The sequence below is a fragment of the Spirosoma sp. 48-14 genome (assembly GCF_001898575.1).
In the GTDB taxonomy this organism is placed as follows: domain Bacteria; phylum Bacteroidota; class Bacteroidia; order Cytophagales; family Spirosomataceae; genus Spirosoma.
Genome location: NZ_MKUD01000058.1, coordinates 230,687 through 409,122, shown reverse-complemented (window position 1 = coordinate 409,122; position 178,436 = coordinate 230,687). Strand labels below are relative to the sequence as shown.

The 178,436-nt window shown below is 46.9% G+C and carries 149 protein-coding genes and 1 tRNA gene (1 of these 150 cut by a window edge); 66 read left to right on the top strand and 84 right to left on the bottom strand.

Annotation, left to right across the window (positions count from 1 at the left end):
- Positions 1-54: 54 nt before the first annotated feature.
- Positions 55-606, bottom strand: a complete 552-nt coding sequence (locus BGO59_RS26515; RefSeq protein ID WP_293688693.1) for a TIGR00730 family Rossman fold protein — start codon at positions 604-606, stop codon at positions 55-57.
- A 34-nt stretch (positions 607-640) separates the two neighbouring features.
- Positions 641-1,999 carry a Mur ligase domain-containing protein gene (murC, locus tag BGO59_RS26510; RefSeq protein WP_293688691.1) on the bottom strand — a complete coding sequence of 453 codons (1,359 nt, stop codon included), beginning with the start codon at positions 1,997-1,999 and terminating at the stop codon, positions 641-643.
- Positions 2,000-2,277: 278 nt separating this feature from the next.
- Between murC and BGO59_RS26505 the strand changes: the two genes are divergently transcribed.
- Positions 2,278-3,762, top strand: coding sequence for an arginine decarboxylase (locus tag BGO59_RS26505; RefSeq protein WP_293688689.1), 1,485 nt, complete (start codon positions 2,278-2,280; stop codon positions 3,760-3,762).
- A gap of 285 nt (positions 3,763-4,047) precedes the next feature.
- Here BGO59_RS26505 and BGO59_RS26500 read toward each other — a convergent pair whose 3' ends face one another.
- Positions 4,048-4,569, bottom strand: coding sequence for an HAD family hydrolase (locus BGO59_RS26500; protein ID WP_293688687.1), 522 nt, complete (start codon positions 4,567-4,569; stop codon positions 4,048-4,050).
- A gap of 151 nt (positions 4,570-4,720) precedes the next feature.
- Positions 4,721-7,369, bottom strand: coding sequence for a valine--tRNA ligase (locus BGO59_RS26495; protein ID WP_293688685.1), 2,649 nt, complete (start codon positions 7,367-7,369; stop codon positions 4,721-4,723).
- 165 nt (positions 7,370-7,534) lie between these two features.
- Between BGO59_RS26495 and BGO59_RS26490 the strand changes: the two genes are divergently transcribed.
- The 6 genes from BGO59_RS26490 (at position 7,535) to hisF (ending at position 12,008) form a co-directional block, all read left to right on the top strand.
- Positions 7,535-8,461 (top strand): DUF72 domain-containing protein, encoded by a 927-nt coding sequence (locus BGO59_RS26490; RefSeq protein WP_293688683.1) that lies wholly within the window; start codon positions 7,535-7,537, stop codon positions 8,459-8,461.
- 259 nt (positions 8,462-8,720) lie between these two features.
- Positions 8,721-9,323, top strand: coding sequence for an imidazole glycerol phosphate synthase subunit HisH (hisH, locus tag BGO59_RS26485; RefSeq protein ID WP_293688681.1), 603 nt, complete (start codon positions 8,721-8,723; stop codon positions 9,321-9,323).
- Between the two features lie 74 nt (positions 9,324-9,397).
- Positions 9,398-10,120, top strand: coding sequence for a 1-(5-phosphoribosyl)-5-[(5-phosphoribosylamino)methylideneamino]imidazole-4-carboxamide isomerase (gene hisA, locus BGO59_RS26480; RefSeq protein ID WP_293688679.1), 723 nt, complete (start codon positions 9,398-9,400; stop codon positions 10,118-10,120).
- A 7-nt stretch (positions 10,121-10,127) separates the two neighbouring features.
- The gene (locus BGO59_RS26475; RefSeq protein WP_293688677.1) at positions 10,128-10,787 is read left to right on the top strand and encodes a hypothetical protein; all 660 of its coding nucleotides are present in this window, start codon (positions 10,128-10,130) and stop codon (positions 10,785-10,787) included.
- Positions 10,788-10,803: 16 nt separating this feature from the next.
- A complete protein-coding gene (locus tag BGO59_RS26470; RefSeq protein WP_293688675.1) occupies positions 10,804-11,226 on the top strand; it encodes a GNAT family N-acetyltransferase in 423 nt (140 codons plus the stop codon).
- Positions 11,226-12,008, top strand: coding sequence for an imidazole glycerol phosphate synthase subunit HisF (gene hisF, locus BGO59_RS26465; protein ID WP_293688673.1), 783 nt, complete (start codon positions 11,226-11,228; stop codon positions 12,006-12,008). The genes BGO59_RS26470 and hisF overlap by 1 nt, the downstream gene beginning before the upstream one ends.
- A gap of 95 nt (positions 12,009-12,103) precedes the next feature.
- Here hisF and BGO59_RS26460 read toward each other — a convergent pair whose 3' ends face one another.
- Positions 12,104-12,994, bottom strand: a complete 891-nt coding sequence (locus BGO59_RS26460) for a PorT family protein (protein ID WP_293688671.1) — start codon at positions 12,992-12,994, stop codon at positions 12,104-12,106.
- 39 nt (positions 12,995-13,033) lie between these two features.
- Here BGO59_RS26460 and BGO59_RS26455 point away from each other — a divergent pair, with 39 nt between their 5' ends.
- From BGO59_RS26455 to BGO59_RS26440, 4 genes are all read left to right on the top strand, one after another.
- The gene (locus BGO59_RS26455; RefSeq protein WP_293688669.1) at positions 13,034-14,008 is read left to right on the top strand and encodes a gliding motility protein; all 975 of its coding nucleotides are present in this window, start codon (positions 13,034-13,036) and stop codon (positions 14,006-14,008) included.
- Between the two features lie 85 nt (positions 14,009-14,093).
- On the top strand, positions 14,094-15,899 hold the full coding sequence (locus tag BGO59_RS26450) for an ABC transporter transmembrane domain-containing protein (protein ID WP_293688667.1): 1,806 nt from the start codon (positions 14,094-14,096) through the stop codon (positions 15,897-15,899).
- Between the two features lie 69 nt (positions 15,900-15,968).
- On the top strand, positions 15,969-16,385 hold the full coding sequence (locus tag BGO59_RS26445; protein WP_293688665.1) for a Fur family transcriptional regulator: 417 nt from the start codon (positions 15,969-15,971) through the stop codon (positions 16,383-16,385).
- 87 nt (positions 16,386-16,472) lie between these two features.
- Entirely contained in the window at positions 16,473-18,284 is a 1,812-nt protein-coding gene (locus tag BGO59_RS26440; protein ID WP_293688663.1) for a DNA mismatch repair protein MutS, read from the top strand.
- Between the two features lie 230 nt (positions 18,285-18,514).
- On the opposite strand, the gene BGO59_RS26435 is transcribed toward BGO59_RS26440, so the two are convergent.
- Positions 18,515-18,587, bottom strand: a tRNA-Phe gene (locus BGO59_RS26435).
- 142 nt (positions 18,588-18,729) lie between these two features.
- On the opposite strand from BGO59_RS26435, the gene BGO59_RS26430 reads away from it, so the two are divergent.
- The 7 genes from BGO59_RS26430 to nadD all read left to right on the top strand — a co-directional run bounded on the left by BGO59_RS26430 (position 18,730) and on the right by nadD (position 24,294).
- Positions 18,730-20,106, top strand: a complete 1,377-nt coding sequence (locus BGO59_RS26430; protein WP_293688661.1) for a 4Fe-4S dicluster domain-containing protein — start codon at positions 18,730-18,732, stop codon at positions 20,104-20,106.
- A 93-nt stretch (positions 20,107-20,199) separates the two neighbouring features.
- The gene (locus BGO59_RS26425; protein WP_293688659.1) at positions 20,200-21,000 is read left to right on the top strand and encodes a (Fe-S)-binding protein; all 801 of its coding nucleotides are present in this window, start codon (positions 20,200-20,202) and stop codon (positions 20,998-21,000) included.
- A gap of 102 nt (positions 21,001-21,102) precedes the next feature.
- On the top strand, positions 21,103-21,600 hold the full coding sequence (locus BGO59_RS26420) for a hypothetical protein (RefSeq protein WP_293688657.1): 498 nt from the start codon (positions 21,103-21,105) through the stop codon (positions 21,598-21,600).
- Positions 21,601-21,846: 246 nt separating this feature from the next.
- Positions 21,847-22,554, top strand: a complete 708-nt coding sequence (locus tag BGO59_RS26415) for a sigma-70 family RNA polymerase sigma factor (RefSeq protein WP_293688655.1) — start codon at positions 21,847-21,849, stop codon at positions 22,552-22,554.
- Between the two features lie 123 nt (positions 22,555-22,677).
- Positions 22,678-22,920 carry a hypothetical protein gene (locus tag BGO59_RS26410; RefSeq protein WP_080059672.1) on the top strand — a complete coding sequence of 81 codons (243 nt, stop codon included), beginning with the start codon at positions 22,678-22,680 and terminating at the stop codon, positions 22,918-22,920.
- A 90-nt stretch (positions 22,921-23,010) separates the two neighbouring features.
- A complete protein-coding gene (gene gmk, locus BGO59_RS26405; RefSeq protein ID WP_293688650.1) occupies positions 23,011-23,610 on the top strand; it encodes a guanylate kinase in 600 nt (199 codons plus the stop codon).
- Positions 23,611-23,721: 111 nt separating this feature from the next.
- Positions 23,722-24,294: a nicotinate (nicotinamide) nucleotide adenylyltransferase gene (gene nadD, locus BGO59_RS26400; RefSeq protein WP_293688648.1), complete on the top strand. Its 573-nt coding sequence runs from the start codon at positions 23,722-23,724 to the stop codon at positions 24,292-24,294.
- 18 nt (positions 24,295-24,312) lie between these two features.
- Here the strand turns inward: nadD and BGO59_RS26395 are convergent, their stop codons facing one another.
- The 3 genes from BGO59_RS26395 to cysS all read right to left on the bottom strand — a co-directional run bounded on the left by BGO59_RS26395 (position 24,313) and on the right by cysS (position 27,379).
- On the bottom strand, positions 24,313-24,753 hold the full coding sequence (locus tag BGO59_RS26395; RefSeq protein WP_293688646.1) for a hypothetical protein: 441 nt from the start codon (positions 24,751-24,753) through the stop codon (positions 24,313-24,315).
- 3 nt (positions 24,754-24,756) lie between these two features.
- Complete coding sequence (locus BGO59_RS26390) at positions 24,757-25,782, bottom strand: M28 family peptidase (RefSeq protein WP_293688644.1); 1,026 nt, start codon at positions 25,780-25,782, stop codon at positions 24,757-24,759.
- Positions 25,783-25,885: 103 nt separating this feature from the next.
- Positions 25,886-27,379, bottom strand: coding sequence for a cysteine--tRNA ligase (gene cysS / locus BGO59_RS26385; protein WP_293688642.1), 1,494 nt, complete (start codon positions 27,377-27,379; stop codon positions 25,886-25,888).
- A gap of 257 nt (positions 27,380-27,636) precedes the next feature.
- Between cysS and BGO59_RS26380 the strand changes: the two genes are divergently transcribed.
- Both BGO59_RS26380 and BGO59_RS26375 read left to right on the top strand, forming a co-directional pair.
- Positions 27,637-28,833 (top strand): hypothetical protein, encoded by a 1,197-nt coding sequence (locus BGO59_RS26380; protein WP_293688707.1) that lies wholly within the window; start codon positions 27,637-27,639, stop codon positions 28,831-28,833.
- An 84-nt stretch (positions 28,834-28,917) separates the two neighbouring features.
- Positions 28,918-29,835 carry a PfkB family carbohydrate kinase gene (locus BGO59_RS26375; protein WP_293688640.1) on the top strand — a complete coding sequence of 306 codons (918 nt, stop codon included), beginning with the start codon at positions 28,918-28,920 and terminating at the stop codon, positions 29,833-29,835.
- Positions 29,836-29,983: 148 nt separating this feature from the next.
- Here BGO59_RS26375 and BGO59_RS26370 read toward each other — a convergent pair whose 3' ends face one another.
- The 3 genes from BGO59_RS26370 to BGO59_RS26360 form a co-directional block, all read right to left on the bottom strand.
- Positions 29,984-30,793, bottom strand: coding sequence for a ferritin-like domain-containing protein (locus BGO59_RS26370; RefSeq protein ID WP_293688638.1), 810 nt, complete (start codon positions 30,791-30,793; stop codon positions 29,984-29,986).
- A gap of 13 nt (positions 30,794-30,806) precedes the next feature.
- On the bottom strand, positions 30,807-31,535 hold the full coding sequence (locus BGO59_RS26365; RefSeq protein WP_293688636.1) for a ferritin-like domain-containing protein: 729 nt from the start codon (positions 31,533-31,535) through the stop codon (positions 30,807-30,809).
- A 197-nt stretch (positions 31,536-31,732) separates the two neighbouring features.
- Positions 31,733-32,905, bottom strand: a complete 1,173-nt coding sequence (locus BGO59_RS26360; protein WP_293688634.1) for a carbon-nitrogen hydrolase family protein — start codon at positions 32,903-32,905, stop codon at positions 31,733-31,735.
- Between the two features lie 66 nt (positions 32,906-32,971).
- Here BGO59_RS26360 and BGO59_RS26355 point away from each other — a divergent pair, with 66 nt between their 5' ends.
- Complete coding sequence (locus tag BGO59_RS26355) at positions 32,972-33,748, top strand: SDR family NAD(P)-dependent oxidoreductase (RefSeq protein ID WP_293688632.1); 777 nt, start codon at positions 32,972-32,974, stop codon at positions 33,746-33,748.
- Between the two features lie 4 nt (positions 33,749-33,752).
- Here the strand turns inward: BGO59_RS26355 and BGO59_RS26350 are convergent, their stop codons facing one another.
- The 3 genes from BGO59_RS26350 to BGO59_RS26340 are packed head-to-tail and all read right to left on the bottom strand — an operon-like array spanning position 33,753 to position 35,626.
- Entirely contained in the window at positions 33,753-34,682 is a 930-nt protein-coding gene (locus BGO59_RS26350; protein ID WP_293688630.1) for a polysaccharide deacetylase family protein, read from the bottom strand.
- 3 nt (positions 34,683-34,685) lie between these two features.
- Positions 34,686-35,108: an rRNA maturation RNase YbeY gene (ybeY, locus tag BGO59_RS26345; protein ID WP_293688628.1), complete on the bottom strand. Its 423-nt coding sequence runs from the start codon at positions 35,106-35,108 to the stop codon at positions 34,686-34,688.
- Positions 35,105-35,626, bottom strand: coding sequence for a GNAT family N-acetyltransferase (locus BGO59_RS26340; protein WP_293688626.1), 522 nt, complete (start codon positions 35,624-35,626; stop codon positions 35,105-35,107). Before BGO59_RS26340 ends, ybeY begins: the two co-directional genes overlap by 4 nt.
- Before the next feature lie 179 nt (positions 35,627-35,805).
- On the opposite strand from BGO59_RS26340, the gene BGO59_RS26335 reads away from it, so the two are divergent.
- From BGO59_RS26335 to bioD, 3 genes are all read left to right on the top strand, one after another.
- A complete protein-coding gene (locus BGO59_RS26335; protein WP_293688624.1) occupies positions 35,806-36,837 on the top strand; it encodes a zinc-binding dehydrogenase in 1,032 nt (343 codons plus the stop codon).
- A 185-nt stretch (positions 36,838-37,022) separates the two neighbouring features.
- A complete protein-coding gene (locus BGO59_RS26330; protein ID WP_293688705.1) occupies positions 37,023-38,201 on the top strand; it encodes an 8-amino-7-oxononanoate synthase in 1,179 nt (392 codons plus the stop codon).
- Between the two features lie 3 nt (positions 38,202-38,204).
- Positions 38,205-38,843: a dethiobiotin synthase gene (bioD, locus tag BGO59_RS26325; protein WP_293688622.1), complete on the top strand. Its 639-nt coding sequence runs from the start codon at positions 38,205-38,207 to the stop codon at positions 38,841-38,843.
- Here the strand turns inward: bioD and BGO59_RS26320 are convergent.
- The 8 genes from BGO59_RS26320 to rpsJ all read right to left on the bottom strand — a co-directional run bounded on the left by BGO59_RS26320 (position 38,808) and on the right by rpsJ (position 47,970).
- Positions 38,808-39,629, bottom strand: a complete 822-nt coding sequence (locus BGO59_RS26320; RefSeq protein WP_293688620.1) for an aminotransferase class IV — start codon at positions 39,627-39,629, stop codon at positions 38,808-38,810. The genes bioD and BGO59_RS26320 overlap by 36 nt on opposite strands.
- Positions 39,630-39,702: 73 nt before the next feature.
- The gene (locus tag BGO59_RS26315; protein ID WP_293688618.1) at positions 39,703-40,005 is read right to left on the bottom strand and encodes a Dabb family protein; all 303 of its coding nucleotides are present in this window, start codon (positions 40,003-40,005) and stop codon (positions 39,703-39,705) included.
- A gap of 98 nt (positions 40,006-40,103) precedes the next feature.
- On the bottom strand, positions 40,104-41,345 hold the full coding sequence (locus BGO59_RS26310; RefSeq protein ID WP_293688616.1) for an aspartate kinase: 1,242 nt from the start codon (positions 41,343-41,345) through the stop codon (positions 40,104-40,106).
- 136 nt (positions 41,346-41,481) lie between these two features.
- Positions 41,482-43,416 carry a 1-deoxy-D-xylulose-5-phosphate synthase gene (dxs, locus tag BGO59_RS26305; RefSeq protein ID WP_293688614.1) on the bottom strand — a complete coding sequence of 645 codons (1,935 nt, stop codon included), beginning with the start codon at positions 43,414-43,416 and terminating at the stop codon, positions 41,482-41,484.
- A 224-nt stretch (positions 43,417-43,640) separates the two neighbouring features.
- A complete protein-coding gene (locus tag BGO59_RS26300; RefSeq protein ID WP_293688612.1) occupies positions 43,641-44,561 on the bottom strand; it encodes a rhomboid family intramembrane serine protease in 921 nt (306 codons plus the stop codon).
- A gap of 2 nt (positions 44,562-44,563) precedes the next feature.
- Complete coding sequence (locus BGO59_RS26295; RefSeq protein ID WP_293688610.1) at positions 44,564-45,343, bottom strand: rhomboid family intramembrane serine protease; 780 nt, start codon at positions 45,341-45,343, stop codon at positions 44,564-44,566.
- 36 nt (positions 45,344-45,379) lie between these two features.
- Positions 45,380-47,422 carry a DNA mismatch repair endonuclease MutL gene (mutL, locus tag BGO59_RS26290; protein ID WP_293688608.1) on the bottom strand — a complete coding sequence of 681 codons (2,043 nt, stop codon included), beginning with the start codon at positions 47,420-47,422 and terminating at the stop codon, positions 45,380-45,382.
- 242 nt (positions 47,423-47,664) lie between these two features.
- Positions 47,665-47,970, bottom strand: coding sequence for a 30S ribosomal protein S10 (rpsJ, locus tag BGO59_RS26285; RefSeq protein WP_020596417.1), 306 nt, complete (start codon positions 47,968-47,970; stop codon positions 47,665-47,667).
- 264 nt (positions 47,971-48,234) lie between these two features.
- Between rpsJ and BGO59_RS26280 the strand changes: the two genes are divergently transcribed.
- Positions 48,235-48,732 carry a hypothetical protein gene (locus tag BGO59_RS26280; RefSeq protein WP_293688606.1) on the top strand — a complete coding sequence of 166 codons (498 nt, stop codon included), beginning with the start codon at positions 48,235-48,237 and terminating at the stop codon, positions 48,730-48,732.
- 80 nt (positions 48,733-48,812) lie between these two features.
- Here BGO59_RS26280 and fusA read toward each other — a convergent pair whose 3' ends face one another.
- Positions 48,813-50,930 carry an elongation factor G gene (gene fusA / locus BGO59_RS26275; RefSeq protein ID WP_293688604.1) on the bottom strand — a complete coding sequence of 706 codons (2,118 nt, stop codon included), beginning with the start codon at positions 50,928-50,930 and terminating at the stop codon, positions 48,813-48,815.
- 214 nt (positions 50,931-51,144) lie between these two features.
- On the opposite strand from fusA, the gene BGO59_RS26270 reads away from it, so the two are divergent.
- Complete coding sequence (locus BGO59_RS26270; RefSeq protein WP_293688602.1) at positions 51,145-52,920, top strand: ABC transporter ATP-binding protein; 1,776 nt, start codon at positions 51,145-51,147, stop codon at positions 52,918-52,920.
- A gap of 90 nt (positions 52,921-53,010) precedes the next feature.
- Here BGO59_RS26270 and BGO59_RS26265 read toward each other — a convergent pair whose 3' ends face one another.
- Entirely contained in the window at positions 53,011-53,700 is a 690-nt protein-coding gene (locus tag BGO59_RS26265) for an XRE family transcriptional regulator (protein ID WP_293688703.1), read from the bottom strand.
- Between the two features lie 144 nt (positions 53,701-53,844).
- Here BGO59_RS26265 and BGO59_RS26260 point away from each other — a divergent pair, with 144 nt between their 5' ends.
- Complete coding sequence (locus BGO59_RS26260; RefSeq protein ID WP_293688600.1) at positions 53,845-55,110, top strand: DNA polymerase IV; 1,266 nt, start codon at positions 53,845-53,847, stop codon at positions 55,108-55,110.
- Between the two features lie 71 nt (positions 55,111-55,181).
- Here the strand turns inward: BGO59_RS26260 and BGO59_RS26255 are convergent, their stop codons facing one another.
- Together BGO59_RS26255 and BGO59_RS26250 are read right to left on the bottom strand one after the other, a co-directional pair.
- Positions 55,182-56,039 (bottom strand): pirin family protein, encoded by an 858-nt coding sequence (locus tag BGO59_RS26255; RefSeq protein ID WP_293688599.1) that lies wholly within the window; start codon positions 56,037-56,039, stop codon positions 55,182-55,184.
- Positions 56,040-56,089: 50 nt separating this feature from the next.
- Positions 56,090-56,908 carry a DNA-formamidopyrimidine glycosylase family protein gene (locus tag BGO59_RS26250; protein ID WP_293688597.1) on the bottom strand — a complete coding sequence of 273 codons (819 nt, stop codon included), beginning with the start codon at positions 56,906-56,908 and terminating at the stop codon, positions 56,090-56,092.
- A 360-nt stretch (positions 56,909-57,268) separates the two neighbouring features.
- Between BGO59_RS26250 and BGO59_RS26245 the strand changes: the two genes are divergently transcribed.
- Entirely contained in the window at positions 57,269-58,204 is a 936-nt protein-coding gene (locus BGO59_RS26245) for a hypothetical protein (RefSeq protein WP_293688595.1), read from the top strand.
- 75 nt (positions 58,205-58,279) lie between these two features.
- Here the strand turns inward: BGO59_RS26245 and BGO59_RS26240 are convergent, their stop codons facing one another.
- Positions 58,280-60,832, bottom strand: coding sequence for a TonB-dependent receptor (locus BGO59_RS26240; RefSeq protein ID WP_293688593.1), 2,553 nt, complete (start codon positions 60,830-60,832; stop codon positions 58,280-58,282).
- Positions 60,833-60,974: 142 nt separating this feature from the next.
- Entirely contained in the window at positions 60,975-61,832 is an 858-nt protein-coding gene (locus BGO59_RS26235) for a hypothetical protein (protein WP_293688591.1), read from the bottom strand.
- A 265-nt stretch (positions 61,833-62,097) separates the two neighbouring features.
- Here BGO59_RS26235 and BGO59_RS26230 point away from each other — a divergent pair, with 265 nt between their 5' ends.
- The 3 genes from BGO59_RS26230 to BGO59_RS26220 all read left to right on the top strand — a co-directional run bounded on the left by BGO59_RS26230 (position 62,098) and on the right by BGO59_RS26220 (position 65,216).
- Positions 62,098-63,156: a sensor histidine kinase gene (locus BGO59_RS26230; protein WP_293688589.1), complete on the top strand. Its 1,059-nt coding sequence runs from the start codon at positions 62,098-62,100 to the stop codon at positions 63,154-63,156.
- Between the two features lie 65 nt (positions 63,157-63,221).
- On the top strand, positions 63,222-64,433 hold the full coding sequence (locus BGO59_RS26225; RefSeq protein ID WP_293688587.1) for a PQQ-dependent sugar dehydrogenase: 1,212 nt from the start codon (positions 63,222-63,224) through the stop codon (positions 64,431-64,433).
- A 69-nt stretch (positions 64,434-64,502) separates the two neighbouring features.
- Positions 64,503-65,216, top strand: a complete 714-nt coding sequence (locus BGO59_RS26220) for a LytTR family DNA-binding domain-containing protein (RefSeq protein WP_293688585.1) — start codon at positions 64,503-64,505, stop codon at positions 65,214-65,216.
- 39 nt (positions 65,217-65,255) lie between these two features.
- Here BGO59_RS26220 and BGO59_RS26215 read toward each other — a convergent pair whose 3' ends face one another.
- The 6 genes from BGO59_RS26215 to BGO59_RS26190 form a co-directional block, all read right to left on the bottom strand.
- On the bottom strand, positions 65,256-65,690 hold the full coding sequence (locus BGO59_RS26215; protein ID WP_293688583.1) for a hypothetical protein: 435 nt from the start codon (positions 65,688-65,690) through the stop codon (positions 65,256-65,258).
- The gene (locus tag BGO59_RS26210) at positions 65,687-66,559 is read right to left on the bottom strand and encodes a transglutaminase family protein (protein ID WP_293688581.1); all 873 of its coding nucleotides are present in this window, start codon (positions 66,557-66,559) and stop codon (positions 65,687-65,689) included. Before BGO59_RS26210 ends, BGO59_RS26215 begins: the two co-directional genes overlap by 4 nt.
- A 113-nt stretch (positions 66,560-66,672) precedes the next feature.
- Positions 66,673-68,298: an OmpA family protein gene (locus BGO59_RS26205; protein WP_293688579.1), complete on the bottom strand. Its 1,626-nt coding sequence runs from the start codon at positions 68,296-68,298 to the stop codon at positions 66,673-66,675.
- Between the two features lie 497 nt (positions 68,299-68,795).
- A complete protein-coding gene (locus BGO59_RS26200) occupies positions 68,796-69,017 on the bottom strand; it encodes a hypothetical protein (RefSeq protein ID WP_293688577.1) in 222 nt (73 codons plus the stop codon).
- Positions 69,018-69,043: 26 nt separating this feature from the next.
- Positions 69,044-71,353, bottom strand: coding sequence for an ATP-dependent helicase (locus BGO59_RS26195; RefSeq protein WP_293688575.1), 2,310 nt, complete (start codon positions 71,351-71,353; stop codon positions 69,044-69,046).
- A gap of 126 nt (positions 71,354-71,479) precedes the next feature.
- The gene (locus BGO59_RS26190; RefSeq protein ID WP_293688573.1) at positions 71,480-71,920 is read right to left on the bottom strand and encodes a hypothetical protein; all 441 of its coding nucleotides are present in this window, start codon (positions 71,918-71,920) and stop codon (positions 71,480-71,482) included.
- Positions 71,921-72,077: 157 nt separating this feature from the next.
- Here BGO59_RS26190 and BGO59_RS26185 point away from each other — a divergent pair, with 157 nt between their 5' ends.
- From BGO59_RS26185 to BGO59_RS26175, 3 genes are all read left to right on the top strand, one after another.
- On the top strand, positions 72,078-72,638 hold the full coding sequence (locus BGO59_RS26185; protein WP_293688571.1) for an RNA polymerase sigma factor: 561 nt from the start codon (positions 72,078-72,080) through the stop codon (positions 72,636-72,638).
- Between the two features lie 88 nt (positions 72,639-72,726).
- The gene (locus tag BGO59_RS26180; RefSeq protein ID WP_293688569.1) at positions 72,727-73,344 is read left to right on the top strand and encodes a hypothetical protein; all 618 of its coding nucleotides are present in this window, start codon (positions 72,727-72,729) and stop codon (positions 73,342-73,344) included.
- Positions 73,325-74,392, top strand: coding sequence for a hypothetical protein (locus BGO59_RS26175; RefSeq protein WP_293688567.1), 1,068 nt, complete (start codon positions 73,325-73,327; stop codon positions 74,390-74,392). Before BGO59_RS26180 ends, BGO59_RS26175 begins: the two co-directional genes overlap by 20 nt.
- A gap of 99 nt (positions 74,393-74,491) precedes the next feature.
- On the opposite strand, the gene BGO59_RS26170 is transcribed toward BGO59_RS26175, so the two are convergent.
- Both BGO59_RS26170 and tpiA read right to left on the bottom strand, forming a co-directional pair.
- Positions 74,492-74,989 carry a cupin domain-containing protein gene (locus BGO59_RS26170; protein ID WP_293688565.1) on the bottom strand — a complete coding sequence of 166 codons (498 nt, stop codon included), beginning with the start codon at positions 74,987-74,989 and terminating at the stop codon, positions 74,492-74,494.
- An 87-nt stretch (positions 74,990-75,076) separates the two neighbouring features.
- On the bottom strand, positions 75,077-75,841 hold the full coding sequence (gene tpiA, locus BGO59_RS26165; protein ID WP_293688563.1) for a triose-phosphate isomerase: 765 nt from the start codon (positions 75,839-75,841) through the stop codon (positions 75,077-75,079).
- 238 nt (positions 75,842-76,079) lie between these two features.
- Here tpiA and BGO59_RS26160 point away from each other — a divergent pair, with 238 nt between their 5' ends.
- Positions 76,080-77,342, top strand: coding sequence for an aspartyl protease family protein (locus tag BGO59_RS26160; protein ID WP_293688561.1), 1,263 nt, complete (start codon positions 76,080-76,082; stop codon positions 77,340-77,342).
- A gap of 4 nt (positions 77,343-77,346) precedes the next feature.
- Here the strand turns inward: BGO59_RS26160 and BGO59_RS26155 are convergent, their stop codons facing one another.
- Positions 77,347-78,384: an ATP-binding protein gene (locus BGO59_RS26155; RefSeq protein WP_293688559.1), complete on the bottom strand. Its 1,038-nt coding sequence runs from the start codon at positions 78,382-78,384 to the stop codon at positions 77,347-77,349.
- Positions 78,385-78,465: 81 nt separating this feature from the next.
- Complete coding sequence (locus BGO59_RS26150) at positions 78,466-79,173, bottom strand: response regulator transcription factor (RefSeq protein WP_293688557.1); 708 nt, start codon at positions 79,171-79,173, stop codon at positions 78,466-78,468.
- A 302-nt stretch (positions 79,174-79,475) separates the two neighbouring features.
- On the opposite strand from BGO59_RS26150, the gene BGO59_RS26145 reads away from it, so the two are divergent.
- Positions 79,476-80,627: an AI-2E family transporter gene (locus BGO59_RS26145; RefSeq protein ID WP_293688555.1), complete on the top strand. Its 1,152-nt coding sequence runs from the start codon at positions 79,476-79,478 to the stop codon at positions 80,625-80,627.
- Positions 80,628-80,689: 62 nt separating this feature from the next.
- On the opposite strand, the gene BGO59_RS26140 is transcribed toward BGO59_RS26145, so the two are convergent.
- The 7 genes from BGO59_RS26140 to BGO59_RS26110 all read right to left on the bottom strand — a co-directional run bounded on the left by BGO59_RS26140 (position 80,690) and on the right by BGO59_RS26110 (position 85,744).
- Positions 80,690-81,319 carry an LON peptidase substrate-binding domain-containing protein gene (locus BGO59_RS26140; protein ID WP_293688553.1) on the bottom strand — a complete coding sequence of 210 codons (630 nt, stop codon included), beginning with the start codon at positions 81,317-81,319 and terminating at the stop codon, positions 80,690-80,692.
- A gap of 21 nt (positions 81,320-81,340) precedes the next feature.
- On the bottom strand, positions 81,341-82,126 hold the full coding sequence (locus BGO59_RS26135) for an isochorismatase family protein (RefSeq protein ID WP_293688551.1): 786 nt from the start codon (positions 82,124-82,126) through the stop codon (positions 81,341-81,343).
- 65 nt (positions 82,127-82,191) lie between these two features.
- Positions 82,192-82,938: a hypothetical protein gene (locus BGO59_RS26130; RefSeq protein ID WP_293688549.1), complete on the bottom strand. Its 747-nt coding sequence runs from the start codon at positions 82,936-82,938 to the stop codon at positions 82,192-82,194.
- Between the two features lie 36 nt (positions 82,939-82,974).
- Positions 82,975-83,640, bottom strand: coding sequence for a hypothetical protein (locus BGO59_RS26125; RefSeq protein WP_293688547.1), 666 nt, complete (start codon positions 83,638-83,640; stop codon positions 82,975-82,977).
- Positions 83,641-83,652: 12 nt separating this feature from the next.
- On the bottom strand, positions 83,653-84,609 hold the full coding sequence (locus tag BGO59_RS26120) for a DUF4097 family beta strand repeat-containing protein (RefSeq protein WP_293688545.1): 957 nt from the start codon (positions 84,607-84,609) through the stop codon (positions 83,653-83,655).
- Entirely contained in the window at positions 84,606-85,217 is a 612-nt protein-coding gene (locus BGO59_RS26115) for a hypothetical protein (protein WP_293688543.1), read from the bottom strand. The genes BGO59_RS26120 and BGO59_RS26115 overlap by 4 nt, the downstream gene beginning before the upstream one ends.
- Entirely contained in the window at positions 85,214-85,744 is a 531-nt protein-coding gene (locus BGO59_RS26110) for a sigma-70 family RNA polymerase sigma factor (protein ID WP_293688541.1), read from the bottom strand. The genes BGO59_RS26115 and BGO59_RS26110 overlap by 4 nt, the downstream gene beginning before the upstream one ends.
- A gap of 134 nt (positions 85,745-85,878) precedes the next feature.
- On the opposite strand from BGO59_RS26110, the gene prmA reads away from it, so the two are divergent.
- The 5 genes from prmA (at position 85,879) to BGO59_RS26085 (ending at position 95,835) form a co-directional block, all read left to right on the top strand.
- Positions 85,879-86,709 carry a 50S ribosomal protein L11 methyltransferase gene (prmA, locus tag BGO59_RS26105; protein WP_293688539.1) on the top strand — a complete coding sequence of 277 codons (831 nt, stop codon included), beginning with the start codon at positions 85,879-85,881 and terminating at the stop codon, positions 86,707-86,709.
- A 30-nt stretch (positions 86,710-86,739) separates the two neighbouring features.
- The gene (locus BGO59_RS26100) at positions 86,740-91,752 is read left to right on the top strand and encodes a hypothetical protein (RefSeq protein ID WP_293688537.1); all 5,013 of its coding nucleotides are present in this window, start codon (positions 86,740-86,742) and stop codon (positions 91,750-91,752) included.
- 156 nt (positions 91,753-91,908) lie between these two features.
- On the top strand, positions 91,909-94,257 hold the full coding sequence (locus BGO59_RS26095; protein WP_293688535.1) for a PDZ domain-containing protein: 2,349 nt from the start codon (positions 91,909-91,911) through the stop codon (positions 94,255-94,257).
- A gap of 85 nt (positions 94,258-94,342) precedes the next feature.
- Positions 94,343-95,278, top strand: coding sequence for a CPBP family intramembrane glutamic endopeptidase (locus BGO59_RS26090; protein WP_293688533.1), 936 nt, complete (start codon positions 94,343-94,345; stop codon positions 95,276-95,278).
- Between the two features lie 164 nt (positions 95,279-95,442).
- Complete coding sequence (locus BGO59_RS26085) at positions 95,443-95,835, top strand: hypothetical protein (RefSeq protein ID WP_293688531.1); 393 nt, start codon at positions 95,443-95,445, stop codon at positions 95,833-95,835.
- A 128-nt stretch (positions 95,836-95,963) separates the two neighbouring features.
- Here the strand turns inward: BGO59_RS26085 and BGO59_RS26080 are convergent, their stop codons facing one another.
- Together BGO59_RS26080 and BGO59_RS26075 are read right to left on the bottom strand one after the other, a co-directional pair.
- A complete protein-coding gene (locus BGO59_RS26080; protein WP_293688529.1) occupies positions 95,964-97,121 on the bottom strand; it encodes a heparan-alpha-glucosaminide N-acetyltransferase domain-containing protein in 1,158 nt (385 codons plus the stop codon).
- A 38-nt stretch (positions 97,122-97,159) separates the two neighbouring features.
- On the bottom strand, positions 97,160-97,966 hold the full coding sequence (locus BGO59_RS26075) for a hypothetical protein (RefSeq protein ID WP_293688527.1): 807 nt from the start codon (positions 97,964-97,966) through the stop codon (positions 97,160-97,162).
- Between the two features lie 192 nt (positions 97,967-98,158).
- On the opposite strand from BGO59_RS26075, the gene BGO59_RS26070 reads away from it, so the two are divergent.
- The 3 genes from BGO59_RS26070 to BGO59_RS26060 all read left to right on the top strand — a co-directional run bounded on the left by BGO59_RS26070 (position 98,159) and on the right by BGO59_RS26060 (position 101,315).
- Complete coding sequence (locus BGO59_RS26070) at positions 98,159-99,196, top strand: sensor histidine kinase (RefSeq protein ID WP_293688525.1); 1,038 nt, start codon at positions 98,159-98,161, stop codon at positions 99,194-99,196.
- Positions 99,189-99,923 (top strand): LytTR family DNA-binding domain-containing protein, encoded by a 735-nt coding sequence (locus BGO59_RS26065; RefSeq protein WP_293688523.1) that lies wholly within the window; start codon positions 99,189-99,191, stop codon positions 99,921-99,923. Before BGO59_RS26070 ends, BGO59_RS26065 begins: the two co-directional genes overlap by 8 nt.
- A gap of 165 nt (positions 99,924-100,088) precedes the next feature.
- Positions 100,089-101,315 (top strand): ATP-binding protein, encoded by a 1,227-nt coding sequence (locus BGO59_RS26060; RefSeq protein WP_293688521.1) that lies wholly within the window; start codon positions 100,089-100,091, stop codon positions 101,313-101,315.
- A 317-nt stretch (positions 101,316-101,632) separates the two neighbouring features.
- Here BGO59_RS26060 and BGO59_RS26055 read toward each other — a convergent pair whose 3' ends face one another.
- The 5 genes from BGO59_RS26055 to BGO59_RS26035 form a co-directional block, all read right to left on the bottom strand.
- Positions 101,633-102,952: a bile acid:sodium symporter family protein gene (locus BGO59_RS26055; RefSeq protein ID WP_293688519.1), complete on the bottom strand. Its 1,320-nt coding sequence runs from the start codon at positions 102,950-102,952 to the stop codon at positions 101,633-101,635.
- Between the two features lie 21 nt (positions 102,953-102,973).
- Positions 102,974-103,702: a D-lyxose/D-mannose family sugar isomerase gene (locus tag BGO59_RS26050; RefSeq protein WP_293688517.1), complete on the bottom strand. Its 729-nt coding sequence runs from the start codon at positions 103,700-103,702 to the stop codon at positions 102,974-102,976.
- Positions 103,703-104,033: 331 nt separating this feature from the next.
- Positions 104,034-105,914, bottom strand: coding sequence for an exo-alpha-sialidase (locus BGO59_RS26045; RefSeq protein ID WP_293688515.1), 1,881 nt, complete (start codon positions 105,912-105,914; stop codon positions 104,034-104,036).
- A 57-nt stretch (positions 105,915-105,971) separates the two neighbouring features.
- Positions 105,972-107,387 (bottom strand): RagB/SusD family nutrient uptake outer membrane protein, encoded by a 1,416-nt coding sequence (locus BGO59_RS26040; RefSeq protein WP_293688513.1) that lies wholly within the window; start codon positions 107,385-107,387, stop codon positions 105,972-105,974.
- Positions 107,388-107,401: 14 nt separating this feature from the next.
- Positions 107,402-110,476, bottom strand: a complete 3,075-nt coding sequence (locus BGO59_RS26035) for a TonB-dependent receptor (protein ID WP_293688511.1) — start codon at positions 110,474-110,476, stop codon at positions 107,402-107,404.
- A 353-nt stretch (positions 110,477-110,829) separates the two neighbouring features.
- Between BGO59_RS26035 and BGO59_RS26030 the strand changes: the two genes are divergently transcribed.
- Entirely contained in the window at positions 110,830-111,855 is a 1,026-nt protein-coding gene (locus BGO59_RS26030; protein ID WP_293688510.1) for a LacI family DNA-binding transcriptional regulator, read from the top strand.
- 292 nt (positions 111,856-112,147) lie between these two features.
- On the opposite strand, the gene BGO59_RS26025 is transcribed toward BGO59_RS26030, so the two are convergent.
- Positions 112,148-112,537 (bottom strand): DUF1398 family protein, encoded by a 390-nt coding sequence (locus tag BGO59_RS26025; protein WP_293688508.1) that lies wholly within the window; start codon positions 112,535-112,537, stop codon positions 112,148-112,150.
- A 90-nt stretch (positions 112,538-112,627) separates the two neighbouring features.
- Positions 112,628-113,395: a helix-turn-helix transcriptional regulator gene (locus tag BGO59_RS26020; protein ID WP_293688506.1), complete on the bottom strand. Its 768-nt coding sequence runs from the start codon at positions 113,393-113,395 to the stop codon at positions 112,628-112,630.
- 272 nt (positions 113,396-113,667) lie between these two features.
- Here BGO59_RS26020 and BGO59_RS26015 point away from each other — a divergent pair, with 272 nt between their 5' ends.
- The 3 genes from BGO59_RS26015 (at position 113,668) to BGO59_RS26005 (ending at position 118,094) form a co-directional block, all read left to right on the top strand.
- Complete coding sequence (locus tag BGO59_RS26015; RefSeq protein ID WP_293688504.1) at positions 113,668-115,401, top strand: GMC family oxidoreductase; 1,734 nt, start codon at positions 113,668-113,670, stop codon at positions 115,399-115,401.
- Positions 115,402-115,505: 104 nt separating this feature from the next.
- A complete protein-coding gene (locus tag BGO59_RS26010; protein WP_293688502.1) occupies positions 115,506-116,672 on the top strand; it encodes a S9 family peptidase in 1,167 nt (388 codons plus the stop codon).
- A gap of 45 nt (positions 116,673-116,717) precedes the next feature.
- Complete coding sequence (locus BGO59_RS26005) at positions 116,718-118,094, top strand: Gfo/Idh/MocA family oxidoreductase (RefSeq protein WP_293688500.1); 1,377 nt, start codon at positions 116,718-116,720, stop codon at positions 118,092-118,094.
- Between the two features lie 94 nt (positions 118,095-118,188).
- Here BGO59_RS26005 and BGO59_RS26000 read toward each other — a convergent pair whose 3' ends face one another.
- Entirely contained in the window at positions 118,189-121,728 is a 3,540-nt protein-coding gene (locus BGO59_RS26000; RefSeq protein ID WP_293688498.1) for an SNF2-related protein, read from the bottom strand.
- 438 nt (positions 121,729-122,166) lie between these two features.
- Between BGO59_RS26000 and BGO59_RS25995 the strand changes: the two genes are divergently transcribed.
- Both BGO59_RS25995 and lhgO read left to right on the top strand, forming a co-directional pair.
- Entirely contained in the window at positions 122,167-123,426 is a 1,260-nt protein-coding gene (locus BGO59_RS25995; RefSeq protein WP_293688496.1) for an anthranilate phosphoribosyltransferase, read from the top strand.
- A 208-nt stretch (positions 123,427-123,634) separates the two neighbouring features.
- Entirely contained in the window at positions 123,635-124,831 is a 1,197-nt protein-coding gene (gene lhgO, locus BGO59_RS25990; RefSeq protein WP_293688494.1) for an L-2-hydroxyglutarate oxidase, read from the top strand.
- Between the two features lie 18 nt (positions 124,832-124,849).
- On the opposite strand, the gene BGO59_RS25985 is transcribed toward lhgO, so the two are convergent.
- Both BGO59_RS25985 and BGO59_RS25980 read right to left on the bottom strand, forming a co-directional pair.
- A complete protein-coding gene (locus BGO59_RS25985; RefSeq protein ID WP_293688492.1) occupies positions 124,850-125,257 on the bottom strand; it encodes a type II toxin-antitoxin system death-on-curing family toxin in 408 nt (135 codons plus the stop codon).
- A gap of 1 nt (position 125,258) precedes the next feature.
- A complete protein-coding gene (locus BGO59_RS25980; RefSeq protein ID WP_293688490.1) occupies positions 125,259-125,450 on the bottom strand; it encodes a hypothetical protein in 192 nt (63 codons plus the stop codon).
- A gap of 129 nt (positions 125,451-125,579) precedes the next feature.
- Here BGO59_RS25980 and BGO59_RS25975 point away from each other — a divergent pair, with 129 nt between their 5' ends.
- The 3 genes from BGO59_RS25975 to BGO59_RS25965 all read left to right on the top strand — a co-directional run bounded on the left by BGO59_RS25975 (position 125,580) and on the right by BGO59_RS25965 (position 127,171).
- A complete protein-coding gene (locus BGO59_RS25975; protein ID WP_293688488.1) occupies positions 125,580-126,086 on the top strand; it encodes a DNA starvation/stationary phase protection protein in 507 nt (168 codons plus the stop codon).
- 157 nt (positions 126,087-126,243) lie between these two features.
- On the top strand, positions 126,244-126,696 hold the full coding sequence (locus tag BGO59_RS25970; protein WP_293688487.1) for an NUDIX hydrolase: 453 nt from the start codon (positions 126,244-126,246) through the stop codon (positions 126,694-126,696).
- A 28-nt stretch (positions 126,697-126,724) separates the two neighbouring features.
- Positions 126,725-127,171: a DinB family protein gene (locus BGO59_RS25965; RefSeq protein ID WP_293688485.1), complete on the top strand. Its 447-nt coding sequence runs from the start codon at positions 126,725-126,727 to the stop codon at positions 127,169-127,171.
- On the opposite strand, the gene BGO59_RS25960 is transcribed toward BGO59_RS25965, so the two are convergent.
- A complete protein-coding gene (locus BGO59_RS25960; protein ID WP_293688483.1) occupies positions 127,140-128,543 on the bottom strand; it encodes a sodium:solute symporter family protein in 1,404 nt (467 codons plus the stop codon). The two genes, BGO59_RS25965 and BGO59_RS25960, sit on opposite strands and share 32 nt — an antisense overlap.
- Before the next feature lie 268 nt (positions 128,544-128,811).
- Between BGO59_RS25960 and BGO59_RS25955 the strand changes: the two genes are divergently transcribed.
- Both BGO59_RS25955 and BGO59_RS25950 read left to right on the top strand, forming a co-directional pair.
- On the top strand, positions 128,812-130,341 hold the full coding sequence (locus BGO59_RS25955) for an FAD-dependent oxidoreductase (RefSeq protein ID WP_293688481.1): 1,530 nt from the start codon (positions 128,812-128,814) through the stop codon (positions 130,339-130,341).
- Positions 130,342-130,369: 28 nt separating this feature from the next.
- Positions 130,370-130,705 (top strand): antibiotic biosynthesis monooxygenase, encoded by a 336-nt coding sequence (locus BGO59_RS25950; RefSeq protein WP_293688479.1) that lies wholly within the window; start codon positions 130,370-130,372, stop codon positions 130,703-130,705.
- Positions 130,706-130,729: 24 nt separating this feature from the next.
- On the opposite strand, the gene BGO59_RS25945 is transcribed toward BGO59_RS25950, so the two are convergent.
- The 14 genes from BGO59_RS25945 to BGO59_RS25880 all read right to left on the bottom strand — a co-directional run bounded on the left by BGO59_RS25945 (position 130,730) and on the right by BGO59_RS25880 (position 147,319).
- Positions 130,730-134,449 carry a hypothetical protein gene (locus BGO59_RS25945; protein ID WP_293688477.1) on the bottom strand — a complete coding sequence of 1,240 codons (3,720 nt, stop codon included), beginning with the start codon at positions 134,447-134,449 and terminating at the stop codon, positions 130,730-130,732.
- Positions 134,450-134,530: 81 nt separating this feature from the next.
- Positions 134,531-135,463: a hypothetical protein gene (locus BGO59_RS25940; RefSeq protein ID WP_293688476.1), complete on the bottom strand. Its 933-nt coding sequence runs from the start codon at positions 135,461-135,463 to the stop codon at positions 134,531-134,533.
- A 171-nt stretch (positions 135,464-135,634) separates the two neighbouring features.
- Positions 135,635-137,053: a GNAT family N-acetyltransferase gene (locus BGO59_RS25935; protein WP_293688474.1), complete on the bottom strand. Its 1,419-nt coding sequence runs from the start codon at positions 137,051-137,053 to the stop codon at positions 135,635-135,637.
- 63 nt (positions 137,054-137,116) lie between these two features.
- Positions 137,117-137,653 carry a hypothetical protein gene (locus BGO59_RS25930; protein ID WP_293688472.1) on the bottom strand — a complete coding sequence of 179 codons (537 nt, stop codon included), beginning with the start codon at positions 137,651-137,653 and terminating at the stop codon, positions 137,117-137,119.
- Between the two features lie 107 nt (positions 137,654-137,760).
- Positions 137,761-138,615, bottom strand: coding sequence for an inositol oxygenase family protein (locus BGO59_RS25925; protein WP_293688470.1), 855 nt, complete (start codon positions 138,613-138,615; stop codon positions 137,761-137,763).
- A gap of 84 nt (positions 138,616-138,699) precedes the next feature.
- On the bottom strand, positions 138,700-139,788 hold the full coding sequence (locus tag BGO59_RS25920) for a serine hydrolase (RefSeq protein ID WP_293688468.1): 1,089 nt from the start codon (positions 139,786-139,788) through the stop codon (positions 138,700-138,702).
- A gap of 6 nt (positions 139,789-139,794) precedes the next feature.
- Positions 139,795-141,432, bottom strand: coding sequence for a sodium/sugar symporter (locus BGO59_RS25915; protein WP_293688467.1), 1,638 nt, complete (start codon positions 141,430-141,432; stop codon positions 139,795-139,797).
- 128 nt (positions 141,433-141,560) lie between these two features.
- Complete coding sequence (gene accC, locus BGO59_RS25910; RefSeq protein WP_293688465.1) at positions 141,561-142,904, bottom strand: acetyl-CoA carboxylase biotin carboxylase subunit; 1,344 nt, start codon at positions 142,902-142,904, stop codon at positions 141,561-141,563.
- A 90-nt stretch (positions 142,905-142,994) separates the two neighbouring features.
- Entirely contained in the window at positions 142,995-143,483 is a 489-nt protein-coding gene (gene accB / locus BGO59_RS25905) for an acetyl-CoA carboxylase biotin carboxyl carrier protein (RefSeq protein ID WP_293688464.1), read from the bottom strand.
- Between the two features lie 92 nt (positions 143,484-143,575).
- Entirely contained in the window at positions 143,576-144,139 is a 564-nt protein-coding gene (gene efp / locus BGO59_RS25900; RefSeq protein WP_020596354.1) for an elongation factor P, read from the bottom strand.
- Positions 144,140-144,223: 84 nt separating this feature from the next.
- The gene (locus BGO59_RS25895) at positions 144,224-145,207 is read right to left on the bottom strand and encodes a beta-ketoacyl-ACP synthase III (protein WP_293688461.1); all 984 of its coding nucleotides are present in this window, start codon (positions 145,205-145,207) and stop codon (positions 144,224-144,226) included.
- Positions 145,208-145,289: 82 nt separating this feature from the next.
- On the bottom strand, positions 145,290-146,231 hold the full coding sequence (plsX, locus tag BGO59_RS25890) for a phosphate acyltransferase PlsX (RefSeq protein WP_293688459.1): 942 nt from the start codon (positions 146,229-146,231) through the stop codon (positions 145,290-145,292).
- A gap of 241 nt (positions 146,232-146,472) precedes the next feature.
- A complete protein-coding gene (gene rpmF, locus BGO59_RS25885) occupies positions 146,473-146,667 on the bottom strand; it encodes a 50S ribosomal protein L32 (protein WP_080059596.1) in 195 nt (64 codons plus the stop codon).
- A gap of 106 nt (positions 146,668-146,773) precedes the next feature.
- The gene (locus BGO59_RS25880) at positions 146,774-147,319 is read right to left on the bottom strand and encodes a DUF177 domain-containing protein (protein WP_293688701.1); all 546 of its coding nucleotides are present in this window, start codon (positions 147,317-147,319) and stop codon (positions 146,774-146,776) included.
- A gap of 189 nt (positions 147,320-147,508) precedes the next feature.
- Here BGO59_RS25880 and BGO59_RS25875 point away from each other — a divergent pair, with 189 nt between their 5' ends.
- The 4 genes from BGO59_RS25875 (at position 147,509) to BGO59_RS25860 (ending at position 151,006) form a co-directional block, all read left to right on the top strand.
- Complete coding sequence (locus BGO59_RS25875; protein WP_293688456.1) at positions 147,509-148,402, top strand: DMT family transporter; 894 nt, start codon at positions 147,509-147,511, stop codon at positions 148,400-148,402.
- Between the two features lie 106 nt (positions 148,403-148,508).
- A complete protein-coding gene (locus BGO59_RS25870) occupies positions 148,509-148,718 on the top strand; it encodes a hypothetical protein (RefSeq protein ID WP_293688454.1) in 210 nt (69 codons plus the stop codon).
- A 164-nt stretch (positions 148,719-148,882) separates the two neighbouring features.
- Complete coding sequence (locus tag BGO59_RS25865) at positions 148,883-150,388, top strand: S41 family peptidase (RefSeq protein ID WP_293688452.1); 1,506 nt, start codon at positions 148,883-148,885, stop codon at positions 150,386-150,388.
- A 75-nt stretch (positions 150,389-150,463) separates the two neighbouring features.
- The gene (locus tag BGO59_RS25860; protein ID WP_293688450.1) at positions 150,464-151,006 is read left to right on the top strand and encodes an exonuclease domain-containing protein; all 543 of its coding nucleotides are present in this window, start codon (positions 150,464-150,466) and stop codon (positions 151,004-151,006) included.
- Here BGO59_RS25860 and BGO59_RS25855 read toward each other — a convergent pair.
- Positions 151,003-154,191, bottom strand: coding sequence for a sensor histidine kinase (locus BGO59_RS25855; protein ID WP_293688448.1), 3,189 nt, complete (start codon positions 154,189-154,191; stop codon positions 151,003-151,005). The genes BGO59_RS25860 and BGO59_RS25855 overlap by 4 nt on opposite strands.
- A gap of 261 nt (positions 154,192-154,452) precedes the next feature.
- On the opposite strand from BGO59_RS25855, the gene BGO59_RS25850 reads away from it, so the two are divergent.
- On the top strand, positions 154,453-156,558 hold the full coding sequence (locus tag BGO59_RS25850) for a prolyl oligopeptidase family serine peptidase (protein WP_293688446.1): 2,106 nt from the start codon (positions 154,453-154,455) through the stop codon (positions 156,556-156,558).
- Positions 156,559-156,628: 70 nt separating this feature from the next.
- Here BGO59_RS25850 and BGO59_RS25845 read toward each other — a convergent pair whose 3' ends face one another.
- Positions 156,629-157,156 (bottom strand): hypothetical protein, encoded by a 528-nt coding sequence (locus BGO59_RS25845; RefSeq protein WP_293688444.1) that lies wholly within the window; start codon positions 157,154-157,156, stop codon positions 156,629-156,631.
- Between the two features lie 277 nt (positions 157,157-157,433).
- Complete coding sequence (gene msrA, locus BGO59_RS25840; RefSeq protein ID WP_293688442.1) at positions 157,434-158,003, bottom strand: peptide-methionine (S)-S-oxide reductase MsrA; 570 nt, start codon at positions 158,001-158,003, stop codon at positions 157,434-157,436.
- Positions 158,004-158,114: 111 nt separating this feature from the next.
- Here msrA and BGO59_RS25835 point away from each other — a divergent pair, with 111 nt between their 5' ends.
- The 3 genes from BGO59_RS25835 (at position 158,115) to BGO59_RS25825 (ending at position 162,589) form a co-directional block, all read left to right on the top strand.
- Positions 158,115-158,996: a PPK2 family polyphosphate kinase gene (locus BGO59_RS25835; protein ID WP_293688440.1), complete on the top strand. Its 882-nt coding sequence runs from the start codon at positions 158,115-158,117 to the stop codon at positions 158,994-158,996.
- A 209-nt stretch (positions 158,997-159,205) separates the two neighbouring features.
- The gene (locus BGO59_RS25830) at positions 159,206-161,638 is read left to right on the top strand and encodes a TonB-dependent receptor (RefSeq protein WP_293688438.1); all 2,433 of its coding nucleotides are present in this window, start codon (positions 159,206-159,208) and stop codon (positions 161,636-161,638) included.
- 48 nt (positions 161,639-161,686) lie between these two features.
- On the top strand, positions 161,687-162,589 hold the full coding sequence (locus tag BGO59_RS25825) for a DUF4249 domain-containing protein (RefSeq protein ID WP_293688436.1): 903 nt from the start codon (positions 161,687-161,689) through the stop codon (positions 162,587-162,589).
- Positions 162,590-162,660: 71 nt separating this feature from the next.
- Here BGO59_RS25825 and BGO59_RS25820 read toward each other — a convergent pair whose 3' ends face one another.
- The 4 genes from BGO59_RS25820 to BGO59_RS25805 form a co-directional block, all read right to left on the bottom strand.
- The gene (locus BGO59_RS25820) at positions 162,661-163,458 is read right to left on the bottom strand and encodes a sulfite exporter TauE/SafE family protein (protein WP_293688434.1); all 798 of its coding nucleotides are present in this window, start codon (positions 163,456-163,458) and stop codon (positions 162,661-162,663) included.
- 106 nt (positions 163,459-163,564) lie between these two features.
- The gene (locus BGO59_RS25815) at positions 163,565-165,067 is read right to left on the bottom strand and encodes an APC family permease (RefSeq protein WP_293688432.1); all 1,503 of its coding nucleotides are present in this window, start codon (positions 165,065-165,067) and stop codon (positions 163,565-163,567) included.
- Positions 165,068-165,232: 165 nt separating this feature from the next.
- On the bottom strand, positions 165,233-168,325 hold the full coding sequence (secDF, locus tag BGO59_RS25810) for a protein translocase subunit SecDF (protein WP_293688431.1): 3,093 nt from the start codon (positions 168,323-168,325) through the stop codon (positions 165,233-165,235).
- A gap of 123 nt (positions 168,326-168,448) precedes the next feature.
- Complete coding sequence (locus BGO59_RS25805; protein WP_293688429.1) at positions 168,449-168,835, bottom strand: hypothetical protein; 387 nt, start codon at positions 168,833-168,835, stop codon at positions 168,449-168,451.
- 90 nt (positions 168,836-168,925) lie between these two features.
- Between BGO59_RS25805 and nadC the strand changes: the two genes are divergently transcribed.
- Positions 168,926-169,759, top strand: coding sequence for a carboxylating nicotinate-nucleotide diphosphorylase (gene nadC / locus BGO59_RS25800; RefSeq protein WP_293688427.1), 834 nt, complete (start codon positions 168,926-168,928; stop codon positions 169,757-169,759).
- Positions 169,760-169,837: 78 nt separating this feature from the next.
- Here nadC and BGO59_RS25795 read toward each other — a convergent pair whose 3' ends face one another.
- Positions 169,838-170,170, bottom strand: coding sequence for a hypothetical protein (locus tag BGO59_RS25795; protein ID WP_293688425.1), 333 nt, complete (start codon positions 170,168-170,170; stop codon positions 169,838-169,840).
- A gap of 240 nt (positions 170,171-170,410) precedes the next feature.
- Entirely contained in the window at positions 170,411-171,391 is a 981-nt protein-coding gene (locus BGO59_RS25790) for a pyruvate dehydrogenase complex E1 component subunit beta (RefSeq protein ID WP_293688424.1), read from the bottom strand.
- Positions 171,392-171,749: 358 nt separating this feature from the next.
- Here BGO59_RS25790 and BGO59_RS25785 point away from each other — a divergent pair, with 358 nt between their 5' ends.
- The gene (locus BGO59_RS25785; protein WP_293688422.1) at positions 171,750-174,182 is read left to right on the top strand and encodes a TonB-dependent receptor; all 2,433 of its coding nucleotides are present in this window, start codon (positions 171,750-171,752) and stop codon (positions 174,180-174,182) included.
- A gap of 11 nt (positions 174,183-174,193) precedes the next feature.
- Here BGO59_RS25785 and BGO59_RS25780 read toward each other — a convergent pair whose 3' ends face one another.
- Both BGO59_RS25780 and BGO59_RS25775 read right to left on the bottom strand, forming a co-directional pair.
- Positions 174,194-176,512, bottom strand: coding sequence for a two-component regulator propeller domain-containing protein (locus BGO59_RS25780; protein ID WP_293688420.1), 2,319 nt, complete (start codon positions 176,510-176,512; stop codon positions 174,194-174,196).
- Complete coding sequence (locus BGO59_RS25775) at positions 176,502-177,131, bottom strand: thymidine kinase (protein WP_293688418.1); 630 nt, start codon at positions 177,129-177,131, stop codon at positions 176,502-176,504. The genes BGO59_RS25780 and BGO59_RS25775 overlap by 11 nt, the downstream gene beginning before the upstream one ends.
- Before the next feature lie 208 nt (positions 177,132-177,339).
- Here BGO59_RS25775 and BGO59_RS25770 point away from each other — a divergent pair, with 208 nt between their 5' ends.
- Positions 177,340-178,436 carry the 5' portion of a hypothetical protein gene (locus BGO59_RS25770; protein WP_293688416.1) on the top strand. Its footprint extends 166 nt past the window's final position, so 1,097 of the gene's 1,263 nt are visible here — the first part of the coding sequence; the start codon lies at positions 177,340-177,342; its stop codon lies off the right edge, out of view.

Below are 178,436 nucleotides of genomic sequence, written 5' to 3'. Positions count from 1 at the left end.
TAAGCAAAAAGCCATCGATAGATGGCTTTTTTGTTTTAATACTTTGTTAGAAAGTTAAATAGTAGCCCAATAATCATTAATCTGTTTTAAAGCATCATCTACTGAATTAGCTATAATCGGCAAAGAGCGATTCTCAGCCTTTAAAAAGCCATCGGCTACCATCCGGTCCAATTGTTGCAATAAAAGGTCGTAAAAGCCATTTATATTGATCACAGCTACAGGCCCATCATAGAGTTTAAGTTGCTTCCAGGTTAAAATTTCAAATAACTCGTCTAAGGTTCCATAACCCCCAGGCAGAGCTATTACGCCTTTAGCTAATTGAACCATTTTATACTTACGTTCATGCATAGTTTCTACAAAGTGCAATTCCGTAAGCGTTGTATGGGCTACCTCTAAATCAGCAAGAAAATTCGGGATTATACCAGTTACGATACCACCATTTTGTAAAACCGCGTTGGCCACGTCGCCCATTAGCCCAAATCCCCCTCCTCCATATATTAGCCGAATGTTCTGTTCCGCCATTTTTTTACCGAGTTCAGAGGCTACTTCGTTATAGATTGGATTAGTACCTGGACTCGAAGCACAATAGACAACAAGACTTTGCATGTTAATTACGTAGATTCAGTAAGTCAAAGAGTGATTAGATCAGTTTTGGAGCAAGATTAGGTAGATCCAGACCACCAAAAGTTTCTGAGCTCATGAAGAGAAAAATGTGATTGGCATCTCGTTCCTGAAGAAGATAATTTTGTAAAGCAGCCGAATCTGTAAAAACCTGGAGCGAAGGCTTTTGAAAAGCCTTCTGTATATCAGATGTCGTAATCTGTTCGCTTGAATCTGCTGAGCCAGGATGTATGAATATGGCTACCTGGTCAGCAGCGTCTGTTGTTTCTTTATATTTATCCAAAAACGATTTATTCGTGTTGTCAATAGACTGAAGCTCAACTACGGCCAGTAATTTCTTATTGGGGTATTGTTGTTTTACAGCTTCTGTTGTTGCTTCTACTTTGGCTGGTGAATGGGCAAAGTCTCTAAAGACAGTTCTATTGGTAGATTCCGCAATTTTCTCCAGGCGTTTGCTGACACCAGTAAATGTTGGAATGGCTTCATAAAACATATCCTCAGTGATGCCGATACGGTCGCAGACGGTTATGGCCCCAGCGATATTTTTCATGTTATGCTGTCCGAACAGTCTAGTAGGTACCCGCTTTCCCTGTTTTGTAATGAGGAACGTCTCTCCGTTGACAATTTCACTAGGGTGTGCTAGATAGGGTATTTTTGTAATATCGTCCCGTTCTTTTTGGCCAATTACATCAAGCATATCGTCCGATTCATCAAAAATCAAAATGCCTGCTTTAGGCATGGCTTCGGCCAATGACTCAAACTGATCGACATACTCGTCCCAGGTAGGGTAAAGATTAATATGGTCCCAGGCAATTCCACTAATTAGGGCAATGTGGGGTTGAAAAGCCAGAAACTTTGGCCGTGAATCGATAGGTGATGATGCGTATTCATCCCCTTCAATGATAATCAATGGAGCTGTCGATGAAAGCCGGACCGTGGTATCGAACTCCTCGATGGGATCACCAATCCAGAAGTCAAATTGCCGGTTGTAATGCTTCAGAACATGCAGAATCATGGCAACTATTGTCGTCTTCCCATGACTGCCAGCTATAACTACCCGTTGCTTTTGCCGACTTAATTGATAAATAAATTCGGGATAAGAATAAATGGGTAAACCTAATTCAAGTGCTTTGATGAGTTCAGGATTGTCTTTCCGAGCATGCATGCCGACTATGACTACATCTAGGCCACTGTGAATTTTCTCAGGAAACCATCCAGTTTGTGCTGGTAATAGGTTTTGTTTTTCTAAGCGAGTCCGTGAAGGTTCATAAATGGTTTCATCAGACCCAGTAACGGTATAACCTTGTTGATGAAGGGCTAAAGCCAGATTATGCATGGCACTGCCACCAATAGAAATGAAATGAATAGACTGGGGCATTTGGAAAATCAGTCAGTGTAGAAAAACAAAAGTACAGTTTCTTTTTGGTTTGCCTGATGAACTTAGTAAGTGGATAAACAAGGGATATCTACATCCTGTTAAATTTCTATGATTATCGAATCAAAGCGTTTTGTTTTTCGTTGACTACCTTGCGGATAGACCTTACTTGGAAAGCCCGATTTTAAGAGCCAAATTCGCGCCTGTTTTTTCATAACCACAACCGCCACAGCGGGAAACCGGAGTAACGGACCACTTATTTTTATGCGCCGAACGTAGGGATGAAGACTTACTATGATCTGATTGACCAGACGTTTGAGTTTCCGACACGGGAATTCAACGTCGAGAACAACGAGTTGATGTTCAATAATGTCCCACTGATGGACATTGTCAAACAATATGGTACACCCTTAAAATTAACGTACTTACCGAAAATCACTGAACATATTGAACATGCCAAGCTGCTGTTCAAAAATGCAATGAAACGGTATAATTACAAGGGCAGCTATACCTACTGTTATTGTACAAAGTCCTCCCATTTTCGGTTTGTACTCGAAGAAGCCCTGAAAAACAACATCCATCTGGAAAGCTCGTCGGCTTATGACATTCCCATTATTCGGGAATTGTTCAAAATGGGAAAGATTTCCAAGAGTACGTATATCGTTTGTAATGGCTACAAGCGGCCACTGTATACACAATATATTAGTGAGCTTATCAATGATGGGTTCACCAACTGTATTCCGGTGCTGGATAACCTCAAGGAGATTGAAGCGTACGAAAATTCGGTAACTGCCGAAAGTGTAAATCTAGGCATTCGGATTGCCACTGACGAAGAGCCAAACTTTGCCTTTTATACTTCGCGGTTAGGTATTCGGTATAGTGATGTAAATGAGTTATACCGGACCAAAATCCAGCCAAATGAGAAGTTCAAGCTGAAAATGCTACACTTTTTCATTAACACGGGTATCAAAGACAGCGCTTATTACTGGAGTGAACTGAGCCGGTTCATGTACAAATACTGTGAACTGCGGAAAATGTGCCCTGATCTGGATTCGATTGACATTGGCGGTGGCATGCCAATCCAGACTTCATTCCAGTTTACATACGATTACCAGGCCATGATCGACCAGATTGTGGAAAGTATTCAGTGGATTTGTAACAAGAATAATGTTCCGGTACCGCATATTTTTACGGAATTCGGTTCATATACGGTTGGCGAAAGTGGGGCAGTTATTTATAAAGTGATCGATCAGAAGTTACAGAACGATAAGGAGTTGTGGTATATGATCGATGGGTCGTTTATCACCCAATTACCCGATTCGTGGGGGCTTGGTCAGAAATACATCATGCTGTCGGTCAATAACTGGGATAATCCATACCAGAAAGTGAACCTGGGTGGCCTCACCTGCGACTCGCATGATTTTTATAATACCGAAGCCCATAGTGCCGATTTGTATCTGCCAATTTTCGATCAGGATACCGAGGATCAATACATAGGCTTGTTCCACACAGGGGCTTATCAGGAGTCGCTGGGGGGGTATGGAGGTATTCAACACTGTCTGATTCCAGCTCCGCAGCACGTTATTGTCGATAAAGATGAGCAAGGTAATTTACGCTCCCGCTTGTTTGCTCCTGAGCAAAATAGTGAGACGATGCTGAAGATTCTGGGCTTTGGTGGTGCTGAACCCGGTATGACGGAATTAGAGGCTACAGAAGCCGCTGAAATACGTCAGGAAGAGGCAGAACTGATGAAAGAAGAAAATTAGTGCTCTCAAGCAGGAATGTAAAAGTTTTTGGCATTATTTTCGTTCTACTATCTGCAGAGATACCAACATTCTGGACGAACATTTTCATGAAAAAACTACTAATCTTGGGTTCTGTTCTGGCAGTATTGTCATTAGGGTCGTGTGCACGGAAGGCAAATTGCCCAGCATATGGTAGTGTACAGAAACCTGCTTCTTCGCAGGTGCGGGCGTAACTAGAAGATTTTTATAGAAAAAGCGGGCAATCTCCAGTCTAGGAAATTGCCCGCTTTTGCTTATAGGGACTAATTAAGCCGCGAATTCCAGAACAAACCTTGAGGCTTCCAATAAATTGGTTGCATAGCCATCGGCATCTGGCGAGGGTTGTGCTTCGGTAGCGATACGGATAGTGCGTACTCCTACTCGTTTACCGGCCTGCATATCACGGGGAGCGTCGCCAATCATCCAGGAAGCGTCTGGCCGGATATTGTATTTCGCAATGGCTTTTTCTAGAAGTAGAGAGCCCGGTTTACGAGTTAACGATTCAGAGTCGTATTTAGGATGGTGTGGGCAATAATAAATATCGTCGATGAGCTTGCCACATTGGTCCTGTAAATAATTGTAACAGGTCATCACATCGTCGCGCGTATAAAGCCCTTTCGCAATACCAGCCTGATTGGTAATAACAATAAGCAGGTAACCTGCTTCCTTCAATAAACGTAATGCTTCGGGTACTCCATCAGGAATAATGAAATCTTCGACCCGATAGACGTAGTCTGTTCTATCCTCATTTAAAACCCCATCTCGGTCCAAAAAGATGCACTTATTCATTGAAGAAAGGTTGTCGTGTTTGAAGGCAATAATACAATTATTCGGTCAAATAATTGTATTATTGCTTTAGATATTCGTGTTAAATTTTATTATACGCTAATTCTAGCGGTGATTAATGGAAGAATCATTGCCAGAATAAAGCTCCATTAGGCTACTTTAATGACTGCATTCGTTGTTCTAAAGCCTGGATTTTAGCCTCAGCATCAGCGAGTTTCTGTCGTTCGCGGTCAACAACTTCGGGCTTGGCATTGGCAACAAACTTTTCGTTCGATAATTTCTTCAAAATCGAATCGCGGAAACCGATATTGTAATCCAATTCCTTGCGTGTATTGGCAATTTCCTGGTCCAGATCAATTTCACCCGCAACGTTCACAAAGAACTCGTCGCTCTTGATCAGGAATGCAATCCCCTGCGTTTTTTCATCAACGTAACTAACCTCAGCGACATTAGCAATCTTACTAATCAAGGGTTCTAAGGGCTTGAATCGGTCGGCCGAAACAGTTTTGATCGCCAGGGGCAGGGCTACTTTGGGCGAAATTTGTTTCGCATTTCGGATGTTTCGCACATTTGAAACGACTTCAAACAAAATGTCGAAATCAGCTAGGATTTGTTGGTCGACTGCTCCAGCCTTCGGGAAAGAAGCTACACAAATACTAGTTCCAGTTTCTCGCTCGCGAATATCCTGCCAGATTTCTTCGGTAATAAACGGCATGAACGGGTGAGCCAGACACATGAGCCGCTCGAAGAAATTGATGGTAGCCTCGTAGGTAACTCGATCAATGGGTTGCTCAAAGCCCGGTTTGATGAGTTCGAGGTACTGCGAACAGAAATCATCCCAGATCAGCTTATAAACGGCCTGTAGTGCATCCGAAATACGGAACTTGCTGAAATCATCCTCAATCTGGATCAGCGTCGCATTCAGTTTCGATTCAAACCATTGAATGGGTAGCACATTTGGATGCGATGGCGACAGCGTGTGTATTGTTCCTTCGTTTCCGTTGTCAATTGTCCAGCCTTTTACCAGTCGGAATGCATTCCAGATTTTGTTGCTGAAATTACGGCCCTGTTCAACCAGCTTTTCGTCGAACATCAGGTCATTACCAGCGGCTGAACTGAACAGCATCCCCGTTCGAACACCATCGGCGCCGTATTGATCAATCAGATCGAGTGGATCGGGTGAATTGCCGAGTTGTTTCGACATTTTCCGGCCCAACTTATCGCGAACAATACCTGTCAGGTACACATTCTTAAACGGTTCTTTGCCACGGTATTCATACCCGGCAATAATCATCCGGGCTACCCAGAAGAACAGAATTTCGGGTGCCGTAACCAGATCGTTGGTCGGATAATAATAATTGATATCGGCGTTGTTTGGGTCTTTTAGGCCATCGAATACGGTAATAGGCCAGAGCCACGACGAAAACCAGGTATCTAATACGTCTTCATCCTGAGTCAGGTCAGCTTCGGTCATGGCGAAAAGTAGCTTTTCGTGCTGTACTTTTTCCAGTGCTTCATGCTTGTTTTTGGCTACGATGACCGTTCCATCCTGCATATAAAAGGCTGGAATCCGCTGCCCCCACCAAAGTTGTCGACTAATGCACCAGTCATGAACGTTTTCCATCCAGGCGCGATACATGTTCTTGAATTTGGGAGGAACGAGCTGGATGGTATCGTCCATAACGTTTTTAAACGCAGGTTTCGACAACTCATCCATTTTCAGGAACCACTGCATCGACAAACGCGGCTCTATAACCGCATTAGTCCGCTCTGACGTACCGACGTTCGATTTATAATCTTCCGTTTTGACCAGATTGCCTGATTCTTCCAGCAACTTGATGATTGCCTTGCGAGCTGCAAATCGATCCACACCAACTAGTATCTGCGCTTTTTCGTTCAGCGTACCATCATCGTTCAGAATATCGATTACCGGCAAATTGTGTTTAACCCCCAGCGCATAGTCATTCGGATCATGGGCAGGGGTTACTTTCAACCCACCCGTCCCAAAATCGGTCGTTACGTAGTCGTCGGCGATGATTGGGATTTCACGGTTGATCAGTGGAATAATCGCCTTTTTGCCGTGCAGATGCTTATAGCGCTCATCGTCTGGATTAACGGCAATGGCTACGTCGGCCATGATCGTCTCCGGTCGAACAGTCGCAATGGTGATAGAATCCTGTCCTTCGCTTCCAGCTATATCGTAACGGATGTATACCAGCTTTTGCTGAATTTCCTTTGTGATTACTTCTTCGTCCGATACGGCAGTACGGCCTTGCGGGTCCCAGTTCACCATGCGGATGCCCCGGTAAATCTGGCCTTTGTTGTAGAGATCGACGAAGACATCGATAACCGAATCGTACAGAGCGGGCTCCATCGTAAAGCGAGTACGATCCCAATCGCAGGAAGCACCCAGTTTACGAAGCTGCTTGAGAATAATGCCGCCATATTTGTGGGTCCACTCCCAGGCATATTCTAAAAATTCGTCACGTGTCAGATCCGTTTTGTTGATGCCCCGTTCCTTGAGCATAGCCACTACTTTGGCTTCAGTAGCGATACTGGCATGGTCGGTACCAGGCACCCAGCAGGCATTTTTCCCTTCCATACGCGCCTTGCGGATCAATACATCCTGAATTGTATTGTTGAGCATATGGCCCATATGCAACACACCCGTTACGTTTGGTGGCGGAATCACGATCGTATACGGCTCGCGTTCGTCGGGTGTAGACTTGAAAAACTGGTTATCAAGCCAGTATTGATACCATTTTTCCTCAATTTCCTGGGGAGCGTATGTCTTTGAAATCATAAAAATCAATGAAACTCAGGCTAGCATTTCAGATATAGATACGACTATACGGTAAAAACCAGCCTTGGGATTATGGATAAAATACAAAATTAGCTAAATTGGATAGGGCGAAAAAACGAAAGCCTGTCTTTGACAGTTTTACTGCAATATGTCAGCCAGAAGCCTATGGAATTTGGAAAAATACATAACCTCGACGCCATCAATCTTACGCTACCGCCGGGTGCGGCTTTTAACGCTAAGATTTGGGCGAGCGTTGAACCCTCACAACATCCAAACGTATTCATAGGCGGGCCTGTCTGGGCTAACAAAGATTACGTTGGAAAAGTGTATCCGTCTACAGCTAAGGAACGTGATTTTCTGCACTATTACGTCCGGCAATTCAATACCATCGAATTAAACCTGACCCATTACCAGATTCCAACGGCGGGTATGATTCAGAAATGGAAAGCCGAAGCGGCTGGTTCCCCCGATCGTTCTGGATTTACGTATTGCCCAAAATTTCCGCAGGTTATCAGCCATGAACGGCAGTTGGTAGCGACCGAAGCCCTGACCGAAGAGTTTGTCAACGCTGTTTTGAGCCTGGAAGAGTTTCTGGGCATGACATTTCTGCAACTGCCTCCTCAATTTGGTCCCGAAAAATGGCCAGTTCTGGAAGCGTATTTGAAAAGCCTGCCCGATGAGCTGGACGTAGCCGTTGAATTTCGCCACCCCGACTGGTTCAGTAAAGCAGCCGTGTGGCAGCAAACGCTCGAACGTCTCTATTTACTTCGACGCCATGCGGTCATTACAGACGTAGCGGGTCGACGGGATGTATTGCACATGGGTTTAAGCAGCCCCGTATTAACGCTCCGATTCATTGCTAACGAAGGCCATCCTACGGATTACATACGCTCTGATGCCTGGATTCAACGGCTGAAAACCTGGTTTGAAAAGGGGTTGCAGACCGCTTACCTCTTCATTCATGGTGGTGGCGATAATGATACCGCTCCCGAACTGATCCTACACTGGATTCGCGAACTGAACAAACACTGCGGACTAAACTTGCGTGAACCGGTCCTCCAACCTAAAGTTGTACAGGGTAGCTTATTTTGAATTAAAGAAACAAGCCTTTACCTTTGCTCTATGATTTCACAGGCAACACATCATCGGCATCATCACTCTGAGCGGTAACGCGGCAGAACAAGATGCGTTTGTTTGTGAGTTCGGAACGTCAATTCGGATAACCACATATACAAAGCCCGGTTCTGCTAACGAGCCGGGCTTTTTTTAATGAATAATGTACAATGTATAACGCAAAATTCCGAGTTAGTGTGCTGTTATTCATTATACATTTTCCATTATACATTACCTTATGAAAACGGTCATTATTAAATACAACGCTGGTAATGTTCAGTCGGTTATGTATGCCCTGGAACGATTGGGGGCTTCTTACCTGCTGACGGACGATGAAGTCGAAATTCGCTCGGCCGATAAGGTGATTTTTCCTGGAGTTGGTGAAGCGAGTACCGCTATGGCTTATCTGCGGGAACGAGGGCTGGATAAACTAATTCCATCGTTGAAACAACCTGTGCTCGGCACGTGTGTTGGTATGCAGTTGATGTGTCGGTATTCAGAAGAGAATAATACGACCTGTATGGGCATTTTCGACATTGATGTTCGGCGTTTTCCGGCCCGCCGTGGAGACGGAGAGCCACGTCTCAAAGTACCACATACGGGCTGGAATAGTATTCATAACCTGCAAGGGCCCCTGACCGGAGGAGTCTCGGAAAATGCATACGTATATTTCGTGCATAGCTACGCGGCTGATGTCTGCCCTGATACAACGGCTACCTGTGATTACGTTCGGCCATTTAGTGCCATGCTCCAGCGTGATAATTTTTATGCGGCCCAATTTCACGCGGAAATCAGTGGTAATGTCGGCCAGCGAATACTGGAAAACTTTTTGAAACTATAACACGAAAGCTTCGCCGTCGTGGTGGAAATCCGCTACAATGAAAGCTAACAGACGGGTTTCCACCCGCGTTACACATGTACATCATACCCGCAATTGACCTTATTGAAGGAAAAGCTGTTCGCCTGACGCAGGGTGATTATAGCCAGAAGAAAGAATACAATGCCCGCCCATTGGAAGTGGCACAGCAGTTTGAAGATGCTGGTCTGACCCGACTCCATTTAGTTGATCTTGATGGAGCAAAAGAAAAACGGGTCATTAACTGGAAAGTGCTTGAATTGATCGCTTCCAAAACCAAACTCCACATTGATTTTGGCGGTGGTGTACAGTCGGACGAGGATCTGCGGGTCGTTTTTGAATGTGGAGCCAAACAGGTAACGGGTGGAAGTATTGCCGTCAAACAACCTGAGGTGATGGAGCGATGGCTCTCGCAACTTGGCTCCGAAGCGATCATTCTGGGTGCTGATGCGAAAAATGAAAAAATAGCTGTCAGTGGCTGGGAGGAATCGACTGAGGTTTGGGTATATGATTTTGTGGAGAAATGGGTAGAGAAAGGCATCAGCTATGTCATTAGCACCGATGTAGCGAAAGATGGCTTGCTACAGGGCCCATCTTTTGAACTGTATCGAAACCTACAGGATCAGTTTCCGAAACTAAACGTCATTGCCAGTGGCGGGGTCAGTAATATGGCTGATATTGAAACCCTGGCCGATATGAATCTATTTGGCGTTATCGTGGGTAAAGCCATTTATGAAGGGCGCGTGACACTAAAAGAATTGAGTCGGTTTATGGGTGTATAATTCAATTATGAGACCTTGGCTTATCCTGTTGCTTGTTAGTATATATCTATCAAATCAGGTAGAGGGAGGTAGTACGCCAATACCAATCTTAAAACAGCGGTTTCAAAAACTGGCAGAGAAAATAAGATTACAGCCCCCTGCACCCAAAGAAGGAGATTATGAAGTCCGTATCTGGAACAATCAATCGTTTCAATATGGCGATGCCCAAACGCTTTATGTTCTGATTAAGCAGGGCAATCATTGTGACTTAGTGAAGTATAGTCTTAAGTCAGGGAAAAAAAGATTTAAATCTGCCCGAAAAATTGTTCCTCATAAACCGCTGGCTGACAGTCTATGGCTCCAATTAACTCAAAAAGGTATTCTTTCATTGCCTAATGAGAGCGATATCGATAGGCAACTTCATCCTGCTCAAGGACCAGCAATAGAACGAAGTGGGAAAATGGAACCAGATGGTAGCTTCACGGTCTATGGATACAGTACCAAACGTTCCGTTTGGATATTAGATGGGGAGGACTACTTTTTTGAAGTGTTTTACTTTAATGGCTATCAAATACATGAGTACGACAATCCCCAATCGTATTTACGTGCTATGCCAGAAGTGGTTGAACTTCGGAAAGTGGTTGGTATTTTAGATTTCGTAGCCTCTTTTTTTCCACCCTCTAAATAGTGTGCTTTGAATACCTATGAATGAAGAATACACCATCAACGCTGACAAGGCCAGGCTGGACATTGATGTGATTCATCGATTTCTGAGCGAAGAGGCTTACTGGTGCCTGAATATTCCCCGTGAACTCGTTCAGCGATCCATCGACAATTCTGTGTGTTTCGGCGTATATCAAGGTGATAACCAGGTTGGATTTGCCCGCGTAGTAACAGACTTAGCAACATTTGGGTATCTGGCCGATGTGTTTATTCTGCCCGAACACCGGGGTAAAGGGTTATCCAAACAGTTGATGGCATTCATTATGGCCTACCCGCCGTTGCAGGGCTTGCGACGCATTATGCTGGTGACCCGTGATGCCCACGGCCTTTACAAACAATTTGGATTTCAGGTTAGCGACAATCCAGAAAATACCATGTATATCAAAGCATTTACTTCTTACTGATGCTCACCAAACGAATTATCCCCTGTCTTGATATAAAAGATGGTCGTACCGTCAAAGGAACAAACTTTGTGAACCTGCGAGACGCAGGCGACCCGGTTGCCCTGGCAGCTATTTATGCCGAACAGGGTGCCGACGAACTGGTTTTCCTGGATATTACGGCCACTGTCGACGAGCGTAAAACCCTGATCGAACTCGTTCGAAACGTGGCACATACCATCAATATTCCTTTTACGGTAGGTGGCGGTATTTCGTCGGTAGCGGATGTTTCAGCGCTACTGAACGCTGGAGCCGATAAAATTTCGATCAATTCATCGGCCGTTCGCAATCCGGATTTAGTGAACCAGCTTGCCCTCGAATTTGGCAGTCAGTGCATAGTCGTTGCCATCGATACGCGCTGGATTCCAGTAGAGCAGGAAGAAAAGGGCTCCCAATTCGAGCACATTGTGCATACACACGGCGGACGCAAACCTACTGCTCTACGAACGATTGCCTGGGCTAAAGAAGTCGAAGACCGGGGAGCTGGCGAAATTTTATTGACCTCGATGGATACAGATGGGACCAAGGCTGGTTTTGCGCTTGACTTAACGGCTCAAATTTCGGGTACCGCAAATATTCCGGTGATTGCGTCGGGGGGAGCTGGTTCGATGGATCACTTTGTTGATGTGTTCACAACCGGAAAAGCCGACGCCGGATTAGCCGCCAGTATCTTTCACTTTAAAGAAATTGAGATTCCAGCCCTAAAAGGGTATTTACGAGAAAAGGGAATCGAAATGCGATTGTAGAGCTGTATCGTGGACGGCTAGTCCGCGTAGCCGCCAGGCAAATGCCGCTATAACGTAGCCTGGCGGCTACGCGGACTAACCGTCCACGATACATATTAAAATTTAAAGCCCAGTTCCAGGCTGACAACCCGGCTTTTCGACAGCAAGTCACTCCCTCGCGCAATATCGATCAGGCCACGCTGATAACTCATGCCCAGATTAAACGCGTTGTTCTGATTGATTTTATACTGGACACCCGCCCCGAGCAGAAGTTCAACATCACCAAAGCCGTATTGACGGCGGTCGCCACCAGTCTCGGCCATATACAGTCCGTTTCGGGCCTGGTCCAGTGCTCGTTCTGCTAATTTTATACTCAACAAACCTCCCGTTTGTACATACAGGCGCAGATCGGGCGCGATGTTATTGGCAAACATTTTCACCGTCATCGGTATTTGCAGATACTGGAGGTTGTAAACCGATTCTTTCTCCGGTGCACTTGGGTTCCAGCGGGTTTCGCCAAACGAACCCGGCATTTGAAAGCCCGACCGTTTGATGGTATACCAAAGCCCGGAGCTAAATGCATACCGATCTTTGAAAAAAAAGTAATCGAGCGATGGCCCGACACTCATTCGAACCCCGGCTCCATTAGCACGAAAACCAGCGTAGTTACCCGTTCCCTCCGCTGTATTTAGATCGAGTGACGGAGCAAAACGGATACTCATTTCAATAAGATGCGTTGTCCATAGGTAATCAGGTCCCGAGCCGTAGCCATTGTTTTCGGAGGACTGACTTTGCTGCCGACGACGGCGTTTTCGATCATCATCGTAGTCGCGTCGATTCTGGTCCTGACCATCATAATTATCGCCCAGAATTTTACGAAATCGCTTTTCGGTTACGTTTGATTCTTTAGTGCGTATGCGGTAAAGGGCTGGTGAGGAAGATTGGGCCCAACTACTACCAACTACCAGCAATCCCAAAATCAGCCCAAACCCTGCAACTTTTTTCATAATTTTGCACGTTTTCTATAATGAAAACCTATGATTTTCATGCGGATACAAACGGCCATCCTCGGCCTTTTTTGTTTATTTCTTTTGGCTTCGTGTACAAAAAACGAAGACGTTACGATTATTCGGCTCGATCAGCAGCTCTTTTCCGGCCAATCTCCCGATAGTATCCGAGCTGTATTGAACCGGAATCCGGCTATAGCTCAATTGTACTTTAACGCGAACGGAGCCGGAAATGATACATCGGTTGTTCATGAATTGACCAATCGGATTGCAAACCCAGCACTCAATGAATTCAATCGTCAGATTCAGGCTGAATTTGGCGACTTGACCGATTTACGGAAACAATTAGGCGAGGCCTTCGCTAACATTAAAAAAGACTTTCCCGACTTCCAATCACCCAAAATAGCAACGGTTGTCACGGGATTTATGGGTCCTGATCTGGTCGTAACCGATAGTTTAATTGTCATCGGCCTTGATTACTTCGTTGGCCCCAAAGCCAAATTTCTACCGCCAGCAAACGAATTTCCACAGTACATCCTACGTCGATACGATAAGGACCACCTGGTACCTGCTATTGTTTTTGCCATCTCAGACAAATACAATGCCACGAACCGCACTGACCAAACGATGCTGGCCGACATGGTATACTATGGCAAAGGGTATGTGTTTACTAAAACCATGTTACCCAACACAGCCGACAGCCTGGTTATCGGCTATACAGACAAACAATTGACACAAACGTTTAATGCACAAGATGTAGTTTGGGCACATTTTATTGATAATCAGTTGTTATACCAAACAAATCCGGCAATAAAGCAGCGTTATCTGAACGAACGGCCATTTACGGCCGAAATTGGTAAAGATTGTCCTGGTGCTATCGGTCGTTGGGTGGGTTGGCGCATTGTGAGTATGTTTTTTGATGAACACAGCAGTGTCAGTATTGCAGACCTGATGCACAATGCTGATGCTCGGCAAATTTTTGAACAGTCAGGATACAAAGGACAAAACGAGTAGAGACGCAATACGTTGCGTCTGCCTGGCGTCAACCGGAAAACGGTGCGAATAAAAGACACAATGTGTCGCTATAAGAAAAAATAAAATGGCAAAACGGGGACGGACTTTTGGCGAGGAAGCCAGCGAAATTGATAAGAAAAAATATAGTCGGGACGATTACAAAAAAGCCCTGCGTGTGTTCCGATATGTACGACCGTATCGGATGCAGTTTGTGGTCGGCTTTATTTTCCTCATCCTGTCGACTACCACTACACTGAGTTTTCCGGCGTTGATTGGGCAGGTAACCAGCGTTATTCAGGGCAAATCACCCTTTACCCTGAATCAGGTTATTCTGATGTTTGGAGGAATCCTGATTTTACAGGCTGTTTTCTCCTTCTTCCGAATCTATTTCTTCGCGCAGGTCAGTGAGCGGTCAATGGCCGATGTCCGACGCGAAGTGTATAGTAAAATCATTACTTTATCGATTCCATTTTTCGAAAAACGGCGGGTCGGCGAACTGACGAGTCGTCTATCGGCCGATGTGTCGCAGTTGCAGGATATTTTATCCATCACCCTGGCCGAACTATTCCGGCAGGTGGCTACGCTGGTTGGGGGTACACTTTTTATACTCTACGTTTCCTGGAAGTTGACCCTGTTTATGCTGGCGACATTCCCGGTGATTATTGTGGCGGCTATATTCTTCGGGCGGTTCATCCGACGACTATCGAAGCAGGCCCAGGATCAGCTAGCAGCTGCTAGTGTGATTGTGGAAGAAACCCTGCAATCGGTTAATGTGGTAAAAGCGTTCACCAATGAGCGTCTGGAAATTGGCCGATATAGCAATGCACTCCAGAAAATGGTGAATATAGCCCTTAAAGCGGCTCGTTTCCGGGGAGTATTTGTCTCATTCATCATCTTCGCCATGTTTGGTGGTATTATGGGGATCGTTTGGTACGGCGGTAGCCTGGTTCAGTCGGGCGAAATTCCATTTGCCGATTTACTCACCTTTATCTTCTACACGGCCTTTATCGGAGGATCGGTAGCGGGTATGGGCGATTTATACGCGCAGGTTCAGAAAACAGTTGGTGCTTCGGAACGGATTCTGGAGATCCTGGAAGAACCTTCGGAAGTTAACGCGGCCGACGAACTGCCTTTGTTTGTACCCCTGCAAGGAAAAGTGCAGTTCAGTGATGTTCGTTTTTCGTATCCTTCCCGACCCGAAGTGCCTGTTTTAAAAGGTATTTCGCTGACGGTAGAAGCTGGTCGGAAAATTGCGCTGGTTGGGCAAAGCGGAGCTGGAAAGTCAACAATTGTTCAATTGCTGATGCGATACTACCCAATCAGTGGCGGACAAATCACTGTCGACGGCCGCGATTTGACGACTTTCAACGTGACTGAACTACGGAAAAATATTGCCGTAGTGCCGCAGGAGGTAATTTTGTTTGGAGGTACTATTCTCGAAAATATTCAGTACGGCAAACCTGGCGCTACTGAAGCCGAAGTACGCGAAGCCGCCCGAAAAGCCAACGCGTTGCAGTTTATAGACTCTTTCCCAGAGGGCCTTCAGACCGTTGTAGGTGAACGAGGTATTAAACTATCGGGAGGGCAGCGTCAGCGAATCGCCATTGCACGAGCTATTCTGAAAGATCCGGCTATTCTGATTCTGGACGAAGCAACCAGTTCGCTGGATGCCGAATCGGAAAAACTGGTGCAGGAAGCCCTGGATGAACTGATGCAGAATAGGACCACGATCATTATCGCCCACCGATTGGCCACCATCCGCAAAGTGGATCGAATTTATGTTTTACGCGAAGGTCAGATTGCTGAATCGGGTACCCACGATGAACTGGCACTACAGGAGGACGGCATCTACGCAAATCTGGTTAAATTGCAGTTCGAACCAATCGAGTAATGGAAAGGGTAATGTGTCACTTGAAACAAACCTTATCCATTACCCATTCTATATTATTCATTTATAAAAATGACACTGGCTTCTAAAACCCTGAAAGACTTTAATCTTCGGCATACCAACGGCCGGGAGGAAGTGCTTGAATTGTTCCTGAACGCCGGTCATGCGCTGGCGCATAACGATGTTGAGAATGGCCTTGGCCCCGATCATGACCGCGTAACGATATACCGAACGCTTCGTACTTTTCTGGACAAAGGACTGCTTCATAAAGTCCTTGACGACGAAGGAGGAACGAAATATGCCCTCTGCCGGGAAACCTGCTCCGATGGTCACCATCACCACGACCACGTTCATTTTAAATGTGAAGCCTGCGGCCAAACGACCTGTTTGGATAAGGTAAGAATCCCCACAATTGCATTACCCGAAGGGTACAATCGTAAAGAAATGAATCTTCTGATTCAGGGCGTATGTCAGGATTGTAATAAGTAATAAAGCGAAACTACCCTCAAGCGGGATTTCCTGTCACTAGTAACCCGTGCCTCCAACAAAATCGCGGGTTACGGCCTGCGTTACCTAATGAACCCTGAAACGTTATTTCCAGAACGCCAACAACAATTTACGAGTGCAGCACAAGCCGCCCAGCGTCAGTTCAACCAATTGGCCTTTTGGCGGCTTGTGTGGTTTATCGGTAGCCTCGTTGCTACCTGGGCATTTATACAGACAAATCAGCAACTGGCTGCCTTAGTAACGCTGATAGCTGGCGTTATTGGCTTCCTGATTCTCTTAAAAAAACACCAGCAAGTTCGACTTAAACGCGATCTGAACCAGAAACTAGCGTTTATCAATCAGGACGAGTCAGCGCGGCTTAAACGTCAATATCTCCGACCTGAAACGGGTGAACAGTTTGCCAGCCCGACGCATTACTATACCGGTGATTTAGACGTGTTTGGTAAACATTCCCTGTTTCGCCTGCTTAACCGGACCCATACCTACGAAGGCCAGAATCGATTAGCGACCTGGCTCAAAGCCCCCTCCTCGCCCGATTCGATTCGGCTGCGGCATCAGGTCGTGGATGAACTGAAACCGCAAATGGACTGGCGGCAGCAATTTGAAGGAGTAGCCTACATCGAAGAAAAAGTAGGTCAAGCACCGACTGACTTAATCAAATGGGCTACAGCAGAGATTACCCCTCTACCAGGCTATTTGACGATCGTTCGTTTTCTATTCCCCGCTATCACCTTAAGCTTGTTCATTGCCTGGTTAGCAGGTTATTTACCCGGAATGACTGTTTTACTAGCTTTAGCAGTACACGGCTTTATTCTTAGTCAGACGGCAGCACGGGCAAAGGAAGTTAGTGAGCAGACATTCGAAATATCGGCCGCATTACGAGCTTTCCGTAGCTTATTTCAGCAAGCTGAGCAACTAAAAGGTGATGCCATTCGGCTTAGGGCCATCCGGCAGGCGCTGAGTTCCGACAAGCAATCGGCATCGGAGGCTATTGGGTCTCTGGCGAAACTAACCGAAGGACTAAACTTCCGTCGTAATCCCTACTTTTTTCTGCTATTTGGCATCGCTACGCTCTGGGACATTCAGTACCTATATCGGCTCGAACGTTGGCGACAAAACCATGGGCCAGAGCTGAGCCGCTGGTTCGAAGCCCTGGGTGAGCTGGAAGCCCTGAATAGTCTGGCTGGTTTTGCCTATGCTCATCCTGATTATACGACGCCAGATATTGTTGACGACGAATTCGTTTTGGACTTTACATTAGCCGCTCACCCATTACTCCCTCCTGATCGAAGTATTGCTAATTCGTTGAAAATGGCTGGATCAGGCCAAACGATATTGATTACAGGCTCCAATATGTCGGGAAAGAGTACATTTTTGCGAACGATTGGGGCCAATGTGGTACTGGCTCTGGCCGGGGCTGTTGTTAGTGCCGAACGCTTCTGGTGTTCGCCTGTGCGTGTGTTTACCAGCATGCGGACACAGGATTCCCTGGAAGAAAGCACATCCTCATTTTATGCCGAACTGAAGCGATTACAAACGCTCATTCAATTGACAAAACAGCCATCTAAAATCCCGGTACTTTATTTCCTGGACGAGATTCTGAAAGGCACCAATTCGGCTGATCGACATCGGGGTGCTGAGGCCTTGATTCGCCAGTTACATCACACAACTGCTTCTGGCTTTGTATCGACCCATGATCTGGAATTAGGCCAGCTTACCGATGCCGACGATTTCGTTCGCAATTACCATTTCCAGTCAGATCTCGATAATGGTGAGCTTCTATTCGATTATAAGTTACGTGAGGGTATCTGCCAGAGTTTTAATGCCAGCCAGCTTATGCAGGCAATTGGTATCGAAATGGATGCGTTACAGAAGAAATAATCAGATTAGCAGGACTATCTTCTCGGTTAGTAGTTCACTAAACAAGCGGGCTTTTGTTGATACCATAAATAAGCTTGCCTGATATGGTGAAAGCACTATCTTTGCGTGTATGAAATAGTATGCAAGCATACTATTTCATACACGCAAAGAGAAAAAGTTGATGATGGATCAGTTAATCGTGCTTGGAACCAATAAAAAAGCCTTCTCGATTGAGAAGGCTTGGATTTGGGTGGTGATGGACGGAATCGAACCGCCGACACAAGGATTTTCAGTCCTTTGCTCTACCAACTGAGCTACATCACCGCAACGGCGGACCGTTTAAATGTGGGTGCAAAAGTACGCCTTGTTATTCGTTTTGCAATACTTTACCTGTAATTTTTTTGATTAAAGAAGTTGTATTGTTGGTATCCTTCTGACAATCAGAGAAAATAAGTTTTATAAATACATGGAAATTGTTCAGCAAATAGTATTTGTAGTAGCATTAGCGGCCACGGGTTGGTATATAACCAAACGAATTCAGCTTATCAGCCGGGCTATCCGGCTAGGTCGCTCCGAAAATCGTACGGACCATGCTGATGAACGGCTTAAAACCATGCTACTGGTAGCCTTCGGGCAAAAGAAGATGTTCAACAATCCCTTAGTGGGGGTGATGCACTTCGTGATTTATGCCGGGTTTCTGATTGTCAATATCGAAGTACTGGAAATTATTCTGGATGGTGTACTGGGTACCCATCGCCTGTTTGCCCCCTTTATAGCCCCCGTTTATCCCTTTCTGATTGGTGTTTTTGAAATCCTGGCGGTTGGTGTTCTGACGGTATGCGTTGTTTTTCTCTGCCGTCGGTTTATAGTTAAGGTAAGCCGTTTCCAGCCGGAACGACACCGCGAAATGACCCGTTGGCCCCGTACTGATGCCGCAGTTATTTTAATAGCTGAAATTCTGCTTATGATCGCATTTCTGACCTGGAATGCCTCCGATAGTGTGTTACGGGATCGGGGTGTTGGACATTACGCTGCCTTGCAGGGGATTGTGCCTGATTTTCTGATTAGCCAGTATTTAAAACCGCTTTTTATCAATTTCAGCGATACCGCTTTGATCGGTTATGAGCGCTCAGCCTGGTGGTTCCATATTTTAGGGATTATGGCCTTCGCGGTTTATGTTACGTACTCCAAGCATCTACACATTGCGCTGGGATTCCCGAACGTGTATTTCTCCGATCTGAAACCCAAAGGCGAGATTCAGAATATGCCTGAAATCACAAAAGAGGTACAGTTGTCGCTTGGCTTGCCAGTAACTACGGGAACGGATAGCTCACAGACCGACGACAATGGGCAGCAACCTGCAGAAATAGGCCGATTTGGAGCTAAAGATGTGCAGGACCTGAAATGGATTAACCTCATGAATGCCTATAGTTGCACTGAATGTGGGCGTTGTACAGCAGCCTGTCCGGCTAACATTACAGGTAAAAAGTTATCTCCCCGTAAAATTATGATGGACACCCGCGACCGGCTCGAAGAAATTCAACAAGGCTGGAAAACCAACGGGTACGATTACAAAGATGACAAGTCGCTTCTCAACGATTATATAACAGCCGAAGAGTTGAATGCCTGTACAACTTGTCAGGCCTGCGTAAACGCTTGTCCGATAAATATAAATCCGCTGGATATCATTCTTCAGTTGCGTCGATATCGGGTCATGGAAGAGTCGCAGGCACCGGCCTCCTGGAATGCCATGTTCAGCAACATCGAGAATAATATGGCTCCCTGGAAGTTTTCACCCAGTGACCGCTTCAACTGGGCCGATCAGGTTAATGAAGTTAAATAGGTTTTCGGTAGCTGGTTTCTAGTTTATAGAAGACTTATCCATAAGCTACTGTAAACGGTAAACTGAATACTGTAAACAGTTATCATAGAAAAAATGCCAACTGAAACGAATTATAAAGTGCCCACAATGGCGGATATGGCCGCAGCCGGTGAAGAACCGGAGATTCTATTCTGGGTGGGTTGTGCGGGTTCATTTGATGACCGTTACAAACGGGTCACTATCGCGTTTGTGCGTATTCTGAACCATGTAGGTATCAAGTTCGCTGTGCTGGGTACCGAAGAATCCTGCACGGGAGACCCAGCCCGGCGGGCTGGGAATGAGTTTTTATTTCAAATGCAGGCTGTGTCCAATATCCAAGTCCTGAATGGCTATAACGTCAAGAAAATTGTGACAGCCTGCCCCCATTGCTTCAATACGCTCAAAAACGAGTATCCTGAACTAGGCGGTACCTATGAAGTCATTCACCATTCTCAGTTCCTGCAAAGCCTCATCAATGAAGGGCGGATCAAAGTAAAAGATGGACAGTCGTTTAAGGGACGAAAAATAACCTTTCATGATTCCTGCTATCTGGGTCGGGCCAACAAAGTTTATGAGGCTCCTCGTGATGTCTTAGAAGCATTGGATGCCGATTTGGTTGAAATGAAGCGTGTGAAAGCGAACGGATTGTGCTGTGGCGCTGGTGGAGGGCAGTATTTCAAAGAACCTGAGTCTGGCAAGAAAGACGTAAACGTGGAGCGAACAGAAGAAGCACTTGGTACAGGCGCTGATACGATCGCTGTAGCTTGCCCATTTTGCATGACGATGATGTCGGATGGCGTGAAAAATAAGAATCGTGAAGATTCCGTTCGTGTCTATGACATTGCGGAACTCATCGCCCAGAAAGAAGGGTTGTAAAATCAATGAACAATGGAAAATGAATAATGGATAACGGAGCATCAGATGTATCGCTAATCATGATTCATTTTCCATTGTTCATTATACATTATCTGTTTTGTTATGTATATCGATTTCGATAAGCTACCTGATCATGCCCGTGTATGGGTATATCAGGCCAATCGTTCGCTAACGAGCGAAGAAGTGAAAACGATTGACGCAACGTTGCAAACGGCCCTAAACCAGTGGGCGGCTCATGGCGAGCCATTGTTGTCATCAGCAAAGGTGATCGAAAATCGGTTTATTGTTGTGGCGGTTGATGAAGGATATGCATTGCCTAGTGGCTGTTCTATCGACTCCTCAGTAAGAACCATACAGGAAATTGGGCGTCAGGTTGGTGTTGATTTTTTTGACCGATCAGCCGCCGTTCTGTCGACCGAGGGCTCGGTGCAGACAGTTGCTTTGCCACTGATTAAACTAGCCATTGCCGATGGCTTGCTGACACCTGACACAATTGTCTTTAATACATTGGTGAAGACAAAGGCAGAGTTTTTGGCAGATTGGCAGATTACAGCCGCCAATTCCTGGCTTAAGCGCTATTTTAAGCCTACGACGGCTTAATTTGTAAAGCAAATCACGTTAAAGCCGATCCATCGATACGTGTGAATGTATCAATAGATCGGCTTTAACATTGTCAGGTTCCGAATCGTTCCTGCCAAATCGTCATAAATCCTGATTTTTATCACCTGTTTTTGAACAAAGGATTAATTTTTGCAGTCATTTTTAAAAAGCTCAGCGATTTGGATCGGGTAATTATCGAATTCGTTGAGTGTTGCCGATTGTAAACGGCAATTAACTCTTACTTTTATGGCGACTATTCCCGAAGTTATGTCAGATACGCCAACCAGCGACCGGAACCGCATCGGCGGACCGACCGGACCGGATCAATTTTTACCCGACAGCGATTCTGCCGAACAGCCACTGGCTAACGCGCCTTCTCGTGGTTATTCTGAGGAGCAGAAGTACCAGATTTTTAATAAGGAGTTTATGCCCCATATCGACTCCATGTACAACTTCGCGTTCCGTCTGACAATGGATGAGGACGATGCGAATGATCTGGTGCAAGATACTTATCTGAAAGCGTTTCGGTTTATTTCCTCGTTTGAGCAAGGAACTAACGCTAAAGCATGGCTGTTTCGGATTCTGAAGAACAGTTTCATCAACGATTATCGGAAAAAAAGTAAGGAGCCGGCTAAGGTAGATTATCAGGACGTTGAGACGACTTATAACTCTGAAGATGCCGAATCTGAACACACGGTTGACCTGCGGGCCGAGTCCGTTTCTGACTTAATTGGTGATGAAGTTGCAACCGCCCTGAACTCGTTGCCGGTTGATTTCCGAACGGTCATTATTCTTTGTGATATCGAAGGATTCACATATGAAGAAATGGCTAAGATTCTGGATATTCCAATTGGCACTGTTCGGTCTCGTTTGCACCGTGCTCGTAATCTATTGAAGGAAAAATTACGTGATTATGCTTCTTCAATGGGATATAAGGAAGAAAATGACGAATAAACCGAACTTTTTCTAAGCCAATTTTGGTTCTGCTGATAACTCCTAGTTATTATTATTCTTGGAATTAATAAAATTTTTCCAATGCAAACGCCGTTACCATCCTCGTCAGGCACAAAGCCAGAGATGAAAGAACATTGCAGTCACCGGGCTGACTGCCTGAAGTTAATTCAGTTGATTTTGGATGGAGAAGCCACCGAACAACAGCTTGCCAGAGCAAAAGCGAATCTCGAGTCGTGCAAGCCCTGTATTCAGATGTATCAACTCGAAAAGGAAGTGAAAGAGCTGTTGACTAAGCGTATAGAAAAAAGATGTTGCCCCGAGCAATTGGTTGCAACGATCAAATCCCGGATTCTAAGTTTTAGTTAGTAGTGACCGTACCGATTAGGGTAATTAGGGCAACGCTTACAGGCAGCCTTAATTACCCTAATTAATTTTATACCGTAAACCAATCAGCACTTGGAAGGTAAACTGATTATTTTTTCGGCGCCATCGGGCTCCGGAAAAACGACTATCGTTAAGCATTTGCTGGCCGGGAATACCAATCTCGGCTTTTCCATTTCGGCATGCACACGCGACCGGCGGGGGCGGAGTGAGGAAAATGGTAAAGATTATTATTTCCTGACACCAGAAGAATTTAAGCAGCGAATCGATAACGATGAATTCGTTGAGTGGGAAGAAGTGTATACCGGTGCTTTCTACGGTACACTAAAAGCAGAAATTGAACGGGTTTGGGCTAGCGGCAAACATGTACTGTTTGATGTTGACGTTCAGGGGGGATTGAAACTGAAAAACTACTATGGCGATAAAGCACTGGCCGTGTTTGTGAAAGTCCCTGATGAAGCTACGCTGCGTCAGCGGCTGATTGGCCGAGGTTCTGAAACTGAAGAAAGCTTATCCCGTCGTCTTTTTAAAGTGCATTTCGAAATGAGTTTTCAGGATCGGTTCGATGTGGTTCTGATGAACGATGAGCTGGAAACATCTCTTCAGAAAGCTCAGAAACTCGTTGATGATTTTGTACAGAAAAACCAGGTTCCTGCTAAAGGAACAGTGATTTAATTAGTATTAGGAGCGAGGAGTTAGGAGCGAGAATGACTGACGCGAAAACAATAAAAGCCCTGCGTCAGCCATTCTCGCTCCTAACTCCTCGCTCCTCGCTCCTGAGAATTAATGAAAATTGGCTTATTCTTTGGCTCGTTCAATCCAATTCATATTGGCCACCTGATTATTGCCAATACAATGGCTACGACTACCGATCTGGATCAGGTCTGGTTTGTGGTATCGCCCCAGAATCCGTTTAAAAAAACAAAAAGCTTATTGCACGAATTTGACCGGTTCGATATGGTAGAACGGGCCATTGCTGACAATAGTCGCTTGAAAGCTACGGATATTGAATTTTCGATGCCCCGGCCCAGCTATACCATTGATACGTTGGTTCGGCTTAGCGAAAAATATCCGCAACATACCTTCCGGCTGATAATGGGTGAAGATAATCTGGAGCAATTCGCCAACTGGAAGAATTACGACAAGATTCTGGAATATTACGGGTTGTATGTTTACCAGCGTCCGCGCGCTGTGGAAAGCCCGTTTAAGACCCATACAAACGTGCGGGTAATTGATGCCCCCTTACTGGACATTTCGGCTACATTTATTCGGGACTGTGTACGGGCCAACCGCTCGATTCGCTATATGGTGCCGGATGTTGTAGAGGAGATGATTGAGCGAAAGAAGTTTTACCAGTAACGCGGCTTTATAGACACGTTACGGGATACCGTTCTGAAAGGTAACTTCCGTTGCCAGGCCGATGGCACTCATTCGTATGGCTACCGAACGGCTATTCGATTTAGCTCCCGCTTGGTCACACTGGGGGCCTTTTTCAAGGAAATAGATGTAGAATTTCTGATTTCGGTCGGCAATCTGATTTATATCTGGTCGTCCAAGCAGTTCCCCGATCTCGTTCGCCGACTTGCCCTTCAGATGCTGAATTTCGGCTTTAAAATCGGGAAGCAGCTTATCCCGAACGCCATTGCATCCCCCCCGATCTCCCCGCCATTTTTTTATGTCCAGTTTGCCAAATTGATCCGGTGCCGAACTACAGCCCAGCAGTCCAGCTAAGAAAAGACTAAACAAGCAGAGTAGGCTCAGACTCCAATAGCTGCTCTTTTGCTGGTATACCAGCCCGGTCTTCACTCGTTCGCTCATTTCTTATTCTTCGTTGTAAAGTACTTGCAGAAGGGTTTGCCCAACGGCCTTTAGCGTGCCTTTGTCAATGTTACTCATGTCGTCTTCGGCGGTATGCCAGCTTGGAAAAAAACCACCCGTACCGATGTTCGTGTGAATAATGTCGATCATAGGAATTTTGGCAATTGTGTTTGGTGCCACATGATCGTCGGTAATTTGCCCACCAGGTGTATCGACAAAATACTGGCTATATCCGGCGTTACTGGCCGTTTGCCAGACATTGTTCACGACAGTTGGGGCAAATTGCATCGATAGGCCTTCTTTAGCGAATGTAGCACCTTTAGCACCGACCATGTCCAGAAGAATACCGTAGTAAGCTGAATAACCAGGTTTGTGCAGGTTTTTCGCCCAATAGCGGGAGCCTAGGCAGAAACCGATGTAATCGAATTGGTTACCACTTGCCTGTTCAAAATCATTGGTGGCTTTTTCCCCATTTCCCCAATCTTCGGCATCAAAGAAAATAATGTCGATGCCCACAGTCGGTTTCTGATTACTTTGCTGAATGGTACGAGCCAGTTCAAGCAAAACCCCAACGCCACTGGCCCCGTCATTTGCGGCCGTAACGGGCTTGTTCTGATCTGCTTTATCGGGATCATTATCGGCATGTGGACGCGAATCCCAGTGCGAAGCCAGTATAATCCGCTTGGTTGCTTTGGGGTTGATACTTCCGATAATATTAAGCGCATTCAGCTTTTTTCCATCCCAGGTAGTGGCTACAAACGATTGCTGGGTAACCTCACAGCCAAACTGCTTCAACTTCGTGACCAGATAATTGCCGGTTTGGGTATGAGCGGGTGTGTTAGGAACACGGGGGCCAAAGGCCACCTGTTTCTCAATATACGTATAAGCCGAGTCGGCGTTGAAAGCGGGAGCCGATACGGTTTTTTGTTCCGTCGTCTGTGTCGAATCGCTCTGCGACTGTTTGGTTTTACAGGCGCTTGTTGCTACCAGCACAAGGGCTACCGAATAAACAAGGATGGATTTGGTCATTGTATTGTCATTAGTGGTCATTGGAGTCATTGATTGTCATAAGTTGTCAGGTCGTTGGTGAGCGACCACTTACCAAATGACTATGAATAGCGCAAAATGACCTTTACTCTTCATAAGCCCAGTCGATCTGGTGTTTCATGTCTTTGATGGCTAACCCCTGCGCCTTAAAATACGAGCGAATCTGATCGACTTTATCGTACTGGCGCTGCTCTTTGTATTCGCGGTAAAGCGTCAGTAATCCTTCCAGAATGGACTGATTGTAGGAGCCTTCTTCGGTCAGGCCGAGTACGTCCTGCATAAACGAGACAAACGATTCTTTTAGCAGGTTGAAGACTTCTTCGCCCAATACGGCTGGCTGGAGTTGATTCAGGTACAGCATATTGATGTATTTCAGCAACGTAAATAGTTGGGCAATACCCACGGCTGTATTAAGGTCATCGTTCAGGGCTTCGTAAAACTGATTAACCGCCTGCCGAATATCCTGCTGTTTGTCTTCACTGATCGTTATAGAATCATCCCCTGCGGATCGATAGGTCAATGTTTTCGCGATCCGTAACCCATTAGCCAGCCGACGGTATCCTTTCTGAGCCGCTTTAAGGGCATCGTTCGAGAAGTCGAGGGTGCTGCGGTAATGCGACTGAAGCATAAAGAACCGGACCGTCATGGGGCTGTAGGGCTGGTCAAGCAAGGGATGACTTCCGGCGAATAGTTCGGCGGGGAGGAACGAGTTTCCTAACGACTTCGACATTTTTTGCCCGTTCACCGTCAACATGTTGGAGTGCATCCAATAGCGGACAGGGTCCACACCCGTGAGGCCGTCGCCCTGAGCAATTTCACATTCGTGGTGCGGGAATTTCAGATCCATACCCCCGCCGTGAATGTCGAACTGCTTGCCCAGGTACTTCATGCTCATGCACGAGCATTCGAGATGCCAGCCCGGAAAGCCTTCGCCCCAGGGTGAGTTCCAGCGCATGATGTGTTCGGGAGCCGCATTTTTCCAGATGGCAAAATCCAGTGGGCTTCGCTTTTCTGATTGCCCGTCCAGCTCGCGGGTTTCATTGAGCAGATCGTCTAGGATACGGCCCGAAAGTTTGCCATAGTTGCCTCCGCGCTGATTGTACGCATCAATATCGAAATATACTGACCCATTCGATTCGTACGCCAGACCTTTCGCCAGTAGTGTTTGAACAGCCTCAATCTGTTCGACCATATGCCCCGTTGCCGTTGGCTCAATGCTGGGCGAAATGGTATTGAACTGCGCCATCACATTATGAAAATCGTTGGTGAAGCGTTGCACAATTTCCATCGGTTCTACCTTTTCGAGCTTCGCCATTCGGCCAATCTTGTCTTCGCCCTCATCGCCATCGCCAACCAGATGCCCAACGTCGGTCAGGTTACGGACATAGCGAACTTTATAGCCGATGAACGTCAGATAACGGTAGAGTGTATCGAATGTCAGAAAGGTGCGCACGTTGCCTAAGTGAACGTAGTTGTACACTGTTGGGCCGCAGACGTACATGCCCACATAAGGCGGGTTGATTGGCTCAAATAGTTCTTTTTTACGCGAAAGAGTATTGTACAGGTGAAGCGGTTGCATTGCTAGATCGACTGTTTCAGGAATACAGAATAAAGGAATTTGGGCCAAATGGCTTATTAAGAGCGGCTGATGCGCTCAACAACAACAGTGGGCCGATAAAAAGAAGTTTCCTTTACGCTGCATGGCAGGAATGCATATGATTTGTGCTGGCGAAGTTACGGATTGTTCGTCGGAAAACGGCAACCCTCCTCGGCTACCCAAAGCTTTTGGTTATATTCGCGTTTTTAATGGGCGATTTGACCCGCTTACAGTCAGGAATGCAGGTAGTTGAGGTGGGCGCCAATGCCCAATACCAGAAAGAGTTTATTCAGTTTCCCGTACGGCTTTATCGGAATGATCCCTGCTGGATTCGGCCGCTGGATGCCGATGTTGAAGAGGTATTTGACCCAGCCCGAAACAAGCGGTTTGAACGGGGCGAGTGCATTCGGTATTTGCTTCGTTCCGATAAAGGCGAAACCATCGGGCGTATAGCGGCCTTCGTAGATTTCGAGCTGGCAAATCTGGATAATGAGCAACCAACGGGTGGCATCGGCTTTTTCGAATGCATCGATGACCAGTCGGCGGCCTTTATGCTATTCGACGCTGGTAAAGTGTGGTTGCAAAGCAAGGGGATGGAGGCTATGGACGGACCAATCAACTTTGGCGACCGCGACCGCTGGTGGGGTTTGCTGGTCGATGGATTTGATCGGGAGCCAAACTATTGCATGCCCTATACGAAGCCGTATTATATTCCATTCTTCGAGAAATACGGTTTTCAGGATTATTTCAAACAGTATACGTTTGGGATTCCAACCACCTGGTCGAAACTGGTCGATATGTCGCAGGCGGTGAAAGACCGGGCGCAGCGGATCTATCAAAATCCAGATTATACCTTCCGAACAATTGATAAGAAAGACCTTCCGGCAGCGGCCGAGCAGTTTCGGCATATTTACAACGCGGCCTGGGGGGGGCATAGTGGCGTTAAAGAGATGTCGGCCGAGCAAGCTCAGTTGTTGATGAAGAAGCTGAAGCCGGTTATCGACGAAAAAATCATCTATTTTGCCTATTACCTGGGCGAGCCGGTGGCTTTCTTCGTTTGCCTGCCCGAACTCAACCAGGTCTTTAAGCACGTGAATGGAAAACTTGATTTGATCGGGAAGCTGAAGTTTTTGTGGCACATGGTCATGAAAACGAACCACAAAGCGTTCGGTGTTGTGTTTGGCGTAGCGCCAGAACATCAGGGAAAAGGCGTTGAAGCGGCCATCGCCCTGCGGATGCCGCACGAAGCCGATCATAATCCCAACTTTCAGTATACCGAACTGGAAATGAACTGGGTAGGTGATTTTAACCCGATTATGGTACGATTTGTGAGCCAGCTCGGATCGAAAATCGTCAAAACCCATATTACCTACCGAAAATTATTCGACGAAACAAAACCATTTAAACGATGCCCGGTAATTGGGCGTAAAAAATAATTTTCCGTTTTCAGTTAGCTGATATATCGTTAACAGTTAAGCTTGACTGAAAGCAGAAAATCGTAAACAGAAAACCTACAAACAATGAGCTTACTGACCGTTGGTTCCGTGGCATTCGATGCGCTGGAAACCCCCTTTGGCAAAACCGATAAGATTATTGGCGGTGCTGCCACATACATTACCCTTTCGGCTTCCTACTTTGTGAACGCCAACAATCTGGTGGCCGTTGTTGGTGACGATTTTCCGCAAGCTATGATTGACGATCTGCGTCAACACGGCATTAACACCGAAGGGCTAGAAATTCGGAAGGGGGAGAAGACATTCTTCTGGTCGGGTAAGTATCACAACGACATGAATTCCCGCGATACGGTGGAAGTACAGTTGAACGTTATGGGGGATTTCGACCCCATTATTCCCGAATCTTATCAGGACTGTCAGTATTTAATGCTGGGCAATACGTCGCCAGCTGTTCAGGGACTGGTAATTGATCGACTGCACAACCGCCCCAAGCTGATTGTGCTGGATACCATGAACCTCTGGATCGAGATTGCCAATGCCGATCTGCTGAACCTGCTCAAGCGTGTTGACGTGCTGGTGTTGAACGATGAAGAAGCTCGTATGTTGACACACGAGTATTCGCTGGTAAAAGCGGCCGCTAAAATTCAGGGAATGGGGCCTAAAACGGTCATTATCAAGAAAGGTGAGCACGGAGCCCTACTCTTTGGTGAGGGTAAAATTTTCTTTGCCCCTGCATTGCCACTAGAAGAGGTGTTCGACCCGACTGGAGCTGGTGATACCTTCGCGGGTGGGTTTATTGGATACATTGCTAAAACCGACGATGCTTCGTTCGATAACATGAAGCGGGCTATCATCTACGGATCGGCAATGGCATCGTTCTGTGTGGAGAAGTTCGGTACCGAGCGCATTATGAATCTGACGCAGGAGGAAATACAGGCACGCGTAAGCCAGTTTGTATCCTTGTCAGCATTTGGGCTGGAATAAATCTAACGGTAACGCGGGTGGAAACCCGCCCTATTTAGTGTGATAGCGCGGGTTTCCACCTGCGTTACCGTAAAGCTGATCTACTAGCTACAAAACAAAACGACCCACCTGGCTAGGGCGGGTCGTTTTGTTTTGTAGCTAGTAGGCCTTATGCAAAGAAAGGCGTTACAATACCAACTACCGTATTTTTGTCAAGAGGCTCATCGAAGGCCTCCATGATCATGGCAGGCGTTATACGGTTGTCACCTGCTAGCGCTGTAACCAGGTTAACACCCCCCTGCGTAACATTATCTTCACCTGCATAGCTGCCGTTAACAACCGATGGCAAGCCTTGCATAGCAGCTGTACCGCCCGTAATCCAGCCTTTCTGGCCTCGGATGTAGCGCACGTTAGCTGCGTGAGCCGCTTCCGTTGCGTGGATTTGCAATGCTACCTGAAGAATAGCAGGTGCATTCTGCAGGTTAGCAGCTTGTCCTTTATAGGCACGAACGCCCGTATCTTCAAACGTTTGTGCAATAGCTGCAAAAGTCTGGAAGTTGCTGAAGGTATCTGTGAAGGTTCCTTTGGCCGAGAAGTCAAATTTTGGCTCAGGAATCGCATCGGCTCCCAGAACGTTTTTCAACAGACGAACGTGTACCTGCTCGTGACGACGGATGACTTCGAAAGCCATTTTGTAGTCGTTCGGAATCATCGACAGGTTATTGGCCGTATCGTAGAAACGATATTCCAGATATTCCAAGGTCAGTGCATAGTTAAGAACGTCTTTCACGTTCTGTGGCAACCCGCTCGACTGGCCATAGGATTTTGTTAGGGCTGAAGCCATAATAGCTGGAGCCGCTGCTGCAATCGTTTTTTTGGTCAGGGAGCTAAACAGTCCCCGACGGGAGACGTGGGCAAGGCGGTCAAAGATTTCGCCATCCACTTTCTCAATATCACTGAGTAAGTTCTGTAAGTTCATGGAGTAAAGTGGTTTATGCGAGGCTGCTTACTAGTGCGCTTGCGTCGATGGTTTCAAGAATGTATTTCTGAGCAATAGGTAACACGAAAGTTGGCTCATAAGCCAGGTGTAAACCCGTATCGCTGGTTACGATCGTTGGACCAGCAAACGCATCCGATTTAGGATACTGTAGTTCGCGGAGAATGGAATGGTGACGAGTCTCAACCGAAACAATTTTACCCGCCAATGTCAGATAACCGGCATCTTTTATGTATTTGCCAGCTCCGTTGTAAGCGCCTACTCCCGTTTTCTCGAAGGCTTCGGCAGCGATCAATACGGCAGCGCGATCATTAAAGTCAATACTGCTGAAGTTGAATGTCAGTGTTGGTACGGCACCACCCAGGGCTGCTTTGAACAGCTCGCGGTGAATGATCTCATGACCGCGAATATCGGTCCAGAGTTGCCGGTCAGCCGACGACATGTTGGGATATGGTTTTGCCAGCAGCATTTCGTAGAAAGCGGCTTCAAGCTGTTCGAGAACATAAGCAAAAGCAAGAATTCCAACGTCGCCAGTAGGTAACTTGACGGTGTCGCCAGCAGCACGGGCGCTACCAGAAGGAATCAGATAATTTTCATCTGCATGGGAGCACGCTGTAAGTAGACCGCCTGTTACGGCTGCTGCCCCCGCTACTCGCAGAAACGACCGACGGCTGGATGCCGACTCCGAAGTTGTCGTTTCGGGCCGATTCGTAATGTTTTCCATTGAGTAAATAATGTTAGGTGATAGAATCCGGTCATGTGTCAACCAGGACGGCTATACCTACGGAGCCTCGCTGAGAAGAGATTTATAAATTTTTAAGAAAAATTATAAATCCTAAATCGGTTGGGCGACAACCTTCTAGTAATGAGTGCTATTGTTGTATATTGTTTCGAAAAGTTATTAGAAAAGTGCAAAATAATTTATAGCCATAAGCACGTTAATGTAGCCCCATTGGCAGCAGGTGTTAGTTTGGTTGTCGTGCTGTCTTGCAGAATAATTGTGGTGCCGTCGGTTCCTAAATCCCAGAGTATACCCCGTAGGAAAACATTGATCCCTTTCGTAATCCCTGCTTCCGGCCTGGCTCTACCGGCCATCGCATACGTCAGCCAGGCTTGCCCTTCAGTTAGTTTACCCACGGCCGCCTGTGCATCGGCGGGGGTAGATGTACCGCTATAGCCACGCCAGATTGTTTTCCAGATGCCGTCACCTGCCGAATACGATGGAACGGCCAATAAGGTAGCTCCTTTCTGCCTGAGGGTTTTGTAAGCTACTGAATGCCACGAATCGGCGCAAATCAGTACCCCTAAACGCCCGATGGGCAGATCGAAAATGGGAATGTCGGCAGGTTTGGATGGGCAAACGAAGGGCAATTCGTCGGCTATCGGAAACACCTTTCGGATAAGCTGTGAGTCGAGTTGCCCATCGGGATGAAACACGGCGGATACATTATAAAGAGGCCCCTTGCCCACCTGTAGGTTTCCATGTTCGACAGTAGGTGCAGGAAGCAGAATAGAACCGGCCACAATCGTTATATTGAACTGAGCGGCCAGCATATCGAACGTAAGCTGGTAGTCGTGAGCCATTTGCTGGGCTTTCAGAGCAAAAATGGTGTAGTTCGTCTTGTTTCCAACCGTATCAGGAACACTGCGGTATACCTGCCAGAAACGAAGTGGATGGGTTAAGGTCATGGCCGTTAATCCATCCTGAATAGTTTGCGCTTTATAGACACGATCTGCTTCATTGGCGGCCACTAGCCATGTGCCGATATATTCCGGAAAAATAGCAACGGTTTTGCCGGGAATTAGCAGGCCACTGTCCTGTGCTGTGGTTAAATAGCCTTGCAATTTTTGCCGAAATGTTAGCCCATTCTTGTAATCGGCAGGCTCCATCCAGGGCTGAATACCCAGCAAATTTCCCTGATCGGATCGCTTTCCAACCCGCTCGATATGAACAATGCGTTGGCCGGCCACCGATGATTTTACCATGATAGCAGGATCGCCCATCAGCCAGCTTTGCCATTCCATGATGGCTACCCACCCGATAAGTAAAACTGCGAATAAGGCAATGCTGATTTTTTTAACGGCAGATGGCATAGATTAGAAAAATAAAGCACAAAATAGCACTATTTTGCTAGCCCGATACGAGATACATCAAGAAGTATGGCATCCTTTACCAATCAGATTGCATTCATTACCGGAGCGGGTTCTGGCATAGGCCGGGCCACGGCTTTAGCCTTTGCGAAAGCCGGAGCGCAGGTGGTTGTAGCCGAAATAAACCATGTCAGCGGTCAGGAAACGGTTGATCAAATCAAGCAACTGGGTGGCAATGCCCTGTTTATACCCTGTAATGTTGCCGACCGACAACAACTAGAAACGGCTGTGCAACAGACTGTTGAACAGTATGGCCGATTGGATGTTGGCATAAACAACGCAGGTATTGGTGGGAAATACGGCCGATTGCTGGATCATACCCAGGATGATTTCGATCAGATGATGGCCGTTAATGTAGGCGGGGTATTTTATGGGATGCAGGCTCAGATTCGGCAGATGTTGAAGCAACGGGAGGTCGGTCGGCCAGCAGGGGGCAAAATCGTGAATGTATCGAGTATTGCCGGTGTGCGTGGTATGCCGATGGGTGCGCCATACAGTGCCTCCAAACACGCCGTGATCGGCCTGACCAAAACGGCTGCGCTGGAATACGCCCGGCAACATATCCGCATCAACGCGGTTTGTCCGGTTTATACCCATTCAGCCATGGTCGATGAGCTTTTTCGGGCGGCTCCCGATATGGAAGAAAAAATGCGTAAACGAATTCCAATTGGTCGGCTGGGCGAGCCTGAAGAAATCGCCCAGGCTATCCTGTGGCTTTGTTCGGACGAAAATGAGTTTTTTACCGGCCAGGCTATTCAGTTGGATGGTGGACTAACAGCCGGATAACGAATCATTTCCGATTGGCCAGTTCATCGATGTTCGCTGGAACTTCTGGCTCGCCTTTGAAAAATTCACCCCCTTTGCCCTGGGTAAGTGCCCAGCGATGCAGCCAGGAGATACCACCTTTGCCGGTATACTTATCAGTAAACTTATAGGCTTCGTCTTTCAGGGCTTCGTCGAGCGTGATAAAAGAATACCCCCGATTTTTGAGCTCGCTAAGTAACTTGCCCAGGAAATCAGCATTGATCGAATTGGCGTGAATAAGCAGTATCTGGGGGATTGGCCGATTCAATAAAGCCTGGCTTTGCGCTTCATAATAGGTAACACAATCGAGCATATAAGAAACGTAGCTTTGGCCTACCTGAGCCATCAGGGCTGCATCGTTCATTCTTAACGCATTATCATAAGCTCGAGCGTACAACCAGTCGGAGTTGTCGATCGTGACGGGCGCTTCGCGGTAGCCTCGTTGCCGAAGGAAATTCTCCAGGGAGTCTTTTTTGGCTGGCGTATCCCCTCTTCGGAGGTATGGATGACGAAAATAGCGAAACGGCTTTCTTTGCTTTTCAACAAAGTTTTTTACAATCGACTCACCCTGAATCACATCGGTTTTTGATTCGCTGAATGGAATCAGGTTGTAATCCTTATGCGCAAATGTATGATTGCCCAGTTCCAGCCCGGCATCCAGCCATCGTTGAAGAAGGGCGAGCTGGGCTGTATCGGGCCGATTGGCCGACTGGAGTAAACCGCTAATAACAAACCCAATAGCGGGTACGTGGGCGTAGGTAACATGCGCAAGCAGTTTTTGAGTTAGCTGCTGTTTCGCTGGCGGTGTCTTATAGAAAGCCGATGCCGTCGGCAGATCATCGATGGTAATAACCATGCGTTTTTGCGCCTTCACCGTAAGCGTCAGCAATAGCAGTAGGTAGGTAAGTTGCCGCATAAGTCAGGCGTTGTTGTACTGATGGAGCCATTCTTCCTCTTTCTGCCGCATTTGGGCCTCTTCCTCTTCGCCTTTGTCGAGATACCCACAGAGATGCAGCAATCCATGAGCCAGCACACGCAGCATCTCCTGATCAGCCGGAACGTCCAACTGAGCAGCATTATCTACTACCCTTTCGACGCTGATGTAAATGTCGCCCGCCAGTTTACCCTCTTCCTCACTCTGATCGAAGGTAATGATGTCGGTATAGTAATCGTGCTGAAGGTAGTCGCGATTTACCTGGAGTACGTATTCATCCGAACAGAAAATATAATTCAGCTCGCCAACGGTGTAGCCTTCTCGTTCGGTCTGTTGTTTCAGCCATTGGCGAACGGCCTGTTTGTGAGGAAGTTTGTAGGGCACATCCTCATTGAAAAATCGAATCATACTAAATTGGTTAGATCAGTCCACACATACCGGAAGCAATCTGCGTAGTTGCCGTCTGGATTGAGCAGAGAAACTTTTTCATAATTGACTCCACCCATGCGGTCGTAAAATTTTTGCGCGTTGATATTATCGGCCAGTACCCATAAGTAAAGGCCAGACTTGGGTGCGTACTGTTGCACCCAGCGGGCCGTTTTTTGCATAAGCGCAGCACCTATACCTTTACCCTGCCAGTCGCGATGAACATGTAGGTTATCGAGCAGGGTTCCCCAAACAGGGTTGTCGTTGGCGTAGGCACAGGCAAGGCCGCAAATTTTTGCGTTATCTTCGGCAACAATAATGTGCTGGTCAGGTGTTGGTTGGTTAATACGCGACTGCCAAACGGATCGTCGGTTATCCAGAACGGGCCCATCCAGAAAGCTGTCTGCCAGAATACCTCTGTAGTTTTGTTGCCAACTGAGGCTGTGTAGTTGAGTTATGGGCTCGGTATCGTCGGCAGTTGCCACGCGATAAGTTATCATACTACAGAAGGTTGTTATTCATAGGTAGAGTCATTCATAGACATTCGTTGTCATTGATAGTCATTAAGTATAAACAATGGATGACTACTTAACGACAACGAATGTCCATGAATACCTAGTTCTATCAGGCAAAAGTAAACGCTCAATGAGTACATCACAACTTCAAATCGAATAAGCCTATGAAAGCTATCCTCCTTGCCGAAACGCACCAGCCCGTTCAGTTAATTGATACGCCTACTCCGGTTGCAGGTCCAGGGCAGGTGTTGATTAAGCTCAAAGCAGCGGCTTTAAATCACCGCGATGTCTTTATTCAGCAGGGCTTATATCCGGGTATAAAATTACCCGTGATTCTGGGTTCCGATGGCGCTGGTGTGGTAGAAGACGTTGGTGAAGAGGTCGACAAAGTTTGGCGGGGGCAGTCGGTTGTTATCAATCCGGCTATGCATTGGGGCGACAATCCCCTGTTTTATGGCGATGACTTTCGGATTCTGGGTATGCCCGAAAATGGAACCTTTGCTGAATACATTGTCGTCGATGCCCGATACATTCACCATAAGCCAGACCATCTCTCGTTTGAACAGGCGGCTGCGCTTCCACTGACCGGCCTGACCGCCTGGCGGGCACTCATGACGCGGGCGGGCTTGCATACACATCCAGCCAGCATACCCGAAAAAGTTCTGGTGACGGGTATTGGCGGAGGGGCCGCGTTAGCCGCTATGCAGTTTGCGGTGGCGGTTGGCGCCGAGGTTTGGGTAACATCTGGTTCCGACGAAAAGCTGGCTAGCGTACAAACTATGGGTATAGCTGGTGGTATCAACTACCGGCAAGCTGATTGGCACAAAGCCCTTATGACACAAACCGGTGGAGGACGACGTGGATTTTTCGATGTCATTATCGATAGTGCAGGTGGTCCCAGCTTTGCCAAACTGATTGATGTAGCTGCTCCCGGCGGGCGGATTGCCTTTTTCGGTGGAACGACGGGTAGCATAACTGATATCATTCCGCCAAAAGTGTTTTTTAAGCAGTTGTCAATTTTCGGGACAACGATGGGAACAGAACGCGAATTTGCCGATATGATAGCCCTGGTGAATGAGAAGAAACTCGTGCCGGTTGTGGATGAGATTGTACCATTGGCTGATGCACAACAGGCAATGGATAAGATGGATAGTGGTAAGCAGTTTGGCAAATTAGTCTTATCGATTGAAGGGTAAGCTTACTGGTTTATAAGTGATTGTGGATAAGTTTTGCCGTCCGTTTTGCCAATTCGTCATTTTATAGATGTACTCATAAAGTTATCCACATGTCAATTGTGGATAACTTTTATGTTACTCACATTTTTACAGGTAAAGGCTATGCAGTGACTAACCTTTCCGAAGGTCGTTTTACCTTTGTGGCTATGCTCACGTTGACATCCTCAATTGTCCAGACTCTAGCCAGCCGATTAGCTGCGTATCAGCAAAGTGGCTTACTGCGACAGCTTAAAACGGCTGATGGCCTTGTTGACTTTTGCTCGAACGATTACCTGGGGTTTGCCCGATCGGCTGCGCTTAAAACGGCTATCCAGCAGGCATACACGAACCACTCATCTGCATCAACTGGAGCGACGGGTTCCCGGTTGCTAGCTGGTCAAACGGCCCTGGCCGATGAACTGGAGCATAATCTGGCTACATTTTATCAGACAGAAGCCGCGCTGATTTTTAACTCCGGCTACGATGCGAACCTCGGTTTACTAGCTTGCCTACCTAAAGCGGGCGATACCTTGCTGACCGATGAACTGATCCATGCCAGTATGATCGACGGAGCGCGGCTTAGCTACGCTACACGTCATCGGTTCAGGCATAATGACCTATCCGATCTGGAAGAAAAGTTAAAACAGGCCAACCTAAACAGGCAGGATGGGCAGGTTTTCGTTGGCGTTGAGTCAGTTTATTCAATGGATGGCGATGTGGCCCCACTGGAAAAACTGGCTGATCTATGCGACGAATACAGTGCTGGCTTGCTGGTCGATGAAGCCCATGCTACAGGATTATACGGGCCTACTGGTGAAGGATTGGTGGTGGCATTAGGCTTGCAGGAGCGAGTCTTTGCTTGTGTTCATACCTTCGGCAAAGCCTTGGGCGTCCATGGGGCTGCTATTGTTGGCCCGGCCATCCTGCGGGACTATCTGATCAACTTTGCCCGTTCGTTTGTTTATACCACCGCTTTGCCGCCCCATAGCTTGCTGGCTATTCAGTGCGCCCATGAGCAGCTACAGACTGATAATGACGCTCGTAATCAGCTCAATGAGCGACTTGATTATTTCCGTCAGCAAGTTCATGAACGCTTGCCAGGCAGTAGCTGGACAGATAGCCAGTCACCCATTCAGTGTTTGCTGGTTCCCGGTAACGATCAGGCCCGGAAAGTAGCCAGCGAAGCACAGCAAGTGGGATTGGATGTACGTGCGATTCTTAGTCCTACGGTTCCGGTAGGGCAGGAACGATTGCGATTATGTCTGCATGCATTTAACACGATGGACGAAATAGACCTGCTTATTGCCATTTTACAGAGCGAATTATCGCTTAAAAATTCAAATTAGTCTATGCCTTTTCAATGCATTGTGGCCGGTATTGGCACCGAAATTGGTAAGACGGTCGCTTCGGCCGTACTGGTCGAGGCTTTACAGGCCGATTACTGGAAACCTATACAATCAGGCGCTCTGGAAGATTCGGATACGAATACAGTACGTCAATTAATTTCGAACAGTCAATCGGCTTTTCATCCAGAAGCCTACCGACTTACCCAGCCGTTGTCACCGCATGCAGCCGCCGAATTGGATGGGGTAACTATTGAGTCAGCCCAGATACGGTTACCTCAAACTACAAACAATCTGGTTGTGGAACTGGCGGGTGGTTTGATGGTTCCGCTCAATGAGCAGACGCTTAATATCGATCTGGTCGAAGCATTAGGCTTGCCTGTGATACTTATATCCCGAAACTATCTGGGCAGCATCAATCATACACTTTTATCGGTCGAAGCCTGCCAGCGTCGGGGAATACACTTGTTGGGTATTCTGTTTAATGGGCCTACGGTTCCAGCTACCGAAACGTTTATTCTAAACTACACCGGCTTATCGTGCCTAGGTCGGATTGGAGAGGAGTCAGCGATAACGAAGGCCGTGATCAGTCAGTACGCAAACACACTCTTACCAACTCTTAATCAGATCGTTGAGTCGCTCTAGTAGGAATTTGGACTTCGGGCCGACATGGCCATCGCCAATGGTCAGATCTCCTATTTGCACAATAGGAAGCACTTTTTTGGTCGAACTGGTGGTAAAGGCTTCGTCGGCATCGTAGAGTTCAGACAGGAGCAAAGGCCGCTCTTCAACCCGGAAATCGGTTTGAGCGAGCTGGATAATGGTTCGCCGGGTAATGCCGTGCAGAATATGCTGATTGGGCGTAATCAGGCGGTCGCCTTTAACCAGGAAAAAGTTACTTCGGCTGAGTTCACTAATCTGGCCGCCTTTCTGGTAGAGCAAATCCGATGCGCCAGCCGATTTAATGGCCTGCGCCATCAGAATAACCCGTTTATAATCCGTGCTTTTTACTTCAGCCATTTCCCGGACATATTCATCCAGAATGACTTTTATACCCTGTTCATACTGAATAGGCGGTACGGGATGAATGGGTTCGGTCAGGATGAGCAAGTTTGGCTTATCAATGGTGATGCTGTCGGGCGAATAGCCCCCAGTCATTACAAATCGAAACGCTACATCCTGTCCGCCACTTCGCTCGATCAGCTTCATCAGAATGCTGTAGGTCTCTTCTTTGCCCAACGGCAACGGCAGATGCATCCGGGTGGCTGAGTTCTGAAAGCGTTCCCAGTACCAATCCCATTGAAACGGACGTCCGTTGTACGTCAGGAAATAATCGAACAGGCCATAGCCACGTAACAAACTTAGATCAGTAACACCGACAGAAAGCTGGTCGGTTGGAGCAATAGTGCCGTTGAAATAGCCGAAATACATAAGCAGACGTGGTTTCCCTGATGTCAAAGATAGTAAACAGGAAGGATTCTTTGCGGCCTGAATACGCTCAATATCAAAGCTGGTAATCAATTTCAAGGAAGTGATCGACTTCTTTGAGCCAACGGTTCTCGACAAAAGTTACATGATCGGGGTGTTGGTTATAGCAATCGTAAATCGCCTGCGATGCAAATTCCATTGATATTCCCCAGTCGTACGAATTCTTTTGGCTGATTTGTTTCAGTAGCTCAAAATTCTCTACGCCATCGATGAATGAGAGTGCACTGGCACTTGTTAGAAAGTTCCTTTCTTCCGAAGAGCCATTCGCATGTTTAAGTTTAAATACAACTGTGTGCCGGATTCGCTTCGTTTTATCCATGACTACAAAGGACTTGCAGGTTAATTAATGTAGCTGTTAAGGGCCTTTTCTAAGCGTATATTTCTCTTTGTTTAGTGCCAGATCTACAACGGGTTAATTTATCCCAAATCCCGAACAACTAACTGAGCAGTATAGCGACTTTTCTGTTCCAGAAGCAATTTTTTATTGAGTAATACCCGATCAATTGTGCGCTGGTCGTAGTAGCGAATAGTGATTAATTCGAGGCCATCGTTGTAATTGACCCGAAAATCCTGTTTTAACTGTTCCAATAAAGCCGGAACCCGATCAGGGTTGCTATCGACCACGACCGAAAAGCTAATGGCTGTATTCTGCATCAGGTTGATTTTGACGCCTGCCTGGGCAAACCGCCCAAAAATCCGGCTTAGGTTATCTTCGGCAATAAACGAGAAATCGTTCGGATGCAGCGAAATCAGGACCTGATTGATTTTGAAAATAAAGGACGGAGTCGAGAGAGATTGTTTGAAGTTGCCAATCACCGTTCCCGGTGCCGAAGGTTCCAGAAACGAGCGTACGTACAACGGAATTCCTTTGTTTTGTAGCGGCTTAATCGTTTTTGGATGAATAACCGTGGCACCGTAATACGCCAGCTCGATAGCGTCCTGATACGTTAGCTTTTCCAGCAGAACGGTTTCGTCGAACCACCTGGGGTCGGCATTCAATACGCCAGGTACATCTTTCCAGATAGTTACGCTTTCAGCATTCAGACAATAGGCAAAAATGGCGGCTGAGTAGTCAGATCCGTCACGGCCAAGTGTCGTAGTACGCCCATCAGCCGATTGGCCAACAAACCCCTGCGTGATGTTGACCCCTGTATGACCGATTGCCTGTTCGATCAACTGCCCGGTTTTCGCCCAATCGACCTGGCCTTCCCGGTATGTATTATCAGTACGTACTAGTCGGCGGGCGTCGAACCAACGGGCCGTATGAATACGCTGCTGTACATACGCAGCCACGATTTGGGTCGATATGATTTCACCCAGCGAAACGATTTGGTCATAGATTTCGTCGTAGGTACCTGCGGATGGCTGGGTTACCATCGACTTTAGATCGGCCAATGTTTGATTAGCGGCCGGAAAACTGCCGCCAAGCTCATCCATAATGTGTTGATGGTACCCAGAAACCGTTTCAAGTGCCGACTGTAAGGTTTGGGTATCGTGATTAACATAAGCTCGAACGATGGTTTCGAGTGCATTCGTCGTTTTTCCCATCGCAGAAACCACAACTACGACATCACTTGCCTGTGCCTTTACGATTTCGGCCAGATTACGAACCCCGGCGGCATCTTTAACCGATGCGCCACCGAATTTGAAAATTTTCATATTGGATACATATAAAGAGCGAAATCGGACCGCCGAAGCGGAGTGAAAGAGCGAAACCCCTCCGGCAGCAATAATCGTCCGGTAGGTAATTCACTCTTTCACTCCGCTTCGGCGGTCCGATTTCACTCTTTTAAAACTAGACTGCTACTGTACGGCCGGTAAAGAGTAATTCACGAACGGCATTGGCAATGCCTTGAGGATCAAAGCCACACTCCCGGTGAAGCTCAATTTGCTCGCCATGTTCGATAACTTCATCCGGTATTCCCAACCGTTTTACACGGGCTGAATAATCGTTGTTAGCCATGAATTCGAGGACGGCGCTGCCAAAGCCACCCATCAGACAGCCATCTTCAACCGTAAGGACACGGTCGAAACGGCTGAAAATTTGGTGAAGCAACTCCTCATCAAGCGGTTTTACATAGCGCATGTCGAAGTGAGCAGGCCGAATACCTTCTTTTGCCAGTAATTGCGATGCCTGAACGGCATAATTACCAATATGACCAATGGTAAGAATGGCTACCTCTTCGCCATCGGAAATCATACGCCCTTTCCCGATTACCTGTTTTTCAAGGGGTGTCCGCCAGTTAGGCATAACACCTTCGCCCCGAGGGTAGCGAATTGTAAAGGCTCTTTTGCCCTGCTGTACTTCATCCGATTGGGCTGTATACATCATATTGCGTAGCTCCTGTTCGTTCATTGGAGCTGCAATGATCATGTTCGGTACGCAACGCATATACGCTAAGTCGTAAGCACCATGATGCGTGGGGCCATCGGCACCGGCAAAGCCAGCCCGGTCCAGACAGAATACAACGGGTAGCTCCTGAATACAAACATCATGGATGACCTGGTCGTAGGCCCGCTGCATGAAGGTTGAGTAGATGTTACAGAATACCACTTCGCCCTGGGTTGCCATACCAGCCGAGAAGGTTACAGCATGCTGTTCGGCAATGCCTACATCGAAGGCCCGCTTGGGCATTGCCTTCATCATAATGTTCATCGAAGAACCTGATGGCATAGCCGGAGTAACGCCTACAATGCGCGGGTTTTGCTCGGCGAGTTCAACCAGCGTATGACCGAAAACATCCTGATATTTTGGCGGCTGTGGCGTATCGTAAACTTTCTTTTGAATAACCCCCGTTACCTTATCAAATAAGCCGGGCGCGTGCCATTTCGTCTGATCTTTTTCGGCCGGGCCATAACCTTTGCCTTTTACGGTCAGGATATGCAGAAGTTTAGGCCCTGGTATTTGTTTTAGATCGCTTAAAACGCTGACCAAATGATCAATGTCATGCCCGTCGATAGGTCCGAAATAACGTAGATGTAACGACTCAAAGAGGTTACTCTGCTCCAGTAATGAACTTTTGATTCCTGACTGAACCTGCGAAACTAATTCCTGAGCCGTTTTGCCGAGCTTGTCCATTTTGCCCAGCAGATTCCATATTTCGTCCTTAACCTTGTTATAGGTTTGTGAAGTAGTAATATCAGTCAGGTATTCGCGCAGGGCACCTACGTTGGGATCTATACTCATGCAGTTATCGTTCAGTACGATAAGCAGATTACTATCGGTAGCCCCAGCATGGTTCATACCTTCGAATGCTTCGCCCGCCGTCATAGCCCCGTCGCCAATAACTGCAATATGATTCCGTAGCGTGTTCCCCTGAAGCTGTGAAGCCACAGCCATACCTAAAGCCGCTGAGATAGACGTTGATGAATGCCCAACCCCAAATGAGTCGTAAGGGCTTTCTTTCCGTTTAGGAAACCCGGAAATGCCTTTATAAAAGCGATTGGTATGGAATATATCCCGTCGGCCTGTCAGAATTTTATGCCCATATGCCTGATGGCCTACGTCCCACACCAACTGATCATCGGGTGTGTTGAATACGTAATGAAGCGCTACTGTAAGTTCTACTACGCCCAGGCTGGCGCCAAAGTGGCCCCCATAAACAGAAACATCGTCGATAATAAACTGGCGGAGTTCGTCGGCAACCTGAGGTAAGCGAGATTTATCGAGTTTACGAAGATCGTCGGGAGTATTGATAGTGGCCAGAAGACTGCCAGGGGTAATCAACATGATAGTAGCAGATAAACGTCTGTCTTACACAACACTAATACAGAATAGAATGTTCGGTGGAGAATTGCTAACTGTATTCTAACAACGAAACTAATACATTTTTTTGATAACTATAAAAAATCTAAGCCTCTGTATCTCTGGATATATACGGAGATGGCAGAGGCTTAGATTTTAGAAAGAAAGGATTGAGTATAAACAGGCTCTCGGGAAAGCGCTGATAAAAGCTAGTTTCGTTGGCTGGCGCGGAAGAGTTTTTGTTTTTCTTCCCGCGTTAAACTTTCGTACCCAGATCGTGAAATTTTATCCAGAATCATATCAACTTCATCCTGATCAGGTACTGACAGGCTGGAAGATGAACTTCCCGACGACATGTATGAACTCGTCTGAGCGCTGGTGCTACTGCGTTGCCGATAGGATACCTTAACGGCTGGTTTGGGCTTGAACAGATTACTCCAGCCGTCGGCAACCCAGTAAATAGGTCGGCCCAAGTCCGTGCCGTTTTGCAGTAATTTGACGTACACAAAGCCCATCATCGCTCCCCCTAAATGAGCTAAATTACCGCCAGCATTTTCACCAGCCGACTGAGCTATTGATAAGACGATGAAGAAGAAAACGATGTACTTAATACGAACAGGACCAAAAAACAACAGGTGAAATGTATAATTTGGGAGTAATGTAGCCGCACCAACCGCTACCGAAAAAGCAGCCGCCGATGCCCCGAGCAGTGGTAAGCCAGCGCGTACCTGAAAGTAAGGTACCAGATTGAACATGGCCAGAAAGAGTAAGCCTCCTGCCAACCCCCCCATAATATATAAACCGATCAGCCGTCGATTGCCCAGGTATTCATCAATCAATCGGCCAAACCAGTATAAAAAGAGCATATTGTAGAGGACATGGAAAATATCCTCATGGGTAAAAAAGTAGGTGAATAGTGTCCAGGGTTTATGCAGAAAGGCATTAACCTGGCCAGGCATCGTAAGTTGATCCCGGATAAAGTCATAGACGGCCCCGTGTTCAGCTACCTGCAAGCCAATTCTGGCTAGCAGAAGTACCAGAAATACCACCGTGTTAATCAAGATCAATTGCACCAACGTATTGTTGGGCTTATTGAATTCGGTTCGAAAGTCGTCGAATAACCCGCTCATCACTAATAAAACGTTTTGCGCTGGGAACCCCAGTATTTTACCAGAATAAATGCAAATAGCATACCGCCAATGTGAGCGAAGTGTGCAACGTTGTCGGCCTGCGCCCGATAAATGCCCGAGTAAAGTTCAAAGGCTCCATAAAAGATAACGAGATACTTTGCTTTAACCGGTATAGGTGGAAACAATAAAAAAAGCTGAGTGTTCGGAAACAATAGCCCAAAACCCATAATTACTCCAAAAATTGCACCCGACGCACCAACCATAGGCTCGTCGACCTGACTAGTAAAAATCTGATTCACGTAGGAAACGCTCATCTGAAGAAGTTTACTATCGTTAGGAAAGCTTTTAAACTTCTCAATAAATGGCTCTAGCTGATCGTAATAGGAAATTGCATGCTGATCAACGAAAGCCGAAAAATTCTCAAAACCTGGAGCTGCCCGATATGCCTCTACTGACATATATACGTCGTGCATCTCAAAATAGTTTACTCCAGAAAATAGTAACGCCGAGCCCAGACCGCAAAAAAAATAAAAAAATGTAAAACGGCGTGGTCCCCAGAATTGCTCCAGCATCGGCCCGAAAACGATTAACCCAATCATATTACTGAAAATATGGTTAAAGCCACCATGTAAAAACATATGTGTCAGTAACTGAATCGGATTGAATCGGTCCGACAGAAACGAATGCAGCCCAAACTGTTCAATAATGGCATCATTCGTCACCAGAAAGACCAATACGTTTAGTATTAACAGAGCACGAACTACGGGAGTAAGATTAAACATTTTATATCAACTAATTTATACTGATTAACTTAATAATCAGCGCAAGAGGCCAGCAATTTTATCCAACGTAAGCACAACCGTTATTGGTTCGCCCGTAGGAGTGTAACTTGGGTTCGTTGAGGCAAATAACTGATTAACTAAAGCGCGGCATTCGGTTGCACTCAGGCGTATTGCGCGGTGCATCGCTGACCGCCGTGCGAGTGACCTTGCCATGGATTCCAATTTATCTAATTTTAAGCGACCCGTATCGGCTCGAAGTTGTGCTAGCAAATTAGCAAATAGTTCCTCTTCGTTCTCGCCCATAGTTAAGGCTGGTATGCCCCGAATCACGAACGTATTAGCGCCTAGCTCATCGAATTCGAAACCCAGGTTTGTCAGGTCTTGTTTCAGGTCGATTGCCAACTGAAAATCAACGGGAGTCAGCGTAATGGTCTTTGGAAATAATAACTGCTGAGATGACCCATTTTGTTTGGTAAGGGCTGTATGAAACTGGTCGTACAGGATTCGTTCATAGGCTCTACGCTGGTCGATTAGCATTACTCCTGACTTGATCGGGGCTAAAAGGTAACGATTTTGCAGTTGAACGATGTTTTCATCCTCAATTAGTACAGGACTATCTTTTTCCGAAGAAGTCAGGCTCACCTGTAGCTGGTTGGCTCGACTGCCAAGCGTGATAGGTTCTGGTTCGGTGGCTGGCTGATCGACTGCCGAACCAGTAGCACGTACTGGGCCTAACCAGTCGCCCGATGTATTGGCTGGACGGGTTTCCGGATCGGCGACTCCCTCATATAACGTCTGCCAGTTATTGACCGATGGTCGGACAGGAGGCTTTGGCGACAGATTGAAACTACTACCAGCTGCTGAGTCCAGCGAGTCATCTCGTCGTGAACTTCGCTCTTTGACGGGCTGGCTATTTCCCGAGGCCCAGGATGGACTAATAGGCCGAGGAGCCATGGATTCAGATGGACCGACGTTCGAAACAGGTGCGGGGGGGGCTTCAAGGTCCAATTTACCAGACGGCCTCCCTGGATTTGTGGTAACGCCAGCCAGAAAGTTAACATCTGAATCGAAATCGAGCGATGGAGCCAGATTGTACAAGCCCACGGCTTTTCGGACCGCAGCCATCATAATCGCATAGACTGATCGCTCATCATCGAATTTAATTTCCGTTTTTGTCGGGTGTATGTTGATATCGATATGGGATGGGTCGATCTCGATAAACAAAACATAGAAGGGATGGCTCCCTTCAGGCAATGTTCCTTCGTAAGCGCCTATAACGGCATGATGGAGGTAGTTGTGCTTAATGTATCGGTTGTTGACAAAGAAAAACTGCTCATTCCTCGCTTTTTTAGCCGATTCAGGTTTGCCGATGTAGCCATGAACGGTTACGTAAGGGGTCTTTTCCTCACAAGAGTTCAATTGCTCCCGGTAGCTCTTGCCAAACATATCCACAATTCGTCGGCTCAGTTTTCCGGCGGGCAGGTTATAAATCTCCTGATCGTTATGAAAAAGTGAAAAGGCTACTTCGGGATTGGCTAGGGCTACATGCTGAAACTCGTCGATAATATGACGCATTTCCACAGAGTTCGACTTAAGGAAATTACGCCGGGCAGGTACGTTGAAGAATAAATTTTTTATAAGCAGGTTGGTTCCTGGCAGGCAAGTGATGGGCTCTTGTGCTTTTATATCCGATCCTTCAATCCGAACGAGCGTTCCTAATTCATCTTCAGCCCGGCGCGTCCGCATTTCTACCTGCGCAACAGCGGCAATCGAAGCCAGTGCTTCGCCCCGGAACCCCATTGTCCGAATACGGAATAGATCGTCCGACGAACGGATTTTAGACGTAGCATGGCGCTCAAAACTCATTCGGGCGTCGGTTTCAGTCATCCCGACACCATCATCTACAATCTGAATCAGATTTCGGCCAGCCTCCCGGATAATTACCTGTACGGATTTCGCTTTGGCATCGACTGAGTTTTCGAGCAACTCTTTAACCACCGAAGCGGGTCGCTGCACAACTTCACCAGCCGCAATCTGGTTGGCAATTGAGTCGGGCAGTAGCTGTATGACGTTTACCATAACGAGTAAAATCTTCCTGGTCTGTTGTTCACTGTATTCTTACAAGATACAAAAATAACAGGCAGATTGGTGTTATAATTCGGATAAATAGTGGCAGCGATTAAGTTTCTTTATTATGTTTTTCATTGAGGAATGCTACTCACTCAATGAGTGGTTACTGATACATTAACAAATAAAAAATGCCGCTCATACGAAACCTAATCAGTTCGTACGAGCGGCAGTAAGCCTTTTTCTGAAATTCGTTAGACTTTGATTTCTACGTCAACACCGCTAGGGAGTTCGAGTTTCATCAGGGCATCAACTGTTTTAGCGCTGCTGCTGTAGATGTCAACTAACCGTTTGTAGGTGCAAAGCTGGAATTGCTCACGGGCCTTTTTGTTAACGTGGGGCGACCGAAGCACCGTATAGATTTCTTTGTTGGTTGGCAGGGGGATGGGGCCGCTAACAACAGCACCCGTCGATTTAACCGCTTTCACGATCTTTTCTGCCGACTTGTCAACCAGCATGTGGTCGAACGACTTCAGCTTAATGCGAATTTTTTGGCTCATTGTGTTGTGGTTCGTTTAAGACAAACGCCCGCTGAAAGAACCATTTACTCCAGTCGGGCGGTAAATGCGGGTGCAAAGATAAGAAAAATTGAGTTCAATATAAAGTTACTACGATGGTTTGTGGCGCTTATATGGAAAAGCTGTCTGCATTTGCTATTCACAACTTTTTAATAAAGACATAAAAAAAATTTATAATATGTCTTTATTAAAAGTTTTCTAAAATTTGAGGGAATAAAATCATAACCACTACTGAGCTATATTTTTATGAATTACTATCGCGCCTTTACAGGTAAATCATTTGACAATAGTGCGATCAACTTATTAATTATTTGGACCAGTATAATACTTGTATTGTCGAGTTGCAAAAAAGATGACACGCCTGCACCTTTAACAAATACTCAATTATTGACACAGCATACTTGGCAGCTTTATGAAACAGTCCAGCAAATTGGTGGCGTCCAAACGTCATACAAAATGAATGGAATAAATACTACAGGCTCAGACTACTCTAGAGTTCGGCTAGTATTTAAGACAGATGGGTCCGGCTTACTTACCGATCCTTTAAATAATAAGTATACACTGACCTGGAAGTTTGATCGTAATGATGAGAGTAAAATGACAGTTGTGATTAATTATCCTGCGCCTGCAACATTAAACTATACGTTGATTTATTTAGATGAAAATACTTTTTCAAATACACTTTTCTATTCTGAATCTGGTCAGCAAGTTTTAGCCTCATCTAAGTATATACCTGTACCTTAGATTTAATATTGCATTTCTAGCAAATAAGAAAGGCGATCTGAAGTTTCAGATCGCCTTTCTTATTTGCCAGAAATGCAATATTACGCCTTCACAGTACCTTTTTCTTTAGCGACTACTGCGTCCGAAATGTTCTGTGGAACGACTTCGTAGTGCGAGAAGGTCAGGTTAGCCGTAGCACGACCCGACGACATCGTACGCAAATCCGTTACGTAACCGAACAGTTCTGACAGAGGAACGTCAGCCTTGATCACCTGCGATCCGGCTTTTGAATCCATACCTTTCATCACACCGCGACGACGGTTGAGGTCGCCCGTGATAGGACCGGTATATTCTTCTGGTGTCAGAACTTCAACGGCCATGATCGGTTCGAGCAGTTTCGGACCAGCCTGACGAGCCGCTTCACGGAAGCCCAGACGAGCCGCCATTTCGAACGACAGCGAGTCGGAGTCAACATCGTGGTACGAACCGTGGAACAATCGGACTTTCATGCTTTCGAGCGGGAAGCCAGCCAGCGGACCATTTTTCAACGATTCTTCAAAGCCTTTGGCAACTGGCTGAATGAATTCGCGGGGAATCACACCACCAACGATACCATTCTCGAATTGCAGACCTGGTTTAACCGAGCCATCCTCTTCAGGGTCGCGGGGCCCCAGTTCGAATACGATATCGGCAAACTTACCACGACCACCTGTCTGTTTCTTGTATACTTCGCGGTGCTCAACGTTTTTGGTCAGCTTCTCTTTGTAAGCTACCTGTGGAGCTCCCTGATTTACTTCGACCTTGAACTCACGACGCATCCGGTCGATGATGATTTCGAGGTGAAGCTCACCCATACCCCGGATAATGGTCTGGCCGGTTTCTTCGTTCGACTCAACTTTCAGGGTTGGGTCTTCTTCGATCAACTTACCAATTGCTTTCGAGAAGTTGTCCTGATCGGCGGTTTTCTTCGGCTCGATAGCGTAACCAATAACGGGATCGGGGAATACCATCGATTCCAGAACGATTGGGTTCTTTTCATCCGATAGCGTATCACCCGTTTTGATGTCCTTAAATCCAACTACAGCACCAATATCACCAGCTTCCAGACGTTCGATCTGATTTTGCTTGTTGGCGTGCATCTGGAAAATCCGGGAAATCCGCTCTTTGTTGCCCGAACGGTTATTCAGGATGTATGAACCAGACTCCAGAACACCCGAGTACGAGCGAACAAAGCACAAGCGACCTACGTAAGGGTCGGTAGCAATTTTAAACGCCAGCGCAGAGAATGGCTCCGAAGTAGATGGCTTCCGGGAGATTTCTTCGCCTGTGTTTGGATTGGTACCTTTGATGCTCTCCTTGTCCAACGGTGAAGGCAGCAGCGCCATCACATAGTCGAGCATGGTTTGCACCCCTTTGTTTTTGAACGAAGAACCGCAAAGCATCGGAACGATTTTCATGGCGATGGTCGCTTTGCGAAGCGCAGCCAGAATTTCGTCTTCCGAGATCGACTCAGGATCCTCAAAGTATTTCTCCATGAGTTGGTCGTCGAATTCAGCAACGGCTTCGAGCAGTTTCTCCCGCCATTCGGTGGCTTCGTCCAACATATCATCTGGAATGGGGACAACCTCGAAGGTCATGCCTTTGTCGGATTCGTTCCAAACGATACCCCGGAAGTTAACCAGGTCAACAACTCCTTTGAAGTTGTCTTCTTCGCCGATTGGTAACTGAAGGGGAACAGCGTAGCTGCCCAGCATTTCTTTTACCTGCTTGCAGACATTCAGGAAGTCGGCACCCGAACGGTCCATTTTGTTCACGAAGCCCAAACGAGCCACGTGATAATTGTTGGCCAGACGCCAGTTGGTTTCTGACTGAGGCTCTACACCGTCAACGGCGCTGAAGAGGAACACCAGCCCATCGAGTACACGCAGCGAGCGGTTTACTTCAACGGTGAAGTCAACGTGCCCTGGGGTATCAATGATGTTGATGTGATACTTTTGATTGCGATAGGTCCAATCGACAGTGGTAGCAGCCGAGGTAATCGTAATACCCCGCTCTTGTTCCTGCTCCATCCAGTCCATGGTAGCAGCGCCATCGTGTACCTCACCAATCTTGTGACTTACCCCGGCATAATACAGAATACGCTCGGTGGTGGTTGTCTTACCCGCATCAATGTGGGCAGCGATACCGATGTTTCTCGTGAAATTTAAATCGCGAGCCATTAGCTTGTTATACTGAAAGTTATGTTTTTCTAAACTCGAAGGAAGGGCTTTGGCCAATAATTCGGCCACCCTTTTACAAATCAGGACGCAAAATTACTGAATTTCAATTAGAAAACCAACCATTAGGCAAAGATTATAATCGAAACTATTCTACCCTTTTGGCCATTGTGAGCATAGAATCTGCCTTAAGGAAATAAGGCCGCAACTTGGAATCATGCAAAATCCTTATTTAGCCCTACTGCGCACGGCCTGGGTGTATGCCCGGCACGAAAAACGCCAGTATGTGCTAGTTTATTGCCTATTCATTATGGCCAATGCCGTAGCGGCTTTACGACCATTATTATTTGGCTGGTTTATTGGTGAGTTGCAGCAACAGCCTACGTCTATTCTTAGGCTGGTCTGGTTGTATGCGGGTGGATATATGGGGCTAGAGGTACTGGAATGGATATTTCATGGACCTGCTCGGGTTATGGAGCGAAAGCTGGCGTTTAACCTGAGTCGGAATTTCCTGGATGATTTATTTCACAAAACACTGCATTTACCGGTCGGCTGGCATAAAGATCACCACAGTGGAGCGACCATCAATCGGATTCGTAAGGCGTATGATGCCCTGAAGACATTTTTTCAGGATGGGTTTATGTATTTGCAGGCCCTGGCGAAATTTGTCTTTTCCTTTGGGGCCATGCTCTATTTTTCCCCTACTTTCGGACTGATTGGCGTGGGCCTGGGTATAGTGACTATCTGGGTTATTCTCCGGTTTGATCGCCCATTTATCGTAGCCCTGGACGAGACGAATGAACGGGAACATGTGGTTTCATCGACGCTTTTCGATAGTCTTTCCAATATCATTACCGTTATCACCCTTCGGCTGGAGCAGCGGATTCAGGAAAGTTTGCTACATAAAATAGCGGCTGTTTTTCCGCCGTTCATTCGGCAGGTAAAAATCAATGAATGGAAGTGGTTTGTGGCGTCGATGCTGGTTGGGCTTATTTATGTGGTGTTGGCTACAGGGTATGTATATCAGCATTATGAGCCGGGTAAGGTGTTTCTGGTAGGGGGATTGGTAACCCTGCTGGGCTATGTGAACCAATTTACCAGCGTGTTCAACGACATTGCCTGGCAGTACACGCAAATTGTGCAGTATAATACCGATGTGCAGACGGTGCGATCCATTAACGAAGCCTATGTCCGTTATGAACGCCCGGAAGATGCAAGCTTGCCAGAGGGTTGGCAGACCATCGACATTACCGGGTTAAATTTCTCGCACAGTCGTCCGGCAGGGAGCAAGCAAAAAGCGGTTCATCTGAACGAATTGGCAGTTCGCCTGGGTCGCGGTAAACGAGTCGCCTTTATTGGGGAAAGTGGTTCTGGTAAAAGTACATTGCTAACCCTGCTGCGTGGCCTGTACATTCCTGAGCCAGGGTTATCGGTTCGGGTTGATGGAGCTACTTACCCTGATTTGAACGCTGTTGCAAACACAGTAACCTTATTTCCGCAGGAACCAGAGATTTTCGAGAACACAATTGCCTATAATATCACCCTTGGGCTACCCTTTGAGGATGAAGATATACGGGAAGTGTGTCGAGCAGCCCGTTTTGACGAAGTCGTACGTCGATTACCCAATGGACTGGAAACGAATATTCAGGAAAAAGGGGTGAACTTATCGGGTGGCCAACGTCAGCGACTGGCATTGGCACGCGGTGTATTAGCCGCTCGTGCCAGTGGTATTGTGTTACTGGATGAACCGACGAGTAGCGTAGATCCTAAAACGGAACTCCAGATTTACCGGGAACTTCTGCAGGAGTTTGCTGATAAAGCGGTTGTATCGACTTTACATCGGCTGCATCTGCTGCCCTTGTTCGATTATATCTATATCATGCAGGATGGCCGGATCGTTGATGAGGGTACTTTTTCAGGGCTTCAACAAAACAGCCCTATTTTCCAGGACATGTGGGCGCACCAGAAGGATGTTGAGAAAGTGGTCAGGTAATGATCAAAAATAAGTAAGGGTAATCCAGTAGGTAAGGCGATTGTTTTCAATTCCTTACCTACTGGATTACCCTTACTTGTTTGGGTTTTTTTATTCCACCGGAGCTTCTACAATCGAGACGATTTTCCAGATGCCCCGAATATCCTGTAAGGGAACCGTCACGTTACCGCCGTTGGGATTATCGGAGTGAAGCGTAAGGTATTTACGGGTCAAGAGTTCGTTGTCGCGAATGCGTTTTACGACGAAATAATCCCGATACATCACTGCATAAACCCCACCCGACTGGTATTCCCAGTTACTGTCACTGACCGGAACAGCCAGAACTTTAGCACCGTGGATTAGTTGAGGGCTCATGCTATTGCCCGAAATTTCGAGCACTACAGCCTGTTTCTGATTTTTTACGACCGCTTTCCGAACCCGGAAAGTTTCCATATCCGTTCCGTTGATCCCATCGGCATAACTCTCCACGAAGCTGGCGTAAAACTTGACCGGAATGAAGGGGACTTCAAGGGTATCCTCGTCGGCTGTCATTAGCCGGACATTGGTCTCTGGAGTATTTAACACCGGCAACTTTCCCCGAATCAGAAAGTCGGAACTGATTTGCGGGTAGCAGGTCAGCAAACTCATAATCGTATCGTACGACGGTTTGGCCCGACCGTTCAGAATATTATAAAATTTAGAAGGGTTTTCGCCTAACTCCTTGGAAATCTGGTAGATCGTTATGCCTAGGGCATCGAAAACCTGCTTTAGTCGGTCCTGAATCGTCACAATACAGCTAATTTTTTGAACAATTTATTGGATATGATGGTCTGGATAGTTGGATATTATAATACAAGTAAAATATATTGCAGTTGTATTATAAAGAACATACTACAAATATAGACGTATGCTAGTACTGTAAGACACTTTTCTATCCAAAAATTAATGAAACGGAACCGATTGGGCACACACACGCTGCCAACAGTACTTTTTGTCGATATGAACAGCTTTTTTGCCTCGTGTGAGCAACAAGTGAACTACTGGTTACGTGGTCGGCCGGTGGGGGTGTGCGTATACACAGGTCGGCATGGTTGTGTGATCGCCCCATCAATCGAGGCTAAATTACGTGGGGTGAAAACCGGAATGCGGCTGGACGAAGCAATCGTACTCTGCCCGGATTTAGTACCTATCGAAACGCATCCCAATCGGTACCGGGAGTTCCATGTCAAAATCATCGACGTACTTCGGCAATTTTCAGACGATGTGGTGCCCAAAAGCATTGATGAGGCTGTAGTGGATTTAACAAATTACCAACTGGTCTATAAGGATGTACGACAAACGGCTTTGGCAATTAAACAGGCCATACGTGAAAAAGTGGGCGACTGGCTCCGCTGCTCGATCGGTATTGCTCCAAATGTGTTTCTGGCCAAACTGGCATCGGATATTCAAAAGCCCGACGGCATGACCCTTATTACGCCTGAAACCATTGATGATGTGCTCCGTTCGCTGACCCTAACTGATTTGCCGGGCATTGGCCAGCGCATGGCGGCTCGTTTGCAGGCGGGTGGTGTGCATACGCCCATTGATCTACGCTATGCAAAACCAGAGCACCTTCGGGCGGTTTGTCAGAGTATTGTAGGGTGGCACTGGCATTTGCGGTTAAATTTTGGCGGAGAAGTTGACTTTGATACCGTCGAAGAGACTAAAAGTATGTCGGCCATGCGTACTATCTCGGCCGATCAGCGATGCTCGCCCGAGCGACTGGATGAATTGCTACAATCGCTTTGCCTGACACTCGAACGACGAATGGTTCGCAAAGAGCTATTTTGTCAGGATTTGTCATTCTCCTGCCGCTATCATTCGGGTAAGACCTATAACTATGAAGTTCATTTTACAGAGCCCAAGCAGGATGGCCCTGAACTCTATCGCATTATTCGGGAGCGGTTGGACAAATTTCAGGTCGCCCATCGGTGCGAACCTGTTCTGAACGAACAGTTACGAAGTATGTGTGTAGCTGTTTTTCGGTTTATTCCTGCTGAAGTTGTTCCCCTTAGTTTATTTGAAAATGATACCCGTAAAGCCACGCTCCGAAAAACGCTCTATGAGTTGAAAACAAAATTCGGTGCCGATAAGCTGATTCGGGCTACTGAACTGCGCGACAATCCCGTATATCGGGATGTGATTGGCTTCGGAAATATAAAAGATTTGTAGACTGTTGTCAGATGCGGTCAAGAGTGGCTTAGAGATTGTTTTCAATACCTGACCACTCTTGACCTGCCTGATCACAAGACACCCATACGTCCGGCCTGAAAGTCTTCGAACGCTTCCAAAATTTCTTCTCGTGTGTTCATTACAAACGGTCCATATACTGCCAGCGGCTCCCGGATGGGTTCCCCAGCCAGAATAAGCAGCTTTGTTTTTTCAGCAGCCGAAAGCGAAATACTGTCGCCATCCTGGTTCAGGAGGGCAATCTGTCCCCGATCAATAGGCGTTGAATTGAGCGTTGCCGAACCACTTAATACGTAAACCATCAGAGCGTACGATTCAGGAATCGTTACGATTTCGGTCTGACCTTGGTTCAGCGATAAATCAGCCACAACGACAGGGCTGAATGTGCTTGCCGGACCTTGCAAACCCGCCAGTTCGCCCGCAATGACCCGCAACTGACCACCGCCCGGTAAGGTAGCCGTTGTAATAGTTGAGGCTGCAATGTCCTGATATCTGGGTGGATTCATTTTGTATCGGGCTGGTAAGTTTACCCATAGCTGTACAAAATCCAGTTGGCCACCCTGCCGCGAAAAAGCACGCTCATGTTTTTCTTCATGAATAATGCCTGCGGCAGCCGTCATCCATTGGACATCACCGGCAAAGAGTTTGCCATGATTTCCAGCCGAATCGCGATGTTCTAAAGCGCCTTCATAAACAATCGTAACCGTTTCAAATCCCCGGTGTGGGTGTTGATCCACTCCTTTGGGGTATTCAGAGGGCTTTACCTTCATTGGGCCATGATGATCCAGAAGCAGAAACGGGCTGAAAGGGCGCGACCCTTGTGGATGAAACGCATTCAGACCAATGAAGCCATCCCCAACACTATTGGGTGTAGCCGTGCGTATATCAGAAATTGTTCGTTGTGTTGTCATTTTAAATGTATATACATTTAATACAAGAACATGTTTTTGGCGATGCAAGTTCAATGGATAAATTGTTCACGGGGGCAGAAGAAGGTAGTGCGTCCGCCAACCACCGAACGCTCGATGCGGGTATGACAACGGGGACAGAATTTGTGCGCTTCAACGTCATCATAGGGTGAGTTATCCCACTCACGAACGTGAATCAGAAAATCAATAGGGAAATCACGATAGGTAGCTTCGTACCGGATAGCCGTTTCGAGAACAAGCCGGATTGCGTCGTGTAGCTGGCTTATCTGAATATCACTAAGCGTTTCGGCGCGTTGTTCAGGATGAATCCGTGCCTGAAACAATACTTCATCGACAATCCAGTTGCCCAGCCCTGCCACCACTCGTTGGTCGAGCAAAACAGGCTTGATAAACGCTTTTTTACGCCGGACTTGTTCGGTTAATTCGTCTACAGATATAGCAAGGCCATCCGCACCAATTTTCTTTCGGTTCAGGAATTCATCGATGTTTTCAATCAGGCCTATCCGCTCGAATTTCCGGGGGCATAAGAAACCCAGATTGAAGCCGTTTGTAAATTCAAATACGATTCGGGCAAAGCGCGGACGGTCGAGAGACGAGTGGTAGTATTCCAGATCGCCCGTCATACCAAAGTGCATGTGGACGATGATGCCCGGCTGATCGGTGTGTATGAACAGGTTTTTTCCCACCCGCTCTGTTCCGACGAATTGCCGCCCAGTTAACCTAGCCTGTAGTGTATGGTAGTCTGTAGTAAGCAGTTTTTTATCTTCCACCTCAATGTGGCTGATAGGCTGATAAAGCGATGACGTTTCGAGGTATTGGCGTCGGATCTCGACCTCTGGAAGTTCTGGCATTCGGATTTGATTTTGGACGTAAACCTTCTGTGTGTCAGGGTTGTTTTGGGATATGGAGTTTATCCTACTAAGGGAATATGCTTACTATAGAGTAAATAAAATATTTATCGAACGGTCTATGTGTCTGATAATCATTATATAAATTTGCGGTGTTTTATAGGTACTATTTAAACCTTTTTTTAACTCCATGAGTTGTTCATTACAATAGGTTGCTGTAAGCTGGCGTTCCGGTAATGTCGCTCATAAAAAAATCTATCATTTTTCATTCAAACAAAAGCTTGGATGTAACAACCTCTACACAACCGCGAAAGCGGCTTTTTTAAGTTTGTGCATGTTTAATCGTTAAACTGAAAATTTGCAATGGAAAATAATGCGCCCAAGTCAAAAGCAAATGGTGCTCTTCTGGCTGCCCTGATCATTATGACGGGTTTAGCCGGTGTATCGAGTTATCTGTACTTTGATCAAAAGAAGGTTTCTGAAAACCAGGAAGTAACCATATCAGAACGTGTTGAAGAACTGTCGACCACTCGCGTTAAGCTGGACTCGATCTCAACGGCGTTGGATGCTAAAATTGCTGAAGTACAGAAATTAGGCGGTGATGTATCGGAGCTAGAGAAGATGAAAGTGCAATTGGAGCAGGATAAAGCGGCTTTAAAACGCGGTAACCGGGTTTCGATTGCTAAGTATGAAGCTAAAATCAAGCAATACGAAGCTTTCTTGGCGGAAAAAGATACGCTCATTGCTGGTCTGCAACGTGAAAATGTCACACTCGCTACCAACGTAAAAACGCTGGATGAAGAGAATACCGGTCTGAAAACAAATCGTCAGCAATTACGGGATTCTGTGAACACATTCGTTGCGCAAAACAATGAATTGACCACTAAAGTAACTCGTGCTGCTGCCTTGAAAGCACAGAACGTAAAAGTATTCGCGGTTAATTCGAAGGGCAAAGTGAAAGAAGACGATGCCTACAAAGCCAAAAAGCTGGACAAAATCAAAGTAGTATACACGCTGCTGGATAACCCGCTGACGAGAGAAGAAGCGAAAGATGTCTATGTTCGGGTGCTTGATCCTGACGGCGCTGTTGTTTCGGATATGGCTAATGGCTCTGGTACATTCACCGTTGACGGTAATGAAACCATCTATACCACGAAACAAACGGTGAACTATACCAACAACAACCAGAATGTTGAGTTGCTGTATAGCCGTGGTATTCCATATAAGCCTGGTAAATACACTGTTGAACTGTATTCGGAAGGTTTCCGTATCGGTTCGGGTGAATTTGCTATACGCTAATTGGTTAAGCAGATAACTTAAAAAAATCGCGCTGCCCGACGGTAGCGCGATTTTTTTATGAAGTAACTGGACTTGCTATTTCCTGGGCAACTCCCAAATCAGGTTTGTGTAATAGAAACCACCTACAGCGGGGCCACCAATAAAGGTATAGTAAGGTTGATTTAATAGGTTGGTGCCACCTACTTTAACTAATAGGCCTGCTTTGCGGAGCTGATAACTGAGTTGAGCATCTACAGTGTTGATGGCTGGCACTGTTCCCGTAGCCAGTTCTGATTGCCACAGGAAGCTGCGCTGATATTTGTAATTGATAGAGAAGCCAATCCCATTCCAAAGGTTTCCGTTCGTAACGGTTAGGTTGGTAATCCACTGAGGTGTGTTGAAGGCGCTTTCCAGCCCGTCCCCATTTTCGGCCCGGTCGAGTTTCGCAAAGGAGGCATTACCGCCCAATGACCAGTTAGTCGTCACGCTATAACGTAGGGCAGCACTGGCGCCATAGTTGTACACACGGGTTTGCGAGTTGGTCCAGAGACGATACCGATCCTGCGTCGTTGAACTCGAAAAATAGTAAGCCAGCGAGTCGGAGTTGCTTCCTTTGGGCAGATTGGCATTGACCTGTGCGATAAAGTTTCGATAGGCGCTGTAATAGAAATCAACATCGACATACAGGCGCTGAGCAAACCAAAGTCCTTTATAACCGATCTCAAAACTATTGATCTGCTCAGGTTTAAGGTACGTATAGGGACTTGCCTTCAGGAGCCCTTTGTTTTTCTGAATAGCCTGACTGGTAGATAGGCCGTTAGTATTGACATCGGTTGTAATGGCTGCCTGAAAAGCATTGATAGAGGTGACCAGATAGGCATTTTCGTAAATACCCTTCGACATGATCGGAAGTCCACCGACTCGCTTGACACCCCCCGAATTGACATTTGAAAAAGCCTCAAAAAGCGATGGAAACCGATACCCATTCTGATAAGATACCCGGAGATTGTGGTAGTCAGTAGGGGAGTAGACCAGTGCCAGTCGAGGGTTTAGCCGAGGATCAAAGTAGGTATTCTTATCGAGTCGTAGTGAGCCTGTCACTTTTAGTCGGTCGTCCAGAAAGTTGCGGCTGGCCTGCACAAAACCGCCTTCTTTTCCATAGACCAGATTATGCCCAGGTTCGGTTGGGTTAATGAAATAATTACCATCGGGGAAGACGACATAGCGCCGGAAATCAAAGCCTATCAATAGATCAATACCCGTTTGCTGTCGAAAATTCTTCCAGAGCACTTTGGTTGGTTCCCACTGTCCTTCGGCATGGTATAGCCAGGATTTAACCTGTAAAGCAGCACCAATATCCCAGTTGTTGATCGCTCGAAGGTTGCTAATCAGTGTGTTAAATGCTGCTGTGCCTGGAATTGGTCGACCCCGGTCGGCAAACGATCGGGCATCCCGGAGTGCATCAGGAACCGTCATATCGGCTTTGGTATCGGCATTAAACTGACTGGTAAAATCAGCGAACCATTGATTATCCGATTTGAACGATTTATCGATGTTCTCCGCCATCGACCGGATGTTGTAAGAATCACCTGTATTTTCCCGAGAGCGATATGCGCGGATTTGTACGGAAGGCGATGTAAACGTCAGGCTATGCTGGTCAAGCACATAATTTTCCAGTCGAAATCGATTTGTACGCTGATACACATTGTTGAGCGTAGCCCCCTGGTACGTGTAGGCCAATTCTATAGTAGGGGAAAAGCGGTAGTGTAGTGAGAGATCACCCCGCAGATTCAGCAGCCGATAGTCGGTGACCTGAGATTCATAATACCCTGTACGGGCTATGCTATAGCGTTTGCCGCCCAGGGTTAAGGTTCGTCGGTTAGCTGATTCGTTCCCATAGCTGTTCACTGGGTCGAGTGCCGGGTTATCCGCGCCCAGCAGCCCTAGGGAGCTGTTTCCCGTTGGATTCAGATCCATCGAATTAGCGGCAATCCAGTCATACCCGCGCTGATAGACCAGATTGACTTTGAAGGCCAATCGGTTGCCGATCCGCTGGGCGTAGCGTAAGCTGGTTTCGGAATATAGTTGCGCTGAAACGGCTGCATCAGCTACATGGTTGACGCCGGTTTTCTGCCCGATGCTCAGACCAGGCGAATCGAACGGGTTACGTGTAATAATATTGACCAGACCATTGAGCGCATTCATACCGTACAAAGCCGAGGCAACACCGGGCACTACCTCAACACGCTGAATGTCTAAATCAGAGGGCGCTAAGGCACTGGCAATGGGAGCGCCGATATGGGGAGCCTGATTATCGCGCCCATCAACGAGCTGTACAAAACGGACGTTGGTTGTGTTGGCAAAGCCACGTGTGTTGTACACCTTAAAACCCAGGCTAGAGGTCAATACCTGAACACCTTTCAGGTTCTCTATGGCATCGAAGTAAGAGGGTTGAGCCGATAGTCGAATTCGTCGAGCATCCAGCACTTCGATACTTACCGGAGAGCGTAGAATTGATTCGGGTACCCTCGAGGCCGAAACAACAACTTCAGCCAATTCGCGTGAACGCAGGGTATCTGGACTAGGTATTGTATCGCCTGCAACATGCATAGAAGCAAAACCTAGCCAGATAAGTGTAGAGTTGAGCATATAGGTTGTACAATCGACCTATCAATCGTTATATTTTGGCGAATATAACGATTGGCTGGCTAATTTGACTGCTCAATCAGGATTGTTTATCCTGTGTCTATTATCTATCGGAAGAAGTAGCAAAGAGTTACGGAAAACGTGATTACAAACTGATCGGAATTGGTGTGAATTGCTGTTCGCTGGTATCCGGCTTGGGGATTAAGTTAGGCTGCCGGGGGTTAACGAATTGAGGTTGCAAGGTGAAGCTGAATCGGGCATTGTGCCTCTTTACTGCATACAGAAACCGTTTCTGAGCGATATGTACCATGACCCGGCAGATGGTGTCGGGAATAAGCGCTAAATCGAGTCGTCTTCTGTACGAATACAGATTACTGAATTCTTCGTAGAGCGGCCGTTTATGCTGATCGACGATCTCAATTTTATAGCGTAACCGTTCGGGATTGTTGACCAGTAGGTGTAATTTACCCGCTTGATTTATATAAGCGTGAACATGATATGAAGCAGAAGTGGCTGCGTTAGTCGTATCAATATCAGGTCGGGAAGCCAGATTTGGACGCAGTTTGGCGGGTTCAGAAGGTAAGAGTTCCGTTTTGATGCGAGTCGTTAAGAGCTGATTGGCTACTAGCTGAGCCAGCAATTGATCGAACTGTTTCCGGTTTCTGCGGCTGAGCCGTACCCATTGCCCCGGCAGATTTTCTTCGTAAAGCAGCTGACGATCAGCGCCAAAAAATTGAATCTGAGTACTCCGCGAAGCAGCCAGTGTTTTCAGCCGCCAATAGCCCTGGCTAGAGTCTGGCTCATCCATGGGTTGTAATGTATACCGATCAGGCTGGGCTTTTAGCGAGTATGCGCTTACTAAAAGAAAAACTACGCTGATCAGTAGTAAATCAAAACGCAGATTCGTGCGGATTAGACGCCCTAGTAAGGCCAGATAGCGTTTAGTTACAAATCGAGTTGAGATGTTGCTTTGTCTGTGCAGGGCCATGGAATGATTGTGCATACTTGTTGATAGATTTAAATTCGACGTTGTATTCCCGTCGACAAATCAATCGATTAGCCTGATACAAGAAGGGCATTTTAGCCTAATGACAGGTCTGCTTGCCCACATGACTCCGTAAACGCCAGAAGCGCAGTTGGTCGAGTAAATCGTGTCATTTGTCGAGTAAGGATTCCGTTGAGGAGCCTGTCGACGCTGTTGGGCAAATTATTCCTGAATGAATCCTCCGACGCTGTAATTTCGAAGCCTGAATGCAAGCATTGTGAAGATGGTTCAGTTGCGGACGCTTAACCAGGACGGACGACCTCGGCGAGAAGCCTTGACGCAGGGCCTTTTCTGGATAGGCTATTTTCTGTTCGAATGGCTCAACACAGGAGCGTACATGGACAATTTCCAGCAAAGCTTTCGCCAGATAGCCTTGAATATTCCATTGCTCCTGATTGCCGGATACTGGCATCTGCTCATCACAGTACGGCGGTTTTTGCTGACGGGTCGTATGCCTGGATTTTGGTTGAGTCTGATTGGTGGAATCGTCGTGTTCGGGCTTTTGCGCCGGATGACGAACTATACATTTCTATATCCGGTCTACTACCCGGATGGTTTGCAAAAGCCACTTTTTTATTGGCCAAAAATTCTGGCCGAATCCATGCAGCTTCATTTAGTGGTTGGCCTGTTTGTAGCAGTTGAGTTGGTCAGGCACGCGCTGCGCCAGCAGCAACTGAGCGAAACCTATCGGCGGGAAAAACTATCGGCCGAATACCGATTGCTGCAATCGCAGGTACAGCCCCACTTTTTGTTCAACACCCTCAATAACCTGATTTCGGTTTCGATACACCAGCCAGCACAGATGCCGCATCTACTGCAACGACTGGCCGGACTGCTCAGTTACCAGCTTCACGAAAGTCACCGCTCCGAAGTGCCAATCACCAAAGAAATCGATTATCTGTCAGATTATATTGCGCTGGAAAAGATCCGGTATGGCGATCGACTGGATGTACAGACAAACTTTGATGAACTGACTAGTCTGAATCAGGTTATGATTCCACCCATGCTTTTGTTACCCTTTGTCGAAAATGCGTTCAAACATGGGGCTGCCCAAACAGAAACGGCTTGCTGGATTCAGCTACATTTGTCGCAGAGTAGCAACCGGCTGGTTTTTTCTGTCGAAAACTCGGTGCCTGATGATGTTGTCTATCCCGAAGCATCGGGGCTTGGACTAACGAATCTTAAACGACGGCTGGACATCTTATTTCCAGGGCAATATGAGCTGGTGACCTTGCCCGAAGATAGTCAGTTTTTGGCTGTCCTGAAATTCGCCTTAACTTAACGCTTTAATCAACTAAACATCAATCACATCAAAGAATCTAACGTTAATTAACCATGATAAAACGAATGATAGTGCCAATCAGTAGTGTAGGCTTGGTCCTGATTGGTCTTACGATGGACGCCTGTGGTCAGCCAACGGCTGGCAGTAGTACCGCATCTGTCGAAACAAAAGCGCCTAACTCTGCTTATAAATCGGCTTTTGCTGGTCAAACACGGATCGCAGCTACAAAAACAACAACTCCCTACGAAGGCAAAGTCCTAACCGAAGCTCTTACAAGTCCCTGGGGTATAACTAGTCTGCCCGATGGTCGATTGCTTGTCACACAGCGGGAAGGCTCCATGCGCATCGTGACAACGGCCGGAAAGGTGAGTGACCCAATTACGGGTTTACCAGCCGTGAACTCATCCGGTCAGGGCGGTCTTCTGGGTGTTCGTGTCGACCCCGATTTTGCCACGAATCGTATGGTGTACTGGGTGTTTTCAGAGCCTCTGTCTGATGGAAATCTGACAGCCGTTGCAAAGGGTAAACTGTCGGCAGATGAGAAGAAAATAGAAAATGCCACGGTTATCTACCGGGCTACCCCTGCCTATAAAGGAAATTTACACTATGGTGGCCGGATTTTGATCGACAAGCAGGGTAATCTGGTGATCAGTACTGGCGAACGGTCGGATCTTGTAACGCGTCCTCAGGCCCAATCCCTTAATTCGGGTTTAGGCAAAGTGATTCGCATTACTAAAGATGGTAAACCCGCTTCGGGAAATCCATTCGTGGGTCGGGCCGACGCGCGTCCTGAATTATACTCCTACGGGCATCGAAATGTACAGAGTCTGGCATTTCATCCGGTAACGGGCGATCTGTGGGAAGGTGAGTTTGGACCACGGGGTGGCGATGAGATCAACCGGATTCAGCCAGGTAAAAACTATGGCTGGCCCACTATTACGTATGGCATCGAATACAGTGGCCAGAAAGTAGGAGAAGGTATCCAGCAGAAAGATGGGCTCGAACAGCCCGTTTACTACTGGGACCCCAGTGTTTCGCCAAGCGGTATGACGTTCTACAGTGGCAACAACGTACCGGAGTGGAACAACAACCTGTTCATTGGTACGTTGAGTGGCATGCACGTGCTACGACTGGTTATTGAGAACAACAAAGTAGTTGGCGAAGAACGACTGTTGTCGGACCAGCTTCAGCGTTTCCGGGATATTACCCAGGGGAAAGATGGCGCTTTATATGCCGTTACCGATCAGGGGCGGTTATACCGAATCGATAAAAAATAAGGCGTTGCTATACGGTTATCGACGGATGGTCCATTCGGGTCAGTTCGTTCCAAACTACTGTCCGATCTGATGGCTGTTCGTTGTTTTGTACTGGATGATGAGCCTCTGGCAACCGACCTGTTAAAAGAATACATAGGTCGGTTGCCAGATTTTCAACTGATGGGCGTATCGAATAGCCCAACGCGTGCCCTGCCATTTCTTCAGCAAACTACCGTCGATGTCTTATTTCTAGACATCCAAATGCCCCGCCTGACCGGTTTCGATCTGTTACGACCATTAGGCTATCGGCCTAAAGTAATTTTCACCACGGCTTTTCGGGAATATGCATTGGATAGTTACGAGTTCGATGTGGTGGACTTTCTGGTAAAGCCCATTTCCTTTGAACGATTCCTGCAATCGGTCGGTAAAATCTATCGGTTTCTGCCCGCTAAAACCGCGCAGACCGAAGCGCCTGAACGGGTTCGACCTGCCAAGAACTACCAGTACTTTAAGGTCGATAAGGAAATGGTTAAGATTGACCTGGACGATATTCTATGGATTGAGAGCCTGAAAGATTATGTCAGGATTCACACCGTATCTGGTCCATTAGTCTCCTATTTACGCATCAGTTACCTCGAAGAAAAACTCCCTCCCGACCACTTCGTCAGAATCCACAAATCGTTTATTGTATCGCTGGACCACATTCAGGCTATCAGCGCCAGTTATATCCGGGTCAATAATGAAGAACTACCTATTGGGCGGATCTACAAAGCCAAACTCGACGAAGTGCTTCAGCGTCGATGAAAAGAGAATTTTGGCTTAACCGTCGCTGAAGAAACTCGTTTATTGCTTAACCCCGACAAACTCACTGATTGAGCCATCCTGAGCAGCCAACCGCAGCAGTTGCCCCTGTTTTTCCATACCGCTATTTGTGAATACGCGATCGGTTTGTAGGGTACCTATGCTGGTATTGGCTACTTGTAGCTCGACTCCATCTGATTTACGCTGTAGCCGTACATGTGAAATGGCCTTTGTCTCAGAAGAAGGATACGGTTTGTTGAGTAGCAGGGTTACATTACTATCTGACTCCTGTTTTAGCTCAACATAGGGCATCTGGCCTGGCGAAAGGGCTACATACGATGGGTCGAGGTAAAAATTAGTGCGGTAGGTTCCAACTGCTTCGCTGGCAAGGGAAGAGGTGCTCGGCTGAATATCAGACTCGTGCTGGCAAGCCGTCAGTACACCGATCAGAGCACAGAAAAGCAGTTGTATTTTCATGGTGTATTGGTCGTTGGTTGGTTAGACCCAACAGATGCCGAAAGGGTTGGAGCGTCGTCAACTTTTTTTTCTGCTTCGTGGATTTCTGGCTGAGCCATATCTACCCACACCTTCATGTCGTTAAGTTTCATCGGACCAAACTGCGTCGTAAAAGCTACATCGGCTGCATCACGTCCATAGGCTACCGTTATTCGATTACCACGCGGTTCGGTCTGAGTGGCATCAAACGTAAACCAGCGCCCATCGACATAGGCTTCGAACCAGGCGTGTAAGTCCATAGGATCGAGCTGATACAAATACCCAACGACCATACGGGCCGGAATATTTAGCGATCGGCAAAGAGAAATACCCAAATGGGTGAAATCCCGACAAACACCGATTCGATTGTTGGCGGTATCTACAGCCGATGTACTGGCATCGCTGGTGCCGTATTCGTACTTGACGTTCTCATGAATCCATTTTCGGATAGCTTCGGCCTGGTCGTAGCCTGGTTCAGTATTGGCGGTAATATCAGCGGCAAGGTTCCCTAACTGATCCGACTGACAATACCGGCTAGGCAGGGTATAATGGAGCACATCGTCGGGCAAATCTTCGACGGGTGTATAGGGCGCGCCTGGTGCCACATCGATCAGATCAGCGGTTTGAACAGTGGCCGAAAAATGAATGGAGAAAGGTCCTGCTGGAGCAACAACCCGCTGACAAAGATTGCCATACATGTCGGTAAACTCCGTAACATTAACCGCTGGGGTAATCTGGTACTCTTCCCGAATAATCCATTGCCCTGCTCCAGAGCGGGGGCGTAGCATTAATATTAAAGGGGTTGGCGTTTCGGCGTCAAAATAAAGTTCACAGCCTGCATTCAGTTGCATAGTGATTTGAGAGAAATCTGTTTGCGTGTAGTTATACAATGTTAACTCAAACAGGCTTTTATGGTTGCGTTTTACCGATTTTTATCTGCTCATAGCCAGGCTCTATTACTGCTTTATTTCTTGACAATGGCAAACTCAACACGACGGTTTTGCTGACGACCGGCTTCGGTATCATTTGTGGCAATCGGTTTGCTTTCGCCAAAGCCTTTGCTTCCAACCCGATCTGGTTCAATACCTTTGCTGATGAAGTACTCCCGAACGGCATCGGCCCGGTCCTGAGAGAGTTTGTTATTGATTTCATTCGAACCCGTGTTATCAGTGTGGCCGCGAACCTCGATCGTCATTTTCGGATTCTCATTCAGCGTGGTCACTAATCGGTCCAGCTCAGGGCCCGATTCCGGGCGAAGTTCTGTTTTACCCGTATCGAAGAAAATGTTATTCAGCCGGATAACGGAGCCTTCTTTGATGGGGGCCATTTTGACGGGATCGCTCTTAATTTCCTGAAAGCCTTTGGCTTGCGTCAGATCAATATTTATACTTTCGGAAATAAAATCCTTTGCAATGGCCCGAACAGAAAATTTCTGGCCGTAAGGAAGCACAATTTTGTATTCGCCCGTAAGCGGATCGGAGGTAGCTTCGCCAACTTCGGCACCATCGGGTAAGGTCTGGTAAACGATGCGGGCTTCAATGGGCTTGCCAGTAATCTGGTCGACTACTTTGCCACTGATCAGCGCAACTGGATCGGGGCGAGTGGCGTCTGTTTGGCCCGCTACTTCATCGCCACTACCCAAACGACTTGGTTGATTTGTCGGTCGATCTTCGGTAAGCTTAACCCGGACAATATCCCCTTTTCCAACTGTGTTTTTAAAGGTGGTCAGATACGCATAATCTCCCGAAGCCGACAGCGTATAATACGCGTCGTATCCATCGGTATTCACTTTCGGGCCCAGGTTGACGGGCTTGGTCCAGTGTTTCCAGGTTTTATCGACGCGCTTGGTCACATAAATATCGTTGCTACCCAGGCCGCCATCCCGGTTACTGGAAAAATACAGCGTAGCGCCATCAGGAGCCAGAAAGGGTGTAGTTTCGGTGAATTTTGTATTTACCTCAGAGCCCAAGTCCATTGGTTTGGTCCAGGAGCCATCCTTTTGCCGGAAGGAAACGTAAATGTCATCTTCCTTGCTGTTTTTCTTCTCGCTGAAGGCCATGACCAGCGTTTTGCCATCGGCCGACATAAACCCGCAGTCGAACTGGCCTTTGCTCATACCGACATAGCCCGGAATATCAATCTTTTGTGGGGGCGACCAACCAGTAGCGGTTTTCTTACTGATCGAAAAGCCGCGTGTTTCGTAGTTTCCGTTGTTGTATTGCCCCTTTATGAGCATGGTGTTGCCATCGGGCGTGATGCTGTAGGCGCAGTTGTACTCGTCTTTGTTTAAGGGAAAGCCCATGCGCCGGGCAGGGCCCCATTTGCCACTGACTGCGTCCAGATCAGAAAACCAGATATCCTGACTGCCTTTGGTGCCGTGGGTATTGTTGGGGTGGCTTATACGGGCGAAATACAAGGTTTTCCCATCCGGCGAAATAACTGGATTGATCTCGTTGTATTCAGAATTGACCTGATTACCGAGGTTTTCAACAGCGGGATTAGCCAATACTGTCGAGTCTTTCTTCGCCTGTCCATACAAGTGACCGGCAACGGAGAAAAAAGCTGCGACAATAATACCGTGGGCATTCATGTGGATTGTAGGAAATGGGAGTGGAGTACTTTGAAAAGAACGATAAGAGCGGACGGTTTTGTATGCTGCTATGTTAGCTAAGTCTTTGAATTAAGCTTGTTTATTTTAAGGCCAATACCTGTTAAATGATCAAAATCGTTATCAGATGTATGCAATTCAGCGTCGTAGAAAAGAGCGGTGGCAGCAATCCAAATATCATTTTTTCCCATATTTCGGGCAGAGGTGCCTGCTGGTAGTGGATCATTTAATAACTCTCCCTGACTATAAGCATCAACTGTTGCCTATATGTCAGTCAGACTATACTCTATACCAAAAATGGGGATTGTGTTAAGGATCTTTTCAAGAGTGAGCCGTTTTTGATAACCCCATTTTCGCTTAGTGGCGAACGCCTTTAACTCACCTACTGTGACAATGGATATAACCGAATAAGCAGGTAACTCAGTTTTGCTACGAATTAGGTTTATAAGGACGTTAGTATCTAAAAGGTGTAACATTAATTAATTTTCATCTTTTAGCATGCGTTCCCATTGTTCTTCTGAAAAGTCTAGCTCAGGTAGTGGCTTGGCTTTGTCGCTGCCTACTGATTTTAAAAAAGCATCCATACTACCTGCTGCCTGAATATCTGAGGAAAAGTAAATTTTCGGCTGATTCACAACCGGAACAGAGCCAGGGGTATATTGTTTGGCGATTTTTGTTTTGGCTGGCATGATCTTTTTCATTAGCTTAAACCTTTAATTATCAGCTTCTACGTGACTACTCGTAGCTTGGCGAAACTCAGCAATAACGTCTTTTCGCCGACTACATCGAATAGAATGGTAGCCTTACGTTCGGTGCCATTTACATCTACCTGTTTTACGGTTCCAAATCCAAACTTAGCGTGTTCAACGCGCTGACCCGAAGCCAGATCAGCGGTGTTGCTTGGTGCAAAATCGGGTGAGGGTGTATGCGTAGCGGCTGTTTGTGGCGTCTGTGTACGGGCCGTTTTCTGTGCCAGCGACCGTACAAACGCCATCGAACCCGTCGAGGTGCTTTCGCTGCGGTCCCGGCCTGGATTGGCACGCTCAGGTCGGTCGAAATCCATTCGGCTGGGGGCCGAGCGTAGTTTCGACATTTTCAGATACCGCTGATCGATTTCCATCAGGAACCGGCTGGGTTCACACATTTTCAGGCGTCCGTAATGATAACGCGTTTCGGCATACGACATCGTCAGCCGCTTTTCGGCACGAGTAATCGCTACGTAAAAGAGCCGCCGTTCTTCTTCCAGATCGTTTCGGCTTTCGAGCATCATCTGGCTGGGAAACAGGTCTTCTTCCATGCCGACGATGTGTACGTTTTTAAACTCCAGTCCTTTGGCTGCGTGAATGGTCATCAGCGTTACTTTGTCGTTATCACCATCATCCTCTTTTTCATCAGCAGAGGTTAGCAACGAGACAGATTGCAAAAACGCGGCCAGACTTTTCTCTTCGTTATCCGGGTTATCGACAAACTCCTTGATGGCGTTCAGCAATTCCTGCACGTTTTCGTAGCGGGCCAGCCCTTCCACGGTTTTGTCGTCATACAGCTCTTTTAATAGACCCGATGCCTTGGCAATGTGTGAGGCTACTTCGTAGGCATCTTTCTGGTCGAGGAGTAGTTTAAAACTCTTGATCAGATCGGCAAAGCCTTCAATAGCGATGGCAGACCGACCAGCAACATGTTTGGTGATTTCGGCGACAATTTCCCAGATTGAATCCTGCTTCTCGGCAGCTATCACACTGATTTTCGCTACGGTAGTATCGCCAATGCCTCGCTTTGGTAGGTTGATGATTCGTTTAAACGCTTCTTCGTCCTGCTGATTGACGGTAAAGCGCAGGTAAGCGATCAGGTCTTTAATTTCCTTACGCTGATAGAACGACAAGCCACCAATAATGCGGTACTTGATGCTCATCTTGCGCAGGGCTTCTTCAAAGGCCCGCGACTGTGCGTTGGTACGGTACAAAATGGCGAAGTCGTTGTTGGTCAGCGATTCGTTCATTTTGGTTTCAAAAATGGCCGACGCTACCAGACGTCCTTCCTCATTGTCCGACGAAGCTTTGATCACATCGATCGGTGGACCATCTTCATTGTCAGTAAAGACATGTTTTTCCAGTTGTTGCTTATTCCGGGCAATGATCGAATTGGCCGCTTCAACAATCGTTTTGGTCGAGCGGTAGTTCTGTTCCAGCTTCACGATTTTGACATTCTCTTTGCCATAATCGCGCTGGAAATTCAGAATGTTTTCGATGTTGGCTCCCCGGAAAGCATAGATACTCTGGGCATCGTCGCCCACGACACAGATGTTCTGATGAACAGCCGCCAACTTGCGGGTGATCAGGTACTGCGAAATGTTCGTATCCTGAAACTCATCGACCATTACCTGCTGGAACTTATGCTGGTATTTATTCAAAATGTCCAGATGGTCGCGGAAGAGTACGTTGGTGTTGAACAACAGGTCGTCGAAATCCATTGCATTTGCAGCAAAACAGCGAACACTATATTGCTTGTAAATCCGGCCAATGTGCGGCATCCGTGCCGATTCGTCGTCGGCCTGAATCACAGCGTTGTTAAGGTAATCGTCTGGCCCGATCAGTCGGTTTTTGGCGCCTGAAATCCGGGAAAACACACTGTTGACGCGGTAAACCTTGTCGTCGAGCCCCATCTCTTTTATGATGCTACGCAACAGGGATTTGGAGTCGTCGGTATCATAAATGGAGAAGTTGCTTGTATAGCCAATGGCTCGGGCTTCGATCCGAAGGATTTTGGCAAATACAGAGTGGAAGGTCCCCATCCAGATGTTGCGGGCTTCCGTCCCAACCACTTTTTCGATCCGGTGACGCATCTCCCCAGCCGCTTTGTTGGTAAACGTAAGGGCCAGAATCCGAAAGGGATCAATGCCGTTTTCAATCAGGTAAGCGATTCGGTAGGTTAGTACGCGGGTTTTTCCCGAACCGGCACCGGCAATAATCATAAGCGGTCCATCGCCGTGCATAACGGCCTGCCGCTGTGGGTCATTCAATCCAGAAATATAATCAACCATTCAGCTCGTCTCTATCCTTCTATAACAATCAAAACTACGAAATAATTTGGTAGGGGACAGCCAGCGACGGGACTGGACGGAATAAACTTTTGGTTCGCAAAAACCTGTTCGTTTTCCTGAACAAAATCAGAGGAAAGGGCCCATGTCGATGCCCATCACTTCCGATACGGCTGAATTTGTAGCAACTCCACCATCGCCTTTTCGATACCGTAACCACTCGTGTGTTTTGTAATTGTAGACAAAGCCTTCCAGGATGCCGTAGTCGTTATCTTCGATAAGATAAATGATTTTTCGTAGGTCATTACGTTGCCCATTGTTCTGGCATACCTCTATAATAATCTTCGTTTCCTCAGCGGTTTTATCGTACAGAATTACGTCGGGTACGGCATGCCCAGTCCCTTCATCCAATGGCGTTTCAGGGAGAGGTTCCAGAATAATTCTCTTTTGTTGGTAATATAATAGCCCTAATTCAAACGTTAGTTTACTGATAACGCGCTGATGGTCAAAAGGAGAATTTGGGCCATCTTCGTGGGCTATAAATGGCTGGCCTTTCTGAGGTTTGTACATAGTGATAATGTTTTCATACGGCCAATCTAAAGAAAAACACCCTTTAAACGATGTGAGGGCAAAAACGATGACTTTTTCTGGATTATTGTGCAACATTCTCAATTTACCTGCATCTTTCTATCGATAATAACTTAAACGTTGGGAAATACTGAAGCTGTTGGAACCTAAACCGTACCCCGACCGCCATGCTGACCTGGTCAAACGCTGCCAACAGGGCGAGCGACGGGCACAGTATGAACTTTATCAGCATTACGTAAAGGCGATGTATAACGTTTGCCTGCGGATTCTGAACCATGAAGCTGAGGCTGAAGATGTATTGCAGGAAGCTTTTATGGATGCATTTAGTCATATAGGCTCGTTTCGGGGCCAAAGTACATTTGGTGCCTGGTTGAAGCAGATTGTAGTGAATAGGGCTATTAATCATCTTCGTAGCCGTCGGCTGGAGTTAGTCGATATGGAATCGAATCGATTTGGCGAAGATGACGGGCCTGACTTTGCCGACCCCGAACCGTATGACGAAGACGGGGTTCAACTGGAAGTAGATCGGGTCCGAAGGGCCATGCAACTGCTTCCAGAAGGTTACCGGGTAGTGCTATCGCTTTATTTGTTTGAAGGGTACGACCACGAAGAAATAGGCAATGTGTTAAATATTAGTGAAACAACATCCAGAACGCAGTACTTACGAGGAAAAAAACGTTTACTTGAATTACTAAACTAGTTGAGAATGAGTTAGTAAGGGCCGACGAGGGCAAACCCTGTAGAGGGTATTCGCTTTTTCACTCTTGCACTCTTTCGCTTATTGAACTATGAAAAAGGATAACCTTGAACGTTTTGTGCGCGATAACCGCGAGGACTTTGACGACAAAGAGCCGTCGGTTGATCTGTGGAAAAAGATTGAGGCTGGCCTTGATAAAGCTAGTATGGATGGTCCACCGATCGTCCAGAACAATGGTTCACCGTTTGTGGCAGTCCACAAAAACCGCCCGGCTTCGGGTGGACGGCAAATAGGCTGGCCCACGCTCGATTGGCGAGTGGCTGCGTCTGTTGCGGTATTACTGTTGGCTGGCTGTTTTCTGTATATGAATAAGCAGTATGGGGTAACTCGCCAGCCTGAACTCGTAGCGGCCAATCCGACCTATGCGAAAGAAGTGGTACAGTACACGCGATTGATTGACGATAAACGTGCCGAACTAAAACAACTGACCGAGGATAATCCCGCTTTGTATCAGGAATTTGCGATTGACCTGGACCGGCTCGAAAACTCCTACCGGGCACTCAAGGCCGATCTGCCTAAAAACCCGAATCAGGAAGTGTTGATCCAGGCCATGATTCAGAATTTACAGCTTCAGATCAACTTACTTAACGAACAATTGCGTGTCATCGATCGCATTAAAGACCAGTCCCATGAAACGAGTCCTGTATAGTGTTTTACTATGCCTTAGCCCATTAATTATGCGGGCCGAGGTGCCGGTTCTGCCCGGTACGGTTGAAACCACCGTTGAAAAGAAGAAGACCATTATCAAACTATTCGATGTTGATAGTAAAGACAACCTGGTCGTTGACAATCAGTTCGGACAGGTGACAATAGGGTTGTGGGATAGACCGGAAATAAAAATTCAGATCACCATTATTGCTAATTCCGATTCGGACGAGCGTACCCAAAAATACCTGGATGCGGTATCGATTGAAGAAAAACGCAGCGGTAACCAAATTACGGTTCGGACTAATTTCAGCCAGAGTGCTGTCTCGAACTGGAGCTTCGGGAAGTGGAAAGATGATGGCGAACGGAATTTTGTACGCATCAACTATGATGTGATGATGCCCAAGCAAAACGCGCTGACGCTAAAAAATAGGTTTGGTAATACCTCCATCCATTCGTTTCAGGCTCCGCTAACCGTATATACCCGCTATGGCAATTTTATAGCTGAAGAGCTGGCCAGCCGACAGAACGACATTGATGTGGCCTATGGTAAAGCCAATATCCGTTATATCGACGCTGGCAAACTGGATATGGCCTATGGGAGTCTGGAGTTAGTGAAGGCTAATGACCTGACACTTACTAATAAAGCCGGAAAAATGACCATTGGCGATGTGGGAAAACTGAACGCCGACATCAATTATTCTGGAGCTAAAATTGGCAATCTGCGTGAGTCCGGTAAAATTAAACTTAGTTTCTCTGGTGGCTTCCGAATAGACCAGTTGCCTAAAACCGTTGAAAATGTTGATATTCAGGCGTCTTATTCATCCGTAGCGCTGCCTGTCGACCGAAATAACGATTGCGATTTCGACGTAACGGTTAGCTATGGTAGCTTCAACTACCCATCCAATTCAACCTGGCATTTTACCGCCCAACCCGACGATGATAACCGGAGGGGACCAAAGCTGACTAAGCAGTATGTCGGAAAGGTCGGCAGCGGTTCAGGAACTAAAGTCCGGGTTGTGTCCAAGTTCGGAAATGTGAATTTTCAGTAATCTGAACCGGGATTTAACGGATTGAGGGATTAAACAGATTTTGCTTTGGCAGCAGTCAAAGCAAAATCTGTTTAATCCCTCAATCCGTTAAATCCCGGTTCAGACAGTCAGTTTCTCGATGATTTCCCGGTGTTGGGGAAATTCCTGTAGTAACTGGTTTCGGTCGGCAAGTTCGAAATCGGCGAAATCGAATCCGGGCGCTACCGTACAGCCTACCAGTGAAAATTCGGTTCCTTCAGCGGGTTTCGAGCCAAACCAGCAACTAGCCGGTACTACGTCCTGAAACACCTCTCCCTGATCAGGATTATTACCCAATCGAATTGTTCTGAGCTTCCCGTCGGGGTGGATAATAAACACTTCGAGTGGGCCTCCTGCGTAGAAATGCCAAATCTCGTCAGATTGGATACGGTGAAATGCAGAAACGTCTTTTTGCTCCAGCAGGAAATAGATGGCAGTGCAAAATGATCGCTCACCACTAAATCGGCTCGGTAATGCCGTTTGGCCAATTTTTTCGGACGATCGATACGTTTCAGCGTAGTAGCCGCCCTCCGGATGGGGAACCATGTTGAAGGCCCGAACGTAATAGGCAACTGTCATAATCTAATTTTGAATGATTGAATGATAGAATAGGTTCTTGGTTTAGCTATTCTATCATTCAATCACTCTATCATTCAATCATTAAGTTTATTGTGCTGCTTTTACAACAGTGATAAAGTCGGGAGCTTTTAGTGAGGCACCACCGATCAAACCTCCATCTACATCGGTCTGTGCAAACAGTTCGGCTGCATTTTGGGCATTGGCACTACCACCGTATAAAATGCTGATGTCCTGAGCAACAGAATCGCCGTATTGGCTGGCAATGTGCTGACGAAGTTCAAAGTGCATATCCTGCGCCTGTGCTGACGATGCCGTCAGACCAGTACCAATAGCCCAGATCGGTTCATAGGCGATAACGACCTTTGCAAACGATTCGGCCGACAGATGGAACAGGCTCTCGGTAAGCTGGTTTTTTACAAAGCCAATGTAATCACCGTTTTCGCGAAGATCGCGGGACTCTCCACAGCAAAAGATAGGTGTCAGGCCGTTTTCCAGCGCAATGTTTACCTTGGCTGCCAGTTGGGCATTGGTTTCGCCAAAGTATTCCCGGCGCTCGCTGTGGCCAAGGATGACGTATTCAACGCCAATCGATTGCAGCATGGGGGCCGAAATCTCACCTGTATAGGCTCCTGAAGCTTTCTCGTGGCAGTTCTGAGCGCCGAGCGAGATAGAACCACCCGATGGGATTGCCTGGCGGGCGGTAGTTAAATAAACAGCGGGGGGGCACAGAACAACCGTAACATCGCCCGTTACGTCAGCATTTACCTTGTCGATTACTTCCGATACAAGGGCGGTAGCCTCGTCGGCCGTTTTATTCATTTTCCAGTTGCCAGCAACTATTTTTTTACGCATAACCGATTAATAATGAGAGTCGATAACAATGTTTAGGGTTAGCTAATAGCCCTTATATTGCCTAAAATTTTTAGCGAAATTAGGATTTTGAACGGAATGCACCACGTTAAAGGCTGCTAAAGTTGCCCGGACAGTAAATAAGTGAAAATAACTATCCGATAGGCAACAAACTTACTGTCTATTTTTTGTGTTATTCGGATAAAAAATGCGTAATTTCAATGTGATAAATCTACGATAGATGAAAACGCTCATACTGGCATTCGGGCTGTTACTGTTCGGTTGGGCTGCTCGGGGGGATGATAATCGAGGTGTGCCCGATAAAGATCATTACGGCTTTTTTATTGCCGGAAATCGGACCTGGACTCGTATTCCGTTTCAGCTTCATTCGAATCTGATTGTTGTGCCAGTACGTATCAACGATTCGGATACCCTGAACTTTATTCTGGATACTGGGGTCGCCAACACAATTATTACTGATCCTGCGGCTTTTGCGAAGCAGAAACTTCAACTAACACGGAAGGTTAAGATTAGTGGCGCTGGAGAAGGTGGGAGTCTGACTGCTTCCATTGCTATTGATAATAACCTGACTATGGGAGGCTTACGAGCATCGCATCATAATCTGGTTATTCTGGATGAGGATATTCTCAAACTATCGGAATATGTGGGTGCGCCCGTGCATGGCATTTTTGGCTACGAGGTGTTTTCAAACTTTGTTGTTAATGTTGATTTTCAGCGCCATGAACTGATGATCATGAAGCCTGGCAAGTACAAATACAACAAACATAAAGGCGATCGTTACCCTATCACTATTCAGGATACGAAAGCCTATACGGATGCCTTATCGGTGTTCGATGGCGAAAAAACCTTGCCGTTACGTGTTGTGCTGGATACAGGTGCTGGTCATGCGCTTTTGCTCGATCGATCACGTAGTTCGGCCGCCATGCCAATTCCGGAAAAAAGCATTCGGGCGCAACTAGGTCGTGGATTGAACGGGGTTATTAACGGGAGTGTAGGGCGGATTCAGAAAATTCGGTTTGGGCGTTACGAAATGGACAATATTCTAGCGTCGTTTCCCGACAGTATGGCTTTTGGGATGAAGCTTGTGAATATGCCCGAACGGCAGGGAAACGTTGGCTGCGAGTTGTTGCGTCGGTTCAACGTCACCTTCAACTATCCCGATCAGTACATTGTGATGAAGCCCGTTAAACGACTGATGCGCGAGAGTTTCGAACACGATATGAGTGGTCTGGAGCTTAGAGCCAGAGGAGAGAGCTTCCGCACCTATTATGTCGATAAAATTCTGGATGGTTCACCAGCTGCTACGGCTGGGCTTGTAGAAGGCGATGAGCTGTTGTTTATCAATAATACATCAGCCAGAGACATGACTATCAGCGAAATCTATAAAATATTACAGAAAGGGGAGGGGAGAGAAATATCGCTGGTCGCCCGTCGAAATGGCCAGCTCATTATCGCTCATTTTGCTCTCAAGCGACTGATTTAGAAAGCTATACGTCGATCCTGTCAAGTTTAAATCGGAAGGTAGTACCTTTATCGACCTTACTCATTACGGTAATTTTCGATTTGTGCGCATTTAGAATGTGCTTTACAATAGCCAGGCCGAGGCCGGTTCCTCCACGTTCTTTTGATCGGCTTTTTTCAACCCGGTAAAATCGCTCAAATATCCGGCTTAAGTGTTCAGGCGGTATGCCAGGACCATTGTCGCGAACCGATACGATAATGTGCTTTTTGTCTTCTTCAAGATGGACAATTACTTTTCCGTTGTCATTACCATACTTCACCGCATTTTCGATCAGATTGGTCATCACCTGCATAATGCGCTGAACATCAGCTTTTACCCAGATAGGACCCGGTTGTGAAGTCTTGAGAGAGAGCGATGTGTTTTTCGTTTTAGCAATGGTTTCGAGTTGATCAAAGATTTCCTGAACTACCTGCGTGAAGTTGATGCGCTCGAAACTCATTTTCACTTCGCCCGTTTCCAGTTGCGACAGTGCTACCAGATCTTTTACCAGGGCATCCAGCCCGTCGAGGCTTTTAGCGGCCTTCGACAGAAATTTATCCCGAACCTGCTCATCATCGACTGCTCCATCAATCAGCGTGTGAATAAAGCCCTGGGCGGCAAAAATGGGGGTTTTTAACTCATGCGACACATCGGCCAGAAACTCCCGACGAAACTGTTCCAGCCGTTTTAGTTCGTCGATCTCCTTCTGCTTCTTGGCGACGTAAACGAAGATTTCGTCGTTGAGCTTCTTGAATGGATTGCTGTTTTTGATAATCGATTTTCGGGAAATACTAAAGTCGCGAATTTTGAGCTGATGGATGGTTTTATACATCTTGTTGACTTCCCGAAAAACCAGTAATTCAATGGCGTATAGCACCAGAAAGAATGAAATGGCAAATGATGAAAGCCCGACTACAAACAACATACTGCTCGTGACGCCTTCAACGAATGTGAGGAAAGCGAGTGTCAATGCCGAAATCAGGCAAGCCAGTAAAAGAGCAATAATGCGGGGACTGAGGGACATTGTGTAAAGATAAAAAGAGCGAAAGAGCGAAAGAGTGAAAATGGCCTCTGCTGAATTTTCACTCTTTCGCTCTTTCACTCTTTATTCAGGCTGGTCGGTAAACATGTAGCCTACACCTTTCAACGTTCGGATATGGGTATCACCGATTTTTTCGCGAAGCTTGCGAATATGAACGTCTACAGTACGCTCGAGCACATAAATATCGGCTCCCCAGATTTTCTGAAGTAATTCTTCCCGGCTGCACACCTTGTTGGGGTGTTGCGCTAAAAAGAACAGGAGTTCAAATTCTTTCTTGGGCAGTATAACCGTTTTATCGTTCTGCGTAACTGAATAGTTTTTGCGGTTGATCAGCAGATCGGCAATGGTAATTTGCTCACCTGGATCGGCTTTCTGGGCTTCGCGCCGGAACAGGGCGTTGATCCGACTCATCAGCGCACGAGGCTTGATGGGTTTGGTAATGTAATCGTCGGCACCTACGTCGAAAGCGGCAACTTCAGAATACTCTTCCGAGCGGGCTGTCAGATAGAGAATGTAGGTCTGCCGTAACTCAGCGATCTCCCGGAGCTGGCGACCCGTTTCGATGCCATCTAGCTGAGGCATCATAATATCCAGTAAAACCAATTCGGGGAGATAGCTTTTAGCGACTTCAATAGCTTTTCGGCCATCGAACGCTGTACGAACTTCGTAGCCTTCTTTAAGAAGGTTGTATTCGAGCATCTCTACAATGTCGGCGTCGTCGTCTACGACTAAAACGCGGTGAAGGGGTTGAGCAGCTTTTGCAGCACTCATGCGAAGTTAAATTGTTGATAATGATCTACTTCACTTGTAGCGTTTAGTAGTTGCCTTCTGTTTGGCAGCCCGAAGTTACATGACTTATCCACAACGTTACCAACTCTAAACGCATCCTTAACAAAAACTTAACAGCCTGAACAACAATCAAAAGCCGCTGTTGCTATCTGATACTAAGATAATTAGATAAGCTCTAAAGTGTATTATTACTCAAACTAAAGTGGGTAATTGGTGGTTGGGGAGTAGTTGATCCTGTAACCAATAAACCGATAACGGGATTATTTTGATTTACATTCACTACTATGGACACACGTTCTCCAGAAATTCAATTGCCTTTCTACGCCAAAGTTACTTCCATACTATTATCCTTAGTGGTGATTATATATGGGTTGCATATGCTGGAAAGCCTGCTGATCCCGTTGGTTTTTGCCATTTTGTTTGCCGTACTACTCTTTCCGCTTGTAAACCGGCTCGAAAATTGGAAAGTCCCCCGTATCATTGCCATCATCCTTTGTCTGTTGCTGGCCCTCACCATCCTGACCGGCCTATTCTACGGGGTTTCGGTTCAGCTCAGTAGCTTCAGTGAAGTGGTTCCTCAGTTTGTTAAGCGTGGCAATGAATACATCAATAGTATACAAAAGTTTGCCGATGAACACTTAAATATCGACAAGCAACGTCAGGTTCAGGAAATACGTAAATATCTGAATCAGGCGCTTTCTGAAGCCGGTACTATCGTAACAACAACCCTGTTGACCACGACAAATATTATAAGTACGCTTTTCCTGATTCTGCTGTTCGCCTTTTTCTTTCTGCTCTACCGCGATTTTTTCAGAACGTTCTTTTACAAGATTTTCAAAGATGCGGGTCGCTCTAGAGTCGACGCGGTGATGAGTGGTATTTATGAGGTCGTTAAAGATTACATGGCTGGTCTGTTTCTGGTCATCGTTATTATCGGTACACTGATGACAGTTGGCCTTTTGATCCTGGGTGTCGATTATGCGGTATTCTTTGGATTTTTTGGCGCCTGTCTGGTTTTGATTCCCTACTTTGGGATTTCCCTGGGTTCGCTCATACCGGCAGCGTACACACTGGTTACGCAGGACAATCCATTTAAAGCGTTAGGCGTCGTTGGTGTTTTTCTGTTTGTGCAGGCGCTGGAAGGTAATTTTATCACGCCCTATATTGTCGGATCGAAGGTGAGTATCAATCCACTGGCGGCTATCATTGCCCTTATTCTCTGGGAAAATGTGTGGGGATTACCAGGGTTGGTACTGGCTCTACCGATGACGGCCATTATAAAAGTAATCTTTGACGCTGTTGATTCGCTGAAACCCTACGGATTCCTGATTGGTGAAGCTGAAAAGCCCCGACCACCTATAAAAAACCTTCAGGAACTAGCCGACCAGTTGCCAAAGCGAACCAAGAAAATTGGAAAAGTGGACGAGAAGAAATGATTGATTGCGTGAATGAGCGATTGACCACCATAAGCTTTTTGATTCGCTCAATCGCTCATTCATTAAAAATTGAGCGGATCAAGATTTTTGAAATGGCCGTTCATGCGAATGCGTTGCTTGGTGCGCTCCATGTCAGACACCACAGGCAATACGGTATTCAGGTGCTGGATCAGGAACAGTTGCCGTTCGGCCTCGCTTTCCAAGGTTAATAATTCGTATTCCTGCTCAATTGATAAACCTACTTTGTGGGCTACTTTATACGACAAGTTTTCGGCTCTGGGGTTATAATCCGTCTCGATCTGGAGCAGCTTGTATAAGCGCTCCAAACGCTCGGCCAGGGCGGATGCGTGTGCACTAAAATTATCGTCGGACTCGATCAACTCTACTTCGCCACCCGAATACAGTTTACCGGCAACAGGGTTTTCGAAATTGACCAGTCGGAAAATTCGTAGCCCTTTCGTTTTTATATCCATCCGACCATCGGGGTAGCGTTTATGCAGGGTCGTAACATGCATTTCGGTACCGTAGCCCGGAAGTTTGTTATTGATAAAGGCTGGAATACCAAACGTGCGCTCTTCTTCAAGACATTCATTGATAAGTTGCCGGTAGCGGGGTTCGAAAATATGCAGATTCAAATCCTCGCCAGGATAGACAACCAGATTGAGCGGAAACAGTGAGAGCACTTTTTGCATAGGTCCGAAAAGTACAGCTTTTTACTTAAAAACCGTATTTGATTCCATAAAACGGACAGAACGGGTTCGCGCTTCGGCATAAATAGGGTCGGCAAGGTAGCCCAGCCCTGTTACATCCGACATGCAATCCGTTACGACGACTAGTTTCGGAACCAGTTCGGGGGCGAAATCCAGGATTTGTTTCAAACTATTGGCTACGCAGTGCGACTTGGCTTCGCCCATCAGGTAAACGGTATCAAAACGGGCTAAGTCGGCAATTAGCGACGAATTCAGTTGAGTTTCGGGAATTGTGGGGTCTGGTACCTGGGCCCGAAAAATGCCAAAGTGTTCGGAGAGCGGGTACAACCCTTTTTGTATAGCTAGATAATCGCGATTTCGTTGATGCGACCAGTCTTTCAAGGCATCCAGCAATGTATCGTGGAGGGCGGCACCTCGTGATCCAATCAAACAGTGTTCGGGCCAGATGAAATGATCGAATTGCCCGTCTGCTTCAAGATCGTGTACGTATTTTTTTGCTTTCTCGGCCGAAAACCGGGGAACCCAGCGACCCGTGTCCACATCATTTCCCGTAATACGAGTAAAGGGTGCCGGATGAGTTCCGTTAGCATCCTGCCAAAAGCCCGGATGGGCGATATCTAAAATATGGTGCGTATCGAGGGTAACAACGATATGGTCAATTTGCTGAGCGTGCTCCCGAAGTAGAGCGGCTATACGGGCAATATCCTGCTCGGCGCCCGGCACAAACAGAGCACCTTCAACATGGCAGAAATCGAACTGAGCGTCGATAATCAGAAACGCATTTTTCATGGGTGAGTACCGTTACAAGAATCAAGTTTAACGGTACTCAAAGGTAAGTTATAACACACTAAAATTTATAGACCCAGGCCGAACGAAAAGCGTACCATCGCCTGTATTGGATGTTGAAGCCCGTTGTCGCGCCCGTATAGATAGGCTGCACCTGCAACCAGATTATAAAAGTAAAAGCGAGTACGTGTACTATGAATTCCTACACCTAATAAGCTAGCTTGCTGAAATGGATTAGCTGTAATTGTTTGGGTTAGTCCACTCCCTTCTACGACCAGTTTGTCATGAAAAGGCAAAAAATGCCTTGCAGTAACATAGTATTGATGATAGAAATTGTTAGCAGATTGACCTTTTCGAATCGCTTTGTTAATGAGTGGGTAATAATTAATGCCGGCCTGGCCGAGCCAACTGCTTCCTGATATGGGATTCTGGGGTGTTCCGGGAGCCAACTGCCAGCCTATTCCACCCATGAGCGCCCAGGCAGGTGTCAGCTTATGCTCAATACCCCCCCATAAACTAAACAGACTTGTTTGCTCAGTAACTGGGCGAGGGTCTTTAAAAAGAACGATGCCTGCTCTATATGGGTATTCCACGCCGATCTCAATCAACGTGATTTCCTGACGACTGCGCCGAAAGAGTTCTTTCATTAACTTCTTCTCTTTATCGGTACGTTCAGGATCAAGCTGTGTTATCGAATCCGATGGTGATTTTTCTTGTGAAACTTCGACTCGTGTGGAGTCGGATTGCCCAAAGCTGTTTAGGGTTAAGCAACCCATAGCCCAGCCAATAAGGCCATAAGCATACCACGTTTTCATGATTTATGAAGTAGCGAGAAGAGGGTAAAAAAACAATTACAAACCGAAGCCTATCAGAATAGACGCCTGAATGCCAACAGGCATGGGGTTGAGACTACGGATGGTATAACCAGGGCCAATGTTTGCATCCAGATACCCAAAGCGGCTTAGCCGGCGTTGGATCCCTAACCTGGCTCCTACCCACGAATGAGTTAAGCCAACTGGTGGATCGTAGGTAGTAGAGGACCAAATGGGCTTGATCAGGTGTAGCATTAGGTATTGTCCCGAAAAATTGTTCGCACTTTTACCCTGTCGTATTCGGCGATTCATGGTGAAGTACCACCGACCGGCGACTTCACCCGATACATTGGCGTCGTCCATAGTTTTGGCCAGCCGTCGATAGTAAGAGCGAGCCGAAATAAGAATGGAAAAAGCAGGTGTCAGCTTTTGTTCAACAGCGGCTTCATTTCGAATGGCCCATATAGGATCTGGGGTTGCTCCAAAACTGGTCGGCATTATACCAAGCTTAACTAATGTTTTTTCTTCGATCTGGGCCCGAATAAATCGATTATAAAGGGCCTTGATCCGTTTCGTGTTTGATGGTGGCGATTGGCGTTCAATTTCCTCGCTGTACATCACGCGTACGGAATCGGCTGATTGCGCTAAACATCTACACGCCATCAGGCTGACCAGGAGTATAGAAAAGGGTAGGGATCGGTTCATAGGGGTTGTGGCTTAACGTCGGTCGACGAGGGGTTTTTCACCCTGAATAACAATCGGGCTGTAGCGATTCTGAATGACGATCTCGGGTTTTTTAACCGAAGGTTGATACCGGAAAGTCTGTTTGTTTTTAGCCTTGACAAGCTGATCGGCGAAGTTTTCAGGTACGCGTATATCGGCTCCTAAACTGGTGACATCGAACCAGAAGTCGGTCAGGCGTTTCGTGGCAACCAGTATATCGGTGCGGGTTGCATCAACGTTCAGGGCATCGAGCGTAAGGGTTGGCAGAAGCGTCAGCTTTCCAAAGCTGGTCTGTAGCGTTACGTTTCCGCTTACGTCCTGTAGGGTAATCTCTGCCTTTTCGGCTTTTACATTCAGGATAGCGTCCAACCCTCGACCGTCAATATCCCCATAGTCTGATTTTATGGTGAGTTTACCTCGGATGTCATCCAGCGTCAGTTTGCCAAAATCAAAAGTCACGTTGGTGTTACCATCCAGATTAGCCAGATTAATATCGCCAAACGAGTTGGTTACGGTTAAAAAGGCTTTGGCCGGAAGGCTGATTTCATAAACGGCCTTCAACTGACTTCTCAGTTTTCCAACCGATTGGGGAATGACAAAACGATTCGACAGGTCAACCTGACCATCGACAGACTGCAAAGTATATTGGTGATAGGCTAATTCTCGTTCGGCTGTAGCGCGGTCGGGGTGTTTGGCAATAAGCCGTAACCGTACCGAAATCGTTGGCCGAGCCCATCCCTTAATGGTGATATCGGCTTTTTGGGCAGTCAGTAAAACAGGCTGATGTTCTATATAAGGAAGCTCCTTATCAATGATTTTTGTAATAACCTGTACCGACTGCGCATAGCTATTTATTTCGAAAATGGTGCAAATAATCAGCCAGATAAGCAATCGTGTCGGCCAAACGGCTAAAGTAGGTAGTCGTGCCAGCCTAAAAACGCCTGTGTTCATGACTCCAGTAGAGTTAGCAGTTCTTTGGTCACTTCAGCGCGCTGTGTTTCCAGTTTGGTCTGGGCGCGTAGTAAGGTTGGATCGTCGCCAAAAATTTCCCGTTCCTGTTCAATACGTTGCTGTTTAAGGGTTAATGCGGTGAGTTGTTTCCGCAACTCATGAACTTCGGGACGCTGGCAGACGGCTTTTTGCTGGGCGCACCGCTTCGCAATAAAGGCTTCGGTTCGGCTGGTTGTAGATGGCCAGTTGGGGCGTGTCGATTTTTTGTCTGAAATAGATTTTATCGATTCCGTGGCGTATTCGATATGAACTTTTTCGGGAGTTTCGGCGGGCCATATGGACCACACTCCCACAAGAAGCAACGCAATTGTAGCGGCCAGACTAACCCATTGAACGCATACATCCCGCCAAAGCGGGCGAATTTGGGTCGTATCACTGACGGACAGATTGGCTTCAATTGAGTTCCACAGGTCAGGGTTGGGGTCATGCAAGGGGAGTTCCTGGCTCAACCGAGTAAAAAGCTCATCGGCCTGCAAATTAGCTTCGATCCGATCCCACAAGTTATCGGCTGGGTCGTATTCGGGGAGTTGAGGCAGTGAGTTGTTCATGATAGTCGTTGTCTTAATAGCTTCTTCGCATAACTCGTCTGCGATTTTGAGGTGCCCTCTGAAATACCGAGCAGGTCAGCCACTTCCTTATGCGTATAACCTTCTACTTCAGTGAGTAAGAACACGGTGCGTGCGCCATCGGGTAGTGTACGAATGGCAGTCTCTAATTCGTCACCTGTGAGGTTGTCGCGAAACGAAATCGGTGCATCGTGTAGGCTTTCGTCCAGGGTTAAAAAACGGCCTTCAAGCTGTTGTTTTCGGAGCGACTGGCGAACCACGATGATTTTTATCCAGGCACCCAGTGTAGAGCGAAAAGCGAACTGATCGAGGTTACGAAAAACCTCCACAAAGGCATCCTGAAGGGCATCGTTGGCATGATCGTAATCGTTCAGTATCCGAAAGGCAGTCGAAAACATTGCTCGCTTGTACCGTTCAAACAGGAGCCGCTGGGCAACCCGATCGTTAGCCCGACAGCGGTTGACAAGCTCGTGTTCAGATAGATCGGTCGGTATGGCCAAGCGGAACATGGTTTTAGAAGTGCTTCAGACTAAAGGGATGCTGGAGGCTGAAATGGTTGGAAAGTACGGCAAAAAATAAAGAGAAGCAGGCAGATACAGGTTTGGTAGCGCGAACAGGTTAGCCTTTTTCGTTACTTTGAGGTATGAATTACATTGAACTACAACTGCATCTGTCGCCCGATTATACCGACATTCTTACGGCCGAATTAGCTGAACTTGGTTTTGAATCATTTGTGGAAACCGACGAAGGGTTAAACGCTTATATCGCTGAATCTGATTTTGAGGAATTGGCCATCCAGGAATTGATTGAGAAATACGCAGCCCAGACTGCAATAGCCTATGAAGTTAGTTCGTTAGAGAAACGAAACTGGAACGCCGAGTGGGAGCGCGATTATGAGCCGATCGAAGTGGCGGGCCAGGTCCGGGTCCGGGCGTCCTTCCATCCGTTGGACGCCCGATTTCGTTACGACATTGTCATTAACCCGAAAATGTCGTTCGGAACGGGCCACCACGAAACCACGGCTATGATGCTGGAGCAACAGCTTGGCCTCGATTTTGCCGGAAAAACGGTACTCGACGTAGGTAGTGGGACGGGGATTCTGGCGATTCTGGCAATTAAGATGGGGGCTAGCGCTGCACTGGCCTTCGATATTGAAGAGTGGGCGGTTGAAAATGCCCGCGAAAACGCCGAACTTAACGACTGCTCGCAGGTTACCGTATTTCAGGGAACGATTGCTGATGTAAAGGCCGTCGAGCCCTTTGATATCATTCTGGCGAATATCAATCGGAATGTATTGCTAGCCGAAATTCCTACCTACACGACACGGTTAATGCAAAATGGATACCTGATTGTCAGCGGTTTCTATGAGAGCGATGCGCCGGATATCGAGCAAAAAGCCATAGAATCGGGATTAACGCTGATGAATCAGCTAACCAAAAATCAATGGACTTCTTTAGCATTTATTAAACGCTGACAGGGGCTTATGCCTGGTCGGTTTTCGGATATGAATCGTATTTATTACAGCCTGATTTTAATACTGCTAACGCTGACGGCCTCGTTCGGCCAGGCGGTTCGAATTTCGGATAAGCCCGATCAGTTTGTAGCCGATGTTCAGAAACTAATGGCTACGGGCGGTCCGGCGGGTGTTCGGGCGGGCACCAACTTGCAGGCCATCTGGTCCGAAAACCGGCTGTCGGCGCAGCAACAGGAGCGGGTTATGGCGTTGAGCCGTAAAATGAACCAGAAGCGCTTACCGGCGGCAACCATTTTCACGCCATTTTACGAATCGCTGTACCTGGCTACTCAGCAACAACCTGCTACCAACGTCGATGGTCTGATAACGATATCGGAAAAGCTGTTCGAAACCACCGATGCCAAGGTGTTTGCACGGAGTCTGGAAACGGTTCGGCGGTTTATGGATCGTCGGGAGTTGTACGCGAGTAACTACAACAAGTTGTATGCGCAGGGTGGCACGTTTGAGTTTCGGTTTGTCGAAGGGCTGAAGTCCCTGAAACCAACCGACATCAAAACGGCAGAAGACTCTATCGCAGCGGCAAAGGCGGCTGCCGAACGCTCCCGCTTCGATGGGTGGGATACACCAGCACCCACCGATTCGACCCAACCGCGTTCGGTGGGCCCCCAGTATCTTCCCCAACGTCGGCCATTACCTTCGGTGTCGGGCGTGCTGATTACACTCAAAGATGTATCGCTGGCTATCGTGGCTAATGGCGACTCGGCTATTCTGGCTAATACCAATGGCGATATGATGCTGAAAGATGGCGTGCTGGTTGGGCAGGGCGGCAAGTTTACCTGGGCTACCGCCGGACGACCGGATATTTTTGTGACGTTGAGCGATTACGCCCTGACGACCATGAGTCCGCGTCTGCAAGCCGACGATGTAACGCTGACCTATGAGAAAACACCACCCATCAAGGGGGTATTCGAGTATGTCAGTAAGAAAAAAGGCGGGCCCGTTACGTACCCCCGGTTTATGTCGTGGCAAAACGATGTCAAATTGCCCGATTTAGGGCCCGATGTTGAGTACAAAGGTGGATTAGCACTGTCGGGTACACAAATGGTTGGGGCATCGGCTAGTGGATTTCCGGCTCAGCTAACCGTCAAATACAACGGTAAACCGGCCATTAAAGCGACTAGCCGCCGGTTCGATTTTGCTGTCAACGATATGCCACCTGCCGATTCTACGCAAGCTGGTCTGGCTGCATCTGGCTTCAATACGACCGAACCTGTTAAAACAGCGGGCACTCGTTCTACACAGGCAAGGCCCATGATTACGGCTAATTCGGCTGCGTTTGTTGGCTATGTCGATACCGATTCGATTACCCATCAGTCTGTAAAATTCCGGTACGATAAAGCCCAGCGCATTGCCTGGCTCGACCGGGAGCAGCGCACGGATTATGCCAGGGTTCCCTATGCCGACTGGTATCATAAATTTTACATCATGCCCGAAGTGGTGCGCTGGGATCTACCTCGTCGGAAAGTGGATTTCTATCAGGTGGGGGCCAAACGGGAGGTACCCGTTCGTTTTGAATCGTTCGACTACTTCCATCCCCAACGTTACTCTGATCTGACCGTCGATTATGGCTTTCACCCATTACAGATTGTTGCCAACTTCGTTTCTACCAAAAAACAGCAGACCTTCCTGGACGACGACATTACCCAGTTTGCCAAAAATGTAAATGCGGGTGCGTTGCGTGGTGCCCTGAACCGGATGGTGCTGGAAGGCTACATCGACCGCGATCCAAAAACCAGTCTGATGCGCCTGAGCCGCAAAGGGGTGTTATACGTGCTGGCCTATGCCCACAAGCAGGATTACGACAATTTCCAGGTACAGTCGCTTTTTGTATCGAACGATAGCGTGAAAAACGCAACCATCGACCTCAACGACAAAATTCTGACCATTCGGGGAGTTCGTCAGTTTACGATGTCTGACTCATTGAAAATTTTCGGTTATCCATCCGACAAAATACTTCGGGTAGGTAAAGGCCGTGATTTTACCCTCAACGGACAACTCAAAGCGGGTACACTACGGTATGCAGGTCGCGACCTGAAATTCAACTACGATAAGTTCTCGATGAGTCTTAATAAAATCGACTCCATAACCTTCCAGTCGCAAAAGCTGGCGGCTCAGGGGAAAGAGGGTGAAATTGGGGGGGATATTAAGTACGAAAATCCGGGAACGGTTTTTCTGGCTGGGTCTGACAACAAATCGGGTCAGATGAAGGGCAAGAAAACCACCCAGCGGCTGGTAATGCCCGAAGGGATGACGGTCTATTTCAATCAGCCAAACCGGGGAAATATCACGTACAACCAGAAAGTCTATTTCAAAATCCCGGCCATCGACAACGATAGTTTGGGTAAGGGTGATATTGCGTTTATGGGGACGTTCTATTCAGATGGTATATTCCCGCCCTTTAAAGCGCAGCTCGTCACCATGCCCGACAATACGTTGGGTTTCGTTCATAAGGCCCCTGCAACGGGTTATCCGGTCTATGCCGGAAAGAAGGGAACGGTGCCATCGACCGTCAAGTTTACAGGCGATCTGGTCATGGATAAAAGCGGACTCCGGGCCGAAGGCGTACTCAATCACCTGACTACTACGCTTACTACCAAAGGAATTCTGTTTATGACAGATTCCCTGCTGGCATCGGGCGACAAAGGAGAAATTAAAGAAGGTCTTGTTGGAAAGGGCTATTTTCCACAGGTTCAGCTCAACAATTTCAGCATGAAATGGTGGCCGAAAACCGATAGTATGGTCATCACCACGCAGAAGAATAACTTCAATTTCTACAGCGCTACGACCAATCTTGAAGGTGGATTACTGGTGCGTTCATCAGGCTTGTTCGGACACGGAACCCTGCGCCGGAAAGACTCCGAGACAATCTCCAACAGCATCAAATTCAATAAAGAAGGTTTCCTGGCCAGTGGAGCCCAATTTAAAATCGTTTCGGATAAAGAAGTACCCGGAACGCCCGCTGGTAAACCCATTCTGTTAGGCAATGACGTCGATGTTGATTTTAATCAGACCAAAGGCCTTGTCGGACTGGCGATCAACAAGAAGGAGAGCATCGGCGATACGGTATCGCCAAGCATTGAATTTCCGTTTGCTGCCTACAAGACTAACATCAACCGGGCGCAGTGGAACGTAAACGCTAAAACCATTGCCATGAAGGGCGATGTGAAAACCTCACTCTTTACGGCCACCGCCGAAGAACAGGAAGGGCTGACGTTCAATGGATCGGCGGCTTTGTATGATGTGGAAAAGCGGACCCTTAACATTAGTGGAGTGCCGTATATCACCTCGGCAGATGCCCGGATATACCCCGATAAAGGACTGGTCGCTATCCGGCGGAATGGCGAAATGATGGCGTTGAAAAATGCCCGGCTCGAACTGGATACCATCAACCTGTTTCACCGGCTCAAAAATGGTAATATTCAGGTGCTGTCGCGGACGCGGTTTGCAGGTGATGCTACCTACCAGTTTGCAACGGCTAAAGGTGACACCGCCAGCATCAAAATGGGTAGTTTCGAGTTGAAAGAAGCCCCGGCTGTAGCGGCTGCGAACGCTGAAACGGCGTCCTTAACGGCCGATGCCAAAAAAGCCAGCCGGAGTACTCCCCGTAGTAAGCGAGGAGGGCCATCTAAACCCATGACAACCTATTTTACCGTGGCTCGTGCAGAGGTTGATGAGGCCGATAACCTGCAACTAGCTCCCAAAATGTTGTTCCGGGGGGGCATTGTGATGGAAGCGCCTAAGCAGGATCTGTCGATGGATGGCTTTATCAAACCTGCGCTGAAAAAACGCAAAGACCTGATCAGCGACTGGATTCCATTCAAAGAAAAAGTAGCCGAACGGCTGGAAATCAAGGTCGATAAAAATCTTAAAAACGAAGGCGGACAACAACTGGTAGCGGGTATTCACTTCCGGGCTGGTGGGGCTGGCGTATATCCAACTTTCCTGTCGCCGAAAGAAGATTCCCGCGACGATGATCTGTTTAGTGCTACAGGCATCATGCGTTATGATGAAAAAGACAAAGTGTATCGGATTGCCTCGAAAGGTGGCGATGCGGTGGCCATAGTCGATTCGGTAGCCAAAGCGGATAGTTCGGAAGACGCCGATGTCGAAAATGCCTATACCTTCAACGATGCGCGTGGGCTGATGACCTATAAAGGCAAGATGAACTTCATGAACGCGGCTCCACAAGAGTATCTGCTATCGTCGGGGTCGGCACGGATCAATATCGACAGCAGCCTCTATCGGTTCAATACGTTGATGGTGTTTACGTTGCCCGTACCCGATCTGGTCACTACGAGTATTGCCGATAAGCTTGTCAAAACGAACCTTGAAGAGAAGAACGACGAAGCGGCTGACGACGATCTGAACCGCCTTTCGGACAAACTGGTGCCGCTAATTGGGCAGCAGGCTGTGGATGCCTATCGGGTTAAAGCACAAAACCAGCATGTGCCGCTCAATCAGGCATCACCGAAACTGAACGCCATGCTGGTGCTGGCCAATGCCAATTTACGCTGGTCTCCCAAATACAACGCGTTCTACAGTACGGGTCAGTTGGGAGTTTCGAACATCATGGCCACGGATATCAACGCACAGATGGATGGGTTTGTCGAAATCCGTAAAACGGGCAACGGCGATGAGTTCAGCATCTATCTTGAATCATCGCCGGATGTTTGGGTGTACTACGATTACAAAGGCGGTAATGGACCCGGTGCTATTGGTCAGTTAGCCATTATCACCTCTGAGCAGGAAATTAATGACCGGCTGCTGGCGGGTTCAAAAAACTCAGGAAAAGCAACGCTGGAGGTTGTTCCGGCAACGGTCGATGAAAAAACGCTTTTCGTAGACCGCTATCTCGATCAGTATAAAACAAAAGCCAAGCCTGCTCCGAAACCCAAGTTACAACCGGGCCAGAAAGTGGTGAAGGAAGAGAAAAAGAAAGACGAGAAGAAAAAAGACAAAGAAGCCGAAAAAGAAGGCTTTTAGTGCCTGTTCGTTTTCGACAGGATTTACAGGATGAACAGGATTAATTTTGAAAATGTCCCGTTCCGATAATCTTGTAAATCCTGTCGAAAAAACGTCTGTTTCGTACTTTAAAAGTATGTTTGCTCTTTAGTCATACGTATCGACTTCGTACCGGAAATGAGCAAACGCATTGTGCTGGTAATCATCGTTATGGTCTGGGCTTTGGGCCTACTACATGCCCAGACGACGATTTATATTGCGCCAACAGGAAACGATTCCCAACCGGGTACATTGGCCGCTCCCATGGCCACGCTCGAAAAGGCACTCGAAAAAGTAAAAAAAACACCCCAACAACAGGTACAGATTCTAATACGTCAGGGTGTTTACTATTTGCCCCGAACCCTACGCATCGACCCCCGAACGCTCGGCAATAAACAGTTACTGATCAGCGCTTACCGAAATGAGCGAGTTGAGCTGAATGGTGGTCGGCAGTTGGCTGTACGCTGGCAAAAAAAGGACGATAAAGTTTGGGTAGCGCAGGTGGCGGGTGAGTCGTTTGAGCAATTGTTTATTAACGGCCAAAAGCAAATTCTGGCCCGGTATCCTAATTACGATTCTACGGCTCACGTATTCCATGGGACCGATTCCAGTGCAACTAGTCCTGAGCGGGTAAGTCGGTGGCGCAATCCGGCGGGTGGATACATTCACGCGATTCATCGGTACGAATGGGGTGGTTTTCACTATCGGATCACCGGTAAAAACAGGGACACGCTTACCTACGAAGGGGGCTGGCAGAACAACCGCCCAATGGGCATGCACCCTAAAGAGCGATTTGTTGAGAATATTGCTGAAGAGCTGGATGCTCCCGGCGAATGGTTTTACGATAAAGCCACCCAACAGCTTTCCTTTATACCACCCGTTGGCCTCGATCTGACGAAAGCAACGGTCGAGGTATCCCATCTGAAATCACTGATCGAACTGGTCGGCCTGCCAGCATCGCCCGTGCGTAGGGTGCGTATCCGGGGGCTGCGGTTGGTTAATACCGAGCGCACGTTTATGGAGAAATACGAGCCACTGGTGCGTAGTGACTGGATGATCTATCGGGGAGCGGCCGTCTATCTGGAAAATACCGATAACTGTCACCTGGAGGATTGTGAACTCACCAACCTCGGTGGCAATGCCGTGCTGGTGAGTGGATTTAACCGACAGGCCCTGATCGAAGGTTGCCACATTCATCATGTAGGTGCCACGGCCATTGGTTTTGTAGGCGATACATCAGCCGTTCGGTCGCCCGCATTTCGGTATGAATGGTTTGTGCCTTACACAGCTATGGATTTGCAGCCCGGCCCTAAAACGAATCGTTACCCGGCCCAATGTACAGCCGACAATAACCTCATCCACCATATTGGCGAAACCGAAAAACAGGCAACAGGCGTCGAAATTTCGATGGCTTCCAACATTGTCGTGCGTCATAATACAATTTACCAGTTGCCCAGGGCCGGTATCAACATTGGTGATGGCACCTGGGGAGGGCATGTAATCGAGTACAACGACGTATTTGACACGGTCCTCGAAACGGGTGATCATGGTTCGTTCAACTCCTGGGGACGGGATCGATTCTGGCATCCCAATCGAAAAACGATGGATAGCCTCGTAGCGGCTCATCCTGAATTGGTGCGGCTCGATGCCCAAAAGCCAGTCATTATTCGAAACAATCGGTTCCGTTGCGATCATGGCTGGGACATCGACCTGGACGATGGGAGTAGCAATTACCTCATTTATAACAATCTGTTGCTCAATGGGGGGCTAAAGTTCCGGGAAGGCTTTTACCGTATCGCTGAAAACAATGTGATCATCAATAACTCGTTTCACCCACATGTGTGGTTCAGAAACAGTGGCGATGTTTTTCGGCGGAACATTGTGATGCGGCCCTATTTCCCAATCCAGATCAGCGATTGGGGTAAGGGACTGGACTACAATCTATTTCCCGATCAGGCAGTACTTCAAAAGGCCCGGCAAAATGGTACTGACGCACACAGTCAATTTGGAGAGCCTGAGTTTCTTCAGCCCAGCCAGGGCGATTACCGGGTTCGTACAACGAGTCGGGCCATTGCTTTGGGCTTCAAAAACTTCCCGATGAATCAGTTTGGCGTTCAAAAGCAAGCGTTACGTTCGTTGGCGCGTTCGCCCAGGCTTCCGGATATAGCAACTACTGGTCAGGAGGAAAAAAACGCTGAAACAAGCTGGCTGGGTATAGTAGTGCGCAGTATACGTGGCTTGGGCGATCGGTCGGCTTTTGGGCTTCCCGACGAATCGGGTATTGTTGTACTGGATGTGCCGAAAGCCAGTAAATTGGCTAGTTCGGGCTTGCAAAAAGGCGACGTTATCCGAACCGCTAATGGCATGACTGTGACGACAGTTGCAGAATTAATTTCTGTCCAGCAACAACTTCATTACATGCGTGCCTTACCCGTTGGTGTTATGCGAAATCAGCAGCTTGTGAATCTAAGCCTTCCGCTTCGATGAACAGGTAGATGGTTTTAGAAATGAATAGAAGGTTGTATCCTGTCAATCTTTCCAGTTATTTGCGCTAGTCCCTAAAATTAACCCAGTGAAAGCCCTTTGGCAAGACCTTCGCACCCATTTTCGCATCGACTTCCGGCCTGATCTGTACGCAGCTACTGCCCTTTGGCTGGCAATACTCCTGACCGTCAATTTCTCGCTCGATCTAGAAGACTCATACATCGATTCGTTTCAGAGCAAGCCCATCTGGCCAGTACTCTATTTGGGCTTGTATGCAACGGCTTACTACGGCGGTGTCTGGCTCTGGACGTATTTTCACCGCCGACCTGATATCTGGCGTAATCGTGCGTTCTGGCTTCGTAGCGGAGTGGCGTTGGTTTCCTATTCCATATATGCCGGATTTTATGCCCATAGTCAATGGAGCCAGCAGCTCTTCGGTGGGCAGATATACGTCTTTGCCTATTATTGCCTGCATAACCTACAATCACTGCTGACTATTGTACTGCCGCTGCTGGTGTTCTACAAATTCCTGGACCCCTATCCGAGTAGTTTTTATGGTATGGCTCCTAAGCGAAAAGGATTAGCGTTGTATGCCCTCATGCTGGCGCTGATGATTCCATTGATTACACTGGCCTCCTTTCAGCCGGATTTCCTGGAGTCGTACCCTACTTATCGGGATACCAACGCCAATGAGTTTTTTGGCGTGCCGGAGTGGGTTACGGCCCTTGTTTATGAACTGTGCTATGGCTGGGACTTTATACCGACCGAACTTCTTTTCCGGGGCTTTCTGGTCATTGGCATGAGTCGGGTGTTGGGTCATGGTGCCGTGTTGCCGATGGTAGTCTGGTATTGCGCTATCCACTTTGGACGACCGTTGGGCGAAGCTGTTTCCTCCATATTCGGCGGCTATTTACTGGGTGTGCTGGCTCTTAGCACCCGTAGTATATGGGGCGGATTGCTGATTCATATTGGCATTGCCTGGGGGATGGAGATAGCCGCCTTTTTACAGGGAGGAGGCCATTAAAGAGAGCTGCTGAATAAGCATTGGTTGGCCGAAAATACGTAAGCACTACTCTATACCTGTCAGATGACTAGCTGTGGATAATTTAAAACCAAGGGGTTTTGCTGCGGTGATTCGGCTTTACTTTGTGAACTAATGACTGCTCCCAGACAAGACAACCCTTCAAGATGAGTTCGCTTCCGACAATCGTAATGGTACTTGGTAGTATCATAACCCTATATGCGCTGCTTTGCTTCCTGGCTCATTATCTGGACTTTGGCTGGAAATTCATTACTGGTACCTGGCTCCATGATGACTTTTCCCTGATTAAGCGAGTTCGATCGGGCGTGATTCATCAAGTGTTGATTGGGATCATACTGGCTGTTCTTCTCTACGGAGGTTTTAAGCAACTGCTTGGGTTTATTCCTTCAGATTGGGGTCGAGTGGATGAAGCCGGTAAATTTCACTCCTATAAAAAAATGATTAGTAGTATACTGGCGTTGCTAGTAGCCAGCATTTCCATGTATAGCTTCCATGTCGCCGATCGGTTTTTTGACAAACATGACAAGGCCCAACTGTAGATCTGGCGGTCAATCAGGAAAACCCAATGGTAATGATCTGTCACTTTTTACATCAGTAAGGAATGGTGCACTTCCAGCGTGCGTGTTGGCGAATAGTACACAGCTATTGTTAAACTAGAAGTGATTGACTAGATATAGCGAAGCCACGTTTGCTCTTTATGGCGCATCTTATAGTTTCCATACCATTGACAAAGCGGGTACATCGTGAGCACAATGACAACCCAAATCAAATAAATAGCCCATAACTCAACTCCACTGCCCGTCTTGGGGCGGCCGAAGTTAGAGCCGAATACCAGTTCCGAACGTTTGAATCCTTGCAGGAAGACCATGGCAAACACAAGTGGGTGGATCAAGTACCAGTGCACCAAAAAATAAAACAGCGGGGTTTTTCCGTAAACACTAACCCGGTCCGTCCACCTGTTTTTCAGGCCTTGTACCCATGAAAGAATCAGAAACATGATCCCCAGAAAAAGAAGACAGAATTGCAGCGACGGGGGATATTTGGTTACGTTGATGAAAGAGAGAAATGTATAGAGTGTAGTTTTTTGGGCAGACCAGTGGCTGGGATCGCCATACAGGTTAACGACTCGCAAGGCCATAAACAAGCCGAGGAACAGTAATCCTATTTTCCGGAAAATTTGTCGTTGGCCGTTTTCGGTTGATTCAAAAAAATAACCGGCCCCGTAGCCAATCAGCATAATTCCGAGCCAGGGAATGGGTGGGTAGGCGATTAAAACTAGTTTTCCTGTACCATATGGAAAAGCGATGGGCGAAAAAAGCGACATCAGCCCTCTTAAGAACACGTTCTCAGAGGCCGGAATCAAACTCACCAACTGATGAAGCACAACAATCATCCCCCCGATTAAACCGACCATCCGGGGAGGCAACCGTAACAACGCGCTAAGAATCAGAAATCCAGTTCCGATGGCCGCGATCACCTCAAAAATCAGGATATTGAAGTTTGGGTCGAACCAGATGCCGAAATTGACCAGAGTGAACTCTAAAACGACCAGCCAGATGCCTCTTGAAACCAGGAAACGCCTGGTATTGGCCAGATCATTCTTAGCGCTCATGGACAGAAATGCGGAGGTGCCGGATAGAAATACAAACGTCGGTGCACATAAGTGCGTAATCCATCGGGTGAAAAATAACGCAGGCGTTGTCGTCGTCAGATCCGTAGGGGACTGTGATAATGAAGTGATATGTAGGAGGTCCCGAATATGGTCCAGAGGCATTAGGATCATCACCAGACCGCGCATAACATCAATACTGTTGTTTCGTTTCATGCTGCTTACTATTTCTTTACTAAATCCGTGAGGATGGATCATCGCCAACGTTCAATAGCCTCTACCCATTTTTGCTGTTTCATGGTAAGGCCGATTAGTAGCGCTATCCCGCTGAACGCAAGTGCATCAAAGGCGCTTGCCAGCAGATTGCCTCGGTTTCCGACGGGGTCTGCCAGCGCACCGGGGACATGGACCAGCCAAAACCACAAAAAGATCATCAGGGCGAGTAGCAGGGAGATAACCCGGATTCGTATTCCCAGTATAATACCGATGCCGGAAGCGGTTAAAGCGACTCCCGTCAGATTGACCCAGAACAGGGGATTGGCCATCCAGCCAGGAACGGTACTAACCAGAAACGGTGCATAAATGATGTGGGAGATACCGTAGCTGGTCATGGTGTAGAGGAAAAACAAATTGCCATAGGGCATAATTTTTCCTAAAACTGCTAGCTTACCCGTGAGTGGCGTATCGAATGAGTCAGCAACCACAAAGGCGCCCCCGGCCAGGGCTAGTTCCTTCAGGGGAGTTGTCCACAAGCCCAGGTGATACAGTTTGTTCGGTTCGGAAATGAGCTCGTAGGTTATATGGGTGCCCAGGAATAGCGACAGCCAGGCAGCTCCCAGCAGCAGAGCCGCTTTCTGGCCGGTACCTGGTACAAGCAGTAAAGCACCTGTACTGATCAGATAGAGTCCGAAGCTCCAGGCAAACACATTCAGGAAGGGCAGGTGTTGCTGATAGACCGAAAAAAAGACATCCCGGAAGCTCCCAAAATAAATTTGTTGGCAACCATACACAAAAAGTGCGACTGCGTAGAAGGCCCTACCGATTCGAATCAGTTGTTTCATGCTGGTCTGAGAACATAGCGATGTGCACTCAAAAGTAGCCATCTGCCAGTCCGTCCATGCGTATGATCGGTACACAACGTGGATTCTCGGTGTATACCGTTTACCGATAAAAAAGGTCGTTTACCGAAAACCATCTTCTACCCAGGCTCACTGATCATCAAAAGCCTTACCTTAGTTGGAAAGGGGCAGTTCATGAAATTAACCAGAGATGTTACGTTTAATGCCGTTTTTTGGCTGTTCTATTTCCTGTATCAGTGGCTAGGGCTGGCGTCTCTATATGGCAATTATCATGACTATTTTATCAATGCCTGTATGGCGTTGCCAGTTGCCTTTATCTTTTCCAGGCTGGCCGTTCACTTTCTGATCAGGAAACGCTTGGCGGAAACCAGCCAGATAGTTGATTGGGTGTATGTGGTACTGATTTCCCTTGTGTTACTTGTCATACGGCGCTACATTAATTACTATTTTCTTTATCCGAAGTATTTTCCGCAAGCCCAGCGTATGCCTTTTCTTTCGGCGGGAAAAATGCTGGTTGAGTTCGTTAACTTATATACGGTAACTGGCTTATATGCTTTGTATTATTTTATCCAATCCTGGTATGAGGAACGCTTTCGGGTGCACCAATTGGTGCAGCAGACGACAAAGGCCGAATTAAATCTGCTGAAAGCACAGGTACAGCCCCATTTTGTGTTCAATACGTTAAACAACATATACTCGACGGCCTTGACGAGTAGCCCTGAAACGGCCACGCTAATAGCGCATCTGTCGGGTTTCCTGGAGTACAATTTATATGAATCCAATCAGGCAACGGTGCCTTTGGCTACAGAGATTTCCTATATTGAACATTACATCGAACTGCAAAAAAATCGGTATGGCCCTAAACTGGATGTATCGATTAATGTATATACCCCAATCCATGATCTGCAGATTGCTCCGTTGCTCTTGTTACCCCTGGTGGAGAATTGCTTTAAGCATGGTGTGACTAAATCGGTAGGATTAAGCTGGATTCGTATCGATATTGCCAGACAGCCCGGTCAATTTTCCGTTAAGATCGCCAACAGTAAGGACGAACAAGGTGCTATGCCTGTATCCGACATGGGAGGGATTGGCTTATCGAATGTAAAGAAAAGGTTGTCATTACTTTATCCAGATGCTCATGAGCTAACGAGTATTGATGAGCCGCATGCCTATCTGATTTGCCTGACAATTAATACGTTGAACTATGGCTAATTGCTTAGTAGTAGATGATGAAGCACCGGCCCGGGCGCTACTCATGGGGCACCTTTCAACGCTGCCCGGTTTTACGGTCTTAGCCTGCCTGGATAATGCGGTCGATGCGTTCACATTTTTGCAGACAAACCCAGTTGATTTAGCATTCCTTGATATTCAGATGCCCAGATTATCTGGTCTTGATTTGATACGATCCTTAAAAACTCGCCCCAGAATCATTCTCACAACAGCCTATAGGGAGCACGCGGTCACGGCTTTCGAACTGGATGTTTTGGATTACTTAGTTAAACCGATCACCCAGGAACGATTCATGCGGGCCGTGTCAAAGTATCTGCATTCGCAAAACAATTCTGAGCTTCCTTCTCCGATTGCCAGTCGGTATGATGAGATGTATATGTTTTTTAAGGTCGGACGAGATCAAGTAAAAATTTTTCTGAGAGACATTGTTTTTATTGAAGGGCTGGGTGATTACATAAAGGTACACACGAACGAAAAGACCTACGTAGCGTCCGAAAAATTAGGCTATATGGAGCATAAGCTTCCTGCGGATAAGTTTATTCGGGTTCATAAATCGTTCATTATCGCCTGGGACAAACTGCTTCGTTACAATCCTGATCAGGTTACCGTGGTGACCACTACACTTCCACTGGGTCGATTATATAAAGGAGCTTTTTTCCGAAAGCTCCAGACTGGCAACGTGTGCTTATCAGAAGTGAAGGTTGGCTAGTTGAGCTTGTTCGCTGAAGAAAGATATACCATTTCCTGGTAGAATGGGGTAGGCTACGTTCAGAGTACCAGCAAATCGAATTAGTGAATGAACAGAGTAATGACAACCCATAAAACTCAAAGGGTTAATTATGGTTAAAGAGCTGTAGCTTACCTTTACCCCTCTATGAGTAGCAATCCTGAAATACTCGATAATGAATCCATTTTCCGTGCTCTGGTAATGGAATCCCCTATTCCAATTGCCTTACTGGTTGGCCGGGAGATGATCATTACTGTAGCCAATAAACCACAACTTGCTGTATGGGGAAAAGGGGATACTGTTTTCGGAATGCCCTTAGCCAAGGCCATCCCCGAGATGGAAGGGCAGCCCTTTCTGGCAATCCTGGATGAGGTATTTACCACAGGAGTAACGTTCGCTACTGACAATACCCCCGCCCACATGATGGTCGACGGGGAGATGAAGACCGTATATTTTGATTTTTCGTTCAAACCACTCAAAAACAAGAAGGGCGCTGTTTACGGGATCATAGCAACGGGGGTTGAAATTACGGAACAGGTAGCTACCCATCAGGCACTGCTATTGCGAGAAGAGCAATTACGGCAGCAATCAATGGAGTTGGATCGCCAAGTGGCTGAGCGTACCCAGCAGTTGGAAGATTCGATTCAGGACTTGAAGCGATCAAACCAAAACCTTCAACAGTTTGCGTATATCGCTTCTCATGATTTGCAGGAGCCTCTTCGTAAGGTTCAGCAATTCGGCGACCTTCTTCTGAATCAATACGGCACGGAGTTAAAAGAAGGAATAACTTACCTGGAGCGGATGCAAAATGCAGCCCATCGGATGTCGAGTCTGATTCGAGACTTATTGAGCTATTCACGGATTTCCACCCAGCGGGGCACCACCCAACTGGTATCACTCTCCACCATCGTGGAGGCCGTAGTCCAAAATCTAGAACTACGCATCCAGGAAACGGCAGCCATTATTCAAGTTGGGGACTTGCCCCAGGTAGCTGGTGATGCTTCACAATTAGAGCAGTTATTCCAGAACTTAGTGAGTAATGCACTCAAGTTTCACAGGCCCGGAATCGCTCCTCAGATCCAGATCGTGTCGAGTCAAGTAATGGTCAGTGATTTACCGACCGCTTTTAAGCCACATCGATTGACCAACGGTTATTATCGAATTGATATAGTGGACAACGGTATTGGCTTTGAGGAAAAATACCTGGACCGCATTTTTATGGTATTCCAGCGCTTACATGGCCGAAGTGAGTATGCCGGAACAGGCATCGGGTTAGCCATTTGCGAGAAGGTGGTTCTTAATCATGGCGGTTGGATAAACGCCCAAAGTATCCCTGGTCAGGGAGCGACCTTTAGTGTGTACCTACCTTTATAAACGAACTCTACCGATTACCCTCTCTACAAAAATACTCATGAAACGGATTGTTAGTTTATCACCTTTGCGTTCGTTTGGTCAGCCTACCCCGACTCCGATCGGCTACTGCATTGGCCGGATGGCTTCATACCCACCCTGAGTTCAGGTATGGGCATCCATCCGGCCCTGAACTCAGAGTGGCTCGTCGGGTTGGTCGTGTTCAAATCCTTGCTGTTACCAGTGGTTTAAGCTGGTGGTTCGGGCGGTTTGCTGGAGATAGATTGATAAATCCGGGTAAAGGTATTGCTGTGTAATATAGCGTTACAGCAGGGGCAATATCAGTGTAGCTCCACGTTGGATTCCAAACCAAGGTCGTTTATTACTTCTGGTTGCCTAACCGGCCGTTTCCGAAACCAGTTCGCCAGCGCTGACCCTGTTACATTTTGCAATGGGCCAAAGATAGCCGAAGCTAGCCCAACCGTAGCTACTTTGCCCATTTGCAGGGCCAGACCGGTAGCGATGCCCCCGTTTTGCATACCCACCTCAAAGGCAATAGTCCGGCGATCTTTTTCGGGTAAACCCAGCAGCAACGCGGTACAATAACCCACACTCAGGCCGATCAGGTTATGCAGCAGGCAGGTGACGATGAGCAGCCCACCCACCTGCAACAGATTGTCGCGCCCGGAAGCGGTAATGATCACGGTGTTGATGACAATGCCCAGCATGGCCGCAAACGACAGACAGTTCTCGATCATTGACCGGCTAATCTGCGGCCGATTTTTGAGCAGTATGGCCAGGGCCATCGGTAAGCCATAAAACCAGAAAAACGAGGTAAGTAATGCCGTAAAAAACTGCGTGACCAGCTGTTTGACAATGAGTTGCAGTAGCACATTGGTCAATGCGATGATCCCCGCAAACGCCAGAAGCTGAACGGTTTTGGCCTGTCGGGTTTCCTGGCCGTAATAAAACAGGTTAAAAATAAACCCGGCCACAATGGGGATAATGATCATGTTCGTGATGTCGATCATCATGTGTGCAATGTCGATCTCGACGTACTGACCGCCAAGCCATTTCATCAGAAAAGGAGTCACAAACGGCGATAGGATGGTCGAACACGCTCCAATGGTAACGGCTAGCGCCAGATTGGCCCCCGACAGATACGACATCACATTGGAAGCCATTGCACTCGATACGCAGCCAATCAGAATAACGCCCCCGGCAATTTCGGGCGGGAAATCGAACAGGTGCGATAGCGAAAAACCAACCAGTGGCATGATGATAAAATGACACCCAATACCGATCAGCACTCCTTTCGGCATTTTAATGACGCCTTTGAAATCATCGAAACTCATATGCGCTCCCATGCCAAACATGGTCAACTGAACGAACGGAACAATCAGCCGCTTAAGTTGAAAACCGCCAACGGTACCAAAATAGCCGGGGTAAAACATCGCCACCGTTACCGCAGCCAGAATCCATATTGTATACGAAAAGCCTTTCAGGGCCGCAAAGCCCCGAAAAGAGATGGCCAGTAAAACCAATGCCAGCACCAGCCAGGGACCCGCATCGGTCAGCGCATTTAACGTATACAGCACACCGGTTCCCAACAGAAGCAGTATAGCGAGGGCCAGTAGAATCGAATGAACGCGAGGTCGCATACTGAATAGAATTTCAGGTGGTTATTGACTGATAAGCGCAGGACTGGCTGCCGGATACTCATGGCAGAGGTAACAGAGCCGAGCTTCGTCTTCGTCGATTTCGGGGAATCGAACGCCATAGTCTACCAGAAAAACATTGTCGTTCAGGTCGTCGCAAACGCTCGAAATCTCGGCACTGAGCGTATAGCCCACTCCGTCGATTCGCCAGCCCGTGCCTTCTTCGCCCCAGAACTGATGGATGGTGCGTGGATGAATGGTCAGGCTCTCACCAGGATGCAACCGAACAATATCACCCGGTCCAAGTCGGCGGGAACAACCGTCTACCTGCGTCAGGAAGTTTTCGCGGGAAGGGTTGCCTTCGGCATCGGCTTTGGTCAGTTGAACCAGTACATTACCTCCAGCCCGGCAGATGATGTCTTCCCGCTTCGATAAGTGGAAATGAGCGGGAGCACGCTGATTTTCAGGGTCGATGAGCCATTTTTCAGCGTATTGCTTGGGGTATCCTGGCTGATTCATTCGGCCGTTTCGTACCGTAAATAGCGTACGACCGATGTTGTAGAAGTCTTTACTGCCAAAATCGGTTACGTCCCACCCCAGCATACAATCCCGAATTTCGTTGTACTCAGGCCCGGCCTGCTGCCATTGTTCAATCGACCAATGAGCAAATGGAGGAAGGTGCATTCCGAAATGAGCAATAACGGTTTTGGCCGTGCTGATGCTGGCATTGACCATGGAGCGTTTCAACTGCATAAAGTTGTGTGTTTGGAATTGATTTTTTAGAAAAAGCGATACCATTCCCCTCTGATTGGTAAAGGGGCACTTCTGAATGATAAAAAATGAAGGAATGGATTAGAGAACTAAGAAAACCGGCATACCAATGGCTGAGGCTTTGCTAATTACCAACCTATTTCTAGACTTTTGTTTGGCGTTTTTTGTCCTTCCGACGAAGGAGGAGTCTTATTTTTCCTTACCAATTGACGAGAGCAAGTGGAGATTCCTCCTTCGTCGGAAGGACAAGACTCCTTTGGGGCTTGTAGTCAACATTCAAACAGGACCAGATACAATCTAACATTCCGGTGCATTATCTGTACGCGTTGTAATTGCCAATCGCTTCCGAGACAGTCAACGCCCGGTTATATACCGAAACCTGGGTGAGTTGGCCATCCATACCAGCCCCAAGCGTTAGCTGGCGGGCACCCACTACCGATTTCAGGTACGGATTAAAGCGGCCCCAGCCAAACTGCCGGGTATTACCCCCATCGTTCAGGACACCATCGACCACAAAGGCAATAATTTTGGGGCCACCATCGACAATGATGCTGATATACTGCGGTTTATTGACCATCAGCATTCCCGCGTCGCAGCTCCAGGACGACTGAGTGCGCCCATCATTCATAACCAGTTCAAGGGTCTTTTGAGCGGTTGTCTGTACGTACCAGCCTTTTCCGGTACTGTCGCGGGTATCGGCTAACACCTGGTTTGCCGTCAGTTTTTTCAGAGTAAACGCCAGATCAATCGTGAAGCCGCTGGCAGTGCTCATGCCAGGTTGTTCGAGCTTTTTCGTATCCCGTTTGTAGAACTCGGGCAGAACCGGAGCCTCGACCGACTGGGGAAAAGCCCCTTTCTGATACGTCCAGTTTAGGGCCAGGCCATTGGTCGTTTTCTGCCGATTATCGAATTGATTCCACAACCCCATCAGCAATCGTTCGTCAATTTTATGGACGCGGGCAATGTCTTTCTGGGTTTCGGTGATGTAATAAGTCCCTTTATCTTCAACCAGATCAGGGTAACTCATCCGAATGAGTGGGTCATCGTCATACAGCAGTATTTCGGGCTGCGTCCACCGAATGATTTTCCCCTTGGGCGAGTCAGCTTCAATGCCTCCTAAGATCCAGGCCGGATTCCGGTCTTCGTAGGCCATGTTTCGGCGGTTGGGATGATCACGTATGAAATTGCCACCGTGGTTGTGGAACCAGTACAGAAACTTCCCATTCTCGCACTTCCAGGCAAAATTGGCGGCTCGTGGATGCTTGACCAGCCGACCATTGGCATAGCGCAGGTACTGGGGTACATCCCAGGTATGACCGCCATCGCGGCTGTAGGTATAAACCGGATGCCCGTCGATGGTACGGTACACGCAGAAGAAAGTGCCATCGCTTAGTACCGAAAAACTCTGCTCTTCGGCAATGGGGCCACCCACTTTCGGTGGTGTTCGCAGGCCGATATCGCCGTCAGGCAGGGTACTCCAGGTTGCTTTCGCCGGATCAGCGATGGTCAATAAGTCTGGGCTACGCAGCAGTGCCCCTTCGCTTGACGTAAAAAAGCCAACACCAAAGCCCCCCACTTTATGCACGGGTACGAAGGCAGCATTCTTATCCGTAAATGCCCGGCCAACGTTCCAGAAGTACTGAATTTTGCCGCCGTAGGGATTTTTTCGGTCAATGTCAAAATTGCGAATAGGAATCGTAATCCGATTGGCCGACCAGGTTTTGCCGTTATCGTCGGAGTATTTGAACACGAAATAGCCCTGGCTATCGACCCGTTTCACCAGTCCATCGGTATAGGGTGGATTATCGCCTTTGACGGCCCGGATATTATCGGTATTGTGGTTATAAAACACAAACACCCGCCCCGACGGCGCTTTCAACAGCACGGCATACGAGGCTTCGGGGCCATCGCCGGGTTCGACATCGCGTTTGTCGATCCAGGTTTTGCCCTGATCCAGGCTTCGCTGTGTGATAATATGCTGACCTGTAGCCCCTTCATGACCTGTTCCGGTAGTAAGCACGCACAACCACGCGCCATCGGCCGTTTTGACGATATAGGGCTGATCACTGTACGTCTCATCGGGAATAATGGTGCCCGTGGTGATGTTGCGGGTATCCTGGGCATACAGTGTCCCTGCAAACCAGGTGACGACGACAGCGAGAAAGCAGACTGTATTCCTTGATTTTATACGCATGAAATTCGCTGGTTTTCGGATAAGGTTGGGTATATTGATTTATGGATACGCCCTCAATTAATAGCCCGGATTTTGCGGCAACAGGTTTGGGTTCAACTGAATCTCTGTGTAATAGACTGGCAATAACGCTTTTTTATCGACGCCCAGCACGGCCTTTACCCGACCTGTTCTAAGCAGATCGTACCAGCGGTGGCCTTCAAAACAAAGCTCTACAAACCGCTCCTGCTCGATAGCCAGCAACAGGGCGTCTTTAGTCGTTGCTGTCGTATTGGTCAGCCCGGCCCGGTTGCGAATCCGGTTGACAAGGGCAGCCGCTTCGGTGGTTTTGCCCAGTTGTGCCAGCGCTTCGGCCTGCATCAGGATCACATCGGCCAGCCGCAGAAAAATAAAGTTCGTATCGCTGTAGCGGGTCGTGCCTACCACCGTTCCCATGTATTTGGCCACGGTGGGCAGGTTTGGGAATTGATCGGTAGCTGGGCTACTGTAGTAAATACTGGCCGATTTCCGAACATCACCAGCTTCAAACGCATCAACCAGTTTCTGGGAAGGAATAACCGTCTGGTTACCGCCCGTTGTGATCTTACTGCTACGGGGCAGGAAAAAGCTGGTCAGCGCATTGGTTTCCTGATTCGTGTAATTGTACTGAAGCTCGAAAATGGATTCCGACGTATTTTTCGTATTGAAAATCGTTGCATAATTAGCTCCTGAAACCAACGAATATGTGCCATTAGCCAAAACCTTAGCCGCATAATCGGCAGCCTGCTGCCATTCGTTGGTCTGATTATACGAACTCCGCCACAGATACACCTTACAAAGCAATGCCTGCGCAGCGCCCTGCGTGGCCCGGCCCCGCGTTTCGATGGCTGTCGAATAGGTAACGGACAATAGCGTTTCAGCCTGTTTCAGATCGGCAATGATCTGTTCCTGGACTTTATCCGCCGGAGTTCGGGCCGGTTGCAGGTCTTTGTCCAGCGATAAGGTTGGCGCCAGCACGAGGGGTGCAGCGCCCCATAACCGCACCAGGTAAAAGTAATTGAACGCCCGCAGAAAATAGGCTTCGCCCATAATCCGGTTTTTCACGCTGTTGATGGTTGAGCTCTTGATATTCGGCACCTGAGCCAGTACATTATTTACCCGATTGATTCCGTTGTAAAATCGGCTCCAGGGCGCATACGGGCTACTGGTACTAATATTATCATTCTGAAAATCGAGCGTATTCCCGTCAGTTATACCAATTTCGGCCACGGGCACCCGAAGGTTATCGGCGCGGGCATCGCCCCAGGTAATGTAACGAACCTCATCGCCCTGTAAGGCATCGTAACCCGTAATGATAGCGGCTTCGGCATCGGCCGCATTCTGGAAAAACGAACTCTGGGTCAGTGCACTGACGGGCACCTGATTGAGCACATCGGAACAGCCCGTTGCCAGCATGGTCAGCGCAAGTGTCAGGGTACTATAAGTAATTTTTTTCATGAGTACGGTCAGGTTTAGAATCCCAGATTAAGGCCAAACGTAATAGTGCGTACCTGCGGATAGGTTCCCAGGTCGATGCCCTGAAGCAAGGGCAGGCTACTGCGGAAATTCACTTCGGGGTCCATGCCTGAGTACTTGGTGAAGGTGAACAGATTCTGCCCCGAAACATACAGCCGCAGGTTATCAATCTTCACCCGCTTGAGCAGTGCCGACGGGAAAGTATACCCCAGCGTAGCCGTTTTCACCCGTAGGTAGGAGCCATCTTCGAGCCAGCGGCTCGACGGAAATCCGTTCCGGCCAATTGTGCTGGGGGTTCCGCGTGGCACATCGGTAACATCGCCTTCTTTGCGCCAGCTCCGTAGTACCTCGGTCGTAGCCGCATTGTAAACAAAACTACGGTTAGATGCCTCGCGGGTTTCATTGAAAATGTCGTTACCATACGACCATTGCATAAACACCGACAGATCGAAACCTTTGTAGGTGAATGTATTCGTGATACCACCGATGTGTTTAGGGTTCGCATTGCCGATGATGGTCCGGTCGGCATCGTTGATAATCCCATCCCCATTTGTATCTATATAAATCATATCACCCGCCACATACAAAGGCCCAGAGGCACTACCGTCGCGCATGTTGGCGGCTTTGGCTTCTTCGGACGTGGCATAGACGCGCCCGGTATACCGTTGCCCGAAGAAAACACCAATTGGTTCGCCTACCCGGCCCAGTCCCTGTGGAGCTGATCCGTAAAAGGTAGCATCGGCACTGGTCTGAATAATGTCGGCGTTGTTGTTCGACAGGCTCAGAATTTTGTTTCGGTTGAAAGCGATGTTGAACGAGGTTGTCCAGCTAAACCCGTTAGCTCCGCCGATGATGTTCTGACTGGTGATGCTGAATTCCAGTCCTTTATTCTGCGTGTTGCCCACATTCTGCAAAGCCGAACCAAAGCCCGTCGTTGTCGGGAGGTTTACGGAGAGCAGCAGCGCATTCGTCCGTTTTAGATAGGCATCAGCCGTCAGGTTGATCCGGTTGTTGAGCAGCGACACATCCAACCCAATATCCGATTGGGTGGTAGACTCCCAACTTAACGATGGATTCGGAATGGCCGACAACGCAATACCCGCTTTGCCGATGTAGTTACTGCCGGTACTGTATAACCCTTGCGACCCAAAATCGCTAATCGACTGGTTACCAACTACACCGATGCTGGCCCGGAGTTTGAGGTCAGTAATGATCGGTATGTTTCGCATAAAGGATTCCTGCGAAATACGCCAGCCTGCCGAAACTGACGGGAATAGGCCATAGCGTTTATCAGCCCCAAACCGCGACGAGCCATCGCGACGGAGGGTAGCGGCCAGCAGGTATTTATCGTTGTAGCTATAATTCAATCGGGCAAAATACGACACCAGCCCCCAGGACGTTTTGCTGCTCGACGCGGCCGTTGGGCTGGCAGCCGCATTCAACGTCGTGATGTTATCGGTTGCGCCCTGACTGGCCGCAGCCGACAGGTTGAAACTTTTGGATTCCTGCACGCTATAGCCCAGTAAACCTGAAAAACTGTGTTGCCCAATAGAGTGGCTATAATTCAGCGTATTTTCATTTACCCAGGTAAATACGTCACCATACGACGCCGTACCTGGTCTGGCTGATCCACCCTGAATCGTGCTGGGCGTGAAACGTTCGTCTCGTGTACCCGAATAGTCAATGTTCAGCGTCGAGCGTAACGTAAGCCCTTTCCAGAGGTCGTAGTCGCCGTAAATATTACCCACCAGTCGATTGTTGACCGTAAACCAGGACGTGAGCATGGCCAGTCCAACCGGATTGGGCCGCTGAATCTGATCCAGAAAAGTATAGGAACCATCGGGATTATAGACAGGTGAGAATGGCAGGTTACGCATCGCATTAGGAATGATGGCGTTCAGGTCGTCGCCTTCGGGAACCCGGTCGCGTTTGCCCGTCGACAGCAGAATATTTGCCCCCGTCTTGAAACGATCCGACGCTCGATGGTCGATGCTGAACCGCCCCCGGTATGTATCATAACCTGAGCTGATCACGACGCCTTTCTGGTTGAAATAGCCCAGGCTGGCCGCATAGGTTGTTTTGTCGTTACCACCCCGCAGCGAAATTTCATAGTTCGAAACGGCTCCCTGCTGGTAAATCTCGTCTTGCCAGTTGGTGTTGTAGACCGCCACACCATTGCGAAAAAGCGTATCCAGGCCCAATCGAACTTCCTGTGTACCGGCATTGGCATTCGCATTCAGAATATAATCCCGCTCCTGATAAGCATCGAGCATCGGAATTTTTCGCCGAACATCCATAACGCCCGTATAGGCGCTCAGGTTGATCGCTGTTTTGCCCGATTTGCCCCGTTTGGTCGTTACGATAATAATGCCGTTGGCTCCGCGTGCTCCGTAAATAGCTGTTGCCGAGGCATCTTTCAGGACTTCCATCGACTGAATATCATTCGGATTGACCACACTGATGTCGCCCGTAATCGGTACGCCATCGACAATATACAGTGGATCGTTACCCGCATTGAGCGATGTTACCCCTCGGATGCGAACGTTCGGTGCCGACCCTGGTGCACCACTGTTGTTGGTGATCTGTACGCCGGCAATTCGTCCCTGCAACGCTTCGAGTGGTCCCCGAACGGGCAGATTTTCCAGCTCTTTTCCTTTCACCGAGCCCACCGAGCCAGTAAGGTCTTTCCGTTGCTGAGTTCCGTAACCGACAACTACCACTTCGTTTAAGGCTTTCATATCGGCCTTCAGTACTACGTTGATGACGGTTTTGTTACCCACCGATTGTTCCTGTTTTTCATAGCCTACGGAACTAAACACCAGCGTAACGTTTCCATCTGGAACACTAAGATTATATTGCCCTGACTCATTCGTTGTTGTGCCAATGGTTGTGCCTTTCACGGCAATCGTGACGCCGGGTAAAGTCTCGCCGGTTTCGGAGGTTACCGTACCTTTAATAGACATAGCTTTTAGAGCCATCCCTCCGGTTCCATGCGCCATCAGCTTTGGGTTAATAACCAGTAAGGCTAAGAATAGGAATACCCATCCTACTTGTTTTAGCGATTCGTTCATAAGCGTACGAGGATTGGAATAGTTATATTATACAGGTTATTCATGTTCGTTTGAAATCCCGCTCAAACAGCCTTTTTATTAGCTGAACGGTCATCGAATTTATAGGAATAAGTGGCGGTATCGCAAGTAGAATTGACTGTTTTAAAGGTTTTGTTGTGAAAAAACGTTACCGGAAACGTTGCCGGAAACAGTACTAGAGTAGCTGGCTTTTCAGGAATGAAGGCAATGTGATAGTAGAATTTTCTTCCCTTATAAAGGATTACACCTTTGTCAGCCTTGATTGAAGGAGGAGGCTATCATGAAAAAAAGACAATAACAAAGCGACTAAATACTTTAACTGGATCATGTAAGCTATGAGAGGTAAACAACCAACTATCTGGGACATTGCCATTAAGTTGAATGTTTCCATATCAACGGTGTCGAGAGCATTAAGGAATGCGCCGGACATCAATCCCGAAACGAAGAAAGCCATACTTGACCTGGCCCACCAGTTAGATTATCAGCCCAATACTGTTGCTGCCAGTTTGCGAAAAAATAAAACTGATATTATTGGGGTAATGGTCCCTGAGTTTGTTCATGCCTACTTCCCAAATGTTATTCTGGGTATTCAGGAAGTGGCTAATGCCGCTGGCTATAAGGTGATGGTTATGCAGTCCAGCGAATCGCTGGATATTGAAAAGCATAATTTACAGGCTATGGTATCGAGTCGGGTCGATGGCCTGATTCTGGCGATTACGCGGGAAACGAACGATTACGATCATATCGTTGCCGCTCAACGGAAAGGCTTACCAATTGTATTTTTCAATCGGATCGTGGATGAACTCCAAGGCTCTAAGGTGATGGTTGACGATTATACCGGTGCTTTTACGGCTGTTCAGCATCTGATCCAGACGGGTTGTCGGCGGATTGCTCATTTGGCAGGCCCCGAAAACATGACCATTGGCCGAAATCGACTGAATGGCTATCTAGATGCCTTAAAAGCGCATCAATTCCCCCTTGATGAAACTCTGGTGATGCATTGCGATTTTGTAGAAGGGCGTGCCCGGAAATATACGCAATTATTACTTGATAGGCCCGACCGACCCGATGCTCTGTTTGCCGTCAATGATCCTACTGCTATTGAAGCACTTATTTGTATTCAGGAAAATGGGCTTTCGATTCCGAATGATATTGCTCTGATTGGTTTTTCAAACGCCCCACACAGTACGTTTGTTACTCCTCCACTTACATCGGTGGTGCAGCCGATTCACGAAATTGGTCAGTTGGCCGCTCAACTATTAATCCGGCAGATTACCACACCCCAACAATTTACACCTGAGATTCGTATTTTGGATACAACGCTGGTAATTCGCCAGTCAACTCGTCCTTTAGTAGGGTAATGGAATTACAGGGAATCACATACTAAAGTCTTTTCGGCATCAGCATCTATTTAGCTGACATCATGTTAAAGGTTGATTGTTATTGGCCATCGATACGATCAACAGAGCTACTATAACCGGATCCCCCGTGTTTGTGTGCTGGTCTGTCAACTACGGGTGTACACGGACTGCAATTCAGGGTCTTGTGAAAGCCTTTTGGGGCCAATTTACTCGCTCTAACACATAAACTTAGTTGAATCATTAGACCCGATTATGGCTCTCGCATTAGCGCCAGTAAGACGACCAAATCTAGTTAAGCAGGAATATTTTCTACCAATACCTGATTGCCTGATTTGTCGAAATAGATGCAGGTCATAGCTTCAAGATTGACAACCCATTTTTCGATACCTGTGGCAGCACTTGCCTTACAAAATGCATAGTAGTCCGTCTGGCCTTGCTGATGAATACTCAGGGCGTGGGAAAATGCGTCTTTATTGATGGTATCGGAGATGAGTAGTTGGGCATACACAGGCTCCGATGAAGTCTGGTAGTTGTCGTTGCCGAAATAATCGGTATGGCTGTCAACGACCCACGTTTCAAAAGCCCTGACACCTAGTTGTTTGATTTCCTGAATGTAATTAGGGAAGTCGGCTCCTGATTGAACCTTAGCATGAGCTGCTTTGATTTGTGTTACTGTAAACATGATTTGTTGTTGGTAAACGATTGGCTGAATGATTAGTCTGGCGCAAAGGTCCAACAAACAGAGGGTGGGGGATTGTAAAAAATCGTTTATCTACTCAGCCCATTTAATGTGTTCCGGAGTTTCTCCCGTGTATCGCTTAAAGGTTTTGATAAAGTGTGATTGATCGAAAAAATTATGCTCATAGCAAATTTCGGTCAGCGATTTTGAGCTGGTTGTCAGGTCGTTGAATACAGTGTTGAAGCGAACGATAGAGGCAAATTTTTTAGGGGTTGTGCCCACCAGTTTCCTGAATCGTTTTTCCAAAGGACTTTGGCTGGTCGCTAGTTTTCGATTAAGCTCCGAAATCCTGATCGTACCCTTCGATTCATAAATAAGCCTCACTGCTTCAATAACCAGCTTATCGCGTTGAATCACCTTGAGTTGAGAAAGCAGGAATCGTTCAACAACCCGTATGCGTTCGCTGTCCGTTTGAGCCAGTGCCAACTTCTCTTCCGTTTCATTAATCGTCTGTTTGCTGAAAAGGGTATCGAGCGAAATACTTTGGTTGAATAGTTCATTAGCTGGGCAGGATGTAAAAAAAGCCAGACCAACTTCTGTGAAAAAGACGAGAATCGTTCCTATATCGGCCGAGTTTTTGAACACCTTAACATGGTCGGAAAGACCCGTTATGCCTGCCGTCGATAGCTGGTTTGTCTGGCCCTTTGTGATGCTGGCTAATTGCCCCTGATACTGAAAGCCAATGACCAGGCTGGTCGATGGAAAGATTTTATAGGTAGTCTCTTCCGTGCTTTCTGAAATGACAAAGTGCTTTATGTAAGGCTTTAGTGAATCAACCGGTGGTATCTTGTCAAACCTCATTCTGGCGATGAGAATTAGCCTATGATTTTTCCCGTAAAGATACCAATAGTTTGTTGCCTTATCTATTTGCTTTTATAATTATCATGCTGGTAATGCGCTGATAAGCAGGGTTTTGTTTGGTTTTTCCTGCTTGCGTGTTTCAGGCAGAAAAAACGGTGACATGAATTGCCTGAACTCGTACGTTATATACAATAGAAGTTGCTGGTTTATCTGGTTCGAATGCGATCTTTGTACTGTTTTTGTAACGTATCTAATTTCTAATAGCATTATTTATGAGTTCCTTTCATCAACAGCCGCCCATTCCATCGGGTAAAAAATTCGATGCAATCGTCGTAGGGTCAGGTATTAGCGGAGGGTGGTCGGCCAAGGAACTTGCTGAGAAAGGCCTGACTGTGTTGCTTCTCGAACGGGGCCGCATGATCGAGCACGTAACGGATTACCATACAGCAACCAAAGCCCCCTGGGAATTTCCGCATCATAACCTGTCAGTGCCTCTGGAAACGCTTAAACAATACCCTGTTCAGAACCGGACGGGATTTACGATAACTGAAGCTACTCACCAGCATTTCGTCAATGATCTGGACAATCCGTATGTCGAAGAAAAACCGTTCGACTGGATTCGCGGGTATCATGTGGGTGGGCGTTCGCTCATGTGGGGTCGTTATTCCTTCCGATTCTCGGACCTCGATTTTGAAGCCAACGCCAAAGAAGGTATCGGCACCGACTGGCCAATCCGCTATAAAGACATCGCTCCCTGGTATGATTATGTCGAGAAGTTTGCCGGTATTGCCGGGAACCGCGATGGCCTGCCGCATTTGCCCGACGGACAGTTTCAGCCCGCCATGCCTGATAACTGCGTTGAGCAGCATTTCCGAAAATCGGTCAATAGCCAGTTTGCAGATCGGAAAGTAATTTCGGCACGGGCGGCTCATCTGACGGCTCCTACGCCGGAGCAAACAGCTTTGGGCCGGGCAAAATGTCAATACCGAAACCTGTGTATGCGGGGCTGTCCGTATGGCGCGTATTTTAGCACCCAGTCGGCAACCTTACCCGCTGCCCGACGCACCAAACGACTCACCGTTCGGCCACATTCGATTGTTAACTCCATTATCTACGACGAAAAAACCGGACGGGCTACGGGCGTTCGGGTGATCGATGAGCAAACGCACCAGTGGCATGAGTTCAGGGCAAGTATTATTTTTCTGAATGCTTCGGCATTAGGCTCAACCTACATCCTGATGAACTCGAAGTCGAAGCGGTTTCCGAACGGGATGGACGATAGTGGTCAGTTGGGCCGTAATCTGATGGATCATCATTTTCACGTAGGAGCCCACGCCGATTACGACCACGATCTGGATAAATACTACTACGGACGGCATCCGGCCGGGCTCTATATTCCGCGCTTTCGCAACTTACCTGGTCAGGCAGGCCAGTCCTTCAAACGTGGGTATGGCTTTGAGGTGTATACCGGCCGCGAAAATTGGGATCATGCGTTTCAGCTTGACGGTTTCGGGGCTGATTTTAAGGAGCAAGCCACGCAGTTTGGCCAGTGGAAAATCACGCTGGATGCTTTTGGCGAGTGTATGCCCTACGAAGACAACCGGGTTTCTCTGACCGACGAAGTCAAAGACAAGTGGGGCCAGCCAGTTCTGAAAATGGATGTCCATTACCGCGAAAACGAAACCCTTATGCGGAAAGATGCACACGACCAGGCTGTACTGATGCTCGAAAAAGCAGGTTTCTCCAACATTAGTGGTTTCGATAGCCAGGCGCATCCGGGGCTGAGCATTCACGAAATGGGCACAGCCCGCATGGGGAAAACGCCTAAAAACTCGGTCTTCAACAAGTTCAACCAGCATCATGCTGTCAAGAATGTATTCTGTACCGATGGGGCCTGTATGACATCGTCGCCCTGTCAGAATCCGTCGCTGACCTACATGGCTCTTTCGGCACGGGCGGCCGATTATGCCGTGAAAGCGTTGAAGCGGGGTGACATTCCGCGCTAAATCGGGTTTTTTGGCGTCTTCGGGCAGGCGAAGGAGTAAGAGTTTGCAAAAGCCTTCTTTGGGTTTTGCTACCCTATTCAATCCGTTCGCTGTCAAGAAGAACCATGCGTATCCAAAATTTATTGATCTGTTATCTGGCAGGGCTGGTGGGTGTGATGGCACAACCCAATCCTGCCCGACCTGATTTGTGCCAGGGAGCTTATTTTACGGAGGAGGAAGGAGCCAAAGCGTTACAGACCTTCGCCAGTACCTATCATGATCGAGCCAGTTGGGAAGCCCGTGCAGCGTTGATCCGAAAAGGCATTCGGGAAGGGATGAAACTACCTGATAAGCCGAAGTTTGCCCCGCTTCAACCCATACGGCATAGTCTCCGGCAAATGAATGGTTACACCGTCGAAAACGTCGCATTTGAAAGCTTGCCTGGACTTTTCGTAACGGGGAATCTATACCGGCCATTGAACGTCAAAGGAAGAGTGCCGGGTATTCTTTGCCCCCATGGTCACGGAGGCAATCAGAACAACCGCCTGATGGAATATACCCAGCAGCGTTGTGCAACGCTGGCGCGGATGGGAGCCGTTGTGTTTGCGTATGATATGCTGGGCTATGGCGACTCGAAGCAGACCGACCATAAGATTGCCGAAGCGTTGACCTTACAGACACTGAATGGAATGCGGTCGCTGGATTTTCTGACCAGCCTGCCTAATGTCGATACGGACCGGATTGCTATGTCGGGCGAATCGGGAGGAGGAACGCAAACGTTTGTGTTGACGGCACTTGATCCGCGTATTAAAGTCTCGGTGCCCGTTGTGATGGTGTCGGCCCATTTCTTCGGCGGCTGTGTCTGCGAAAGTGGTATGCCAATTCATAAACGACCCACTCATCAAACCAGTAATGTCGAGATAGCCGCACTGGCGGCTCCCCGGCCCATGTTGCTGGTTTCGGACGGGAAAGACTGGACGAAAAACACACCCTCAGTAGAATATCCCTATATCCAGAACATCTACGGCTATTACGGGGCAAAAGACCGGGTCGAAAACGTTCATTTACCTACCGAAGGCCACGATTATGGGCCTAATAAACGATTAGCCGCCTATCAATTCCTGGCGAAGCACCTGAAACTCGATCTGGCTCGTGTGCAGAAAAATGGACAGATCGACGAATCGCCTAATACAATACTCGAACCAACCGATTTACAAGTCTTTACGGCCGAACACCCACGACCCACCCGCGCTGTTGTGGGCGACGATGCCGTGATGGCGCTTCTAAAATAAACCCTTATACAAACCCGGCTCTAGCTGCCTAAATCCTCAACTTGCATGGATAATTTTAATATCAACCGCCGTCAATTTATACAAGGCTCTACCGCTTCGTTGGCACTGTCGACCTTTGGTGCCCGAGGACTGGATTTAATGAACCCACCGAAAGCGTATCGAGTAGCATTAATAGGTACGGGCTGGTACGGTAAAAGTGATTTGTTTCGGCTGATTCAGGTGGCTCCGGTTGAAGTCGTGGCTCTGTGTGACGTCGATAAACATATGCTCGATAATGCGGCTAAAATGGTCAGCCAGCGGCAGAAATCGGGTAAAACGCCTAAGCTGTACGGCGATTACCAGAAAATGCTGGCTGAAAATCAGCTGGATATTGTCCTGATCGGTACGCCCGATCACTGGCATGCACTTCAAATGATCGACTGCGTAAAAGCCGGGGCAAACGTGTATGTGCAAAAGCCGATTAGTGTCGACGTAATGGAGGGCGAAGCAATGGTAGCGGCTGCCCGTAAATACAACAAAGTCGTACAGGTGGGAACACAGCGTAAAAGTACCCCGCACCTAATCGAAGCCAAGAAACGAATCGTTGATGCCGGGTTGCTTGGAAAAATATCGCACGTAGAGATGTCCTGTGATCTACATATGCGCAACAACGGTAACCCACCCGTACAGGCTGTTCCTGACTTCCTCGACTACAACATGTGGACGGGCCCGGCGCCCCTTCGCCCCTACGATGGCCTGCCTCACGTGCGTTGGTGGCGGACGTTTATGGAGTATGGCAATGGCATCACGGGTGATATGTGCGTACACATGCTCGATACCGTTCGCTGGATGCTGAAACTCGGCTGGCCGAAGCGAATTACCTCACATGGCGGTATCTACGTACAAAAAGAAGGTAAGTCGAACATTTCCGATACGCAGTCGGCCCTGTTTGAATACGATGAACTGAACTGTGTGTGGCACCATAAAACCTGGGGTACCGCCAACAACCCCGATTATCCCTGGTCGTTCACGCTATATGGTGAAAAAGGCACGCTGTGGGGCAGTACCATGCAGGCCGATTTTATTCCGGACGGAAAAGGTGAAAAGATTCACTTCGACGTCGTGTACGAAAAAGAGAAATATCCAGAAGACGTTACGGAAGATACCAACCCCAAAATTGAGTTAAACGCGGCTCCGGCTACGCGCTTGCACATGCTCAACTTCCTGGATGCCATCGAGAAAAATTCACGGCCAGTTGCCGATATTGAAGAAGGCCATATTTCGACCGCTAGCTGTATCCTGGCCAATATGGCGATGAAAACGGGCCGCCCGATGGTGTATGATCCGGTGAAGCGTGAAGTGGTTGGTGATAAAGAAGCGACTAAAATGCTGGCAAGGGAATACCGCTCACCATACGTTCACCCCGATCCGAAGAAAGTATAAAGCTATCGGATAGCCAGAAACCCGTAAATTCCTGGATTGTATTCAACGAATTAACGTTAATTCGTTGAATACAATCCAGGAATTTACAAGTTTTTTAGCCTAGAGTCACTAATTCTTTCAGTTCTGTGTCGCTTAAGTCCCCCAGCCAGGTTTCGCCGGTTTTGATACTGAGGTCGGCCAGTTCTTTTTTGTTGCGGATCATGGCGTCGATTTTCTCTTCCATAGTTCCCTGATTGATAAGTCGATATACCAGTACGTTTTTGGTCTGGCCGATACGGAAGGCCCGGTCGGTGGCCTGTGATTCAACGGCCGGGTTCCACCATAAATCGTAATGGATAACGTGGTTGGCCTGCGTGAGGTTAAGCCCGGTTCCGCCCGCTTTAAGTGACAGAATAAATGTGTGGTCGCTTCGGTTTTTCTGAAACTGCTCAACCATCCGGTCGCGCTCGTCGCGGGATGTGCCGCCATGCAGAAACAGAGGAGGGGTTCCGAATGCCTGTTGGATAAACTGAACCAATAACTGGCCCATTTCCTGATATTGGGTGAAAATGAGCACTTTTTCGTGGCTGGCGTAGATGTTTTCCAGCAGATTCAGCAGCAGCGTAGTTTTGCCGGATAAGGCTGGCGTATCGGCCCCTTGTTTCAGATACTGGCGCGGGTGGTTCCCAATTTGCTTGAGAGCGGTCATTAATTTCAGCACCAGACCCCGGCGGGCAATACCGTCTTTTTGCTGAATGGCCCGCAGGCTTTCCTGCACCACACTTTCATACAACGCAGCCTGTTCAGTCGTGAGCGTACAGAACTGGTTATTCTCAATCTTATCGGGTAGGTCGCTGATAATACTGCGGTCGGTTTTGACCCGACGAAGCAGGAAGGGGCTCGCTATGCGCCGGAACTGGTCAAGCTTCTGGTGGTCGCGTTCCTGCTGAATAGGCTTGCCAAACTCCTCGTTGAATTTACCCACGCCACCCAAATACCCTTTGTTCACAAAGTCCATGATGCTCCAGAACTCCGATAGCCGGTTTTCGATGGGGGTACCGCTGAGAGCAATGCGAATCGGTGCTTTTAAGGCTTTGACCGCTTTGGTTTGCTCGGTATCGGAGTTTTTAATGTTCTGCGCTTCATCAATGATCACAACCGCCCAGTTGGTTTTCTTCAGCTTGTCGAGATCGGAGCGTACTACTCCGTAGGTGGTTAGCAACAGGTCATAATCTTTTGTCTTATCATCGGGAAGTTTTCGGCTCGAACCGTGATAAATCAATGGGCGAAGATCGGGGGCAAAGCGGGCAATTTCTTTTTGCCAGTTGGTCAGTAGGGTGGTTGGCAACACCACCAGCCCTTTTTGCTTTTTGAACCGGCCTTCCTGCTTGAACTTGAGCAACAATGCAATAATCTGAAGCGTTTTACCCAGCCCCATGTCGTCGGCCAGCAGGCTTCCCATACCGAGTGATGTATTTTTCATCAGCCAGTCGTACCCGCGTTGCTGGTAGGGGCGTAACGTAGCGTTCAGGGCATCGGGGAGCGGTTGTGACGCACTTTCAGTAAACTGTTTGACCAGTGTTCTGACTTCGGCCGATAAGCCCAGTCGGCCACCTTTGTACTCTTCGGCCAACGCTGCCTTAAGCAAATCCGAGCCAGTCAGTTCGGGTGGATTTTCGAGTTGCTTGTAAAGTTTCGTTAGTTCGTTCGGGTCTATCAATACATACTGATCCTTGATCTTGACCAAACCTGTTGTATGGCCCACTAGCCTCTGAAACTCATTTACACTGATCATCTCTTCGCCAAGTGCTACCTGCCAGTCGAACGTCAGCATATCGTCCAGTCGCATAAAGGCATTGTTTGCGGTTACTTTGGCTTTCAGACGGCCACCTGCCTGCGGACGGACCCAGTGTTGTAAGGATTTGGGTAGCCAGAGCGAAATACCCAGCAACTGCATACGGGGTAAGGTCTCAAGCAACACATCGACAAATAGGCTGGGCGAATAGGTCAGATAGGCCGGGCCTCCCATTTTAGTCAATCGGGCTAAATCCGGAAAGTGCCGCGACAGCACCAGCAAATCCTGCAAAACAGCCATCCGTATGCCCTGGTGCTTCTTTTTGGTCAGGAGATCAGGTAATGGAATAGGCGGATCGAGTGTGCCTTTGGCGGTTTTCGATTCGCGGTCGCGGATGAGCAGACTTAAGCGAAACTCATCACCGAAGGGAGTGTCATTGTCTTCAACGGCAACAATGGGCACAAATCGTTTGTGAGTCAGGAAGAAGTCGTTGAGCCAAAGCTGGATGGCAAGGGGCATCTCCTTTCGTCCAAATCCTTCAAATCGCAGCGTTTCGATGCCGAAAAACAGTCGGTCAGCATCTTCCAGGGGCCAGCGTTCCCAAAGTTCGATAGTCGTTGGTTTGATGACCCGTCGTAAAAACAGCGAGCAAAGCGTTAAGACCAACTGTTCACCAGGTAAGGCCAGCCATTCTTTTTGCCAGCGGACCGTCAGCAGGGTAGGTGGAATTTGCGAAGCCAGGAGTTCGGTTTGCTGTTTTACGAATTCGTTGAGCATGGCCGGAATCCAGCGTACCCGGTACTGATCTTCACCGGGCGTTACCCGTAGCAATTGCGGCACTATGGCCCCCCGACGCAATAGCGCAGCCGAAAATTGATGGGTAAGGTACAACGCTCGGACCGAATCGCTCATTTCGGGCCAGTCGGCTTCGGTAAGCGTGTTGATCCAGCCCACCAGATCGCTCATTTTGAATCCGCTAAGCGGACGAGGTTCGCCATGCTCGCTGAAAATGTTGATCTTTTTGACCGACATTACTTCATCGAGCTGGAGTTCGATGCTATCGCTGAAGTCGGGCCGCTCGTCAGGCGGTAACGGTTTCTCGTCGGATAAGGGCTTGCTGAATAGTTTATAGGCGCGGGTTAATGATTTATGGAAATCGCCTTTGGTGAACGTAACATCTGGAGAAAGCAAGCCTAGCAGTTGTTCCGATAAGGCTGGGATTGTGGCATAATCCAGGTGGGTACGGGCAGCTTCGGAGGGTTGCCAGTCTTCATCGTCGGGCAGTTCGTCGGTGCAAATGTCTTTAAATGACAGCACCTGACTCATACTACCTCCTACATCGACCTGATCTTTTTGTAACTCCTCCAGAATGTCCAGCCCTTTTAGCTGGAAAACCAGAAAAGGATTCCGATCAATCTCGTTGGCAATAATGTAAACAACGGCTGCAACGTGCTTGCACGGAACGGCAAGGTCGGGGCAGGAGCAACCCATCGACAAATCCCGGAACGATGCCGGAAATAGTTGGATGCCTCTCCGATTGACGAACTCTGTCAGCTCAGGAGGTAATTGCCGGTTCAGAAGTTGAGCTAGTGTTGCTGGGTTTTCGCGAATTTCGGTCAGAAGCCAGGTTCGTTCCTGCTCCGTAAACAGCGGTACCGACAGCTTTATTTTATAGGGCCGGGGTGCCGTTCCTTTCACGGAGGCACTAATCTGATTGGTCGAAATAAGCAGGCCCATAACGGCCCCCTTGTTGGCATAGCTTTTTCCGCGTGGCAGGCGGTTTGCCATATCAATGCTTGCCAGAGCATTAAGCCATTTCTGGCCCCACCATGTTTTGCCGTAAGCGATCCGTTCTGCCATTTATGCCGAAAAACAATTAATTCGGGTACAAAAGTAGGTTATTCAGGACTTTGCAAGGAGCCATGCCGTATTGTCTTCGACCTCGCACGGCTCTTTGTGTAACGATTGAACAACCAAAATCGCGTAATTGTGTGTCAATAAGCAAGATTTCTTTTATTAATGCGATGGTATTCTGTCAGATGGATTCGTAAAGTTGGACTGGTCATCGACAAAAGCGAAAATTGACGCACAGCAAGTTAGTGTAAAAGTTTATAACTATCAGACAGTCAGTTAGAAGGCAGGTATGCAGGTCATTTTTTGGACAGTATTCGGATTTGGCATAAACGAGACAAGAATTAGATGGTGTTTCGCTCACTTTCCTAAGACATTCCCATCGGTTCGTAGTACTTTTTGTTTACTTTTACCTAGGTACGTTCGTCAGTCAAACCTGTATTTTGTATGGTTCTGAACACTCCAGCTACTGATACGCCATTGGGCCGAGGGATTAAACATATTGGAATTGGAAAATACGGCAGCAAACCCCTTCCGCCCGATTTACTGGCCGAATGCCGTACGGCATTGACTGACCCAATGAGCCATCCCTTGCAGCGCGGGGCTTTTTGGGGGGCATTGCTGGCGAAAGGACCTACACCAGAAGAACGGACTCTGGAAGAGCTTATCGGCAAAGGGGCTTTTTCACATCCAACGTTTTTTATCAATAAGATTTGTCCCGGTTTGCCCGACCGCTTATTGCCCATAGCTACCAAACTGGTGCGTGGTGGAAACCTGCAGGTGACAGAGGCTGAGCAATTGGGCGATTACTTGTTCGCCCATAGCGATTGTGAAGTATTTCGGGCATTGGCGGCCAGTATTCTGCGCGTCCGGCACGAAACCAACGACGAGTATCTGGGGCTCATGCGGGCTGCCGAACGGACATTTTCCCCTGGATTTGGGTCGATGAGTTGTGCTGACCGGCCATTGGTGCAGTTAGCCGAGCCGTTCGACGGGGTGGAGCATAGTTACCTGATAACGCCGTTGCTTGCCCAGTTTTTTCAGAAGCGGGGCTATGGAGCCGTGTCGCTGGTTGGGCGGTCGGGCGGACCCAAGTTTACCCTCAATGCGCTGGACCTGTACATGAATCTGGGTTGTCAGTTTCTACAGAGCAACCATGAACTGGATACACCGTTGGCTAATTATGGCTGGGTACTGGACCAGAAAGCCCTGTCGCCTGCCCTGAATCGGTGGGTCGAACGTCGACAGATTATTATTAAACGTCCGTTTCTAGCTACGCTCGAAAAAGTGCTCAATCCATGCCATGCCCAGATTTTAGTCACATCGGTATTTCACATCACCTATCAGATGAAAATGGCCGAACTGGCTCTACTGGCAGGCTTCGATGGGGTTATAGTACTCAAGCGTGGGCTGGAAGGAAGCCTGGCCCCGTCTACTAGCCGCGCCAGTGGGGTATTGTGCGCTGTCAGAACCCCACGCGGCCATTTGTTTTTTCAGCACTTTGAAGGCGATTCTCCTGCCTTTGCCTCGTTCCGTACCCAGACCGAAACGGAGTATGAGCAGCCCCAGGCACTTGACAACGCTCGTCTGGTCCGTCAGTTTATGCAGGAAGGGCGTACTACAGATGCCGATTTCGATAATCGAGTCCACTTTGCCCATGCGCTCTACCGGCGTGGCCTCGACTGGATTGAAGGCCAACTTCGGTAAATTCAGCCGCTCGTCGTTGAAAATCATCCATTCATCCAGAATAGCCACGGAAACGCTCCAAAAGCACATCTTTGAATAAAATACAACCTGATTATTCCCGTTTAAGGAGTAAGATATTGGAACAGTAAACGACAGCTAAAGGATGAGGGGCGCAACGAAAATCTCGTAGCGCCCTTTTTTTTGTCGTTCCACCGTACCTTTGCGTATTATGACAGACGTAGTAATCATTGGCGGTGGAATTGTTGGATTGGCTACCGCTTTGCAGTTGAAACAGCAACGCCCCGGACTGACGGTCGTTCTACTGGAAAAGGAGCCGTTTGTGGCCCGTCATCAAACCGGGCACAATAGCGGAGTTATCCATTCTGGCCTGTATTATAAACCGGGTAGCCTGAAAGCGACCAACTGTATTCGGGGCTATCAGATGCTGATCGACTTCTGTAATGCCGAAGGAATTCCCTATGAATTATGTGGCAAAATAGTGGTAGCCACGAAGCAGGAAGAGATTCCTCAATTGGAAACCTTGTATCAGCGAGGGCAACAAAATGGATTGGGTGGGCTAAAAAAGCTATCGCTGGCCGAAATGCGGGAAATAGAACCGCACGTCAATGGGGTAGCGGGCATGTTCGTGCCGCAAACGGGTATTATCGACTACAAGCAGGTAGCCGAGAAATATGCCTATAAATTTCAGGCTCTGGGCGGAGAAATCCGGTTCAACGAGCGCGTGGAGCAGGTTACGCCCGGTACTAGTCTGAGCATTGTTGTAACGGACAAAGGTCGCTACGAAACCAAACTCGTTGTAAACTGTGCCGGGCTTTATTCCGATAAAATTGCCCAGCTTACCCAACGTGAACCCGTCGATGTGCGGATTGTACCGTTTCGAGGGGAGTATTATCAGATCAAGCCACAAAAGGAATATCTTGTCAAAAACCTGATTTATCCCGTTCCTGACCCTAACTTTCCCTTCCTGGGCGTTCACTTCACCCGCATGGTTCACGGGGGAGTAGAGGCTGGCCCGAATGCTGTGTTGGCATTTCAGCGCGAAGGCTACAAAAAGTCAGATATTAATCTGAAAGAGCTGTTTGAAACCCTTTCGTGGCCGGGTTTTCAGAAAGTTGCCGCCAAATATTGGGAAACGGGCCTGGGTGAAATGTACCGTTCATTCTCCAAAGCTGCCTTTACTAAAGCCTTACAGGCACTCATTCCCGAAATTCAGGAAGCAGATCTGGAGCCGGGTGGGGCAGGGGTCCGTGCTCAGGCCTGTGACCGTACAGGTGGATTGCTCGACGATTTCGCTATTCTGGAAGCCGACAAGGCCATAAATGTATTGAATGCCCCTTCGCCAGCGGCAACCTCGTCATTGTCAATTGGGAAAACGGTGTCGGAGAAGGTTCTGGCTCGTTTCTAAACCGCATTCCGCGATTAATTATGCGTTTAATGGCTGACTATTCGCTTGAAACCACGCCTGTACCGTTTCAAGCGAATGGTTGCCTGATGCGACATCGAGCGTGAATTGGGTTAATAAGTCGTCATTAACCAGGTCGGTGAATCTATACTCATTGAGAAGCAGGAAAATAAGCGCAGACTGTAAACCTGTACGTTTATTTCCATCCTGAAAAATGTGATTACATACAATGTTAAACATGTATAACCCTGCTTTTTGATAGATTTCAGGATACAAAGGCTGGCCAAACATCTCAGTTTCTACGGCTTCCAATAGATAATCCAGATTATCCTCATGAAGGAAATTGTTCGGCGGAACAAAATTTCCGCCAAATAGCGACACCTGATTGTGATTTATCTCGATAATCTCTGCTTTGGTCAAATAAATCATGTCAGGCTAAAGCTTCCCAAACGGCTTTATACTTCGTTGAGGTTTCGGTGAGTAATTGCTCAAAGCGTTTACGTCGATGAATTTCCTGATCCGCCAGAATCGTGTCAAGTAACTGATTGATATCGTCATAATAGCTCTCTGGAATTTGCTGTACTTTTTCGATAAGCAGTTGCTTTTTCTCCGTTGTTGTCATAGCCATCGCATTTTTACAAATATAGTAACAGCGGATTAGGTTGGGAGGTTCTGCTCATTGGGGCAAACAATGGGGAGTAGATTGAGGTTGTCCAGAAAACAGATGTTTGTCCAAAACCGCATATCATTCATGAAAGCTATCAATCAAATTGAAGAACTGGACACCCCTTCCGATTTAAAAGAGAAAGGGCGGGAAAAAGTGGCTGAAGCGTTGAATCGGCTGGTTGCTGATGCGTTTGCCCTTTATATCAAAACCAAAAATTATCACTGGCACGTATCGGGTCGCCATTTCCGCGACTACCATCTGCTGCTTGATGAACAGGCTGATCAGATTTTTGCGACCATCGATCCATTGGCCGAACGAGTTCGGAAAATTGGGGCGAATACCATCCGTTCGGTGGCGCATATCGCGCAGTTGCAGCGGGTGAAAGACAACGACGAAGACTTTGTGAAGCCAATCGATATGCTGAAAGACCTCGAAGAAGAAAATCGGAAAATGGCTAAAAATATGCGCGATGCGCACCAGATTGCTGATGATGCGGAAGATGTAGCTACGGCCAGCTTACTCGAAAATTTCATCGATGAAACTGAACGACGCACCTGGTTCCTATTCGAAACTAGCCGGGATTTGATTTAACTATCAAGGGTCAAGGATTGTCAGATAATTGTCAAGAGTGGTCAAGAATTTTACTAAGCGACTCTTGACAGTACCTGACCACACTTGACTAATTTTTTACGGTCGTCTTTTCCAGCGATAAATTGGGAAAGACGACCGCTTTGTTTAAGTTGGCGGCATGAAAGTTCGTCCATCCGCACTAATCTGGCGGCAGAATGCCAATCAGACCGAGGTATTGTTCATGCGTTACTCCTATGGAGGACATGATGTATTTGCTTTGCCCGGTGGCAGCCCCGACCGCAATGAAACGTTACCAGAAACAATTATCCGGGAAATTCAGGAAGAACTAGGCGTTTCGGTCGACGTTGGTGAAATGGTTCTGGCAGGTGAAATGCTCCTTTCCCAACGTAACGACGATGTATTGCATGTCGTTTTTGCTGGTCAAAATCTTCAGGGTATCCCTGCCTTGAATCCTGCTGAAACCACCGCACTTGAATTGGTCTGGAGACCTATTGCTGAGCTACATATGCTTAATTTATATCCAAACGTCGGAAAGCAGCTTCAGCAATGGTTTGAGCGCGCTGTAGATTTGGGCTATGTAGGACGGATTGAACAGCAGTACTTTGGTTGATTCTCTAAAGACTATAAATCACTACGCTATGCTTCTGGAGGTTTTAAACACCCTATTTCAGCGTGATCTGGCTAAACTTAGGCAGGAAATCAGCGCATATAAAGACGAGCGAAACCTTTGGATAGTTGACAAAAATATTGCCAATTCGGCGGGTAATCTGTGCCTGCATCTAATTGGTAATCTGAATACCTACATCGGCGCTGAGTTCGGCAAAACGGGCTACGTCCGCCAGCGTGATCTTGAATTTTCCCTCAAAGACATACCTCGTACGGAACTGCTGGCGAAAATAGACGAAACTAGGGCCGTCGTTGAGGAAGGACTTACGAAGGTAACAGAAGAACAACTTGCCGAAGAGTACCCTATGCTGGTTTTCGATAAACCCACGTCCACTGAATACTTTCTGGTTCACTTAACCACTCACCTTACCTATCATCTCGGCCAAATCAATTACCATCGGCGGTTGCTTGATGTGTAACAGCAGATGGCGTACTCAACAAGCTTCCGGCGATCATACCAAGTGTGCTGGCTAGTAAACCCCATAAAATAGGCGGGTAATCACTGCCCTGCCATACGTTCGTTAACCAAACCAAAAGACCTACCGTCATTGAGGATATACAACCGACAAGATTAGCTCGTTTCCAGTAAATACCGGCCGCTAACGGCACAAACAACGATACCAGACTAAACGCTGAAGACTCACCAACAAGATCAAAAATATTGGTATCACGTATTGTACTCATGAGTACGCAAATGCAGGTGATAACCACAATGGCCCAACGAATAGTTTTCAGTAGCGCTTTATCGCTGATCGTCGGATAAAAGAATTTGATAATATTCTCGCCAAATACAGTTGCAGGAGCAAGAATAGCCCCACTCGATACACTTAAAATAGCTGAAATAATAGCCCCGAAAAATAATACCTGTAGGGGTAGGCTACCATGCTGTATGACCATATTGGGAATGATGAGTTGGTTATCCTTGGGTAAATCAAGGTGGACCAGCTTGGCGCTTAGAGCAATGAATAAAGGTAACATAGCGATAGTAACGTACATACTCGAAGCCAACAAAGACGCTCGTACGGCTACCTTTTCGTTTTTGGCCGCCATAACGCGCTGAAAGACATCTTGTTGGGGGATAGAGCCTAAGCCAACGGTAATCCACGCTGCGATATAAGCTAGCCAGTCTTTCGTAGTTGAAGCAGGTAAAAACCGAAAGAAACCAGAAGGTGTGCTCTTTCTAATCTGATCCCAGCCCTTGATCTGATCCCAAAGGATAAAGCCTAACGCAGCTAATGCCAAAATGATAATAAGATTATGGAAGAAATCGGTAATGGATATGGACCACATACCGCCCAGCAGTGTATAGATCATCACAACAATTGCACTAGCGATGATACAGTATTCCCGGGGGACATCGGTTACCACATTAAGAACAATACCGATAGCCACTAATTGTGCCGAAATCCAACTGAAATAAGAAGGTATAACCATAATAGCCGATAGTAATTCGGCCGCCCTGCCAAATCGGATTCGGAAGTAATCGGAGAATGTGGTGATATTGAGCCTATACAGTGGTCGGGCAAATAAAGCACCGACCAGAAACAGACATAGCGCTGATCCAAAAGGCTCTTCAATTACGGCCAAAAAACCACCCTCTACGAACATGGCTGGAGCACCCATAATGGTTTCAGAACCAAACCAGGTAGCAAAGGTTACCGATGTTGCCAAAGCTAAAGGTAGTCGGCGGCCTGCCAGGATAAAATCTTGTGAGTTGGTTACGCGCCGGGCCGCCCACGCCCCAATAGCGACATTAGACAACAGGTAAAGGACAATAAAAAAGAGGAGCATCAGATTGTTAAACGATTGCACGTTAAAACTAAAAAACAGGCAAGTAACAGCATACAGTATAGCTCTGTTTTTTGTTATTCGGTTTTTAAAAATAGCAGCTAGCCACAACTGTGAGCTGCGAATAATTTTTGATTTGGGAGTATTTCCACGAAAAGTGAATTTTTAGAATTCCTCCTATAAATGCTTTTCTTTACCTAGAAGATAACTTATATTTCACGGACTACTGAATACTGTCACAAATTTACCAATCCACCATAAGCTTGTATCCATGTCTCGAATACCACATATCATTAACCTACTGAAGCCAGTCTCATTATTTAAAGAAGTCCAGACGCTTTCACGTCGTAATTTTATTCAGCAAACAACTCAGGCGCTATTCGTTGGGAGTACTTTACCGCTGTTAGCCCAATGCCGAGCTAAGTCTTCGCAAACTACTCCCCGTATCGCTGTCATAGGTGCTGGCTTGGCAGGATTGACCTCAGCTTACTACCTGGAAAAAGTAGGTGTAATACCAGAGATTTATGAGGCTTCGGATCGAGTAGGCGGACGTGTAATGTCTGCAAGTGGTCTGGTTGCAGATGGTATTACAACTGAACTAGGCGGAGAATTTATCGACTCGACTCATCGTGACATTTTAACGTTCTGTAATGAGTTTAAGTTGACTAAGCTGGATATGAAAGGGCCGTCCGAAAAAAATCTGATAGGGATTGACTATTTCTTCAAGGGGCGTCGGATCAGTGAGCAAGAAATCATCAGGGAGTTTCAGCATTATGCACCTCGTATGCAGAAAGATGTCAAAGCCTTACCTAAGTCAATGAGTGCTAAAGATCCTAAAGTAATTGAACTGGATAATAAATCAATCGATGAATACCTGCATGGAATTGGTATGTCGGGTTGGTTATACGATATACTAACTACATCATTTACTAGTGAATTAGGAATTCCATCCGGTGAGCAGTCGAGCCTAAATTTATTAGTATCCCTGAATACAGATACCTCGAAAGGTTTTGAGATATATGGTGATAGCGATGAACGCTTTAAAGTATCGGGCGGTAACCAAAAAATACCTTCTGAAATCCGAAAGCGACTGAAAAGTGATATCAAGACTGGTCACCATATTAAGCGTATTAGCCCAAATGGAGATGGGTATAAACTTTCTTTTGAGAATGGTCAGGAGAGTTCTGTTGATGCAGTCATTATCACATTGCCTTTTTCGGTGCTACGTGACGTGGAAATAACGGTTGATCTACCGGATCGAAAACGTCGATGCATTAAGCAACTGGGTTATGGCATGCAATCGAAACTTTTTATTGGTGTAAATGACCGATTGTGGCGGGGGCAGGGATATACGGGCTATGTACTAAGTGATCAAATTCATAATGGCTGGGATAGCAGCCAGATGCAGCACAACAACACTGGCCCAGGTGGATATAGCCTTTTTTTAGGAGCTGATAAGGGGGAAAATCTGGAAATAGGGCAGTACGATAAGTATCTGGAAGAATGCAATAAAGTTTTCCCCGGTATGAAGCAGGCTGCCAATGGGCGGAAGAATTTATATAATTGGAATCAAAATCCGTTGACGCGCGGAGCATATGCCTGTTATAAGGTTGGCCAGGCTTCGGGAATCGGACAGGCCGAAGCACAACCCGTTGGCAATCTATTTTTTGCGGGAGAACATTGCAGCGAAAACTTCCAGGGCTTCATGAATGGTGCTGCCGAAACGGGCCGAAAAGCGGCAGAAGAAATTATCAAAAAATTCGCTTTACATACTGGCATCCAACAAGTAACTAAAAACTAGTCAGGTCGCTATATATCTATTTGCTGTTATGAACCCTTTTATTGCTCAAACGCCAGAACCACCTTATTATGTGGTTGTGTTCACTATAGTCCCATCTGCTGATCTGGAAGGATATGAAGCAATGGGGGGCAAAATGGTCGAGTTGGCCAGCCAGCAGCCCGGTTTTCTTGGATTGGAATATGGGGCTAGTGAAATAGAACTAACCATATCCTATTGGGACACTCTAGAAGCTATAAGCCAATGGCGGCAAAATGCTGAGCACACATTAGCCCGTGATTTAGGGCGTGAGAAATGGTTTCAGGCTTTTAAAGTTCGAATTGCCAAAGTAGAGCGGGATTATGAGTTTAGTAAAAGCGAAGAATAATCGGTTTCGTATATAGATATAGCACTAGTCACTAGGTACATGGACCCTAGGAAGCTTACGATGTCGTTTCTTTCGATTTTGCCATGATCTACTTCCACCAGATTTAGAAGGATCGAAAATACGGGTTACTAAAAACCAAATGATAGCACTTATAATTAATATAAGAAATGTCAGATGAGATATTCCCAGGGAATTGATTGCAGTTATCGATTTCAAAGAATGCCATAATGAAGACAATTTATCTACGGCCTGGTCAGGGAAATATTTATTAATAAAATCTACTAACCATTCATCAATCATTACGTCGTTTAAATCTATCTTTTTCTCTGCCTTGTCTGAAGGGTAGGCTAACTCATCGACGAAGAAGTCTCTAATGACAGTATAGAAGTTTATTAAGCCTAAAACAGCTAATAAAGCTTGCGTACGTTTTTGATATTTGCTATTCTTTTCTTCTTGTTTTAGTTCAATCTCTTTATCTAACTGGCTTAATTTATCACGGGCAGATTTTATTCGCTCATCAATTCCACGTGATTCCATACCTTGTCGATAAATACCTTTCTCTGTTTTATAGTGAAAAACGTTTGATAAGATATCATCATTAAGTAAGTCATCAATCTCGTGCCTGTTTGAAATTAGTTCAGAAATTGTTAAGCTTGATTTGTCTTCTCTTAAATTAGTCAGTAGTGAATCTAGCCGTCTTTCTGCGTCAAGAGAGACAGAATCATTTTGGGCAAGAACAGCGCTGGGTATTATTAAGTATGGACTGAGGCCTAATGTTTTCCAGAATGTATTCATTACATCCTCTTCATAACCAAACATAGAGAGAACCCCACGATTCAATGCTTGAAAAGACTGTTCTGTTTTGCTTTCTTCTAAAGGCATTAGTGTATCGTCTATTTCCTCAAGGCCCATCCGGTCATAATCAAAAATACCTAAACATATGCCACAGTAAGCTTTAAATACGTAATTGGCATATTCCTTCAATGCTTCTGGAAGGTTATTGTCATCATCAGCACCTAGCAATGCACCAGATACTGTGTCTTCTTTTTCCTTATTATATAATTTAAGGTAAGATTTTTTTACTTCATTTCTAATTTGTTTCTTAACTAAACTTTCGTGAAGTTCACGCAACTGTATTTCGTTCAAACCAGCGCGGGGATCTTTAGATAAGTTATCTAATTGTTCATTATTGTATTTTTGTAAATCTTCTTCATTAATATTATAGAATGTATTAAAACTTTTAAAATTAAAACTCAAAAGATTGTCTTCTTCAATCTCGTCAAAAGCACCAGTATCAATTTCTACAATTCCTGAACGTATGTTTCTTAGAGAAAGCACTCGGTCTTCTGATCTTAATAAAGTATCATCTGTGCGATCTTCGCGGAATACATAATCTATTCCAGTTAAGCTTTGCAATAAATCTATCAACGACAATTTCTCTGTAAGATTTTTTTGTGAATTGCCCTGAGGGGAATTTATAAGATTATATTCGTCGTATTTATTGTATACTATATAGTCAAAAGCTGCTTTAAAATGTTTCCAATATTTATAGATTACAGTTTTTTTTAGATAACCTGATACATGGTTTTTCGTATATAGGGGGGCAAATATGAGTAAAAATAGTATTGGTTTATATAGTATTGATAATAATAATATTGTTACTAAATATAGCATTTTTGTAAATGATAAAAGTGAACTTTTGATAAAATTTTGGAAGTATAAGAAGAGGCCAGAGTCTTTATAAAGGCTCTGTTTATATAAAAATTTTAAAGTGTCATATGATTTCCGTATAATGATTATTGGTAGCCTAATTAAATATCCAAACGAGTACCATGTAAATGAGATAAGATGCAGAATCTCTATTAATAGTATTTTTCTCCTACTAGGTTTTTTAAAAGACGTTTTGTTAGGCTTATTGTTGTGGGAAAAAGTTATATCTTCAAGAACTTTACGCTTTTTATCCTCACTTTCGTTTTCTTGAGAACCACTGAAAAACTTCATTAACTTAATAATATCTAGTTCAGATATTCCTTCATTTGGCTCTATATTATTAGTTATCTTAACTTTATCTTTTTGTTCAATAGGTGTTAATACTAAATGCCAAATGCGAATGTTACTATTAAGGAAGTATGTATAACTCAAATGTACTTCCATGACTAAGTCTCGAATAAATGTATTATAAGCATTTTTATTTTGTATTTTATTTTGCTTTTCTTCGCCAGATGTAGGTAATACATAATATGTTTCCTGTCGCCCTTCTGATGTAAATTCAAAATGGGATGGAAGATGAATCGTTACATCATTACCCAAAGCTAAATTGAAATATTTTGTGAAGTATGGGGGAGCCCCTTGATATTTATAAGCAAATAGATCTGTTTCTGTAGAATGATAAATAACACAATTTAAAGGAATAGGCTTAGGCTCTTCGCCTAATTTCCACTCTTCTTTTATTGTCTCTATTACTTTTCCAAACCAACTTAATTGTGCTTTCGATACTGGAGTTACATCGTCTTCGTAACGTATACCAATCGGATCGAAATAATCTTCATCAACTACAATTTCAAAACATACAGCAGCGCGTTTATAACTAAAATTAGGTCTTTCTAATCTAGGGACATTGTTTAAATATAATTCATTTGAATACTCAGAGTTTCTGTGCTTAATAAGAGATTCTGCATTGGCGAGAATTAAATTCTCGCCATTTATTTCAACACCCTGCAAGCAAGTATCAAATTTCAGCAGATTGTTTTTTTTATTATTTGACTGCGAATTGGAATCTTTTGTAATTTTAATATCATTTGCATAGCTTGAGTAAGCACCGGCCGGTAGTAGAGTATTAGCATAATTAACTATAAACCCTGTAACTATCCTAATATCTACCATAAGTGGATTAGTATTATTAGGCAATAATTCAGGGAAAGTTAAAAGGAAAATATCTTTTCTAAACCCATTTACTGGTTTTTTATATGCAAACCTGATATGTTTTGCATTGATATGATGGAATACATCTAGTACATCGGCTGCTTTTTCCCTTGATCTTTTATTTTTAAAAATACTATCATTATCAGCCGTTGGGTCGTTTGCTTCATGATAAATTCCGGTGAGTATATTTTTAATTTTATTTTTATTTAATTCTGATCTGATAAAATCTGCTAATCCACCATACTTTATAACTATTTCGTTTAAATCTTTAGAGCTAGAATCAACCCTTTGTTTGTATTTATATGCAAGCATAGATTCAACAAGATCTTGTTGATCCTTATAAGCTAGATCAGAGTTGACTAAAATAGATTTAATAAGAATGCTTTTACTGTCAGTAAGGTAATTAAGTATTAAAGCTCCATTAACTGATATATTATTACCTGTAGTTTGATAAGCAAGAAGTAAAAACGTGTATACTGATTTATGCTGAACAGGTGAGGGGCTTATTTTACCTGTTATTCTATTAACTAATAAATTGTATTCTGTTTTGGTAGATAATTGATTTAGAATATCATGCGATAAAAATGATCGAGGGCTAAATTGACTTTTGGGTTTATTGAGTTTTCTGAAACTATTAGCTATATTTTGTTTAAGAGATGAAAAGTCTTCCTCTGTTTTTATGAAAATAAATTCGTACGCAATTCGTTCATCATTATCATCGTCATCTGGTTCTGGAAGAGGCCAATGCTTTTCTGCTCGTTTAGATAAAGTTGAAAATTGCTCAAAAAAGGTTTCTAGTTTAGAAGGGGTAGGTTCAGCCATTGATTAAGAAGAAGGTTTAGATAGATACCTATAATCTTAATCAATGCTTAGAGGAAATGCAATAATAAGTTGCCGAATTGATTAAACGTTGATTCCTGGGATGGGTGTTAATGCAACAGATTGATTAGTTGTATATTGATTGGTAAGATCGTTATACATTTCATTGATGATATTGCGCCCTTCCGCTGTTAAACCAATCAATATTGGCTTGACGATTCCGATTTGCGCTGATTCGTTTAATTGCTTTACGGCTTCAAAATCATGCAGGTAATTTTCGTTGCCATACCGGGTTAGTGAATCAGCTTCTTTATTCCGGTCAAGGCTTTTAGCCAACTCCATCACAAAGCTAATCACTGTTGCAATGGGGATAGAATCACTTAGACCAGTTAGCCAGGGAAAACACAGCAAATATAGATTGGTTACAATGCCTTTATCATCGCCGAGGGGCGGCTGGATGTAATTGAAGTTAATTCGCTTTGCTCCCATACGGCTAAAAAATTTTAGGCGTTTGGCTGGGGGCATTGAATCGTTTTCTGGAAGGGTGTCAAACGGGTTGTTGGATTCAAAAAGAACAGCGTTGACGGATTTGCCATATTCACGGGCAAAGTATTTTACGAGTCCGGGTAGTCCTTGTTCGCTCTGTATAATCGATTCGGCTACTTTTTTATGGTCGGAACCAATGGCTACACCCCTGAAATTCTGATCGACGAATAAATAAGTGACTAGTCCACAGGCGCTATCAGGATAAAACTCGACAATACAGCCTGCCACAAATTTTTTATCGCCGTCGGGTCCAGTCAGCACATAAGCCATTAAGTGAGTATGGGGGTCGTTGGAGTCTTCGGCAATACGTTCTTTTATAAATTGGGGATCTTCCCGTTCGTCTGGGTCTGGAAAGTTTGAGGGGTGCTCGTATAAAGTAAAAAAGGACTCAATCAAGTCTGCATGCGTTTGCAAATGCTCAGGTTTTGTGATCCAGATGATTTCGTAGGAATGATCGGCGTATTGATTCACGATAAAGACTGTTCGTTGATTAACGCATCAAAGTTAACTCCGGGCTTTGGCTATCGAAAAGATTTTAAATGAAATATAATGCGAATTATTTAATGGCAAATTCATAATAATTTGTACATACGTTTATGGTATGTACACTATTGCTTTTACTTGTATTATTCTATTGACTACTTAAGGGATATCACTTATTAATGCTTTATAGCTTGTAGGAATTGAATGAATAGAGCTGCATGTTTTTTGGAGCTCAATAAGTTTCTTTTCAATATATGTCAATGAATAAAATGTCTTAATTTTATTTTCGGGTAAATTACTATTTTTTTCAGTTCCGTAAAATAGATACAGTTTTCCATAATTTTCGTAAGACAAATTATTAATAACATATTTTTGATATTCATTCTTAATGCTAGAATCCGTAATTACGGGATTATCATTAAGGCCTGTAACTTTTTCAATTAACAGATGAGTTAACTCTTTGACAAAGTCTTCAGAGTAATTTTTTAGAGCCATTTGCGATGTATATTCCTTTACTTTCCTTACTTCACTGGCTATAAACTGGAACTGGTTTTTTAAATTAATAATCAATTCGTTGATATATATAATTTTATCTGGAGAATCCCTAGTATTATTGCACTTGTATAATAAACTAAGTAGCTCAATCTGAATATAAGTTCGATAGAGGTCAATATCTCTTATTGGGTAATTAATTTGCTGATTGTTGTAGTTAGAAGTAAGATTCTCTCTTGTTGATGCAGGCTGGCCACTGTATTCAAGAATGTTATAGAAATTCAGCAAAAAGTGGAGTATTATTTCTTTGTCTGCTATGGATTCATGGTCTTCTATAGCATCTGGTAGAATTAGAAAATACAAATGGTATACACGATTGGCAAAGTCTTTGGGCTCAATTGATAGCTTGGGTTGCGTGTAGGATATATCAAGAAGTTTTGCACCAACTTTGCGAAAAAAGTCTAATCTCTTTGAAAGGGTTAAGTCTTCGTTAGCGGTAATCTCAGATTTGTTACTTCTTGGTGTGAAATTTGGATTTTCAGTTTCTAATAAAACAGCTCTTATTTTATTATTAATAAGATTGCTGATCATGAATGGCACTACAGTTTTTATAAGTGCTTGCCCTAGCCCTCGGCTACGCTCAGAAGGCTTTGTAAAAATATAAGTTAGTAATAAGCAAACACTATTTTGATGAAGTTCGAATATTAAACCGCCTATGACTTCTCGTGTTGTTTGTTTTACACAAATAAAAAAGATGGTTTGGCCCGTTACTTTTTCTAAGCCCGTTACTCTATTGATCATTCCCTGCGTATCTTCTCGTTCATCAGGGTCTGTAAAAATTGAAGAGTATAAATCTATAAATTCAATAATGGCTTTATTTAATTGATCTGGAGTTAATTTGATCTTATTTAATACTCTCAGCGATTTCTTCTTTAATGGACTTTTCTGCTTTTCTAATGTCTGGCTAAATTTTTTATAAGGTGATAAGGGGTTATTCGGTCCTGGTAAAAATATTAATTGATAATCTTTTAGCGCTATATCAGGAAACGTATATATTATTTGCATAAAGGAAAATTTAATCATCATTTCCAATACTCTTTTAAGATTTTGCCTTAAAAGAGTATTGGAAATGATGATATATTGTAAAGTTTAATTTAGGGAATTACCGAGATTAAGACCTTTAAGCGATTTGCCAATACCAAGAATAAATAAGTAGTTAGTTGTTGCGCCAACGGCGGCTCCTAGTATAGGGATCGCTCTCAGAGCCGTTTTAGCTGCCATTCGAGTTAGTAATGAATTCGCAATAGCAACAAGCACAGCTTTGGTGACCGTAGCGCCAACTTCTACCCCGATAGACATGCCTACTATTTTCATGAATTCTGGGAAGCTTGGTTTATATTGGCCTGTCTTATGGTATATTACAGCTAATGTTACTCTGAATTGCTGAAAAACATTATTAGTAATTTCAACTGGAATACCAACAACTGTTGTCACAATACCGCCAAGTCCTGTGGCACCTCCAACTGCTCCAGCTACAATAGCACATTCATTTATAAAAGAATCAATCCCATCTTTGTCGACTTTCTCTCTAATATTTAAATCATCTAATTTATCATAGAAATGCTCAAAGAATTGCTTAGCATCACTAATTTGGTCAAATGCGGTGCGAACAGTTTGTAAGTTCATGATAGCTAGATTTAGTGTTTACTAAATCTAGCTATAGATGTGTTCTTGTGAATGTATATGATTTATTATTATTAGATAGTAGGCGCGTTTTTATTAAATGGCGCTTATTACAACTTCAACGTCGATGGCAAATACTTCGCAATCAGGTCTTCGTAGTAAGGCTTCAGTTCGCTTACAACGGGTGGCTTGGGGCTTTTGGAATACAGATCGTATGGATTGAACTTCCGAACCCATTTGAACATCTCGTGGTCATGCTCGTCCATCAGGTGGTTGTACGATTCTTCGCGGTGTTGTGAGTAGAACGAGTGATACCGCATCATGTACAGCGCCGGTTCGGGCATGTAGTTTTTCATCATTTGGTAGAGATACTCGTCATGCCCCCATGACATATGCACGTTGCGAAGGCCACAATTCGGCTCGTAAACACCATACTTCGTATTGTAACGCTCGTCCTGGCTGTCGGGATTGTTGGCGAAGAACTCTGGATAAACAATTTTATCCGAATGCTTACAACCAACCGGGAACGTATCGCCTACAACCGCCCATTGGGGTTCGCCAAAGAGGCACAGTACCTTACCCATATCGTGCAGGAAGCCCGTCAGAACGAACCAATCGGGATGACCATCGGCACGAATGGCTTCGGAGGTTTGTAGCAGGTGCTGAAGCTGGTCCAGGTCGGTATCGGGGTCCGAATCATCGACCAGTGTATTCAAAAACTCCGCAACGCCCCAAACAGGTAATTCTTTCTTATCGAATTTCAGAAACTCCCGCTCTTTTTCCAGCACAAAATCATACGTCTGGTAGGTATGATTCAGTCGATAGAACTCCCGAACTGTATCACGCTCGGGCGTGTCGTAGTTGCGATAATCATCTTTCGATTTGTGCTCGGGTTGGGGGTAACGACTCAGTACGTCGTCTTCCCATACATCAAGGCTGGCAAGTGGGGCTGTTTCGCTAATCATGATCGATAAAAAATTTAACTAACAAATCTCGAAAATTTATTCCTGTAAACCAATAAGATAGAGCAAAGGTTGAGCCAGAACCTATTATTGGGTTAGCTCATCCAGCGTCAGTATATCGGCTAATTCGTTGGGGTATGTACTAGCCAGAATCTTTAGTACGGTAGCCGCGTTGGTTTTATTATCCGCCTTGTTGGAAAAGTAGGCCATTAAAACGTTTTTCTCCGGAATCGCCACAACAAAATTGTTGAAGCCGCACGTGCTGCCCGAATGGAAAAGAACGGGATTGGAAGGCTGTCGGAAGAACCAGCCTGCACCATAATAGCTACCCGGATTCGCCCGAACGGCCTGCCCGGTTCGGGCCAGCGCGGCCTTAAGGTCAATGAGCGTATGGTTGTGTAAGGCATCAATCCATTTCTTGTAATCGGTTAATGACGTATACACGCCACCATCGCCTTTCGTAGCGCTGGTTACGCTCTGATCCGAAAAAACATAACCCCCTCTTTGTTTACGGTAACCCATAGCCCGGTTGTGAATTGGTTTTGCGGCTTCATAAATGACCGACTGCGTCATACGAAGGGGTTTAAAAATCCGTTCCCGGATGAAAGCAGAAAATGGTTGCCCGGATACCCGTTCGATAATCAGCGCGAGCAGGCAATAACCCGAGTTGCTGTAACGAAACGTACTGCCCGGCTCGAAATACAGTGAATCGCGATCTTTCAGAAGCGTAAGCACATCGGTATCCAGAAGCTGCTCATGCTGATTGGGGTTCATGACAGATTCGTAATCCAGTAGACCCGATGAGTGAGTCAATAGATTTCGTATCTGTACTTTTCGGCCAACTTGTCCATTGAACTCCGGGAAAAAACGAATGATTGGGTCATCCAGAGAGAGCTTACCGTCTTTCTCCAGCAACAGAATCCCCATAGCGGTAAACTGCTTGGAAACTGATGCCATTCGAAAGTTCGTTTCGGACGTAATCGACGTTTTAGTGGCTACATTGGCGAGGCCTTTTCCCGACTGATAAATGACTTTCCCGTTGATTTCGACTAATAGGGCTGCCCCAGGCTGTCCCGACTGTGTGGTAGCCTGTATTAGTGAGTCGAGTCGCTCACGCAACTGCGCCCTGGTCACTGTCGATACCAGTAGAAGCCCCATTATCAGAAATTTTAGCATGTATCTCTACCAGAAGACCGTATACAATACAGCCAAAATACTAAAAATTCCCACGGAGCCAATCACAAATGAAGGCGTTACCCGGAACATACTCCGATCAACAATGATTTCATCACCAGTTCGGTGGCTGGCCGGATCAGTAAGCGATACAAGTACCATTAGCACGACATCGATGCAAAAAACCCAGGTAGTGCGGTGCAAAAACGGTATGGATTCAGCTTCAACTCCGAACAGATTCATGACATCGGGCCAGAATTTAAGCAGTGTTGAGAAGGGCAATGTCAGGATTGCGACCGTCAAAGCCGCCCGGTTGGTAGCGCGTTTCCAGAAAAAACCCAGCAGGAAAATGGCGAAGATGCCTGGTGTGATGAAGTTGGTATATTCCTGGATGTACTGATACACCTGATCGAGTGAACGAAGCATAGGGGCCAGTGCAATGGCAATAATAAACGACACAATAACCGCCCAGCGCCCTACATTGACCAGCTTTTGTTCCGACGCGTTCTTATCGACGTATTTTTTGTAAAGATCCAGCGTAAAAATGGTTGAAATGGAATTGCATTTGCCCGCTAGTGAGGCCACTATAGCGGCTGTCAACGCAGCAAACGCTAGCCCTTTCATCCCGATTGGTAATAAATTCATGAGCACAGGGTACGCATGATCGGGTTTTACGACGCCCGATGCATCGGTCATGGCTTCGCGAAAAGAGCCTGTCTGAAAAAGGACGAAAGCGGCAATGCCTGGTATGACTACAATGAGCGGAATCATCAGCTTCAGTAAAGCGGCAAACAGAATACCGCTACGGGCCGTTTTCAGATCGGCACCCAAGGCACGCTGAACGATGTATTGATTACATCCCCAGTAATATAGATTGTTCAGCCACATACCGCCCGTCACTAAGGCCATACCGGGTAGTGCATCGTAATAAGGGTGACCTTTGGGAAGAAACATATGGAAATGGGTGTCGGCCTGTTGCCGAAGCGATACTAAACTCCCCCAGATCGAGCTCATTCCGGTTTCTTTTCCTACTAATTCCAGGGCTAGATATGTGATGACTAAACCACCGAAAATCAGGACAATCACCTGAATAACATCGGTATAGCCAATTACTTTCATGCCGCCCAGAGTGATAAAAATGGCGAAAATCGCTAACCCGATGGTACAGGTCGTGAAGGAAATACCCACCAGCGATTCAATCGCGATGGCACCCAGATACAGTATTGAGGTGAGGTTAACCAGCACGTAGACTACCAGCCAGAATATGGCCAGAATAGTACTTACAGTGTCGCTGTACCGTTGCGCCAGAAACTGCGGCATAGTATAAATATGATTGCGCAGATAGATGGGAATGAAAAAGACGGCGACAATGATCAATACGGCTGCGGCAAACCACTCATAAGAAGAAATGGCTAAGCCCATAGCGAAACCCGAACCAGCCATGCCAATGAAATGCTCGGCCGAAATATTTGAGGCAATCAGCGATGCACCGATAGCCCACCAGGTTAACGACCCCTCGGCCAGAAAGAAATCAGTGGTGTTCATTTGGGCCGACCGCTTTCGCTGGTATACCCAGTAGCCGTATCCGACAACAACTATGAAATAAACTAGAAAAACAATGTAATCGGCCGTAGCGAGGTGATTCATGTAATACAGTGGGTAATAAAAAACCGAGGTGTCTTGCACTAAAGCAAGACACCTCGGTTTTTTAATGTAATATGGATTTGCCCCCACGCATCAGCCACTTGTACTGACGGGTTTCCACTTGTGTTACATCACAGCTTACTGAAGTCAAACGTATCGAGGAAAGCGGTCGTGAATTTCCCGGACCGGAAACCTGGATCGTCCATCAGCCTGATATGGAATGGAATCGTGGTTTTGATTCCTTCGATGACAAACTCCTGCAAAGCCCGTTTCATACGGGTAATCACTTCCTCCCGCGACTGACCCGAAACAATCAGTTTGGCAATCATCGAGTCGTAGTTTGGGGGGATGGTATAGCCGCTGTATACGTGGCTGTCGATCCGAACGCCGTGACCACCAGGGAAATGCAGATTGGTAATTTTACCGGGCGAAGGACGGAAACCGTTGGCAGGGTCTTCCGCATTAATGCGGCATTCCATAGCGTAGAGCTTCGGCGTATAGTTTCGCCCCGAAATTTCGGTTCCGGCAGCTACTTTGATCTGCTCTTTGATCAGGTCGAAGTCGGTTACTTCTTCCGTAATCGGGTGCTCGACCTGAATACGGGTATTCATTTCCATGAAATAAAACTTCCCGTGTTTATCAACCAGAAACTCAATGGTTCCGGCTCCTTCGTAACCAATGGCCTGCGCGCCCTTAATAGCCGCTTCGCCCATTTGTTGCCTGAGTTCGTCCGAAACGATAGGAGAGGGGGTTTCTTCAACCAACTTCTGGTGGCGACGCTGAATAGAGCAATCCCGTTCGGATAAGTGGCATACTTTACCGTATTGATCACCCACAATCTGAATTTCGATGTGACGGGGCTCTTCAACGTATTTTTCCAGATACAGCCCGTCGTTGCCAAACGCGGCACCTGCTTCGGTACGGGCATCGTTCCAGGCTTTTTCAAACTCATTTTCGGCCCGGATAATCCGCATACCACGACCTCCACCACCAGCCGTTGCCTTAATAATGACCGGATAGCCCATTTCGGCTGACAGTTTTTTGCCCTGCTCAATGGATTCAAGCAGCCCTTCGGAGCCTGGAATGACTGGAACACCAGCCAGTTTCATGGTCGCTTTAGCAGTCGCTTTGTCGCCCATGCTGTTGATCTGGTCGGCAGTAGCACCGATGAATTTAATGCCGTAATCGGCGCAGATTTGCGAGAATTCGGCATTTTCCGACAAAAAGCCGTAGCCCGGATGGATGGCATCGGCCCCGGTTACTTCGGCCGCCGAAATAATATTAGGAATACTAAGATACGATTGCTTGCTCACCGGCGGGCCAATGCAAACAGCCTCGTCAGCAAAACGTACATGCAAGCTATCGCGGTCGGCCGTTGAAAAAACGGCCACCGTTTTAATGCCCATTTCGCGGCAGGTACGGATGATTCGCAGAGCGATTTCCCCCCGGTTGGCGATAAGAATTTTCTTGAACATAAAGAGTGAAAGAGTGAAAGAGCGAAAGAGTGAGAAAAAGCGGGCGTCTGCTTTTCGCTCTTTCACTCTTTCACTCTTTCACTCTTTGGTTTAGATGGGTTCTACCAGGAACAACGGCTGGTCATACTCAACAGGCGTCGCATTTTCAACGAGCACTTTCACAATGCGGCCCGATACTTCGGATTCAATTTCGTTGAAGAGCTTCATGGCTTCAATGATGCAAACCACCTTACCTTCGGTCACACTGTCGCCCACTTCGACAAACGAAGGGGTTTCAGGGTTAGATGACCGATAGAACGTACCGATCATCGGCGACTTAATGGTAACGTAGTTTGAGGTATCCGCCTTGGGCGCGGCTACGGGCGTAGGTGCCGATGTTGCTGTTGGAGCAGCCGCCTGAGGTTGGGCTATAGGAGCTGGAGCAGCAGGGGCAATGGCTGGTGCTACTGGAGCAATTGCCGGAGCGCCCGATCCATACCGCTTTACACTGATCTTGAGATCGTTGGTTTCAATGTTGACTTCGTCCAGACCCGATTGAGATATGAAGTCAATAAGTTGCTGTATGTCTTGGGTTGTCATAGTTTGGTAGTCACACAGTTGAATGAGTGATTGGTAGTTTAGGAAAGAAATTTACTTTCTAACTGTATTAAAGACTAACTGTTTGATGATAGCTATTTCACTCGTTCAACGTACTCACGGGTACGGGTGTCAACCCGGATTTTTTCGCCCGAATCAATAAAGAGCGGGACCATAATTTTAGCACCTGATTCGACTTCAACCCGTTTTTTGGGGCTGTTAGCTGTGTCACCTTTAATACCTGGCTCGGCATACGTTACCTCCAGTTCAACAAACGGAGGAAGTTCGCACGAAAGAGGGGTTTCATTTTCAGCATTAATCAGCATTTCTACTTCCTGACCTTCTTTCATCAGATCGGCGCTGTCAACAATTTTCTCGTCAAGGTTGATCTGGTCGAATGTTTCCTGATCCATGAAGTTATAACCCGCTTCATCCTTGTACAAAAACTGGAATTTACGGCGCTCCACACGTACTGGATAAATGGTTACGCCTGAGTTGAAGGTGTTGTCGATAACACGGCCTGTAGTGAGGCTTTTCAGCTTTGTGCGTACAAACGCAGCGCCCTTTCCAGGCTTTACGTGTTGAAATTCAGTAATTTGAAAAAGATCGTTGTTGAAGTTTAAGACGAGTCCGTTGCGGATGTCTGCAGTCGTTGCCATATTTAAAATATATGATGTTAGGTGTATGATGTATGACGTAGATAATCGGCAAAATATATCCTATATCATACCTCATATATGAAATTAATAGGCCCACTTTACATAGGCGGCTCCCCAGGTAAAACCACCGCCAAAAGCGGCTAGTACCAGATTATCTCCTTTTTTTAATTGCGATTCATAATCGAACAGGCAAAGCGGGATCGTGGCGGCTGTGGTATTGCCGTATCGGTAAATGTTCATCATGACTTTATCCGACTCGATGCCCATCCGATGGGCTGTCGCGTCGATGATGCGTTTGTTAGCCTGGTGTGGAACCAGCCAGGCTACATCAGCGCCTTTCAGGTGGTTTCGTTCCATAATTTCGGCAGATACATCAGCCATATTTTTGACGGCAAACTTAAATACCGAAGGGCCGTCCTGGTATACATAATGCCAGCGCTTTTCGACAGTTTCGTGGGAGGGCGGGTAGCGGCTTCCTCCTGCTTTCTGAAACAGGTGATTTTGTCCGACACCATCCGATTTGATAATCGAATCCAGAATACCATTTCCTTCGGTATTGGGTTCGAGAAGGACTGCGCCAGCTCCATCACCGAACAGTACACAAGTAGTACGATCGGTGTAATCAACAATCGCCGACATCTTGTCGGCCCCGACAATAACTACTTTCTTGTATTTGCCAGTCTCAATAAATTGAGAGCCTACGGTGAGTGCATACACAAAACCAGAGCAAGCAGCCTGAATATCAAAGCTTCCTACATTACGAATGCCAACCATGTCGCAGATAAGATTAGCTGTACATGGAAACACATAATCGGGAGTAGTTGTCGCGCAAATCAGTAAATCGACTTCTTCGGGACGGGTATTCGTCTTTTCCAGCAGGCCGGTTACAGCTTTGGCACCCATGTGCGACGACCCCATACCTTCACCCTTGAGAATGTGCCGTTCCTTAATGCCTGTACGGCTTGTAATCCATTCATCATTTGTATCCACCATACGCTCCAATTCAGCATTGGTCAGCACATAGTCGGGAACGTAGCCGTGGACTCCTGTTATGGCAGCTTTACTCATAAGTGGTATTTACAAAGTTTTCTGTTTACAGTATCCGGTTTACACATCAGCCAGTTATAAACCGAATTGTGCAAACAGAAAACTAACTCAATGCTTGTGCAATTTTTGTATATGCGTTGGACTCGACCTGTCGAATGGCCAGGCCAATCATGTTTTTAATCGCTAAAGGTGATGAGATGCCGTGTGCAATAATTACATTGCCATTGACGCCCAATATTGGGCTACCCCCTACCGATTCGTAGTTGGTTTTATCCAGGAACTCATCACGAATACCCCGTCGACTGGCGATGTCATAAAACGATTCGCCTAGTTTAAACATAGCATTTCCAGTGAAGCCATCCGTTATGATGACGTCGGCCTTACCGTCGAAGAAGTCGCCCCCTTCAATATTGCCTACAAAGTTAATCCGACGATTGTCTTTAAGAAGTTGGTGAGCGGCCTGAGCGACCAGTGATCCTTTCTGCTCTTCAGAACCAATGTTCATCAGGGCTACTCGGGGCTGGTTTATACCGAACGTATACTGGGCGTAAATAGAACCTATTTCGCCAAACTGGGCCAGCATTTCGGGTTTGCAATCCGCATTGGCACCGATATCGAGCATTACGGCATGACCACCCGTAATTTGTGGAACAAAGCCAGCAATGCAGGGTCGCATAATGCCTTCAATTGCTTTGATGCTAAACAGGGCTCCAACGTGCATGGCACCCGTATTGCCAGCACTACAAAACGCATCAACCTGTTTGTCTTTCAGAAGCTTAAACCCGATTCCGATACTGGAATTGGGCTTTTGGGAGAGCGCCTTGGTCGGGTGCTCACTCATTTCAATGATATCATCGGCATTTACCAACTCAATGCTGGTAACTGCACTGGCATTATGTTTGTCAAGCAGGGTTTGTATAATAGCCTGCTTACCGATCAACACAATAACCACATCCTCCGGCAATTCAGCAGCGGCCTGAATTACTCCTTCCACAATTGCTTCGGGGGCAAAATCACCACCCATTGCGTCCACTGCAATTTTCATTGACTCGGTTTGTTCAATACTTCCCTGTTCGTCGGGGTTGTAAATTAAGGGCCTGTCAGTAGGCAATTATAGCCTATAATCAATTGATAGTAAACGACTAGCGCTTCCTGGCAATGCCTGACACAAATTGCCTGCCTACTTTTCTATGCGTAAAAATAGGCAGGTGACAGGCAATAAAAAAGTATTTCGCGTTCATCTTCGGAAAGACGTCGGCGAAATACTCTTCATAAATGATCGAGATTTATGCCGTTTTGGCGTAATTCTCAACAATCATTTGTCCTTTATAGAACAGATTGCCCTCAAAAACGTGAGCGTGGTGGCGCTGATGTACTTCGCCAGTTTGCGCGTCGGTCGAGAGCGCTACAGGCGTAGCAACGTAGTGTGTTCTGCGCTTATCGCGTCGGGTGCTTGAGTGGCGTCGTTTGGGGTGTGCCATTGTCTTAAGATATAAAGTTGTCTGGTTATTTAGCTATAGAGGTAATGGTTACAACAGTTGAGAAGAAACTGGGTAATCTCAAAAAACCATCACCCTATAACGTCATTTAATTGTTATTTAATTTTCGTAGAGCTGCCCAGCGAGGATCAATGTCTGGCTGTTGCTCGTCTACGTCGTCAGCTTCAGCATCCGTACGGTAAATCACTTTACCATTTTGGTCATCGTCGTCCGAATCCTCTTCTGCCCGAAAACGCGGATGCAAACGTTTCATAGGAAGAGACAGGCTGATGAACTCAAAGATGTAACGGGCTAGATTAATCGTAGCCGTGTTTCGTTCAATAAGTTCAATCTCGTCGGTTAGTTCTTCATTATGATCACCAAATTTTAGCAGCATGATATGCCGCGTATCAACTGGTTCATCATATTCTTCAAGGCTGCGATCACAGACTTGTTCGACGGTGCCTTTGATCTGAAAATCGAGCCGAATCATGGTTTCCGATTTGTCCAGCAGCAAATGTGTGTGTACATTTCCTTTCTCGATCAAATCCTGATCCAGCGCAGCAAAAAAAGCATCATCCGACGTAAAGTCGTATTCATGCCGTTTATTGTCCAGACCGACAATGTGAATGTCGTATGCGCGTAATGCGTTCACCTTTCGTTCCTCCTCTCCAAAAAATAGGAGCGCAAAGGTACGAAGCATTTGTGAATCAGGAAAGTGAATGCTGAAAAAAAGCTGTGAATCTGTGGGTTCGCTGATGCATCAGGCATAAAATAACCTAACAGCAAGAAAGTTTGAAAGAGAATACCTACAATGACTTTGCTTCCGAAGCATCAATGACCTATGCTACTGACCATTAGTACACTGACTTCTTTGGCCATTCTGGTTCGGATAATTGCTAACCCGCTTTCAAACGTGTTTCAAAAGCAGTTGACACAACGAGCAGCCGATCCATTGTTTGTGATTTCGGCAACATATGGCTTTCTGGCATTAGTTTGTCTACTGTTCTGGTCTCAGCTACGCTTTCAGGGTCTGTCGGAAGAGTTCTGGTTAAGCATGATTATTTCCAGCGTTTTAGCCATGTTTGGCAATGTGTTTCTGGTCAAAGCGCTACACATTGGCGATTTGTCGGTTCTGGGGCCTATCAATGCATATAAATCGGTGGTGGGTTTACTCACTGGTATGTTTTTACTGCATGAAATTCCAGGCTGGTGGGGATTGCTGGGTATATTGCTGATCATTACAGGAAGTTATATTGTACTGGCCGACAGGCAGCAGCGCAAAGGCTTTTCATGGGAGATTTTTCTTCTTCCAGAAGTGAAGCTCCGACTGGCAGCACTTATTTTTTCGGCTATTGATGGGGTCTTTTTAAAGAAGGCTATTTTAGTATCAACACCCATCATCGCATTTTTTTACTGGTGTCTGCTAGGCTTTGGTTGTACGCTAATTTGGATAATGCTAACCATGCGAAAGCAATGGCGGCAACAGGTGGGGCTTCTGATAGATCAGCGGATCATTTTTATAGCGCTATGTCTGTCCGTTGGGCTTACCCAGGTGGCGAGTAATGTTGCACTGGCTGGTATGTCTGTGGGCTATGCGTTGGCCCTGTTTCAAACGTCGGCCTTATTAAGTGTGTTGTTTGGCTATCAGTTTTTTCGCGAGCAGGGAATTGTCCGTAAACTTATCGGAGCAGGCGTAATAGTCACAGGGGCCATATTGATTACAATGTTAGGTTAATCATTGGCAGCTTCTGGTATTCGGTTGTGTCATAGCAAGCGGTACGATGAGCTGTAAACATCCTTTGATAAACCAGGTTAACGTTACTAAACAGAACGAACTAATTATGGCACAGTACCAACTTGTTGAAAAACACGCTATCGAGCACCACAATGAATATTATGAGGTACGCCCCACTCAAACCGACGGCGAGCCTAAAAGCCTTTTCTTCACTACAAATGAGGAGAATCTGGAAGAAGTAGCCGACGCTATAGTTGGCGAACACATGCCGGGTGTAAAACACTGGACGGTTATTCCTCACCGAAAGGATAGTTGATAAATTAGTAACTAAATCGATTAATTGTGCTGTTTAAGGGACCCTAAGCAAAATTTTAAGGAAGTTTTAAACAAATTTTATTGATTATAGTTACGCCTGATCGTATCTTCACTTAACGAATGATACGGTCGGAGGGAGGCCGTCGTCTACCGTAACTTGTATCGATGAAGATTGGCCGAATTCTGCTTGTAGTAAGTACCTTACTCAACCTTGGTAATCGCATAGCCACAGCTCAAGAGTTAACACCCGCTCAGGCGCGGGCTGATATTTCCTTTTTAAAACATAAGCTCGATGGTCTGCATCCGGGTATGGGGTATTATACACCGCAGGCTCGCATGGAACAGCTCTATGATTCGCTGTATAACAGGCTGACGTCTCCTATAAGTTATCTGTCGTTTTACCATCATGTTAGCCCGTTGGTAACCGCTCTGAAAGACGGCCATACCAATCTGAATCATCGCCGAAATTATATCGGGAAGCAAACGCGGTATTTGCCCTTCTACATCCGACCCGTCGATAGTCGGTATTTTATTAGCCATAATGTATCGTCGGATACGTCGCTTCAACGTGGCACCGAGTTGCTGATGATCAATGGCCGGGCGGTGGCTGATCTGCATCGTGAACTGATGGATGCTGATCGGTCTGGCTCTGACGGCGATAACCTGACGGGGCGCCGGTTCTGGAGTATGGTGCAGTTTGCCGATTATTACGCAGCCTGGTTTGGTTCGGCCGATTCCGTTCGAATCACCTATCGATTAACTACAGATACGCTAATCCGGGAAGAGCGAATCGCCTGCCTGTCCCTTCAGGATTTTCGGCGGACCATCCAGCGTCGCTATGGGGTAGATATCGATCGGCGCCCAAATCTGTCTGTTAAAGTAGTCGATACGCTCACTCACACGGCTGTGTTAAGGGTTTCCTCATTCATGGGGTTAAAGAAGAAAGATCCGTTTCAGTGGGCATTTAACCGCAGGCTGAAACAGGCTTTTAAGCAGATTAAAGAAGAGAATGTGAAAAATCTGGTTGTCGATATGCAGGGAAACGGGGGCGGTATTGTGCTCAACTCGGCCCGATTGCTGCGCTACTGGATGCCCAATTCGTTCCGAATGATGGAACATGAGGATATGAAACGGGCGGCCCGTGCCGAACTGGTTACCCCCTGGAACCCGTTTTCGGCACTTAATTTTAGTTTGCAATACAGGTCAGAAAAAGGAGGTGGCTTTACGAGTCGCTCATTACGACATAAATACCGGCCCCGCCGTAAAGATGCGTTTACGGGAAATCTATATTTTCTGCTGAATGGTGCTTCTTTCTCGGCGACCACTACTGTATTAGCTAAAACGCTCGATGCGGGCATGGGTACGTTTGTCGGTGAACCCAGCGGGAGTGCGTATTGGGGCGATTTTGCCGGGCATTTTAAAACGATTATTCTGCCTAACTCTCGGATTCAGGTTCGTATACCACTTAAAAAACTAACCCATTCTGTCAGTACCGACCGATCAAACGGGTTTACTGTAGAGCCTGATTTTAGTGTTTCCCGTAGTTACAACGATCTGATGACCAATCGGGATTACATTCTGGACTACACTCTCCAACTGATTCGGCAGGGTGTGGTGGCCCGAAGACCCGGCCAGACGCAGCCAGTACAAGTGTCGGCACTACAGGAATAATACATTTCAATGCGTCAACAGCGAACTCATTCTTAGCTGTTCGCTGTTGACTCTGTAACTGATAACGGATTTTTTGTGTATTGTATCGTCGACGTTGAAACAACTGGAGGCATAAACGGCCCGACTCGTCTTACTGAAATTGCGATCTTTCGTCACGACGGCCAGCAGGTTGTTGATTCGTTTCATTCTCTTCTTAATCCGGAGTGCCCGATTCCCCCGTTTATTCAGTATCTGACGGGAATTTCGGATGAGATGGTTCAGGATGCCCCAACCTTTGCCGATGTTGCCGAATCGGTCCTTCGCATTACCGAAGATGCCATTTTTGTGGCGCACAACGTCAGCTTCGACTTTAACTTCGTTAAAAAAGAGTTGAATTGGCTGGGATACGATTTTTATCGACGTACACTCTGCACAGTTCGTACAAGTCGGAAGGTAATTCCCGGCTATCCCTCTTACAGTCTTGGAAAGCTCTGTAAGTCGTTAGGAATTCCGTTGCATGGGCGCCATCGGGCTCAGGGTGATGCTGCGGCTACCGTTCTTTTATTCGAGATGTTGCTCCAGCACGATTCGCGTGGACTAATTCCGCGCGTAGTTCCCCGTATTGAGTTTCCGAACTAATTGGCATGGGGTTGCTTGATTAGCACCTTATAGATTGGTTGATGGCTAAGTGGGTCAGTCGGTATTTCGATCGTAACTTTTACACCAAAACCCGGCTTGCTTTCCCAACTGATGCGTCCACCCAGCAAAGCTACCCGCGACTCAATGTTACCCATACCTAAACCCGGTGCTTTGCTGCGTATCTGGTCGTAATTGAAGCCTGATCCGTCGTCCTGATAAACCAGAACAAGCTGGTCTTGCTGAGGCTTCAATTGTAGACCGATCCGCCGTGGACTGGCGTGTTTTAGCGAATTACTGACCAGTTCCTGCGTAATGCGATAGAGCATGACTTCGGTCTCGGTGGGAAGTCGATTGGCATTTTCCAGCGTATCTCCCCCGTCGAATTGAGCAACAATACCGCCACTGGCACCTATTCGGGAAAATAGTTCATCAACAGCCGCCACATACCCATGTTGTTCCAGAGTTTGCGGATTCAGCTTTCGAAGCAGATTTCGGACGTCGCTGATGGTATCGTTAATTAGTTGATTTACCGTCGATTTAAGGGAGAGAATTTTTGGGGTTTCTCCAGCTTGTTTTGTTAGTTGATTCGTATACAGTTTGATAGTGGCCAGGCGAGTCCCAATTTCATCATGTAAATCGCGGGCGATGTCTTTTTTGACCTGCTCCTGAATCTCGTATGCCAAACGCAGTCGGTCAACCTGCTGCTGGCGAATACTATCTTCCCGGCGACGTACCCAAATCCAGACACCTACTATTAGTAATACGATCAGGCTTAATACAAATGGAATCGTTTTCCAGAATGGGGGCTCAATGTGAATAATCAGTTTCCGAATCCGATGACTCCAGTGCCCATCCTGATTAGCCGCTTTGATCTGAAAGGTATAAGAGCCGGGTGGTAAATTGGCATAGCGTACATAGTTACGCTCGCCAGCCATAACCCATTGGTCGTCGTAACCCGTAAGCTGATACTGATACGAATTATGGCCATTGCTGAAGAAATCAAGGGCGGCAAATTCAAGGGCTAATGTATTTTGAGAATAGTCCAGACGGATTTCTTTCGTTTCACCCACATAGGTCTCGGAACGATACGGTTGTTCGTTGATCGTGAGTGAGTAAATATAGACATATGGATTGAAGGTGCTGCTCCGAAACGCATCAGGTCGAAAGCGGTTGAAACCATTCACTCCTCCGAAATAAAGTTCACCATTAGCTGCCCGCATAAACGCATTGCCATTGAACTCGTATCCCTGAAGGCCATCTTTCGGGGTAAAATTTTTGATAACCTGCGTTTCGGGGTCTAGTCTTGAAATACCTCGGTTCGTACTCATCCAGATTTTCTGCTGAACGTCGCTAATCGTGCCGTAGACGAAGGAATTGGCCAGGCCCTGTTGTTCGGTATAAAGCCGGAATCGGCCCGTTTGAGCATTTAGCGCTACTAATCCTCGGTCGCACGAAAGCCAGATTGTTTGCTGACTAGCATCAGGCCGGATGTGCAAGATCATAAACCCTTTCAGGCCGGAGCGAAGAAATCGCCAGTTGAGGGATTTGCCAGCTTCTGGCTGGGAAAGTTGATAACAGTAATACCCGTTTAGGTAAGTGCCTACCCAGAGTTGATGCGCTTTAGTGTTGTACCAGATGCTAAAAATGTTCTGTCCGTCGAGTAGAGGTAATTTTGACCAGTTACGTTTGACGGTATTCAACACGTAGAGACCATCTTCGGTCCCCGCCAGTAAAAAGCTATCACTGATACTGGTCAGATTGCGTACGTAATTGCTGCTAACGAGGTTTGTTGAGCTAGAAAAAGGAATGGATGTGAACGTTCGTGATTTTGAATCAAACGCCAGAACCCCACCGATATGACCCACCCAGATACGGCGTTGCGGATCACGGTATAAACACTTAGGGACGATCTGAGGGCGGCCATTACCGGTTAGCGGTGATGTAAAAAAGCGCTCGGTTATTAAATTGGTACGTGGGTCGAGCACATTGATGCCTGCCTGAGTGAGCACCCATAGCCGATCGAATCGCTCCTCCAGAAATCCCCGAATCGTATAGTTGGTCAGTTTCTGATTGGCAGGCAGCCCATCATTAGCCTGACTTTTCACCGAACCACCGAATAAAAAGGCATCGGGAACAATACGGGCCATGCCATCGGGGTCTGTATTAGCCCAAACGATCCCCGTGTTGTCTACATATACCTTGCTGATTTTAAACTCATTGAGCTGCCGGGTGGCTTTCAGGAAATCGGTTACCTGTCCAAACAGACGAGAACGTTTATCAAAATACAACACACCATCCTGTTGTGTACCAAGCCACAGGCGGCCGCGATTGTCGGAAGCCAGGCTATAGATTGAACTAATCGTATGATTGCCAACCAGATCATACGTCTGGAAGGTGCCGTTTTGATAATTGAGTCGAATCAGGCCTTTATGGGTACCCAACCAGGCAATACTGTCCTCAATAAAAAAGGAAGAAACCGCCTGTGCCGAACCCGCCAGATTGTGGGGATGATTGCTAAAATAGCGAGATAGTTTATGGGTATTGGGCTCGTAGCGCTGGATACCTGTGGTTCCATGCAGCCAGATATCGCCCGATGGGGTCTTAACGGCGGAACTTTGCAGATCATATTCGCGGGTGGGATGCAGATTGGCCGCTAATATGGTTTTGCGTAGTGTTCGGTAATTGAACTGCACCAGCCCTTCGGCATCGCTCAGATAAGTCAGATTAGTAGAGTCAATAGAGAAAGGCATGGTACGGCTTGTGAGCCGGGAACGGCCTGGCTTTGAGCCATTGACAAAAAAGCAATCGAAACGGTCATGCCGACGGTCATAGCGGTTCAGCCCCACCTCTGTGCCTATCCAAAGATTGCCATCAGTATCTTCGACAATACCGAAGATATTAATGCCCCGAATAGTGCCTGGCTGCACAATACCATCTTTCGTTAAGGCGGGTCGGTACGTGTGGAAATGGTGGCCATCGTAGCGATTCAATCCATCCTGTGTTCCGAACCACAGAAAGCCACGACTGTCTTTGTGAATGTAGTAGACCGAGCCCTGCGTAAGGCCGTCACTAACGCCAATATGATCGACCCGGAAAATGGGCGTTGTTGCCGATTGCCCCCGTACAAACTGAGGCCATACACTCCAGAAAAGCACAACTAGGTACAGATAGCCAGAGCGTATCATTGGGGCAAAGAGTGGTAGTTGAGGAAGCCTTTGTAAATGAGCTATTTATTTGGTAAATATCCAAGTTTGTAGGCTAATAAATACAGTTAGGTTGCGCTAATGTTGACATATGACGTAAATGATGAACCCGATGTGAATCATAGTAAATCATAAACAGCTAGTGTTTCTCCGATTTCAAGTCGAAATTCGTAGCCTGTAACGATTTTACCATCAATCGTCAAGCAAACTATGCGTTATTTGAGGGTTATTCAAGTATGTCTTATGCTAAGTTCACTGGGGGCACAGGGGCAGGCAACGCAGCCGCTTACCTATCCGCACGCTCGTAAAACCGATCAGGTCGATACCTATCATGGTACGCAGGTAGCTGATCCGTACCGTTGGCTCGAAGATGACCGTTCTGCCGAAACGGCCGACTGGGTTAAAACCGAAAATAAAGTAACGTTCGACTATCTGGCGCAGATTCCATACCGTAAACAGTTACAGAACCGGCTGGAACAGATATACAATTATCCAAAATATTCGGCACCCAGCCGGAAGGGCGATTGGTTCTACTTCTCGAAAAATGACGGTCTGCAAAATCAGGCCGTTCTTTACCGACAAAAAGGCCTTGACGGAAAACCCGAGCTAGTCCTTGACCCGAACAAATTGTCGACTGATGGGACCACCCGGCTTGGGGCTTTTTCATTATCGAAAGACGGGAAATATGCTGTTGTAGGTTTGTCGAAGGGTGGTTCCGACTGGCAGGAATACCAGATTATGGACCTGGCCACGAAGCAATATCTGTCTGAAAAAATCGAATGGGTGAAGGTGTCGGGCGCAGCCTGGCAGGGCGACGGGTTTTATTACAGCCGGTATCCGAAACCCGAAGGCAGTGCCTTGGCTGCCAAAAACGAAAATCACCAGGTATTCTTTCATAAACTCAACACCCCGCAGTCGGCCGACAAGCTGGTATATGAAGACCCCAAAAATCCCCAACGGTTTCATACACTACAAACCACCGATGATGAGCGATTTGCATTGCTAACGGTGAGTGACCGAGGCAAAGGGAAAGATGGCAATGCACTGTTTTTCCTGGATGCGAAATCAGGAAATAAAACCTTCGCACCTGTTGTTGCCGACATTACCGACTTTAGTTATGACGTGGTCGATAATGACGGTGATCGATTACTTATTTTGACGAACGAAAAAGCGCCGAATAGTAAAGTCATTGCCTTCGATACAAAGAAGAAAACCTTTGCCGACCTTATTCCTGAAAAACCAGAACCTATTGCCGAAGGAAGTGTACAGGCGGCTGGTGGTAAACTGTTCGTCGAGTACAGCAAGGACGTTGTCTCAAAAATTGATGTGTATGATTACAACGGCAAGTGGGAGAGTGAAGTGAAACTACCCGCTTTGGGTTCGGCTGGGGGCTTTGGTGGCGAGAAGGACGACAAATTCGTATTCTATACCTTTACATCCTTTACATTTCCACCTACCATTTACCGCTACGACATTGCCACGCGAAAAAGCACTGTTTTTCGGGCACCCGAAGTTGACTTTAAGCCTGATGCCTATGAGACCAGGCAAGTATTCTATACGAGTAAAGATGGTACTAAAATACCCATGTTTCTTACTTATCGAAAGGGCCTGAAGCTGGATGGGACCAACCCGACTTTGCTGTATGGTTATGGTGGTTTCAATATAAGTTTACCGCCTTCGTTCAGTCCATTTCGGATTCCTTTTCTCGAGCAGGGAGGTGTGTATGCTCAGGCTAACTTACGCGGGGGGAGTGAATACGGCGAAAAATGGCATGAGCAGGGTATGAAGCTGAAGAAGCAGAATGTATTCGATGATTTTATTGCCGCAGCTGAATACCTGATTGCCCAGAAATACACCAGCCCGGCTAAACTGGCTATTCAGGGTGGGTCGAATGGTGGATTACTCGTAGGGGCTGTTATGAATCAGCGGCCCGAACTGTTCCGGGTAGCCATCCCACAGGTAGGCGTGATGGACATGCTCCGGTTCCATAAATTTACCATCGGCTGGAACTGGATCGCTGATTATGGAAGTAGCGATAATCCCGGAGAGTTTAAGGCGTTGTATGCCTATTCGCCCATTCAGAACATCAAGCCCGGCCTGAATTATCCGGCCACACTGATCACAACGGCCGACCACGACGATCGGGTAGTACCGGCGCATTCGTTCAAATATGCCGCTACACTTCAGGAAATATATAAAGGAAACAATCCTATCCTGATTCGGATTGATACCAACTCAGGTCACGGCGCAAGTAATACGAAGAAGAATATTGAGCAGACAGCCGATATTTATTCGTTTATCCTCTGGAATATGGGCATAGCCAGCCTGAAAGAAATAGCGGATAAATAGTATCTTCTAGCAGAAAGGCACTAAAAAAGGCAACCACATGCGGTTGCCTTTTTTAGTGCCACAACTGTGCTTACAGACCGAAGGTGATACCCAGCATCAAAGGAGCAATACCCGTTCCTAATTCGCCAAAGGCACCTACTTTTTCGCTAAAGAAGTAACGGCCACCCAGGTGAATTGGCAGATAGATACCACTACCAAATGTGTTAAAGCCACTACCGAAACTTGAGCTGTAAGTTACGCTCTCATAACCTAAACCGATACCTGCATACAGATCAGCCTTATCAGTACTCAGGTTCAACAGTTCGTTAAAGTGATACGAACCCCGAGCTGCGAAATATAGGTAGTTGATTTTGTCATTGTAACCGAGGTAACCATAGTTGAAGCTACGATAAGCTACTTGGCCACCGACCGTAATATTTGGAGCAACGCCGAAATCGGCAGAACCGCCGAACGCGATACCACCTACACTAGCATAGCCACCTACGCCAATTCCAAGGTTGATTAATTTGGTTCCTTTGTCAATTTTATATTGAGCAAATGATTGGGTGCCGACTAACAGACCAAGAACCAATAAGATAGAAAAGTGGATTTTTTTCATTTGACGAAACTGATTTGTGTTAAAATTTGAGACAAAGTAAAAGCGAATCTGTGGGCCTCACAAACGCCTAAACAGACCTCTTATTATTCGGTCAATATTGACTTTGTGACAAACATAGCAAACAGGGATTTATAACCTATAATCTATTTTGAAATAAATTGTTTAAATAACTAGTCTTCAGTAAGTTGCTTTTGGATAAGTCTAAGTTTAGTACACTATATAAATAAAAAGCTCCTCAATTTGAGGAGCTTATCTACTATAATTTTAATGAAACTTACTAGGCATGATTTAAATCAGGTTTCAATTTTTCTTTAAAAACTTTCCTGAATTTATCTACTTTCGGAGCTACAACAAAAGCACAGTAGCCCTGATTCGGATTGTTGGCAAAATAGCTTTGGTGGTATTCTTCAGCTTCGTAAAATGTACTGGCCGGCGAAATTTCTGTAACAATTGGGCTGTCATAAGCGCCCGATTTATCCAGTTCTGCTTTAGCTGTTTCGGCGAGTTGTTTCTGCTCGTCGTTGTGATAAAAAATGACCGATCGGTATTGCGTACCAATATCATTTCCCTGCCGATTGAGTGAGGTTGGGTCATGACTGCGGAAGAACGCTTCAAGCAATTCTTGATAGGTAATTTGCGTAGAGTCATACGTCACTTCTACACATTCGGCATGGCCGGTTGTACCCGTACAAACCTCTTTATAGGTCGGATTTTCTTTGTGGCCACCTTCGTAACCCGATACGGCCGCAATAACGCCCCTTAGTGATTCGTAAACGGCTTCGGTGCACCAGAAACAGCCCGTGCCAAAGGTCGCTTTTGCCAAAGCGCCTGATTGATTTGTTGCCATATAATTTGTTTCGACAAACCTGTTGAGTTCCTGAAACCTTATAGTTTTATTCGGTTAATTTGCCTAACTAGTTAACAGAACTTCCTAACGTAAAGTTTACCCTTCACTGCCGTGACTGATTTCAATACTGACCGCTTCCGTTATGACGGCGAAAAGCCGCTGAAAATTAAAAAAGCGCCTACTAAAGTTGATGACCTTTACGAAGATGATGCGCATTATGAAGCCATTCTTCGGCAGCAGGCTTCCGAAATCGATAAGTGGCAGGAGCGTATGTTTGCCCACAACCGATACGGACTTCTGACCGTATTTCAGGCGTTGGACGCGGCCGGAAAAGATGGTACGATCAAACATGTATTTACCGGAACCAACCCAGCCGGGGTTCGGGTCTACTCCTTCAAACGCCCAACCGATCAGGAACTAGATCACGATTTTCTATGGCGAAGTTGGCGTGAGCTTCCCGAACGGGGTATGATTGGCATATTTAATCGATCGTATTATGAAGAGGTGCTGGTCGTAAAAGTTCATCCCGAAATCCTTACACAAAGCCAGCGCCTGCCCGAAAAACTAACGGAAGATCTGGATAAGCTGTTCAAACATCGCTACGAAGCCATCCGGGATATGGAAACGTTTTTGCACCGCAATGGCTTCCCAACCATCAAGTTTTACCTGCACGTATCTAAAAAGGAGCAGGCCGATCGACTAATTGCCCGAATTGAGGATATCGACAAAAACTGGAAGTTTGAAGAGGGCGACGTGAAAGAGCGGGATTTCTGGGACGATTACCAGGATGCTTATGAAATCTGTATTAATGAAACCGCTACGGACAAAGCGCCCTGGTACGTGATTCCGGCCGACGATAAGAAAAATATGCGATTGCTGGTTGGGCGAATTATCATCGATGAGTTGAAAAAACTGCCGATCGAAAATCCTGAACCTGATGAAAAGCGATTTAAAGAGTTACAGAAACTGATTGCGGTTATAAAAGCTCAATAAGTGTCAGGGCCAATTTGGAGATTGGCCCATAAATCTGCCCCTACTTTTCGTTCAGTATTGGTTTTGTCCTGTATGTAAGGCCGTTCAGCCTTGTTTTTAGCAGCTTTATCTAATTTTAGCTAAGCTCTGGGTTAGTAGCCATACCTTTGCGTAAGCATTTGAACAACCTGACGTATCCATCCCATCGGATACTCATTATCAATAACGCAATGAAACACGGCTTACCCGTTTGGCTATGTTGCCTTTTTATCGGCACGCTGTCGCTACAGCCTGATGAAGCGCAGGCCCAACCAGCAACCAATACGCTTGCAACTACTCCAGAAAAACCAGCCCGAACAGCCGGGCTAACCATCAGTGGCTATGTAAAAGACGGCGCCAATGGCGAAGGGTTGATTGGTGTATCGGTTTATGTAAAAGAAACTGGAACAGGAGCGGTTACCAATAGTTATGGATTTTACGCTATTACCTTGCCTCCTGGTGGTTACAACCTAGTTGTTAGTTATATCGGATACGCTAAGCAAACCCGAACAGTTGAGCTTACGGATAAAAACGTGCGGCTCGACCTCGAACTAAAACAGGAAGGGAAAGACCTTCAGGAAGTTGTCGTTTCGGCCAATCGGGAAGACGATAACGTGAAGAACATCGAAATGAGTGTCAACCGGATTGATGTGAAAACGTTGCAGCGGATTCCGGCATTGCTTGGGGAGGTCGATGTGATTCGGAGTATTCAATTACTGCCAGGCGTTACAACGGTGGGTGAAGGAGCTACCGGCTTTAACGTTCGGGGTGGTAGTATCGACCAGAATCTAGTACTGCTCGACGAAGCGCCGGTTTATAACTCTTCTCACCTGTTTGGCTTCTTTTCGGTGTTCAATCCCGATGCAGTTAAAGATGTAAAACTCATTAAGGGTGGTATTCCCTCCAACTATGGTGGTCGGATCGCGTCGATACTGGACGTTCGATTGAAAGAAGGAAATGCGAAAAAGCCTGAGTTAAATGGCGGTATTGGTTTGATATTCAGTCGACTGTCGTACGAACGACCCTTGTTTAAGGGGAAGGGATCCTTCATCGTGGCGGCTCGTCGTTCCTATGCCGATATTCTGGCGCAGCCATTCCTGAACAGCGATCTGAAAGGGGCAAAGTTCTACTTCTACGACCTGACTGCCAAAGGCAATTACCGGATCAACGACAAAAACACCGTTTTCCTATCGGGCTATTTAGGGCGCGATGTGTTTGGGTCAGATTTTGGGTTTAACTGGGGAAATGCTACCGTATCGGCTCGCTGGAACCACATTTTCAGTGAGCGATTGTTTCTGAATACAACCGCTTATTACAGCAACTATGACTACTCGCTGAATACCGACTTAAAGCAGAAGAGGCCCAACGATTTCTTCCGTACCGATTCCCGCATTGTGGATTATAGCCTTAAACCCGATTTTTCGCTGGCGCTCGGCAAGAATCTGATTACGTTTGGCGGTCAGGTAATTATTCATGACTTTCAGCCCGGTACGGCTACGGCTGCCAGCGCTGGCGTCGTACGTTCGTTCGGAATAGAGAATAAACACGCACTCGAAACGGCATTATATGTTGGGAATGAACAACAGCTAACCCCACAACTTCAGTTACAATACGGTCTGCGTTATTCGCTCTTCAATTACACCGGGCCGGGCGAAGCCTATACCTTCCAGACCGATGTACCCGTAGGGACCCGGCGGCAGGTTCTGACAACGGTAGCCTATAAAGGTGGGAGTACTATTCAAACCTACGGAAACTGGGAACCTCGTTTGGCGGCTAAGTATGAGCTGTCGGGCAATAGTTCGTTAAAAGTCAGTTACAACCGACTGGCGCAGTACATCCACCTGATTTCGAACACAACAGCGTCTACACCACTCGATGTCTGGACACCATCGACTAACAACGTTAAACCGCAGATTGCCGACCAGGTTGCGGCTGGCTATTTCAAGAACTTCGGCCATACTGGTCGTGAGTTCGAAGCGTCGGTGGAGGTGTATTACAAATGGCTACAGAATCAGATTGATTATATCGACGGGGCCAGCCTGATTCTGAACAAGTATCTGGAGGGTGATTTGCTTAGTGGAAAAGGGCGGGCTTATGGAGCTGAGTTTTTCGTAAAGCGCAACACAGGAGTTGTCAATGGCTGGGTTAGCTACACGCTGGCCAAAACTGAGCGACAGGTGGCAGGCATCAGCAACGGTGACTGGTATCCAACCCGTTTCGATAAACGGCATACGCTGACGTCGGTGCTGCTCTTCGACCCGCCACAAGCCAAACGCTGGAATTTCTCGGCTACGTTCACGCTCGCCAGTGGCACGCCCGGTACGTTCCCCACAAACCGATTTGAATATGAGGGTTTTGTGGCTCCGATCATTGATGGGCGTAACAACTACCGTATTCCGGCCTACCACCGCCTTGACCTGGCGGCCACCTTACAAGGGCGTAAACGGCCTGGTAAGCGTAAGGAAGACAACTGGGTGTTCTCGGTCTATAACGTCTACGCTCGGAAAAACCCGTTCTCGGTGTATTTCCAGCCCAATGCCGACAACCCAAGGGTGACTGAAGCCATTAAGTATTCGGTTTTTGCGACCATCATCCCATCGGTGACTTACAATTTCAAATTCTAGAACAACAAATCTGTAGCCAAACGCCATCCTAAAAAGGCCACTACTACAATGACACGACTTTCAATACTATTCGCTTTACTAGGTACTATTGTGTTGCTCGATAGCTGCACAACGGTCATTGATGCCAAGCTGAATACGGGCCCAACGCAGCTTTCTGTTGATGCCTCATTGACCGACCAGCCCGGCCCTCAAACCATCCGATTAACGCAAACAGCTGCTTATTTCGACAACAGTACACCGCCAGCCGCTACCAGTGCTACGGTAAATGTTATCGACGATGCCGGAAAGACCTATAAGTTTCTAGACCCTGACAACGATGGCTATTACGTATGGCAGCCAACAGGCAACGATACCTTAGGGCATATTGGCCGGACCTATCAGCTTACCATTGGTTTTCAGGGAGAGACGTATCGGGCTGTTTCAAAAATGAACCGGGTGCCATCCATTGATTCACTCATTTTTGTAAAGCGGAAGCGTAGCCCTTTTTCAAAGATTGAAGGATACCGGGCTGAGTTTTATGCGATGGATATTCCTAACCAAACCGACTACTACCGGGTGCGTTTTTTCCAGAATGGGCAACTACAGAATAAGCCGGGCAATATTGTCACATCGCAGGATGGGGGATTTCGTAGCGGTACTTCTGTTACGGATGGGCTGATGTTTATTGCACCTATCCGGCGGTCAATTAATATTGATAGTTTATATAATATGAATGATGTGGTAAAAGTAGAATTGCAATCGCTTACGTCGGAAGCTTTCGACTTCTGGCAGCAGTTCCGAACCCAGATTACCAACGGAGGATTGTTTGCTACGCCACCTGCCAACATTCCTACCAATATCATCAATACCAATGCGTCGGGTCGAACGGCTGTCGGATTTTTTATTACATCGGCTGTGCGTAGTCGAACGGCTACGGTTAACCAGGCCAATATCCGGGTTCGGGAAGACTAAGTTGGTAGACAAGACTTGTAAAGCAATAGGCTGGGGACTGGATGATTATTGACAATTGCCTACTAAATAATCTACAGAATCTCTTTCAGGATTATATAGGTTGCTACGGCCAGAACGAACCAGCCGAAGCCTTTTTTTAAACGGTCAGGCGGGACAAAACGGGTGAAATACATCCCAATAAAAATGCCGACAATAGATAAGCCGGTAAAGGGCAGCAGAAAATTCCAGTTAAGATCGGTATGGTGAATGTCGCCTAGAAAGCCTACGAACGAGTTGACCGCTATAATCAGTATGGAGGTGGCTACAGCCCGGTGAATGGGTAGACCGGCTAACAGAACGAGCATCGGTACAATCAGAAAACCACCCCCGGCTCCGATTGTGCCTGTCAATAGACCTACCGAGAGTCCATCCAGGGCCAGATTGCCGTAACGAGGCTTTCCATCAGCCGCTTCCCCCTGTTCGGGCCGTTCACTCCGAATCATAGACCGAGCGGCTAGCACCATGACAATTGCGAAAAAGTAGAGGATAGCATCGCTTTTCGAGAGTTGAAAGTGATCAACCTGAAACAATGGGTCGGGTAATGCAGGAACCAGAAATCGCCGGCTTAGGTAAACGGAAACAAACGAGGGAAACGCAAAAGCGGCTGTAATCCGCAAATCGACCCGGCCTTTCCAGATATGATTGACCGAGCCGACCAATGAGGTAGATCCCACTACAAACAGCGAATAGGTAGTGGCTAATACAGGTGAAATCTGGAAAACGTACACAAAAATAGGAACGGTCAATATCGACCCCCCTCCGCCGGTTAAGCCAAGCACGATTCCGATAATAAGGGCTGAGGCATAGCCAATAAGTTCCTGTGTACTCATGCAGCACAAAAGTACGCTCCTTATACTAGATCTTTAGTCTATAGACTAATGAAAAATGCCCCTTAGTTCTCGACCAAGGGGCATTTTTACTCAGGGGGTGAGAAGTTTATTCTTCGGGATTATTCAAATTGCTGTGCTTACGGCTGTAGGCGAAATACACGATAAGCCCAATAATACACCAAACGACGAAGGTGATTTTCGTATCGGTACGTAGGTTCCACATCAGATACAGGTTCGCCAAAATACCACAGGTAGCAATAACAGGCAGAACTGGTGTACGATAGGGGCGTTCCAGATTTGGCTCCCGAACGCGTAGCAGCCAAACGGCTCCACAAATCATGGCAAACGCAAACAGGGTCCCCGAACTGGTTAACTGCGATACTTTATCGATAGGAGTAACGGCTGCTACAATCGAAACGATGGTCCCGACAAAGATGGTACTCTTCCAGGGGGTTTTAAAGGTAGGGTGAATCGACGCGAATAGCCCTTTGGGTAAAAGACCATCTTTGGCCATGCCCAGGAAAACGCGGGTTTGTCCCAGCATCATCACCAGCATTACAGAGGTTAGACCGGCAATAGCAGCAATCGTAATTAAATATACGGCCCAGGTTAAGCCAGCGTCTGCAAAAGCCTGCGCAACCGGCGCTTTCAGGTCAAGGGTATCGTACTTAACCATACCTGTCAGTACCAGCGAAACCAAAATGTATAGAGCCGTACAAATCAGCAGCGACGCAATGATAGCGAATGGAACGTCTTTTTTCGGATTGATAGCCTCACCAGCTTGTGTCGAAACGGCATCAAAGCCAATATAAGCAAAGAAAACGATACCGGCTGCTGTGACGATACCGGGAACACCAAAGTGGGTTTGGCCTGTATCGTCGGTAACGGCATTTGGAACAAATGGGGTCCAGTTGGCAGTATCGACAAAGAAAGCCCCGGCAATGATCACAAAAATGACTGTTGCTACTTTCAGCATCACAATCAGGTTATTGGTGCTGGCGGCTTCTTTTATACCCTTCACTAGGATGTAGGTCACGACCCATACGATCAGGAGGGCGGGTAGGTTAATGGCAAATGTAAAATCAGGGACGGCAGTACCGGCAGCCCGTAGAGCATCGGCCTTTTCGTGGGCAGTAACCGGGTCGTTCATCAGCCATATGGGCGGTTCTATATGGAATAGATGGAGGAATTTTTCAAAGTATCCCGACCAGCTCACGGCTACCGTAGTAGCGCCCATCATATATTCCAAAATAAGGTTCCAGCCGATGAGCCAGGCAAACAATTCGCCAACGGTCCCATAAGAATACGCATAAGCTGAGCCCTCTACCGGCAGAATCGACGCAAATTCAGCATAACACAAGGCGGCAAACGTACAGGCGACCCCTGCAATGACGAAAGCTAGTGCTAGTGCGGGTCCTGCCCATTCGCGGGCGGCAATCCCCGTCAATACGAAAATACCACCACCAATAACGGCTCCAATACCCAGCGAGGTAAGGCCCCAGCGCGTTAGTACACGTTTAAGCTCACTTTTTTGCGCATCAGCGGCATAAGCCGAAAGCGGCTTTTTGCGCATCACGCTGGTATCAACTGTCTTTAGTTTAGTCTCCATGTAGGGAAATAGAGTTTGGTGATTGTGTCGTTTAGAAAAAGAATCTTGGGTAAAACCGTTTGGAAAGATACGAAAAAAAAGAGCGAAAGTGCGAAAGAGTGAAAGAGCGAAAAAATTGCCGGATGGCTTTCGCTCTTTCACTCTTTTGCGCTTTCGCTCTTTACCTTACGATTGCGAAGGGCGAATCAGAGGTTTTTTATCTTTCTTTTCCTTTTTGGTCGCTGTAAATTCTTCAGGCGTAGCAGCCTCTTTCGTTGTGAAATCGGCAGGAATAGCGTCATAGCCGGTTTTCTTTTCGGCGATGGCTGGGGCAGCCGTATCTTTATCCTGATCACGGCTTAGGGCATCAACCACAATCGGGGTAGCAACGAATAGCGATGAATAGGTACCGACAACGACACCGATCAACATAGCGAACGAGAAGCCCCGGATAGTTTCGCCCCCGAAAATGAAGAGGACTAATAGAACCAGAATGGTCGAGAAGCCCGTTACGGCTGTTCGGCTCAGCGTACTGTTCAACGCGTTGTTGATAATGGTCGGAATGCTTTCTTTCTTACCCCGGTTTTCGTTCAGGTATTCACGAACCCGGTCGAATACAACAACTGTGTCGTTCATCGAATACCCCATGATCGTCAGCAAAGCACCAACAAATGCCTGGTCAACATCGAGCGAAAAGGGTAGCAGTCCGTTGAAAATCGAGAAGATAGCCAGGATAATCAAAACGTCGTGGAACATGGCAACCACCGCACCGTAACCAAACGCCAGTCGTTTGAATCGGATCAGGATGTAGACGAACACGACCGCTACCGCCAGCAGAATTGACCATACAGCCGAGGTCATAATATCGTTGGCAATAGTTGGCCCCACCTTCTGTGAGCTTTCGATTTTAGCCGGATTCCCTTTCAGGCTGCTTAATCCTTTGTAGATAGTGGCTTCGGCTTTCTTGTCAGCGCCCTGCGAGTTATCATCAACCAGATATGGTGTGGTAACTTTTACCTGATTGGCACCAATACCCGTACCACCATAGGTTTTCACCTCGGGCGATGCACCTAATACACCTTCCAGCGAATTCCGAACGTCGTCGGTGCTAACCGATTTCTCAAAACGGATTACGTACGAGCGGCCGCCTTTGAAATCTACTCCTAGTCCAAATCCTTTGAAAAGGACCGAAATAATACCCGCTGCGATAATGGCCGACGAAATAGTATAGTACAGCTTCCGGCGCGATACGAAATCGAAATCAGAATCTTTAAACAGGTTCTTAGCCCATGACGATGTAAATGTTAACGTTTTGCCGTTACGGATATAATATTCCAGAATCAGTCGGGTAATGAAAATGGCTGCAAACAGCGATGTCAGAATACCGATAATCAACGTCGTAGCAAAACCCAGAATCAGACCTGTACCGAAAATGAAGAGGACAACACCTGTCAGGAAAGTCGTCACGTTCGAGTCAATAATTGACGACATGGCATTTTTAAAGCCATCGGCAACGGCCACCTTAAATGTTTTGCCTTCTGCGAGTTCCTCTTTAATCCGCTCAAAAATCAGTACGTTCGCATCTACGGCCATACCTATCGAGAGTACGATACCGGCAATACCTGGCATCGTCAGCACGGCACCCAGCGAGGCCATAACACCCAATAGGAAGAACAGGTTGACAATCAGAGCGATGTCGGCAATCAAACCTGCACGATTGTAGTAAAATACGACAAATCCCAGTACGAGCAGGATACCAACAAGAGATGATAGGACCCCAGCGCTAACGGCCTCAGAACCCAGTGTAGCACCGACAATACTTTCCTCAACAATATTGGTTGGAGCAGGCAGTTTACCAGCTTTCAATACGTTGGCAAGGTCTTTGGTCTCTTCAACAGTGAAGTTACCCGAAATGCTTGAACGACCATTTGGAATTTCGTTCTGTACGTTTGGAGCCGTATAAACCAGGTTATCCAGCAGAATAGCGACTGGGCGACCTACATTGGCAGCTGTCAGGTTACGCCATTTACGAGCACCTTCGGCATTCATGTTCATGGTCACTTCGGGGCGGCCACGGTCGTCATAGTCGTTGGTAGCATCGGTAATCACATCGCCTTCGAGCGGAGCACGTCCGCCTGATTTTTTCAGGAAATAAAGTGGCAGAATCTCTTTACCATCCGTTGCTTTGAATGCTTTCCGATCCCAGGCAAACACGATGTCGGCCGGAAACAGGTTACGGATCTCAGGCGTATTCAGAACGGCGTTGGCCCGTGCTGTATCTTTCAGGTAAACACCCAACTGGTCCTGGCCAACTGGTAAGAACAGCTGCGTAAGCGCATTGCCCTGAGCAGCTGCGGCAGCCGTATCGTTTTTCGCTTTGCTGGCCGAATCCGATTTGTTGCCCTGAGCCAATTGTGACTCCAGGCTCGATGTGCCCGATGCGCCTTTAGTGGCTGTGCCTGCGGCTGGCGAGCTAGTTTTCAGGGCCGTTTTCCGGGCGGCTTCTTCGCGTAACAGGTAAGCGCCAATGCCTTCAATAGCCGGAGCCAGTTCGTTCAGGCGGTAAACTTCGGTAAACTCCAGTTTAGCAGCACCTGTCAGCAGACGACGAATACGCTCTGGATTATCGACACCGGGCAGTTCGATCTGGATACGGCCAGAACCCGGCAAACGCTGAATGTTAGGGTTGGCTACCCCGAATTTGTCGACCCGTGCCTGAATGATCTGATAAGCCCGTTTGATGGCATCTTCAACTTCCGTATTCAGTAACTTCCGAACTTCGGTATCCGACGATTGGAAGTTGATTTTGCTGCGGTTCGCACTGGTTGCGAAAACGGTTGCCAGTTTGGTATCTGGAGCCAGTTTTTTGAACTCATCCGCAAACAGATCCACGAATTTGGCGGTGCTGGTTTTCTGATCTTCCAGCGCCAGTTTCAGCGCCTGGTTGAATTTCGGATCGCGGTTATTACCCGACAGGCCACGCAGAATATCGGCCGGAGACACTTCGAGAACGACGTGCATACCGCCCTGTAAGTCAAGACCCAGACCCAGCTCGCGTTCGGTTACTTCCTGGAGCGTGCTACCCAGATAAACGGGCTCTTTCCACAGCGAATCCAGATAATGCTGTTTCTTGTTACGGTCAACAAGCCCCTGCTTATTGGTGGCGTAAGCCTCAGCATCCGTTTTAATGCTCCGCGAGACGAAGGTAAATGACAGGAAGTAGAGGCAAATAGCCGCAATAACCCCAGTCAGAATTAGAATTCCGGTTTTGTTTTGCATTGGTTTGCACAGGCAAACGCCTGTTTTGACATAAATTGATTTAGAACAAAAATTGCTTCAGCCAATCAGATTGACCGAAAAACGGATGGGTACTGACAAAAAGGAAGAAGCCCCTGGTGAGAACTAGGGCGCATTGGTGGCAATATGGTGCCCGAAGACGTGCCTGAAATACGAGAAATAAAAATGCGGCAGGGTAAAGTGCTGAAGCAATACAACGCTCAGCAGCAGCAGAATCACAAGCGTCGGTTCGGGGAGCAGAAAAGCGGTCTGGCCCGATTCGCCTACTTTTATTGCGGGGGTAACGACCGCTTCAAATTGGGCCGCGCTCAGTTGGGCATTGGATGAAGATGCATCCGTCGCTTTGCCCGATTTCGACTGTTGGGCAACCGGCTTGGGCGTCACCAACTGCTTTGCCTGAGCGGTATTGCTATGCCCCCATATAGCTGTAAACAGCAGTAGGGTAGCCAGCATCAGGCTCGAAAAGCGTTGTATGACTCGCGGTTGGTTCATAAATTTCCTTAGCGGATGACAAATTTCGTACCAATTCGGGAGGAATGCAAGTAGTTTTCGGTTGAAAAAATAATCTGCTACCTTGCAACTATGAATCTGCATGAATTTATCAAATTGGCCTTAGCCGAAGATGTTGGCGATGGCGATCATACTTCCTTATCCACGATTCCGGCCGACGCCCAAAAACGAGCGAGGTTGCTTGTGAAAGAAGCGGGTATTCTGGCGGGCGTTGAGGTTGCCCAAGCCATATTTGCTGAAGTTGACCCAACGTTTGTGGTTGATGTGCTGATACAGGATGGAGCCAGCATAAAACCCGGCGATATTGTGTTGACTGTCAGCGGAAACGCTCGAAATATCCTGACAGCCGAGCGATTGGTTCTTAATTGTATGCAACGCATGAGCGGTATTGCAACGCACACACGTGAGTTAGTCAATCTGCTCGAAGGCACACGGGCGAAATTGCTGGATACGCGCAAAACCACGCCTAACTTCCGCATCTGCGAGAAAATGGCGACGAAGATCGGTGGAGCCGTAAACCACCGCTTTGGGTTGTACGACATGATTCTGATCAAGGATAATCATGTCGACTACGCAGGTAGTATCGAAGCGGCCATAACTAAAGCGGTTGCTTATTTGAAGGACACAGGCCGTTCGCTCCGGATCGAAGTAGAAACTCGCAATCGGGCAGAGGTGGAAGAGGTTTTACGGGTTGGGCAGGTCGATGTTATTTTGCTGGACAATTTCACCCCTGAAGGCATTCGTGAAATGGTCCGCCTGATCAATGGCCGATTCATAACTGAAGCGTCGGGAGGTATCGACGAAACGAATCTCAGGGCATACGCCGAAACAGGGGTTGACTTTATTTCGTCTGGGGCTCTGACACACCAGATCAAAAGCCTGGATTTGAGTTTAAAAGCATATTAAGGGTCGAAAATAGTCAGGGGCAAGAGTGGTCAGGCAGTGTATAGGTGCGATACGTGACCATATTGGCCCTGACTATTTTTATTTAGCTGGATTTTCATCGATCCCCAGGCGAGGTAAGGCTGGGTTCAGGATACGCGGAACAATTTTCAGTCGGAATACACGCAGTCCTGCCATTGTAAAATCGCAGCTATAAAAATCACGCTGCTTTACACCCCGATAAACGGCGGTATAATTAACCTTCGGTGGCCAGTTATTGAGTGCCAGTTCAGCCGTAATCGCATCGACCGCTTTCCGTAGGTTTGAGAAAAAAATTACGGTTGGTTCCCGTTGACGAAGGGTTGTCAATGAGCCAACATAATTGATCGTAACTTCATAAATTATCTTTCCTGTAGGCCTCACAGTAGCTGTCATTTTTGCCTTTTGATCTGATTTTCTAATAAATTTAATTAAAGAGTGGATAATTTGAAAAATTATTTAACTATTTTTCAAGGTGTGAACTAAAGACTCGGTAATGGCGTTTTACATACAATTGAGCTAATCAACTCCCGACTGTGAAAAACGGCCGGGATTTTTTATTGATATTAACCTATAAAGCAAAGGAGCGATAACCACTCAGGCTATCGCTCCTTTGCTTTATATAGCGTATGATGATTACTTCTTATACATCACCGATTCAACGGCCTGTAAGGTACGTTTTACGTTAGGCAGAATCGCTTCGATAAGCGTTGGTGCATAAGGAAGGGGTAAGTCCATGCTATTAACCCGAATGACCGGAGCATCCAGATAATCGAATGCGTTTCGTTGGATATTGTAGGTTAATTCCGACGAAATGGCTGCCAGCGGCCAGGCTTCTTCTACAATAACGCACCGGTTGGTTTTCTTTACCGAGCTGATAATGGTAGCATAATCGATTGGTCGAACCGAACGCAGGTCAATCACTTCAGCCGAAACACCATTTTTGGCCAGCTCATCAGCAGCCGCTAATGCCACTTTCATGATCTTACCGAACGAGACAATCGTTACGTCGTTGCCTTCCCGAACCACATTGGCCTGGCCAATCGGAATCAGATATTCTTCTTCAGGAACCTGCCCTTTATCGCCATACATCAGCTCCGACTCCATGAAGATAACCGGATCATTATCACGAATGGCTGATTTCAGCAGACCTTTGGCATCGTAGGGGTTCGAAGGAACCACGACTTTCAGGCCAGGTGTGTTGGCAAACCAGTTCTCGAAGTTCTGCGAGTGCTGCGACGACAGCATACCGGCGTTTCCGGTAGGGCCCCGAAACACAATCGGGCAGGAATATTGCCCGCCCGACATCGACATAACTTTAGCCGCTGAGTTAATGACCTGATCAATCGCCACCAGCGAGAAGTTGAAGGTCATGAACTCAATAATTGGGCGCAAGCCGTTCATAGCCGAACCAACACCAATGCCTGCGAAACCAAGTTCGGCGATAGGGGTATCGATTACCCGTTCTGCTCCGAATTCGTCCAGCATACCCTGGCTAACTTTGTAGGCTCCATTGTATTCGGCGACTTCTTCGCCCATCAGGTAGACCAGTGGGTCCCGGCGCATTTCTTCCGACATGGCCTCCCGTAGGGCTTCGCGGAACTGTATTTCTCTCATATTGAGTGCATTAATTTCGGTTAGTAACTTACCCAATTACACTACTGCATCGGGTGAGGGGCTAAAAATCAGCCAAAATTAGGCAAAATGCCCTGATTCGTCAAATCCGATCAAAAGCTTTCCCGGATCTTAAACCAGTACGCTTATAACGAAGGAAAAATTAGCTGGTTTGGTCTGTCTTTACCCATAGGCGAAACCACAATGCTGATTGAGTCAAGCTATTAATACAGTTCAGACAACGTCAATTGTTAAAGATTGTCAAAGAATGTTAACGAATCCTAATATCATCAACGGATGGTTTTTGTCGCACTACTTTTGCTCAGTAGCTAATTAGCCATCGCAGTTTAATTCTGTAGTTATGAAAAACCTTTGCCTGATTCTTTTTTATTTATCGCCTTGTCTTTCCTTTAGCCAGTCGGGTATAGGGCAAATTCGTGGGGTACTGATTGATTCACTAACGACCAAGCCTATTCCTTTCGCTACGGTAGCGCTTAAAACCGCAGATAATAAACTTATTACGGGTGTGACTACGAAGGAAAGTGGCGACTTCCTGTTTGAAAAAATTGCTGTTGGTGCCTATAAACTGGAAATTTCCTTTGTAGGGTATCGCACCAAACCATGGGAGCCTATCAAAATAACGACGGAGAAACCATGGATCGATTTAGGGCAAATTAAACTGGTCGCCGATACGCGGAATTTGAAGGAAGTAGCCGTGGTGGGGCAGAAAGCACTAGTTGAAGATAAAGGCGATCGACTGGTTTATAATGCAGAAAAAGATGCAACTAACACGGGCGGTACGGCCGCTGATGTGCTTCGTAAAGTGCCGATGCTTACGGTTGATCTGGATGGGAATTTAAAAATGCGGGGCAGTGGAAATATTAAAGTGCTGGTGAATGGAAAGCCGTCCAGTATTATGGCTCGTAATCTGGCCGATGCACTTAAACAGATGCCAGCCAACATTATTAAATCCGTGGAAGTCATTACGAGTCCTGGTGCCAAATACGATGCCGAGGGGTCGGCAGGGGTTATCAATATTATTACCAAGAAGGCTATTCAGGGAACAAATGGTACTGTTAATCTGACCGGGGGAAATTTAAATCGATCAATTGGTGGGAATCTGACAGTAAAAGGTAAAAAATTAGGTGTTTCGGTTTCATTGAATGGCGATCAGTTTCGCGGTATTGGCGAAACCAGCAGCACGCGTACGGCCCTCACGAACGGAATTCCGACCAGTATTTTAAAGCAAAGTACCTTTCGCGATAACATAGGAACGAGCGGTTACGGAGAATTGAGCCTTGATTACGATCCCGATACGACGAACCGAATCAATTTTTCGGCCAACGCTTGGGGTGGGACTTTCCCCAATAATAGCACACTAGATAGCCGCCTGACTGATATACAGGGAAATGTAGTGCAGGCTTATCATCGTGATATTCAGTTTCGAAATCCTTTTGGTAATACGGAGTTTAATCTTGGTTGGACCAAATCGTTTAAGAAGCCAGGGCGGGAGCTTTCGGTCTTGACACAATATGCCCGGATGCCTGACAACTATTACTATACCATCCAGCAAACCGGAATTGAATCGACGATACCGACCTATCTGGAACGAAGTACAAACCTTAGTCGTAACAATGAATACACGTTCCAGACAGATTACATCCATCCGTTGACGGCCCGGACGAAACACGATACGCTTAGTTTTAAACTGGAAGCTGGGGCCAAGTCAATCTTACGAAACATCGGAAGTGAGTATGTTATCGAACAGGCAACTACTGGACTAGAACAGGATTACAGGATTGATCCAAATCGATCCAGCGAGTTTACGTATAGTCAACGGGTTACGTCGGGGTATGCGTCGATGAAAATGGACTCAAAACGAAAGTGGAATCTAACAGCAGGGGTACGGCTTGAAAATACGTCTATACAAGGCGATTTTGTCACAACGCAAAGTCGATTCTCCAACCAGTATCAAAACCTGATTCCGAGTTTTACGCTGGCGAAAACCTTCTATAACAAGCATACTGTGAAGGTTAATTACACCCAACGGATTTCTCGCCCAATGATCTGGTACCTGAATCCATACAAAAACTACAGCGATCCCAAGAACGTACAGACGGGTAATCCATTTTTAAATCCCGAATTGACCCATGCCACAGAGGTCTCGTATAGCACATTTGGGAAAGAAGGTTCTTCATTCAATGCGGCTTTATTCTGGCGTCAGACAAACAACTCCATCGAATGGCTGACAACGGTCGATGCGCAGGGTACAGCCTTATCAGCACCACAGAATATTGGGCGAAATGCCAGCTATGGCGCTAATATGAGCTTTACCCTTCAGCCTAATAAACAGACCAATATCAGCCTGAATGCTGATCTTACGTATGTCGATTTAACAAGCGTTGCGCTTAATCAGCGCACCAGCGGTTGGGTCTGGAGCGTTGGGCCTAATGCGTCGTATAAATTACCCAAAGATTTCACCTTGCAGGCGAATGGCTACGTTAATTCAGGATGGATTTCGCTACAAAGCCGTAATTCGGGCTGGTATTATTACGGCCTGTCGGCAAAGAAAGAATTCATGGATAAGAAAATCACGCTGACACTCAACCTCAATAATCCATTCAACCGAAGTAATCGGCAAACTGGCGAGCAGTTTGCACCTACTTTCACGGCACAAAATACGTCGCTGTTTGTCAACCGCTCGGTACGCTTAACCTTGAGCTATAAGTTTGGCCAGATGAGTTCGGGAGGTAAGCAGAGCAAAAAAATAAGTAATGACGATGGCCGTCGGTAGCATGGCCTTTCCTAGCGAACCACGGCAAGTTTACCCGCCAGCCCCTCTGCACCATCTTTTGTAACGACAACAATCAGATAAATGCCCGTTTGTGCCTGACGACCTTGATAGTCGATCAGATTCCAGGTAGCGGTTCCGCCCTGTGAGCGGGTTTCATAGACCAGTTTGCCACCTGCGTCAAGAATTTTTACGGTTGCATTCTCTGTAAGGCCCTGTATGCCCACGTTGCCCGAGAAGTCAGGTCGGACCGGATTCGGGAAAATAGTAATGTTGGTCAGTACATCGGTAGGCTCGGTGGCTGGTGTCTGATACGAAACCAGGCCATTGGGCGTCTGAACAAAGAGTGCCCCACGCGTAGGTTCAATGGCTAACGCCTGAATGGTATTGCTGGGCAATGGGCTATTGTCGGCCGTGAATGTGTCCAGTAACTGTGATCCGTCGGGGGCAACATGATAAATGCCTTTTTGCGTACCGATCCATTTTCGATTGCCGCCATCGACTGCGATTGCCGTAATCTGTTCGTTGGCCAACAGCCGACGTCGATTCAGAATAGGCGGCTGGGCATCAATAACCGCATCGAACGCGCCCGCTGGATTGTCGAAAAGGGTTGGGCCTAAGTCGGTGCCTACCCAGATAACTCCATTCCGGTCTTTTACCAGAGCACGAACGCTGTTGGTGAGTAATCCGCCCTGTCCTGTTTGCGTCGTCAAGTAACGACTACGATTGGTTTGAGGATCAACAACCAGCAACCCCCCGCCGACATCAGGCCGAAGCCATAGAAACCCGTTGTCGTCGGGAACAATCTGAAGAATATTGGTTTGCGTGACAACAGGGAACGATTGGAAGGTGCCGTCGGGCTTACGTACATGCAACGTAGCCGATTGTGATGAAGTCGTCCGTCCAGTTGTTATCCACAAATTGCCTTCCGAATCGGTTGCCAGGCTACTGATAAATGGGCTAATCGTAGCCGGAAGCGTAACGGGTGTTGGTAGTTGATCGCCCGACTGGCTCCATAGCCCGGCACCAAACGTGCTTACGTAAAGACGCTGCTCAGATGGGAGGTAGGCCGCAGCGTTAAAACCACGAGCCAGGCCATTGGTTGAAGGAGCTACCCAACGGTTATTCGTAACCAAAAAGGCCTCATAGGGAGGCTGGTTTGTTGACAGGGTTGTTGCATCCAGCGGCCCCGTGGGTAATGTTATGAGCGTTTGCGGATAGGTGTAAAGACCTACATACTGATCGCGGGTAGGGCCTTCAGGAGCAATGCGCTGAAATTGACCTGTAGAGCCATACAGTAAACCATTCTGCGTATCGGCTACCCAAACGTTGGTACCATCGGCAACCACTTCACGAGGGTTGGTTAGGAGGGGGCCAGTAAATGTTACTGGATTCGGAAGAAGAATAGATTGACTGGTAGCGACTATAGGGCCTGCTGCCGATGGAAATAAGCGAATGATTGGGTCCGTGCTGGAACGGAACAACACCCAGGAGCCATTATTTTTCAGATAAATTCCGGTACCATTTACAGAAACATAAAGACGGTTCTGGTCAACAATCAATGAACTCATCATTGCGGCAGGTTCTACCACATTTCGCCAATTAGCTGGGTCAACGATATTTACATTGGCTGCAAATCGGATCGAGCGAAGGCGAAACCCCATATCAGTAGCCCGTATAGGTCCAGTCAGTGCATACAGGCTGTCGGTAGTCGCTACAGTCTGGTAAATGGCAAGGGGCGTGCCGTCGGTACGTTGGCTGAAATAGGTATCCTTGATTTCATGCTTGATCAGGTCTAAAACAGCCAGGCCGAAATCGGTACTAAGGTAAGCGTTGTTGCCAATGCGATTGATGTGATAAATAGTTCTGGCGGATGGTAGGGTAGAAGCCGCTACAATGGTGTTGACATTACTAACCGCTCCGGGCTCTCCATCATTGGTCAGCGTCATGAAATCAAGGTTCCCGCTCCGATAGGCAATCAGTAATGTGGATTGATCGGCCAGATATAGAAGTCGACTGATACCGGCGTCACTAAGCCCCGAATTCTTGGTTAAGCTGGTTGTCTCCTGTGTAACCTTGTCATAATAAAAGAAGCCGTTTTGCGTAGCAGCGTAGACTTTATTGCCAACTACGGCTACCGACTGCCCCGATTGGTAACTGACATGCGTTTGCCAGGTGCCAATCTGCGCAAATGAATAATGAACAATGAAAAATGGACAATAGATAATGAATAATGAACAATGAAAAAGCGATAATGAACGTGAAGGCCATTTATACGAAACGAGATAACTTATCCATTTTTCATTCGCCATCACTACTAGTTCATTCGTCATTCTTAACGTCTTCGTAGGCCCATTCCTTTCGTACGGCATCGTCGCCCAGGTTAAAACACCGGCGACAACGGGCTTCGTAGCTATCGGTTTCGCCCAGGAGTACCCGCTCCTGCGAAGGCACAAGCCTGTAAGAGTACTGGGCAATGTCGCCACAAACTACGCAAATAGCATGTACTTTTGTAACATATTCGGCTATTCCCATAAGCTGAGGCATGCAGCCAAATGGATTGCCAGCAAAGTCCATGTCGAGCCCAGCCACGATAACTCGTTTGCCCTGATTAGCCAGCTCATTGCATATGGAAACGATTTCTTTATCAAAAAATTGGGCTTCATCAACGCCAACTACTTCGCAATCACCAGCCAATAATAAAATTTGGCTCGCTGTTTGCACAGGAGTAGAATGAATCGCAACGGCCGAGTGCGAAACAATATTTTCTGCGTGGTAGCGGTTGTCCAGAGCAGGCTTAAAAATCTGCACCTTTAGCTTGGCAATCCGGGCACGGTTAAGTCGTCGGATTAGCTCTTCCGTTTTTCCGGAAAACATCGATCCACAGATGACTTCAATCCAGCCAGTGCGTAGATGGGGTGGGTCACGTCGGCGGGAAGGTTCAATAAACATGAGTAAACGATAAAAACGTAACGACTATAACCTACTTGTACCTTAAACGTATATGAATTCCCGGCAAGGACATTGCTTCATATATCCTCACGGATTGCCCGTTGTCGGACTAAATTATGGATTACAGCCCGCAGCATTTGATTTCTTCAGTGACAACAGTCGGTTTGTGGCTGAAAGCTATATATTTACAAAACAAAGGCTTTTCCTAATGTCGAACAAGTTTAACGCGAACGCTCTTTCTGAATATAGCAAGTCCTATGCTCGCCGGATTGCTGCTGATTTTTATCAACAGCATACGACGATCAATGGTCAGCAAATCATGTCGTTAACGCCCATTAATCAGATAAACTTATTTATAATCAGTAGTTTATCTGATAAGTGGCAAGCTGATGCCGAAAAATTCAGAAGCCCTTATTTCGACTTTACGAACGAAGAAGTACAGGAGGCATTACAAAACTTCATGAACGTTGTTTCGCAGTATATATCTGTTCGACGCGAACATCTCGAACCCTTACTGGCCGATGCTGTCCGACGCACGATTATCATGATTTTTGACCCTCGTGCCTACTTTGATGATGTATTGCGGAGCCAGCCCGACTTTACGGTAACAGCGGCTGCCATGAAGCAAATCACGCGTTACACGAAAATAAACCAGTTTATTCCGACGTACATTACGCAGCGAATGAACGGGAAATCGTTCATCTATGTGAATCAGGCGTTGATTTATCTGGATGAAGCGCTAACTCAGAAAGGAAGTGAACTGGAGCCATATGATAAGTTTGTGGCTCTCTTTTCGGAAAAGCTCCCCATGACCGTGTCTACTTTACTTCGAAGTCATGTTCATGATAGTTTATTAGCTACGCCGACCCGTTCATTTTTCGATACAGCCACCGAATCGTCGATACCACCTGCCCCGTTGGTACCTGCCGAATCGGTTCCCGAAAGTGAAGCTCCACCTGCTGTAGCGCCCCAGCCTGATCCTGTGCCTGCTACTGATCGCTTAGAAGCAGGTAGCGTTGCTGGGCCTATGTTTCTCTCTGGTTCGTCGGGTCCTGAACCAGTAGCGCCCATCAGCCAACCCTCGCAGTTGGAAACCGGAGCAATCAGTCAGCCTATAACAACCGAAGTTAAACCCGGTATCGTGCCGAATGATGCACCAGCAACACTCAATGATACATTACGGGAAACAGCAACGACAGAACCAGCAACGGTTGCCGAGACATTCCACCGGGCACCTATCGAAAGTGTAGCCCGCAGTATATCACTGAACCAGAAGTTCCGGTTTATCAATCAGCTTTTCAGTGG

What these genes read in the sequence shown, in the direction of transcription:
- BGO59_RS26470 (WP_293688675.1), top strand. Translation starts at nt 10,804, where the DNA reads ATGAATGAAGAATACACCATCAACGCTGACAAGGCCAGGCTGGACATT.
- BGO59_RS26035 (WP_293688511.1), bottom strand. Translation starts at nt 110,476, where the DNA reads ATGAACGAATCGCTAAAACAAGTAGGATGGGTATTCCTATTCTTAGCC.
- lhgO (WP_293688494.1), top strand. Translation starts at nt 123,635, where the DNA reads ATGACAGACGTAGTAATCATTGGCGGTGGAATTGTTGGATTGGCTACC.
- BGO59_RS26010 (WP_293688502.1), top strand. Translation starts at nt 115,506, where the DNA reads ATGCGTATCCAAAATTTATTGATCTGTTATCTGGCAGGGCTGGTGGGT.
- BGO59_RS26370 (WP_293688638.1), bottom strand. Translation starts at nt 30,793, where the DNA reads ATGAACTTACAGAACTTACTCAGTGATATTGAGAAAGTGGATGGCGAA.
- BGO59_RS26115 (WP_293688543.1), bottom strand. Translation starts at nt 85,217, where the DNA reads ATGAACAACTCACTGCCTCAACTCCCCGAATACGACCCAGCCGATAAC.
- BGO59_RS25775 (WP_293688418.1), bottom strand. Translation starts at nt 177,131, where the DNA reads ATGTTTATTGAACCTTCCCGCCGACGTGACCCACCCCATCTACGCACT.
- BGO59_RS26450 (WP_293688667.1), top strand. Translation starts at nt 14,094, where the DNA reads ATGGCAAAACGGGGACGGACTTTTGGCGAGGAAGCCAGCGAAATTGAT.
- BGO59_RS26355 (WP_293688632.1), top strand. Translation starts at nt 32,972, where the DNA reads ATGGCATCCTTTACCAATCAGATTGCATTCATTACCGGAGCGGGTTCT.
- mutL (WP_293688608.1), bottom strand. Translation starts at nt 47,422, where the DNA reads ATGGTAAACGTCATACAGCTACTGCCCGACTCAATTGCCAACCAGATT.
- tpiA (WP_293688563.1), bottom strand. Translation starts at nt 75,841, where the DNA reads ATGCGTAAAAAAATAGTTGCTGGCAACTGGAAAATGAATAAAACGGCC.
- BGO59_RS26085 (WP_293688531.1), top strand. Translation starts at nt 95,443, where the DNA reads ATGAGTTCGCTTCCGACAATCGTAATGGTACTTGGTAGTATCATAACC.
- BGO59_RS26340 (WP_293688626.1), bottom strand. Translation starts at nt 35,626, where the DNA reads ATGATAACTTATCGCGTGGCAACTGCCGACGATACCGAGCCCATAACT.
- BGO59_RS26430 (WP_293688661.1), top strand. Translation starts at nt 18,730, where the DNA reads ATGGAAATTGTTCAGCAAATAGTATTTGTAGTAGCATTAGCGGCCACG.
- BGO59_RS26320 (WP_293688620.1), bottom strand. Translation starts at nt 39,629, where the DNA reads ATGTATTTCGGCTATTTCAACGGCACTATTGCTCCAACCGACCAGCTT.
- msrA (WP_293688442.1), bottom strand. Translation starts at nt 158,003, where the DNA reads ATGGCAACAAATCAATCAGGCGCTTTGGCAAAAGCGACCTTTGGCACG.
- BGO59_RS25945 (WP_293688477.1), bottom strand. Translation starts at nt 134,449, where the DNA reads ATGGCTGAACCTACCCCTTCTAAACTAGAAACCTTTTTTGAGCAATTT.
- BGO59_RS26375 (WP_293688640.1), top strand. Translation starts at nt 28,918, where the DNA reads ATGAGCTTACTGACCGTTGGTTCCGTGGCATTCGATGCGCTGGAAACC.
- BGO59_RS25955 (WP_293688481.1), top strand. Translation starts at nt 128,812, where the DNA reads ATGTCTCGAATACCACATATCATTAACCTACTGAAGCCAGTCTCATTA.
- BGO59_RS26060 (WP_293688521.1), top strand. Translation starts at nt 100,089, where the DNA reads ATGAGTAGCAATCCTGAAATACTCGATAATGAATCCATTTTCCGTGCT.
- BGO59_RS26175 (WP_293688567.1), top strand. Translation starts at nt 73,325, where the DNA reads ATGAAACGAGTCCTGTATAGTGTTTTACTATGCCTTAGCCCATTAATT.
- BGO59_RS26200 (WP_293688577.1), bottom strand. Translation starts at nt 69,017, where the DNA reads ATGAAAAAGATCATGCCAGCCAAAACAAAAATCGCCAAACAATATACC.
- BGO59_RS26315 (WP_293688618.1), bottom strand. Translation starts at nt 40,005, where the DNA reads ATGGATAAAACGAAGCGAATCCGGCACACAGTTGTATTTAAACTTAAA.
- BGO59_RS26100 (WP_293688537.1), top strand. Translation starts at nt 86,740, where the DNA reads ATGAATCGTATTTATTACAGCCTGATTTTAATACTGCTAACGCTGACG.
- BGO59_RS26445 (WP_293688665.1), top strand. Translation starts at nt 15,969, where the DNA reads ATGACACTGGCTTCTAAAACCCTGAAAGACTTTAATCTTCGGCATACC.
- bioD (WP_293688622.1), top strand. Translation starts at nt 38,205, where the DNA reads ATGCCTTTTCAATGCATTGTGGCCGGTATTGGCACCGAAATTGGTAAG.
- BGO59_RS26440 (WP_293688663.1), top strand. Translation starts at nt 16,473, where the DNA reads ATGAACCCTGAAACGTTATTTCCAGAACGCCAACAACAATTTACGAGT.
- BGO59_RS26015 (WP_293688504.1), top strand. Translation starts at nt 113,668, where the DNA reads ATGAGTTCCTTTCATCAACAGCCGCCCATTCCATCGGGTAAAAAATTC.
- BGO59_RS26300 (WP_293688612.1), bottom strand. Translation starts at nt 44,561, where the DNA reads ATGAGCGGGTTATTCGACGACTTTCGAACCGAATTCAATAAGCCCAAC.
- BGO59_RS25785 (WP_293688422.1), top strand. Translation starts at nt 171,750, where the DNA reads ATGAAAAACCTTTGCCTGATTCTTTTTTATTTATCGCCTTGTCTTTCC.
- BGO59_RS25925 (WP_293688470.1), bottom strand. Translation starts at nt 138,615, where the DNA reads ATGATTAGCGAAACAGCCCCACTTGCCAGCCTTGATGTATGGGAAGAC.
- dxs (WP_293688614.1), bottom strand. Translation starts at nt 43,416, where the DNA reads ATGTTGATTACCCCTGGCAGTCTTCTGGCCACTATCAATACTCCCGAC.
- BGO59_RS26420 (WP_293688657.1), top strand. Translation starts at nt 21,103, where the DNA reads ATGTATATCGATTTCGATAAGCTACCTGATCATGCCCGTGTATGGGTA.
- BGO59_RS25815 (WP_293688432.1), bottom strand. Translation starts at nt 165,067, where the DNA reads ATGGAGACTAAACTAAAGACAGTTGATACCAGCGTGATGCGCAAAAAG.
- BGO59_RS25790 (WP_293688424.1), bottom strand. Translation starts at nt 171,391, where the DNA reads ATGAGAGAAATACAGTTCCGCGAAGCCCTACGGGAGGCCATGTCGGAA.
- BGO59_RS26095 (WP_293688535.1), top strand. Translation starts at nt 91,909, where the DNA reads ATGAGCAAACGCATTGTGCTGGTAATCATCGTTATGGTCTGGGCTTTG.
- BGO59_RS26505 (WP_293688689.1), top strand. Translation starts at nt 2,278, where the DNA reads ATGAAGACTTACTATGATCTGATTGACCAGACGTTTGAGTTTCCGACA.
- BGO59_RS26235 (WP_293688591.1), bottom strand. Translation starts at nt 61,832, where the DNA reads ATGCACAATCATTCCATGGCCCTGCACAGACAAAGCAACATCTCAACT.
- BGO59_RS26230 (WP_293688589.1), top strand. Translation starts at nt 62,098, where the DNA reads ATGGTTCAGTTGCGGACGCTTAACCAGGACGGACGACCTCGGCGAGAA.
- BGO59_RS26425 (WP_293688659.1), top strand. Translation starts at nt 20,200, where the DNA reads ATGCCAACTGAAACGAATTATAAAGTGCCCACAATGGCGGATATGGCC.
- BGO59_RS26490 (WP_293688683.1), top strand. Translation starts at nt 7,535, where the DNA reads ATGGAATTTGGAAAAATACATAACCTCGACGCCATCAATCTTACGCTA.
- BGO59_RS26240 (WP_293688593.1), bottom strand. Translation starts at nt 60,832, where the DNA reads ATGCTCAACTCTACACTTATCTGGCTAGGTTTTGCTTCTATGCATGTT.
- secDF (WP_293688431.1), bottom strand. Translation starts at nt 168,325, where the DNA reads ATGCAAAACAAAACCGGAATTCTAATTCTGACTGGGGTTATTGCGGCT.
- BGO59_RS25855 (WP_293688448.1), bottom strand. Translation starts at nt 154,191, where the DNA reads ATGATACGCTCTGGCTATCTGTACCTAGTTGTGCTTTTCTGGAGTGTA.
- BGO59_RS25975 (WP_293688488.1), top strand. Translation starts at nt 125,580, where the DNA reads ATGAAAGCTATCAATCAAATTGAAGAACTGGACACCCCTTCCGATTTA.
- BGO59_RS26075 (WP_293688527.1), bottom strand. Translation starts at nt 97,966, where the DNA reads ATGAAACAACTGATTCGAATCGGTAGGGCCTTCTACGCAGTCGCACTT.
- BGO59_RS25960 (WP_293688483.1), bottom strand. Translation starts at nt 128,543, where the DNA reads ATGCTCCTCTTTTTTATTGTCCTTTACCTGTTGTCTAATGTCGCTATT.
- BGO59_RS26455 (WP_293688669.1), top strand. Translation starts at nt 13,034, where the DNA reads ATGCGGATACAAACGGCCATCCTCGGCCTTTTTTGTTTATTTCTTTTG.
- BGO59_RS26395 (WP_293688646.1), bottom strand. Translation starts at nt 24,753, where the DNA reads ATGAGCGAACGAGTGAAGACCGGGCTGGTATACCAGCAAAAGAGCAGC.
- BGO59_RS25780 (WP_293688420.1), bottom strand. Translation starts at nt 176,512, where the DNA reads ATGACGAATGAACTAGTAGTGATGGCGAATGAAAAATGGATAAGTTAT.
- BGO59_RS26475 (WP_293688677.1), top strand. Translation starts at nt 10,128, where the DNA reads ATGAGACCTTGGCTTATCCTGTTGCTTGTTAGTATATATCTATCAAAT.
- plsX (WP_293688459.1), bottom strand. Translation starts at nt 146,231, where the DNA reads ATGAAAATTGCAGTGGACGCAATGGGTGGTGATTTTGCCCCCGAAGCA.
- BGO59_RS26125 (WP_293688547.1), bottom strand. Translation starts at nt 83,640, where the DNA reads ATGAACCGATCCCTACCCTTTTCTATACTCCTGGTCAGCCTGATGGCG.
- BGO59_RS26135 (WP_293688551.1), bottom strand. Translation starts at nt 82,126, where the DNA reads ATGAAAAATGCGTTTCTGATTATCGACGCTCAGTTCGATTTCTGCCAT.
- BGO59_RS26295 (WP_293688610.1), bottom strand. Translation starts at nt 45,343, where the DNA reads ATGTTTAATCTTACTCCCGTAGTTCGTGCTCTGTTAATACTAAACGTA.
- BGO59_RS26495 (WP_293688685.1), bottom strand. Translation starts at nt 7,369, where the DNA reads ATGATTTCAAAGACATACGCTCCCCAGGAAATTGAGGAAAAATGGTAT.
- BGO59_RS25830 (WP_293688438.1), top strand. Translation starts at nt 159,206, where the DNA reads ATGAAACACGGCTTACCCGTTTGGCTATGTTGCCTTTTTATCGGCACG.
- BGO59_RS26040 (WP_293688513.1), bottom strand. Translation starts at nt 107,387, where the DNA reads ATGAAAAAAATTACTTATAGTACCCTGACACTTGCGCTGACCATGCTG.
- BGO59_RS26390 (WP_293688644.1), bottom strand. Translation starts at nt 25,782, where the DNA reads ATGACCAAATCCATCCTTGTTTATTCGGTAGCCCTTGTGCTGGTAGCA.
- BGO59_RS26030 (WP_293688510.1), top strand. Translation starts at nt 110,830, where the DNA reads ATGAGAGGTAAACAACCAACTATCTGGGACATTGCCATTAAGTTGAAT.
- BGO59_RS26080 (WP_293688529.1), bottom strand. Translation starts at nt 97,121, where the DNA reads ATGAAACGAAACAACAGTATTGATGTTATGCGCGGTCTGGTGATGATC.
- BGO59_RS25915 (WP_293688467.1), bottom strand. Translation starts at nt 141,432, where the DNA reads ATGAATCACCTCGCTACGGCCGATTACATTGTTTTTCTAGTTTATTTC.
- BGO59_RS26190 (WP_293688573.1), bottom strand. Translation starts at nt 71,920, where the DNA reads ATGTACAAACCTCAGAAAGGCCAGCCATTTATAGCCCACGAAGATGGC.
- nadC (WP_293688427.1), top strand. Translation starts at nt 168,926, where the DNA reads ATGAATCTGCATGAATTTATCAAATTGGCCTTAGCCGAAGATGTTGGC.
- BGO59_RS25875 (WP_293688456.1), top strand. Translation starts at nt 147,509, where the DNA reads ATGCTACTGACCATTAGTACACTGACTTCTTTGGCCATTCTGGTTCGG.
- BGO59_RS26045 (WP_293688515.1), bottom strand. Translation starts at nt 105,914, where the DNA reads ATGCGTATAAAATCAAGGAATACAGTCTGCTTTCTCGCTGTCGTCGTC.
- BGO59_RS26460 (WP_293688671.1), bottom strand. Translation starts at nt 12,994, where the DNA reads ATGAAAAAAGTTGCAGGGTTTGGGCTGATTTTGGGATTGCTGGTAGTT.
- BGO59_RS26335 (WP_293688624.1), top strand. Translation starts at nt 35,806, where the DNA reads ATGAAAGCTATCCTCCTTGCCGAAACGCACCAGCCCGTTCAGTTAATT.
- BGO59_RS25820 (WP_293688434.1), bottom strand. Translation starts at nt 163,458, where the DNA reads ATGAGTACACAGGAACTTATTGGCTATGCCTCAGCCCTTATTATCGGA.
- BGO59_RS26330 (WP_293688705.1), top strand. Translation starts at nt 37,023, where the DNA reads ATGCTCACGTTGACATCCTCAATTGTCCAGACTCTAGCCAGCCGATTA.
- BGO59_RS25970 (WP_293688487.1), top strand. Translation starts at nt 126,244, where the DNA reads ATGAAAGTTCGTCCATCCGCACTAATCTGGCGGCAGAATGCCAATCAG.
- BGO59_RS26270 (WP_293688602.1), top strand. Translation starts at nt 51,145, where the DNA reads ATGCAAAATCCTTATTTAGCCCTACTGCGCACGGCCTGGGTGTATGCC.
- BGO59_RS25965 (WP_293688485.1), top strand. Translation starts at nt 126,725, where the DNA reads ATGCTTCTGGAGGTTTTAAACACCCTATTTCAGCGTGATCTGGCTAAA.
- BGO59_RS26225 (WP_293688587.1), top strand. Translation starts at nt 63,222, where the DNA reads ATGATAGTGCCAATCAGTAGTGTAGGCTTGGTCCTGATTGGTCTTACG.
- BGO59_RS26005 (WP_293688500.1), top strand. Translation starts at nt 116,718, where the DNA reads ATGGATAATTTTAATATCAACCGCCGTCAATTTATACAAGGCTCTACC.
- BGO59_RS25995 (WP_293688496.1), top strand. Translation starts at nt 122,167, where the DNA reads ATGGTTCTGAACACTCCAGCTACTGATACGCCATTGGGCCGAGGGATT.
- ybeY (WP_293688628.1), bottom strand. Translation starts at nt 35,108, where the DNA reads ATGATTCGATTTTTCAATGAGGATGTGCCCTACAAACTTCCTCACAAA.
- BGO59_RS25845 (WP_293688444.1), bottom strand. Translation starts at nt 157,156, where the DNA reads ATGAAAAAAATCCACTTTTCTATCTTATTGGTTCTTGGTCTGTTAGTC.
- accB (WP_293688464.1), bottom strand. Translation starts at nt 143,483, where the DNA reads ATGACAACCCAAGACATACAGCAACTTATTGACTTCATATCTCAATCG.
- BGO59_RS26025 (WP_293688508.1), bottom strand. Translation starts at nt 112,537, where the DNA reads ATGTTTACAGTAACACAAATCAAAGCAGCTCATGCTAAGGTTCAATCA.
- BGO59_RS26195 (WP_293688575.1), bottom strand. Translation starts at nt 71,353, where the DNA reads ATGGTTGATTATATTTCTGGATTGAATGACCCACAGCGGCAGGCCGTT.
- fusA (WP_293688604.1), bottom strand. Translation starts at nt 50,930, where the DNA reads ATGGCTCGCGATTTAAATTTCACGAGAAACATCGGTATCGCTGCCCAC.
- BGO59_RS25850 (WP_293688446.1), top strand. Translation starts at nt 154,453, where the DNA reads ATGCTAAGTTCACTGGGGGCACAGGGGCAGGCAACGCAGCCGCTTACC.
- BGO59_RS26155 (WP_293688559.1), bottom strand. Translation starts at nt 78,384, where the DNA reads ATGTCCCTCAGTCCCCGCATTATTGCTCTTTTACTGGCTTGCCTGATT.
- rpsJ (WP_020596417.1), bottom strand. Translation starts at nt 47,970, where the DNA reads ATGAGCCAAAAAATTCGCATTAAGCTGAAGTCGTTCGACCACATGCTG.
- rpmF (WP_080059596.1), bottom strand. Translation starts at nt 146,667, where the DNA reads ATGGCACACCCCAAACGACGCCACTCAAGCACCCGACGCGATAAGCGC.
- BGO59_RS26130 (WP_293688549.1), bottom strand. Translation starts at nt 82,938, where the DNA reads ATGAAAACGTGGTATGCTTATGGCCTTATTGGCTGGGCTATGGGTTGC.
- BGO59_RS25870 (WP_293688454.1), top strand. Translation starts at nt 148,509, where the DNA reads ATGGCACAGTACCAACTTGTTGAAAAACACGCTATCGAGCACCACAAT.
- BGO59_RS26205 (WP_293688579.1), bottom strand. Translation starts at nt 68,298, where the DNA reads ATGAATGCCCACGGTATTATTGTCGCAGCTTTTTTCTCCGTTGCCGGT.
- cysS (WP_293688642.1), bottom strand. Translation starts at nt 27,379, where the DNA reads ATGCAACCGCTTCACCTGTACAATACTCTTTCGCGTAAAAAAGAACTA.
- BGO59_RS26260 (WP_293688600.1), top strand. Translation starts at nt 53,845, where the DNA reads ATGAAACGGAACCGATTGGGCACACACACGCTGCCAACAGTACTTTTT.
- BGO59_RS26380 (WP_293688707.1), top strand. Translation starts at nt 27,637, where the DNA reads ATGCAGGTAGTTGAGGTGGGCGCCAATGCCCAATACCAGAAAGAGTTT.
- BGO59_RS26065 (WP_293688523.1), top strand. Translation starts at nt 99,189, where the DNA reads ATGGCTAATTGCTTAGTAGTAGATGATGAAGCACCGGCCCGGGCGCTA.
- BGO59_RS26350 (WP_293688630.1), bottom strand. Translation starts at nt 34,682, where the DNA reads ATGCGGCAACTTACCTACCTACTGCTATTGCTGACGCTTACGGTGAAG.
- BGO59_RS26145 (WP_293688555.1), top strand. Translation starts at nt 79,476, where the DNA reads ATGGACACACGTTCTCCAGAAATTCAATTGCCTTTCTACGCCAAAGTT.
- hisA (WP_293688679.1), top strand. Translation starts at nt 9,398, where the DNA reads ATGTACATCATACCCGCAATTGACCTTATTGAAGGAAAAGCTGTTCGC.
- BGO59_RS26255 (WP_293688599.1), bottom strand. Translation starts at nt 56,039, where the DNA reads ATGACAACACAACGAACAATTTCTGATATACGCACGGCTACACCCAAT.
- BGO59_RS26210 (WP_293688581.1), bottom strand. Translation starts at nt 66,559, where the DNA reads ATGCAACTGAATGCAGGCTGTGAACTTTATTTTGACGCCGAAACGCCA.
- BGO59_RS26070 (WP_293688525.1), top strand. Translation starts at nt 98,159, where the DNA reads ATGAAATTAACCAGAGATGTTACGTTTAATGCCGTTTTTTGGCTGTTC.
- BGO59_RS26055 (WP_293688519.1), bottom strand. Translation starts at nt 102,952, where the DNA reads ATGCGACCTCGCGTTCATTCGATTCTACTGGCCCTCGCTATACTGCTT.
- BGO59_RS26250 (WP_293688597.1), bottom strand. Translation starts at nt 56,908, where the DNA reads ATGCCAGAACTTCCAGAGGTCGAGATCCGACGCCAATACCTCGAAACG.
- BGO59_RS26365 (WP_293688636.1), bottom strand. Translation starts at nt 31,535, where the DNA reads ATGGAAAACATTACGAATCGGCCCGAAACGACAACTTCGGAGTCGGCA.
- BGO59_RS26280 (WP_293688606.1), top strand. Translation starts at nt 48,235, where the DNA reads ATGAATTACTATCGCGCCTTTACAGGTAAATCATTTGACAATAGTGCG.
- BGO59_RS26245 (WP_293688595.1), top strand. Translation starts at nt 57,269, where the DNA reads ATGGAAAATAATGCGCCCAAGTCAAAAGCAAATGGTGCTCTTCTGGCT.
- accC (WP_293688465.1), bottom strand. Translation starts at nt 142,904, where the DNA reads ATGTTCAAGAAAATTCTTATCGCCAACCGGGGGGAAATCGCTCTGCGA.
- BGO59_RS26415 (WP_293688655.1), top strand. Translation starts at nt 21,847, where the DNA reads ATGGCGACTATTCCCGAAGTTATGTCAGATACGCCAACCAGCGACCGG.
- BGO59_RS25805 (WP_293688429.1), bottom strand. Translation starts at nt 168,835, where the DNA reads ATGAACCAACCGCGAGTCATACAACGCTTTTCGAGCCTGATGCTGGCT.
- hisH (WP_293688681.1), top strand. Translation starts at nt 8,721, where the DNA reads ATGAAAACGGTCATTATTAAATACAACGCTGGTAATGTTCAGTCGGTT.
- BGO59_RS25935 (WP_293688474.1), bottom strand. Translation starts at nt 137,053, where the DNA reads ATGATGATTAAATTTTCCTTTATGCAAATAATATATACGTTTCCTGAT.
- BGO59_RS26050 (WP_293688517.1), bottom strand. Translation starts at nt 103,702, where the DNA reads ATGCAGTTGAAACGCTCCATGGTCAATGCCAGCATCAGCACGGCCAAA.
- BGO59_RS26020 (WP_293688506.1), bottom strand. Translation starts at nt 113,395, where the DNA reads ATGAGGTTTGACAAGATACCACCGGTTGATTCACTAAAGCCTTACATA.
- BGO59_RS26500 (WP_293688687.1), bottom strand. Translation starts at nt 4,569, where the DNA reads ATGAATAAGTGCATCTTTTTGGACCGAGATGGGGTTTTAAATGAGGAT.
- BGO59_RS26140 (WP_293688553.1), bottom strand. Translation starts at nt 81,319, where the DNA reads ATGCAAAAAGTGCTCTCACTGTTTCCGCTCAATCTGGTTGTCTATCCT.
- BGO59_RS25895 (WP_293688461.1), bottom strand. Translation starts at nt 145,207, where the DNA reads ATGAGTAAAGCTGCCATAACAGGAGTCCACGGCTACGTTCCCGACTAT.
- hisF (WP_293688673.1), top strand. Translation starts at nt 11,226, where the DNA reads ATGCTCACCAAACGAATTATCCCCTGTCTTGATATAAAAGATGGTCGT.
- BGO59_RS26170 (WP_293688565.1), bottom strand. Translation starts at nt 74,989, where the DNA reads ATGACAGTTGCCTATTACGTTCGGGCCTTCAACATGGTTCCCCATCCG.
- BGO59_RS26000 (WP_293688498.1), bottom strand. Translation starts at nt 121,728, where the DNA reads ATGGCAGAACGGATCGCTTACGGCAAAACATGGTGGGGCCAGAAATGG.
- BGO59_RS25795 (WP_293688425.1), bottom strand. Translation starts at nt 170,170, where the DNA reads ATGACAGCTACTGTGAGGCCTACAGGAAAGATAATTTATGAAGTTACG.
- BGO59_RS25980 (WP_293688490.1), bottom strand. Translation starts at nt 125,450, where the DNA reads ATGACAACAACGGAGAAAAAGCAACTGCTTATCGAAAAAGTACAGCAA.
- BGO59_RS26515 (WP_293688693.1), bottom strand. Translation starts at nt 606, where the DNA reads ATGCAAAGTCTTGTTGTCTATTGTGCTTCGAGTCCAGGTACTAATCCA.
- efp (WP_020596354.1), bottom strand. Translation starts at nt 144,139, where the DNA reads ATGGCAACGACTGCAGACATCCGCAACGGACTCGTCTTAAACTTCAAC.
- BGO59_RS26215 (WP_293688583.1), bottom strand. Translation starts at nt 65,690, where the DNA reads ATGAAAATACAACTGCTTTTCTGTGCTCTGATCGGTGTACTGACGGCT.
- BGO59_RS26360 (WP_293688634.1), bottom strand. Translation starts at nt 32,905, where the DNA reads ATGCCATCTGCCGTTAAAAAAATCAGCATTGCCTTATTCGCAGTTTTA.
- nadD (WP_293688648.1), top strand. Translation starts at nt 23,722, where the DNA reads ATGAAAATTGGCTTATTCTTTGGCTCGTTCAATCCAATTCATATTGGC.
- BGO59_RS25930 (WP_293688472.1), bottom strand. Translation starts at nt 137,653, where the DNA reads ATGAACTTACAAACTGTTCGCACCGCATTTGACCAAATTAGTGATGCT.
- BGO59_RS26410 (WP_080059672.1), top strand. Translation starts at nt 22,678, where the DNA reads ATGAAAGAACATTGCAGTCACCGGGCTGACTGCCTGAAGTTAATTCAG.
- BGO59_RS26110 (WP_293688541.1), bottom strand. Translation starts at nt 85,744, where the DNA reads ATGTTCCGCTTGGCCATACCGACCGATCTATCTGAACACGAGCTTGTC.
- BGO59_RS26310 (WP_293688616.1), bottom strand. Translation starts at nt 41,345, where the DNA reads ATGAAAATTTTCAAATTCGGTGGCGCATCGGTTAAAGATGCCGCCGGG.
- BGO59_RS25950 (WP_293688479.1), top strand. Translation starts at nt 130,370, where the DNA reads ATGAACCCTTTTATTGCTCAAACGCCAGAACCACCTTATTATGTGGTT.
- BGO59_RS25825 (WP_293688436.1), top strand. Translation starts at nt 161,687, where the DNA reads ATGACACGACTTTCAATACTATTCGCTTTACTAGGTACTATTGTGTTG.
- BGO59_RS26150 (WP_293688557.1), bottom strand. Translation starts at nt 79,173, where the DNA reads ATGAGTGCTGCAAAAGCTGCTCAACCCCTTCACCGCGTTTTAGTCGTA.
- BGO59_RS25865 (WP_293688452.1), top strand. Translation starts at nt 148,883, where the DNA reads ATGAAGATTGGCCGAATTCTGCTTGTAGTAAGTACCTTACTCAACCTT.
- BGO59_RS25985 (WP_293688492.1), bottom strand. Translation starts at nt 125,257, where the DNA reads ATGATTTATTTGACCAAAGCAGAGATTATCGAGATAAATCACAATCAG.
- BGO59_RS26120 (WP_293688545.1), bottom strand. Translation starts at nt 84,609, where the DNA reads ATGAACACAGGCGTTTTTAGGCTGGCACGACTACCTACTTTAGCCGTT.
- murC (WP_293688691.1), bottom strand. Translation starts at nt 1,999, where the DNA reads ATGCCCCAGTCTATTCATTTCATTTCTATTGGTGGCAGTGCCATGCAT.
- BGO59_RS26160 (WP_293688561.1), top strand. Translation starts at nt 76,080, where the DNA reads ATGAAAACGCTCATACTGGCATTCGGGCTGTTACTGTTCGGTTGGGCT.
- BGO59_RS26220 (WP_293688585.1), top strand. Translation starts at nt 64,503, where the DNA reads ATGGCTGTTCGTTGTTTTGTACTGGATGATGAGCCTCTGGCAACCGAC.
- prmA (WP_293688539.1), top strand. Translation starts at nt 85,879, where the DNA reads ATGAATTACATTGAACTACAACTGCATCTGTCGCCCGATTATACCGAC.
- BGO59_RS25920 (WP_293688468.1), bottom strand. Translation starts at nt 139,788, where the DNA reads ATGCTAAAATTTCTGATAATGGGGCTTCTACTGGTATCGACAGTGACC.
- BGO59_RS26180 (WP_293688569.1), top strand. Translation starts at nt 72,727, where the DNA reads ATGAAAAAGGATAACCTTGAACGTTTTGTGCGCGATAACCGCGAGGAC.